Genomic DNA, 217,384 nt, shown 5'->3' on the forward strand with positions numbered 1-217,384 from the left:
TGCCCGGGGCGTGCCGACGGTTGATGTCCAGGCAAGCTTGGAACAGCGGGTCGCGTCCGTCCTCCAGATCATTAGCCAGATCGAACAAGACCGGACAGACTTCTACGTTTCCCATTCGCCGGCAGTTCGAAGCGCTTCGTCGCCCACAAATTTCTTGTTCGGCGCCCCGCCTTCCGAAGCATGAGCGGTCGCCGCGCCTTGATTGAGTCTCTCGGAACACACGTTTTCCTGCTTGGCCCTCACGGGTGCGGGAAGAGCACTGTTGGGCGCCGGCTCACTGCTCGGGGATACATCCATCTGAGCGTCGGGCTGATTGGGAGGCTTGCACGGCGCGGAGCCAGGCCGGCCGATATTCCACTTCGGCTTTTGCAAGTAATGGCACGTCACGTGCCAGGGGAAGCGCTCAACCCACAGGCGGCGACCGAAATCCTCGATTACGCCAGGAGCTTGGACAAGGTCGTGATCGACGGCTTCCCCGCGAATATTGAGCACCTTGCGTTGCTCGACGACATCGAGCGGTGGCAGTTTGTCTACGTGCTCACGCCGCGGCAAATCAGGGAGCAACGCCTTTTGGCGCGTGCGGATACGACGAAGCGCGCGTGGACGCCAGGCCTCAAGTCGTCTCGCGACGAACTGCTCCCCGATCTATGTCGCCACCTCCGATCACAGCGGCAACTTTCCCAGCTTTCGAACGCCCGGTAGGCTCAGTTCTGGAATCATGGTTTAGGCCAGTCCCGGCGCTGGGGCAGGCATCTCCATCCCGCACATTGAGAGTGACCTACGTGACGCCCTCCTCCTTCGTCGACCAGCAATCTCGTGGCAGCACTCAACTTATCGAGACCCTTCTCGAGTACGCGTTGAAATACGCTGCTCGCAATGGGGAGCCTCGAGATGGCCGGTGCTGGGATGCCATCACCTCGGCAAAGAGGTTCCTCGAGGGTGCGCCATCCGATCACATTCGCATCGGTGTCGGCAACAGTGATCGTGCCTGGTTGGGGCTCCCGCGCGACCTTCTAGAAGGCATCTCTGCTGGGGAGTTCACAATCCAGTACCAGCCAATCTGGGGCATATCCACCCAAACCGTCATCGGCGTTGAAGCACTAGCGCGTTGGCATCATCCGGTACACGGGAGCATCCCACCATCCACTTTCGTTCCGACTGCTGAACGTACCGGCGCAATCCATGCATTGGGTCGATGGATACTAGCGGAAGGCTGTAGGCAGATGCGATTGTGGGAGAGCGAAGGCCTATGCATCCCGTACTTGTCCGTGAACGTCTCTCCTTTGCAACTGATTCGTGAAGGCTTTGTAGCGGGGGTCGATGACGCAATCAAGCGGAGCGATTTGCCCTACTCGCGACTCGCACTCGAGGTCACCGAGGGGGTCAGCCTCTCACATCACGAAGTAGTTGCCACCCAGGTGATTCAGGAGCTTCGATACCGTGGCATCCGAATCATGATTGACGACTTTGGCACGGGTTTCGCAAGCCTGAGCTACTTGCAACACCTTCCTTTCGATGCAGTCAAGATCGACCGGCGATTCGTCGGGAAACTGCCCGCTTCGCGAAACGATCGAGAGATCATCAAGGCGATCGTCGACCTCTCCGGCCGCCTCGGGATGAACGTCATTGCGGAAGGCGTCGAAACACGCGAGCAGGAGGCTGCTTTGATCGAGGTAGGTTGCGATCAGATTCAGGGATGGCTGATCAGCCCCGCCCTATCTCCCGTCGATTTGCAAGAGCGATGTTCAAGCGGCCAACTCGCGACGGCGAGGCAATTATTCTCAGCTGTAGTTCGTACCGAGGCAACCTAGGTCCGCCTGGCAGCACTTGTGTCTCCAATTCCAGTGAGAGAATTGAGTGTGCGCCCGAGTTTCGGATGCTTCCGCACCTGGCTAAGCCGTTGTGGTCTTTTGCGACACCGCCGCGAAGAATGGTTATTCGTGCTGTGCGATGTCAATTAAAGCATTCGGTTTATGTGTCGATAACATTGAAGTCGCACGCTGTCCGAGCGGCGACACGGCCCTTGGCCGGTTGTAGGTTTTGGTGGGGTGTTCGGTCGCCCTGCTTTACGACGCCCGAAATGCAAAGCGCCCGAAAGGGGGATCTAGTCCGGCAGAACGCAGACTACTACTTCCGTCGATTAGGGCCGTCGCGCGACCACTCGAATTTCGCAGCCGGAGCACGCCGTGAACAATGCATTCCCCGCTTTTGCCACTGAGTATGCTGAAGACAAGGCAATCGTCCCAGCGGTGGCCTCGTGTGTACACTTCTTGCCGGCGAGCGATGATCGACGCTTTCCGGTGCGCGTTACTAAGAGGACGGTCGCCGGCGTCAAGCTACCGTGGTATGAAGTCGAAACCTTCCACGCCAACGTAGCGCGGTGGGTGTATCGGGAGTCGGCGACTGACATCGATGTTGCTGTCGACGCCGCGAACAAGACCAGGCTGATGAATGACTCCCCCGAGGATGGAGACGAGGAAGAGGATTCGTGACTGCCTTGATGCTGCGACACTCAGGTGGTGGCCTCAATCTGACGAGCCAGCCGGTGCGCTCCTAGTCGGCGTGCGCCAGCTGGCTGGCCTGCGAGATCATTGGTTTGCGATCCGCCTGGCCCCAGCCACCACTACATAAAAGTGACTTCGAAGTACCCTCGGGCTCGAGTGGGCCAGGCGGCCGTTCACCCAACCGTTCATTGCTCTGTGAACCTATCGGCCGCGCTCATCGCGGCGACGCGGTCGCTCCATTCCCTCGGCGCTCTGCCTAAGAGGCGCTACGAGATCGGTATCCACGAACCGTCGTTACAGCTTTCTTCCAGATTGCGTGCAAGCGCGATGAAAAGGAGAGTGAGCAAATGCTCAGCAGGGACTAGCGGCCCGGCGAAACGAGCGAGGGGATCCCTCCGCGCCTTTGGGGCGGGAGGGAAAGTGGTGGTTTAGGATTGCACGAGGTCAAGCAGTTCCGTGACAACGTCATCCTTCAATCGCGCCCCGGTGCCGAACCATGCATTGTTCAGCCGGGTAGCACTGCTGTGTGCCTTTCGTTCGAAGTCGACATACTGAGTGACCGCGTTGACCAAGCCCCAAGCGGTATTGCGGACGCCAGACATCTCAGCACCGCGACCTGAACCGTTGAAGAGCTCCATGATCTTCTTGTAGCCCCGGGTTTCGGTCACCGCGGTCGATGCGGTTGCCGCTTGATGTTGCGCAAGCACACCCGCCAGTACGATGCCCGCCTCCGCGCTTCCCATCCTAGCGCCGGAGAGCGTCTTCATCCGGGTGACGAAGTTGCTCCACGACTGGTCGGCAAGCAATCCGAGTTGGGACTTCACGAGATCGGGATCGAACTCCGAGTCGTGCCGGATGCGAATATGACTTTCGAGATCACGATTTAAGGCGAGCCGGAGCGTATTGTTGCAAACCACACGCGTGCTGGTGTACGTCGCAGTGGTTGCGATCGATCCGTCGTACGACGTCGCAAGGAGCAAGTACCCCTTAACTTTGTCGCCAGGGACGATCTGTTCCTGCAGACCGGTGTTTGCCAAGACCCAGATCATTCTTCCTTCCCGCAGCGATCCGGCCGTTTCGATTTGGAATCCTGCGTGCTCGGTGAGCCCTCGAAAGAATCCGAGGACCGAGTCGGGTTGAACGACGCGGTACTTCTTCGTCACAACTGACAGGCCCTTCTTGTTGTCGCTGCGTACGAGTACGTCGTGACCATCAAGTTTTCCCGGTTCGCCAGCACCGTCCTCCGTGGTGTCGAATCGGACCGGCCGACGCTCGATCGACCACTCGAGGCCCGCGTCTCGGCGCCACTGCTCGATCGGAGCATTGGGCTGGACTTGCTGCCCCAAACCGTGCCAGGGCGTTTCTCCCGCGAAAGCCATTTCAGCGCGGCCAGCTTCGGTGATCGTGATGTTATGCATTGATGTTCTCCAGAGTTGCTTGGGCGTTTGCCCGTCAGAAAAAAAATGGCAGCGCACCGTTTCCGGTGCCTGCCATGTAGATCTATTACTGTCGACGATCCAAACGAATCGCCAGGGACTACCACTCGACCTCGAGTTTGGCGACGTCATCGATCTTCACAATTCGAGTTTCACCGCTGGGGTCGGCGCGATCCAGATGCCAAAGGTCGAGGGCTACAGACTCGTCGGCCACCAGGTCGCTTTGCGACGCTCCCAAGACGGCACCTCGAAGGTCTTCACCGGAGCGAAGGCAAAGGCGGATCAAGTAGGCATCTCCTGTTGCGTCCGCTCTACGGATTGCTTCGGCAACGGTTGTCATGAAGTCACAACCGCGGCCGCGGGCGGCTTGGCGGAAACTTGCGGCGCCAAAGTGAGCTGCCCCGGGAAAGGGCCTTCGGTGATCTTCGGGAGAACTTGAACCAAGACCCGCGATACTCCGAACGGCTTTCCGTCTGAACCGGTCACTTTGCCCTTGAGGACAAGCGTCTGGAACTCGCAGATTGCAACGTCGTCGCTTTGCGCTTTGATTTCTCCCTCTGCGATCGCCGAGGGCGCATATTCCGGTGCCAACGAGCCCGCACGCCAGAAGTACTCGGGCGACGCATCAGACTCACGACGGACGAAGAGGCGGGCCTCCAAGGAGGCGCATTGCGTCCGGATGATGCACAGCACGTAGGCGGAGCCAATAGCTATTGCCATGATGATGTTTCCAGGATAGAGACCGACCCAGGACGGGCCGGTTGTTGCGGGAAGAGTCCGAGGGATTTAATGCAACCGCACTTCGATCGAGCGCGGCGTGCAGAGAGCACGTAGGAGCATGTGAAGGACGGCGCGACGTTGCTCGAGGCGTGGACCACCAATGCAGTAGTCGACCAGGTTCAATTCGCTGTCGGTGATGACCGTGCCGTAGATGATCTGGGAGCTCGATGTCTTCCGGTGAAACTGGAAAACTCTCGCCTCGTCGGAATCGAACTGCGGCGAGTTCAGGATGGTTCGCACGATGAAGTCCGGATACTCGAACTGACACTGCGTTCTGAGTTCGCGGAGATCGCGCTGTTGCAGCTGCCCGACGTCAAACACTTGGCCGGGAGAGTTGATCGGATCGCGGCACCGGTGCCTGGCGGACACGAACTTCGTGACCTGCCCCGGGCCTACAACCTCTTTCACTTGAATGACTTTCAGGATCCGTTCGTACGAACGGTTCCCGATATCAGGAACGGGAATTTCCATTTCGTCCTCCACTTTTCACTTGATGCCGCCAGCGCGGCTGCTAGAAAGAGGACGCCATCCAATGGATGGATGACCGAATCTTACCTGAAGTGGTTGTGCGTGCAAACTCTCGTGCCGAGGGAGCCGGGTTGTTCCGATTGTGCAACTGGCCCTCAAGTTCATACGAATGCATGCCGTTACCATTCACATAAGGGTTGCCTGTCGCCGATTTGCATTTGGCGGAATGACCGGACAATCAAGATATGCAAACGGTATGGCAATCAGGCCTGCCGTGATTTGAGAGGTGAATATGAATCCGCTTCTGCCGCTGGTGGCCGCCGGCTGGCTGATCCGTCTCATCGGCATGTGCATCTGGGTCGTAGCGCTTTCGCACGTTCCTCACGGAGGCCTGGCATCACCGACCGACATCGACAAGCTCACGTTCGCGACGATCGTTGTCCCGCTGCTCATCACCCTTCCGGATTTCTACAAGCCGTTGAAGTTCGTGTTCGCATATGTTCTGGTGACGGTCGGCGCTTATTCTGTTGCGACGCTTCCCCACGCTGAGTGGTCGAACATGCTCACGCTGTGGGGCGTCTGGACATTCGCCGTGTTCGCCCATCCGAGGATTCGGCCGGTACTGCTCAATCTCAGAGCGCCTGGTTTCGGCGGTGTGAAGCGCTCCCAAGAGCCGCTCCGGTCCGCGGCCCCGGCTGCTCAGTCACAGGGCAAGGCTCCGCCCCCTGGACAGAACCAACCTGCACAGCCGCCGGAGCCGTCCTACGACTTCTCGGATTGCATGAGGACACCTCGCTACAAGTTCGCCGACGTGGTGGGAATGGCGGACACGAAGGCCCGGCTGCTCTCGGCCGCCAAGGACGTCACCGCTGCGCGCGCTAACCCGCGGAACGGCATTCTGGTGTTCGGCGACCCGGGCAACGGCAAGACGATGTTTGCTGAAGCGCTGGCAGGTGAGCTCAACGTCCCATTCTTTTCGATCGCATATGGTGACGTCGCGTCGAAGTGGGTCAACGAATCCGTCCAGAAGGTAAAGGCGGCGTTTGCGGCGGCGCGTAAAGAGGGAATCGGCGTCTTCTTCATCGACGAAATCGATTCGTTCCTCAAGGACCGGGGAAGCGATGGCTCTCACCATATGGATCGGGACCTGACGAACACGATGCTCACCGAGATCGTGAACTTGCGAGGCTCGAAGATCGTCCTGGTCGCTGCGACAAACCATCTGGACGACCTGGACGGCGCCGGCACGCGCGAAGGCCGGTTCGACTTCAAGGTCGAAATCCCGGCACCGGATCAGGAGGCTCGTCAGGCCATTCTGCGGCGAGCAATTGGAAGTACCGCAGGTTATGACGTGGCTGAGCCGTCGGTAGTCGCGATGCTGGCAGAACGCTGGGCCGGCTACAGTGCCGCGAGACTGACCGCCGTCGGTCAGCAGATCGGTGAGATGCGGCGTGGCGGGGAATTCGCTGGGCCGATTACGTTCGAAATCGGGATGCGGGCACTTCGGCTGGTGCAGGGCAGGAAGGGGAAGCTTCCCGAGAATGTGAAGAGCATCGACGAGATCTTGATGCCGGCGGAGTCTCGAAGCCTGCTGAAGGACATGGCGTTCAAGATGGCGAACGTATACTCGCTCGAGAAGGTCGGTGGCCGGCTCCCGACGGGTCTCATCTTTGTTGGCCCTCCTGGCACGGGCAAGACTCAAGCCGCGATGGCCCTCGCGAAGCAAGCGGAGTGGGCATTCCTCAAGACCACGGGTGCCGAGATCGTCTCGAAGCCGGATTCGTGGGATCGACTGTGCAGGGAGGCTCGCGATATTCGCCCGGCGATCGTGTTTCTCGACGAAGCTGACGGGATTTTGCGTGATCGGCAGTATTCGAACTACGGGATGCTGACGGAGAAGATCCTGACGACTATCGACGGCGCTGGCGGCCGTGTTCGGGATCTGCTTTTCATTGCCGGGACGAACTACTTCGACCGGATCGACAGCGCGGCGGTTCGGGGTGGTCGTTTCGAAGAGAAGATCGTGTTCGACGTGCCGGAGGCGGAAGACATGCGCGCCTACATTCGAGGAAAGATTTCCGCGCTTGACGGCTGGGCGATTGGCCCGTCGATCGAGGATCTGCTCGATAGCGTCCTGAGCGGCCATTCGATTGCAGATGCCGATGCCGTGATTCAGAAGGCGATCGACTCTGCAGCTGTTCGTCGACTGCGCGAATCCACCTCGGATATCCGCGAGTCGGACGTCGAGCATGCCGCAAAGCTGGTTCTACGAGCTCCAGCAGGATCCTTCTGAGCTGGCGCCGGGGCGGTGTGCCATCCGCCTCGGCCCACCCTCGTCTCTCCAAAACCCCGCACGATATGCCGACACCATCATCAAGCCCTGCAGAAGCAGTTGACATCGACGCCCTTGTGCCAATGGTCCTGAAGCGCTTCGGCGACCCTTCTGACCCGACATTGGGGTTTCCGGACGGACGGATCCGTGCAGAGCTACGATCGTTGGGTGTAGTTCTCCGCGCCGCCGACTTCAACCGCCTTGCCCTGGCTTTGCGCCGCACGCCAATCGTGCCGGGTGCGGAGCTCTTGGATCAGGTCCGCTCGCAACTCGGAGGTCGAAAGCCGACCAAAGAGCAGCTTCGAAAGGTGGTTGCCGAGCTCGGGCTCTCTCTCAACTATCGCCAGATGATCGGGTTGTACCAACACGTCGTCGACCGGCAAACGACTGCGATCACGGATGACGTGCTCGCGAACCTTCGGGCGAAGAGCGGCGGCCGGCCGTTGACGCGAGAGAGCATTGGCGAGCTTGCGACGTCGCTTGGCTACAAGTTCATGCAGAAGGACATCGCCCAGATTACTCGCCTTCTCCGGCTGGATGCCTCTCAAGAGCCGGTCGTAATGAATCGACCGACGCTCGAGCTCGCGAAGATGCTCGCCAAAAAGACTGGGGTCCCCATCGAAACTGTCTTCCATCGAGCCTTGGTCGACAGCGCGTTCGGTATGCTTGATCACCGGCGCTTCCAGTTTGACCCCCGTGGCAGAGACCCACTAAGCATTCAGCAGGTCCGTCTGCGAGTGCAGGTTATCGATCCCCAGAGCTTTCCGCGGGAAACGGACCTCTCATCCTGACCCGTCAGGAACCCTGCGCCGCGCCGGCGCGAAGAGCCTGAGTCATAGCCCGCGGCATATTCGCGACGCCGCCGGATGTCGACGACGTGACAACAAAGCGGCCATTGATGGCCACGGAGGGAACGGTGGCAAATCCCATCGCACGGAACGCTCTGTCGCCGGCGTCGATGCGTGCCTGCATCCCGGGCGCGTGATACTCCGCAATGAGCCGCAGCGGATCGATACCCAGCGTGGCGGCCCACGTTGCCAGTTCCCGATCCGACGAGGGAAAGTCCGGTCGACGCGCTATAATCTCAAAAGCGGCCTCCTGGATTCGGGGAACTGCGCCGACACTATCTAAAGCATAGAAGAGCGTCGCTTGTTTGGTCAGGTCCGCGCGTCCACCCGTCACGGGTACGCGGTTGATCTGTGTCGCCCTTCCCTCGCTTGCCTGCCAGGCCTCGAGCAGCGGCTCGAACGACCTGCAATATTCGCACCCTAAGTAAAAGAACTCAGAAACGGCTCCCCGGCGGACATCGGTGAGAATCGGCTTCGAGATATTGGTCGCTCGGGCGACGTCATAGCCCGACTCAGTCCGGCCATAGGAATCCTGCGGGTGGCTCCATACCGCGAACCCGGCGGCAACCAGAGCCCCTACCGCAGCCGAGATCACCGGCACTTTCCAGCCCTTCGTCCACTGGCTCACAATTGGCTCCGACAGAATTTTGATACGAAAGTGTGACGACCCAGCGAGCCGCACGACGATGAAATGACGATGCATTCGAGGCTCAATTCCTAGGAGACGTCGGTTTGCAATCTCCCACTTCGGATGGATGCTCAGACCATGTTTAACTCGAATTCCAGGAGCACACGTGGGCTATCATCACTTCAGTATTGGGCACGAGATCGCAGCTGCATCGGTCCGTGGTGTCGTCTACGCGGTTGAGCGGCACCTGCTTCGCGGAATGTCGCTCAGCGAGATCCTCGTGATTGGGATCCTGATTGTCGCAGTGGTTAAGTTGCTCGGTCGTCGCCGACCGGCGTACTGAAGAGCGAGGGAGAGAAAGTGGAACTTCGGGCCGAAAGCGGGGGCTTGCCGACCAGGGCTTGCAGCAAGTGCGGCGCGACGTCGGCGGCCGAAGCACTGAATGTCTGCAGTGCCAGTTCTGAGGTAGAGTGCGAAGGGTTGTTGCTATGGTCACCAAACTGCTTTGCACGTGTCGGCCGCGTCGAGTCGGGCGCGGCTCCTGACAGTTGAATGTGTGGGGTCAACGGCCGCCCCGAAGAGTCGGCCCCTTCGAGCACCCTCCGCGCTTGCTGGCGCCCCCACCGTGAGCTCAGGGGGGGCCGGCCGTCAGAACCATCTCCGTCTCGCTGCGATAGCTACGAGCACGACAATAAAAAGGCCGACCGCGATCATCGCCGGGGTACTCATCCCATGGAAGACGCGACGTTCGCCTTGGTAGATGACACCCCGTACGAGAGCGCCGGCAATCTGATTGCCGAGGTCAAAGGTGTGGTGATGTGACATCGGATGCCCCTTTGTGTTTGGCGTGGAGTGAAGTAGTGAGTCGCGTACTTGGGTGAGCGAGATCTCACGCAAGCTAGAATCAGAGGAGCACCGGAGGCGGCGCCCCCGGATACTCAGTTCATTCAGTCGGCACTTCAGCGTCCGCACGGATCGGCGACCCTTCCGCGGACTTTCGGCTTAGTCTTCAAAGTCGCTGCCTTGCGAGGCCCGAGCTTGTGCCACCTGGTCGGGATACTCCACCGGCAATCCGAGAAACTCACTGATTCGTGCGTGGAGAAGGGTCTGGTCGTCCCACGGCTTATCGGTGATTCGATCACGGGCTTCGCGCAGTAACGAGTTCGCAGCTGCAAGTCGGTCGACATGGGCAGACAGACCGTCGATTTGTTCGCTCATTTCTTTCCTCGTGGAGTCTCGGTCATCATCAATTTTCGGTTGCTTCACGCCGACAGCTGCCGGTATGTGCCGACGAAGCATTGCGCCATGATTGTGGCAAATTTTGCCATAAGCACCGCGGTCAATGGGATGACCGTCAGATCGCCAATGAACGATTCGCCGCTCGCTTGACGGGTCGTGCCGAATACTCGCAAGCGCGCGTTGTCCGGTACCGGGTCATGGATCTCGACGATTCTGACGTTCCATTGCGGGGTGATGCGGTCGGATGTGGAGTACTGCAGGATCGTATCGGCATCGGTCGCCGTCACTTCCACAAGCGCCGGTCGGGACAACGTTCGATACACCGACCGTCCATCCTCCTCGACCACAATTCGATTCACGCGAACAGTTCGTCCGAGACAGCGACGGTAGTCTGAAAGGACCTTTGCTTCGAGTGCTTGATTTGCGCGACGGATGGGTTGCGAGCTCATGACATGCTCCAGTTTCGCTGGTGGAGCACGCCACGGTGGGAGTGCCCACACCGGGTTGAAAATGCCGAAATCGGCGGGGGAAAACTGGAGTGTCATCGCAATGGTGCGTGAACGCCCGTTGCGTACAGCATGCGGTGGCTGGTTGCCACGGCATGAGGGAGGTACGCGCGGCACACAAACTGTGTGGCCGCGCGTTCGGTTTCGATTAATGCAGCGTACGGTCGGACTTGAGCCGAGCGTCGGGCGCCGGATACATGCTTGAGCGCGAGAGGATCTCCTCGAGCTGAGCCTCGATCTCAGTGGATGCGGCGTCATACGAGGATACCTTGACGTCGCACAGCACCACGCGGGCACTGCACTCGTGACGATCCTCGCAATCGGCTTTTGCTTGCTCGAACAGTCCTTCTGCCTTGAAGGCCGAGTAGAACCATTCGAAGCTCCAGCCGTTAGCTGACTTCCACGCGATCACCGAAACGGTCACACTGGCTTCGACGTTTGCGGTTGCTGCGACAGCAAATTCGATTGCGGTAGTGTTCATTCTTCGTGCTCCATCCAAGTTGAGTACGGAGCACCCCAAACGGATGGCTCCGCGTGGGATTGATGATCAAGATGTTGTGCCAGAGAGCCGGCGGGTTAAATCAGCACGCCCCAACTTTCGATAGAAGGGGCTGTGGCGTGAACGCATTCACGGCACACTGGATACGTGCTGGGGAGTTGCCAGTTGAAATTTCGGTCGGGAGAAACCCGGTGCGCGACTACGCGTTGAAAAAAAGTTGCCTGCAGTCAGGCTTGAGCCAACTATACCGCAGTTCGTTAGATAGAGCCAAACGTGCGCGGTCGACTAGCTAGCGTTGAATGTGGCCGACCGCATTGAGTTAGCGGACGTGCCCAGATGGGCAGCGTCCGCTGAACGGTCTAATCAAGCGAGCAATAGCTTGGTGCCGATCGACGGCCGAGTGTAGAACCGAAGCTCAGTTCCCCAGGAATGCCTTCTGGTAGGTCCGGACAGTTTCGATCGCATCCTCCTTTCGCAATGCCGGCGAAGCGGTGTCGTCTCGCCAGGGAATCGAACCTTCACCGTAGTGGTGATACAGCTCAAACCGGCCGTTTGAAACCTCCCTCACCTCGCATACCGCGTCGTAAAGCGGATGCATCCGTACAGCCCAGACGCACGTTCCGGGCATGAGTAGATCGGTCGGTGTAGCAACACTATTTCGGGTCATGGTTATTCCTTTCTGCTGGAATCCAGCGATGTGAAAGGAACGGAGCGCCTGCGAGTTCGGAAGTGGCCGGGACGTGGACTGGCCACAGGCCATCGCAGACGAGGGACGAACGGGTGGCATTTTGGGCTTCCGCTAGGTGTTTGCGGGGCAGATGGCCGCGGAAACAGCTGGGAAATGACGCGGGATGCCGGCAAACTACCGGCGTCGAAAATGGGAAGTTTCGAAGGCCGCGCGGGGCCTGATGGTGTGAGAGGGCCCGAGGGCTACACCAGTGAACGAGGTGCCGACTTAACGGCTGAAGCGGAAGTTATCATGGGTTACGAGGGAGCGCAACCTACCATAGCATTTGCATCGGGGCGCATCCGGTGCAGACTCAAGGCAGCTGGTATGACCATCGCTCTATTGGACGTATCCCCTCCTCGGTCGGCTTTCGATTCGTCGTTCCCGGGCGTGTCGTCTAGGATGGGAAGTTATGCAGCTCCCCTTTTCGTACTGGAGGTCCATTGTCCAATCGATCAACGCGACTGCTGCGTCGTCGCGGCTCTCCACCCGCCGAGACCGCGAAGCCCCCAATCACGCTATTTGTAAGGCTACTCGCGGTAGTTGTGTGCGCGTCGATTGTTTGCGCGGCGTTCATGACTGCCCTGGAGGTGTTCTGGCGTGCGACCGGGACGCCAACCGTTCTGGACACAATCTTTATGACTTGGTCGGACGAGATGCTCATCATGCTTGGTGGCGCCCTGATACTTGCAGGTATCGCGGCCGTCCACTACGTTCGCCAGATCCTCGAGTAACCGTACCTCGTACAGGAGCCACAAAGTTTGTTCGCGATCGCCCCAACCGATAGTCCTGCCATTGTTCGCCGGTCCAACGCCTATCCGTTTGGCGAAAGGGTGCCCTCAACGGTGCTGATGCTGCGGACATGTGTTCCCGCTGCTCCTTTGGGAATCTCGGCTGAACAGTATCCGATTGCCTACATCGGGATGCGATATCCGTGCTTCGTCGAGTCGAACGGAGAGCTCGCTGCAATCCTTCCACGAGGACAGCTGATGCACGTTCCGCACGACGCCTTCATGGTTGTCGGCTTCCATAAAGGTCCGGCTGAAACAAATTGAAGCAATTTTATTCGGGTCTAGGGGGCAAAATTTCTACCTCCTTTGTCGTAATGAGTTTTGAGGGCGCGAGATTGCGCCACCCGAACCACACCTAGACCAGGTACAACGCATGATCACGGACGCCTTTCAGGTTCCGCACCACGAACAATCGGCCCGCCTCTCCGCACTCGCGCTCAACCTCACGCTTACCCCCTGTATTGGCGAGCAGGAGATGGTCGAGCGTGCACGTGTTGTCCTGGTGATGATGAGCGAGCAACAACTCGACCCGATTGAGGTCAGCCTTCAGCTTAGACAAGCGGTCGCCGAGCATAAGGGGGGCCGGCTGCCGGCTCATCCAGATACTCCGGTACTCGGTGAGGTCATGCAGCGGTCCTCGTGGCGTCTCGCGACGCAGGGAGCACAAGGTGCGCACCTCCGCTCGATGCATACAACCCAAACCGAGATCTGGCTGCGAGGAGAGACTGGAGAAGCATTCCCGGTGCTGTGCCAAGTATTCGCGGCAGACCGGGCGCGAATTGATCGGTTTCTCAACGCAGCGAGCACATTTCGCTGGGAACCGACTCTTCGCGAGGCCGCATGAAAAGGCTCGTCCTCGCCTGCTCCTCCGCGATGTCGATATTCATCCTGCCGCCGGCACATGCTACACCGCAAGATGACGAATCCGCAGTACGTCAACGTGTACTTGCGTATGTCACCAAAGTTTATGGCAACGGGACTTCACTCGCAGCGGCCGCAACAACCTTCGCTCAGGCTGCGGGGGAGTTATGGTTGGCGACCGCGCGGACTCAGCGCTACGATCAATCAATGACCGTGCGAGCGGGTATCGCGGAGATCTGCTTCCGCGGCCTCCTGGTCTATTCGGGGGTCACCGACGCAGATGCAGCGATCGCCGAACTGGAACACACTATCGCGTCGAGTCCGGGCCTCTATGCCGGAGAACTCTACGCAGTGGCGTTCGCCCAGCAGAATCCCCTGCACTTGGCGATGTCACCTTCTCAAGCGTGCGATCAATCGGGTGTTGCGATTCCGTAGGTTCGGCCGGCGTCGAGTCATTCGTTAAGCCGGCTTCTGGAATCTGGACTCGGGAGGTGTGTTTGGGAGACAAAACGGCCTATGCAGAGCGATCAGCTGGCTCGGTAACCGCGCGAGTGCGCAGCGCGTAGAGCCGGCCGATCGATGGCAGCGTTCGGAACGCGACGTCAGGCAGGGACAAGAAATTTGCGCAGCTTTTCGACACCACGATGGTGGAGTGCAGTTGCGCGGCTATCGCCGATGTTCAGTCGCTTTGCGATCTCGCGGTTCGACAGGTTGTGGTAGTAGCGCAGCACGATGACTTCTCGGTCCCGCTCCGACAGCGACTCAATAGCCTCGAGGAGGCGTTGAACCGTTTGCTCGACGATCAGCGAATCAAGGACGCTGTCTGTAAAGCACGCGATTTCCGATTCTTCGAGTTCGTGTGTCGTGTAGATGGTCGCCTCGGTGTGCACTCGCAATATCAAGTCGTGCACTTGATTGACCGACAGCCCGAGCTCTTGTGCGAGCTCCCGCGCTGTGGCCCTTGCCCCCGTTCTACCAGAGACGACACTGGCGGCCGCGTCGATCCGTTTCGCGACCACACGCCGGCGAGTGAGAGGATCGTCTGCCCTCATCTCGTCGATCAGGGCGCCGCGAACACGAGCCATCGCTCGCGGGATGAATTCCTCGAGCGTGAGGTCCTGGTTGTTCTGGGCGTAGTAAATCAGCTCGGTCCATGCCGATTGCATACGGTCGTCGAGGGTCTCGCGAAACCCTCCGCAAACCTGCTTAACTAACTTGGGAAGTTTGTCCGCAAATTGGTTGCAAAGCTCCGCCTTGCTCAGATCTGAGACTCGGTGTTCCATTCTTCTTTGGCTCGTCGTGGTCTAACTGTTGTTCGTCATACACAATGCATCGCCATACGCGGCAGCCGAACTCGGCATGGCTGACGAACCAGTCTGGCAAACACCGGACCACCCTCAGGATCGCTCGTCAGTTGCAAGCACTCCCACCCCTGTGCGGTCCTCTCCCCGTTTGAGGGACCTGACACGACTTCGTCTGCACGAAGGTGTTTGGAGCACCCACTTATCTTAACAATTTTTCATTGATTGCAAATGAAAACGCATCCAAAAAAAAGCTGTTATTCGCGCTTAATTTGCGCGAAAAATCTAATCGGAACACCTCACAATCCGCATTGATCGAAAGCGCAAAATCTTCCGTCAATCAACCCACCTTACAGACCGCCTTCATTTGTTGAGGCGCTCTTGTTTTGCAGTCCAGAAGGGCAAATCGAGGCACCATGCGGCGCAAAAGATCGTCCCAAAGAACTGTCCACCATCACCACTACTACGGCGGCCGTCGCCGCACGCGCTTCGGCATTGTCCGAATACTCATCGCGTCCGTAGTGCTGTTTTTGGTCTACAAATCTGCTTCCCACCTGCTCCTCGGAGCGAGCTCTCATCTCTCCACCTACTAATGCCATGGCAAACTGGAACAGTCTTCCCCTGCGCAAGAACGACGTTACGCGCACAGGGTACGGCCACAAGGAAGGTCGTTTTTCCCCGCTGTCGTGGGCCAGTTTGCTTTTCTGGGGGATTGTGGCCCGCAGGGCAATGAAACTCGGCCGAAATGTCGTTGTTACGGGAGCCGCTGACTCCGGCGCGAATACTGTTTTATCGTTCGTTTCTGGAAAAACTTTAGGGCCGGACGCGAAAGGCGCTGCATCGAAGAATTACTCGCCTACGTTTGACGATTTGCAGGGTGATATGGCCCTGAAATTCATTGGCCCGCGCAGCTTCGATCCGAATGCGTGGCGGACAATCATGGAACATCTCGGTGAAGAGGGCCGACCGTTCGCGATCGCGACGGTGAATCGGCACGGGGAGTGGCTTCGGCATGAACTGGATCTCTATGCCGCAACCAGCAAGGCGCGCGGGATCTTTTGGCTCACGCTAAAGTAACTTCGCGCGGTGGCGGGCGCCAGTCCACGATTCGCTCCTTGGCTGGCTGCGGTTAAACGCCCCGGATGACAGGCCACGTAGGACCGTCGGCCCCACTGACGACAAATAGCGGCCTGCCCTTCCCCAATGCGTCTGCGTCTAGTTTTGAAGGAACTCTTGCGCGGGCGGCATGAGGCGACTTGCCCGCCGCTTTGTGCAGTAGATCTCGGCCGTTGCAGTGAACGCGAGTGATGCGACAGCGTTGAACGGGACGTGCCGGATAAGGGCTTCCGTCGCTCCGACAATGAAGTACTTTGCAGGTAGGTTCATCACAAAGCGCTGCGCATAGTCGTCGCCAACGATCTGCGAGTTTGTCACAAGCAGGATTGCGTGCAGTAAGACGCTCCCGAGGTCGATCAGCGAAATAAGAGCGAATACAACCGTCGACGCGACGAGTATCTGGCAGATGAACCCGAGGATGCGCAGCTTGCCGCGCCCACCGCGGAAGTACACCCGAAGCTCAGAAAGTGCCTTTTTTGACGCTGATGCGGGTCGCTCGCCGGCGAAGGTCAACGCGCCGGTCAAGTCATTCTTCATTGAGGATCTCCATTGTTTGTGAGGGAGGTTGTTGAGCTAGTTCAGTTCGAGCCAGGCGACAGCATGTCGTGGACGAATTGAGCCGTTCCGTCAACGATCGAGGCCATAGCGCGATTCATGCGCTGACCGACAATCGACACGAGGCCACCATCGTTCGTCGGGGTCGATGCCCGGATGGCGGGTTTCCAGGTAAGAGAGGCACTGCAGAGAAGCATCCCATTAGCACCGTAGGTGGCCGCGATCCCTGGAGTGGCGCACGGGGCTCCAGGAGCAGCCGAAGGGAGCGACTGTGCACAGGGCACCGTGCAAATCACCATCGCCGTGATGAAGATTGCACCATTGGTCGAGTTAAAAAATGACATCCGTGACTCCATCGAATTGAACACGCCCTCTCCGAGACAGGGCGCAGCCACGGAATTCTCTTTCGAAACGCAAGTGCATTCGCTTAAAAAGCACCCTACCCCCGCACCAACATTCCGCTCGCTCAGCCTGTAATCCCATTCCGTCTGATTTTCGCCTCGCCGCAACGTGGCGCACGTGAATGGAATTTTCCAGTAATATCCACGGCTTACCGATTCTGAGCCTGTCGCGGTCTGACGCGACCGAAAAAAAAGCCATGCGTCCCGGGGTGGAGGCGCATGGCTGGTCGAAAGTTAAACCACGGAGCATTACGGAAGGCGCGGATCCAATGCGGGGAGATCCAAGCCTCAGTCGATAGTGCCATCTCGCGTTCGCACGAGGTGGACAAAAGGCTCGCTGGATCACCTTCCATTTCCAGACTGCGCCCAATGATTCCCCTCGGCTTGCTAATTACCTGTCACCCCATAGCCTTCGGATATCGTCCTCACGTATCCGGTGTCCGCATGTTCCGAATTTCATTCCTACTGTTCGTCGCCATAAGCCTCTTCGGAGGCCTCTTCCGTATGTCGGTTCAAGATCTCCTGCTTCGCGAGGCGGTCCACTCGTTCTTACCGTCGACACAACGGCACCGGCAACCGCTCAATGCGGCCAGGCATGGTACTGGCGAGCAGGTGCCTTCAGTCGCTTGTGACGGCGACCAGGGTTGCACCGGGGGGAGCCGCAGCCGTCGATATAGAGACGGGCATTCCCCTCGTGTGGACGCCTTCGGCGACAACGGTCCCCTCGATCGTCGCTACCCTGATCCGATCTGACCGCAGCACTGTCTTCGATATCTCGCCGGGCAGCCATTCATGTGGCTGCCCGCAGTCATTTCTCGGACAGGCAAACTCCCAGGACGACCGTCGTTTGCATTGCACTCCCTCGCCCGTAGCCTGATTAGCACCGGTACAGGTGCCGGTCATTCTATTGAATAGGAATCCTATATATGGGCGAAACTGAACAGTTCTTTCCGCTCTATCAGGCCCGCTTTAGAAGTCACCTTTATGGGCCTGCGAGTCGCGCATTGGCGCGAGAGATTGCATTGCGATCGACTCTCCCGCGGAAAGCTAATGGATCCTTCGACTGGAGTCGGCTTCCTCCTGCGGCGGCGTCCGGGGAGGCCTTTTCGGCTCAATCACGACGCGGCGCGGTCGCTGTACTCCAAGGAAGCGACACCGGACTGTGGTTGATGCGTCGAGATAGCATCGATCAAAAGGTAGCAAATCGGGTATGGCGAACCGAGGTGTTTGTCTCGGACGATGGCGAATCAGATTTGATTGGTGTTCGCGCAAGTGTCGCGCTTGGTCGCAATATGGTTGCCCCGGTCGAGCATTCCGCGCTGATCGCGGCGCTCGTCAAGAACTGCGCGTTCATTGACAGCAAGACCCGGGTTCAATCGCGATCGCGGAACGTCACGACAAGTGATGTAACGCCTGTGCTTGACCTGCTCGTGGCCCCCACGCGAACTCTCCCGGTTCTGCTTCTTAGCCCAACAGTAGGAGGGCGAAGCCAGTCCGACGCGCAAAACATCGCCGACAGGCTGGCTGGCTTTGCCCACGTGCTTGTCGTCATGCCGGATGCGCGGGCAGCAGTGATGCAGTTTTTGATCAAGGACCGAGGTGTACGGCTTGACGCGATGACTCTATGTTGGCCCCATGCATCGACAGAGCGCGGCGCGAGCGATATGAGTTGGGACGTTGCAACAGTGAAAGGCGCTGGCTTCATCGACTTCCTCGAGTCCGCGGTGATCCGCTCGACAGTCGGCACGCAGGACGCGTGGCTCGGGCCGTTGGGAGATCGGCTCCTCCGCTGACCACGGGTTTGCCGTCTATTCCAGCCAAATGTTGCGGTGCCCCTTGCAGGTATTCATGCGGGGCTGGCTTTCGCCGGCCCCTATACTCCGCTCATGAACCCCAATGCCCTCGAACAGCTTCTGGACTATACGTTCAGCAATCGCTCGCTTTTCGAGCTGGCACTGACCCACCAATCCTTTTCCGAGACTCACAATGAGCGCCTCGAATTCCTTGGGGATTCGATTCTGAGTGGGTCCGTAGCAGCTCTTCTCTACGAGCGCTTTCCCCGACTCTCGGAAGGTGGGCTTTCCCGCATCCGGTCAAACTTGGTTCGCGAGTCGACTCTCCATGAAATTGCCGTTGCTTTGAATCTCGGCGCTTGGCTGAAGTTGGGCGAAGCTGAGATCAGCGCTGGTGGCCGCAGCCGTCCGTCGATTCTCGCCGATGCGTTCGAGGCAATACTGGGTGGCGTTTTCCTCGATGGCGGCTTCCCTCCGGCCGAGCGGCTTGTCCGCAGGATCTATACGCCGGTTCTCGACACGATCGACATCCGGCGCTTTGGACCTATACCCGTGGAGTACATAGTTTGAGGGCGAAAAGCGTGAAAGCGTTCTGCGGTGGGGTCGCCAAGGACTCTCCGTTTCGATGTATGCATACATCGAAATACATCGTTTCGGTTATCGGCTGTTCAGGCTCCGAGGATCTTTCGTATTGCACGCGCGAAGCCGACATCGAACACTGTCCGACCGTGTTCGTTCACGATCTCGCCATGGCTGCCTTCGTGTAAGCCATGTCTTTCGAGGTAGTCGGCAGAGACCGCCTTCCCCAGCGCTTCACGTTCTGAAGGAGTGAGCTGCGCGTTGTGGCCGTTTGTCGTTGTTGGCAACGCGATGGCGTCTCCTGACGCGCGCACACCGATTGGGCGTCGATCCACGACGACTTGCGCGTTGGATTTCAGAAGGTTGACCTCGGCCCGGAGCTTGTCTCGTTCCCCGATGATTGCTTGCATGATGGAGCGGATCGCGGGGTCGTGAATACGCATGAGGTATTCGTGGCTTGCCAGCGGTTTCGATGGTCGAAGTGTCGGTGGCCCGGCATACGTCGCCCAGGCCGAAATCAGCTCGCGGTAGTCTGCCGATTGCATGTTGTAGAGGACGCGTCCCTTTAGGACGCCTTCCGCCTCGGCCGGGCGACCAATGGTTGAGAGAGAAAATCGCGCGAGCCTGATTCCTGATGCCTGCGACAAATCTCGTGCAGCGCTTTTAGCCTAGCAAGCCGATGGGCACGACCACCCTTGGCGAGCAGCGTGCCGAGAAGCACGTTCGGGTGGTCGAATGTCGCGCTGTTCATGCTTGCGACTCGTCGATTCGTTGAGGCTTGCGCTTGAGCATGCCGGTGGCATTGCATTCCGGCAGAAACGTGGCGAAATCAATGCCAAATCGCTCGCTGAGACTCCGGCCGGCGTCCATCAGGTTGATGACCTGCCGCGTTCCCAGCACTGGATTAGCGGGGTTCATCTGCCGCGCGAGACGGCGCATGAATGCGTTGCCAACGCGGAGTTGTTCTTCTTCGCCCAGCGTCATGAAGACGGGCGCAAGGTGATCGCGATAAAGCACGGCATCGAGCAACTGACTACGACGGAATACTGCCTTGCCTGCATCGAGATCCGGATAGAGCTCGACATCGTCGCAAACTCCAGCGAGCTGAAGCAATTCCGATTCGGTCTCTTCGAACGCGATGTGCACATCGCTCGCGGTGCCCACCGCCACTAGTTGAGTAGAGTCTTCGACGGCCCGGTCGAGCGCAGCCTTGCAGCGCTCAATGAGCCGCCAACAAGCGGTGAGATCCTCCGCGAAGTCGTTAAATCGCTTCATCGATCCTTCCCACACGCGCTCAGCTTGCCGAAAGGCATCGAGATGAAGGAAGACCTCGCCAGCGTCTTCAGCGTCAGCCTTCTGCTTCTTTAGGTCAAGAAGCACGCGTTCATTCGCGAGGCAAGCATTGCGGGCCTCGTCGAAATGGTAGGCGATCGTGTTGAAGTGCGCGGCGAGCGATGGAAGGTAGTGAGGCTCCGTCACGAACCAGCGGCATCGAACGCAGTTGCGATTCCCTCCCGGAACGGGAGCGTGCTTTGCGTTGCCAACGGCAGTCCCCGGCAAAACCATCGGACCTCCGTTGTGGCATCCGCCAATCGAACGATTCTCCATCGAATCGCTGGCGTTTCCTCCAGCGAGGCAAAGGCCGTGGTGCATTGGCATCCAGCCCAACGCGTTTCTTGCCGCTGGATGCTCAGGGATTGCATCTGAAACACTGCTCACACTATTGCAGATCGCACTTCGGACAAGTTCGTCGTGTGCGGTATCGAGCAGAAAGTTCTGAATGCTCGCATTCTTATTTGCATCCAGGCGAGCCTTCGCATCGAGGAGGACGTCGCGAATATGGGTGGCTCCAGGCTTGGTGTAGTACAAGGTCATGACCAACCGGCTATGACCGACAAGCTTCTGCAGCACAGGGAACGGCACCTGTCCTTCCAAGGCCAGTGCAGTGACAAGGGAGACTCGCAAACTGTGAAGTGGGAACAACGTTCTCTTCTTGGACTGGGGCGGCAGCAGCCGAATCGGTGTTCCGTTGTGGTGAGTTTCGGAACGCCCGGCGAGCCGTGATTCGAATGCCTTCAGCAAATAGAACCAGCACGAATTGAGCGCCTGATCCTGAAGCGGAAAGTTACGCATTCGTGCCGTTGGATATTCTGGCAATCGGAAGAGAAAGCACGCGTCAGGATAGCGCGCCAACTGAAAATCAGTCTTGGCAATGATATGTCGACGATCAAGTTCTGCCCATGAGGTCCGACGCGAGATGGGGTTGTACTTCTCTTGCCAGTTGCGCAGCTTCTCGATCCAGTAGAAAACATTCTGGTGAAGCGCCCCGCCGTGCGTCCATGGCAGTAAATAGCCCTTCTCTGGCCCTGACTTAGAGACGTCGGCGGTCTTGTTCGTGTTGATATAGAGGATCGCCAGTGCGTTCTCGTTGTTGTTGCGATCATAGTCGCGCCGGAACACACCCTGCTGTAGCGGCCGAGATTCGCTTCCTTCTGCTATCTCGCTGCTGTTTCGCTCCCAACGTCCTGCCGCATAGCGCCAGGTGTCTGCCTCTCCGGAGTCAAGTACGCGGACCTGGCTAGTTCGTAAGGGCAAGATAAGCTTCACAAGCAGTGCAACCCATCGGACTGGACTCCACATCTGCAACACTTGACCACCGCGATAGTTTCGACTCAGCTTACGTATGCGCCAGACGCAATCCGGATCGTCGCGATCAATCTCGTCTTCAGTCACGTCGAGCCAATCAGGCGCGCTCGCACCCATATGGCCGATCTTGCTCCCGAGCGCACCATGTGCCCATTGCCAATCGCGAAAATGGGGTCCCGCCGCCAGCATCTGCCGAAGTTGGTCGATGTAGCCATAAGGCAGTGGTGAATAAACGCTCTCGCCGCGCTTCGGCAACCCCGCTTTCGACATACGACGTACCGGGTTGTGATAGCCCTGCATTAATACGGCGTTATCGTTTTTACCAATCTGACTGAAATGCCGAAGCAACACAAACTGCAGAAAAGCGTGGATAAGATTGTTCGCGCTGATGCCCCAAGGAGAGTCAGGACACGCCGTTCGGTGAAATTCTGGAACCTGTGTCGTTTGCGCCAGGAATACACTCGGGTCCAGCGGCAGGCTCTGCAGAATGAGGTAGCGCTCGAAGAAAGTCGATAGGGCCTGCAGCCTTTGGTGTAGACCATGCGTTTCCCCACCGAGCCACTCCAAGGCGAAGCCTCTCCAGGCTGCAAGTTCTGGATAGAACTCCACCACCCAGGTCAGGGTTGCATCCGAATCGCGTCGCATGCTGCGCTCGGTCCTTGCCGCCTTGCGACGCCCCTTGGGTTTAGTTGGAGAGGTCTTGTACATGTGTTTGCTCGGTCACGTGGAGATGTGGCTAGTCAGATGAACGGACCAAATCGGACAGAGGCGTCGTAAGAAGTCCATCCAGCCGGTGCGCCGCTTGCTGAAGTGCTTCTCGGGCTTCGCTAAAGCTTGCTTGTGTGTAGATCTCCTGGCTCTCGATCGATGCGTGATGCATGAAGCGGCGAATCATCGGCTTGTCGATTCCCGCGTGCTTCAAACGCTGGCCGTAGGCGTGTCGGTGCCCGTGCGGAGTTGTGCCAAGCGCCTTGCCAACTTCGAGGCCAATGCGTTTGCACGCGGCCGCGTGAGCCTTGTTGTACTGCGTGAGGGTGTATATCGCACCATAGGGTGCGCGCCGCAGGTTCACGAAAGCGAACGGATGATCCCGATCGAAATGCGCAAGCTGCTTCAGATAGCGATGCCAAAGTTCCAGAAACCACTCGCCGTACTCCGGCACGAACCAGTACGCCTGCTTGTAGTACGGACCGTCGTGCATGCCGCCTTTCCAGCCAGCATGCCGACGGTCCATCAAGTCTGTACGCGGCACAAGGCCGAAGCGCTGGCCGAGGTATTCTGCTCGGTTCGATTTACGTGGTCGTCCTCGCTCGTCGCACCAGTCAGCAGGCGCGGCCCCGTAGTGCGGATGGTGGATGAGGACCTTGGCTTGACGCGGGTCCTGTGGATCTGGAAATACGTCCTGAACGTAAAGGTGAAAAGGCTCCGACTCTCGAAATCCCGCGCCATGGAGCAGTAGCGTGATCAAGATGCCACGATAGTCGTAACGATCGCCGTTGCGAAAGCCTTTGAAGAGCAACGCTTCAAAGTGACGTTCTGGAAAAGCTGGCGGCTCACCTCGCGCGACCTTCGGGATTCTCCGGTAGCGAAGCCAATATCCTGTGGCGCGCGCGGTGGCATTCGACGCCCACGTATGCCCAAGGAAGGCCTTGCTTCTACGATACTGGTAAGCGGCTTCATCGATCTGTCGATCGAACGTGCTGCCGACGTACCGAGGATTGACGCTGGCTGCTTCAGGACGAACTTCGCCCAACCAATTGAAGAAGTCGCTCAAATGGATGATGATGCGTGCCGCGTCGTGCGGCGAGCGAGGCGGCCAGCAAAGGCCCGTGGCGTCGATTCCTGTTTCGCGATTGAACGTTCCTGTATACAGGCGCTTCGCGAAATTCTGAAACAGTCGATGAGGGTCGCGTTCGGCGGGGTTGAGTTGGATGTACTCAAGAAAGAGCCGCACCGATCGCGTCACCTTGCGCATCCATTCCAGACTGCGATCGTGGCTTCTATGCAGGAAATAATCAATCAGCGGCTCGAGTATCCCCGTCGCGGCGAGCAGGGCGGGGATCTCAGTGTAGACGCCGGTTTCGTCCGTGAGGACCTTTGCTTTGATGCTGACGAACATCGCTCGACAGAAAAAGCAAACACTCTACGCACGCTTTAAGTCACCACGTTGACCGTTGTAAGTCATCGCTGCTCCCGAATCGACTCACCGATAAGAGGGACGTGCCGACGCGCACTTCGCTGCGATAAAAAAGCTGACGGCGGATAGCGCGGAGACAAGCAACACCGTCCATTCGACGGCGACATATCCATCCGTCAATCCCCAGATGCTGGCCGCTGCGATGGGCGCGATGCCCTTCGCAATGTTCGACGGAAACGACAGCATGCCGCTGATCGCGCCGTAGCCCTCCGTCCACAGAAACTGCTGGACGATCGTGCCGCGCAGGATCGTCATCATTCCGTTGGCGGCGCCATAGCAGAGCGCGAAGATCCACAAAAGCGCAGCGGATTTGCCAGCCACAATCAGGACGACCGTCGAGACGGGAAAGAGTGTCACCACGATGAAACCAACTGTCGTGATGGTGACCTTGCGATCGAATGCGAACCAGACCGCGCGGGCGATGACTTGCGCGGGTCCTATCAGCGCCATGGTGATGTCCAGGACCGTGTTGGTGACGCCGCGCTCGACCATCAACGGGACCAGATGAAATGTGAGCGCGGCGAAGGTCGCGTAGTAGGTTGTGAAGCACAGTGCGAGCGCCCAGAAGGTAGGCGTGCGCAGTGCACGTCGCGTTGCCGCAGCATCGACCGCCGTGCGCTCCGCGCTCGGCTGGGCAGCGTTCGGGTCGATTCGTGAGGAGCGGATTGCGAAGACATGAATCGGCAGGCAAATGATTAGATTGCACGCGGCAAGTGCGACGAGCGCGAGACGCCAACCGGCCAGATCCACGAGGAACTGCGTGACCGGAATGAAAACCGTGCTCGCGAATCCCGCAACGAGCGTCACCAGTGTGATCTTGGTCTTGTATCGCAGCGGATAGCGATGCGTGAGCACGGCGAAGAGCGGGTCATAGAAGGTCGCAGCCATCGACAGGCCCAAGCCGATCCACGCTACGAAGAGAATCGTGAGCGACGATGTGGCCGACCACATCAGAAGCATGGCGGCCGCGATCAGCGATCCAATGGCCATGATTCGACGTCCGAGCCCGTGGTCGATCCATTTGCCCACCGGATACGCCACGAAACCCGAGACCAGCAGTCCGAGCGAGAGGGCAGCATTCGTGGACGTGCGGCTCCAGCCCATGGTCTGCTCCATGGGTACGACCAGCAGCGAAAACGAATAGTAGACCGAGCCCCACGACACCAGTTGGGCGAGCGCGAGCGCCCAGGTGGCCAGCGATTCGGCGCGATCCGTCGAGTTACTCGACTTCACTGTCGTCGGTGTCGGCGTTCTGTGCGCTGTGCTCATGGCTCATGGCTGCATTGGCGAGGACGGAAACTGATGCCGGAGCCTTCTCTTTACGCTCACTGTACCGGTCGGTCAGGTAATCTGAGCGGTCGCGCACGAGTAGCGTGAACTTATACAGTTCCTCCATCACATCGACCACACGATCGTAGTACGACGAGGGCTTCATGCGACCGCTCTCATCGAACTCCTGGAACGCCTTGGCTACCGAACTCTGATTGGGAACGGTCACCATGCGCATCCAGCGGCCGAGCACGCGCAAAGCGTTCACCGCGTTGAAGGATTGCGAGCCGCCCGACACCTGCATGACCGCGAGTGTTCGCCCTTGCGTCGGCCGGATGCTTCCGGAGTCGAGCGGCAGCCAGTCGATCTGGTTCTTGAACACGCCGGTCAGCGCGCCATGTCGTTCCGGGCTGCACCAAACTTGGCCTTCGGACCAGATGGACGCTTCGCGCAATTCGAGGACCTTCGGATGGTCGGCGGGCACGCTGTCGGCGAGTGGCAGACCATGTGGATCAAACACTCTGGTCTCGGCGCCTAACTTGCGAAGGATGCGCTCAGCCTCGAGTGTCAGCAAGCGACTATAGGAGGTCGGACGGAGCGAACCGTAGAGCAGCAAGATGCGCGGCGGATGATCCGAGATCGTCCGGGGTTCGAGCTTTGTGAGATCGGGCGTGTCGAGATGAGAAAGACTGACGTTCGGAAGATCGGTGGACATCGTATGGAAGCGGCTAAAGAGCTACGGGGTGATGGGGCGTGAGAGCAAAATCGCTGTGGCCGGGCACAGTTCAACGGCCTGGCGCGTGGCGAGGATCGCGGCAGGCGCGGTCTCGCGGCTCACAAGGTTGAATCCGGTCTTCTCGAAGAAGGCTTGTGCGTCAGTCGTAAGGAGCCACGCAGTTCTGGCGTCCGCGTCGAAGGCCTGACGCAGCAGCACCGCAACGAGATTCCGGCCGATGCCCTTGCTTCGACAGCTTGGCTCGACTGTCACCGAGCGGATCAGCACATCGCGCCCGTATTGTTCGAAGCCGCCGTATCCGACGTGCGAACCGGCAAGCGTCGTGAACCCGAAAAGCGGCGCTGCGGTTCGTTGAGGTCATCGACCGGGAGGCCGTCACGGACCAGGGCCTTGACCAGACCGACGTCACTTCCGACGGTCTCGTGTGCAATGATTATGGCGCTCACACTCGCTCCTCAGGCCGTCTCGTACCAGCGCTGCGAGCGATTCACGACGCCAACCACCAGCAGCATGACTGGCACTTCGATCAGTACGCCAACGACTGTCGCCAGCGCCGCGCCAGACTGGAACCCGAAAAAGCTGATGGCGGTAGCAACGGCCAGTTCGAAGAAGTTGCTCGCGCCGATCAGACTGGACGGACCCGCCACGCAGTGCGCGACCCCGAGCTTGCGGTTCAGCAGATAGGCCAACCCGGAGTTCAGAAACACCTGAATGAGAATAGGGACTGCGAGCATCGCAATGACCAGCGGCTCCCGGACGATTGCTTGCCCCTGAAACGCGAACAGCAGCAACAGCGTGGCGAGCAGCGCGCAAATCGAATAAGGCCCGAGGCGGGACACCGTGCGATTGAAGTGGGTCTCACCCTTCGCGAGCAGCACGCGACGCAATAACTGCGCGATGACGACTGGAATGATGATGTAGAGACCCACCGACGCGATCAGCGTATTCCGAGGAACGGTGATGGCGGACAGGCCAAGCAACAGTGCCACGATCGGCGCGAATGCGACAATCATGATCGCGTCGTTCAGCGCCACCTGCGACAAGGTGAAATAGGGATCGCCCTTGCAAAGCTGCGACCAGACGAACACCATCGCCGTGCAGGGGGCGGCAGCCAGCAGAATGAGGCCGGCAATGTAGCTGTCGAGTTGCGCTGCGGGCAACCAGGCGGCGAAGACGTGGCGCACGAATATCCAGCCCAGTAGCGCCATGGAGAAAGGTTTGACGAGCCAGTTCACGAACAGCGTAACGCCGATCCCGCGCCAGTGGCCCTTGACCTGCGCCATCGCGCCGAAGTCGATCTTGATGAGCATCGGAATGATCATCACCCAGATCAGCACGCCCACCGGCAGATTGACCTGCGCCAATTCCATGCGACCGATCGCCTGAAAAGGGACGGCAACCACTGGCCCAGCGCGATGCCCGCGACGATGCACAGCGCAACCCACACCGTCAGGTATCGCTCGAAGAAGCCAATGACCGGACGGCTCGCGCGAGCGACCGAATCAGTGCTGCCCATTGGATTCCTCGGCGGGACGTTCGCCAATCGCGCGCACTTCATTCTGGGCGGCATTGCGATCGAGTACGTGCAACGGCAGGTTCACAAACTGGCTCACCCGCGTCAGAATCTGCCGATAGACCTTGGTGAAGACCGCGCGCTTCTCTTCGTCGCTGCCCACGAATGCGGCAGGGTCTTCAAAACCCCAGTGCGCGGTGATCGGCTTACCGGGCCATATCGGGCACACCTCGCCAGCCGCCTGGTCGCACACGGTGATCACGAAGTCCATTTGCGGCGCGTCGGGTGCACCGAACTCATCCCAGCTCTTACTGCGCAGCCCGGCCGTGTCGTAGTCCAGCGACTCGCAGCGCTCGATCGCAAACGGATTGACCGCGCCTGACGGGTGACTGCCTGCGCTGAACGCGTGGAATCGACCCTTGCCTAGCGTGTTAAAAGCGCCTCGGCCATGATGCTTCGGGCACTGTTGCCCGTGCAAAGGACCAGAATGTTGTAGGTCTTGTCGTTCACGTCTTGCTCCGATTGAGATCTGCGCCGGCGCAGCAGGCATTTGAAGAAACGCGGGCTTCGCGCGAACGATCGCGCGACTCTCCATAAACAGGGGCGTGCTCAAGCGTTTGAAACGTCTCCCATGCGACGCCCTGTGGGTCCACGGTCCAGGTCTTATCCGACTTTGCATAACAGCAGGTCGTCGCCGTCTGATTCGTGACAGGCAATTCAGCGCTCGCGAAACGCGCTCGCATCTCGGCAAGTTCCTCGTCCGATTCGACCTGAATGCAAGGTGATCAATGCCGGGCTTTACGCCACGCTGCGAAATAGCGAAGTTGACCTTCGGATCGCTCAACTCCCATTTGCGGTAGTGCGACTTCGATACCGTCGGTTTCGCGCCTCCAAACATGGCAACGTAGAACCGGGTGCTCGCATCAATATCTTCGACAGCAACGTGGATGTGCATGCGTTTCATGATTTAGCTCCTTGGCACTGCGACACAGCTTGAACGGAACAGTCAGCGCCCGCACAGCAGTTCTCGGTCAGAAACCCGAGCAGTGCGTTCATCGCATCGAAGTTGGCTGAATAGAAGATGAACCGTCCCTTCTGCTCGCTGTTGACGAGGCCCGCATGCGACAGGTCTTTAAGGTGGAACGACAAGCCAGACGGCGAGAGGCCAAGCTGCTGAGCAATCTCACCAGCCGGCATGCCTTCGGGGCCCGCGACAACCAGTGCGCGGAAGATCGCCAGGCGCGATTCATGAGCGAGCGCGCCGAGCGCGCGTACAACGAGGTTCGAGTCCATGGCGGCATCATAGACCTGTCGATTCAAAGATTCAAGTAATCTTGAAACGATGCGGCCACGGTGTTTGATGGTCAATTAGGGACGGTAGATAGCGAGTGGAGGGAAGAAAGTTGAACCCGCCCTCCAACCCTCAAACTCGAAATCTTGGGCTAGAATACCTGTATATTTATACAGTACTCCTGGAGCCAGATCGTGGGTCGGCCTGTCTTAGCCGCACAGCAGTTACGCACGCCCGAGGAACGGGCGCGCTCCCTCGATGCTGCGCTCGACAGAAATATGTATTCGGAGTCGGGGGGAATAACACTTTGGCAAGGATCCGAAGTCGCGCCTGCAGGAGTTCCTCCAAGCGCGGCACATTCCTGTGCCGGCCTACAGCATTATCGCGGTACTGGATCATGAACAGCCCCGCCGCTATCAGAGCGAGTGCGTGGTCAAGACACTCCGCCAACGGACGACCGGTATCGGTCTGAACCGGCGGGCGGCCGAGCGCGAGGCGGCGCAGCGCATGCTATCGATTCTCGAGCAGTCCGCGCCAACTTGAGCGGCCATCGCTATCTCGAAAGGGCCTCGGACTAACCGCGTTTTCTCCGGCGCTTTGTCCAGGCGCTCGAATATCCTCTTGGTTCGGCGGCAGGTGTGCCTTTGATCGCAACTCGTGGATATCGTGCGTAGCATGGCCACGCTGATGGAGCCAACATGCTGCAAGACACAACGTTACTCAGCGAGATTCACGGGCTGAATCGATCGTACCTGTCCCTCCTCCAACGATCGCTCCGTGAGGATTTCGCCGCTGCTACTCGCGGGTTCGAGCTATCCGCCGAGGTTGGGCAAGCCCTGGTGCAATGTTCTCCGGAGAGGCTCGACAAACTCGCGCGAACCCCTCAGTTGCTTTTGCGGTTCCATTTCAACGACGTTCAGTTCCTTCAGGCGCTTGGGGCAAAGATCGCTCCGGGTGCGAGCTCAGAAGTCCAGCCGGATGACGCCCTGTCCGCTCAACCGACGTCGCGAACGAACGATCGCGGCGCCCTATTAAGAATGCACCCATGATAGCTCCAACCGGTTTGAGGCAAGTTTGTTTGAACAAACTTAACTCGGCTAATTGGAATCTCAACGCGGCCTCACGTCATTCTTGCGGCACCCCGCTTCCTTCAGGTAAGCTTCTTTCAGCCGTTCGGTCGGCACATTTCCAGCCTCATCAAATCCTTCTTCGGCTCCTCACTCAACTGAAGGTCGTTCAGTTGAGCGTCGGACTCCACCCGGCACTGCGATCCCCATACCCGAACGGATCCCCAGTGTCCAAGGCGCTCTCTCCTTTTCAACCGCCACATCGTGGCACCCAGGAGAGCACCATGAACCGCAATCTTCAAGCCTTCGGCATTGCCGGCTCGCAGCACGAAGTCGTGTTCAGCGACCAACTGATCCCCGTTCAGGAGTTCCGTACGGAACTGGACCAAGTCATGGTGCACGGTGGGGTCGACAAGCTTCTCACCCATCTGACGAATGGCGGCAACGTGACGCTGTTCGACGAGGACACCTGGTGGGACATCGTCGACGAGCTGAAGTCATATCTCGGGAGCAAGGCATCCAACTTGTGCGGCGACTCGATCTCCGATCAGGAATCCGCGATGGTTGGCGCTGAGACGTGGGTTGAGGACAACATCTCGTGCGGCCCCCGCGCAAAGATCGTCGCCACCGCCATCGTCCTCTACGGGTACGCCAAGGCAGAAGCCATGATCCGCGGGCTCAGCACTGCGGTAGCCGCATAGAAAGGAACCTTCAAGCTACGTTGGCCGACACCTTCTCCCGGGAAGGTGTCGATCGACGCCCTAGGCCCTGAAGAGCTCGATTCCTCAGGGTTCGCGCCCGCTCCTTTTCAACAGCCAACCTGGCAGCGAAGGAGATACCCATGAATCAAACCGATTTCCCGAATCACACCCCCTGGGGAGCACCGCAGTCGACCCGCGTGATCGATGAAGGCATCGTTCGCTACTCGACCGCAAGTTATGGAGGTTACTGGCTCTCCGCCAGTCGAATTGCCGAAATGCCTGACGGGCTTCGGCCGACTGCTCACCTTGATGGCGACGGCGGTGCATGGTTTGAGGAAGACCAGGAGTCAGCGATCGTTACGCTCGCCTTTCCTCACCACTTCGACTCCGAGGCGCAGGTGTCGGCACGCAAGCTGGTAATCGACTGGATGCCGGAAATCTGGGAGGCGTGGACCGGCGAAAGGCTGTCCCCGGAAACTAGCTACACGCGCCGCCGCGAGGCGTTTCTTGAGCAGCATCGAAACGAGCTGCTCGTCCTGTCCGCGGTCGGAAGTTGGGACAAGCGGGTTCCGGAGGGAATGGTCGGACTGGTAGCTACACTTGGCGGGCGATCGCCGTGCGGTGAGCACGCCGGGACCGAAACCTATTGGCTTGTGCCCGAAAGGGAGTATCACGACGCTTTCGAAACGCTAGGGCACATGGGCTACTTCATTATCGATCAAGCCCGTCATCAACCGTGGTCGCGCGACGTCGACTCGGTAGTTGCATAGAGCTCAATCGGCAGCGCTGTTACCCCATCCGGGTACGGCGCTCTCGATCCATCGCTGACCACCGGTCCGCAATGGCGAGGAAAGCTATCTCTCTTGTTCACGCCCTCGAGGCACCGGGAGAAAAAGCATGAATACGATCTTGATCATCGCCGGCGCAGTTGCGTTCTTTATGATCGCGTTTATTGGAGCTGGCAACGAAACCGCTCAAACGGAAAGCGCATCGGATCCGCTCGACCGATGTGTCCGCTGTGGAAACTATCTTCCCTGCAGCTGCGACCAGAACGACGACACTTCGTATGGTCATCACCATCACCATGATCGGTGGGTAGACGACTCAATGAGTACTTCATCGTGCGAGGACTCGTACGTGGGGCATGCTGACCACCATCACAACGATGCAGGTCACTGGAGTTAAGGAATCGGGCGCGCTCACGACGAGGGCGCCCTTCAATCTTCTCGCAATGCCATCAGATCTTGCCGAGCGCCGCTCGCCAGGGCCGTGGCCCGCTCCTTTTTCACGCCTCAGGGCACCAAGAGGAGAACCATCAAATGGGAAATAGCGCCTTCACCCCGACCGACCGGATGATTGCAGCCGCGGAAGCACACCTCGCTGCCGAAATGAGCGAACGGGAGATCCGCTCGATCGTCATCGGGTTCGAAACGGAGATTCTCAAGAAGTACCGCTTCGTGGCCGCACGGACCGTGCGCAGCGAACCGGAAGAGATCATCCTCGATCCGAACCTGTCGTACCGACTTGGTGAGGCTGACTCAGCAATTTTCTTTGCTGAGTGTCGCAAGGCTCGCGCCGCCGCGCAGATTACCGTCGAGGGCGAGGATCCGGACGTTTGCCCGCTCCTCAAGGCCCGGCATGTGCTCGTGAATGCTGAGAGCGCATTAATCAAAGCGATGGGTGAGTTGCCAGCGCTGGCAGTATTCGCCGAGAAGGATTATGTGATGAGGCTGGAGGACCGTAAGAGGGTGATCGAACTGTCGCTCGGGTTGCTCGATCCGTTCGTGAGCAAAGACAGGACGGTCGCGCTAGTGCGGGACTACCTCGCACAATACCCACGGTTTGCGAAATCGATCTACTTGCCACACTGATTGTACGTCCCCCGCCCGGTTCAACCGGGCGGGCTTCTACTGCGCCCCGCCGGCCGTTCGGTCGCCGAGGCTACGCCCATCTCCTTTATCAACGCCCACTGCGGCATCAGAGGAGAATCATGAACAGCAAAGGCTACTCACCCACCAATGGCGCCGAGTTCGTGAGCTTTAATCAGTTCACGGCGGAAGCAGTCATCGTGCCGCTGATCAGTCACGGCCGAAAAGCAGACGTTCTCTTCCGCGGTCAGAGTATCGGTTTTGTCGACAAGCTCGGCGAGGATGGCTTGCGCCAAGCGCACCGAAGGGCCGTCAACAACGCCCTGTACAGCAACGAGGAGGACGACCTTCCGCATTGGCTTCATCAGCCGCTGCCATCAACGACAGCTCTCTCTGCCTACCCTGAGCTGGAACGTCTTTTCCCTCGCGCATACGCGCGCGTGATGAAGCCCACTCAGGGCGTATTAGAGCTTTGACGAAAAAGGCCCGCCAGTCAGTGACGTGGCGAGCCTGGGACGTGGTGTCGGCTAGAATCAGCGGGCGAACCGGCGATCGAGGAGCCAACGATGTGGTTCCCCGTCACCGCGGTAGTGAATCTCCCCTAACAGGCACCCCCCTTCGTCGAAGTACTGCTCTTTCGTGCCGTAGTGCACCCGCTTGCTAGGCACAATGGTAAATGCACTCGCCGATACATCGACAAGTGGGCGCACCGAGAGCCCTTCAGCCAAAACCATGCGTGCCCACGCGTCGAGGCAGGCAATACTCATCGGGTCATGGCTCACGGCGGTGGTGAGGTCCAGGGCGCAAATGGCCCCCACCGGAATCTCCACCGCACCACCGGTGCGCTCCAGCAATTGCGCTCGAGAAGGCTCCTCCGACTGGAAGAACACCAGGCTGATAGGTTTGACACCTGCATCAGCCGGCACTGCAACAACCCACAAACGCTTCGATCCGTATTCGCACATGTTGTTCTCCGTGGTCTTGTAGCCTCGTGAGGCTACGACTGGGGCCGTTCGCCCCGTGAAGGCTGATGCCTTGACGGGAAGTCAGCGACGTCGAACATGCGCAGCGCAGACGGTATGAACGCAGGTTCAGCGCAGGAAATGCGCTACGTCCGGTCTCGTGCGTGTGATGATGGTTTCGCTGGAACTCTGCGGGTGGGGCGTCGTGGACGCATGCAGAGCCAGAAATTGAATGCTGCCGAATAAACGGCCTGCGCGAATGATACTTCGATTTCACAAGGGTGGACAAGCATCGTCGATTTTCAAGCGCCTATCGTAGGACCGGAAAAAATGACGATCGTCAGTCCGGTCAGTTACCCAAACGCTGACCACGCTGTGAGACGTAACTTGCTCGGTATGAGCAGCCCGAAGACCTTGATTTGGCATGAGCGCGACCTCTGCTACACTTGCGTCTACGGATGCCATCCTGACCTGCCGGCGGGTCGAACAGGCGGTTCTTCGTATCACCATGGACGACCTTTTGACTGGTCATCGAGTAATCGCCGGTTCGCAGACCACTGACAAAAGGATTGGCCATGACCCGCGTTCATCTCGACGTTCGTTCCCTTTCGCTTCTCAAATCCCACACCACTACGCAGTTGCCCGGCGTACGTTATGGCCACCGGCTTGAGGCGATCGCACAGAGCTTAGGTTTTTACACCTGGAGTTCGTTTACCCACCACCTGAAGAGCCTGTCCGACGATGCCCCAGCTGCTCGCATCATCGACATCTTTGAGATGCGCGCTCGCTTGGTCGAGATGGGCTATGTGAAGGAAGCCGTTGCTCCGCTGTCGTTCGAGAACCTCGAGGACGACGTCCACTTCATGTGTGACATCGACGGTCTCGTAGCCAGCCGGATGGCCTCATTTCGGCGCCTACTGAACGCAGAAAAGAACCTGATGCCCCGGACAACTGCAGTCGCGCGCATGGCTTACGCGAAAATGACAGCGGAGCGCTCTGACAGCCACGATAGCTTGCGTATCCCGGTGCTCGATGTGCTGCGTGACATGGGCATCGTCAGTCAGTACCGCTGTGAGTTCGGTCCGAACGACGTTGATCATGCGATAAGCGAACTGACCGATTTGCGAGCGCAACTTGCAGATCGGCGCGGCGAGACAACCGTCTCCGTGTTCTCCTCAGTGTTGGTGCCAGCCGCCGACCCAGACTTCCTGCACTACACGTTCAATCCCACTTTCTTCGCGCAAGCGAAAGTCGCTCTCGTTGGCTAGTCGCTGCGGGCCCCATCGGACGTTGCTCCTAGTTCGAAACGCGCTCGCGCACAATGACAGTGAGATGTTGACCGTATCGCTAGAACGGCTGGATGTGGTATTGTTTGCCAGCCGTTCAATCGGCACTCGAATTTACTTCAAACGGCGTCCCTGAAGCGACCACCCGATTTGCGCAGCGATGGTGGCGACGAGCTTTGACCTTGCCATCAACAGCAAGGGCCTCCGACCGGGTTTCCCGACATGTTCGACGCCTGTCGTTCGACCAGCACCGCCGCCCCCGACTCAGCATTGACTACGCGTCAGAGCCTCGCGCCGCCAGGCAAACGAAATAACTTTTCGGTTTGCTTAGTCACCGCGACTGCCGGTCGCACACCTAATTCGCCATATTCTCCGATGCCTTTTGCGGCAGCGTAGAGTTACCCCTCCTCTATTTTTTAGCCCGAGACGGGCAATGAGGAGAAAGTCATGAACGCAAAGTTTGACGGGATGATGGAGCGCCTGCTTGGGCCGAAGGGTGTCCGACCCAGCGGTCAGACCAACGCTAGCGTTGGTGGCGGCTTGGTGATGCGGACGGGCCTACCCCACCGCGGTGGCCGCTTGGCTATCCATGCATTCGAAAGCGGCTATCCGGTGATGGTGTCGGCAAACGCCTACTTCAATCCCAAGACTGGACAGGCTTGCATTCTGATCACACCAGATAGCCTTACCTCTTAACTCGGGAACGAGCGCCAATTCAGCTATGTGCGCCCCCCGAACCTCCGAAGGCCCCCGGGCCTTCAGAGGCCCTCAACTCCTTTTCACCCGCCTAAAGGCAAGAAGGAGAGAATCATGAAGGAAGAGAAGGCATCACTCACGGTAGAGCAGGCCAATGCGCTTCTGACGTTTGCAACGCGCCACGGCCGCTACTGGAAGAAGAAACTTATCGACCTCTGGCACTCCGGACGCGACGAGCGCGAGCCGGAAGGCCCGCTGCTTCGCCAGATTCGAAACAACGGTGGCCCGGGTCTGTTGGTGGACTTCAGGTTGCCGAACGACGGTCGCTGACGCGAACCATCCAGGCGCCGGGCATGCACCCGCATGTCCCGGCGTCTCTCCATCGTCCCAATCCCGGTAGCCACTCTCGTCCGGACCTCCGGTTGGGGGCCACTACACCGGCGGTCACCGGTTCCTCTGGCGCCGATATCAACCATGGCGCTTGCCCATGTGCACGCCATTCACGGGCTATCGGAACGCGCGCACTTGTACACGCAAACCCTGCTCTACGTTAGACCGCATTTCCTAACGTATAGCCTCCGCTCGAGACAGAGCCGTCTCTTGCCCACTCCTTTTTTACAGTCCAATCGGACAAAAATTGGAGAAGATATGAACAGCAACGAAGTATCGAGCGCGCGAGTCCACACGATGCCCGAACTGGAACGACTCATCGTCGATCGAGTTTTGCTCGCAGATGACAGGATCAAAGCTGGCGTTACCTTGCCCGCAGGGCACTCCTGGTGGGCTTCGGACTGTCGCTTGAAGTTCTCAGGTAGTCCGGTCCGGTCGACCGCGTGTGGCGCGTCGCTCTTCGTCCGCCGGGACGCTATCGAGGGCAGGTCGCCCGACGACTTGCTGTCGGACAAGACAACCATCAGGGCTGAAATTCGACTTTTCATGCCGGAAGCACTGTATCTCGAGGGCGGCACGGTTCGGAGGTATCGTCGTCATTCGGGCAAGAAGTACTCCGCGACGCTCTGGGTGAATACCGGACCTCATTGGGCGTTTCAGTCAACCAGCCACCTCCGGGATAAGGAGCCGTTTGTCTACGGCGACACGCTCGGGGAGATTTGCGCGGGAATTATCGAGCGAGTGAACATTGCTCTCGCCCGAGCCGCACTGTGGATCTCGGCGCAGGAAAGCGGAATGGTGGAGGCTGTATGCGCATGATCGACGGCCATATCGAATCCTACGCAACCTATCTGGAAACACTGAGCGAAAGTCTGCCGGAGTGCCATTCGGCACTGCGGGTTGAAACGGAAGCACTGCTGGTAGCGACGCAGAGTGTCCTGGACAGCTTGGAACGGTACCGCCGTGTTGTGGATGCATTGAACATCGGCCAACACCGCCACTGACGCAGTAGGAAGTGGAACCTCGAAGGAACATGAGGGAGGGAGCAGCGATGCTATCCTCCCTTCCCCACTCGCGCGGTCCAACCGCTGCCCGCCGGTTTGCGTCTCCAAGGTCGAAGGCGACACTGAAGACATATCGCTCTCTGGAGTTTCGGCTATGCGCCAACCTTTTCCTCCCTTGTCGCGCCGAGCACCCGCGAATCCCTATGCGGCGCGTGTCAGAGCGGTTCCCGTTTCAGCGACAGCCTACGAAATCCGAATCGACGACGTCCTTCGATTCGTCCTCGAAGGTGACGATCAATGGCCCTCGCAGTGGCAGCTGTTCGCCGCAGTGAACGGATCACGATCTGGCTCGTGCCTCGCATTAGAGTCGGAGCACTTTGACCTCCTCGACCAACTGGAACGAGGTTGGTACTGGATGCCCGCAGAACTCGTTGCGCCGGCACCGCGGTCGACCGGTAAGGCCGCGAAAGTAACGCGATACCCTCTACCGCTGTACCTGGCGGATTAGCGATGCTTCAAGGGAGCTCGTGCATACTCGCGTCGAGCTCGAGCGGGGCCGACGAATAGCCGTAGGTAGTTATCTGGCGCAGGTACTCCGGCAAGAACTGGTCGATCGAACCGGCACGCTCGTACTGATGGACATGGCGGCACTCGTGCGTCAGCAAGCGGCGAGTGAGCTGCGTGGGGACGATGAAGATTGCATAGCCAAGCGTCAGGCCCGAGAGGCGGGAGCTCAACAGGCCTGTTCGAACCGCAATTTCTCGAAGAACAGGATCGGTCGGCATTGGCACTTCGTCGACCAGTACCAGGCGGACACGTTCTGGGGCCTCTACGCCAACCTGGCTCGCGTCGACGAGTTCCGAAGGAGTAAGCCCGCGACCGGCGAGCAATCCCTTCTCGGCCACCTGTTTGGCCCACTGAACCGCCTTTGGCAGAATATCTGCCACATTACCGCCTTGGCTTGGGTTGTCACTCACGCTGGTCTTTCCTTCGACCGCTGGGGGATCAGTTCAGTCAGCCGAGCCTGGACCTGGTTCCGGTCCATCCCGTATGGGAAATGCGGGTTGTCGCTGTCCACCCCCTCCTGCAAGCATTCGAGAACCGCTGCGGGGTCTTTGGTTCGGTCTTTCAGCTTACAAGCCAGAGCAAGGCTGGCCAGCAACGCACGATCCCGATCGCCCATCTTTGCGAAGTCAGGCCAGACGATCTCAAGGCGCTGCCGGGCCGCTAGGCCATCGCTTCTGACGATCAAACGTGCCACCGATGACCCGAATCCGATCAGCACGATTGTGCCCACGGTGATAGAAATGGCGCGGCGCAAATCAAGCATGCTCTACACCTTCACGCCAGCAATCGCACCCATCGGAAACGTGTTGTCAATGACAGCGCGGGCCTCCTGTGGGGTGAAGCTGAAGTCGCTCAGAATGGTCTCCAAACCGTCGTCGGTCGGAACATCGGCGGTGACCCGCTCGAAGATGATCCCTTGTTTGCGCCCCCTCACCGCAACATCGGCAACAACAGCCGGCCAATCGGACACCTGGCGAGCCATTGTCGTCAAAGCGCCTTCGTTCAGGATCTGGACTCCGGCAGCTTTCATCTGGTCGAGGAAAGTTTCAAACGTTGGCATCGTGATACGTCCCTAGATGAATGGAATGGTGGCGGCCGACCGGGGCCGCTGAGCAATTGTCGTACACGGGTCGTGAAAGTCAAACCGCGAATCGAACCACCGAAAAGGTCCTTTTCGTTGCGATGGCCAACCTGTGCGCAGCGCGGCAGCGTACCTCAAGGTCGCCCGCTGCCCGTCCGCATGGACGAGTAGCAGGCTTCCTCTCAATGTTTGCTGCAAAGCAGACAAGGAGCATTTCAGCTGCCGGCGATTCACTTACCCTCGTCGGCAGCCGGGGTCCTCGACGCATACTCCACGGTCAGCCTCTCGTTCGCGGCGACGAGGAAATCCGCCTCGGCAATTGAGAGTCCGTACTCGCTCGGATCTGCATGACCGGTCATCCCGACGTCGTAATACGGAGCAGTGATAAGAACTCCGTCATGAACAATTCCGATTTGAGGATGGCCCTCTGCTGAGGTGTCGACCTCGAGGCGTCCACGAAGTGAGCCAGGAACTTCCGGCAGATCAAGGTCGCTGATGGAAACGGTCGGTGATTGTTGATGCATGATTTACCTTCCTTTTCATATGGAATCGTGGCTGGACAAGGTGTGGCACCAAGGGCGCAAGTACGTGCTCAAGGTGCCCACCCAACCACGTTGGTTCACCGCCAGCCCTATCGTGCCGGCGGTGGGATTTTCTCTATGTCGCCGCGTAGATCGTTGTGAGCCTATCGTTCGTCGCCGCGATGAACCGCACTTCTTCGGGACACAGGTTGAACTCAATGGGGTCGACGCCGCCAGGGTCCGTGACGTCGAAGGACGGTGCGGTAAATGTTCGACCCTGGTGCAAGATGCCGAGTTGCGGAAAGCCGCAAACAAGCGAGTCTACGAACACGCGCCCCTGCAGGGTAACGGGCATGCTGGCGCGAATCGTTTCAAGGTCGTCCGCCGAGATGTTCTTCATGCGGATACCCCGCGCTCGCCGGTTTTCAAGTTGCGAATCATAAGTACCTCCAGTGCTTGCTAAATGGCTGTGGATCGAAGGGAACCCTGTGTCGAGGCTCCTGCAACGCGTCACCTGAGACGGTGACGAAAGCGCGCCGCCGGTCAAGGCGGCCGCCAACGGACCGATTCGTGTGGCATGTCGCGGGAGACGTATTACCGGTGTTGGTCCGAGCAGGCGACTAGAACAAGCTCTGCTGCATACGCTCGACAGGCCACCCGTACCGCTTGAAGGCTTCCTGTATGCGTGGGCTTTCGAGATGCGACCTCAACTGCTCAATTACTGCTTCTGCGTCCCCCATTTCAAAGACGCTATCGAACTCGCGCTCCCCAAACCCAAATATGGTGAAGAACTGATACCCGGGTCGGAAAATGCCGGCTTCGAAGAGGCGCCGTGCACAATCCACGCGATCGTCAAAGCTGGACGCCCTTCGTATGCGGGGGGCGTAGTAGTACAGCCAACATCCAAGGTCGAAATGCTCGCGGGCGGCGTCAAGCTCGTTTGCTTCTTCCCGCCAGTCCAGTAACAGATCTTTCCGCGTCGCCGTGGCGCGTACATCGGTGGCGTCCATCGCCAGTTGGTTTCGTTGGTGAGACGAGATCGGCGCGTGCGTTTGGTGGATCGGGTTTCGCTTCATTGATGACTTCCTCTCTTTGCCCGATGGGCTGTGACAAGGAAGGGAGCTATCGGCTCTGCGGGACCACATGCCCAGCAGAACCTTGCGTGGAAGTTCCGCCGTCGCTCTTGCGAGCGAGGCGGGTTCCACTTTCGTTAGATGTACTCGACTACGCGGACACCGTCTCCCCTCGCACGAAAGCCGAGAAGGTTACGGACGCCGCTTTCTTCAATACTTGCATCGAGCGACCAAGTGCATGAAACACGGAGACGAACGGCGGAACACTTACCGCCTGGCCGCAGACCTCATGGCCAAAGGTCTGCGTTACGTCCTTCACCAGATCTTCCCAGATTCCCTTGCAGCGAGCATGCTCCCTTACTGTCGGAATCCGCAGGAGATCGGAGGATGTCGGATGCTGAATGAAAGTCCCCGTGCTCTGCCGCTTCGCGAGCGTCTTGTTGAGTGTCGGGACCCTTGTCGATTCGTCGGTGACGATCGTCATCTTGAACCCCTTCCCTTCGGCCGCGTCCCGCTCTTGCTTCGCCTTGAGGTAGAGCAGCGGAGACCAGCACTTGTCATCGAGCGCGACGACATCCATGACTTCGCCGAGCTTTCGCGTTCGAGGTTCCGGACGTTCGACGTGGTCGAACGAGAACTCGATCCCGTGCGTAACGGCGACGATGCACATCCGCTCTCGATGCTCGAGCATGTTCCACTCCGCCGCGTTGAGTACGGTTTCGTGGATAACGTACCCGAGATCCCGCAGCATCGAACGTGCGATCGCGGCAGATGCGGTATTCAGCCAGCCAGGCACACACTCGATTACGACAAATGCCGGAGACGTATGCGCGACGGCCGCCAGGAACGGGACGACGAGGTGCCCAACGTCCGGATGTGACTCGGGGAAGAGAAGCTTGCGCTTTGTTCGTCCTGCGTTCGACGCCCCACTGCACGGGATCCCGATCACCAGGCCGTCGAGCTTCGGGAGTTGGGACATCTGCGGATTTCGGTGATGGTGATCAGGCGTTTCGGCGAACGTGATCAGTTTGGAAGGTGGTGTTGCGCGGTCAATGGATTATAGCGAAGGTGATCACGATCAGGATGCGGAGGACTGCTTGGCGTTGGTCTTTCGCATCGACTCGCCCTTCAACGGCAGCTTGTGGGCCTGATGGACGAGCCGGTCGAGGATCGCGTCGGCGAGCGTCGGGTCCTGAAGCCAAGCGTGCCAGTGTTCCAATGGCAGTTGGCTGGTAATGATCGTGGAGCGCGTGCCAACGCGATCGTCGAGCACTTCGAGCAGATCGTTTCGGGCACCCTGATCGAGATCCTGCAGCCCCCAGTCGTCGAGCAGCAGGACGTCCATCTTGGCGAGCTGCGCGAGCCGCCGCGTGAAGCTGCCGTCGCCGTGAGCGATCTTCAATTCCTCGAACAGCCGGGCAACGCGGACGTACATCACGGAGAAGCCTTGTCGGCAGGCCTGCTGACCGAACGCGCACGCAATCCACGTCTTGCCTGCGCCGGTCGGCCCCGTCAGGATGAGGTTCTGCGCGTTACGGATCCAGTCGCAACCGGCAAGTGCGGCGACGACGCTCTTGTCGATGCCGCGGCTCTGCCGGTATTCGATGTCCTCAATGCAGGCCTGGGGATTCTTGAGTTTCGCAGACTTCAGCAGCCGTTCGAGCCGCCGGGTATCGCGCCAGGCGAGCTCGCGCTCGACGACCATGCCGAAGCGCTCTTCGAACGACAGGCTGGTGCTGGCGGTCAACGCCGTTTGTTCCTCGAACGCGCGGGCCATGCCGTCGAGCTTCAGGGACTTGAGCTGGGTTAAGGTTTGCTGCATCAACATTGCGACCTCCTTGGGTCAGTGGTAATACTCGGGCCCGCGCACGTTCTCGTGATCGGGCGAATGCCATTCGGCGGGCGGAATCGGGAGCATCGGCTGTCGGTCCAGGCCGGATTCGAGGATCGACAGCACGGAGCGGCGGGTCGGTGAGCCGATCACGAGCGCCCGCTGGCAGGCGGCTTCCAGCCGTTCCTTGCCGTACTTGCGCGAGAGCGACAGCAGTCCGAGACAGGCACGGTACCCCATCTCGGGATGGGGCCGGTTGGTCAACAGATGTTTGACGATCGCCTCGGCACCGGGACCGACCGAGGCGCCCCAGTTCAACAACCGGCCTGGCGTCCATTCCATGTGGGCGCGGTGCGCCGCCGGCATATGCTCAGGCAACGTCGTATGCTTGTTCCGGAGTCGGCTGCGGGCGTGGGCGGCAACGCGCTTGCCGCGGTGCAAGATCTCGACGCCGTGGCGCGTCACGCGGGCATAGACTTCCTGGCGCACGAGGCTGTGCGGGACGCTGTAATAGTGGTGATCGACTTCGACGTGGTAGTCGATGTTGACGCGGCACTTCACGAAGGTCGCGATCTCGTATCGGCGTGTCGGCAACGGGCGCAGCGCCGGGCGGTCTAGCCGCTCGAACCATTCGCGGCGGTTGCCGTCGAGCTTCTTGAACGGACGCCGGTTCAGGTCGGTGATCAGCTTGCCGATCGCCTTGTTCAGCTCGGCCAGGCTGTAGAAGCGGTGGTTGCGCAGCCGTGCGAGGATCCAGCGCTCGACGATCTGCACGCCGACCTCGACCTTCGCCTTGTCCTGCGGCTTGCGCGGCCGCGCCGGCAACATGGCGGTCGCGTAGTGGTTCACGAAGTCCTGCGTGGTGTTGCCCAGCACCGGTTCGTACCGGTCCGCCTTGGCGATCAATGCCTTGGGGTTGTCGGGCACCAGCAGCTCGGGGACACCGCCGTAGAATTCCAACGCGTCGATCAGGCTGCCGATCCAGTCGGGCATGGCCTCCGAACGCGTCGCACATGCATAGGTGTAGTTCGAGGCGCCGAGGACGGCCACGAACACGTGAGCCTTGAACGCGATGCCGCCGTCGCGACCGAGGATCGGCACAGTTTGCCCGGCGAAGTCGGCGAACAGCTTCTCGCCGGCGCGGTGTTGCTGGCGCATCGAGCGCTTCAGCGCCGCAGCCCAGTCCTTGTACCGCTGGCAGAACTGCGTATAGCGATAGGTGCGTTGGCCTGGGTGAGCCTCGACGTACTCCTCCCAGAGCAGTTGCAGCGTCACGCCCTTGCGGCGCAGGTCGCGGTGCATCGCCGCGTAATCCGGTTCGACCCGGCGGGTCGGGACCGCGGTTTCCTCCGGCAGGTCCAACCTGATCTCGAGCTCGTCGTCGGCGAGCGGTTCGACGGTAGCCCAGTCGAGGCCCGCCGCGCTCGCGCGGGCGGCGTATGCCGAGATGGCGCCGACGCTGATGCCGATCGCGCGGCTGATCTGGCGGTGCGACAGGCCGCACGCCCACTTCAGCCGCAGTACTTCCTTCAGTTTGCGCATGCTCATCCGATGTGCCGGCATCAACCTGTCCCCTAAAAAGGATCAAGGCTAACGCCCGTCGTTGATCACATGCGCAACACCACCGCCGAGCCGGAACGGCTATCCCGTTTCGGTCGCGTGATCAGCTGTTTCGGTTCGCTGATCACTCATTCCGGGAACGTGATCACCCGCTTCGGCAAGATGATCGCTCGTTTCGGAAACCGGTGATAAGTGATCACCTTCGACCGAAACGACCGATCACCATCAATCGGAACCACTGATCACGTTCAACCGAAATCGCTGATCACGCTCGCCGAAATACGCAGGGACATCACCCAACCATCAAACACGACCTCTTGCATGGGCGCAGTTAGCAGCACTGTTTCTGCGTCGAAGACCGGGTTGTGCGCGAGTGCGTGCTCCATGCAATCCTCACGGATCTCATTCGCGATCGCGAGGCGAGTTCGGATCCCCGCTTCCGCCAACCCGGTATGGGCGGCCCGATCGAGAATTCCGATTCCCGATGAGAACGAGCCCATCAACAGCGGCTCGTCACCCTTGAGCTTCTCCCGTAACCGGTCGACACGTTCCTTCGCCCGGACCTCGGACGCGACAGGCAGCACGAAGATGCGGCGCATCTGAACGACGATCCGCACCGCGGCGAGCCCCATCCGAACGAAGATCCCAAGAAGGCTTTCGTTCTGAATGTCGATAACCGGCACCTCCCGATCGCCCACAACCTTTTTCGATACCACACGCGTGCCTTGTTCGTTCGCTTCGAGCGTGAGCATGCACTTCTTCTCGTCCAGGGTAACGCTTATCTTCATCCCGGGCTGAAACCCTGCGCGACTTGCTTGTCCTCCTTCGATCCACAGGCGGGGCGTGCCCTTGTTGCTCCCTAGCTTGCGGATCTCCACCCCTCGAAGCGGCGTTTTGTCTTTCATAGGTTCTCTCCTTAGTGCCCTATCGGACGGATAAAGGAGCGAGCGAAGCTCAGCCGGCGTCACTCTCGCCGGCTGAACGTGCGACCACTCGCCACCCCATGCGAGGGGTGACGACGGACGCTTCAGTTGTGGGTCATTCGGTCCGCACTAGGCGGCAGCAGGAAGTCCAGCCACACGCCTTTCGAGCGCCTCGATCTTCTCAAGACAATCGCTCACGCCGTAGAAAACTGCCTTTTCGAGAGCGGCGTCGTCAACCAGAGGAATGTCGATGGTGTGCCTCGTGTTGTCGGCATCGTTGACGTAGGCGCCCAGACGCTTGAAGCGCCCCTCGGGTCCGAGGACGTCATAGAGCATCAGGCGAATGCTTGCCTTTCCGTCGTGACGCACGAGTCGCAACTGAACGGACGAATCGACTGTCGGGCGTTCGTAACCGATCGGCTGATTCGCCGTTGCCCACAAGACGAACCGAGTGCTCAAGTCATGGTTCAGCATCACGGGCACGAGGCTGCCGTCGAGGCGCACGAAGTGTGAGTAATCGATACCCTGCCCGGCAAACTTCACGCCGCGAAGGTGACCGTACGCTTGTTGCACGTGCGCTCGATAGGCCTTGATCGTGGGAACTGCCGGCGCGGCTTCGGCGCTCAGATGCCATGTCTCGTCGATGCAGTGCGCGAGAGTCGAATTGATGATGGGATTTCGGGTCAAGATTTTCTCCTTAGATGCCACTTGGGGCTGGTCACAAAGGAGATGCAGTTCAGCCGGACGCGAGGCCGGGTGAACAAAATGAGGTATCGCCAGCCCGTATCGGGCCGGCGTCTGTTGCGTTGGTTAGGATGTTGAACTCGACTGATCTGAGTTCCAGTTCTCGATGCTCGCCCCATCCGGCGTCACACCCGGATCCAAGATCAGGAGCGCGCACTGGCCGAGGCTGACTCGTGCCGGGTCGCGATACTCGGCAGCATGCCCTTTCTGGAGGCCGTCCTTGAGCCCTCTTCTGTAGGCCGCGTTTCGAAAGGCGATCGGATCGTGCACGACAAGGTGGAACGTGACACGAATGGCCGTACGAGTCTCGTGCGATGAGACCGCCCCGCCGCGCTCGGCGCGGGTTGGTTTGCTCTTGACGTCCATGTGATTCTCCGCGATGCCCAGGAAGGGCTGTTGACAAACCGCGGCACCACTCGGCAAGGCATTGCCTGGCGGAGCGTTTGAGGCCGCCAGTCTGTCGTCGGAATCGCGGGCCCTAGCGCTCGTATCTTGACCTTCTCTGAAATGCCGTCAGCCGCCGCCCCCATCGATGTAACTTGGGTCGATGATTACCACTTGGCCTGAGTCCACCGCGACGTCGCCAATGCGCTCCCAATTTGGGCTCACGGTATTCTTACAAGTCATTGATTTTCTCCTTTTGCCGAGTTTGGCACGTTGCAAAGGAGAGAGTAAGTACTCAGCGAGGCTGGAACTCCTGGCAGAGTCGGCTTGAGGACAGATAGACGAGGATAATCGGTGAGGGGTGTTGCCGAATCAACGGCTCGAGGACTATACCACGCCCGAACGTAGAGCGGTCGCGCCGGCATCCTCGAGAGGATGCGCGGCGTGACCAGAATCATTGGTTCCTGATTTTTGCGTTCAGCTCCCCAAGGTAGATGAGAATCGGCACCGCCTCGTACTTCACCGTGTTGAGCCGCTCGACCACCTGCGTGTTGTATGTTTCAAAAAGGACGGACTGCGTGTCCTTCACTCGAATTACCCAGCTGGCTGAAATCATTCTGATCCTCGCGTCAAATCCGCTGTTGCATCAGAATCAGGACCCGCTCCTTGATGTACCTGGGCCCGTAATGCAGGTGCTTCGGCGAGAGCTTCAGGTACGCCCCGTCCGTAAGCTCGCAGACGACTCGCGCTATTTCCTCTGCGGCCTCATCGGCTGCTACGAGCTCGACCGCCTCATCGGGAGTTCGCCCTTGAACCCAATGGGGGGCGTACGCGGTGCGCTTCGCATAGGACTTGATCCTCTCTTCAACCTGAGACAGCCACCCCTCAAAGTCGCTGGGTAGCCCTGCCGCCTCGAGACTGTTGCGCGCCAACGCGGACAAGACACCGGGGTCGAACGAGCTTGCATACAGTTGCTGTACTTGATTGCTCTTCATGGCCTCTCCTTCTGCTCGATCACGAGCGATTGACAGGAAGAGAGCTGGACGCTCGGCCGGAAGGGTTCCGGCGGAGCAAGAGATGGGCGCCGTTGCGCGTTGGAGGCATGATGCCGAATAAACGGCTACTGCAACTATAGCAGTTTAGATCGGCCGTTCAAGCCCACCGGCTTCGATGGATGCATGCCTCTGCGCGGCCTAGATTCACCCAGCCGGGGCAAGGACCCCTACTAGGCTTGCGGCCGCACCTGGTTTTGCTGCCGGCGCCCGAGGCTGAATCGAAGGTTCAGCCGGCGCATGATGACGAGTCGAAACAAAGCGACAGATGCAGCGAATGCGCCGAAGCTATACGTCAGGTGGCGAGCCGCGTGGGCGACGGTATTTTTCTGATGTCCAAGCTGAACCAGTTTCCATACCAGATCGAGCTCGAACCATACAGCGAAGCCAAATGCGATCATCACAAACTCAGGATTGGTGCGGTTGGCCCGCAGAAGGTGGCGCCACCCCCAGACGATCCACATGCATACGGCAAAGATCCAAATCGCTGGGACGATATCGATAGCGCTGTAGGCCGTTTTGCGAAAGGTGTACAGGACGCCAACGACGGCCACCGATCCAACCAAGCGAATACCGAGGCGAATGACCGCACTGCCTTGCCACAACCTCACCATGCCCGCTCGCGACGGCGCACACCGCCCGATGGTCCGACCCGTGGTTCGGAGCCAACGGTCAGCCGTCGGAAAGCGCCGTGCGACAAGCGCGCGAACATCCAACCTTCTGGAGCGACGCCGACTATCAGTCGCAAAAGCGGGGTCCATATGATGCAACGTGTGACAAGCGAGAAATCCCGCTAAGCCGCAACAAAGTCCGAAAAGCAAATGCTCTATGTTTGCGACGGCGTCCAGATCCTTGAACTGCGCACGGATCCAGTGCCTTCCTTCGACTACGAAACCTACCTTGGCGATCGCAAGACTACGGTCAAGCTCAAGCGCCACGTACAACAGTGCGCCGACGATCAACGTCCATGTATACATTCGGAACGAAAGCCATCTGATTTGGTCACCTTCGCGCGAATCAGAGGGTGCGAAAGCGCGCTGGCCGGATTCATGATCGTCAAGTGTGGTCATCCTGATTTCTTCCGCTTCTCGTGTCACGATTGGTATTAGTTAGCAACCTCGTGGCGCCGGAGCCCTGCAGGTTGTAGCGCTCCGCTGTATGGCACTCGCTGTCGTCTGGCTGGCGCCCGTCCCCGACAATCGTTCATAGGACGCCGCCGCTTACTCTCGGTCCAGCTTTTCCTTCCGGCGCTCATCACGTCGGTCCATCTGAAGCACGAGCATTGTGAACACTACGAACAGTTCCGGGCCTCCGTGAATCTCGACGTCGTGCCTATCTCGCATGGTAATCAAGCGTCCGCGGGCTTTCGCGAGCGTTGCTCCGCGCCTGCTGACATGGAACTTGAAGTCCCAGAGATTGCCTGTGACAGTCGATCCGTCCCCGGGACCGCCAACAGCGTAGTATTGGCGCGTGAACGAGAGAAGCTTTCGTTTGATTTGGAAGGTGCCCAGCTCTCCCTTGATGTCCCAAGTCGGCGCCCAGGAAAGGAGCCGACGACGGATCGTGCCAACCTGTTCATCGCCTTTGAAGACGCGCCAAGTGGGCGAGAACGCTGCGAACTGCCCTTTTCCTCGATACGCGAGCCGTCCTTCTCTGTCGGTGATGTCAATCGCACCCCTTACCGACAAAAGCTTGTTCGCGACGCTTAGAACCCTCTTCGACGACTGTTCCAATTCGTTGTCCTAGTTCGTCAAGTTAAGCGATGGTGCGGAATTGCACTCTTGCGGCCGCTTCGCGAATATCTCGCGAGCCGCCTTTAGCATTTGGCTGTAGCCCGAGTCGCCCTGACTGAGCTTTGCCTCGGCGATCGCCAGCATTTCAGTCTCAGATTTATGAAGCCTCGGCGCAGTCGTGTAGTGATCGATCTCGAACTGCAGGTCGACGGGCAGGCTCTGCGAATTCTTCTTCGCAAACAGGTTATTCAAGATGTTGATCTGCTTACGGACGTCGCCGTCTGGCGGCCGAACGAACACTGGCTTGCCGGCAACAATCACCTCGTTACGAACTAGCATCGTTCTGTCGTTCAAACACACCAGGTTCCCGTCCGGAATGACCAGCTTTGTCATACCCCGCTTCAGTCGCAACAGGTTCTTCAATCGCCCCCGCCGGTCATCATGCAGGTCATCCGCCTCACGCGTGACCAATAGCGGATTTATGGCGGAGTATGCCTCGACGATGACGCCGCACCGTCGGGCAATCGACGCAATTTGTGGGAGTGCAAGTTGCCCTGTATCGTGAACCAGGGCGTACCGCTCGGTTCCGAAGAACACGAGGACGCAGGCCGCCGAAATCCCTGCAGTGAAGAACCCATCGGCGCAGGCGCTGGCGGTCGACAGGACTCCCGCACCATCTTGCGAAACTTCAACCAACTTCATGGCCCATCCTCTCAATAGGACCCGATTGGGCGAAAACCAGCGCCGACGCGATAAACGCCACCGTCGCGGCGACGGCCGACGTTCGAGTTATCCCGACAACGCTGTCCTCCCTCTTACGTGGCCCGGATCGTGCTGACGTGACGCCGGGAGATCCAGTGTAGCTATATCGGCAATCCAATGCTTTTCTTGAGGCCAGGGGCCGCATTTCGCACAGGCCGGGCGTCAATATGGCGAGATCGCGAGGTATCCGAAGGTCCCATGTGGGCTCTCACAACAGTCGACGAAAGGAACACGCGACGATAAAAAAGGCCCGCCAACATCCCACAAAGGGATGTGGCGGGCCGATTGTGAGTAATCCGTTCTCTAGTGGCTGGTACCAGTCAGAATCGGCGACTTGCCAACCTGATAGCTGCCGCCAAGACGCGTGCTTAGCGCACTGCCTCACCGCCCCGTTCCACGTGCCGGACAACGTCACCACGTGAGCCGATGGGTCTGCCTCTCATATCGAGGGCGAACCCCTCCGTCACGACGCCATTACTGTCAAACTTGACATGAAAGTCAATCTTGAGCCGGTCCGAGTCGCACGACGTTTCGCCAGTCCCGAGGTAGCAGACGTCGACGAACCGCTGCAGATGCTGGCGAGAAATCAGGTTCCATTCGCGCGGCCCGATCACCTCAATGTCCGTCGGCCATACATATTCATTGAGCACCCGTTGTCCCGCGTCATGCCGGTCGGCTGCACATGCGCCACATTCCCACTTGAAGTCGTAGGGAACGTGCGTTCGATAAAAATCGAAGTCTGCCTCGGTTGCCGGCCGAAGCCGCGTGAACCCCGGTGAGACGACTGCCGGTCCGTTTAGCCAGTTCCGTCCACCTCGAATGACGCTGCCGGTCAGGACGCCAATGATGTTCCGATTCCCTTCGATGACGTAGCCGAGGGTATTTTCATCCATCACGACGTACTTGACGCCCGCGGGGAGCTCCGATTGATTTGCGCTAACCATTTCAACTCCGTTATGCCCGTTTGGGCTAGTGATCAAGAGATGAACGCATGTTCGGCCGGACTGATGACCGGCGGAACAGAAATGCGAGTGCGCCCGCCGCTTTCTCCGAGGAGAAAGCGGCAGGATCACCTTGAGGTTTGCGTGAAAGATCAATCAGCGGTCGTCGACACCGAGATCAGCTCGAAGACTTCCAGGAGAAGGTCCATTTCGGACGAGAAGAAGCCGAGATAGTTGTGACCGCATTCGTCGCTCTTGTACTCCGTCTCACCAGGTGGAAGCGCGTACCAGCCGTGCGAAAGGCCATTGTTGCAGATACGGTAGCCGGCCCGCTCGATCGCCTCGCGGCGGTGCGCGTCAACAAGTACGTCCCAGCCGCGCTTTGTCGCGTTTAGATACCGGCCATCGTCAGTTGTCACTTCGATGTACGTGATTTTTGCGTCCTGATAGCGGTAGCCGTGGACTCGCTCTTGTCGACTCATCCATTCGGCGACTGCAGCGCTGGCCTGCTCGTCAAGACCAATGCTTCGGTCGAAGCACGCCGAGCACCCCGAGAGTTCGACGTTCGTCGTCCGGTAGCCGTCTCGCGAAACACTAAACACGACGCGGCACGCGTTCCATTGCGGCTCGGTGACGAGAATATTGCGATCCATCGTTTTTCCCCTATGCCCTAGTGGGCGTTGCAAAGGGGGCTGCTCGGCGGAGGCACTGCTCTGCCGAACCAGAAGTTTGATTTGTAGCTTCCCGTCTTGATCCCAGAACAGGGCGGAAAGGGATTGAGTCGGCCAACTGGGGCTAGTAGTGCGTCGGAGAGGCGAACGGGCCTTTTCACCCATTTCGATGGCGCATGCCGACCAAACGGCTAGTTGAAATATATCACGCCCTTGATCCAACCATCTGGGCCGGGCTCGAACGGGAAAAGTTTCGCGCGGCTCAGAGGATAAATATTTCTCTCAGCCCAGTGAAACATCACGCTCCATTGCCGTATATACATGTGGACGTGATGTCGTCCGTCCCACGTAACCTCGAGACTCGGCTTTCTCGGTAGATAAGGAGCAGTGATTTCATGAAAACGATCCTTGCAGTCATAATGATGGCTACAACCACCATCGCAATCGCCGGCCCGGAGCCGACTGTACTGATGAGCGAGGTGAAAACTGTCGGGTATCTCGCGTCTGCTTCGCCGAACGCGCTGGTGCCGGGCGAGGCATGGGAAGGTGTGAAGCTCGTCCGGCTCGAACCCGGCAAGTGCGAAAAGATTGTCCACTCGAATTTGCACTTCGTACCCGCGGGCGACGCCGAAAAGCCCCTCTTCGACGAAGCGCGAACCATCGTGACCTGCCCCACGTAATCGCGATTGATGGAGGCCAACGCGCTTCAGGGGTTCCCACGGACTACCCCTCTAGACTCGTCTATGCCCGCTACGCGTCTGCCCTCCTAGCCCCGCTCAGGTCCGCGGGCGTACGGTTGAGGACCAACTCATGCGATTTCAACGGAGCCTGGAAATGAAAGGGACTCTCAAGCGCCGCCTTCTAAACGCTGGAATGTTCCTCGGGATGACAATCTGCATCGGCACCACAGTGACATCGGCCTGGACTCGGAAAGACCTGGTGGTGTTTGTCTTTCCGAGAGACGAGGCAGCGTATGCCAACTATGTGTCTGCGGAGCGCTGGACGGTGGGTCTATCGGCGGCCGGTGCGATCCTCTTCCTAGCCAGCCTCGCATGGCGGCTTGCAATTGCTCGATCGAGAGCACGGCAGACTCCCTGAAGAGCCGATTGGCATCATGAAGCGATCAGCATCTGAAGTGCACCCGAAGGAAGAGTACCCAACCCGTCACACCCGACACAATGAACGAAGACCGAAAAAATCACCGAATGGGAGGCCCGGGAACGAGAGTGCTCATCACTTTTGCTATCTCGCTACTACTCGCAGCGGCATGCGTGGTGCTGAAGCAGCATCTTCCCGCGGAGCAGCCGATCGATCAAGGACCGGGGCTGCGCCATTGTGAAGTTGACGCAAAGGCCATTCGGCATCGCGCCGACGGCAGCGTGTCAGTTCCGAAAGGCGCAACAATTTCTTGTGAGCGATCGCTGAGTGCCAACCCACGCGACAGGGATGGCACCCGTGAAACCATCATCGTCAAGAGCAGATCCTGACTAGGCGACGAGAAACCTTGGAGATCAAAGAAGAATGAGTGACCCGGTACTGTCTGATCTTTCGATTCGGCCGGCTGGCCAAGATCAAATAGCGCGCGCGAGAGAGATCTGTGGGTCATCCGCCACACTCAATAGACTGGTCGATGACTTCTTGCTTGGCGAGCCAAATCGCGGGCAAATGCTCGACTTCCTTGAGCACCTCAAGAGGGTGAACAACAAGGAGGAAGTGGAAGCAAAGATTCTGCAGATCTGCAGTCTCGCGGGCATTGAGAGCCCAACGGGTACCGACAAATTACTTGCGATGCAAGTCGGCCTACTCCAAGACCTCGCCGCCTCTTCGGGGAGAATATCTGGCCACACCGCTCACATCGCACGTGAGATCGTGAAAGCAAGGCCTCAACAATCGATGTTCGGACCGCTTCTAGCGGCGTTCCTTTTCGGAAAGCTGCTCTAATTGTCGAGTGGGTGCGCAAACGCTCTCCCGGATCCAACGCTGCTGAGTGGACTGACGACGCGTCCAGCAAACGAAAACACCCGCTTGCAAGCCCCGCCCGGGGCTGCAAAGCGGGCGCTTTGTCGACGTCGCTCCTCAAAGACGAGCAGCCGCAATTGCCTTGTCGACCTCCGTCGGTTCATAGAATGAACTCACCATCACCGCACGAAGAAGCGGCCCTGGCGCAATCTCCATTGACCTTCCTTCAATCATCGCGTTCGCAAACGCAGCGCCAAATGGCGCCGCGACGTCGTACGCAAATACACCGGGATGTCCGCTACCGTCAAACCAATCGCTCACTCTGTCAACGAAGAGTGCGTGATCGGTAGCGGCTTCCAAGAAGCCGAGTTCCCCATTGAAGCCGTCAAGGTCGACAGTGCGCTGACTCAACGTTTCCCGTGCCGCGATCGCAATGTACGCAACCGTCAAGTTGTCAGCTGCCGATCGGACGCGTGATGCGGTCATCGATGTGTCAACCGCGACCTCTGCGCACGAGGGCACAACGTCTGCCGAAAGCGCATCCTCGTCTCGCCATTTTTCGCCAGGGAACTCGTCGCGCATCACCTCTTCGACCTCTGTCACCAGGTCCGGTCGCATCTTCGTGATATACCGCGCCAAGTCCGAGCGTGTCACCCCGTCGATGTTGTCGCACCGTATCGTGTCGAGGACACGGAACACGTCAGTCTTTCGTAGACTCGCGATCGAGTCGGCCGCGATCTTGATGAACTGCTCTTCATTCTTTCTGGTCATGTAGCTACTCCATATGCCCCGGTGGGCTGTCAAAAAGGAGTCAGCAGCAGCTCGGCGAGCCCAGATGGCCGGCCGAACCTTCAGTATGGTTCACCGCCGGCCCGTAGGCCGACGGACTTTCTCGATTAGACCGTTGCAGTCAACTCGTCCACCATCTGCGCGTACGAGATCTTTCCTTCCTGGTGACGTTGCATGATGGCGGAGCGGCGAACCCCAAGTGCCCACCGGTCGGTGCTGGCAACTTGATCCAGTGCTCCCTCGTCGATCGTGCGATATCCCATATCGAGCATCGCCTCGACAGCCTCAGGAACACTGTCAAAGCAGAGATGCCCTACAAAACCATCGCGATCAAACTGTTGGATTCGCCAGGGCAGACCGCCAGACGCCTCCGGTAACACGAACGCCCATGAGTCGCGGTCGCTCTGTCTGCATTCGATGCCGATCGGTTCCCCGTTGTATCGCGACATGATCGCCTGATACGCAATTTGTGTTGCGCGAGCACCTTCGCGAATGATCCGCGCAAACTGGCACGACACACGGCCGCCCGACTCTCGTGCATATTTCCACGCTCGCGTCCGAAACCGCTGAACTTCTACGCGGCCGCTTTCTGTCCCTGAACCGACAGTCGTATCAAGGCGTTCGAACATCATGCCTCCAGCGCAACTAAGGCATCGCAGACGTCGTTGATACTGTCGGGGCTGGTGCAGTAACCGACGAGCTCTACGAAAAGGTCGCTGTCGGTGGCCGCTGTGCAAGCGTCTTTGAGCCGCTGAAGCGCGTCTCTCTGCGCCTCGTTCAACGGGTGCCCCTTCTCCGCTACAGTCGCCGGCGCCGCATGGAATTGGCTGTTCATTGGTTTTCTCCTTCAGAGTGCCAAGAAGTTGGCGTTGGTAAGGAGACGAGTAGTTCGCTCAACCAGGCGAGTAGCCTGCTTGAATGAACGACAAGGGGTCGCCAGCGCCCCTCGGGCGCCGGCAGGCTGAAGTTTTCAGAAAGTTGCTGAGGGTTCAGGTGCTCGAGCGGTCAGCGCCACGTCGGCGCCACGCCTAGAATCGAACCAGGCCTTCTGTTCGTTACTCGTAGGGCCGCCTCATGGGCATCCTGAATAGACGTGAAAGTCGCGGTCGCGATCGTCGAGCCGGGCGTACGGACAAGGCCGTCGACACCCAGAGTTCGGTCATCAGCACTACCCCCAAAGAAGGGGTCACCGGTGCCTTTGAACTCGATGACAATCATGGACACCGGTGCTGTCTGCCACCCAGCCGTCAACTCGGCGACGTACTCCGGATTCGTGAGATCGCGCTTCGGCGCGTCGGTTTCCTGCTTCATGGTCATCCCCTCATTGCGTAACACGCGTGGAAAAAGGGAGATCTGGCTGATTTCGTTCCAGCCGCCACGAGTCACCTGCGATGCGGAAGTGTCGTTGAGTCATCCGGGACAGGATGACCCAACGTTAATCGAAGGACGACGTCGACCTGCTGGTCGACGTGGGTCGCTCCATCTATCCGGCCGGCCGTGAGGCTAACCGATCGATCTTCTCTTGCCAGAACCGTACGGACCCCTGCGCACCGTCCGCGGATGATGCGCGAGCTTCTTCGAGGCGCAGTCTGTTGGCCAGATAGCTGAGGGTACAGCGGTCGTCCTGCAAAAGGCCCTGCCGCTCGAGCTGATCGTAGAGGGCACCGATCGCGGCATGGATCCCGGTCATGGCCCCTCGCCGCCTGAGCTCCGCGAGAAGTTCCGTTGTCGCGACCTCGGACACTTTGCAAGCCGTGGGCGCGATGTTGAGCCGAACTGCAAGGCCATCGAAGGCGTCGGCGTGAAGGGAGATCTCGCTACCACCGCTCGTGGGAATCTCACGGATCCCATCCGACCGGTCGCATGGATCTCCCGTTCCGGCACTCTCGTAGAGGTGCAGCTCTGCCAGCAAGGTGCTCCGGTCGGCAGGGTCTCCGACAACAAGCTGCTGGGAGGGGACCTGTGCTTCTTGAAGCGGACGCATGCTCTGTTTCTCATTCATGACGATCTCCGGATGCCAGTTCTGGCCGTGAAAATCGAGACGAGCCAAAGCGCTCAGGTGAGTCGAACTCACCACAACGGCTGGATCTTGAGAATTGAGTTGCCCGGGAACGACAGCCTGACGGCGGAAGGCGAGAGAGATAAAGCTCTGCCGAATGAACGGCACGCCAGATTTTATCCTACTCGCAGTGGCAACGACAACCCGGCGCAAAGCGTGGAGGGAAGCCCCCCGGCCGCCGTGGCGGCCAGCGGGGGCTGAGACGATGAGGCACTCAGAACAACGATGCTGGATGCTTCATCTCGTGAAGGAGTTGCGGTTGATGAATCTTGGCGCCTGGGAATCTAATCGCGCCGCCCGCGATGTACTCGAGGTGCAGTTCGCTACCCACCCATTTTCGACCGAGAGACTCAGCTTCAGCACCAGTCTGGAATGAACCACTAAACGGATCGAACACAGTGTCCCCGACCTCGGTGCAAAGCCTGATGAAATGACCGCTCATCCCAGCGGGCGCCCGGGCGGGGTGAACCGGTAAACCGGCCTCTCGGCATCCACGCTGGTAAGGGTCGTTCGATACGGTGTTGCTCATTGTCAGGAGGTTGCCTGGTATCGCTCCGCCGTTATCGATCGAGAAGGCACCGTCCCGCTGCTGGTGGCCGCTGGGGCGAGTCGCTTTTCGCTGTCCGCCCCGGGAAAGCAAATTCAGCATCGAGTCGCTGTAAGGCACTAAGACTTGCCGGTTGTCTGCATAAGGCATGTCGTTCGGAGCCAGCCAATAGAGTTGCTCCAACGAACCTTTGACGCGTACCCTCTTGATCGTCACCCACTCTGCCGGCGACGGCAATTTCGATGGGTTCTGCCAGGCAAAGCGCTGACAGAGCTTCCATCCGAGTTCGTCTTCAAGGCGTATCAACAGCCGCTCCTGATAGAGCGAGTAAGTCGGCTCCCCACGATTCATCACGTCGCCGAGATTCAGCACCACTGAGCCGTCTCTGGCCAACTTCCTCGGCCAGGTCTCAGCGATGCGTAACAGCCACTCGACGTATTCGTTAGCCGCCTTGTTCGAATACTGCTTCTCACGAAGCAAGGGGTATGGAGGCGATGTGAAAAGCAGACGCACGCTTCGGTCATCTATGTGCGCGACCGCCTCTTCCGCCCGGCCATACAAGGCAATCCCGTCTGCCGTTGTGAAGATGGTGATCACAAGCCCAGGCGCCGCACGATGTAGCGCTTCTCTCCCTTTCCCGGTCAACTCCCAAGTGGCTCTTCCCGCCGGAACGCAGAGCGCGCGCGCCCGGGCGAGCTGCTGGGCCCATCGGACTCTGTGGTCGAATCGGTTATACCGCCTCCCTCCGATTTCAATGACCTCGCGACGCGTCTCCTCGTCAACCCCCATCTTGACAGCAACCGCGTCGCAAAGATCTGCGGTGCGAGATCGCCCACCCTCTCCCTCAAGACAATCCAGAATCGGCAAGACAAACTGCCCCTGAGGTGCAAGCCGGCTTGACTGCGCAGCCCCCAACTCCTTTTTTTTCCCTTTCATGCTTCGCTCCATTCCGCTGTGCGGGTTACCAATGAAGCTCGAGCGGAGGCTCGACGAGGCAGCTTGCCCTGTCGAACCGAAACAGTTGGAGTTGGGAGACGCCGCACCTCCCTGAGGAAGTAGCGGCGAACTCAAATTGCTAGTATTGGCTCAGCTTTTCGTCGACGGGATCGAGTCACCCACACGGAACTCGCTCGGTGTCCAGGGCGCCTGGACGCATGTGAACGTCGGCCCCATCACCTTCAGCTCTGCGAGAAACGCCTCCTTGTCGGAGATACTGCCGTCTCTGGCCAGGTGATACGGACCCGCAAAGCCGTCAGCAACGTCCCGGGCCGCGCCGTATCCCCCGAACACTGCTGAGCACAACGCGAAGAAACGATCGTCGTGGCTGAACAGTTCCTCGCCAAACACCGGAAGTTCAACGCCGTCCTGGAAACGGATCTTCACGAACGGCAAGGACTCCTCGTCCCATCCCGATTCCTGGGCGGGCGTGATCCCGACTCCGACGATTGCTGCCCGCTGACCCGAATGAGCGTGATATACGGCGTTTTGGCGCGTCCGATCTTGCAGCATCGAGCTGAACACGACCGATAATCCATTCGCCTCCTGGAGGGCCGCGGAGACCCCTGCTTCGAACGCTGCAATCGGTGAACAGTCGGGGGCACGGCTGCACCCCTCTTCCTCGAGCGCATCAACTGCGCTGGACAAGTCCGTTCCGTTGTATTCCTCGAGCAACGCTCCCACAACGTTCCACGCTCTTACGGCGCGAGGGTTCGAACTGGCCCGCACACTTTCTCCGAAGAAATCGAAACCCATGGACTGCAACAGAATGCGCGCCATGCGCTCCGCGCCTTCCACTATGTCCCGATCCGTAGGCCCGACCGATTCCTCATGCCCGGTCGCAGTCTTGCCACGACACAAAGCCCTCTCGATCGTGCGGGTAGCCGGGCCGGATTGGACGTCGTTGATCACATTCGAGTCGGCGCTTTCACCTTCCGCCAACCCGTAGCATCTGACGTCGGTACTCCCTGTAACGACAACTGCAGCGGCTTTACCGACAGCAGGTATTGCCCACTCCGGAAGGTTCCCAACCTGCTCGAGATCGAACTCCGCCGGTGCGGAACTAACGTCGTTCCCCTCGAAAAGTGACTCCGAAAGATCTGCCTTCTCTGCCACCGACAGGTTGAGCCAGTTCAAGCCGTTCAGCGCCTGCGCCGCGACGAGTTTGTGGGCCTTCACGTCGATTACGATTCGGCATTGGGTCTCGAACCTGCCCGGGCCGAACATGTGATTCCAGGTGCCCGCAAACATAGTCCCGTCGACGTTCGGTGCTTTGTGGTCTTTGCTATTCATGTCTCTCCTGATATTCCGCAATTGCGGTGTTAAAAAGGAGAATGAGAGAACGCTTAAATGAACGACGTTCATTGAAGCGTGGTGAAAGGAACTGAGATTGCAGCGTCGAGAACAGCCGCTGCCGGCCCGGAGCCTAGGGGAAGTAGATGCCGATCGAACGGCTGGTGGAATTCTATCGCACGTCGAGGTTGAAGGCCACCGTTCCACGCTGCCTTGTGAAGAGCTAGCATCCCCTTTGCTTGCACCCGCTCGCCGCCCACTTACCCTAGGGGCATGGTCAACCACCTGCAATCAGCCCTATGAGCACGCCCCGCCAGCTTGACTTGTTCGATCACGTCGCCGCCGCATTTGCCCAACCGGAGAGCGGCCGGCTCTCAATGCAGGAGCTCTACCGTATCGCGGCCGGACGCGCCGGCATCCCGATCCAGGAAATGAACGCCCGTGTCCCAGTTGGGGAAAAGCAGACACAACACAGCGTGTTGCAAAGGCAAGCAAGATGGCACTGCCAGTCGCTGAAGGCGCAGGGCCTCCTCGAGCGGGTCGCTGATGAGCGAGGCGTATGGCAACTGACGGAGGCAGGTAAGCACAAGCTCCGAAAAATTCGCCCCGAGATCTCAATGATTGCGTTTTCAACGACCCTTGGTGTTGCGATCTGGGGCGACGCGCATAGGCTATTCTCCACCTGGGACGAACCGATCTTCCTGTGCCTCACCTCACCGCCCTACCCGCTGCGACGTCATCGTGCATACGGCGGCCCGACGGAAACCGAATACACCGACTTCATCACTCGCCATATCGAGCCGATTGTTAAGAATCTTGTTCCAGGCGGGAACGTCGTTCTGTCGGTCTCTCCCGACATTTTTGAAGAGGGCTCACCTTCCCAGTCCCTCTACCTAGAGCGCCTCACACTCGCACTGTGTGACCGGGTGGGGCTACGCTTAATGAATAGAATAGTGTGGACGAGCAACAAGGCGCCCGGCCCTGTGGAATGGGCGGCAAAGCGGCGGGTGCAGTTGCATTCGGGATACGAGTATCTTTTGTGGTTCTGTAACGAACCCCTTAAATGCTTAGCGGATAATCGGCGCGAGCTCGAGCCACATACCGAGAGGCACCTCAAGTTCGTTTCCTCTGGTGGTGTTAAGCAGGCGCGCGTCAATAGCGACGGCGCCCATAGGCAGGTTGTCGGTGCATACAGTAACCCTACCGCGGGAAAGATTATGCGCAATGTCGTCAACGTGCCGAATACCTGCGCGAGTCAACGAGAGTACAAGCGTCGCGCCCGCGAGCTGGGTCTTGAAGCGCACGGCGCACCGATGCCGCTGAAGCTCGCACAAAAGCTGATCCGATTCATGACCGCGGCCGAGCAACTCGTGGTCGATCCGTTTGGTGGGTCAATGACGACAGGACTAGCCGCAGAGAAAGAGGGGCGGCGCTGGGCATCAACTGAACTCGTATACGACTATGTTCGGGGAGCAGCCGAACGCTTCACCGGCAATTCTGACTCTGACGTCGAGATCAATCTGCCAGTGGTGGTGTGAAGAAGATCGAAAAAAACCCGCTCTCCTAAGAGAGCGGGCGATCATCAGATCGTTGCGACCAAATCATTATCGGCAAGACCGAACATTTCCATTTGATTGCTTAGCGATCTCGCCTTGTGAACCCAGGCCGCCTTCGCGCTCTCCGGAAGCTCCCGGTAAGCCACGGACTTAGCTATGAGCTCGTTATGGTCGTAGTCGAAAGTAAGCCCAAGCCGATCCTTGAACTCCGAGCGTCGACAAACTTCGTCATGCTCGGCCTGCTGGGAGTGCGACAACTGAATCGTCCCGTACTGCAGATACCACTTGTAGCCGTAGGTTACTCCACCCGGAGCCAGGTAGCCATCGTGGAGCGAGAGCATTCTCTCGAGTTCAAAGTCCATCAACATGTAGGCACTTTCTACATCCACCTCGAAGGCCTGACCCGTTTCGACTTTCCAGGCTGTCTTCCCACTCGCAAGTTCGACAAGTTCTGGCTGACACGCACCCTCGGTTAAAGCCTCCAGATAGCTATCCCGTAACCCAGTGAAAGCAGAATCGGGCCGCTCATCCCATTCCTCGCCAACGTACAAAAATCGGGATTCAGGAAGCGGAGTTTCCGGGACGGCTTCAATCTTTGGGATATCGTATCTGACACCTCCAGATTGAATATCCCTCAAATCGGCCCACAGACTGAATGGCCTCGCAACCCCGTAAAGCGACTGGATTGCATCCAAAGCAACGATGATCTCTATCGGGAGGAGTTCGAATCGCGGATTCTCCCCGGCCCGATGAGCCCGAAGCCTCTCGTCATGATCAAGTTGCAACATGAATCGAGACACTTCTCTCAGGACCCTTGGATGTAGTGTATCCGGTGCGATCGCAATGTATCCGCCGCGAATCGTTCGACCAATCCAATTGCGCCTCGACCAGTCGTACCGAATATTTCGAAGGTACTCGTTTAGCTCGAGAAGTCCTTTTGCGTACCCATACTGCGGGTCATAGTCAACCATAGTTGCGAGCGACTTATCCTCAGTCTGGAGACACATGTGACAACCGAATCGCGCTCCACATTTTCCGGATTTACTCGAGCTCCCTTCAAAGATCGCGTCGGCCACAACGGCACATGACGTCCCTCCCGCATCAGCATAGATGCGCATCGTGTCTTCGAAGTTTGAGTAACTCGGCCACACACCGCTCCCGTAGTAGGCTAATGCCTCCCAGACTTCGTCGGTTTCGAAATCGCAGATCGGGCTGAGTACGTACTCTCCGTCCTTGTTTCTAACAGGTCGGTCCGCGCGTTCCCCGCGCCGACGCATGTTTGCCGATCGTCGATTGCTCTCCGAGTACCGAGTGCCCAACAGCGTCACCGGCGTCCCCCAACCCTCATGCTTCAGGCGCCGAAACAGCTTTCTTCTGAAGGACCTCGCTGGCGCGATTTTGAGCGAGACTGTGCAATCACCTTTCATGCCTGCGTAGCTTGGAATCGCCCGGCCACTCAGGATGGAAACTTGCCACGTGCTCAACAGGGGCGGCGTGACAATATGTGTCTCAACCCGTATTCCAGCATCAGCCGAATACTGTTCGACTTTCGCATACTCCGATCGAATGTGCGCAATCACGGACGGATTCTCTATCAAGGTATCCGACGTCATCGCGACGATGAAAGGGTCTCTGAGGCGCCCCAAGCTTGCTCGGACGTAGACCGACTTCCGGACCGCTCTCCATGCACGCAACGCGGGCAAGAAAGGGGCGTCGCATTTTTCCGAAGGTCGGTAACGGGTGTGCCTTCTGCCCCTCAGTGTCTCGATGTAAGTTGTTGCCGCATGCAACGTAATGGCGAGAACGAGACTGCTGTCCTTTCCCCCGCTCCAGGCAACAACGGCTGGCTTACCTTCTACGAACAAGCGGGAGATATTTTTCGTTGCTCGAGCGATCCTCTCTTCGACGCTTGTCGCCTGCGGGGCGACTTCCTGAAAGAAACTGATTGTTTGCTGGTTCATGTCTTTCTCCATTGCCAGTATCTGGCTCGTAAATGGAGAGAGCTCAAGCGCTCTGCAGTGTGATGGGAACACAGTGCGAAGCAGTGTTGGAATTTCGCCTTTACTGGTGAATCCAATCGTTGCGTCCGCTAGCCTCAATGGCTAAGGCGGACGCAAGATTCGATGCTGCGGTATTTCTATTGCGAGTTCGATTGCAAGTCGCGAGCCATACCGACTTCAGTTCACGACGATGCGAGAGCCTCGTCCTCCGACAGGTCTGCGCGCTTTCGTTTGTTCTCGGCCGCCCACGATTCGATATCCGCCGTGCTCATGCCAACACATACGTTCCAGCAAGCGACGAGCCGACGGGCATACTCCTCACTCTCGGGCGTTCGGCGCCGACTTCCATCCTCCGTCAGGTAGACCAAGGCGAGGCAGCTCCCCTCCTCTGTTACCAAGCGGCCCGGGCTGCGTTCCGTTTCAACCAGGCGTACTTCTGTTGCGTGAATCATGATGATCTCCTCGGTATGCGAGGTGCGCCCCGCAGGGAGCGCGTCCCCGCGTGGTCGGTAAAATTATTTCTGTGGAATTGTGTCGGGCGGACGGGATTCACTGCCGATGAGGCTGGTGACCACCGCACGGAGCAGCAAAACTTCCGTCGCTTTACGGGTGCAGCGCGATGTACTCCTGGGTCCACTTCTCCCGCATCTCCGGGGTCGACGCCTCGAAATCCGTTGAGTAACGATCGCCCACCCAGAGCGCCACCGATTCTCGTTCCGGGTAGGACTTGCGTCGACCGAGTGCCACCGCGGTCAGGTATCGCGCACGCGTTACCCAGTCAACGTTGTCGCCGACAATCGTGTCGATCGATTCGGCGACGCCAAGCCCGTCAAGACACGCTTCGACCTCAGTCAGCGCACTCACCAGCGCCTGGTTCTCGAGACGAGCGGTTCCGAGCTTCGTGATCAAGCTCTCCGTTGTCTTGTGTTGACGCGATTGAAGTAGCGGCTCGCCAATCTTTTGGACGTGCCCATAGTCCGGCCCGAAATCGTCGAAGTCACTCTCGGGAGTCAAGACGACGCCGAAAGCGTCAAGGACTTCGATGTCAAACTCCGGAAGCCTCTCGATGCCCTGGTGCGCATCGAAGATCTTGAGCGCGAGCTCTGCGAGTTCCTCTCGAAGCAGTCCGTCGCGCGCCTTCACTTTAGAGTCGAAGGTGACGTGATACAGGCCTGCCGCGTTTAGGTCGTCCGGGTGGCTCGCAGCCTCACCGGTCAGGCGTACGTTGATGAAGATCCGTGCGGTGTAGTCGTCATCGACCGTGCAGCCGTCACTATCCACGATGTACACGGGCCGGTGCCCGTCCGCGCTCAGATCGGTGCGGATGTGGAGCGCCTCCCGCAGATTGTCAGTTTGATTGTCACAGTTGCCCTCGCCATGGAAGACTGAATACCTGAACGGCATCTTGAATTGCTTGCGATTCATCGTTCTTCTCCTGATGTCTCGATGAGACGGTCTAAAGGAGAGAAGCAGGTACTTTCCGGTCCGTGCGACAGGAAAGCTTCTTGGAGGAGGTCATGGTGGATACCGCGCCAGCGGTGCTGCCGTGCGAACGGCAAATGTCCCTCAAACGACTTTCGCCTCAGTAGGACCGCGCCGCCCTCTCCGTGAAGCAACGAGAGACGACGGCGACGGCACGTTCATACAGAGTCAGCGAAGTCAGCTGGCGGTGTCCTCGCCCGCGTCGGCGCCACGCTCGAGAGAGATGACTTTTACTTGGCTTTCGTCGACAAATTCACCGTCCTCGTCGAGGAATGTAATTTCGTCGAGCGAGTTCGTCACTGTGAGCTGGCTGTCCAAGAACCACCGGCTGCCCTCGTGATCGTAGTCGATATCGAGCGATCCGTCGGGCATACGCGTAGCACTCGAAAGCCCGGTCTTTCCATAGACTTTTTCATACGTCGCGGTGACGGGCCGACCGTCGAGCGTGACAAGTTTGCCAGCGCTACCGACAGGTACCCCGTCGTGCTGCCCAAGCTTGAGGCATTTCTTGCGGCCACGGACAAGGGTCACGCGTTTTTCTTTCAGTCTCGCTATCTCTTCGTCGATGAGCCGGATATCGCGGTCGAATTGGTCGGTCATAGGTTTTCCTCCTGGTGCCCGTGGGGCTTTGAAATGGAGGCAAGCCAAAGTGGCTTTCGGCTCGAGGTCGAGTCGGAAGCCTCAGTGGCGGCGTCCCAACAGCGCGCCCCATTGGGGCAGCGCTGTGGGAGCCCCGTACGTCGGAGCGGCTTAGGCGCCCTGGGTTACCTGCGGCGGAAGGATTGCCTTCGCGCGTTCCTTGAACTGCATGAGCAGCGCCACGGTAGTGTCGATGTCCGAGAGAAGATTACCGCTGTAGCCATCGCGAAGCGCGTCAGCCCAGTTTCCCGCGAGTTCCTTTACGGCAGCGTGTGCGGCATATCCTTCAGCCGACCGCGGGAACCCTTGCTCGCGCCCTTCTTCCAAGAATCCGATCTCCCTGGACAGGTCTGCGCCACGCGGGAACGAAGTAGCCTTCTCAAGAACCCACGCTGCTTGCTCCGGGCGCGTACCCGGGTCATAGAACCGAGAGTTCAAATGATCCGAGTCGCCAACCTCGTCCACGAGGACGCTGACAATTTCCTCTGCGTACTCGTACTGCTGTCCGCCGAACATGCCATAGAGATCTACCCGCTCGGTCGCCAAGTCGATCGCTTCGAGCTGGGAGCCAGCAGCATCGATTTCGACGGGCACACGTACCACGGCGTTCAGATGGACGCGATAGGACTTGAGGCCGGCACGAACAGTGAGCACCTCTGGCATGAGCACTTCCCAGTTGACGTCGCCATTGACCGTCATCGGCAGGCTGCGGGTATCGCCGCGGGTGCGTGCGACTTCCGTCGCTTCTTCGAGTACCCTTTCTCGCTCGAGCAAGCTGAACTGACGACCGCCACGACCGGAGGACGACGAGAACACTGCGGTCCCGCCGAAATTGCCACCAAGCCCGAATGTTGCGATCTCATAACAACGCTCGTACGTCGGCCTGTAGGTGTCCCCGTCAATAACGATCTCGGTTTTCGCCCAAGCGAGAATTGCAGCCTGAGTCTCCTCCCTACCGTCGACCGAGTATTGCGGCACCGTTCCGAGGAGGTTGAAGTCGTTGAAGTACTCCCGTCGGATGTCAATGACGTCGGGAATCGAAGGCCATCTGAAGTCCGAACCACCGCTAGTGCGAGCGGAAGGTGACCCGTCGATGTTGGTGTTCACTGCAGCCCAAAGTTGTCCTTGGAACCACCGGTAGTCCACTTTCCAGTCACCCCCCTGCGAGTTGCCAGTTGCTTTGAGGGCAACAGGGGCGTCAGCCGATGTCAGAGAGGCAATCTCGACGATGATTTCACCGTCGCGCTTCACTTCCGTCCGGGCCTTGCGGCAGCCAGGCGGAATCGTGCTCTGGCTGTACAGAAAAAGCACCTTCACGAGTTTCGGGGGGATATTGCTATTCACGGTCATCTCCACTTGCCCACAGGGGCTATTGATAAGGGAGAGAAGCCATGGAGGCTTTTCGGTCCAGGCGGACGGAAAAGCTCGAGAGTTGAGGCGGGCGCAGCCCAGAAGACATGCCGATTAAACGACTGCGAGCAATATAGCACGGGAGACCTACAAGCGTCTCTCCCACCCGCCGACCCAACGAGTGGGCCGGCGGACAAGATGAGCCCCAATGGACTACTTCTTGACGCGGTTTGCGACGCAGTGCGTTTTCCAGTCTCCTCCGTGTTCGGTGGACCTCAGCCATCGATCGGCTGATGGAAGTTCCCGGAGGACTTTCTCGACCTCGCTCTCGCCCGGCCATACCTCGAGAACGTTGCCCGTGAGAATGGCGTTATGCAGGTACATCAGGTCGGTGAGAGTGTTAAGTCCGTACTGGTCCGCAATCGCGCCCAGCGTCTCGACCGACGCAAGCAGCTCCGCGAAGAACAGCGCAGCACCCTCTGCGTCCGGCCTTCGATAGATATCGACACCGGCCGGAACACTGACTGCAATCGGCTCCCCGTCCAACTCGCTTAGCACGACAGCACTTACGCACAGACTGGCTTCGAACAGGATCGGATCGCCGTTCGGCCATGCGCCAGCGTTGCAGGATGCGGCGGCCATCCCCTCGCGAAGATTCGCTTGAGCATGCTCCAGTGAACCGGCCCTAACCCGGATCGTTGCCGAGAGGTTGCAGTCGAACGCGAATTCATGCTCGCACCAATCCGACGCCTCCGGCATCAGGTATCCGAATCTCGACAGATCCGGCACGCCACCGCACTGCTGGATAAATGCGTTCCCGTCGACTTCGTGCTCGAGGGCCTCCGCGCGAAACTCCGCAAGCCTATCAAGTGCGACCTTAATCTGCTCCGCCCGGTCCTTCAGTTCGAGCGCCAGGAAATGTCCATTGCCACGTGCCCGTTGGACGCCGTCGAGGGCGGCCTCGTGGCGCCGTAACGCATTCAGCGCGGACTTGACGTAGAACTGGACAGACTCGGGAATGCTCGCGGCCGGAGCTTCCGAACCGACATCACTATGCTTGGTGGCTGCCGACTCGGTTGCGGAAAGATCGAAATTGCTGGTCATGGGCTACTCCTAGAATTGCCCGCACGGGGCTGTTGTAAAGGAGTCGAGCCGCATTGGCTTTCCAACCGCGAAGGTAGGGAAACCAGACTGAGGTGGAATCTAAAGTTCCGGGGAATGCCGATTGAACGACAGTCGAGAATATAGCACGGCAGGGAGCCACGCCATGGCCCCTGTGCTCCTCGCCCCGCCGTCCGATTTCTGATAGCCTAATCGCAGGATGCCATCCCAACCTGCCGGCGGGTTAAACAGGCGGCTTTCTCCTCTTTCATACGACGACCTTTTGTCAGGTCTGCATGGAATCGCCGGTATGTAGACCTTGAGCAAAAGGACTCGTCATGCCATCCGTTTTCCTCTCCAAGGACACGTTCAATCAGCTGAAACGTGTCGCCCGCCTGCAGTTGCCATCCGTTCGGCACACCCACGTGCTTGAAGCGCTGGCGCGGGCAGTTGGGCAAAGCAATTTCGCTGCTCTCGCTTCAAAGCTTGCCGCCCCGGAACGAAGTGGCCAGTGCCTCTTTGTCTTCTCCTACGAGGACATGCGGCGCCGTCTATCCGAACTCGGATATCCAGACGCAATGCAATGGAGTATTGACCTCTCTGGAGCCTCAGATGTGTTTCGGACTGCTCCGGTTATGGCTAGTTCGCTCGCTGCCCTGCAGGCGGATGGCATTCTCACCGCCAAACAGCGCGATCGCTTGTTGACGTGCCTCAGCGCGCAAAAAACGATTCTTGTCACCGGCGCTGTTCGCGCAGGTAAGAGTCTTGTGTTTCACGCTCTCCTCAATGAGATGGCGATCCGGTCGCCGCAGCACGAGTTTGCGCTTTCCCAGGTCGCTCACGATGGGTCGAGCCACCAGCCGAACGTGACGCGCTACGTCCGAGACGAGTGTTGGCCGGGCGGGATCCCTCATGTCGGCCAGCGTCGACTGGCCGTTGACGATCTTCAGGAGAACAATCTCCTCAAGGCTCTGCTCTCGTGGTCGCGCTTTCGAGGCGGTATCGGCACACTTCATGCCACAAGCGTCGACAGTGCTCTCGCGCTCCTCGTCCGAGTACTCGGGGTCCGTGGCTTCAACTACGTCCGCGAAGGAGTGGACGTCCTTGTCCACATGGAGAATTCCGGATCGCCGCGGGTGGCGGAGATCATTGAGCGGGACGACCTGATGAGGCACATAGCTGCTCTCACTTCCCCTCCTGATCAGGTGGCGACCGCCAGCCTCCAATCCGCTTCAGCGAAAGGTGATCGCCCCCGTCCCGACAACGACTCGATGATGCTCAGCATCGCCGGAACAACCCATCACTTGCTCCACGGCGCCGAGCGCGACATCCTCTTGCAGGCAGCGTTTGCCAGAATCTGCGCGATCGATGCCGAAGGAGAGGGTGTCCCTTTCGTCGATGCAAAGTTTGATGGCGGCAACAGATAGCTCAAGCTGAGCCGGTCAACCGGCGCTGGTGGAGGCCTAGCTATGCGAAGTAAGCACTACAAGGAAGTCGCCCGCCAGCCACGCGGGCAGCGCCTACTCAAGCATGAGAAGCGAAATCATTGTTCCAAGATCAGTGAAGCACGCATCCACCGACCGTGGATCCCTGGAATCAACGATGAAGACCCTTCCATCGCGCGCTCGCAACAGGATGTGACTTAAGGAGTCGATTGCGCCGATAATACATACGCCATTGCTCGCGAGCTGCCGGTCGTCCGTTTCCTCCTGAATGGCTTCGGCAGTCCAAAGCCGCGGACCATACCCGTTCTCTGCACCTGACGGATGCTCGGTGAGGTATTCCGTGAGGCCGCTAGGCACCGGGCAACCAAATTGGGTTTCGAACCATCGGCTAAACGTCATTTTGGACACTTCTCAAATATCCTCGAGAGCACGCGATCAATCCGCTCTCAGCGAGAATTTGAAGGGTCTGCAAACTTCTCAGGCCATATCGTGATGCAAACATAGCGGACGAAGAAGTACAGGCTGATGACCCATGCGACACCTGCCGCTACCATGACCGCCGCAGCAGCGCGATAAAGCCACGTCACCGTTAGAACGGCCAGCGCACTCGCCTCAGCTGCCGGCGACTCAGGGACGATGTAGAGCGCGGCCCGCATGAGCAGGAAGCCAAAGACCAGGAATACACACGTCCCGCGTCGAGCACGCTTCCATGCCGCGACGATAGGCTCGCTGGAACGGACGTCACAGACTTCGGCGCCCCTAACCAGGACGGTGACAAGGCGATCAAGCACTCGGCCCATGTTCAATTTTTCCGGCCGAGGTAGAGGACTTCGGCCGGCGGCTCAAAGCACCTAGTTGCCTCGAAGATCAACTTGGTCTCCCATAAACGAGCTCGATGTGATCGCAAGCACGCCTCCCGTGTCACTAACGCCCCAGATTTCCTTGCCCAACGTCCGATCACCTATCCGAAACTCCATGCTCACAGCGCACGAGCCGATATACGCCCCACCTTGCTGCTCCGCGAGGTTCACCGATACTTCCGTCGCTTTGGCCTTGATGTGCGGGTACTGCGCATTGAAGGCAGGCATCGCCTTATCAATGGTGGCCAGACAACCTGTGCTGAGGGTGTCGACTCGCCTCTGTTTATCCCACTGATTCGAAACGAGGCGGAACGACACCGATAGCACGACAAATGCAAGTACCGGAACCGTGATCAGGTGCCATTTAATAACCCGCCTTTGCTCGGACCCAGTCTTCCCGTCCACAGCAACGTCTACGCGCTTCATCCAGAACGGCAGTTTCTTGTCCGGATCGTCCTGAATCGTCATGCTATTCGCCCTCCTTGTCCCCAGCTGATTTTGCGCGGTCGACTGCATCGAGCGCGACACGCCATGCCTCATTCGAATCGCCTTCGAGACGCTTCATCACATCGGACCATCCAGGCCACGTCATCAGATTCACCGAGCCGCTAGGCTGAACCGGTGTTTGCTTCGTGCTCCACGCGAACAGATCGGCCCGCTCCTGGTTCGTCAACCTGTCCATCAGGGAAGGCTGGTCTCCACCGAGAATCACGGTGTTGTGTAGCTGCACGACGCTACTGCTCGAATTCCCTCCCACGGGGACGAAGCCCGGCTTCCTCGCCGTCTCTACAACTTCAAGCCCCATCGCGCGTGCAGCCGATTGAAGCTCCGCGACAAACACCTCGAAATCATCTGCATTCCGGACGGTCGCACACGGTCGATCCAAGATGTGAAGCGCGACGGCGTCCACTACCTTCGCAGCGATCTCGGGGTCTTCCAGTCCCCAAAAATGAATTTCATTCCTGAGATCGGTGCTGAGCACCATCAAGACTCTCACGAACTCGAAGCGAATTCCGCTGAATTCGACGATGTACTCTATGCAGTCGCGCACACCGTCGTCATTCATGTCGTTCCGCTTTGCGTCGTCATCGTGCATTTTCGTTCTTCCTATAGTCCTCAGTACCCAAGTAGGTCCCGCGCCGCGCTTATAGTCGCCGGGATCACTTCCCGCTCAACAAACCGGCGCCCAGATGCGTCGAATGCGACCGCGGCAACAGTGAGCGTCCCATCCCCGTTGAAGGTGCACGGTTCCGGTCCGAAATGGCCATCGATCCATGCCATCAAACGAGCGACCTTCATCGCGGTCCTGTAAGCGGCGAACTGTTCTAGCTCGCCGACACCTCGCACCTCGGTCGCGCACCGAGCACAGTAGGCAACGCCGAGGCGCACAGCATAGGCGAATCGATTACCCAATCGCGCCCGCGCTTCGTGTTCCGACATCTCGTCAAGCAGCTCATCGATTTCGGTGGCCATTATCTCGTACCCGACAATCTGTACCGATCGAGCAACCGGGAAATCATGGCTGATCGGCAGTGGTTCGCACTCTCCCCTCGCTCTCGCCAACTGACGGGAGCCTCCGACGGATCTCCTTGCCGACGAGCGCGGGATTTTGACCGTTCTGCACGTGAGTTGCGGCGAGTAGGGCTTGGAGCTCGCGGACCTGCGCCTCCAGATCGTCAGCGCGCCTGGCAAGACGCTCACGCTCCCGAGCAACTTCCCTCAGGTCCCGCTCGTATCGCTCCACCGAGCGCGGCCGAGAACGCCGCCGCGCAATGGAGAACAACACTGCAGCCTCAGCCGCCTGGTCAGGCTGGTGCTGAAACAGCGGCCAGTCGCCAGTGGACGCCCCATAGGGCGGCCACATGTTGCCCGTCGGTCTTTGCACCTCCACCACCACGTCTCCTACGGCGTGGAGCAGTCCCCATCGGGGTGGAAGGTCTTCTATCTCAATCACACCGGGGAGTGAGAGGTAGAACCGATACACACCCAATCCGCCGGCTGCACGATGGGGCTTTTTCGCGTCTGCCAAGAAGTCCGATCGCGAAGCCTTCGCCTCAATCAGGCACGAGCAGGATGACCTAAAGCTGATGACGTCAGCCTGTTCTGCCGTTCCCCTCACGGCAAGCTCTGTCGCCACAACGGAGAATCCCTGGCGCTTCTGCCACTTCGCGCCAAGGACAACAAGTTGGTCATGAACCGCTCCCGCCATCGGTCGATCCCCCCTTGTCCGAAACACGCTGTCCTGAGCATTCCGGCGCAGCTAGATTCGCATCGGGATGGCCGCTCACTCCGTACTCGCGTAGGACAAATGCGAGCGCGGCCGTCGAATAGTCCTCACCATAGTCGACCGATAGCTTCCCTTCAGTGGCAAGCTTTCTGCCGAGTTCACCGAGACTGAGCATCTGGGGAATCAGCTTATACAGTGAGCTCATGTATGAAACTGCAACGGAAAGGTCCGAAGCAAATTGGTCATAGACGCTTCCCTTTCCGGTCCCAAAAGGCAGAGCCCGATCGACGCCATCGTTCTGGTTCTGCAGATTGCCGCAGAGCATCAGTAACTCGATACCACGCTCGATTTGAGCCTTGTAATCCATCCCGTGGTCCACTTAATCGTTCACTGGCGGCGCGCACTTGCCGCGCTCGTACCCCGCCCAGACTGCGATCGCGGTGTCCACATCGTCGGGAACGAATCCCGCTGCGATCGCATCAGAGCGCAGAGCCGCTAGGCTCCCAATTCCTGTGAGACGTGCCTGGTTGACGAGAAAGCGCACCGCATCGAAGACAGTTGGATCCATACTTGCGGCCTCCCATCTACGTTTAGTTCTCGACGCCCTTTGCCTGCAGTTGAAGGTGTCGGGGCGCCAAGACTGCGACCTCTTACCGCCGCGACTCGCTCACCCGGTCGCGTGAAGGTCACTCTCAAAACCACACCTCCACCACGGCGCGATCATCGCGCGGGTCGGGCGTCATTCGAACCAGGCCGTCCGGAAGCAATCTCCTGAGATACTCAATCTTCAACGCAGCCCGCACTTCACCCGTCGGCTCCGTCGAAATGAACTTCCGTGCGACAAATGCCCCCGGGGTGTCGAGCGGGTTGTCGTAGATCACCCACATCATCAAGGAGCTCTTCGATGCAGGAGCCTCGTCGCCCGGTGTTTGGCACATCTCGATCCCGCTCACGTTTTCTTCACTCTTTGTGTTGGCCCAACGTACTCGCCGGGCGCCATCACCTATGTATACGGCAAAGCGATGGAAAGTTTCACCCCTCTCCTCGTTCAAAATGCTCCTTGGGCCATTGCGCGCCAACATGGCGCCCGCTATCCTGTCAACCGGAGACCTTCCACGCCTGCCGGCGGGCTGCCACGGCGCAGCGCCAACCTCTGCAGAATGACCTTCGACCCTGTCGAATTTAATCGCCGGTGTGCTGACCGTACACGAAGGTATTGCCATGCAGCTGCTCAGATTGGCATCAACTGAGATGCCACTACCTCTAGCGCAAAATTTCCTCAGATTGTGAATCAGCACCTCCTCGAGGCGATCGCCCGCGGGTTTCCGTTTGGTACTTCCGCGCACCGGCCGGCCGTTGCATCTGCCGCCTCTGCAGCCCTTACTGCTGAGGTCTCAAACGGCCGCCACGTTCAGGCGATCGACGCGTGCATCAAAAAGGACTGCCCCGACAGGATGCCGGCAGTCCGCTCAATTTAATCTACAGTCGACGCCTGCGTTGACCTGCTCGAGTTAGTCAACGAAAGGGCCCGCCGGACCTCTTCGATTGCCGGCGGGCGTATGTTGCATACAGAGTTTTCTCAGTCGGCCTTGTTCCAGCACCACCCGCATGCACCGATCGCATACACCTTGATCGGGTTGCCGTCGACACGCACAACCTCAGCAGCAAAGACCCTCTGGTACAAATCCTCGCCGTCACCATCGGCCATGATGAATTTGTCGCTCTCAGCATCGTAGCGGAGACCGTGGAGATACGGATGGTCTAAAAGCTTCATCGCCTCTTCGATCGTGAAGTACGGGCACTCCCAGCCGTTCCAGCGCTCGCCGCGGCTATAGGCCTGATACGACGGACCTACGTCGAGCGAAACAGAGATAACTCCAAATTCCGATTGAGCAGTACGATTCACTACGTTCTCCTTCTATCCACTAGGGATTGGTAAAGGAGGGAGCGGATTGCTCGGGAAGACGGAAGTGCCTTGCCGAGTCACACGACCGTTGAACGCCACGCCGCCGGCCTAGGCGGCCGGTACGGCGGGCGATTCTTCGGTGAAGCTGATTTTCAATGAGTTACGGGGACCCTCGAGTCTCACGAGCTTCAGCGTAGAGGGCCGGCATATCGATGTCCCCATTTGCGATTGCATGGAGCGCCTCGACGGACATTGCCTTGACGATGCCCAGATTGCGCGCCGCCAGCTCGACCTCAGCCGCCTTGCGCCACGCTTCGACGTCAGTCAGCACCATCTCGAGATCGGGATGAGTAGTGACGTATCCAGCGAGGATCGCTACGACTTCATCTTTTGCAGAGTAGGTCACCAGATTCTCCTTTATGTGCCGTGCGGTTAGGTTGCGGACACGAGCTCAGACTGCGAGATCGCCGCACAGCTACGAACGTGCGAATGCTCGTCGTTCAGCAGGAAATTACGCGCATCATTACTGCACTTCCCGAACAACATCGAGGCAACCACGGCCCTCGCGCCGCGATCGAGATCCTGAAGGTCAGCAACAGCGACCTCGCTCGAACGGCTCAAGCGGCCAACTTCGGTCTCTCGCAGCTGGTACAGAAGATACGTGAGGTGATGAGGCATTGATCCCTTTGCAGGGTATTTCTCGGCGAGCAGCTTGGAGGTCATCGTCCGACCAATCTGCAGGCGGTGGAAACCGTAGTCCGTGCCGGCGACATTAACCACCGCCCCGTTCCAGGCGCTGATCTGAGCCTTCACCGCTCCGACGGCAATCTCACCATGGAAGGCCACCTCAACGATGGCACCGGGCTCGCACGAGGGCTGCCGCTGCACCTTCAGCTCGCCCAGATCCTCGGGGCTTACGAAGTAGCGGACGCCGTCCCGCCTTGAAACCGAAAGAGCCTTGGAGCCCACCTCAATCGTCTCGGCCAACAATTTCTTGTACTGATCGCCCTGATCCGACGCTTTGATTGCGAAGACGTACCCAGACTCAAGGTCCAGCTTTGCCCGCGACCTCGTCGTTCCCTCCTCCCACACCGAAACGAACCTCACCTCGATCGGGTAGTTAGGAAACTTCGGAGGGACCCGCCGGCAGTCCGTGCGGCCAACGTCGTACCACATCTCCCATGCAGCCAAGTCGGCGAGCGAAGTGATCTCTTCCCTCGTGGCCCCTTCCGGAACATCGAGATCGAAGAAAACGTGGCCGTCGTCGAGATGCGTATTTCGGCGAAGCCGAACACGGATTTCGGTTGAAGTCGAACAGGGTTTCCGGAGGAAGGTGAACAGCCGTTTCGCTTGAAGTCGAACAGTTTCGGGGTATTCCGAAATTGGTGTTCGGCGTTCCGAAACGCGTGTTCATCTTCCCGAAATCGGTGTTCAGCCCGCCGAAACGGCTGTTCACTGCGCCGAAATGTGTGTTCGGCGTGCCGAAACGAAAGGCGCGGTTTCGGTTGGCGGTACTGCGGATGGCTCAATCGGCCGGCGGTTAAGGTTGCTCCTTTTGGGAGAAACCGACTATGCCGGCTCACCGGACGACCATGCGCAAAATAAAAGATGTGCTTCGCCTGAAATGGACCTGTAATCTGTCTCACCGGCAAGTGAGCGGCGCGCTCGGCGTCGGGCTCGGTACCATTACCCAATATTTGCAGCTTGCCGCCTCGGCCGGCCTGGACTGGGCGAAGATCGAGCCGCTGTCCGAGGCAGAGCTGGAGCAGTTGCTCGTCAACGGCGCCGTTCCGACGACGGCCGCAGGCAAGCGCATGGAGCCTGACTGCGCCTGGATTCATCGGGAGTTGCGCCGCAAAGGCGTAACCTTGCAACTGCTGTGGGAGGAGTACGTCGGCGCGAACCCCGGCCAGAAGACCTTGCGCTACACGCAGTTCTGTCAGCGATACAAGGACTGGGCCCAGACGTTGAAGCGCTCGATGCCCCAGCAACATTACGCCGGCGAAGTTGTTCGCCGACTACGCCGGGCAAACGGTGCCGATTCTCGATCGCACCGGCGGCATTGCGTTCAAGGCGCACATCTTCGTCGCCGTGCTCGGCGCATCGAATTACACGTATGCGTGCGCTACGCGATCGGAAGCGACACCCGACTGGATCGGTGGCCTCATTGACGCGATGGAGTTCTGCGGCGGCGTGCCCGCTCTGCTTGTGCCCGACAACCCGAGGGCACTGATCTCGAACGCCGACCGCTACGAACCCACGCTCGGCCTGACCACGCAGGACTTCGTGAACCATTACGGTACCGCGATGCTGCCCGCGCGCCCGCGCAAGCCGAAGGATAAGGCGAAAGTTGAGGTCGGCGTACAGATCGTCGAACGATGGATTCTCGCCCGCCTCCGGAATTACCGGTTCTACAGTCTGGCCGAACTGAACAAGGCGATCGCCGGGTTGATCAATGACCTGAATACGCGGCCGTTCAAGAAGCTCGATGGCACTCGACGCGAGTGGTTCGAGCGGCTCGACAAACCGGCGCTGCGCCCGTTGCCGACGCGTCGCTACGAAATCGCCACCTTCCAGAAGTGCCGCGTCAACATTGACGCGCACATTGAGGTAGACGGTCACTACTACAGCGCACCGCACAGTCTTGTGCGTCAGGAAGTCCACGCGCGCGTGACGCGTTACGGTGTAGAAGTCCTGCACGGCGGCAAGCGCGTTGCCGCCCACGCTCGCAGTCGGCTCAAGGGAAGTACACCACCGTGGCCGAGCATATGCCTGCGGCTTACCGCGCCCACATGGAATGGACCCCGAGCCGGCTGCTGCACTGGGGTACATCGATCGGCGTCAGCGCTGAGGCGATCGTCAGGCATTTGCTGACGAACCGTCCGCACCCGGAAATGGGATACCGGGCCTGCCTGGGTCTGCTGTCGCTGTCGCGCAAGTACGGCAAGGAGCGGCTGGAAGCGGCGTGTCAGCGCGCACTCGTGATTGGCGCGCCGACCCAGCGGTCCGTGCGCACCATCCTGCAAACCGGCGCCGACAAGCATCCACTGCCACAAAGCGGGGCCACCGAATGGCAGTCGCCCCTGCACGAGAACGTGCGAGGGCCCAAGTATTACCACTGACCCAAGGAGGTCGCGATGTTGATGCAGCAAACCCTCTCCCAGCTCAAGGCCCTCAAGCTGGACGGCATGGCTCGCGCGTTCGAGGAACAGGCGGCGCTGACGGCCAGCACGAGCCTGTCGTTCGAGGAACGCTTCGGCATGGTCGTGGATCGTGAGATCGCCTGGCGCGATACCCGGCGGCTCGAGCGATTGCTCAAGTCTGCGAAGCTCAAGAATCCCCAGGCCTGCGTTGAGGACATCGAGTACCGGCAGAGCCGTGGGCTCGACAAGGGTATCGTCGCTACGCTCGCCGGCTGTGACTGGATCCGCAATGCACAGAACCTCATCCTGACAGGGCCGACTGGCGCCGGAAAAACATGGGTCGCCTGCGCCTTCGGCCAGCAGGCCTGCCGACAGGGATTCTCCGTGCTGTACGTGCGCGTCGCCCGGCTGTTCGAGGAATTGAAGATCGCCCATGGCGACGGCAGCTTCACACGTCGGCTCGCGCAGCTCGCCAAGATGGACGTCCTGTTGCTCGACGACTGGGGACTGCAGGACGTCGACCAGGGCGCGCGCAACGACTTGCTCGAAGTGCTCGACGATCGCGTCGGCACGCGATCCACGATCATCACATCGCAATTGCCCCTTGAACACTGGCACGCCTGGCTGCAAGACCCGACTCTCGCCGACGCAATCCTCGACCGCCTCGTCCATCAGGCTCACAAGCTTGCATTGAAGGGCGACTCGATGCGCAAGAAGAACGCACCTGATCAAAAAGTAGCCTGATCTCGAACACCTGCAGTACAATCTAAGCACAACGCAGCACCTCCCTCCTGGCCTGTTCGACTTCACCGAAACGGGCGTTCAACTTCCCCGAAATACGCATCGAGATGCTTATCCGAGCGGTTCGCGGCGTCGTGATACCAATCCACGCCGCCGAAAGAGCCACCTTCGATCGCGACGCAGTAGACCGTTTTCGTCCCGTCCTGCGTAGGTTTGGGCGCCCTTTCCAGTAATGCCAGCGCATCCGGCAGCCACGCGGAGAGTATCGGATCACCCTCCGCATTCGCGATCTTCACCCGTTCGACTGCATGCCGAAGGCACTGGGAAACATCGTATGCAAAGTTACTCTTCATCTTTACTCCTTGTCTGCCCGGTTGGGCTGTTGGAAAAGGAGTGAGCCTTGCGCTCAGCAGGTCTACGTGACCAGCTGAACCGCTTCAGATTTTGGTGCCGCGCCCCCATGATGGCGGCGCGACAAGAGTACTCAAATTTCGGTTCAATCGGCGTCGGCAACGCGTGTAACAGTGTGATGCAGGCCGTAGGTGTCACTTTGCCAAGTCTGTCCGACAGCAAGGGCGTCGATACTAGCAAGTTCCTCGTGATCGTACCCGGCGGTAAGCGTAAAGAAGCTACCGCCTACCGTCCTAGAGCCAGGGTCGCGAAATACCCCAGTCCAGACCGCCAGAAAGCGTCGCTCGTTTGGGATCACCTGCACGTGGTCGCTCGAGCCGTCACGCCAATCGATTCCCGCTCGCTCGGCCCCGATTTGGCTCAAGAGATATGCGTACGGCAGACCGCTCAATCGCTGCGTGTTCGCCTGAGCCTGAACGGCTTGCTCGAAGAGGTTTTCGCCCTCACCCTCCCCGTAGGAAAACTGCGCCTCCGCCAACATACTGAATGACGCCATCAGGCGACGGTCGAAGGATGGGGGGGAGTCGATCATCGTCCAGTCGTCGCTCTCCATCACCTCGCCGTTCGGCAGGACGATCGCCTTGATATCGAGCAGTTTCAAGTCAGACCGATCCATCAGAGTCTCTCCCGACGAATCCTTGAATGGGTAACGAATGACGACCTCGCTGGTCTCAAAGAGCAGACCGGTTGCCTCCAGACGATTCCCGCCGCTGGTCGTCATCGACACGACAGTAACTGGGTAAGGAAAGAAGCTGAGTGGGATGATTGGTACCGAGGTGGTCCGGTTGTCGTCGTTATTTTGCGGTTGCATGTTCGCTCCTGATGCCTGTAGCAGGCTTGTGTGAAGGAGCGTCAAACGGCTCTGGGCATCATTGATAGCCAGAGCGACACCTGACTCGCCGTCGAAGGCGAATCAGGTGCGTTCATAGGTTACCCAGCGACCTGAGCTCGGTCGTGGATCTTCCAGTCATACTCACGTGCAAGGGAAATCGCGTACTCCCCGGCTTCCGCGTGAGACTCGAAATCGCCGACGCATTGCGCCCCTACGTCGTCGCTGTGCGCCCCGTAACGTAGGTAGACGGAGAAGTACTCGGGCGATGTGCTGTCGACCTCACAGCAATCGCCAACGTCCCGTACGCCCTCGATCTCAATGCGCTCGAATCGATCAGGCCTGCCGTCAATTACTTCCGTTGCAAACCCACCGAACGCTCGCAACGCAAGCTTCACGCAGCCACCTGCGCGGCGATCGGCTTCGTCACGCGCTCCCGATGTTCCTTGATGAGTTCAATAAGAGCTTTGGGGTCAAGCTGCTGCCCCGCGAACTCGTCCCCGAGAACCGCCTGCAGATCTCGAGACGCACGTGCGCTCAGTTCAACCACATATTCAACCCGCTCCTCCGCCTCGTCGACGAACTCGCGAATCTCTTCTTCGGTCGCGTTTGCGCCGCAACCGCAGGACATGGTGGCCATCTTCCTCGCGATGAAGCGCACTGCCTCATCTTGAGACAGTATCTCGACGGAATCAGTGAACGAGCCTTGTTCCCCGTCGGTCTGGTGCCAGCGGATACAGACTTCGTAAATTCTCTTCATGAATTCTCCCCGGTGCCTGGAAATCGGCTGTTGAAAAAATGGGGGAGTTTGGCGCCCTGTTGGACTACGATGCCCAACGGAGCAGATGCAGAAATTGACTGGCGGCATGCGCCACTAGATTTGACTGCCGATCGAACGGCCGGAAATGACTATACCACACGCCTGACTCGTCAGCGGCCGCGGAGCGCACCGCACTTACCATGGCCCCGATGCCCGGCCCTCCCACGCTGAGAGCTATCCACTTTCACAAGCGTCCGACGCGACCGCACAGACCGCAATATTTCCCATTCCCGTTGGGGATCTGACCGCAGATGTCCCTCGACCCCATGACGTTCACGCAGGTGGGAACGCTGGTCGGCCGAGATCGTCGAGCAACGCTCTGACCTCTACGTCGGGATGCCCCTTGCACCAGGCATTTTCGAGCTGCGGATAAATGCGGACCGCGGCGGCGGCGCGTTGCGCTACCGTCGAAAGTCCTCCCGGCCGGACATTGATGCGTGATGCTCCGCGGCGGCGGCCCACTTCTCCACATCTTTGCTCGCGCGGGTCGCGGTCGCGCTGCACGTCATCGCTTCGATCGCGTGATCTACTGTCACCGACCGCCCCTGGCCGGCCCCTGGAATCACGCCTGGTTGCTTCATTGCTCACTATCCCCCTTGCGCCCCCCTGTTGAGCCTATCCTCGTCCACAATCCACCGCAGTACGAATGTGAGCCAACCATTGCTTTAGCAAACTTACATCAGCTCGAAGGGCGAAAGGACGCCGGTAAGGTCATCGTGTCCGTCCGATACGAGCCACAGACTTGCGACATCGGGATTTGCATCCGCCAGCAATCCATCCACGTCGTCTTCTGCATCGACCACCTTAGCCGGCTTCAATTCCAGCTTGTTCTCACCTCTATGCCAAGCGTCCGCGATTGAGACCGCCAGCGCCGCCTTTCGAGCGTCACCTCCCCGTCGCAAGTACTTCGCCATCGAGACTTCCGGCACGAGCATCCACACGCCGTCCACCTTAACGGGAAGGTAGGTAAAAGAGTGCATCAGCATCATCTGGCGCGCGTGCGCAACAGGTTGCCACGGTTGCACTGAAACCACGCCGCGGACCATAAAGTCACACACCTTCGTGCGAGCGGGCCCGTTGTCCTGCATGATTGCCTCCTCGAGACCAATACAAAGTTCAATTGCTGATACCGTGAGGTGTCTCGCATATACACCTGAATGCATTGCGTCGTTTCGCGCCGCCTGCATCGATCGGTAGAGCACATCGAAGGTCGAGAACAGTCCAGGAAAATGCCTGGGCAGCTCCGAAAGAATGATCGATCGCTCAGCGATTGGTCGAATCAAGGCGAGGTATTTGTTCAAGGCCTCTTCTCGGTTCGACAGATGGACACCCAGCGCCTCGACCGCGAAGCAGATTGAGCCAAAACCCTCTGCATCGGCGAGCGCAGCGTATCTGGCAGCCCGAAGGCGATCGCGAAAGTAGATTCGCTCGTCAAGCGTCAAAGTGTGCACCATACTATCCTGCGCCTCTTATCGAAGCTCCTTTACTCCCGATTTCCATAACTCGCCGCGGCCCAGCTTCACGTGTTCGGCTTCATCGGCGACCTCCACCAATGCTGCGGCGATCGCCCGGAGATCGCTCGGTGACAGGTCGTGACCGCTACCCAACCGGGAGTCTAGAATCGCGAGCGGAGTGCCTTCCGCGGTCACGGTCAGCCGATACTCGAGTGTTGTCAGCTTCATCGCTTCACCATTTAGGTTCGTACGACACATTCCCAAAATTGATCGCCTGAATTACGTCACGTTGCTCCCCGGCCACGCACGAATTCCATATCCAGTCACGCAGGAGCGGCCCGACGGTCAAGCCAGGTCGCGACCATCCTTCGAAACACCTCCTCGATTTTCTCGGCTTGAGCCCGCCCCTGGGCAACGTTCTTGTCGTGACCGCCCGCCTGCCCCCGGTCCCAATATCGATGCGCTTCCGCGACCATAGCGTCGGCGTCCCACCCGGCCCGGCCATGCCGGAGCACGCGCATCGCAGCGCCGACGTGATCGCCGGCACCTGGAATCCTGCTATCTGCCAACGCACGACACCAGCCGTGCTCCGTCGCCTCGTCGGCAGATTCAAAGTCGTCGAAGGCAAACATTACGATCGTAGCTAGCACCAACGGGTGCCCTGGATAAACGCTCCCTTCTTCGAGGTGCGCCATCTGCCAACGGTAGCAATCTACTTGACTGCCGATTCGAAGTTCATTCACGTCTTTGTCCAAGGTAGAAACGATGCCTGCCCTTACGCCGACTATCCCTGCGCGGTCCGTGCTCGAACTACTTCTGCGACTCGCTCCCACGATAGCCGTGCCGCAGCCTGGTTGCATCCAGGAGGTGCGACCGAGTATGCCGATTCGAAATTTCTAACACCGGCACGACTCAGGCGCCCTTCTGCTTTCCGCCCAAGTGCAACGATGGTTGCGCGCGGAAACTGGCTAAGCTGCGGGATCAAAAACCTAGTTGCACATCCCTTCTCCATCTCCCGCGGGACCGGGCCACACTCACGCGCGGCAGAACACAGCACTGAGTCGGTAATCCACGTCTTTCGCATTTGCTCATCAAACGTAAGGCCGGGCCAGCAGAGGTTCAGAAGACTGCGGACGTTCCGGTGGAACTGGTCCTTACCTGCCGAAAAACATGACCACGCATAGCTGTTTACCGAGTTGAACCGCTCCGCCGCCGAATCGCCCGTTTCGTGACACTCCGACGGATGCGGGTCGCCTGGTTCCGCGCAAACGAGCACAAGCCGCACCTCGCCAAGCTCTCCAGTTGCACCACAGAATCCCCTTGGAGCATGCCCAGCTGCAGGATTCCAAGTCGCTGTCCTACAGGAGTCTGCAAATCCCTTGCATGGCCCATACGCTTCAATCAATAGCCCGACCAAGGCGGGTGCCGGATGCATAGTCTTCCCCATACTCTCAACAGAGCCCGACTTACAGCGTGACGATCAACTCGGCGATCAAGGCTGCTGCGACCCCTGCGGCAACAATCGCCGCGAAGGCCCTGACGCTCTGGAAGATCCGCACGTCATAGGCATTCGCAACAAAAGCGACCGTCAACTGCGCGACAACGAGCGCGTGGAAACTTCTCGACGGATGGAGACCCGCAACGACGCAGATCAGGTTAAAGACGAGCCAAATCCCGAGTGTCGCGGGGCGGCGTAAAGGAGCCGGGGATGGGCGGCGTAATGGCGCCAGCAGAACCGGGGGTAAAACGCGGATTCGAACGGTTTCAAGGTTGCGGTTTTTTGCCGTTTTTGGCAACTGCATTTTGAGGGGGATCTGGCATCGGTTTCGGGGTGCGGTAACTGTCGCCCTCGAGGACGAGCCGGTAGGCGCCGTGGCGTAGTCGGTCGAGTGTGGCGGTGCCGAGGATGCGGTTGTCGGGGAACGCGGCGCCCCATTCACCGAAGTCGAGATTCGACGTCAGGATGGTCGCCGCGTGCTCGTAGCGGGCCGCGACGAGATCGTGGAAGTCCTCGTCCTGCGGGGTACGTAGCGGTTTGAGCGCGAAGTCATCGACGATCAGCAGCGGCACCCGGGCGTACTGCTGGAACTTGCGGTCATAGGCGCCGGTGGCGCGCGCGGCGTTCAATCGCTTGAGCAGCTCGGTCTGCGAGATGAACAGCACATCGCGGCCTTGGCGGGCGGCGCAGTGGCCCAGCGCCTGGGCCAAGTGGCTTTTGCCGGTGCCGGTTGGACCGGCGATCAGGATCGCGACCTTCTCGTCGAGATACCGGCCTGTCGCGAGATCATGAACGTGTGAGCGGTTCAACGTAGGCAGCCGGTCGAAGTCGAACGTCTCGAGCGTCTTGCCCATCGCGAAGCCGGCGCGCAGCAGACGGGTGCCGAGCTTCTTGTGTTCGCGACGGGCAACCTCGTCGTGCAGCAGCATGGCAAGGAACTCGGTATAGGCGAGCTGCCCGTCGATCGCCTGACGGTTGCGCTGCTCAAGCGAGTCGAGGATGCCGGACAGGCGCAGCTGTTTGAGGATGGAATTCAATCCGGGACTCGGGTTCATGGTGTCAGTGGATCAGCAGGGATTGGAGATCACGGCCGAAGCGGCCGCCGTTCTGGTAAGCGCCAGTCGGGGCCGACGCGGGACGCGGCACCGGTTCGCTGTCCGTGCCTTTGTCGAGGATGCCCTTGATGGTGCTGTACTTCGCGCTGCTGAACGCGAGCGCACGCTCGCAGGCTGCTTCCAGCCTCTGATCGCCGACTTTCTGTCGCAGCCGGATGATCCCCTGCGCGCCGCGCAGGTTGACGAGCACCTTGTCGTTGAACAGCGCGAGGATCACGCCGTGGCACGACGGCCCGATCTCCTTCGCGCGCGCCAGACACCACTGCGGATCGTGCTCGAGCCAGGCCTGCGCTTCGGGCGGCTGGTGATCTCGCACCGTGTGGCGACCGCCGGCCCGCTGCCGCGGATGGGTTGCGACGAGTTCATGCCGATGGAACAGCTGGATGACCGTATCGGTCGCCTTCAGCCAGAGCGACTTGCCGACGAGCGTGAACGGTGCAGAGTACAGCGCGTGCTTGTAGACGACGTGGCCGTCGCGATGGACCGCCACCTCCTTCCAGACCGACAGTACCGGCGGCACGTCCGGCAATGCAGCGAGCAACGGGCGCTCGACGCCGAAGCGCGTCAGCGGCCGTTCGTGGACGGTGCCGTGGATACGAGTGCCGGCCTGCTGCATCACCCATTCGCGCAGTTGCCGGTTGGCGTCGGCCAGATCCCGGAACTCGCGCAGCGGCACGAAGGACTTCTTGACGTATTTGACGCCCGATTCGACGACGCCCTTCTTCTGGGGATCGTGCGGCGGACAGGCGTCGATCCGGAATCCATATCCCTCGGCAAGCGCGGCGTACGAGCGTTGCACCGCCGGCTCGTATCGACACGCCCGGATGATCGCGCACTTCGCGTTATCGATGATGACCCGGTCGGGACAGCCGCCGAACCATTCGAAGGCGCGCCGGTGGCTGGCGAGCCACGTCTCGACGGTCTGGTCCAGCACGATCTCGGCATACTGGTGGCGCGACCAGCACAACGTCATCACGAAGATCCACGTCCGGACCGCAATGCCCTCGACCGTCAGCACGGGTCCCGCGCCGAAGTCGACCTGCGCGGCGTCGGCCGGTGCGAAGTCGAGGATCGTTGTGGTGGCCACGCTGCGCTCGGCAGCCAGATGGCGCAGCATGCGCTTCACGGCACAATAGCTGCCGGCGTAGCCATGATTGCGTTGAAGGGCGGCATGGATCGTGGTGCCCTGAACGCCGGCGGCAAGCCATTCGCGGACCTGTTCGCGATATGGCTCAACCGTCGACACACAGGTGTGCGGCAGGTGCGGCGTGCGCCCGAAGACACCCGCGATCGTAGCGTCGTCCGGCAGCGGCTGCACCGGATCCAGCCAACTACGCGCTTCAGCCTCGCGGCGCACGGTCGTCAGCTTCTTGCGCCCCATCAAACCGCCGCGCGCGATGTCGCGGTCAGAATCGCCTTGCCGCATGCGGACAAGGACTTGGCGGTATTCAAACAATTCGAACCTCCTGTTGGCCATGGACGCTCCGTTCAAAAAGAACGGAGCGTACCGACTCGGAAAGTTCGAACCGCGTTCTCGCCCTGATGCTGCTGGCGCCTATGCGCCGCCCCTAACGTGGCGCCATTACGCCGCCCTTGGACTGGCGCCTATGTGCCGCCCCTCAAGTGGCGCCCTTATGCCGACCCCGCATTGGCTCCATAGCGCCGCCCCGTGACACCGAGGCAGCTGACCAGCGAGGCCACCGTCGACCGAAGCGTTGGAAGTTGAACGGTTTGATGCATGTATTCCTCACTAACGTACTTTCTATTGAACGTACAGCTGGTTGCATGCCGCAACGATCAGTTGCGCTGCCACGTAGCTTCCCGTCTGCTTTCCGAACCGTTCGATGCACTCTCCGGCACGTGGGACAGAGAACAGGCCGCCAACCTTGTCTCGAGGTCCAACGTCCTGACCCCCTCCAAACTGAGAGAAACACATGTTGACCGACTGGTACGCGATAACATCGCTCTGAGTACCAGGAAGCTTCTCGAGAATGCAGTTCCAGTACTTGGTAGGCTCGGCGCGTTCGACGGGCTGGCCCTCTCGATAGTTCATGTACTGCGCAAAGCCATAGATGCACAGCGCAGCACCGGCAAGCAGCGCTAGCGGGATGAAGTTCGGTTTCTTTCGTTTGAGTTGCACCGGTGGTCCCCAGCGATTTTCCTGTTTCAGTACGGCGCGCACCCTGTCGGCGCCGCGTTACACGTCGCCGCGGCACCTACGTTGGCTCGCCTGGCGCTACACCACCGTAAGCCCCAAAGACTCACACAAATGCACTGCCTCGGCCTCGGTGTTACAGCAGTCGATCCAGAAGTCGGTGCCGGAGACGGTGATCGCGAACGGCGGGACTTCCGAGACGTCGGTCTGCCGCCCGATGACTACCTTCGCCCCGTCCGCGAGGTACCTTGCCATTTCCTCGTGACACTCCGGAAAGGCCTTCTTCACTTGCTCTTGTTGCGTTGCTGTGAGACTCATCCCGCTTTCCCTTAGCTCTATCTGCTCAGCGCGGCCCATTCGCAAAAACAAGGGACCGCCGTTAGTGTAGTCCCGCCCATTCGCTCCACAAAGGCCTGAAGCAATCGGCTGCAGGGACCGTTGCAACTGCCGATCTACAGCGATACGTTGAAGTCCGGCATCTCGGCACACTGCGTCCAGAATTTCAAGCTCGGCCATGCGACAACGCCAGGCCGTGACCGAACGGAGCAAAACCCAGCATGGGCGAGTCCGTGGATACCAATATATGCACCTACCTGGAGCGAGACACGGATCGATTCCCCTTCACCGTCGTATTCATCGGCGCGGATGATCTCCTCCCCAGGCAAGCCGAGATGGCGCCCTGCTGCCCATGCCCAAGCTGTTGCCTCAGGGTCCGAGCATTGGATCACCGCGCGATACAACGAGTCATCAGGATGCAGGTTGATTTCTCCCAAAACTCGCAACATTTCTCTTTGCCCAGATGTGATGTTTCCGTCCATCAGCGGCCGGAATATCGGCGGTGTGATGGAAAGATGCCCAGCCTCATGAAGTAACCCTGAGACACGGCAAGCCGGATCGACGGCTAGTGTCCCGCGATCGATGCGGCACCCCTCGATGAATCCGCGTGCGCCCGCAACGTACCGTGTCGGGATCCCGATGGTGTTCAGGAATTCGACGACACGATCTCGAGTATCGGCACGGTCAATCTGGTACATGTTTTCTAACCTCGCACCAGTTCGCACTCTTCGCCTACCGCTGAGCCGCGAACAAAAATGGAACCCCGCTCAAGGCAACAAGCCGCCTGGTCGCCGGCTGGCACCACTCCCTCAGGCCGTACACCCGCCCGTACAGCGACACCCTGCGGTCAGGCGGTGCTAGAGCTCGGCAAGCGACCGATGGCCACGGGCGCCGATCGGCCGGATGTGAACAGTTGCTCCGCACGAAGCACCCTACCGTTTGAGCGGATGTGCCTTAATAGCACCGTTGATAGCCTTCTTTGCCGCGGGCACCGATTCGAAACCACGGGCAACGCTGTCGATCAGACGCGACGGATTGCCCACCTCCGGAACGATCCAGACCCATCCGTCTATCCATGCGGTACATGCTGAACCAACGTGGCCAGGCTGTCGCTTGATCGTTGCCACAGGATGCCCCGAAACGCAGCCGATCCACGTACGGATTCCAGTCCTGCCGGGAGCTGTCCAAGTCACCTTCGCGGCCTCCTGGAGAAGAACGTTCACCTCCCGCCAACGCCCTAGCACGGGCGGCGTAGCGCGTTCCTCCGCTACGATGACACCACTGGCCAACAAATGATCTCTGACCGCACCTTTCGCGGCGGCGAGGGACCTAAAGTGCCGCGACGACTGCTCGGCAATCTGCGTCGTCTGATCGGATACGTCCCATTTCATCCCATTGCGCCAACCTGCAGACCAGCCACCAATCGCAAGCCGCCGGATCTGCACAATCAGGGCTTCGCCGATGTGTCCGGCAGAGCCGTTTGGAGCGTCGGTCCAGTGAATCATCGCAAGGCTCCTTGATCAGCCCTGTTGTTTCAAAACGGCCTCCCGATACCGCGATCGCAATACCAGATCGGGCACTGGAGCAAGCACTTCAGCCATGAATTGCAGCTCCACGCAGGCGTCTGCTCCGTGGACTGACGCTGCGCGATCGAACGCGGCCCGCGCCGCGTCAAGCTGCGTCTTGTCCTTCGCAGCAACCGCTCGAATTGCCGCACGTTCTTCGTCAGTCAGGATTTCACTCATGTCTCTTTCGTAATCTCAGGTTGCGGGTATCCACAATCTAGCGCTTTTCGCCGGCGCACAGCGACCATGTGGCAAAGTATGCGTCGGTGCGCTACTACGGGCGCGGTTGAAACAAGATGTCGATGATCCAGTTACTCTCACTGGCTCCGAAACCTTTGACGGCACCCGAACTACGCAGACTTGTCGCCCCCAGTCGAGGCACGGTTGCAATGCCGAGCATCACTCGGATCCCCGGCCCATGCCGAAACCGTTGTAGCGTTGGCCCAGACCTCCAAGGAATGCTTCAGTTGTTAAGCGACCGGACTGCGCACCGTCCACGGCTCCGCCGAAAGCGCTCCACTCTCGCTCTCGCCGAAACATCGAGGCAAAACCCCATCGCCCCTTTCCCCTGCCTCAAAAGGCAATTGAATTCGCCGGCACATCAATTCCATGATGGCGACGCATTGCTTCGCGAAAGTCTTCCCACTCTGCGATACCGGCGGGCTCATGCGTGCAATACAGACATTGATCCGCGCCCTCGATCTGCTCGGCAACAGTACGATGCACATCGATTCCGAACCGCTTGCTGAATCGGCCGATGCATGAACCGTCGTGCCCGTTGACCCACACCCGATCGCCCTCCGCAGACACCTCGATGCAATGGAGACTTGTCATCTCTTGTTGATCCTGATTCATCACAAGCCGTACTTCGCCTGAAGCTCGATCATGCGTTCGAGACGTCGATGATGCTCCTGACGGGCAGCAACTGGTACGTCTTCCAGCTTCACCTTCCCGCACGCGATTGTCGTCTCCCATGCGGTCGTTTCTTTCACATGGTCATACAGCTCACGCAGCTCTCGCTTCATCGTGTCGAAGATCATCCCAAACCTCCACATTCATCCGCCGACAAGATTGCCGGCGACGTCCCGTCCATAGTCGGTGGCTCTCTGTTTAGCGCGAACTCGGCGCACCAGTGCGAATGAGCTCGTCTCGCATCGCTACTACACGCTCGATTTCCTCGGCGCTATGGGGTGTCCCGCCCAGATTCAATGCCAAGTAGTGATCCAGGACGTCGAGTTTGTACTGGAAACAGAAGGTCGCAAACCGAAGCCGATACGTCATTCCCCGCGGCGTGAACGATGTCCCCTCGAGGTCAGCGAGTGTTAGCCCGAAAGGGCGAACGTTGCCGGCCAAGAACTCCCTGACAGCCGTCAGACGTTGCAGACCATCCATCACCTGGAAACCGGCGGGAAGATCCCCATCGGATTTCACCAACAGCGATTCAAAGGTCGGGCAGTTGAATTGGATCGTCAGACCACTCGTCGGGACCGCGCCGCGCATGACGTTCTCGATGTAGTGTCGTTGCTGCTCCCCCGTCCAAACGTGCCCTCGCTGAAAGTCCGGAGACAGATCGAGACCGTAGTCCTGACCCATATCTTCGAGAGTCTTGTCGAGCATTCCCCAGTGCGTGTCCACTTCATAACGCGCTTGGGTGAGCGGACGAATGAGAGCTTTCAGCTCGTCGTTGGTTCTTGCCACTTTCCCTTCCTATTTCGAGTTTCCAGCCCTATTGTCAAGGGCCGACAAAGCCTCGTTCTTCGACTTATAGCCCGGGCCGAGCAGATAGGCGGCGCGGGTTCCACGCCCGAGCGTTTCGGCACTTCCCGTGAGCTTCGCAAACCACCGCCACTTCGTTCCCATCCGGCGCGGCTCGGTGAGCTTGCTCACTACGACGTTGACCTGCTCCCGCCAAATCTCGCCGATCGTGGTATCGCCGGCTTTAACAAGTTGGTGTGCCGACCTTTCGCTGCCGGCAACCTTGCTCAGTGTCAGGGTCACAACTTGCCCTCCTATGCACCTGCTATCGACTCAGCCGCGTTCAGCCATGCAAACTCAACTGCCCAGTCGCCGGCGACAGCGGAACCCAACGGGCGGCCGGTTACCGCATCGAAGACAACCGCACCGTCACCGGTGTAGGACGACTCGGCGGCCGGAAAGCGATTCCGGACAATTGCACGTGCAGTGTCCTCGGCCAATCGCCCCGGGCGCTCTCGGTCAACCACCGCCTTAACTTGACTGAGCATTCTCAGTGCTCTCCGCCTCGTTCGCCTTCGCGCGCTTGACGTCCTTTCTTCTCTGCGCCTGTGCTTTCTTGACCGCGTCCTTCGGCGTTACCGCCGAAATTTGATAGATCTCGCACTCGCTATAGGCCGGATCCGTCTTCTTGCCGCCGTACGTCCAGTCACCGCTGGGGAAGCGTGCTACAGTCCAAAGCTTCTCTTCCATCGAATCGCTCCTAGTCGGTCTGGTTGAGGATTTCGAACTCGAAGCCCTGCGTCCAGCCGTACGTATGAACTCGCAACGCGTCTTCGGCGATCAGCTCGGGAACGACGTCCGAGTAGCCCTCATCCTTCGGCGTGATCAACACAATGGCTGCGGGCATTCCCTTCGCAGCAGCGATTTTGCTCGCTAGGTCCTTCAGTTCCTTCGTCCACTCGTACACTTGGCGGTCGAGGATTTTTTGCGTATCGGTTGTCATATTCGTTACTCGGTTTTGGTTCAACCGGGGATCAGGAATTCAACTGCACTACGAGTGCTACCCGATCGGCTCACCATTTTTTCCTGGGGCGGCACGGCGTGCGGCTCACCTCATGACCACACCATGTCGACACCGTGCTCATTGCTGATGTTGTTCTACTTTCACCCAGCACACGGGCTTCTCGTCGTCGAGGCGCTTAACGAAACCCTTAGCCTCAAGATCCAGCAGCCGCGAGCGAACCGCTGCAGAAGCAGTTCGCCGGTTTACGCCGAACTCCGGCCACACGCGATCCCCAACGTCCGACGTCGTATAGCCGCCAACGGTATCAAGCACAACCAGAATCTTCTGATCGTAGTCGCTGAGTTCGTTCGTCGTCATCGACGCCCCCGCCTAGACGTGCGCAGGGCCATCGACCGGCTCGAGAGAGCGAACCCGCGCAGCAAATTCGGCAAGCACTGCAGTCACCGCTTCGGTTTGGGCGAGATTAAGGCGCTTAGGCACCGAAACTTGGATATCGGCCTGAGCGTCTGTCAACAGCGTCGCATGTGCCACTCGCACGTTCTTGCTCTTGATCGAAACCAATGCCGTCACGACACCACGGACCTTCCCGGACGGCGGATCGAAGAGATTGACCTGGATTTCCATAGAGCCCTTTCTACGCAATGATTGTTTGCAGGCGCGCTAGCGCATCTGCGACTTGTTCCGAAGCGGCCTGTCCGACTTTTCGGGCGCCGCGCGCATCCAGATCGAGCATCCGTACCAAGTTCACCAGCGCGACACCGCAGACCGCCCTGTCCGGATCCGAAACCTGCACGGCGAACCCGGCATAACGAGCGTACTCGTCGCCCTGGCTTATCGGCGCCACTAGCGCCAGGCCCAACGAATTTAGCGGCGCGGGCGACAGCACGAGAGCAAAGCGGTAGTCCTCTTCTTGCTCGCCAGTACTCGGCGCAGTCAGGTTCACCCGCACGATGTCGGCGCGATCAAACTTACCTCGCTTCAGCATGCTTCACGCCCCATCGGCTTCACCTCGCTCCACACCGCAAGATCTTCCGGAAAGGGTGCCTTTGCGTCGCACTGAGCAACCAATTCTTCAAGTGAATATTTCGGGCGAGCAAGGGTCAACAGGACACCGTCGGATCGGAGGTCCGCAATGAGAGAACCGCCCACGCTTGCATTCATTTGCTCGAGCAACACCGCGGGTAACCGGACCGCCGCACTGTTACCCCATTTCCTAATCTTGAGTTCCATGACGTCGCTCCAAATGTGTCTACATTATAGATACCACCCATCCGACTTGTCAACGCCAATGCATCTACAATGTAGATTCGTCGCCACAAGAAATTCGGGCTCGGTGCTCCAAGCCTGCCAGTTGCTCGAACCGGAAGCAGGGAGGTCAATATTTGGCCAACTGAACGGCGAATGCACCCTTCCTGGCACGCAACTCGCAAACGAAGAGTGGCTTTCGGTAGACACACTGGATCAAGGCAAGAGTCGGCGTGCAGGTCCAGTTACCAAACGACTCGCCGTTACATCAGATGTGTGGAGTATGGATTCCTCATCGCGCGACTGGATTTGCTTGTCTCCCCCGTCGCTATCGAAGGTAGAAGATCAAATTAAACGTGTCGTGGATACGAGGAGACGCGATCAGATGGGAAGACTGCAGTTGAATGTGGACCAAAACTGGGCGCGTCCGCCTGCCGGCATCGGCTCGACCGCGCGCCGTCCTCCCGGGAGCTCGCAAGATCAATCCAGGAGGCGTCCCTGATGAACTCTGCCGCCACCAGTCTGCTGCATCGGACGATGGCATAAGCTAGAGCGTTTCGAACACGATTGACTGCCGGTGAGTAGCAAACGGACCACGGCTTCTTAGAAGCCGTCCGCATCCAGTTCGGTTACAGGTGCCTCGGGCATACCAGGTTTGGGCAACACGCGATATTGCGCCATGGCCTCGAACTTAGGCTCGCTGACCGGAAGCCACGAATTGCCCCGGACGCTCCATTCCACGGGGTACCCGTCCTGATGCAAGGCGAAGGTTAAAGCTCGGACGGCTAGCGGAACCTGGCCGAACGGCCTGTCGAGCGCCTTATTCAGCGACACTAGGGCTGCGCTCGAGCGAATGCCGCCGTCAATGTACAGCTTGAGACAAAATCCCGCGTTATACGCATCTGAGGAAAACGAAACGAATTCGTCGCAACCCTGCTGTTCTTCCGTCATGGAGCGGGTTTCCCTTGCTAAGCATCGGCTATAGGCTGCGGCAAAGCGGACCAGGCGCGCACATCAGACAATGCCAAATTCCCCTTGCCGTCGCGCCGAGTGAATACCTGCTGATCGGTGGACCAATCCCCATGTACGACGGAGCCCTCCGGCATCCACAGAAGGAACCCGTTGCTAGTGACGACCGTCACTGATGTGTTCAGCCCCTCGTGCAGTTGGTCGGGGCTCGGCCCTAGCCGTGATACGTCGCCTACGGCGTTCGAATCAATGATGATGTGCTGGAACTCCAACTCGACAATCGTTACCCAAGTACCCGGCCAATAGGGTTGCTGACTCCGCTCCGTTGTCGGCTCGATAACGAGGTTGGGGCTGTCCATTGCTCTTCCTTTCAGTTCCAAGGCCAGTTCCGATCGACCTTGCGGCGTACCGTTGGCCGCGGCTCGTGCCTGCGGCTTATCTTCCCCAGCTACTCGCCGACGATCCAGCGCACGAAGCGGCCTTCCGTGCGGCCCCCTTCGAACGAACAGAGGCCGGCTGCGCCCAGTGGCATCTTCCTCGGCGCCGGCACCGGCCAGCGTTTTCGTTACTCGGCCATCTAAACTATGGGCCGCAGATAGTCCTCGACCGAACCTTCCTACGTTTCTGACCGCGTATCGAAGTTCACTGCACGGCCCCATTCCATCACCGGCGCGTTGCGCTTGGCGTCCACGATGCAACAGTAATCACCGTTGCTACAGAAGAACGTCGAATACAGGGACGCAGCCCAGTACCACGGCGCGGAAATATTCGGCTTTTCCGCTCCGCGATGCGTGAACACTTGATATCGATGGGCCATAAATACTTCGGCCTTAGCGAGCCGACACCGCCGCCGCTACAGCGTCGCGGTTCTCGGTCACGAACTCGTAGATTCGGCCGCGCACCTCTGTATCGGAGAATCCCCACGAGACACCCTGCCCGAAGACATCGGCGGGCAACATCATGAAAAGGATGCGCTGCTGCTCCACGGTCGGATGAGCTACGAGCCCATCCAGCGCGCTGATCAACGGCGACAAGTCCGGATCCGATTTGTCAGTGTTGTCCCAATAGGCTTTCCGAACGGCGTCCAACCGCGCAGCCTCGCGACGATCCTTCTCTTCCTGTTTCATTCGTGCGATCTCCGTCTGTTCGGCGGTCGGTTCAAGACGGCGCTCCAGTTCCTCGTAGGAGATACCGAGCCGGTACGCTTCGGCTTGCAGCAGGGCGCTTTTGCCCCTCCTCGTGCTGCCCAGGATCACTGAATGACCGATGTCACCTTCGCCGTTGAGTACGTTCCACGTCGGTCCTTGCCCTGCGACCCTGAACACCAGATTCTGATCGTTGCTCATCCAATTTTTCCTTGATCTTCTCAGGTGTTCCGAACGGATATAGTCACCGCCTCAGCGCCTCGGTCAACTCGTCGGCACTCCCCGCGCCAGCCGAAACGACCTGCGCCATCGTCAAGCTCGCCGTCTGGCGCCTTCATGTACCTCATCCACGCGTGGCGCGGTGTCGGAAAGACAACGCCGCTGCTTTCGCGCCGCATCGCCTCCGCCGCCGCTGAAAGGTCGACATGCCCTTCAATTACCAGCGTGTCGCAGTGTTCGTTGACCAGCCAATCAACTTCTAGCCAGTCCCGAACTGTCTCGTCCGCCGCCCACGTTTCGGCGACTACGGTCACCAACGCCTTTGATTTGCCGTCTGCGTAGAGTCGTCCCATACCCCACTCCGTTTTCCAGTCAACTCCGGCTACCGTACAGCACCGAATAAATCACCTGGTGTCGCTCGTAAAGTCGTTGCGCCAGCTCACCGTCGTCAGCAACCTTTGCGATCCCCAGTGCGCCTAGATACGAAAGCATCGCCATCGAGTCGATCAGTTTGCTCGTGTGCTCGTCCGTGAAGCTTTGTCGAATCTCATCCTTGATCGCACGCGCCTTTACTTGTACTGCACCCCCGTGGGTGAAAGCGCACATCGATCGCCATGCTTGAGCCTTGACACTGCCTATAATTTCACCCGCTTGTCCAAGCGCTACCGCGAGATCAGCCGTAAGCTGGGGCATCCTCGGCGGCTCCTCGCCCTCAACAAATTTCTCAAGGTCTCCCTCGCTTGCACACTCGAGATACCAGTTAGCGCGGACGTACGCTTCGAATTGCGGTCGGTACAAAGCGAAAGCCGACCCTCGCACGTCGTTTTCGACCAACACGTGCCCCGCGAGGTGGTGTTCAATGCAGAGATGGTGAAGCGCGACGACCACACGTGCGCGCAACGTCGTCTGGAATGCGACGCCATCGACAAGATTCGCGCATGCATCCATCCAACGCTGAGACCGTTGGACGGCCATAGTTAGCATCATTTCTCGCATCGTTTTCCTTCACTCGTGCGACCGAGCAGGAGGCAGGCCACGTCGCTCGAGTGGAACATCCGCCGAATGCTCCAATGACGTCCATCGATACAGCGCAGACAAGGCGTTGGGCAGATCGAGCGTCCATACGTCGGGTTCACGGACGCGCCCTAAATCAACGACCTTTTAAGCCGCCGGCGCCTGAGCGTCAGTCTCGCGCGTCATCCGCCCTATATCAGAGACGTACACCTTCAACGAAGTACATACGCAACGAGGAGCGTGGGATTTCAAGGATATCAAGAGCCCCCTCCTCCTGGACTGGGAGCACTAGAAGCCGATGCATGAACGGGCCTTTATTCACGTCAGTATGGGCGAAGAGCCGCGCCACTAACTCGCGATTCTGAAGGGGCTCATCGACGATCACAACGTCGGCGCCAGCGAGATCGAACATAGGATAATGTCCTGGCGCCGCACTCTTCAATTTTCCATCGAACGCGACCCCCACCGTGTTTGCCGCAAGGAGGGTGTGATTGTCAACGTACGCTACCCTCACAGTACCAGCCTCGCAAACTGCGTCCGACCAACGCTTCAACGACATTGTCTTGCCAGTGCCACATCTCCCGACGATGCAGAGCACCTTGACTGCCCCAAGGCAGTCAGCAACAAGGTTTGCCACGACTTCCGCGGTGAGTAAAGTACCCTTGCGCATGATCTATCCGCTCTCTCCTCTCTTTCAGCTTTCAGACTGTTGGTGGCGCCGGTGGCGTGGGGTCGCAGCAGTGTGTAGGAAACTCCCAGCTTGCTTCTTCTAGCTTCGGGCCACTCGCGTAAAACCACTCGAAGTCGTCACCGCGATCTGCATTGAGCAGCCGAGCCTCTGTCCACGAGGGTGCCCATACCCAGAGCGCTCGTCCGGCAAACCACTCCTCACCTTCGTCAAACTCGCGCCAATTCTCGGCCATGGTCCTAACTTTTCGTGAATGAGAGCAACGCAGCAGCGGGTGCTACGCGATTGACCGCGCAGTTGAAGTGGCGCCGCAAAGCACCAACCCGACATCCAACAGTCCGCTTCATGGGACTCTCCTAGCCGAGATGTCCATCTCGGGTTGTATCGTACGTCTCGACGCCCAGCGCGATCCGAGCTGCTCCGTCTTCCGATACGTTGAGTACCGCGGACACCAATGCCCGACCCGACTCACAGGCCTTCAAGTGCTCTTTGAAGGTGTCGCGTGCATTGCCAAAACCGGCGCTGCATGCGGGACAACGAAATCCCATGATCCTCTCCTGTTCTCGGGGTTACGAGTACGCAGTTTGCCCAGCATAGAACTCATTGAACTCCTCAAGACCGGTCCAATGTCGCGCCCATCCGCAACTGCAGCGGCGAGCTTCCCCCTGCGCTCGATTCGACCAACGCCGCAAAGGTAACACCTACGGCTTGCAACTCGCTCGCAAGCACGCTCGCTGCAGACGCCTGAACGCCGTCCCGAGCGATATGAGCATGCTTCCGACTCGAGCTATTCAGTTTCGGCTGGATCGCCTACGGTCAAGTAGGAGCAATGCCTTCGACTCGTATGGCTTCCCCCTTGCCTAGACACCCGTGCTGCAACCCCCGGGCAGTCCCCGTTGACTATCAGTCCGCGCCTGGGGTGCTCGCGCGCCAGTTTGATTCCCCTCAGCGCTTCAGGGGGATCGATACGTTCGAGCTCGCCCGCACAGCTTCCGCGAATTCGAGGCTAGCGCCCTCAAGCGACGTGCTATCCGTCTCCACCATCTGCACAACGCGAACCGGCTTACCCGTCTCTTTCGCTATTCCCTCGATCATTGACTCGATCGCCCCATTACTCTGGCTGTTGATGTAAATCGGCTCGCCCGCCTCGACACGCTGTTTCAGCACGTCGCGCAAATCAACTTCGCGATGCTCGTTGCTCATGATTTTCCTCGTCCCTCTCGATACCGTTGACACTTCTTGCGCCTCTGAAGATCCATTCATGCTTGCAGCAGGGGCGCAAGCACTGGCCAATTAACTTGTATGGCTCGATGCCCGGTTGGTCGTCTAAATCCGCGGGCTTATCACATCCCCCTCGGAACAGCGAAACGCCGCAGTAGCCCCTCGCCTGCGAGAACCGCGGGTCAACTACGCTTGCGATCTGCCGCCTCGCGGCAATGGGGGCAAATCGAGTACTCGACGCCGTCCTTGATCGCCGTGTAGAGATAGCGTCCCCGGCACGTTGGGCACGTTCCCAACACATCGCACCCGCTGCGAAGAGCCTTGATCGAAAAGCCCTCCGCCTTGAGTGCGCGAACAAACGGTGTTATGACCGGATCGGTAACTGCCGCAAGACGCTCGAAGTGCGGAACACCCTCCGACGCCTCACGCTGGTAGGTAGCCTCAAGTGCCACCCGTTCGAGGTGGATGCTTTCGGTTGAGGGGATCAGGTTCACGGTTGCCTCGCTCATTTCTTTATCGGCAAATGTGAGCCGAACATAAAGGCAATTATGGGTTAGATAATCTAACCTATCAAGTGCTTTCTGACCCCCGCCTTCTTCAGCACGTCACCCCATGACCGCAGGACAAACACCGGCCCCTCTCGGTCAATTTTCACGCCGTACTGGTCGCGTAGCTTCGCAACATCCGCCTCTATCGTGCCCTTATTGTGGCCGGTGTACGCCGCGATACTCGTGATCGTCGGGCGCTCGAGATAGTCGATAGCGGCCAGCACGACAAACAGGCGTCGCGCATCACCTTTCGGATACTGCGGGACACCAGATTCGTTCAATTCAAACTGTCCAGGCGACACGATCAAATTACCCCGCTGCCAATGGACGCCAACCGTACTTGTTCGCTCTGAATGAGCTTTCTAACGGCAGACAACGTAGAAACTCCAAGAAGGGGTTGCATTTCGGGACAGTATGCCCGCACCCCGGCGCAAGCACAAACAGGGCGCCCTTACCGCTGGGACCTTAGGAAGGCGGGGACTTCCTAAAATCGATTGCTAGTACCTGATATGCCGTCCAAACGACTGCCCGTCGCACTCCCAATTTCTGGGAGAACGGCGGGCTAGGCACTCATTTATCGATCACGTCGCAACGGTGGGAGACACCCGGTTCTCTTCCCGCGATATCTTTGAGTTGAGAATGTCGGGAATTCGAGCGTTCAGCGCAACGCCTGCGATCTCCTCCAGAGTTACTTTGGACTCGACCAGAACGCGATGACCGCAACGCGTCCCAAGCTCCCCTCCGAGTAGAGCCTCCACCTCCTTCCGACTTGGCTCGTTGTGATTCCAAGGTAAGCGTCATTTCGTGGCCGCATGGACAGAGCTGCAGCCGGTGTCCAAAGTGATGTCCGTTACTTCAAGTGATGGGGACTACTTTGGACACACGGAATGCGCGAGCGTCGAACCGCAAGGGCCGACCGAACTACACGCCGGAGTACCGACGGCAAGTTGCCGTCGCGGCGTGCGAGCCGGGTATTTCGGTGGCCAAGCTCGCGCAGGCGCACGGACTGAATCCCAATATGGTGTTCAAGTGGCGTCGGCAACTGCGGGCGGGCCTGTTTGAAGGCGTGGCGCACAGCACAGCGGTGTTGCTGCCTGTAGCGCTACCTGATGCACCGACCGGCGAAACTTCAGAACTGGCATCGCTCGCTCTACGGCCTGTCGAGCCACATCGCGAGAGCGTATCGGCAGCGTCGGGCATCGAGATCGAACTGAACGGTGCCCGTGTACGCGTCACGGGCATGGTGGACCCCGTGCAGTTGCGCCTCGTGCTGCGCTGCCTGATGCCAGCATGATTGCGCCGCCAGGCGGTACCCGCGTATGGCTGGCAGCGGGCGTTACCGATATGCGCCGTGGCATGGACGGACTTGCCACGCTGGTGCAGTCAGCGCTCGGACGTGATCCTTTCTCGGGGCACATCTTCCTGTTTCGTGGGCGTCGCGGTGACCTCATCAAGATTTTATGGTGGAGCGGCGACGGCATGAACCTGTACGCGAAACGACTCGAGCGAGGACGCTTCGTGTGGCCGCAGGCGGACTCGGGAACAGTCCATCTGTCAGCTGCCCAACTGTCGATGCTGCTCGAGGGGATTGACTGGCGGCATCCAGAGCGGACGTGGCAGCCGACGCACGCCGCGTAACGCCGGGTGCGGGAACCCACAAGCGCGTGGGCTTCATTTACACTGGCTGCATGCCTGCCAACCATCTGCCCGATGACATCGCCGCCCTCAAGCGCATCGTTGCCTCGCGTGACGAGACCATCGCGCAGTTGCTGGCCGAGATCTCGAGGCTGAAGCGATGGCAGTACGGCCGCTCATCGGAGCGCATGACAGAATTGATGGACCAGCTGCAGCTCGCGCTCGGTGAACTGCCTGTTCCTGAAGCAGATATGGCCGCACCGGCGAAGGTGCCTGATGCCGCGACTGCGGATACATCGGCTACTACGAACCTCAATTCGCTGCGCCGCAAACCGCGGCACTTCCCTGCCCATTTGCCTCGCGATACGGTTGTTCATACGCCAACGAGCTGCGGATGCCCGGAATGCGGCAAACAGATGCGCGCGCTCGGCGAAGACGTCTCGGAGGTGCTCGACTATGTACCCGGCTACTTCAAGGTACTGCGTCACGTACGTCCGAAGCTGAGCTGCCCGCGCTGTGCTGCAGTGGTACAGGAGCCAGCACCTTCGCGACCGATAGCGCGCTCGATGGCGGGTGCCGGGCTGCTCGCACAGGTCGTCGTCGCGAAGTACGCTGACCATACGCCGCTGTACCGGCAGGCCGGCATCTATCGCCGCGCCGGCATCGAACTGGATCGCGCGACACTGGCTTCGTGGGTGCGTGAAGCAGCGGCGCTACTGCAGCCGCTGTCTGATGCACTCGGCCGTTACGTGCGCGACGCAGACAAGCTTCATACCGACGACACGCCCGTGCCTGTGCTGGAGCCGGGGCGTGGCAAGACACGCACAGCGCGCCTGTGGACCTATGTGCGGGATGACCGCCCTGCGGGAAGCCGCGCGCCACCAGCAGTCTGGTACAGGTACTCACCCGATCGCAAAGGTGAGCGACCTCGAGAACATCTTGCGGGCTACACGGGAATCCTGCAGGCAGATGCCTTCAGCGGGTATGACGCGCTGTATCGTGACGGCACGGTCATCGAGGCCGGGTGCTGGGCCCATGCGCGGCGCAAGTTCTACGACATATACAAACTGGACAGCTCACCGATTGCCGAAGAAGCACTGCACCGCATCGGGGCGCTGTATGTTGTTGAGCGCGAGGTTCGCGGCCAGACGCCGAACGTGCGCCTGTCTGCGCGTCAGCAGCGCTCGGCCCCATTGCTCGCTGAGCTGAAGGCCTGGCTCGAACACACGCTGTCACTGGTCTCGGCGAAGTCGGGGCTGGCGAAGGCGATTAGATACTCACTGGGGCACTGGCACGCTCTCACACGCTATTGCGAAGACGGGCGCGTCGAGGTGGACAACAATACGGCAGAGCGCGCGATCAGGCCGCTGGTTCTCGGCAGGCGCAATTATCTGTTCGCAGGCTCCGACGGCGGTGGCCAAAGCGCGGCGGTGATCTATAGCCTGATCGGTACGGCGCGCCTGAACGGCATCGAGCCGTTTGCCTACCTGCGCACGGTGTTTGAGCGCATCGCCGATCATCCCATCAACCGCATCGACGAGTTGCTGCCGTGGCACCTGATGCCGACTGCACACATCGAACAGCAAGCCGCCTGAGAATCAATCCGATGGTCCAACCCCGCAAACCTGCCGTGCGCCTGGTCAAGGCGCCAGTGCCCGATTACGTACTGCGCGTTGAGCTGAAGTACATCAAGCCGGAGATCTGGCGACGAATCGTCGTTCCCGGCTCGATCCGGCTGGGCAAGCTGCATGTCGTGCTGCAACTGGCCATGGGCTGGGAAGGCGGGCACCTGCACGAGTTCGTCTTCGGCGAAACCAACTATGGTGAACCTGATGACTTCGGATTCCAGAGCGATCCACCAATGCTCAATGAAGCACGGGTCACACTGTCGAAGGCGCTCGGCGGGCTGAAGTCATTCACCTATATCTACGACTACGGTGACAACTGGCAGCATCGGATCAAAGTCGAGAAGGCGCTGGTGCCTGATCCAGACATGCGCCGGCCGATGTGCCTGGACGGGCAGAATGCGTGTCCACCGGAAGACGTCGGGGGAGTGCCAGGATATGCCGACTTCCTCGGAGCGATCACCGATCCGACGCACGAGGAGCACGACCACTTCCTCGAGTGGTGTGGCGGCAGCTTCAATCCCGCCGACTTTGATCTCGTGCTCGCGAATCAGCGCCTCTCAGAGGTCAAGTTCTGATCGTCAAGACGGCCTCAGATTGACGCTTACATTCCAAGCCAGACACGCAGTGGTTTCATCGCCGTGACCAATCAAGACCACAAAAGGTTTGAGCGCGTCGACCGCTTCCGCTTGCTGGAGGAGCCCCAGGGCCTTCACGCGTAGCACCATCGCCTCGGTTTTAGCTTCCTTCAACCGCGTTTCTTTGGGGGGGAAGGAGATGGGTGCCCGACTGATGTCCCCATACAGTGCCCACAGAATCGATAGCGAATGCCTCGACCACTGCCGGACCGTTAGGGGCAAACCGAACGGTGAACGACAGCGACTCCGAGGAAGGGCCATCGTCATCTCCGGGGGTCTGAACGACGACCAACATAGTCCATTCATCCCCGGAAGCCGATCGGCGCCATGCATCGTCCATTTCGTCGAGCACGACATCGTTTCCGAAAAAGTACGTTTTCAGAGCACGATATGCCGCGGCGTGCCGGCTCGCCGGCACTTCGGGAAGACTCGCCCAAGGAGATTGCTTGTGTAGTTCCCGCGGATGAACCTCGCTTAGGCTCCCTGAAGTAGTAGTGAGCACCACGATTACGTCCGAACAGTCAATTCGCCCTGAATCGCTCTTGATCTGAAGCACCGTGTACCAGTCAGACGAACTGCTGGCGTCCGGATCTTCCCACCAGATTCGATCCCCCTCCTTCACGGTCGCGAGCCATACTGCCCTTTCGACAGTCATGTCATCCGCTTCCACTTGATGAGCTGTCCATTCCCAGTACGCGTCGAGACGCGAGTCGCCAGACGACAGCTCGCGCTGATGGTCGCCACGGGTAAAGACCGGATGCTCGAGGCCGAAGGTAGTTTCAAGACGCAACATCGCGTCGGCTATTCCACCGGCTCCGAACGTTTCCGCTACTGCATTGAGATCGCTGTTCACTGATTTTCTCCTTTTTGCCGATTTCGGCTGAGTAAAGGAGGTCAGACCTTCCCGGTCCGGTTGACGGGGAAAGAAGCCCGCCGGCACTAGAAGCAGCCCGGCGGGTGTGATTCAAGATTTCTCAGGAAGAGACTCCAGACGACAACTGCTACGCTTCAGTCGTATCCCGCATGGGTCCTGTAACGAGGCGAAACTCCAACTCCGGAACAAGACGGGAGGCAAGCGCGAGCCGCTCGGCTGCGAATGCTTTGAGATCGCTCTCTTCTCTTCTAGCGTACGCGGCCGGCACCTGCAATCTCGCGACTATCGACATCCGGTGCAAACCACCGACATCTTGCACGTGACTAAGATCATCATGAAGCTCTCGGTCCATACCGCCCTGGACCACGACAGGCTTGTTCTCCCCGAACCCAAGTAAAGCTCGGCAAGCCGCGGACACCGAAAGAAAGCCCGGCGTCGGAACCTCCACCGGCTCGACGTACTGGCCGCGCCAGTCCAGATGGTTCTGCCACAGTGTCACCCCGAGGTTCGGACCGTCTCTCCACACCGAACCGAGCATTTCGTCATCAACAAATACGTCGATCCACGCCGTTGCCTCAATAGTCCGGATTTCGGCCCACGCCTCTGGATACACTGCCCGGATGACCTCTAGGACGCGATCGCAGAGATCGATATTCGCTTCGAATGCCGGCAAATGAACTTTATGCCAGATGCGGATGAGCCGGCGCCTGAAGACTTGAACCGCCGAAGGATCAGCGTCGCACTGGGCGGCCCCTGACAGATAGAGCTCAGCGAGTCCATCCATTTCATCTGCGGTTAGGGATGTGATGTCGAGTCCCCGCTTGCCATAGACATATGCGAGTGCACGCCGCTGGTCGTCGGCTAGCGCTTCGTACGGCCCGCCCTGGCGGCGCGAGGTACCGATGAGCTCCGAGGGCGCGCCCTCAACGGTCTTTTTGTGATTCATTGTAGATCTCTCCAGGTGATGCCCGTTTCGGGCAGAAAAATCGGAGAGGATTGGTTCGAGCCAGCGCTCATTAGTGCGTTGGCTGAAACCTTTGGCGGAAAGTATCGGTGTCGGCGGAACGCCGGCATGCAGCTTGTTACTGCGATTTGTCTCGAGCTTGCGAAGCCAATCGCCGTAGCCCTGTCGTTTCGACCCGCCGGACCCGCGTGGGCACGTCAGCGGGTCATACAACTTTCATCGGTCAAGAGTTCAGCGAGATGGAAGAAAGATCTCCTCGCCTGATCACCGGTGAGCTCCGTGGCTCGACTTGGCTTGCTCGTCCACTCATAGCCTGATCGTCGGTAGGAACTCCGACGCTGTGACGATCAAGCCATCGAGGATCTCGCGCGCCTCAGCAACGTACTCGTCGAGGACGTGAGATTTCGGACAGTCCCCGGCGACGACGACCAGGTCATCGTCCGTGACGAAGATGCACCAAGCCTCCGGTGCAGGTTTCTCTGCTTCGAGCAAATTGCGCGATCGCGCAACCAGAAGGCTACCGGTGCAATGGGCATGCCGCTCGAGACCTTCGCCCGTGATAATCACCCCATCCCTACGATTGGTTCGTACCGTCGGAGGCTGACTACCGTCGCAATCCACTGCGTCAAACCGAAAGTCGCAGCCGAAGCACTGGCCGATGACATTCACATCGCCCACGAACGCCTCCTGGACCTGGGCGAGCCTCCGTTGGCCGCAGTGCGGGCACTCATCTCCTTCGGTAACTTGGCGGCTCCAGGACATTCTATTCCCCGGGCCGAAGGTCGCTATGTCCACCAATGACCCGCGCCGCCAGTCTGCCGATCGCTTCACTCGACGGTGCCGGCAATCGAATGCGATCCAACGGAATTCGCACTAGGGCGCCGATCCCATCTATCGCCTTATCGATTCCGGGCCGAAGCGCTGGGGGCGTCTCCAACGGCTCGTGCTGCTGTTGCGGACCAAGATTGCATTTCATTTTTGCTCCTTATTGCCACCGAGGGCGTTCGAAAGGAGCGATTGGAGCTTTGCGAGGTCATAAGACCGTGCGAAGCGAGTATGGAGGTGAAGGGTGGCGGCGTGCGCCGTTAGAGGGAATGCCGATCAAACGGCTGATCGGACTGTACCACAACCGGGATTGCGTACGGAATTCGTGGAACACGAAGGATCGCCCCCGTCGGGCTCGCGGCTTGTAATCGAAAAAATGCGCGCGACCATGAATCCGTTGCTACCGCCGAGAGGCATAACACGGAGAAATTCATGCACTACGCAAACCCGACGGCCATCGGCCGCGACCTTCGACCCCGCATGCCCGGTCTCCATCTGACTCACCATGCGTGCGAGCGCACCTTGTCTCGCACGGGACTCGATGGCGAGCGCCTGCGCAGCTTCGTAGCTAGCGGCGGCGCGGTGATCTTGCCGTGGCAAAGCACAACCGGCAATCGAGTCCGCACCTACCACCTGGTCTACAACCGTGACCAGGATTCCTTCTGCGTCGCCGTGCTTGCGCACCATCCCGCGCCGGAAGCATCGCCCTGCATCGTCACGGTACTCACAAAGGAGCAGTTCGAGAATGATGCCGGCCCGGTATCAGTCACGCGCCTGCGTACCGCGGCGTCCCAGGCGCTCGACCCGGTCTCGTTTCGGGCATGGGAGATCCGCTACTTCGGCGGCTTTCTCCCGACAGCCCGCTATCGGGTGACTACCTGGTTTCGTCGTGACGACGACCTGCCAGGCGAACGTCCCGCCCAGCTCGTCTTCCACAATGCCCCGGTATGCCGTGACTTCGTGGAAACGCACTCTCTCCAGAATGCAGCTGGTCATCCAGGGTTTCTTGACTGGTACCAGGCGCAGGCGAAGCTACACGGCCTACCGGTCGAACGGGTCGTCGCTATCCGCATCGCGGATACGCACGCTGTCGAACTGGACGTGAATGCGCCGGCGCTACCGTGCTCCTGCTGCGCAGGGAAAGCGCCGCGCTCCAGGATCTTCTCTGGTCTCGCTGCGCCGGCGACGGCACTGGAAAAACACATTTGCCGTTAAGTTCCCCGCCCCCGCCGTTAAGACAGACGTCGCCTAGACTCATTTTTTCCGGTTTCACAGAGGTACTGTTTGATCATTCGAGAAGAGAGGCGCTATCGCGCGTTGAGCCGCTACAGCCACGTCATCGACGACGTCCGATTGGGTCGCCTCGCCCATGAGCGGGCCACTGACATCGCCCGCATGCCACCGTCGAGCCTCGAGGCCGCAATTCGCACTGGGCTTGCCGTCCTTCTCAGCCACGCTGACAGCGAGTGCGGCTATCTAGGACTATATGTACCCGAGCGGGACGCGATCATCGTGTGTGCGGTGACGCTCGACGAGCGGGGCTACGAGGATGGTGTACCCGTGATCGCTGAGCTCCTCGATCTCGACGAATTTGAGCGCAAAGGCGGTGCGGTCGAGATAGAAGTGCAACGTCGCATCGTCGGCAGACAGTTGAATCCGGTCGAGCTGCGTGGCTGGGAACAGAGGCACCTAGGCGCGAGCTATTCATGGCCACGCCCGCGAGTATTCATCTACTTTGAACGAGACGGGAAGGTGCGTACCCACTTCGCGCGGCGCCCCCCCATCTGCCGCGATTGGATAGACACCTATGGCCTCGAGAACATGCTCGGACATCCTGGCGTGTGGGACTGGTTTCGAGGTGTCCTCGGCAACGCGCGGATCGAACCCGAATCGGTGATCAGCCTACGGGTCGCCGATGGGGTCAAGATGCGGCTGGACATTGCCGCGGCCCCAAAACCATGTCCAGCATGCAAGTATGCTCACGGCAAAGTCGCATCTACCGGCGACGTCGACCGATCGCCCCATTCCGCGCCCAGTCGCCTATTCGGTCGGCTTGCCGGCGTACTCCTCGGGCATCGGGCCAAAGGGTGAGGGAATACGGGACGCATGGTGAGCATTTACAGGAGGCGTCATGAGTCGAGTTACTCGCCGTACGCGCAAAGCAAGGTTGGCTGCTGGCACGAGCACTATGGGAACCGGTGGCGCCGGGTGGCTGCTCATAATGCTCTTCGTTGTCGGGCTAGTCCTGCAACTCACGCATCTGCCAGCAAGCGTCAAAATCGGGTATTGGTTGGCCCTCAGCTGCGGCGCCCTTTGGAACCAACACCGAAAAGCCAAGCAACCCGTGAAAGGTGAGCCGCCTTTATCGCCGGATAGCACCGCTTTTCCGAATTCGAAGCCTCGCGCGGCTCCGCGAGCTGCGAATTCGGCTCCTCCCCGCACATCCACAGCCCCTTCCTCGCTCTCTTTGGATACCATGCCTCCCGACCACTTCTTCGAGACCGATCTGAACCAGGACAAACCAGAAGTCTTTTCGATCAGGACGGCACCGAGAGCATTCTCAGCTGCAGGACTAACCGCGCATTGGGTTCCAGCGGGAATGCGCGTAAACGTGCACCACTTCTCGCTGCCAGACGGTCTGGTATACCTCTGCGGCAGCGCCGGTCGCGATGGCCTGACCAAAGCGGAGCCAAGTCTGATCGACGAATCCTTGCCCGTCGGCCGAGATGAAAATTTCTTGATCAGGCACCTTCCGCTCTATCCGACATACGACAACGCAAGCCCGACCGCCCGTGCGGCTTACCTCAATTGGTTGTCAGGCGGACGACGCAATCCGGGCGCTGACATTGGCTACGTTTACCTGTTCTTCTACGGGCTCGAGCGCCGGGCCACGGTCGATGCACGCACCGATCCGGCAGCCCGCGACGAAATTCCAGCGATTTGTGCTGAGATCGATGGCCTCATCAAAACGTACAGAAACGCCAGCTTCACTCACCGAGCCCGCGCGTTGCTCGATTTCTGCCGATACGTCTACGGCGGCGGCCAACTCGCGCCGCGATCTCTCCTACTGGACGGGAATTCACAGGCGAAAGAAGCCCTCCTCCGTCACGCACTTTCGCATGCATTCCATGAGCGCCATGAGCTTCCGGCTGAATGGCTGACCGCCTGGTACCTAAACGACAGTCGCTTTCTTAAACCGACTGCCGCGAAGCGTCACCAGGAGATGTTCACAGCCATCTTTGCGGACCTCTGCCATCGACAGTTCCGGATCAACCTTGCGACGTGGGCGCCGCCGCTGTCTACTAAGAGCCTCCAACTGTCGTACCAGCCTGTATCGATGGCGCTTGGTGCGGTCCACGAAGCGCTTCCGTTGCCGGACGTAACATCCGATGAGGCCGGATTGGGCCGAATCGTTGAAGCGATCGCCATTTCGGCTGCAGACGAGCTCGCCAGATACTCGCGCTTTGTGGCCCGCTACAGTGCGCCTGCAGACGCCCCAATCGCCCGTTTGACGTTGCCCTGCTCTCGGTGGCCAGGTCCCGTCTGGGAGCGACTTGCACTGATCCTCGCAGATCTTAGCGCCGGGGTCGTGGTGACTGAGCCGACCACTCTGTCTGGACTGCTCGCCCCACTCAACGCGGACCAAGTTCTTGAAAGAATCCCGGCATCGGCGCTGATTGCGCAAATTGAGACCTATCTCGGTGTCGGAGTGGAGCCGGATCCGCGGCATGGGGCAATCACGCCAGGTGCGTCGACACCAATCGTTCTCTTCCGGTCCGGAGATCAGCCCCTCGCCGAAGCGCCCCGTGAGAAGAGCACTGACTTGCTGCCGCTCCACACGAAGCACCACACCAGATGCGCCTGCGTCGTGTTCTTCTCGGACCTGATTCGCTTCGGCGCACCAAACCCTAGTGCGGCGTTAGACGCGGCGAACGCCATCATCCATCGTTGGGAGGACCTCCCTGATGAAGCCCACGTCAGGCTGCAAGCGCTTTTGGTTGCACTTACAGCGCCTGAGGCCCCCGCTTTCCGGGGTAAGAGCGCCCTCAAGAAGCAAACTGAACTGATCGACCTTTCGGACAAGGAGTCGCTCGCCTCCGAACTAGTTGAGATAGCCCGTGCGGGCGGGGCAATCGAACAAGTTGCGATGGTCCGGCAACTGGAGAAGTACTTTGCGATGCTGGGCGTCGATTCCAAATCCCTGTATGACCTTGCTCATGCAAGCATCGGCTCAAACACGCCGGTGGCTCATGGTGGCACAAGCGTCAATCGGGGAGCACTTGACGTCGAGCGTATTGCTGCGCTTCGGAAGGAGACCGCTGCCGTCGACGACGTCCTTACGTCGATTTTCGCTGATCCGCTCGAACAAACTCCGCGCCCCGTCGACGGGGTAGCGACTAAGACCCCGCAGGAAATGGTGTCGACCACGGCAGGAGCGGAAGTGGAATTCTCGGCACTGCCCACCCTGGATGGCCGCCACGGCGCACTGTTGCGGGAGCTGATCGCGCGAGATACATGGGCAGTCGCCGATTTCGCAGCAGCGTGTGCTGCGCACGGAGTAATGACAGCCGGCGCTGTAGAGAGAATCAACGACGCAGCCTTCGAGGCTTTCGACGAGCCTTTGCTTGAGGGCGACGATCCGATTGAATTTAACCCTGGCCCGTTAGCGGCTATACGGAACTGAAACGACTCCCGGGCCGGCGCCAGCCGGCCCAGCCTAAGCGTCGGCCATTACCAAAAATACAACGAGAAAGCAGATGGCCGACCGGATCTTGAATCTAAAACCCTTCCTCCGAAAATAGGCGCTGCCGGACTGCACTGTTGCCATCCTGGGTCTCGTCAAATGCTCACCGAGTCCCACAATAAATAGAACTCCAGCCTCTAGTCCGCTTCGCGAATATTTTTTTCGCCAGAGGGGGTGAAACATCGACTGCCATTGTCGTATATGCAAATAGGGGCAACGTTCGCACGCAAACTGCGTAGCTCGCTGCCAATCTTTGATTCGCTGCCATTTAGAAAGGGTTACCCAGTCATGAGCACCAGCTACAAAAGCCTCCTCGCCCAACGTGAAGCGCTGGAAAAGCAAATCCAGGAAGCACGCGACCTGGAACGCGGACAAGCTGTTGAGAATATCCAAGAGATGATGCGCATCTACGATATTTCGGTCGCCGAGCTGACTGGCAAGAAGACTCGGAAATACACCAAGCGACCCGTTCCTCCTAAATACCGCGACCCGAGCTCGGGCAAAACCTGGACGGGTCGTGGCAAGCCGCCCGTGTGGATCGCTGGGAAAAACCGCGACCAGTTCCTGATCGTCCATTGAACCAACTCGAGCCGGGGCTGATCGCTCGCCCCGCCCCCGAGCAGCACCTAGTTCACGAGCGAACCTGCCAACGCGAGGCGAAACATGTATTCGAACGCAAGCACGATTGCCGGTTACCTTGGCTCACGCAACTATGAGCTGCTCGCGGAATTGGCTAGGCGATCGAGTGTCGTCTGCTTTGTTGACTATCGCACTGGAGAAGGTGAGCCCTTACGGGATGTCGCTAGAACGCAGTGTGACCTTCACCACGGCAGAGAGGTGTTTCTGATTGCTGCTCGAGGTTTCGGCTACGTCCATGCGTTCGGTGAAGACGAGTTCCGGAAATTCTGCGTCCACTGGAATGTCGAGTTTATAGAGCCGAGTTCCACGGGCGCTGTCGGACAACCAACAGAGGCAGCCGGATGGACTGGCGCTGTGAAGCGTGCATACGGACACCTCTGGCACGCCGGCCGCAACCAGGCGACTGGTTCGACATCCGCCGCGGCGCGAGCAATCCGTGAGGCAAAAACCGCGTTGTTGTCGGTCCTAACCCCGGAGCAGCGAGCAGATGCCGTGGCCTCCATCCGCGGAACCAACGATGTGCCAGCCTCTCGCCATCAGTACCCACCGGGCCTTTGAGGAGAGTCCCTTGCTCACTGCTCTCACCATAGCGGGCCTTGTCGTGGCCTGTCTGATCACAACTTCCCTTTGGTTGCCAATGGTCTTCCTCTTCGGGAAGTCAATGCTCTTCCAAGATGTCAACAACACGGGCATGAATGCACACGAGCGGCATGCCGTCCGCCTCCGTGAACTCGAGAGGGCGAATAAGCGATATTGGCGCAAGGCCCGCCGCAGCTTGGCGAGCCCAACTCTTGCTCCGGGGAGCGAGTGGTGGCTCGGAGGTGACCGGATCATCATTGCGGAGGTCAACTCGCGCCATGCCATCTACACTATGGCATCTGGCGGACCATCAAAGCGGCTTCCGAAGAGCCAATGGGTGAGCCTCGTTCGGGCGTGACTGCTGAGTCATCGGCCGTTCAGAATTGACGGCCACCTGCCGATATACCACCTTTGACAGCAAAATACCGCTGGCTCTCTCACCGATCCGACATGCCATTTCTCTTCGTTAACTGCTTCCTCATGTACGCGCACCTGTTCGCGGCCGTTCGTCTTGCGTCTCGGAACGTCGAGGCCGGCCGTGGCTCCTTGGCATCGCGTTTGTTTATGGCCGGCCATGTCCTATCTTGCGTCGCGGCGGTCTTCGGCTTTCTCCTCGGGGCCGAGATACTAACTCTCGACCGTGACGGTGGAATTGCTGGTGACGCGTTCAACTGGAGCCCCGTTGCCTACCTCATATTCGGTGCTTTGAGCCTGATAGCATTTGGCACAAAGTTCTACATGAAATACTGTCGACACATCTCCAAGCAAGAGGTTGGGCCTGCGGTCGTCTTCTCCCTCTGGGCAGCAGTTGGCGGTGCCTATGTCTCCTTCACGGCGATCGACCACTTCGTGTTTTTCCGGGATCGCGACCACTCCGGTCAAATGGCAGTCTCGTTCGCTGGTGAACGCCTGGACTGCAACGCCGACATGCTCCTCGTGCGGATCGATGGAAGCACCGCGGCCTATCGGTGCCCTCAGACGATCCGACTAGGTCGCGACTACTCGGCGCCCTTCGTTCCCTGGCCGAGCTATACCGAAGGAACCAGCGTCAAACTCAAAGCGAACATTGACGCCGTGATGAACGAGGTCTCCAAAAAGCGCGGCATCGTCGTTATCCCCGCCGGAGAGATCAAAGTCAAACCTAATTTTGGAACCGACTAGGACCCGGACATCGACGTCGGAAGGGGCAGTCAGCGAGGACGTCAAGCTGAGCGCGCCGCTTCAAGATGTCCAGGCACCGTCAAATAGAGTCTGTCCGCATCGTCTACCTGCCCTATGATCGCAACCTCTAACGATGAAGCCGCGCCGAGTATTCCGGTCGGGCCGCGTGCCCCGTCGACCGAAGCATTGAAAGCCATGCGGGTGCGCGCTCGCTTGATGGTAGGCGTATACGGAGGTGAGGCTATCGTTTTCGTCGGATGCGCGATCGCCATCGCATTGCCAGACATCCTCCAGATCGCCCGAGCGGCCAGCCTTGATCCAGCCCAACGCATGGGGACAGTGCTGAGATCCGCAGTGATCCTATCGCTCGCACTGCTTGTGGCAAGCTATCTTGCGGCTCGTGCATGTACGGCCTGGACAAGGCACTCGCCCCTCACGACCGATGGGATGTGGGAACTCGACGAAATACTGCGCGACTCTTTCCTGCAACAATTCACCTGGAGTACTGCAGCCGTCGACCGATTTCGAAATGCCGTGAGAATGATGGAGCGCAGCTTCACCCAGCACGATCTCGAACTACTAAGCGATTACCGCAACCGTGTAATTTCGTATCGCTCAGAACTAAGAGACTGGAAATTCGCACAGGAACAATGGACCCGGATTTACGGTGACGAGCGTGTCGCAAGTGCGGCCGCGAAAGTTTTGATCAAGCGAGCAAAAAGAGGGAGACCGGGCGCATGAACCAAACGTTGAAGGCCCTGCTAAGGTATGTCAAGGCTGCTGGCAGTGATACGACCTGGATCGCGCTACGGGAGCATGTTCTGGGTCCTATCTATCATCGTGAGATGAAGCTCGTCGACGTCCTCTTCGTCGTCTTGCAGGCATACGAGCAAGCGTTGTTCGAGCCACGCTTCGAGCTTCCCGGTAGATACACCGCATCACTCGATCTGCTCCTCGCCCCAATTCGAGGCTCGTCGTCGCTCGATGTGGTCGGCCCACTAGACGTCCAAACGCAGTATTCAGTCGAACAATTTTATGGCGCTATGATCGCCAAGATGCTCTCCGACCTGCGGCTAACTCGTGTCGACTGGTGTGCGGAAGAACTTCAAAGAGCATGACGTCACCGGTGTGCGCCCACCCTATGCCAAGAGACGACAGGAAATGACTTCAGTTACCGACAAGATGCTTCAAGCCGCGATGAAAAAGGCAGTTGAGGTCGGCCTCCTGTCGAAACAGGTCGACACCGATACATACCTCAGGAATTGGGAAGGAATGAAGGCAGTTTTGCAAGCGAGTCTTGATGCTGAGCGGCCTACTCAGGACCCCGTATGAAGGCGGCCATTGTCAAGGCCGACTCGTTGAATTGCCGCTACGCCTTCTCCCAGCAGCCTTCTCACGAATCGCCATGAATTCATACTGGACTCGAACTCGACAATCGCTAATTCAGTATCGGAGAGATCAGCCGGTCGCCGCAAGTCTCACCGTTCTCGTGCTACTGCTGGTTGCCATCCCCATAACATTCGCGACCGCCCGCATTTGGCGCCTGCTTTTCGACGCGTGGTCCTCTACGCCGAGGCATGTCCTTCGCGAGTTTCTCGGCGAAGCCGTTGCGGCGACACTCATTGCCTTAGTACTCTGGCTGATGGTTGGTGCGATAGCTTGGACCTGGGTCAGCGATCGCCGCAAGTCCCGTCGGCCGGGCAACTAATTAGGAATCGCATATGCTCACGAACGCCCTAATAGCTGCTCTCGCCGCAACTACGTTGGTTTGTATCGGCGGGGCGAGAATGTGGTACCTCCAACATATCTGCTACCGACGGTGGATCCAGCACCACAAGGCGCAGGACCAGGAATCGAAGGCTGCGCTGGAGGTTCTACAGCGCCGGTTCTTTCGCCTCGCTACAGTGATCGACTCGTACGCCGGCGGTATCAGCACGCGGCTCAGCGAGAGCGCCAATGTCGTGGCAACGCTGCACTCGCGAAATCCCGCATTCTTTCTTGAGTGGCCAGACCTTGGCCGTTGGCTGGATGCCAACGACAAGTACCTGTCTGCTTTGTCCGAGGCATCATCGGACTGGCTTGATCCGCGTCACCGGGAGAAAGTTCATCGCGTACAAGAGTCCAGTAAACAGCACTTCGATATTGCTTGCCAGCGAGACGGCACGATGCGTGCCTCAATTCGACTTACTCGCCAAGACGGAGTCTTGGTCGTTCATGAAAATCACGGATCGATCGGCGTCAAAGCAGACATCCGAGCGGTCGTCGAGTATCTCCAACGACGGTGTCAGCTTGGACAGGACGAGGTATTCATCGTTCGAGACGCCAGTGGGAACTACGATTGTGCGATGGTGAGAGATCGTTTCTTCGTCCGCTTCCTCGAAATCGAGGTCGGTGACGTGTCGACGGCAATCGCCTGTGCGAAGTCGGCTGGACCAACTGCGATGCCGATTGAACTTGCCGAACCACAGCCGGGCGCGCGGAGCTGATTGCGACCGCCGAGTGCCACAAAGCAAACCTAAGCCAGAAAGATGGAACCTTCCATCATGGGAAGCGCAATGAGTTCAACCACTACTATTCGTCCCCGCGACCGGGATGCCCTTATCCAAGCGCTTCGCGCCGGCGTAGTCCCCCGTGCGGGCCAGTACCTCATTCAGGTAGGCCGCTCACGAGAGATTCAAGCGCTCGTATCGGACATCGATCGAGTCGCAGCGGGTGGCACCACTTTTCGTGTGGTCGTTGGCCCTTACGGTGCAGGCAAGACGTTCTTCCTGCATCAAATTCGAGCCGTCGCCCTCGAAAAGAAGCTGGTCGCGATCAGCGCCGATTTGAATCCCGATCGCCGGCTGCATGCGACCAATGGCCAAGCACGCTCCTTGTACGCGGAGCTCATGAAGAACATGTCGACGCGGAGCAAGCCAGACGGCGGCGCCCTCGCCAGTGTCCTCGAAAAGTTCATCAGTGCAGTCTTAGAGGAATCCCGTGCAACGAGCAAGGATCCTGAGCAACTGATCTTTGGAAAGTGCTCGCAGCTCACCGAAATGGTCAACGGATACGACTTCGCTGCGGTAGTGGCTGCCTACTGGCGCGGGCATAATTCCGGCAACGAGACACTCAAACTCGATGCAATCCGCTGGATGCGCGGCGAGTTCACCACGAGGACGGACGCGCGTCAGGCCCTCGGGGTTCGGACCATCGTCGATGACTCGACCGTCTACGACCATATCAAGCTGATGGCCGCGTTCGTCCGCCTCGCGGGCTATAGCGGCCTGCTCGTTGGGCTCGACGAGCTCGTGAACCTCTACAAACTCGCGAACGCTCAGTCACGCAATGCGAACTATGAACAGATCCTCCGCATCCTCAATGACGTCCTCCAAGGAACGGTAGAAGGGCTTGGATTCTTGCTCGGGTGCACACCGGATTCGCTGTTAGACACCCGACGAGGAATCTATAGCTACGCGGCATTGCAGTCCCGCCTCGCTGAGAACTCGTTCTCGGCCGGAGGCCTGGTTGATTACAGTCACCCGGTCCTTCGCCTGGGCGCATTGACCCGCGAAGACTTCTTTGTGCTCCTCGAGAAGATTCGGCTCGTTTACGCTTCTGGCGACCCAGCGAAGTTCCTTCTGCCAGATGAAGGTCTTGCCGCTTTTATGGCGCACTGCGAGCAGCGGATCGGCGAGGCCTACTTCCGGACACCGCGTACGACAATCACCTCGTTCGTCAACCTCCTCGCGCTGCTCGAGCAATACCCTGGCACGCCATGGCACTCGCTGATCGACCGGGTTGATGTCTCGAAGGACGACGGTGCCGCGGCCGAGCATGAGACTATCTCCGATGCCGGCGCTGACGGCGCTGACGGCGCTGACGGCTTGGCCTTGTTCAAGCTTTGAGTGCCAGCCGATGACTACACAATCGTCCAGCTTTGAGCTCCTCCATCCGTTGATCCAACAGTGGATCTGGCAGGCTGGCTGGACCGAGTTGCGCGATGCCCAAGAAAAGGCCATTCCGCCGATCATCGCCGGGTCGACCGATGTCATTATTTCCGCGGCTACAGCGGCCGGAAAGACGGAGGCTGCCTTCCTTCCCATCCTGAGTCGGCTACTCGCGCCCGATTCACTGGGGCACTCTGCGTTGTGTGTTTCACCGCTCAAGGCGCTAATCAACGATCAGTGGGATCGCCTTACGCAACTCTGCGAAACACTAGAAATACCAGTTGTGCCGTGGCACGGAGACGTGGCCGCCAGTAGAAAGCAGGCGTTTACGAAGGGTCGGGCCGGCTGCGTTTTGATAACGCCAGAGTCCCTCGAGGCGCTCTTCTACAACCGGGGCTCTGGAATCTCTGCCCTTTTCGATCGCCTCGACTACGTAGTCGTCGACGAGCTCCACGCTTTCATGGGTAGCGAGCGCGGCATGCAGCTGCAGAGTCTTCTTGATCGACTCGAAACTGCGCTTGCGCGGCGTATCCCTCGTATCGGGCTGTCCGCTACCCTTGGCGATATTCGCCTCGCGGCTGAATACCTCCGGCCTGGCGAAGGCGAAAAGGTAACGATCGTCGAGAGCACCATGAGCAGTTCGTCGCTCCGAATCCTCGTCAAGGGATACCACGATGGACCGCCACTCCTTTCGGAAGAGGAGATCGAAGCCCGAACGAGCCGCGGCGAGTCCGTGACCGCCATGGAGACTGCCGGCGCCGGCATGCTTCAGATCGCCCGGCACATTTACGACAACCTGCGTGGCCGCAACCACCTGATCTTCCCAAACAGCCGGCAGAAGGTCGAACAGTACACATCGCTTCTTCGTGCAATGTGCGAGCGTGACTGCCGCCCGGCCGAGTACTGGCCACACCACGGCAACTTGTCGAGAGAGCTGCGAGAGGAGACCGAAGGTGCCTTGAAGCAAACCTCATCACCCGCTTCAGCTATTGCGACGTCAACACTGGAGCTCGGCGTCGATATTGGCCCGGTCGAATCGGTCGTGCAGATCGGACCTGCACCTTCTGTCTCCAGCCTGCGGCAACGGCTCGGGCGTTCAGGGCGCAGAAAGGGGATGCCAGCGATTCTGCGCGGGTACGCGCTCGAGGCGCCGCTCGACGCCCGCGCCGCCGTGCCCGATCGGTTGCGTGAGGATATGGTGCAGCTGATTGCGCAGATCGATCTCCTACTGCAACGCTGGGTCGAACCGCCACGGGTTGGCGGAATGCACCTCTCAACGCTGATCCAGCAGATGTTGTCGTTGATCGCCCAGCGCGGAGGGGTGACCGCCGCGGACGCCTTTCGTCAGCTCTGTGTCCGTGGACCGTTCCGGTCTGTTACACGGGAGGACTTCGTCACGGTGCTTCGCGCCCTCGGGACCAAAGAATTCCTGATGCAAGACAGTTCTGGGCTCCTCCTCCACGGCCCGGTCGGAGAAGCAGTCGCCGGGCACTACAGCTTCTACGCTGCCTTCTCGAGCCCGGAGGAGTACCGACTCGTGTCAAAGGGACGCACTCTTGGTTCTCTGCCGATGACAGCGCCGCTCGCGGAAGGCGACTTCCTCCTCTTTGCAGGCCGACGTTGGAAGGTCACTCGGATCGATAGCGACCAGAAAATGATCGAGGTCGAACCGTCGGGCGGTGGTCGAGCGCCGTCGTTCGGCGGATCGCCGGGGAGGGTTCACACGCGGATTCGACAGCAGATGCGTGAGATCCTGGCCAGCGACGAGACCGTCCCCTTTCTAGATGACGCGGCTCAGCGGCTTCTCGAAGGCGCGAGGAAGACGTTCAGATCATTGGGGTTGGGCCGCGCGTTCTATACAGTTGACGGCGGGACCTTGCGCCTCTTTCTGTGGCAGGGTGATGAGATACACGCGACACTTGCCCTGATGATGAAGTTCTTCGACGTCGATGCGGTCAACGAAGGGCTTTGCGTTGCGGTCAACGGCGCGTCGATCCAAGAGGTCGATCGCCTGTTTGCGCACCTCTTAGAGCGGGAGCCGATTAACGCTGCTGACTTGCTCCGCGACGCTGAGAACTTGGCCGTAGAAAAATGGGATGGGCTGCTACCACCGCCGCTCCTCCAACTGAACTACGCATCTCAATTCCTGGATCTTCCTGGGACGTACGAGTTTCTCCGGCGACACACCACGCAGCGCGATGGCGCAAACCCAACCGAGATAGTCGAGTCTGGCCCAGGGACTTGACAAACGTTGTGGCCCCGTATTATCGGCAGCAAGATCTCCATCCCAAACGAGGCATATCTCATGGTCGGTGAATTCAAAGTCGGCGACAAAGTCACCTGGGTCAGCCAAGCCGGTGGCTACACCAAGGTAAAAAGTGATGTTGTGGTAGAGGTCGTCAAGCCTGGCGGGCGACCGAGCCGGGAGGCATTCGAGTCGCTTTACACTGGCAATGGCATCGGCGCTCCCCGAATGCACCAGTCCTACGTCGTCCGGGTACCCGGAGCGACTTCGAAGGCTGCAGGCGCAGTCTACTGGCCCCGGGCCGCGTCGTTGCAGCCCGCGCCGGAGGACGGCAAGGCAAGTGCAAACCGAACCGAATGATGAGAAGAACAGAGTCAGCTCGCCTTTGTAAACTTTGTACGCGAAGACTACGAAAACATGGATAGCCTCAACGATTTTGCCGACGCTCTGCGATCACTGATCGGCCCTGGCGATCGCATCCGACCGTTTGTATGCGATGGATCGCCGTTGGCCTGCAGCGTGTTCATCATCGGCACAAACCCTGCTTCGTCGCTCACGGAACAGTTTTGGGCCTACTGGGACGACTCGACCGGCTTCGACAAGCATCACTTCATGCAGGCCTACAGTGACTCCCGTCGAAGACGTGGAAAGCAGGTCGTCAGCCAGACAAGGAATGCGCTCGAGGTACTCGTAAAAAGTTGTGCTCCCCTCCGCTGCCTCGAAACCAACGTATTCGGCGAGGCGACCGCGACGCAAGCGGAACTATTGGCCGCGCCCATTCAAGGGAGAAGCGTCCTTCCGTTTCTCGTCGACGCGATCAAGCCGAAATGGATCATTGCGCATGGCTTAGTAGCCGGCAAAGCGGCAGCCGCGTATGAGAACAGCGCACACGTTGTGCGCTTGCCTCATCTGAGGAAGTGCGCCCACGCAGACCTGCGCCGACTCGGACGGCGGATAGTCGACTCCATGCTCCAATCAGGGGCCCTACTGGCCGATGCATCCGCCATGCCGCCTACTGACAGCCGAGGGATCTCCCCACGAGCCTCCACGCAGATCCGGAGGCCCCTTGACCTCATCGCGGGTAACCGCCGTAACGACCGTCAGTACCGCCTTCGGCTTGCAGACGCGATCCGGTCCGTCGCGCGCGAGTTTCAGGATAGTGCTTTGGAGACTGCGTGCGATACGGAACTCGCCCGGCTTGGCTCACCCACCAATTCAAATCCTGGTTGACGCTACCGGACGTCAACCCATTCGGAACCTCAACCGGTGACCACAAACTTCTAACCAACCTTCGGGAGACCCTATGCCTCAAGTAGCCGCCCTAACGAACCTCATCAACCTTGCGCCCATCAATCAATTGGTCGATGGTGCATTCTCGACCATCTGGATTCGCGACGAGTCGCGGGCCGGCATCTTCGGTCGGAAGAAAGTCGACAACACCGTCGCGTCCCTCGGCGACGCAAACGTCTCCGTTCTCGTAGACGAATTCAATGCGATCCTCGCCGGCGGCGAGACCGTCGACGTCGAAGTCGCCGGCACGCGATACGGCATCACTAAGGCCGCCGTCGTCGGTGGCACGGAGTATGTAATCACCGAGCACGCGCGTATTCCGCCTGCGCAACGCGGGGAGCCTACGATCACAATCTGATCTCGGGGCGGCTGGAGCCTCACCCACTGGACAAGGGCGCAGGCTCGAAGCGCCACGACAGCCCAGTATGATCGGGATGTCCCAGATTCCGGTCGATCCTCCGACCTACCTTGTCGACGCGTATATTCGGGCCAGATAGCGCAGGCGCTCCTAGCTTTCCTACGGCCGGCGACGCTGGCCATCAACAGTGGGTGAGAACCGTTTCCGCCCACTGGTCTGCCAAGGGTTCAGACGCCTACCGCCGCTTTCCCAATGGCGCGTGGGGGCGCTCCCCACTTTTCAGCAGCAGGTCGAGTCGCCTATACTTCGTCTCAGCCGTTCAATCGGCAGGCTCCATCCGCGCGAGAGCCACCTCTGTCGTAATGGCAATGCGTTCCGCTGGCCCCGCCCCAGCAGAGCGTTACAGCCCTCTCCTTTTATCTCGCCCGTCGTGGCAACAAGGAGAGTTCATGCAATCGCAACCGCTTCGTCACATTGTGGCGAAAGTTACTCGAAACGTCAGATCGGTATTGCAACCCGCGTTCCGGGTGTATCATTTCCTCATGGAAAAGTTCATCGCAGCCAATGGTCGTGAAGTTCTGAAAACCGTCACCAAGTCGGGTGCTACGGGCTATATGGACGCGTCCATTCCTGCCGAAGCAATTCCGTCGTGGCGCATGCAGATCGCAGCTGCACGCGCTCGCAACCTCAGCGAACTGTCCCGTGTGATTGAAGACACGGACGGTAACTCAAGCGCAAGCCCCGCAGTCTAACGGCGACGCAAGATGCAAGCCTCGCAGATTGCGCGAGGCGTTGTGCTCAAGTGCCTTTTCCCGTACGACAACGATCCCCATCAGCCTGGCCCGAAACCGCACTACTGTCTCGTAGCGGATATCCCATTTTCCGTGGGAGATCAGCATTACGTCGCAGTTGCATATGGGACTTCCAAGCTGGACGAGAACCTGCTGCGTGCGCATCGGGGCCTCATCCTAAGTGTCGATTCGGCTCACCTGAAAGGCTCTGCCCTGCCAGGACCCGTTAGCCACTTTGTGCTGGATCACGTCGCACTGCTTCCCCTTCATGAAGACTGGATCTACTCGGACTTCCGAGCTCGATTCGATTTCATGCGAGAGGAGCAGCGAAGGAACGACCGTGAGCGTCAACGTCTCTACGAAACCTTCCTCCTGGCCGAGCGCCAAATGCTCGCCGCCACGGACGAACTTCTCGAAACCTTCGATCGGACCCAACTAATTGGATTGCCGCAAGGTAAGACTTTGCGTTGAGTCACGAGCAACCGTAACGACCAGACGGCGCCCTTCCCTGGGCGCCGTTCCCGTCGACTTTCTCCCCGATGGCAAATGCCCGTCGAGGGATTGGCCACTCTGTGGAGAAGCGTCTCCCCCGAGTTCTTACCAATCCTCGCCCAAAGCTCTGTTGAGCACGACGGAGATACATGAAGCAGCAGACGAACGATCTGTCTTCCCTCAGCAATCAACCGACCACCGGTCGAAAACGAGAACACTCCATGATCTATTTCACTGCCATTGTTGGACCTGATTGGGCCAAAGCCCTGTTGGCACAGGAGATCCAGGCACAATCTGAACTCTGGATCGCAGAGACGCTAGCGCACCTAAGTACCCGACACAAAGCTTATGCCACAGCCGAGTTTTTGCACTTCACGGCCGAGCTTCACGAGAACCGCCTGACGATTCGATGCATTGAAGAGCACGCTGCCCACCCGTTTCGGGACCTGGTGTCGTTTCTGATAGCGTTTACTGAACCCGGGTGCGCCGGCGAAGAGCATCGGAACGCCTTAATCAAAGAAGCCGGGCTCTCACCTAGCACCATGGAGGGATGCGAGCAATCGCAAACACGCTCCATCAGCCCCTTCTACACCTCGCTACCGTGATCGAGCAAATTTCCACAAGCAACTCGGCTCGTTAGCGCCTCAGCTGCGGCGAAGTTACCGCGGGTGCCCAGACCATCAACAACAGAATCCAGCGTTGCGGCCAAAAAAAGCCGCAACGCTCCCCTATCCTCCCTTGTTCGACGCACATCGAATCAATGCTTGGTTGAGCCAGCGCTCAACCAAGCGGCCGCCCGAACGCGTTTGCATCGCTACGTCCGTTTTGTACGCTGTCCTTGGTATTACCACGCATGCAGAGAGTCATCATGTCGACCCTTGTTCAGACAGTTCAGCGCAACATCCACGGCCGCGACTTTGTCGTCGGGGATATCCACGGCCATTTCACGCGTCTCGAGGCCGCTCTCCAGCAGGTCGATTTCGATCGATCCGTCGATCGCTTGTTCTCCGTTGGGGACCTGGTCGATCGCGGGCCGGAATCGAGCCGCGTCCTCGACTACCTCAAGCGGCCCTGGCTTGTTGCGGTGCGTGGGAACCATGAAGACATGGCGATCCGTCATCCGAACGGCCACCGCGACACGGAGGCTTACCGCGACAACGGCGGAGGATGGTTGATCGAAAGCCCGATGGAAATCCAGCTCGAAGTCGCCGCGGCCCTTTCCGCTCTTCCCATCGCAGTCAGCATCGATACGCTAGCGGGGAAGATCGGGATCGTTCACGCTGACTGCCCGACCCAGAGCTGGGAGGAGTTCACGAGTCGACTCGAAGATCCCCTTCTCTCGAACAGCGAGCTCAAGCGCCTTCTGCGCGGAGCACTTTGGTCGCGCGAACGAATTGAATGGGATGACCAACGACCCGTCGAGGATGTAACCGCAGTCATCGTTGGCCATACCCCCGTTCCGAGCAGTAGATGCATCGCCAACGTCTACTACACCGACACCGGCGTCTGCTACCCCAATTTGAACAAGCTCACCCTGTTTCAGTTGTCGCCCGACGCGGAAACGGTCATCCGAGAGGCAGCAACCGCTTAGACAAACCGACGGAGAGTACGCCAGATGGCACAGACAACACCCCACGACCAAACCGGCTTGGCCGCGATGCCAGCGCAACACCGTAAGTCCATTCAGAAGGCAGCCGAAGTTCTTTCGATCTTCACTGGTCACGACAGCTACGCGAACTTGCGCCACAAGTACGGGAACGATTGGTGGGAGCCGGTCAACAAGATCGAGGCGGACCTCCGAGACATCCTCACCGGATCAAGGGATGCGCCACAAGTGACGGAGGTAGCCGACGATGTCGCAGCTATCGCCCGGGCTCGCGAAGCCGCTTTCATGGAAGCAGCCAGCGTCGACGCCAAGGTACTTGTGTTGCTCATGTCGTCCGGAAAGGTCAGCCGCCAGGACGTCAATCAGGCGCTTGCCGCAGTCGCCGCGATTCACAACGACGAGGCCTCGACGCCCGCCCACGTGCCAGCCGTCGCCAATGCGATGACGAGGATCCACCAAGTATGGGTCGAAGCAACGACGTCGTGGCGGGATGTGGACCCAACCTACTATTCCGAACGCCTGCCAAGCAACCGCCGTATCGTTTATGCGTTCCCCGGGAAGACGCGCGGCCCCGAGGCAGTGATCTGGAAGACCACTCATCGTGCCGTTTGCGTTCCGATTACGGAAGATCGTGAAATCGCTTGCCAGTGGCGGGCCGCGGGATACGGCGTAATCGAGTACACCGCTCAATCGACCCTGGAGGCGCTCGCGCTACCCGCCACCAAGAAGGCCCAATCCGCCACCTCAAATGGCATTGGCGGCTCCGGAGACAACTCCCACTAAGAGAAGCGAGGCACTGAATGACCGTACGAACCAACAAGATCAAGAACATCCCGCCGCCCGGGAAGAAGCTGATTCGCGACTGGATCGACATGCGAGTTCGAACCAAAGAGGTAATGCGGAACGGTTATGTCGAGATCCCCGCGGGCTCGACCGCAACCGTGACGGGCATCGGCGTAGGGTTGGAATTGAAGTTCGATCCTTGCACTTGCTGCGGAATGCGGGCGTTCATCACGCGCGTGCACGGCAGCGCAGTCGAACCCGTTTCGACAAGCCCGGCACCTGCGACCGCCGATGCGTTGATGGCGATCTCTCAACTCGCCAACGCCGCGATCTCGTTAGGTGGCGAGAAGCACATGCGTGCCACTCTAGACGATATAGCAAGCAAGCTGGCCGACATGGCTGGCGGCCTGCCTCGCCAAGCGGCAAACGTCCCGTCGCCCGAAGCGACGCACGCGACTGTCGGGGCGATCGACAAGGCAATTGGCTTCCGCACCCGGGTGCCTGGCCTTGAGTGGGTGCCATGGCTAACTGACGATCAAGACTCCATCTGGCGTACGATCGCTGACAACCTGTCCCAGGGCTTCGAGGCCGAGGCGTTATTTAGCCGCCCACAAGCGACCCCGTGCGAATGCAGCGACGGCCGCACGCTGTACACCCGCCTGCAGACAGTCATGCCGGACTGGTACCCGGACCAATGGGACGATCTGCTCCCCAAGTTCCAGCACGCCTACTCGACGGCTGCAGGAGCTGAAGCTGATACACCGAGTGCCGTCTCAGAGGGCGAGGTATCTCAACATGGCTAGGGAGTACCCCCTCGAGATCGAAAACGTCGGCGACGACGTCTACATGCTCATGTCGGCGGGTCATCACGATCCTCACGTCTTCATGCGTCACGCTCGAAGCGAAGGTTACGATTGCCCACTGGGCATGCCGACGCATCAGTGGGTCAAGCGGACGCCCGCGAAGGGTGGAGACCATTCTTGCTGGTATCACATCGTTCCCGAGGGAGCTCGAGGGGCATTTCCGGCGCCCTACGCCCACGAGGCGTACGGCGACGAAAGATACGAAGTCGTCGCGGCCCGCGCTGAAAGCGAAGCCACGCAGTTGATATCTGATCGAAAGATCGGCTCGCCAAGCATCTGACCGAATGAACGAGAAGGAAAGTCCATGATCGCCAAGCAACTTACGTCCCTGTGGTACCACCACGGTGCCTCGACTGTCTATCCCCCGCTCGAATCGGAGCGCATCGCGACACTCTATGGCACCGACGAAGTTGAGATCGACCTCGCGAACGGTCGCATCGTCCTTTCGGACGTGGGCACGATAGAGGTCGAGGGTGTCGCCAGCCACATTGGCGAAGTTGACTGGATCGCTCTGGTTGCCGCGGACGACGAGATGTCGCTGGTGCTAGGGACTGGATCACCGTTCGATGCAACCGGCTCATTGCCGACAAAGGATGGCGTGGTCATGGCGATACCCGCTGAAGTGCGACGCCGGATGCCAGGTACGTTGCCAGGCCTCCCCGTCTTTCCCTCCAAAGAGGCCCGGTAAGGACAGCCTGAGTGACCGGCCCACTGACGATAGATCCAGGCACTGCAGAGGCATTCCTTGCTCGCTACAAGGACCGTGTAGTGCTTGTCCTCGGAGTAACGGCAGGTGATCGACGGCGGATCCGGTGGCTCACCGAGGATGGAGAGTCACGCGTCAGTGCCGTGAAGCAAAAGCACCTCCGCGCAATGCCTCCCCAACTCTTTTAGTCTCGGCCCCAAAATGCAGATTCAGAACGACGCACTTTCAGGCTTACCCCATGCTGACGCACAAAGCAGCTCGAGCGTCTCTGATGCCCAGCCACGAATTGAGATCTGGCGCATTCATGAAAGCGGAGAGCGGGTTCTTGTCCGTGATGACATCGGGGACCTCAAACATGCCCATTCCCTCGCGGAAATGGGCAGTCACGGCGCCACGCTCAATGGCGAGAAGTACAGCTACCTCGTCCTGCAACCTGGCGTCGAGAGCGCGGTGCCCGCCCGCGACCCAGCCTCGCAAGACGATTCCGCCAAAGAAGTCGCGTCCGCGAGGGGTGGACTGGCATGAAGCGTGAACCTTCGGATTTCGACCAAGACTTCCTCATCTCGCGAACAGAACGAGCCAAACGGCAAGTCGATAGCGCGATCAAGCGCGCCCGCAGCCTGGAGCAGGACTCCGACAGGGACGAAAGGCTGCGGCGCCACTTGTGCAAGGCTTGCCACTACTTCACCAAGCTGGCCGGCCAAGCCATCACGACGCAGCCTTGCGCATGCTGTGGCGTACAACAGACATATGCCAGTACTGACACGGACATAGTTTGTGCTGAGTGCGCCCAGGAGCACGAGATTTGCAAGCACTGCGGTGGCGACCGAGAAATGCGGACGGACCGCCGAGATTGGCCGACTCGACAGACCTGACGACGTTGCCTGACTTGCCGATACCCCGGCTGCTGGCCGCTAGCGGCCGAGGCCACCTCTCTTCGACCTGCCCCTTGCTCAAGTTGATACCGAAATTGAGAGGAACGCACGCGTCCTTGTTCCCTCGGGCCGCTCATGACGAAGAATTATTTCACCCAAGGGGGTGAAACATCGGTTCGCGTTGCCGTATATCAATTTAATCGGCAGCCTGTTGCTGCCCAAGCCTGGAGGACCGGACCAATGAAACCCAAAAAGCTCGCTCCCCTGAGCTTTGTAGTCTGCATGATTGGGGCTATCGCATCCGTAAAGCTTCCGCACGGCCTCGCTTGTGCGGGAGTCGTCGCCGTCGGCGGCGCCGCCGGCTTCAGCTTTGTCTGGCATCTGTGCCGCCTGATCGAGGATCTTGATGGGCAACCCAATCACGAAGACTTTCACGACCACAAGCGGATGGCGTCCATCTCATTCGCCGCTGCCACGATGAGTCTGTACACCGTCTTGAGCATGCCGATTGATGCGGTCTCGATGCTCAGTGTAGGCGTCCTGGCCATCACCGGCTTCTCTTCCATTGCACGCCTTGCCATGTTCGTCGAAAGTCGCCGTCCTCGAGCCGCCACTGCCGAGACCTCCGCCGGCTCAGCGCGCATCTAACGAAATTCGACGTGGTGGGACAGGGGCGGGATAGTTGAGGCACATTCGACCGCCAACCGCACACCCCAAAGAGGGAAAGGGACTCTCGGAATAATGAGCACCAACACCAATTCGCCAAAGGCACTGCGCGAGATAGTATTGGCAACGCAACGAGCGATGCCTAATTATCGGCGCAAGAGGTATACACACCGCCTGCTGTACGTCGTTTCCCTCGCCTCGCTCGTCGGGGGGATATGGTTGATTGCGCGGGGTTACATCGCGATCGCCTTGGTTCCTTTGATTACCCTTGCCATCTCAATGAGCTTCATGAATCTCTGCCGCGGGTTCGTGGATCAGTGCAACTGCCCTTACCCCGACAGAACCAACGTCAGCGACGAGGCTCTTGCTGCTATCGCCGACGATCCTGATCTGCCCGAGTCGGTAAAACTCGAGCTAGCCATGACAGTTCTAGAGCACGGCTACGTTACCGTATCGAAACTCCTCGAGGTCGATCGGGAACTTGGTCGTCAGCGAGTAGCGGAGACCCGTAAGAGATCCCCCGGTGCTGCAAAGCTGATCGGGTACTACGATTCGACGGCTAAGGAAGCGATGGAAAAGGTGCCACAATGAAAGAGGTCGCGTATCGCACCCTCCTGTCGTTTGCGGGGCTTCTTTGTAGAAGCGCGCTTGCGAGGCTCATCCTCGGAGTTACCTCTTTGGCCTCGGTTGTTGGCGGCCCAATATGCGTTACGAACTGGGTTGTCGAGCATCATGTTATAGACGCTCCAAGCTTGATCGTCGGTTTGAGCATCTCGTTGGTGCTGCTTGGGGCATTGCAACTTAGAGTGACCAGAGAGACCAACGCTGAGTAGGCGTAGCTTCGACTAGGTCATACCAGTCAAACATCGCCTAACATCGTGCCTCGACACGACCTTGCGCCGCAATTGCACTTGTATGCGTCGCGCGTGATCTGGTCTGACGGCTCGTCGACCTGCAGTCCGTAGTCAATGAACAGTTCGTCGCCGCACTCGATCTTGCGGACCACCTCGATATAGACGCGGCCCCCGACTTCAACTGCCTCGCAGTTCGCATCGCATGCGTGATTCAACCAGCGTGCGCTGTTCCCCCCTTGCCCTCCGTCTATCACCCCTCCGTCGGACAGTCCAAAGAAGAACGTATGACCGTCCATTCCCGCGGCCTCATGCGCTTCGACCGCTTGCTGCCACGGCATGCGCTTCCCCTTGTACTCGACAAGGACCTCGCCCACTTGCAGAGGGAGCAATGCGAACACACCTTTCCCGTGGACGGGTGATCTGCGAACAGAGAATCTCTTCATGTAGCGTCGGGGGAATGAAAGGACCTAGGAAACCGAAGTGCACGTCGATTTTGCTCTTCAGGACGATATCGTAATTCACCCGGCTCAAGTTGCGTTGGGCCTGAGCGAACGTACCTTGAATCTTTGCCGTGACTCCGGGATCCTTTATGCCTACCCAGCTCGAGCTTGCCCTCGAAGTAGCGACCACACAGTGCCAACGATGGAAGAACCGAAAGGTACGGTATCGCCCACCCGGCGAGGTTTTCAATCCGTCGTGCGCCGAAGTCGTCAGGCTACCCGAACGGGATGCCCGGTCCTTCACTCGCGAACACCACTACTCAGGCAGCTTTCCTGCGGCACGATTCTGCGTTGGGTTGATGGTGAAGCCGAGGCTCGGCCGCGAGTACCTCGGAGGCGTCGCAGTGTACTCGGTCCCGATGACGCAAAGCGTTATCCCGGCAGTCATACCTGGGCTATCGCCATCAGAGGGCATCGAGCTCGGCCGCCTCGTTATGTTAGACACACCCGAGGTTGGGGTTTCGAATGCCGAATCCTGGTTCATCGCGCGGGCTCATCGAATGATGCGGCATCACCTGCCGGAGATCAGAGGTGTCGTCGCCTACTGCGATCCCATCGAACGTCGTGATGCAAGTGGCCAACTCGTAAAGCGCTCTCACACGGGCGTGATCTACCGTGCGAGTGGATGCATATTTCGAGGACTGTCATCGCCGCGCACGTTGCTTCTAACCCCCGACGGTCAGATTGCAAGCGAGCGTGCCCTGTCGAAGCTCCGCACCGGAGATCAGGGACGTGACTACGCCGAGGCTCAGCTGCGCGATCGCGGCGCCCCCCCGCGTCGCCAGCACGAAACTGCTGTCGACTGGCTCCAGCGCCTACGCGCTGACGGCTTCCTCCGACCACTCCGCCATCCCGGCAATCTCAGGTTTTGCTGGCATTGGCGGACGCCCCACGAGACCGCCAAACTGTAGGACCGGCATGCCGGGTGCATCCGTCCGCCGGACGGTCGCTTCATCTGAAAGCGATGACATGCGATGAACATGCACCCGCTGTGGTATTCTCACGGCCTGCCGTTCAATCGGCACGACTCCACTGCATAGTCGTCGATCCCTTCGACGCCATCGATCGCCGCCCGGCGCTCCTCCGCAGGCATTCGCGAACTCATCACATTCCGGTAAGCGTACTTCGATCGCTTTCCCGAAGTTGCCAACTCTCCTCCTTATCAACGCCCTCACCGGGCAACAGCTGGAGAGAATCAATGAATGCAAAATTCAACGACACGCACAACGGGTTTCAGTACTACCCCACTCCGATCGACCTTGCAGCACGGGTCTGGAAGAAACTGAAGGATCGTCACCCGAGTCGCGTGCTCGAGCCTTCCGCCGGCAAGGGCCATCTCTTGAAAGGGAAGCTCAATCCGCGCTACGAATATAGCAAGGAATACTTCCACAACATCGACTGCTGTGAGATCGACGTTCGCCATCACGCGGACCTCCGAGAACTTGGCGTGAAGATCGTCGGTCACGACTTTCTCGCGATGGAATCTGGGGCATGCTACTCGGCGATCGTGGGCAACCCGCCTTTTCACAGCGGTGAAAAGCATGTCTTGAAGGCCTGGGACCTGCTTTGGGATGGCGAGGTCGTCATGATCGTCAACGCGGAGACCGTTCGAAACCCGTTGAACGCGGAGCGTCGACGACTCGTTAGCCTCATCGACGAGTACGGTGACGTCGAATACGTTCAGGGCGCCTTCCAGGTCGAGGACGCTGAGCGCAAGACGCCCGTCGACATTGCAATCGTCCACCTTGTGAAACGTGCCGAGGTCGGCTCGTTTGTCACGATGGACCTTCTCCGAGACATGACTCGGGACACCGTCGACGGCGAGCAGCTCGGTAACGGATACGCAGTGCCGCACCAGTTGGCGTTGCCGGTAAGCGAAATCGAGAACCGCGTGCGCATCTTCAATGCAGCTGTTGTCAGCGCACGGGACGCAATCTTTGTGCAGGCGCAGGCAAGCGCGTATGCCGGCATGCTTGGAGATTCGATGGGTGCTCGATCGTCAGGGACCTCGGACCGCGACCACGCGCCCACGGCTGACTATGTCCGCGGGGCACTTGGTACCGTGTATGGGGAATTGAAAGAACGCGGGTGGGCGTCGATCGTGCGGTCAGCAGACGTAACGAGTCGACTATCGAGTGAAGCCCTCAAACGTGTCGAGGCAGAATTCAAGCTGATTTCCGAGCTCGAGTTCACGGTAAAGAACATCTACAGCTTTCTGATCGGAGTCTGCGAGCAGCAAGGCCGGATTCAGATCGACATGCTGTGCGACATCTTCGACCGTATCACTCGATATCACTCTGACAACACTGCGTATTACCGCGGTTGGAAAAGCAACGACAAGCACTATCGCTCTATCGGCCGAAGGATCCGGCACACCCGCTTTGTGATCCCTGGCTTTGCAGTCGGTCGCGGTGCCCGGTCGCCTTCCTGGGAGATGGAGCGGTTACTCGCTGACTTCGACAAGGGGTTCGCGCTACTCGCGGGCAACGCTACCCCGGAAGTTAGCCTCGTTAGCGCTTGCAACGCTCACTGGACCGAACTGAAGTATGGTGCTCGAATCGAGTCGTCCTATTTTGACCTTCGGTTTTATCCTGGCATCGGAACGCTTCATTTCTTTCCGAGGGACAAGCAGTTGATCGACCGTTTGAACCGGGCTGTTGGACGTCAACGCGGCTGGCTCCCGGCGGAAAACTTGAAGCTTGAGTCCGCTGGCTTCTGGGAGCAGTTCGACAAGGCGGAGAAGCTTGACAAGGAAATTCGCAAAGCTGTTGCGAAGCGCTACCGCGGCTGCAGTGACGAACCGCTGCGGACCCTGGGCAACGAGAATTGGGACGGGCATGAACGCGCGTGCCTGCAAGTCGACGAGGCATTGCAGGAGGTGCACGAAGCCCATGACATCCAGGTCGACTTTCGAGTTGCCTTCGACGCTCGCAAGGAAGGGGCGTTGGAAACCCAAGTCGAGGCTCACGCGCAGACGCAGTTGCCCTTGCTCCTCGCCGCCTAACGCTAGAAACGGCACTTTCTGCTCCGGGACGACGAAGGTCTCCCCGGCGTACGTGTCGCTATTGCGATAGGTGACGAACGTTGAAACCGACGCCCGCATCCATCTTCACGATGGATGCGGGCGTTTCTTCTTGCATTGGCTCAGCCGGCTGGCATTGCGCCAAACTTCCATAGGGGGTAGGATTCAGCGAGCCGTTCGATCGGCATCTACTTCCCGACACATCCAATCGCCTCGAGCGAGGCTGCTCGAAATCACCCCCTGGAGTGTTCCGGCCAGCATCCTTCATCTGCTTGCCCGATCCTTCCGATCTCTCCGCTTTTCCACGCCCCGCAGGGCAACATCTGGAGAGAAATAATGAACACGCAACAGTACAAAGCTTCGCAACCGCTCCTGTATCGAGTATCCGCAAGTGCCGGCACAGCGCTCGATATCCGCTGCGCGTGGGGGCTCGCGAACGTTCTTTCGATTGAAGATTCTGAGTCTCCGAATGTGCATCACTTTGACTCGATTGAGGATTGCCTTCAAGAAGCTGAGGCGCTGGGGTACCGCGATGGTTTGGCTAGCACCCTGCCACCGTGTTTCGTCGGTACGGCCCTAGCCGGAGCATGGAATGTTGGCGCTGCCAATCGAAGCGAATGCGAGGAGTCTCGTGGGGGAACCAAGGAAGAGTGGGATGCTCTTTCACCTGAGGCCCAGGCTGCGAGTTGGGATTCCTTCGACGTACTGTGTGCCAGAGGAATTGGTGACACCCACCACTTTTACCAGGTGCTGATGAAGCAATGCATGGTCGGCTACGTCGGCCATTGAATCAATCCGCAATGCCGCGAGCCCCCAGTCAGATCGATGACTTGGGGGCCTCGCTTGCAATGTCAGCGTTCGGCCCCAGTGCTGCTCTTTCTCTCTTGCCCCACCAACGGCCGCTTCGCACCGACATGCGGCGGTGACTTTGAACCGCTAGACGATTAGGTCTCTCGTTCTGACCAGCGCGTACACGTTGCTCAGAGCTGCGGCAGCTCTCTGGTTCGTCAAAGCCCTAACTCGGGCAATACCTGGAGAGAATCATGGAAGCACGTACCGAAAGTCGCATCATGCGAGGAATAGCGCGGAACCGCGAAGGAACCACCCCACCTGAAGTGCCGATGTATTGCGTTCTAACACGGCCAACCGGCGCCGCAACCGTGTTTCGCGACACCGATCACCTGGTCTCCAACCTCGAGCAGTTCCGGGGACTCTCGATTCGAATTGAGGTGACAAGACCTGGTGCGCGAAGCATTTCGGTCGATATCCCCGACGAGGGTGACTGGGCGAACCTCACCTATGGCTCCCGCCACGTGATTCATGACCTTCGCTCCTTTCTCGAGGAACACGAGGATCAACGTCTCGCCCGAGTCAGGTGGGCAATGACGCGCGAGGTGCCGACCTTCCGGCAGTTCCTCCAAGCCGTCGCCATCGGGTTAACGGTCGTTCTGAAAGGATCCCCCTCCAGAAACGATGCGTGGCATCGAGCCCGCTACGTTCGAAATGCACTTCATCTCCTGCAAGAAGGTCTCCTTCCGTTTGGAGAATTCCGTAACATCGTTGAGACCCGCCCGATCGCGGTCGTGCTGCGAGGCGAAGCGCGGATCGTTGACCCGGATACGGAGTTCTAGACCGCTCCATCCATTCAGAGGGCAGCCCTTGAAAACAAGGGCTGCTTCTGACATTCAGGCTGGCGACTTTTTAGGGAGTGGCCTACTCGACTCACTTGCAAATTTCCCACGAGCCGTGGTAATTTCCACGCAGCCGTTCAGTCGGCATCGCCTGCACCAAACTGACTTTGGCGCCCCGCTCGTTGAGCAATTGCTCTTTTGGCGCCCCCACAGTCTGAAACTCTCCCCCACACCCATTACCCTCTCGTCCTGACCTGTCTAGGCCAAAGGGCCCGTTTTCGCGTTTCTGCACGATTTGCATTCCGATCTCTGCATCGGACGATGGCTTCGAGGTTTCTGCATGTCCCGTCAAGGCTAAGCCTTCACTGGGCAACGCCCTCTCCCTTTACAACTGCCCCACTGGGCAAAATGGAGAAAGCCATGAACGCCACTGCGCAAGCAACCGAAAACAGCGATAAGGATGAAGAGCGCTTCTTCCAGATGCTGGAGAAGATGCTCACCTTCGAGACGACGCTCGACTTCGGCGGCTCGAAAGCACTGATGAACGAAATCGGCGCGAAGTCCCGGGACCTCTACCAGGTACCGATCGCCTACATCAAGGAACTGCCCGACTTCAACGTTCGAGTGCATGACGAGGCGTACGATCAGCACATCGACTTCCTGGCGGAATCCATTCGTCTGAATGGCTTTTACCAGGACAAGCCGCTTGCTGGTTACGTCGCGAGTGTAGGCGGCAAGAACGTGATCTACCTGACGGACGGCTATAGCCGCTTCAAGGGAGTGAAACGTGCAATCGAACGCGGGGCGAACATCACCACGCTTCCGATGGTTTTCAAGCCGGCGTCGACTTCCCTCGAGGATCTGACTGTTGCGCTCGTCACCTCGAACGAAGGGAAGCCTCTCACGCCGTTCGAAAAGGGCATTGTCTGCAAACGCCTCGAAGGGTACGGCATGGAGATCGATGAGATCGCGTCCCGCCTGAAGATTTCGGCGTTGTACGTGGGGCAGCTCCTCCGCTTGATGGGCTTGCCCGGCAAGATCCGCAAGATGGTTCAGGAAGGCAAGATCTCGGCCGAGAACGCGCTCGCTGCCCAGAAGAAGCACGGCGACCAGGCAGTTACTGTTCTCGAAACTGCCAGTGCCCTCGCAAAAGCATCGGGTAAAACTCGCGTCACCGGGAAGAATCTTCCCGGCGCTCAGCTCGACAAAGTCGTCAAGAAGCAAGCACCCGCTATGGCTGACACGCTTCGTAGCGTGAAAGCCGATCCGGGCTACACAGCTCTCGCTCCGGAAATCCGCGAGAAGCTGGAATCGCTTCTGACTGCGATCGACGCTGCGAAAGGACCTTCGCGGGATGACCCGCAAGATGCAGCAGAGCCGGCCACCACGACCGGCGAAGCGTCCGCTGCGTAGCAAACCCCTGCAATAGCGTCGCAAGTGCAGGTTGCGCAGTCGCATCGTCGCTTTCCCGGCTGGTACTACCAGCTCGCAGTACAGAGTTATCTCGTGCCCCTTGCTCCCGTCGCCAACCCTTCTTTCGGAGGGTAGCGCGGGAGATTTTTTTGCCGTTTCAGTCCAGGTCGAAACCTGGCCTGAGCCGGTCGCTTCCCTCGAATGCTGCCAAATCGGGTCGGTCGATCGACGCGTTCCCAACTGTTCCGAAGGAGTTTGCATGTCGTCATCGACCCTCACGCCCGAATTTGACCAACGCTGCTGTTCCCTACGAGCAGCGCCCGATACCTCCGATTGGCTAAAGGCTGCAATCGGCGCCCTCATCTGCAAGGATCCCGTCGATGCGGTCAACGACGCCGAGCTCCTGCTGGAGTTGATGAGCCTTCGAATGCACGAGGTCCTCACGCACGCGCGAGCAGGGGCGAACCGACGCGCTTAGGTGAACTTGCACTCCGAATTTCCCGCGAGACACTGGTCTCGCAGGCAAGACGGAGGCGCTGATTCGGCCTCGTCGGTTGCACCCCCTAACCGCCGAAATGTCGGCATGTGTCACCACCGCACGAGGACTCAAACTATGCGAAAGACCCTTTTCACCCTCGCAGCCGTCCTGTTTGTGACGTCGCTCGCAGCGTGCTCGAATATGCAACTCATGGGTGGCGGTAAGAGCCCGGACAGCACGGCCGTGGCCGGGTCGAACGCCCCGACCGCGGATTCGATGCACCACTGCAGCACCCCGCTTGGTACCCTCGCGGTCTACGAAGATCAGCGATCGCCCTGGTATCAGCTGCTCACGAGCCAGTATCAGTTGCCGAGCACGGTTCCGGTCCTCAAGCTGCTGGTCCAGCAATCAAATTGCTTCGTGATCGTGGACCGCGGTAATGCGCTGGACACCGCGATCGGCGAGCGTGCACTCGGCGCCGCCGGCGAGATTCGAGCCACGAGCCGAATCAAGAAAGGCAGGATGGTCGCCGCCGACTACACGATGACGCCGAGTATCACCTTCTCAAGTCAGAACGCGGGCAGCCTGGGTGGCGTCCTCTCGATGATCCCCGTCGTTGGCAACTACGCGGCGCAAGTCGCCGGCCAGATCAACACGAAGTCTGCCTCGACCACGTTGACGCTCGTGGACAATCGCTCGACGGTGCAAGTGGCAGCCGCGACCGGCTCGGCGCGCAACATGGATATCGGCGCACTGGGCAGCATCATGTCCACACACACCGGTGGCACGATCGCGGGCTATGCCGACACCCCGGAAGGCAAAGTAATCGTCGCGGCCTTCACCGATTCGCTGAACAACCTGGTCGACTCGCTGAAGCAGTACAAGACCCAGCATGTGAAGGGTGGCCTGGGTAACGGCGGCCGACTGAAGGTCGACTGATCTACGAGGCGACCCGTCCGGCGCACGCGACGTTCGTCTGCGTGCCAAGTGGACGGGTCAACTTTGTCGACCGGCGTGCACCGGCGATCGATAGGTAACCACTTTCCCATAAACGGGAACCATTTCAAGCCACTAGTGCCACGTCTTTCACTCTGATCCTGTCGTATCTGGTGCCCCCTTGAACCATCACATCCTGAAGACACTGGCCCTGCGAGCAACCCAGCTTGCGCGTGTTCAAGGCCGCTCACGAAATCATTGCGGCTTCGAATGACAGGAAGCCGCCCACCCCTGCTCGACGCTCTGATCAGTGGTGCGTCGCCACGAACGCGGCCTGTCTGCTGAGCCGCCGGACCCTCGAACTCTCGCCGACTGAAATGAATACGACTGCTATTGCCCACGCCCTAAAGCAACTCGACTGGACCGGCACCAAGGCCGAGAACAGGTCGGTCATCCATGAAGCAATCGCCACGCTGGAGCACGCGTCTCTCAGCTTTTCGGGCGACGTTATCGGATACGTCTCGCCGGAGGTCGCGAAAGGGCCTATCGACTGGGAAACCGCAACACTGTATGACCTCCCCGAGCCGCCCCATACGGTCGCGGTTTATATTTCGCCAGTGACAGCGGCCAATGCGATCGGCGCCGCCGCAGCGGACGCATACACCCGCGGCCTTTATGCGGGTTTGAAGGCGTGCGTCGCCAAGGAGAGTGAGGCGAGGTCCCAAGACCTGGCCGGAGACGCTAGCGGTGCGAGTGCATGTCAGTTCGCGATCGAAGCGCTCATCCGCGACGCGTCCAGTCCCGCAAAGGAAGCCATCGCGCTCAACGCCATCGCGAATCTCGTCATCGACTATGGCGACGCTCGGACCGTAAGGAATGCGACCGCCGTTCAGACTTCATTCTTCGCGATCCTATCCGCGCTCGCCGCTGCACTCCCGTCCAATAGAACTACCGAGGACGCGCGCAATGGCAAATCGCGTGCTGGCGACTCGGGCCCGAGACTGGTGCCTAGGGCAGCCACGGACAACGGTGGCAAAGGAGAGGCGTCATGAGCCGGCACGACACTGCTTCGATGGCGTCCTCTGGCTCCCAAGGCATCCTGATGTTCGAAGATGCCGATGCTGCTGCGCGACGTGCCGCAGTCGACGAGCTCCACACCCGGACGGCCATCTACACTTCCAGCCCGGTCGTTGACGAACTGCTGCACCGCCTCGATTGGCCTCACACTACCGGCCGCCTCATCGACCCGAGCTGCGGCGACGGAATGTTCCTGGTTCGGGCTCTCGATGCTCTTCTTGCAGCGCGGCCAACCGGATTTGACCCGCGCGGACAGGTCGAAGGGTGGGAGATCCACCCGTCTGCCAGTGTCGACGCAAGATCACGCGTTGCCGCCGTTCTCGCATCGCACGGGTGGGGGCCTTCTCGTGCGGCCGAAATGGCCAACGAGATGGTCCACAACCGCGACTTTCTGATCGACGGCCCCGAAACCGGAATGTGGGATCTGGTGGTGGGGAACCCGCCCTATCTTCGTGCCGCGAATATCCCGACGCTCCTCAGAAGCGAGTACAGCCAGCACGTCCCGGATTACGCTCGCGCAGACATGCTGCACAGTTTCCTCGATCGCTGCAGTCGATCCGTGCGGCCGGCCGGGCGTGTGGCCCTCGTGACATCCGACCGCTGGTTGGCGAATGCGCAAGCGAGTCGGCTACGGGCCGTACTCGGCGAGCGAATGTCGATTGAGTACATCGAACGCCTGAGCGCTGAAACCACGTTCTATCGACCAAAGCAGCGGCGAGCTGGTACGCCACCCCGAGTACATCCCGTCTCGGTGGTGCTAGTGTCGGATGCCGGCGCCGAGAGGAACCTGACCAGCCGCCCCATCCATCCTGGTGTAGACGAGACTCGCTACATGGGCATGCGTCAGCTGGGCGAGTTCGCGGATGTCCGAATCGCACCTTGGCTTGGATCCGAAGGTGTGTTCGTGATAGACGCTACGACGGCCCGTCGCCTGCCGCCTGAATGCCTGGTGCCGGCGGTCGATACCGACGATATCGACGGCGGAAAGCTCCGAAAGCCGACACGATGGGCGATTCGAACGCGGCCGGACGAAGAGCCGTGCCCGGAAATCATGGCTCACCTCTCAAGCCATATGCACCTTATGGCCAAACGTGGACGCCAAGGCAAAGTGTGGATGCCACCGGAGTCGTTCCACGCGCTCGATCTGTCCCGGGAGTCGCTGATCGTGCCACGAATCGCGAAGTCGCCGAAGGCGATCCGCGTGCCCCCCGGTGTCCTTCCCATCAACCACAATCTGAGTATCGTTGCCGGCGGCGCGGTAACGCTTGACCAGGTCGAGGATGCTCTGGCCTCTCCGCTCGCGGCTGCGTGGGTTAATGACTACGCAGTGCGGCTCGAGGGCGGCTTCCGCTCTATGACGACTACTCTTCTTCGTCGAATGCCGATGCCGGACGGGTTGGCCTAATCAAATCCCAGCGCGGACTTCGTGCCGGTGGTGCGCTCTCGCTCCGCCGGCACGCTTTGTGACCGCCTGGGCATGCGGCCATGGTACTCTGCGGATAGTCGTTTAGTCGGCAGGTCTCTCCCATCAAACGCTAACACCCACCCAGCCTGTTCAGGCCACTAGCGGCATCCGGCAAGCGGACCTTCAACCGCTCGCCCGATGTTGTTTCTCTCCGGTTTAACAACCGCCCTCGTGAGGGCAATACTGGAGAAATTCATGAACACGAAATCCAACAAAGCTAGCAAGCTCCGACAGACGCAGGTCGCCGCGTTGATCGGGAGGATCTTCGTTCACTGCACGGCCACCGATGTTGACCAGGTGGTCGCGCGAGTAATGGGCGTACACCCCGAAGCTGATGCAACGTCTGAACCATTCGAGTATCAAATGCGGGGAGTCGGCTGCATCGACTCCAAAGCTATCGTCAGCTCTGAATTTGCTGACGCATCAGTGGGAAGTGTTCGACGACTGTTGGAGGCCGCGCTGTCGGCCGACGGAATCACGGAATGGAAACCCGGAACCGCGGCAATCCGGTTGGCAGCACACGAGGAGCCACCTGAATTCGACATCCAGTTTGAGGACATGGGTTTCACGAGCTCTGACCTCACGGACCGCGAGTTGAGCGATGTGGAAGCGCAGAGCTTCACTGAAGCGGCCATCAAGGAGAATACGTTACCCGAGGGTGTCGTCGCGGTCGTCCGTGGCTATATCACTGAAGACGACAACCAGGACGGTGATGAAAGGAAGGTCTTCGCGTGCGTTACGCTGCGCATTCGCGCTGAGAATGACGACGCAGCAGAGACCTTCCGGCCGCCGAAAGGGTTATTGGCCGCGATGGCAGACATGATGGCGAGGAACCCCGACGGCGGTATCGACCTGGCACTCGAGGGCAACTGGGAGGTGTCTGTAGGATCGGCCGAATTGGTTGGCGACTCCCCGATCGTCACAGCTGAGTCCCCCTACAACGGCGAGCTGTGCATTCGCGCGGCCAAAGAGCATGGGGAGAATTCGGACCCGGATCACGAGGTCGGCGACCTTCAGGACTATCTGCGCGACATGTGGAAGTTGCTGACGCCCGAACAGCGTGACGCCTACTTCAAACTCGACTCGGTTATCGACCGGCTGGAACTGGGTTTGTCGAGTGAAGAATTCGACAGCCTGTACAACGAGGTCGGCGAAACCCAATCCCTGGTGAAGTCGTCGTAATCATCAACTCGCAGCATTCGGCGGCCGCGCCCTCGCAGGAGGGTCGGCTGCCCCCTCCTGTCCGCGAGTAGCGAAGTAGCGGTAAGCAGGCCCGCCATCACGTTGGTTCACAATTGAGTAGTACGCTTCTACGCCGGCTCCCGCCCTATGTGAACAATCCTTCGTCGTCGATCGCCGACACCGGATACCTTCGTTGTAGAGGGGCGGCGGACAATTCGTTCAGTGTGCCACTGGCTCCGTGGTACCCTGCGGCTAGCCGTTAGCTCGGCATCGCTCACCATCAAGCGCTACTGCGCACTCAAGCACTTCTCTTCAGCATCGCACCGTCCGGCAAGCGCCCTTTCAAGCGTTTCCCCGATGCCCGTTCTCTCCGGTTTATCAACGGCCCCTCAAGAGGGCAACACTGGAGAAAATCATGAACAAACAAGCACCAGGCGCAACTTGCAACATGGCACAGGCTCGTCTCATCATCGCGCAAGCGGTACTCGCCCGGTATGAATTGGGAGACGACTTCGCCCACCGCAGAATCTCCCACCTTAGCTGGAACACCGAGAACCAACAGCACCTGCACTGTTTCCTCGAGACGTCCTGTACCGGCACCGAGGTGCCTTTGCGCAACTCGGGCCGCATCAACCTGGATTTCCACGTGAAGTTCAACAGTGCAGGGTCAGTGATCGCAGCATACGCGCAAGACATGCGTGGGAACGTCGTCGGCCGAAGAGGCGATGGCGACGTGAGGCGCCCGGACGGTACCGTACAAGACGTCTCGGATGCGGAGGTCGAGGCTGCGAAGGCTGCCGGATTTCGTATCGAATTCTGCCCACCCGACGTTGTTGACGAGCTGCTGCGTGGTCGGTACTGGTGGACCGTTACGCAACCCCACTGGTCTGGCATCGAATCGAGCGAAGGTGACTTCTCAACCGAGCAAGAGGCGTGGGCCGATGCGGTCCGCACGCTTCAACGCGATCCTGAAATGCGGGGAGTCGCTTCGGTCGACGTCGTGATTCCGGCACGCGATCCGAAGTTTGCTTCCGAACCGACGTACACGGCCAAAATGCGCGTGGCACGCTTGAAACAAGCGATGAAAGCGTGGCGAGTGGCGGATGAATCATCAGACGACGCCTCTAGCGACACTGAGCCGGATACACTTGCGGTGTCCTCCCTGCTTGCCGATCTTCGTCATTATTGTGACGCGTACGGACTCGACTTCTCGGCAATGGATCGCGGCGGGTATGCCGACTATTGTGACCAACTGAGCAACGACCGTCATCATGAAGTTCTGAACCAAGCGTCGTCGCCGCAATCGTAGACATAAACTCGCAACATGTGCCCGCCCCGCCCTCTCACGAGGCGCGGGCGGGAGCACCGACGTTTGCAAAGCGAGTTTGCTTGACTGGTTTCACGAATCAAGCGCCGACGCACGACGAAACCTCTCAGACGAGCCTTTCAGCATCTGGCGAGCGCTATTCGAAGCGTTCACCCGATGTTCCTTCTCTCCGGTTTATCAACAGCCCTTCGTGAGGGCAATACTGGAGAAAATCATGACCAAAAATTCCAACGCGGTTGAGAAGCAGCCTCAGGCCGAGCGGGCACCGTGGCAGCGTGACGATGTGCAATTCCCTCGCCTCCTAGCAGAAATTCTGGCGACGCAGGACACGCTGGACATGACGGCCCTGGCCCAGTCGATGGGTCTGTCCGTAGAGGAGGTCTCGGCCCTGTTCGACCGTGCAGAAATAGCGTGGGAGGCAATCAAGGCTGACTCGGCGACCCGGCAAGATCATGAAGAGGAACCCGGGACACTCAGTGAGGCCCAACAGTATCGTGACGCGACGGCATCGACGCCGGACCTCCCGGAAATCACCGAGGGGGATATTGCGCTCGCGACGGCGGCCGGCTTCCGTGTCCATTTGGTCACTGCGGTCGACGGAAGCGGCCTCAACCTCCGCTACTGGTTGACCTTGTGTCAGCCCAGCGGGTCTGGATGTGAAACGAGCCTGGGTGGCTTTGTTACCAAACAGCTGGCCTGGCGAGACGCGTTGAGCACCCTACGCGGCAATTCGGAGTTGGGGGAGTTCGCATCCGCCCTGCCGCTCGGGAAATCGAGCGACGCGGACAACCTGCGAGCCACCAGCTTTGCAGTGGCATATCGGTCCCTTGTACGAAAGTGGAAGTCTAAGTCTCAGACCGCGCGCGTGCAGTGGCCAAGGGTCGCGAAGGCGATCCTGTATCGGATCGAATCACACTCACCGATTGAAGCCTTACGCCTACTCAAAGCGGATCAAGAGAAGGTCTCGGGTTTTAGCGTTGCAAACTTCTACCAGAGCGCAATAGACGATGTTGAATGTCTTCTCATTCTTCAGCGATTGGAAAGCCGATCCGAGAGGATTGCGGAGGTTGCGGCGGCACCAGCCGATACGACGCTCAATCTTTCGAATATCGAAGCGGATGTCCTGCTATGCGAGCTTCGCAGCCGAGGTCTAGTTGTCTCGGCGTGGGGCCTTGAGGACGCCGCAACCCCGCTGGAGAACGATGATGAAACGGAGGACTTGACGGACGAGCAGTTCGCGCGGCTGGAAGAGAAGCTTCTCGAGAAGGCGTCCGTTTCACTCGAGGATCTACTGACCAGTCGCGGTAACGAGCATTTCGCAATCGTTTGGGACGTGCAGCGTTCTCGAATGCTCGAGGAGGTCCGTGGCAACACGAACGTCCGAGGCGACCAGTGACAGTTACGACCCCTTCGACATTGACTTGCGCAATTCTGACGTCAAGATATCGCTGTCGAAGCAGATGGAACCGGAAGTTTGACAATCAAACTGCAATCAACCCGCCGAGCTCAGCAGCCGGCGGGTCCCACAATCACGTGTTCCCGTTCAGGACGCTTCGCCAGGCATAGGTCTGGGAGCGCATCAAACCCGCTCCGTTAGAATGGGCAACGTCGCGATAATGCGCTATGTGCTCACCTCATCAAAGTGGCCGGATCAGAATGGCAGACAAGAACTTGCATTCGCTAGTAACCCGCGTGGTCGAAGATGCTCAGGCCGGCATTCTTCGCGTCGGGCCAAATGCCGCACTCTCCAAGCAGGGCCTCTTCATTGGAGGTGAGCGGACCGAACTCCGACACATCGATAATTTTCGCTCGTTTGTTTTCAATACGTCTGCGGCGGTCTGCGAGGTTCTTGAGACTCTGTTCCCTCAGGCTGCGAGCATGCCCTGTGCCGATGGCACCGCGGCCCCGTCCCGGTTCGCAGGCTGGGAGCTCTACGCGGAAAGGGTCTTGAAACTTCGTGGCGGCATCGGCGACGCGCGCGAGCACGGTGCAGTGCTGTTGCAGTGGTGCTTGGCCGCGTGGTGTGTAGTTGCTGTCACGGCAAATGAGATAGGAGCTTCGCCGGAATTCCTCCCGATCAACCTGCTGATTTCACAAGGTGGGCAAGCGTTGGCGACGTCCCGCCAGCAGTGGGAGGATTACGATTACTGGCGCCAAATCGGGGCATTCCAGGCCCTGCTCGCTGGCAAGGACGATCTCGGCGACCCGCGTCCTCGTGCCGTTGTCGTCACAATACCGTGGCCGGAAGCCCTGGGCGCTGACCTTGGCGGTCGTGATCGCCTATTCCAAAGCGCCACTCGGATAGCCAGTGACATCGAGGTCATCCGGATGGCTGGACAACTCAAGTCGCGACTCGCAGTCGCCGGTCACTACGTCAGCTTCGACGACGCGACGGCGGCGGACCTTGTGGACGCGTTCGACAGGCAGGCCACGAAGGAGGGTTCTGCGCTCCTCGCGATCGAAATGGATGGGGTAACGTTTCGCTCTCAACGCATCGTCCCTGAGCCAAATACAGGGGCTGTAGACGCTCACTACGACTTCCGGATCATTACGCGGCTCCGCTGACCCCTGCGGTATCAGGCGAGTTCTGGGACCGTACGACCGCTCGCCGGCCTGCATCCGCGGGATTGCTATCTGCCCACCTGACGAAGGCAGGATCCGCGCAAGCGTCATTGGCCACCGTGCAACTGTAATGCCACCGCGCTCCACGTGCGGCGCCAGGGGAACGCAAGCCTGCCCCTCAACCGAACTTGCAATTCCTGCCGCGCTCGTATCCTGAAAACTCTCACCTTTCAGGATACGACTATGAACCCCCGTCAACATTTCGCCTGCGCCGCCGATTGGCTGCTCGCGGTGGGCGCCAAGATCGCACCGCTCGCCGTAAGCATCACGGCATGACCGGCGACCATCGGCCATCCGTCTTTCAGGTCCGCTGTATCGCACTCCTGGCGGCAGCGCCAAGCAGCGTGTCCACAAACGATCTCGCCCACCGCCTGAAAACATCTCGAGTTGCCGTTGTATCCGCGATGCGGTCGATGGAGCGCCATGGCCTCGCTGGTAGCCACCGATGGCCTCCGAACGACCAATGGGCTGCGCTATTCTGGTTCCTTCGCGAGGAGCGACGCGAGAGTGGCGCTGCAACCAACTCGCAAAAGTGAAAGCGACTGGTCAAAACATGTAGAGGAGCGGACGATGAAGCATGACGGCCGCATGGCATGGCGCAACCACGGGGTATCGGCCCGCAACCCCCACCACATCGGTACGCATCAGTGGCTCCAGTGGAACGAAGGGTATTCGGAGGCGATGTGGAGCGCCCGCCTAAAGGCACTAGAGGACGCTGCGGCGTATCACGAACTCTCTGTTCGCGACAACGAGAAGGATCGCGCCTGGGCCGAGAGGCTCGCCACGCAGTTTGAACAACGACCCGAATGAAGAATGGGGATAGATGATGGACAAACGAGCTATCAAGCGCGCGATTCTGGGGCAGCTCGCTGCCTACCTCCGAGAGAGATACCCATCGACGACGTTTCGGAGGCGGATCTCGGCCGTGCCGATGAGGCACAGCGCGAGTTGATCGAAGAATTCGACCGCCGGGCAGGCGATGCGAAGTACTCCCCGGACTGGAAGTCCTGACATCCAAAGTACCCTAGAGGGAACTGCTATGCCCACCTTAATCGATCGGATCAAATCCCGCGCCTGGGTTGGCCACATCGACGACGACCGCGATTCAGGTAGCGGCGACATCGTCACCCTCGCGCCGGGGTACGACTTCGCCTGTGATCAAGGCTGCGGTGTCCGAGGCTGTGACACGCTCACAGAAGCCGAGAAGGAGACACGCCGATCCAACGTGATCAACTCGACAGTCAAGTGAACGTCCGCGGCCTGCAGCGCACCTGCCGCCGGCGGCCGGGCAAGTGCACACTCGACTGGCTGTAGGAAGCCGCGTCGTACTCTACCCCCTTCCTACTTCCTGACGACCATCGGCTCCAGTACTCGCTAGCAAGTTGGGCTTCGCTCGGGGACTCAGCGATCAGCGCCCCGAGGACAAAGGACCCGAACCGCCCGATAGCCTGCTCCTGGCGCCCTCTCGGGCGGCGGCGCGTGTACTGGCCTCGGTACCGCCTGATCAACTCAAGCTACCACGCATAGATCCCTTCGCCGCCGCGATTTCCGTCCGGTGGGCGAGTCAATTTGCGTTCATCGCCCCGTCCGTATCCTGGAAGTTCACCCCCTTTCCGGAGATCCCCATGCACGCTTCCACCAGCCATAACGAGGCCAATCTGCCGCTCTTCGACGGCGACACGCTGCGTGGACCTTCCAAAGGTCGTCAGGTGCGTCGACATGCAACTCGGGCCGCCTCCTGTGGCAAGGCAGGGCCACAGGTCCGGATGAAACACGATCTGCTAACACGCGCTCTTGACCTTGGCAGTGAGCTCATAGTCGACAACTTCGCCGGCGGCGGCGGCACGTCGACGGGACTCGAGGCCGCATTCGGTCGGCCCGTCGACATCGCGATCAATCACGACCCGGAAGCGCTGGCAATGCATGCGCTTAACCACCCGTACACGAAACATCTGTGCGAGTCCGTCTGGGACGTCGATCCAATCAAGGTAACAGGGAATCGCCCCGTCGGCCTAGTCTGGCTCAGTCCCGATTGCAAGCACTTCAGCAAAGCCAAGGGAGGCACCCCGGTCGCCAAGCACATTCGCGGACTTGCGTGGGTTGGGTTAAGATGGGTAGCCTTGACAAAACCTCGAGTTTTGATGTTGGAAAACGTTGAGGAGTTCCAACAATTGGGACCACTAATTATTATGCCGGACGGCACTAGCCGACCGGACCCGAAGCGAAAGGGAAAAACTTTCGAAAGTTTCGTGCGTCAGTTGCGTCAGCACGGCTACACGGTCGACTGGCGCGAGCTGCGTGCTTGCGACAACGGCGCCCCGACGATCCGCAAGCGCTTGTTCCTTGTGGCGCGGCGCGACGGATTGCCGATCGTCTTTCCCGAGCCGACTCACGGCGAGCCGACGTCGCGTGAAGTCCTCGCTGGCATGCTCGCACCATACCGCACTGCCGCTGAATGCATCGACTTCAGCGTGCAGTCCAACAGTATCTTTGGCCGCAAGAAGCCGTTGGTGACGAACACCGAGCGCCGCGTCGCCAAAGGCATGTGGAAACATGTCCTCGCAAATGCGTCGCCGTTTATCGTGCCGACGGAACAGGGGAACGACGGTGATCTCTCAACCATGGCCACGCCGTTCGTTACCGAGCATGCGAATGCCAGCAATCAGCGAACGATGCGTGCGGATGAGCCGCTGCGGACCATCTGTGCAGAGGTAAAGGGCGGCCACTTCTCTGTAGTAGCGCCCACCCTCGTGCAACTGCGCGGAACTAGCGAGGCGCACCTCGGCGCGCGTAGTGTCGAGCAGCCCGTCTCGACAGTGACCGCGAGCGGCACCCATCACGCCCTGGCCAGTGCCCATCTGATCACGGTTGGCTATGGCGAGCGGGAAGGCCAGGAGCCTCGCACCCAGTCGATCGAGCAGCCCCTCGGGACGGCGGTCGCCGGCGGCGTGAAGCAGGCGATCGTCGCAGCGCATATCACGAAGTTCCGCACTGGAAGCTCGGGCGCCGCGATGAACGAGCCGATGCCCACCGTGACAGCGAACAGCTTCCAAAAGCGGCCTGGAGGCGCCGCCCCGCTCGGCATGGTTGCAGCGCACCTTATGCACGTCACCCACCACGGTGATCGACCGGGTACTACGCCTGCAATGCCGCTTCCGACGATCACCGGTGCGAATCGAGGCGAGCAGGCCCTTTCGGCGGCATTCTTCGAGCAAGCAAATGGTGGATTCTGGGAGGATAACGATGGTCGGTCGGCGGACGCGCCGCTGTCGACGATCGCATCGAAGGGAGCGAACCAACGGCTCGTTACTGCGTACCTTGTGAAGTACTACAGCTCGGGCGGCCAATGGCAAGATCTCGGCGAGCCGATGCATACCCTTCCGACCAAGGGACGAATGGGGCTCGTCCAGGCTACGCAAGTTTCCGCGGATTGCCTCTCGCCCGAGCACCGCGAAAACGCTCGGCTGTGCGCCGAGTTGCTCCGCGCGCACTTGCCTGATGAGTTCCCTGAGCCCGCCGAAATGATAATGATGTTCCACTCGGGTTCGTGGTGGGTCCTCGTTGACATAACTCTTAGAATGCTTAGGGCTCCTGAATTATATAGGGCTCAATCGTTTCCGAAGGACTACATTATTCATGAGATACCAGATCCGAAGCTTCTTTTCAAGGACGGTGTCCAAGTGCCTGGTGATCCCCGTCTGCTTCCGCGCGTTCCGTTGACCGCAACCGCGCAAATTCGGATGTGCGGTAACAGCGTTTCCCCGGTGCAGGCCGAAGCACTGATCCGGGCAAACTTCGCCCATGAGAAGCAACTCGCGTACGCTGCGGCGTAACCTAGGAGCAAAAATGACGATCGTCAACAATGGCAGCATTCAGGTTCTGAAGGACGAGCTAACGCGGCTGCTTGACAGCTGGACAGCTACGATGAACGAGGAGCAGGCAAAATGCCGCGTCGACTCTGTCGGCATCGCCGCCGGAATCGGTGGATGCATTCACGGTCTCCGTGTCGTTCTCCGCGCCCTATCCGTCCAACACCACGACGACGGTCCGGCCGGCGGGGCACTTGAATGCCTAACGGACGTCGTCAGCCACCACCCCAACATCGTCGCAGGCTTCGCCGCTCAGCGACTTGCAGCCGAGGCGGCAAAAGACAACGACACCTTCGCCTACTGGAATCACGAGATCAACGTCGCGGACAGTATGAAGTCACAGGCCGAGCGAGCACTGGCATCGATTCCGCAGCCGGGAGCCACTACTGGCAGCCAGCCGGCGGCATGGTTTGTCGACGGTCTCACCAGTACCAACGAGCGCGCCCCAAGTGTATGGATCCGCCGAGAGAACGCTGAGGCGGCCGCGTCCGCACTCTACAAGGCCTCCATCGAACCGCTCGTGCGGCGTGCCGCTCGTTCCGAGCGGATCGGTAAGTTGCCCGCAGATCTGATTCAACGGTGCTGCGAACTTGTAGAGCTGTCCGAGACTGCCAGGTCTCCTCAGGTCGCCCTGCGCGCCCTAGCGGCAACGTACAGCCTCGAAATCTCTGCACATGACAGACGAAACATGGCGGTTTCGCAAACTCACACCGAGGCGATGCGAGCGCTGATCGAGGCCAACTCAAGTGTGAAGTAGTCTGGGTGGTCATTGCCAGGGTGCCGAACGACGCGTTCGTCGCCCGTCTGCAGTCACTTTCGGCGGACTTGCATCGCCGGCCGCATGCGTTACTTTTTACCTAGCCCGGCCGTTATGCGCGTCTTTGATCGGGCGGGCCCACTGCAGCGAAGACCCACCGCATAATGTCGGTCGGGCCGCTCGCCGGCCGTCAAACGATAAACGATCCGACAAACGGATCACGAGTGCGCAGAGGGCGCAGGAGCATCAACATGAAGCATTCGACCCACATCACCATCCGTGTCGCGCGGCCCCTGGATTGCACCGGCCTCACCGCCGAGCGTGTCGCCCAAGACTTTCTCGCGACGCATGCCACCCGCAGCTGGACCTACGACGTCGCCGATGAGTGGATTTCCGTCGGCGAGCGCCGGCCGACGAAGGAAGACGCCGATGCGCACGGGAACGTGCAGGCCTGGAACGCGGAAGGCTACGGCGCGATCGTCGGCTTCGACTACGTCTCCCCGAGCTTCTCTGAGTACACCCATTGGAAAGCGATGCCCGCCGGCCCTACGGGGCAGGACGCCTGCTGACCTCTGAGCCACGCGTGCGCCCGGGCCGGCGACGCGCCCGGCGGCGCGGGATTGTTCGGACCGCCTACCCTGTACCGGGAACTCCCTCCGGTGCCGAGGGACACGATCTCGTGGGCATCTCGGATTGAAGGAATCACCCAAACCTGCCGATATTCCGACTAACCGAATTGACGTGGAACACCAGATGCTTACCCAAACGATCCCGCCCGCCCTCGCCGCCGAAATCGCCCCCCTGATACTCGGGCTCATGATGCTACTTCGGCCGGCTCTGCCTCCTGAGTTCGCGACCGTAGCGATACGCGCGTCCAACTCGGAGGCCCGGCGATGAAGCGGCTTTTCGCATGCGGTCATAAGGGGCAGGGCAAGTTCTGTCACCGTTGCTCTAACGAGGAGAAGGCCGTCCTCGCCGCGCAGGCCGCGGCCGAGCAGCGAGATGCGCAGAAAGCCGCATCCGCAGCCCCACCGCGCCGCCGGAAGGAACGCCCGGAAAAGGATCCAAGCGAGTTGGAGCGATTGCGCGCGTTGAAGCTCGCAGCAGATCGCGCCGAGATCGACCTTAGCGCGGCTGAATCCCTCCCAGCTGTCATGGAGCGCGCGCTGCATGTGTTGTCCGAGCTCAAGGCCGGAGCCCACCCTCAGTCGCTCGGCGGCAAGAAGCTTGCAACTCGTAGAGGATACTTTTCAGTGCCGGTCGGACTGTGTCACCGAATTTTCGTCGAGGCGACGTCGCTTCGCCCGACTCAGTTCGTCACCCACGAAACCTACAATAGGTTCGTATAACCATGCGGACGATCCAGTACGTCGACCTGTTGGGTGATACCGTGACCGAGCACGTCAGCGAGGCCCGACGGAAGCCCACCGAGCCGAAGGGATTCGCAGGGCAACCCGGCCGTGGACCAGCCGGCGAAACGTGTGCGAGCTGCCGACACAAGCGCTCGACCGGCGGCGCGACAGCCCGCAGATACTGGAAGTGTGCCGTCATCGAACAGCACTGGACCGGGGGACCCGGAACGGACATTCGCATGCGCTCGCCCGCATGCCAGTTTTGGGAGCAGCCACATGGCGAAGCGCAGTAACGCCGGTCAGCCACTCACTCTGAGCCAGGCCCTTTCCCGATTGCAACAGATTGCCGCGCGGTCGCGGCACGATCCTTTACTTGGCGTGCCTTTCGATCCTGGTCACGTCACCGTCGGTCCGGCCCCCGTGCGCCGCGTCACCTTGATTGGCCCGGGTATTGACTGGGACCGCCAAACCCTCTTCCTGTACCCCGATCAGCCTCTCGCTGCCCCGACTGAGGATCTCGCTCGGCTCCGCAGGGAACTAGGTGCAGCCCTCGAGGCGATCGGGTTGATTGGTATAGCGCTGCGGTCCTCGCTCACACCCGAGGCGCGTCTAAAGACCGTGGAAAGTCACTTCAATGCGTTCACGACTCGAGAGCGCAGCGGTGGTGAGCGTTAAGAAGAGGGAAGACATTGAAAACACTTCGATTGATGCTTGCGGCATATCTGCCTATGCCGCACGAACTGACCCAAGCAATTGAGTCGGGCGCGGTAAGCGCAATCTGCGGCAAGTACGGCGAGACGGTCTATTTCATCGCACCGACGTGCACGCAGAAGGACTCTATACGGCGCGCGATTGCAAAGCGAAATACGTGGGAGTTAGGGGCTTTTTGCGCTTTCGGGGCGGCGATCGGATCTGCCCTCGCTGGGGTTGCACATTACTTCTCGATTTAACCTGGAAATCTTCGTGGAAAAGCGAGTAAAACCAATCGCATTGCACCCAGCTGTTCTTGTGGCTGCGGTCTTGACGACGGTTGCAATCTCGGCGAGCGTAGGGGCATTCGTCGGATACGGTAGAGGGTACGAACGTGGTGGCTTTGGCGGCCGCCAAGTCGCGACGCGAAACATGGCGTCAGGATTGTCGACTCTCATGACGAGCGGGTTCTCGATTCGAGCGACGGATGGCGTGGACAAGCGCTACGTCCTAAAGCCCGTAGAAGCTCAGACGAACTGATCAAGGCGGACAGGCCTGGTCGCGGCTGCTCTCGCGGTCTGTACAGGCCTCGACCACTGAAACTGTAGGAGTGTTGGACATGAAGATGGGCATTGTTCCCGGGTGGCTGCTAGCTGCTGTCATCGCAAACGCGATCGGCGAATTTCCTCTCGATCTATGCGCCGCCGGCGCTGCGATCGGCATCGGGCTGTCTGTGGCGGCGTTCACTCGTAGCTCAACAGATCTCTCCGCTGCCACACTTCCGGTCATCATTTTGCTGATGCGGTATGTTGTGCTGCCGCCGCTGCAAGGCTCGGCGCCGCAAGAGACTGCATGGCTTGAAGAACTGGTGCAACCGCTTGTGTCCGCACCTGGGTTGACCCTGGTTTCTCTCGGTTCGATCCTCGGCTCGTACCTGGCTGGTTTAAGGTATGCGACCACCGGCGAAGGCTAGCGCAGGAATCTCACGTTGCCGCCAAGATTGCCGAAGTCATCGCTTCATATGGGCGTCCACTGTACGTCTATGACCTAGACAAGACGAGGTACGCTGCGAGCCGGGAGCGTGACTTCCACAAGGCACTGAAGGCATGGTGCCACGATCATCAATTCTGTCTGAAACTGCATAGCGCAGGCACCGCTCACCAAGGAAGCCGCATGTCCCGCTCCACTTGCTCCATCGTTGTGTCGTTCATCCTCCCAGTATTCGTTTTACTAGCCGTGTTTCGGATCGGTTACGCGCTCCAGCGCATCGAGACCGCACAGGTCGTGCTGAGAGGTCCGGTGTGCGACATGGCAGGAGCCGAGCCACAAAGAGGCGCCTCGTCGTGCAGTTTCGAGGCATCGCTGGCCGGCAGTCTCTTCGGCGGCTGGTGGATCTCGCCAAAGACGCACCCCAATGTGCAATTCCAGGTCAATGACAGCGAGCTACTGAGCTACGCCTATACGCGAGATGCTTGGCACATGGCCTATTTCGGAATGTACTGGTTGCCGCTGCTGCTTCTGCTGATTCTGCTCCCGCCGGTAGTACGCGCCGTGCGACACCTTTAATGCGCTCCAACTCGGCGGGGCACCAGCCGGTGAGGGGAGCGACGGAAACCGCGTGTTCAACGTCGACCTGGAAGACGACCATGACAGAGAAGCGAGCATGCCTAGGCGGAAAGACGAAGCCCTGCCGGTTCTCCGATCTGGGACACGCACAGGCGTGCCTCAGCTGCGGAACGCGAATTCGCGACGACCTGGTCGATCACCCGTTCTTCGGGTTCGCCACTAGCTGCCCCATGTCCGTGGCGCCTCCTCCTGCCGATGCCCCGTCGTCAGTTTAACGAAGGTCAGCCGTAACGAGCACGCTCTCGCAGGCGTCTTGCCATCTACCAAATTCCAAGGTTTCACCTCGACAATGCTTAAGCGAATTTTTCTTGTTTCGACGATCTGTACAGCGATGTTGCGTATTTCGGCGAGCGTGATCAGCGATTTCGGTTGAACGTGATCAGTGGTTCCGATTGATGGTGATCGGTCGTTTCGGTCGAAGGTGATCACTTATCACCGGTTTCCGAAACGAGCGATCATCTTGCCGAAGCGGGTGATCACGTTCCCGGAATGAGTGATCAGCGAACCGAAACAGCTGATCACGCGACCGAAACGGGATAGCCGTTCCGGCTCGGCGGTGGTGTTGCGCATGTGATCAACGACGGGCGTTAGCCTTGATCCTTTTTAGGGGACAGGTTGATGCCGGCACATCGGATGAGCATGCGCAAACTGAAGGAAGTACTGCGGCTGAAGTGGGCGTGCGGCCTGTCGCACCGCCAGATCAGCCGCGCGATCGGCATCAGCGTCGGCGCCATCTCGGCATACGCCGCCCGCGCGAGCGCGGCGGGCCTCGACTGGGCTACCGTCGAACCGCTCGCCGACGACGAGCTCGAGATCAGGTTGGACCTGCCGGAGGAAACCGCGGTCCCGACCCGCCGGGTCGAACCGGATTACGCGGCGATGCACCGCGACCTGCGCCGCAAGGGCGTGACGCTGCAACTGCTCTGGGAGGAGTACGTCGAGGCTCACCCAGGCCAACGCACCTATCGCTATACGCAGTTCTGCCAGCGGTACAAGGACTGGGCTGCGGCGCTGAAGCGCTCGATGCGCCAGCAACACCGCGCCGGCGAGAAGCTGTTCGCCGACTTCGCCGGGCAAACTGTGCCGATCCTCGGTCGCGACGGCGGCATCGCGTTCAAGGCTCACGTGTTCGTGGCCGTCCTCGGCGCCTCGAACTACACCTATGCATGTGCGACGCGTTCGGAGGCCATGCCCGACTGGATCGGCAGCCTGATCGACGCGTTGGAATTCTACGGCGGTGTCCCCGAGCTGCTGGTGCCCGACAACCCCAAGGCATTGATCGCCAAGGCGGACCGGTACGAACCGGTGCTGGGCAACACCACGCAGGACTTCGTGAACCACTACGCGACCGCCATGTTGCCGGCGCGGCCGCGCAAGCCGCAGGACAAGGCGAAGGTCGAGGTCGGCGTGCAGATCGTCGAGCGCTGGATCCTCGCACGGCTGCGCAACCACCGCTTCTACAGCCTGGCCGAGCTGAACAAGGCGATCGGCAAGCTGATCACCGACCTGAACCGGCGTCCGTTCAAGAAGCTCGACGGCAACCGCCGCGAATGGTTCGAGCGGCTAGACCGCCCGGCGCTGCGCCCGTTGCCGACACGCCGATACGAGATCGCGACCTTCGTGAAGTGCCGCGTCAACATCGACTACCACGTCGAAGTCGATCACCACTATTACAGCGTCCCGCACAGCCTCGTGCGCCAGGAAGTCTATGCCCGCGTGACGCGCCACGGCGTCGAGATCTTGCACCGCGGCAAGCGCGTTGCCGCCCACGCCCGCAGCCGACTCCGGAACAAGCATACGACGTTGCCTGAGCATATGCCGGCGGCGCACCGCGCCCACATGGAATGGACGCCAGGCCGGTTGTTGAACTGGGGCGCCTCGGTCGGTCCCGGTGCCGAGGCGATCGTCAAACATCTGTTGACCAACCGGCCCCATCCCGAGATGGGGTACCGTGCCTGTCTCGGACTGCTGTCGCTCTCGCGCAAGTACGGCAAGGAACGGCTGGAAGCCGCCTGCCAGCGGGCGCTCGTGATCGGCTCACCGACCCGCCGCTCCGTGCTGTCGATCCTCGAATCCGGCCTGGACCGACAGCCGATGCTCCCGATTCCGCCCGCCGAATGGCATTCGCCCGATCACGAGAACGTGCGCGGGCCCGAGTATTACCACTGACCCAAGGAGGTCGCAATGTTGATGCAGCAAACCTTAACCCAGCTCAAGTCCCTGAAGCTCGACGGCATGGCCCGCGCGTTCGAGGAACAAACGGCGTTGACCGCCAGCACCAGCCTGTCGTTCGAAGAGCGCTTCGGCATGGTCGTCGAGCGCGAGCTCGCCTGGCGCGATACCCGGCGGCTCGAACGGCTGCTGAAGTCTGCGAAACTCAAGAATCCCCAGGCCTGCATTGAGGACATCGAATACCGGCAGAGCCGCGGCATCGACAAGAGCGTCGTCGCCGCACTTGCCGGTTGCGACTGGATCCGTAACGCGCAGAACCTCATCCTGACGGGGCCGACCGGCGCAGGCAAGACGTGGATTGCGTGCGCGTTCGGTCAGCAGGCCTGCCGACAAGGCTTCTCCGTGATGTACGTCCGCGTTGCCCGGCTGTTCGAGGAATTGAAGATCGCTCACGGCGACGGCAGCTTCACGCGGCGGCTCGCGCAGCTCGCCAAGATGGACGTCCTGCTGCTCGACGACTGGGGGCTGCAGGATCTCGATCAGGGTGCCCGAAACGATCTGCTCGAAGTGCTCGACGATCGCGTTGGCACGCGCTCCACGATCATTACCAGCCAACTGCCATTGGAACACTGGCACGCTTGGCTTCAGGACCCGACGCTCGCCGACGCGATCCTCGACCGGCTCGTCCATCAGGCCCACAAGCTGCCGTTGAAGGGCGAGTCGATGCGAAAGACCAACGCCAAGCAGTCCTCCGCATCCTGATCGTGATCACCTTCGCTATAATCCATTGACCGCGCAACACCACCTTCCAAACTGATCACGTTCGCCGAAACGCCTGATCACCATCACCGAAATCCGCAGCGATGTCGGCCGCCGCACAGATTCCTCAGACCGCGCTCGACGGCCACCGCCAGGCTCCAAAGCTAACGACCAAGACCGTGAATCCGGATCTGATCCGCGAGGCCTGCATCCAGGCGATTAAGCGGGACGAGAGCGCGTTCAAGCGGATTGACGTGACGCATATCGCCGAAACAACTGACAGCAGCGGTTCCGCGGCAACGTGTTTGGTCGACGCGAGAATATTCGAGGGGTCCGGTGTTGCGGCGACACTCGGTACGATTACGACATCCGCGGCCCAGTTCTCAGTCCGCGTCGACCTTTCGACGGGCGAAGCCAATGTAGCACGCGTCGACGAAGCGGCAGCCCGGGAGGCAGCACAGGTGGCGCTGGCTTCGATGTTCATCGCCATGAAGGCCGTCTCGACGTCCCCGGACAAGGTGACGTATTCGTCAACGATCGCAGGCAAGAAATGCATGGTCGACGTGACCACCCAAGGATCTGGGGAGCCGAAGCGCTGGCTGGTTGGTCGGATTGACTGCAAGCGATAGCGGCAGGGGCGCGGGTCAGTTTCGTCACCGGCACGTCCCGTAGCGGTCGCGTGCAAGTCGTCCGCCACACCTTAGATATCGTTGACCGCGGCGGCCCACTCCGAACGGCTGATCTCGAGGCGCCGGAGAATCTGGCAGGCCAAGAAAGACGGGATCGTGGGATTCGGACCGTAATGGCTGCCCAGTCGAAATGGGTGCGCCCCTGCCCTCAACAGCTTCTTCTCAGATCCTTTGCCTTGCACAACCTCGACGCCGCAGGCCCTGAGGACCTTGAAAAAGCGACTTTGGCGAATCTGCGGCAAGGCGTGCATCGCGATCTGCGCCGCCTCGTTCGCGTCCCAGCTCTCGCTCGATGGTTGGCCGCCCTCCCCCTCTACCCCGCGCACTTCGTCCAGCCAAGCCGCGTAAGTCGCCATCTCACCAGCGTCGATCTGATCCGGCTCGAGCGTGGTCGCATCGAGGTCCGACTCACTGTCCGAACCTGCGGGCGGGAGATGGCGAATCTTCAGATAGTCTTCTACGGCCTTCTCGTGCACTTGCTCAAGCAACCACACAGAGACACTTAGGGCATCGCTTTCGTCGAGCGCGCGATCGAGGGTCAGCCATGGATGCGAGATGACACTGAGCGCCCCGTCTAGACCAATGTTGAACGCGCCTCTAAAGAAATTTGTTTCCAGGCCGCGGCGCAGACTCTCTTCGCTGTCAGAGACGTAGATCGTCCCGACTCCCTGTGACGCAATGAACCGGAACGCGGCCGAACAACCGGTTCCGGGGATCGAGAAGATGTACCTCCAGGATCTCGCTGACCCGCAGAGGCGGGGCCAGGCTTCCAAGAGATCGCCGAGGTACGTGTTGAGCCGCGCCCTGAGATCACCGCGACTTTCAGCAAACCTGTCGCTGCGCAGCACCTTAGCTAGAGGCGCTAACACTACCGCCTTCAGATACGCGGCCGGCTCAACGCCGAATAAGTTCTGAATGCCGCTAAACGCATGAACCTCGCCCTGATTCTTGGTGATCGGCCCGATCAGGCTCGCTCGATGTGCCGGGCTATCATCGAATTTCAACGTGGCGTATCCGGTCTTGATGAAGCAAGCCTCGATCATCAGATAAGCCATGCAATCAATCACACTACCCCAGACTCGCTGATACATCCGGTCTTCGCCGTGGGCAATGCGAGTATCGATGTCTCCGAGAAATGCATCTGATAGGTGCATGTACGCGTCGTAGGGCGAACGTTGAATCTGGCGGCGATATCGATACACCACTTCTGAGATGGCTTCCTCGGTCCATTTGAGGACCCGCTCACGCAAATCGTGAAGCTCGAAGTCGGCAACCATCAGGGCCACCACCTCGGACATGAAAACCCCGACGAACCCGTTGTTCAGCTGCCGTGTCTCCTCAATCAGTGCGTTCCCGCGGTCCCGGAGTTCGAGGCTGAGAAAATCCGTGAGTCCACGCGGCAACGTCATCACCGGCATTTCCTGGATCTTCCAGTCTGCACAGCGGGCGATCGACTGCTGATACCGGTCCAAGGGCGAAACGGGCGCACGGCGAAGCACCTTCGCATCTTCCTCCGCCATCCGCCGTGCAACGATCTTCGTGGGTAGCTGAACGACCGACTCTCTCTGATTCTTCATTTCGTCTCGGGCCTTGGCCTAGGCGCTTTTATGAAGCTGCGCTGTCTGGCAACAGCAACCCTGCTGCCAGTTCCATTGATATGGGTTCTTCGTCGATCCCGCGTGGATTCAATGCGAGATGGTCTGGTGTCGGGAACGGCGGCGCGATCGGTCCGACGAAGAACTCCCCCGGCCACCATGTCTTGCAGACGGCTGGGCCATCCTTGAACACCCGCTGCTCGTCACGTTCGCCTACGAGCACCAGGCTCGGAAGGGGCTCGCCCCTCTTGTAGTACCAGTAGTAGCCATCGGCGAAGGGAATTCCCTCGATTCGCGCGATCTGGTCGACAGGTTGCTTGCTCATTCGATCGGGTCCTTGGTCAGCGACGCGTGTTGACGACTGCCCAATCGCGGAGAATCTGGAGCTTGCCTAACTGGATTCCGTCGCGGCGGCCGAGGATCATCCCAGCACGCAGTCCGACGTACAGTGCGAGGGTGAGTGCAACTCCCGCAGCGACAGAAAAGGTCACTTGATCCATCGATTTCACTTGTCCGTTGTCGTTAAAAGGTGAGACCTCGGTTCGTCGGTCCCAGTGGGAAGCTGCATCTGGCGCCTACTGAAGGCGGGAGTGGAATTTCGCCGCGACAACTGAGAAAGTCACTAAGCCGGCACTGACGACCATCGCGACGGCGTAGTTGTGAAGGCCTTCAAGTGCGCCAATCTGACGCGTCACGATGCCTAGGAGGACCAGCACTGCGACGAGGCCGGCTGTGACGGCAAACGAAAACCAATCACCGAGCTCGCCGACCGCGCCGAGCAGATCAATCCCAATCGCCTTAAGCGCCTTCATGGCTACTTTCCGACGTCGTCCAGCCGGTCGAGAGGATACTGGCCCGTTCAGCATCGCTGAGGCGAAAGGCGTCATACACGCTCATGCCGCGGTTCGTCGGGCCGATCACGATGCTATGACCGGTGTCCGCACCATGAGCTTGGAACTTGAACGGTGCGCTCGACGAGCAAGTATCGACGGTGGGTTGTGCTGCGCCTTGCTTTGTCTCGTTGGTCATAACTGACACTCCGAAGTTGAGCAGATGATCTTTCTATCGTGGCTGCCCCCCAAGCGACCAGGGACTGTACGGTCTTACTTGGTGGGCGGCTCGTAAATCAACGTCGGTCCGACGCGCAATGCAGCCGCGATTGCAGCCCTGTACCCGCTCCCAGTTGAACCAACAAGGATGCGGGTGACGGGATTTCGCAGTTCCTCAGCAATATGTGCCGCGAAGTTCGTTTCCTTCATGTGCGTTACCTCCAGTGTCGGACTACCTGCCGACATGCGGGACGCCTGCGCGTCTGTTGACTGAAAATCGCCGTCGTGATCGTTCCCGCTTCCGACTGCGCCAGCCAGCCATCCATCCATCAAACGAGTGGATCGGTCATTCCGTTCCGGCTTCCAGTTTCTCCTGCAGCTTCTTCTCGTCATCCAGCTTCTTCTGCAAGTCCTCATTGCGCTTGCGCATCTTCAGGACCTGCCGGGCGAACTCTGCTCCGTTTGTGCGAAGCGAAATGGCGGTACCGAACGCCAGGGTCAAGACCGCTCCTGCGACGAAGCCGGCGGTGATGTTGTGCGGGACGAAGTTAAGGGCAGCAGGTGGGTAGATCCGCGCGAGTATCGCTGGGACGCCAAAGCAGGCCATCCCTACGGTGCACCAACCAGCGTCGGTCTTTGCCCTCAGCGCTATCGCCTTTGCCTCTTCGTCGTGCACTTCCGTTAGCTGCTTTATGAGCTTTGGGCGGGGGTCAGCGTAACCAATCACCCCGCCTGCGACTACGGAGAGAAGCGCGAGAAACACACCGTACTGCTCGGGAGAGAGGTTGAATGAATTCGAGACATATCCCGCGAGAAAGCACAAGACTGCCGCAACAATACCCGTGGCAGCAACACCGAGAACGAGCTTCGTGGCTGTCGTTCCTGCCGACAGAGTCGGAATATCCCATATCCGATCTGCTTGGTTTGCACGATCGTTCGACGCGCAGCTTGCTTGAGGTTTCTCACCAGGAGGAACCTTGGTGACCAAGGCCATTTCCGATTCCGCGGCTTTGCCTAAGGAAATTTCCTTTTCGTGTTCAGTGTCAGTACTCATTCACTTCCCCGTGTGAGTTTATGTCAGCATTTAGGTGCTGCAGCCGGATTCTAACGTTCCCTGATTCCATCATTGATTCGCGGCACGCCCCGTTTCTGATCCATATTTGACTCGACAACTAGCACCGTGTCTATATCGACGTGTCCACCGATTCCTTTAAATGCGGCTGATCACCGAATGATCTGCACCGTCGGTAGGTTCGAGACCTGATGGAAAGCCGAACGCCGAAGGAACGGAGCCATCCTGGCGGGCCGGCCATCCGAAACCACAACCGCGGTACCCGTGGGCGCGCTCCTTGACATCCGATCGCGGCAGGTAGCCTAGGAAGACTCTGCCCAATGCAGCGGGCTGCACCTATCTCGCGCTTCCTAGAGGATCTCATGACGTATCTCAACACCAATGGCAGCGACTGGACCGTTGTACGAACGACGGACGGCTGCTGGCGCCGCGTGAATCACATGCTGCAACTGGCGACTGATGGATGGCCGAGCAAAGTGCTCGCCCAAACCAACACAGCTGGCTATAGCGGCGCGGCAGCCGTCCTACCCGCACTGCGGGCGTGTTACAGCCGCCATTTCCCGAGAGACGTGCTCGCGTACACCGATCGAACCCGTCGGGCCGTTCGGGCTTACGGTGCCAACTCGTGCCTCGAGGCGTATCGGCTTTCGCCGATGGAAGGCGCTTCGAGCATTGCACTGGGCCACAACATCGCGAACCTGAACACTACCCGCCAGGTCGACGCAGCGATCTCCGCCGGCGCGGAAATTGCCGACCTCGCCGCCATACGCCTGGCCCTCGGTGACGAGGTCGCGGCGTACCTCCACTGGGATCCCTCCTCGCCCTCAAAGCGCCGGCCTGAGGACGGCGCGTATCGAATCCCTGAGGGCCTTGAACCGAGGACTCGCGTCGAGCTCGTACTTGCGAATGGAGCGACGCACTCTGGCGCGGCAGAGAACTTTGATTGGGGCCGTCAGTATCCTCACCTGCGCCGATCGCAGATCGTATACTTCCGCGTTTCTGCCAAGTGAACAGCGACCCACGATCAGCATCCACCATGCGCACCACCGCCATTCCACGCCAATCCGCGCTACCAATAGGTCCAATCCTCGGCCGCGTTGCACTACCCGACCCCGTCGTGCGTGGCTCAGCGAGGTTGGCGGAGGAGTTCTACGCGGCCGCCGAAGCGACCGAGTTTTGTGGCGACGCCGTCGAAACCTACGCTATTCCCTTATGGGCGCGCACCGGCGGCGCGGTATGGCTGCCGGACCTGGCTTCGCTCGGCTACCGGAAAGCCGAAAGTGGCTTTCGAGGGCGTGAGGAGGTTCTCGTCGCAACTGCTGCCGTAGACGCCCATACCGACGACGAAGGCCTGGTACTTATGATTGTGCTCCACAACGACGGCCTGATGTTCCGCCAAGGCAAGGTCCGTCATGCGCCTCAAGCCGGCGAGTGGTTCCTCTTCGATGACCGGAAGCCACACGGCGTCAAAGAGGCGCCAGGACGTTCAGTCTTCGTCGGTTGGAACATTCCGATCGTTCCGCTCTGAGGTCGAATAGCAGCCGGAATAACTACCATTTTCTAGGTGTTCGCCTCCGGTCGACCGGATACCCTCAAGTCTGTTCGAACACGTCAACTAGGAGATTCAATGAGATATGGTATTGCTGTTGCCATGCTGTTTGTAATTCCGGCCGTCGCATCTGCGGCGACGTACTCCGTCGCCGAGCAATCGGGTCCCACTACCACGACCGCTCGGTTGACCGCAATCGGGCGGACTGGCTGCGTCTATGCGAACGTCCCCATGGCGATGGGCGACATCCTGAACTATCCGGATGGAACCCGTCAGGTCTGCGCAAGCGGGCCGAACGGCCCGCTGATGATCAATGTCACCTCCGAAAAACCAGCGAAGCACTGACCGCGGCTGGCTGTCAAATCCGAAGGGCCTCCGTTGCACTCGAGCCGACGGCCCTTCTGCTTGCGAGCCGAAACTGGCGTTTGCTGTTCGCAGGAGTCGTGATCCCGCCGCGCGACGCGTGCACGGTCGAGAAATACCGGCAGAATGTCGCTGCTCTTGCACGACCGCTCGTTCAGCGAGACTTGCGACTCATCGCCTCCCACCTTGCCGCTCTCCGCGAGTGGGACAGTGAGCTAACCGCAGCCCAGGAGCTCGCAGCATTCAATTCCCCCGCAGCATGCAAGGCGAATCTGAAACGACGACGAACTGATTGAGGAAAGTGCATGGAAATCTTGATGCTGCCGGTGATTGTTTTGGTGCTCTTTGCTATCGGCGCCGGGCGTTGCGCGGTCATTACCGCCCCGATTGCAACTGGGGTTGCGATCTTTCACGACACGCTGTTTGCGACCGTTGACGTGTCCCGATCACCAGGCCACTATCCTTCGCCGTTTGCATTGATCGCCGAGATGCCATGGACTCTCTTCGCGGTTTTGTCCTGGGTGGCCGTGCTGATGTGGATGCTGACCCGAATCATCGGAATCCGAAGCGTGCTCGTCGATGGGTTCTTGTTCAAAGGGTGATTCAATGAAAGGACCTCTCACTGGAAGTCTGTCCGCGGGGGTCACAAATCAGGCTCGGAATGACGCCGATCGTGCTCGGCCGACTACCCACGCGATCGCCCGACACGCGCGATTGCTCGTAAGGGACACTCCGGCCTGAAAACCAGACTGATAACGTTGCTTTTCTTGATTCACTTCTCGCCACATTCACGTAGGTGTCGTGTCACGTGAATAACAAACGTCTGGCGGCTACCCCGACGAGAGGAGGGATCTTGCGCCAACATCGCTGTCGGCTGGATCCCAGCAACCGAGCCCTCCGCAATCACTTCCCTCCCTAGAAACACCCTGTATTTACAACGCTCATTCGTTCGCGGATTCGTACCGGCGAAGCGCTACAGTTTGGCCATCTCCAAGTAGCCAGTTGGCGCATGCGGGCACTCGGAGGCTCACCACCTTCTCCAAACAACCCGCAGCACTAGGAGGCCCTTCTTGAACCCCGTAAAGTTCATCGGCGTGATCCTTATCGCCGCCGCGTCATCCGCCCTGTGCACATCCGCAACCTACGCAGCGACGCCGGCCGTTACCTCCGCACCGGCCATACCGCAGGCAAATCCCGAAACACCGACGTCCGCCCGGGCAGCAGACGACCGCGGTGGCACCTCTATCGTCCTCGAGTTCCGGACTCGTGGCGGTAAAGTAGTCAACCCGTACCAAGTAGGAATGGTTGTAGGCAACGGGCAGCCTGGCGTTGTCCAACGCGAGGTGGAAACAACCTTCGTGAGCGGCATTTGCCGCAAAGACGCGACCGCAGTGACTTATGTCGGATCGGACAGCTGCTCCCAGGATGGCCCGAGACACGGAATTCTCACGACCAGCCTCTTTATCACCGCCACGCCGACGGCCCAACCGGACGGCACGGTATTCGTGAAGCTCCGGATCTCCAAGACGCATCTCGACGCGCTTGTCGACGCCAAAAGCCCTCTCGGGACCGTTCAATTGCCAGTCGTCACCGAGAGCATCCTTACCACCGAGACCATGGTGCGCCCGGGCGAGCCCACCCCCATCGGTGCACTGGAGCCAAGCGGCGAGCATTGGGAGGTAACAGCATCGGTCTCTCCCGAAGTTCACGCCGGAGCCAGTGAGCAGTAGTCCAGTCCAGCGCCCCACCACGAAATTCCTCTGATGCTGGTGGACCGGATACAACGTACCTGACGGCACGCTTCCACAGCCCCGAAACCCACATGGCCAGGCCTGGACTCCTTTCGATCGTCGGCTGATTCATCACTCTTCCTGCCTCTCCGCACCGATGAGCAAGACTGTCGTCATCACCACCTACTTCAATCCCTGCGGATACGCCACACGCCGCCACAACTACGATCTGTTCGTCGAAGGCATGCGGCGCTCGGGCGTCCCCTGTATCACCGTGGAGTGTGCTTTCGGAGATGCACCGTTCGAGCTCCACCCTTCGCTCGACGTGATCCAGATCCGCTCGACGACACTTCTTTGGCAGAAGGAGCGGCTACTCAATCTCGCCGCATCCTGGTTGCCGCCGTCTTGCCGCTTCGTTTGCTGGTTCGACTGCGACATCTTGTTCGACAACTCCAACTGGCTCGCAGACCTTGAGCAGGTTCTGACCGTCCATAAGGTTGCGCAGGTCTGGGAGTCTTGCTTGAGGCTGGAGCAGGGCAACGTCGTCGGCGAGAAGCCGAACATCGCCCACTCGTTCGCCGCGATGATGCGACGCAAGCCGTCTCTTCTCAACGCCGGCCGATACGACGCGCATGGACATACAGGTTACGGATGGGCGATGCGGCGCGAGCTCTTCGACGAGGTTGGCCTGTACGAGACCGCTGTCTCTGGGAGCGCGGATCATTTCATGGCTCACGCGATCTTCGGCGACTACAACTTCTGCATCACGAACGCGCTCAAGCGCGACGAGCGGCAGATTGCGCATCTCAAGGCTTGGGGTGAACGCTTCCATGCGCGTGTTCAGGGGAGCCTCGGCGTCGTGCCTGGGCAGATCCGTCACCTTTGGCACGGCGACGCCGTCGATCGTAGGTACTTCCTCCGCATGCACGATATCACCGACCTCGGCTTCGACCCGTGGACCGATCTGCAGATCGCGCCGGGTGCTCCGCTCGAGTGGGCGCCCGGAATGAGCAAGACAGGCCTCAAGGAGTATTTCGCTGACTACTTCGCTAGCCGGCGGGAAGACGGTACACCCATCACAGTAGGGAGCCCCGCATGAACGACCAGAACACCCAACCCGAATACGGCGGCGCGGCCGACACACTCGCCCAAGCTCGCGAAGCTTTGCAGACACGTCTGGACGGCATCGCGGGTCAGATCTATGACCTGACCGCCCAGCGCAAGTCGTATCTCAGTTCGACCGTCGCGGCCCTTCTCCCCGCCATCTCGGCGGATGTGCTTCGGAACCTTCAATCGACCGTCGCACCGTTTGTCTCGACGTCGGTAGTTGAGGCATTTCATACGCATCGACGGTTCCTCGGTGTCTTCGCCGGCCGGGGCTACAACAGCACACTTCAGCTACTGCAGACGCGGTTGGCCGCCCACCTCGATCAAGTGAAGTACGGCGACCTGCGAAGGATCGACAATGAGCTGTCCGAGCTTGCCGCGCGAAAGAACGAGCTCGACGCGCAAATCCTCAAGGCGCGCGACCTGGAAAGCCTGATGGCTCAGGCTGCAAGGCGCGAAATCTCGGTCCCGCCGTCGGCGGCGGCCGCGATCGCGGACATCGCTCGTGTCGGCCGAACAGGCATGTCGACTGGATCAAGCTTCCAACGAGGATCAGCCAACCATCATTCCGGCGATGCAGCGGCGCGAGGCGGCGCCGCATCGGCATCGTACTCAGACGATTCTGACCTCTGGCTGTACTATCTGACCGACCTGCCTCTCAGTTTTCGGACCCTGGTAATCTCGTCGATCGAGGATCACCGGATCGAGGAAGCCGAGGCGCGGCAGGCTGCTATCGACGCTGCGGCGGCAACCTCCGCAGTTGAGTCTGCCAGCTGGAACCCTGATACGGTATCCTCCGCGGAAGCGTCCCAAATCTGCACTCCGGATTCAGCATCGGCTGACCTGACCAGCGGGACGGTCGACTCGATCGCAACAGACGATCGCCATGGACTATTCTCCTAACGGAGACGTACGCTAGAGCGTTTGGCGGCGCGTTTCGTTTGTTCGGAGCTACGGAAGGGCAACTGATCGTGAAAGTCACTACGGCAAGCACAATCGTGACGGCCTTGGCGCTCGCCGTACTCGGTGGCGGATGGATGTACCTTCACTCTCCCGCACCCGGCCGGCCGTGTCTTTCTGGGCAAGGGGCAAGAGCGGACAATGAGGGCAAGTTGTTCGTGTGCCAGGACGGTGTAACTTGGCAGGAATCCCGCTGAGAACGCACGCCTCGGATACTTAAACCCCGCCATGACGACGACAAGCCAAACCGACAAGAAACTTGAAGCCTCCTGGGCGACGTTTGTGACGCTGTTCGCCAAGCATCCGTTTTTCCGGAAGTCGCAGGCCGTCGACTTCCTCCTGAAAAGCCTCAGTGGTCCGCGTCGCCCGACGCCCGAGCAGCGCACGGTCGCGGCCAAAGCAGCGGACCGTTTTATGGCGGAGGCGAGAAAGGCCGAGAAGCTGGTCAAAGCCGGCCATATTCACTGGCGCTTCGCGGGCGTCCAAAACCAGACGCGCACGTTGATCGACGGCCGTGTCGCGGCCGAGGCGCCGGAGACCCGCAGCCTGATCGTTGAGTCCCGTTGCCCGACAAAGTGGCTATCGGTTGACCTGGAAACTGGGGACGTCTGGCAGGCGGATGAGACTGGACGGTGGAAAAGCGCGACGGCCGAATCGATTGCGGCACTGAAGTTGGTCGTCGACAAGCATTCGGCCCGCAAAGGGAGCTGACGCCGGCACTGTCGGCTGCCCGTCCACATGCCCGGAGCCAGAATGGATAGCCCGACCGCATCCTACCTGACCGACGATCGCGACCTGCCCGAGGAAGAACAGCAACGGCTCGTGATCTTCTTCGGTGGCAACGACGACCTATACGTTCAGGTCGCACCCAAAAACGGCTCGACACTTCACGGCGTGAGACTCTCGACGTCAGGCGGCGCGTCTATGCACTGCCCCGGCCTCGTGCCAGCGCTCGCCGATGCCTATCGAGCGATGAAGGCTGCAGAAGAAGGGGTGAAGCTCGACGGGCTCGCAAGTCGGGAGGAGCTCGACGCAGAGCTTCGCGCTTGGCGGACGCGTTTTCCCGACCTCACCTTCGACGGACTGTCGGAGATCGTCGACGTCTAGCGCCATCCGCCTCGCGCCGGCGCCAGAGGTCGGCCGACCGGCCTAGGGTCCTCTTCTAGACCAAGGTAAAATGCGGTTTCGCCGGACCGCCGGTACCACTACATCGAACATGGCTGATCTCAACACGCTTCGGGCTGATCTAGGACGCGTCAACGAGCTGCTCGCCGACGCACGTGCTCGCGAGATCGCAACAGTCCTCGCTCAATTGAAGGAAGACGTGGCCCTGCTGAAAATCACGGAGAAAGAGATCCGTGTGGCGCTCGGCTACGACAAGGTGAAGACCAAGGGGCCTGCCAAGTACTACGACCCTCAGACGGGGAAAAAATGGTCTGGCAAAGGAAAGCGTCCGAAGTGGCTGGAAGGCAAGCAGCTCGAGGACTATCTGGTCGGCGCCCCCCAGCCCCAGGCGTGGTGGCCTGGCGAAGAGTAAGCCGGCCCATCGACTCCTTACGCGAAAAGGCCCGGACTAGAACAATCAGATTGCGTCAGATGGCCGAACTCCGTTTGGCCTGATGCGGTCAATCCGCGCACCGTGTAGGTCGGCTACGTCAGGACGATCAGGGCTATTCGCCGACTAACTGATCTTGCCCGCAACTGCACCAATTGAGCATAGATCCTGTCGCGCACCGGACGAACGGTTCGCGCGTCTCGGGCGACATCGTCTTCTGTTGAAGTACGCCGCAAAAATCCGTGACATCAACAGGAGCGGAGCAGTTGAAAAGTAAAGTTCAATTGGTGCTCAACGGTGAGCAAACCGGTCACGCTGATGCCTTTCTCGAGTTGATCGGGCGGGCGCGTCACTTGGACTGCATGGTGGCGTTCGCAAAGGGCTCAGCGCTCAAGCTGATCCTCAAGACGTTGGAAAAGTCCCTTCGCCGCGGCATGACAGCCAGGTTTGCCATTGGGCTAAGTTTTCACCTCACGGATCCGGCGTTGCTCCGGACTCTGTTCAGGCTTTCCAAGGCGCACCCCTTAGAGCTATACCTGAGTTACACCGAGGAAACGTTTCATCCTAAGGTCTACGCATTCGCGGACTCGGGTCGATCGACGGTCTTTGTTGGGTCCGCCAATTTGACGGCCGGAGGCCTCTCAACCAACTATGAAGCCTCAGTCCGTGTTGACGATGCAGACGGGACGCTCGTCGACGAGGTAGCGGCGTTCTTTGATGAATTGATTGGCGGCGAAGTTGTCCTGCCTGCGACCAAAGAGAGGATCGACGACTACGCCCGGCAGTTTGCCGTGCAAAGGGCGTGGCGCGACATGGCAAAAAAGCGCGCCGACAAGATCAGTCGCGAAGCGACCCCCGATCTGAGCGTCCTTGCCTACCAGTTAGCGGAGATGAAGCGAGACGACTCCCAAAGTGGCTTCGCTGCGCAGCGGGCTATTCGCGCTCGGTACGTTGCCGAGGCCAAAGCCCGCATTCAAGAGCTAGCCGCCTTGCAACGGCCCCCTGCAAGCACATTTCTTCCTATGTACGAAAGCCTGTATCGACGATTCCACTCGGGTGGTCTGCATAGACAGAAAACCAGAATCACGGCGAAGGCGCCACTCTTTGTGGCCGCCTTGGCAGACATCCTCGGGCGCAGCAAGCCGCCGCCGGCAGAAGCCTTCGAGATACTTCGGCGGCACTTCCTCGGAATCCAGGGTGCCGGCGTGAACCTGCTGACCGAGGTGTTGCATGCGATCGACAATAAACGGTATCCGGTCATGAACCAGAATGCGGTGAACGGCCTTACGACCGCCGGGTTCGTCGGCTACCCTCTGCATCCGGCCAAGGCAGGCGTTGACGGCGAGCTATATACCCGCTTCTGCGAGGATGCCAAGACTGTTCAGCGACAGCTTGGTTTGGCCAACTTCTCGGAACTCGATGCCTTGTTCAACTACATCTACTGGCAGGAAGGCGAGGAAGAAGGGGAATCCTAGCCAGTCACACGTGGCAGACCAGCCCGGTACGCCTGGTATAGAAAGAGACCCTTCTGTGCCGCGGTAGGCCGGAGTAGTCGATGCATTGTGGACACAGGTCGACGAGGCATAGATGACAGCGATCGTCGACTAAGGCCCTTGGTGAGGTGACTGAAAGCCTCAGTCCTGATCCGCGCAGACCGGATGCAGCAGGGGGCAGTGCCCCCTACGCCTACTCTGCCTCGCCAAATAGCTCGTCGAATCCACCGCGACAGAGCCGCAGCATATCTTCCGGATCGATGTCGCGCTCCGGCCCGGCGATTTCAACGGCGGCGCGGATGATGTCGTTGACGTCCGTGAACAGCTCGTCGACGCCGGCTCGAACCGACTTCTGTTGTGCCTCAGTCATCGTGCCCTGCAACTGCTTCCAGATCGGGATCAGCTCGTCCTCGATCGCGTTCCCGAAGTGAAGCATCGCGTCGTGGATGTAGAGCACGTCCTGAGCCCGCTTTTCCGGAATCCGGTCGTCGCGGATCAATACCTTCTGGAGCATGAAACTCACTGGATTCGGGATCTGGAGATCAGGCACGGCCTCGCCTAGGCCCGACTCTTCGCCCGGGATCGTGACCGTCCACGGTTCGTATAGAAGCACCTCGAGGTGGCGCAGCTTCTGGGCCACCACGCCGGCTTTCGCTTCGGTCGCGTCCTTTTCCCACTGCTTCGTCGCCTTGTTGCGCCGCATCGGGCTGCCAGTCAGCGGAGTCAGAAATTCCGCGTAGAAGGCCTTCGCTCCCTCGCCCATGGTGTACCGCATCGCGGGGGGTTTGAAGTCTCCTGCGAAGTTCGGTTCCTCCTTGAACCCGGCCCCTTCGAGCGCAGTCTTGATATCGCCCTCGAGCGCTTCGCGCTCCGCGTAAGCGACGTCCGCGTCTTGCGTGAAAATGGGTTTGTGCTCGGGCTTGTAGGCGCGTGGCTCATACCTATAGAGCCGGAACGCCCATCCCCCGACGAAAACGATCTTGGACCGCCATGGCGCCAAGGTCACCGCGAGGGTACTGAATTCAACTAACTCACTCAATTGCTCTCTCCAACAACGCTTGCAAGAATTCCGTGCTCCAGCTCCTCGGCCTGTTCCACTCCTCGCGAGGGGTGCGAAGAAACGTCGAGCCACGTTTGGATGATGTCTGTCACCCGCACGTTGTCACGAGTGATAGACCCTCGTGCCAAAGATTGAGGGAAGCTAGGCTGCTGCAAAATGAGGTCGGGGCGCTCCCCCTCCTTTGCCCGGCGCAGTTCCTTCGAGTGGACTGCCTCATCCAGGCTGGAAACCCAAACAGCTGGTGGGACACCATGGACGTGGCCGAAACCAAGCAGGTCGGCTGCCGCGAAGAGCCCCATCGCCCCCCCGTGCTTCCTCGCCCATTTCTGCACCTGCGCGTCCCCCCCACCTGGGCGCAGGAACTTCATAGCCACTGCAGATGGCGATCGCTGATACTCAGCCTTCCACCGCTTCGCGAGCTTCCGCCGCTGCACGACCTTGAGATACGGAACGTTATGAAACGGAACGGTCTCGAGGAACCCTTCTTCCCTCAATGCGTTGACCAGACGGGTTGCCGTCATTACGGAGACGAGAGCGACTTGTGCCAGTTCCGTCGCAGACTTGATGAGCGTCGGCATCGTAGAAATCAGACGTTCTGAGTGATGGATATCTACAGCGAGTAGGCACTTGAGCATCCACTGGTTCAGGTCTGAAAAGACCAACCTCGGCTGCTGGGTACTACGGATCCGTCTCGAACGGAGGGACGGCGTAGCCTCATCCTCATCAATCTCAAAGCCTGGGAACTTTACGAACCGACGGCCATCCCCGGAAAGCACGGCGAATGGTTCGCCGTTGCCATACTCATCGTGGAAAGCTGAAAGGCGATCGATTAGCGACGGCGAGAGGCTTCCGGCCCAGATAAGTACTGCCGGCCGGACGTGGTGGTCCCTGGCGTGCTTACGCGCCTCCAGAACGGCCTGAGCGAAGGCCCCAGTCACGTAATCGGCCCGCCCGTTATTGAAGGCTTTCACCACCCCAACATATCGGTGGCCCTGATCGTCGGTCAGGATAAAGTCGGCGGCTTTATCGGCCTCCTCGTCCACCGTCGCTATACCCCATCCATCCGCTTCCTGGAACAATTTGAGGAAAGCCTCAGAAGCGAGGTTGTGTGGTGATTCGTTCGGGCGCAATTCCATAGGTTCTCACTTGTCCGCGTGAAATCACATGCGCACGCAAAATCACTTGAGCAAGTGAAATCACATGCGCATGCGATCTAACATGCACATGTTAGATCTGATGCCCCGAATCCGCAAGATACAGCTGCTTGCGCCCCATTTATCGCCCCGCCGGAACGGCCCTGGGATCCTTGCCCCTGCAGGAGGACGGCTCGACGGCGCTCACCAAGCTATCCTCAAACGGGTGCAGCCCATTGACCGCCCCCCGGATCCGCCTTGGTAGAGCGCCTAGTGCCGTCAAAACAGTCGTTTCGGAGCAGGACTTCGCTCGGGCCACATCCGCGGCCGGCGCCTACCCCACCCCGCCGACCTCGGCAGTCTTGCTGCACAATGCCGGTCTACAGTTCCCGCCCCACGTCTCGGGCGGGTGAGACGCCACGAGCGAGACCACGACAACGTGCGGATTACCAGATGAAGGACAGCAATCGGATTTGCGCAAACTGCGTCACCGACCCCTACCTGCGTATAGAGATCGGTCGAAGTGAGACAATCAACGAGCAATGTGACTACTGCGAGGAGATTGGTCCGACGTACAGCATGGTGGACTTGGCGGCGCGGTGCGACGAAGTTATCGATCGGTTCTATACCCTCACGAGCGACGACTGGGCCGTAGTTCACTTTGATCGCGCGCCACGGGGGGAGCAGCTGCTCACGATTCTGAGCCAATGGCTCAACCCAGAGGATGAGACGTCGACCTATGACCTCGACGCAGTTCTCCGCGATGGCTGGGGCAACAGCGATAGCTCTAAATACGACGACGACCCATGGTTCATCCGCGAAGACGCGTCCGCGGGAGAGTTCGGAGCCGCCTGGCACAGGATGGAACGCAGCCTCCGCGAAGAAGCCCGATTGGTGAATCCTGCGGTTGTAGAAACCCTCGCAAGGGTGTTCGGTGGCATTCACGACGACCGAACAGAAGATGGAAGAGGCGCGATTCTTGAAGTAGGCCCCGACCGCAACATTCATACCCTCTTTCGCGCGAGGGTTTTCGAGACGGAGCAAGCCATGGAGCGAGCGCTCGAGCACCCGGAGCGTGAACTCGGGCCGCCGGCGCCGGTCTTCGTCACCGCCGGCCGTATGAACGCAAAAGGTGTGAGCGTCTTCTACGGTGCTCGAGACGAGAGAACGGCCTTACGTGAAGTTCGACCCCCAGTCGGGAGCAAGGTCGTCACTGCGGCATTTAGAATAATTCGACCACTTCGCTTGCTCGACCTAAGCGCTCTCCGTGCGACACGTGTAGATCCATCGCGCAGCCTCTTTGATCCAGAGACGGCTCCGCTTGTTGAGCGCGTCGCATTCTTGAAGCAGCTGGAGGCCAAACTGACAATGGCCGTCATGCCCTCTATGACCGAAGATGGGTATCTGATTACGCAAGCAGTTGCTGACTACCTTTCGACCGACCCGAGTCTCAATCTCGATGGCATCTACTTCCGATCAGTGCAATCGAAGGCAAAAAGCGATGACGCTGGCGGACACAACGTCATACTGTTCCACAAAGCCGCGTCGGTACTCCACGCGCGCGAGGACGACAAGATTCCGACCCGTGCGAATCTCTGGTTTAGGCCCGACGAAGATGAGTGGTACGGCCCATCCATCACCACCCTCGCACCAACGGCACAGACGTCAAGAGCATCGTGGCGAAGGACAGATGGACGGACGCCCGCGCTTGAGCTCCTGCGAGATACCCTATCGATCCACAAAGTCGAGGGGGTCGAGATCGAAACGACAACAACCCGAGTACAGCACAGCTTCGAACAGGATGTAAGCACTCGACCAGCACCGTAGCGTAGGTCGTTGACGACGGGAGCGCGATGCTATCGAATGGGTTCGACGTGGGCAGTAGACGGAAGCGCCGACGCCACGTTCCACGGCAACAACTCGTCGATGCGGTTGATCGGATGGTCAGCAATGCGCTCGAGCACATAGGCGAGATACGCCTCGGGATCGAGGCCATTCAGGCGTGCCGTGCCGATCAGGCTATACATCGCGGCGGCACGTTCGCCACCGGAGTCGGCGCCGGCGAACAAGTAATTCCGTCTGCCGAGGGCGACGCCGCGCAGTGCTCGCTCGGCGATCAGGTTGTCGATTTCCGCACGCCCGTCGCTGCAGTAGTAGATGAGCGCCGGCCAGCGATTCAGCGCGTACTGAATCGCCTTGGTCGTGTCGGATTTTGCAGAGAGCGTGGCGAGCGTTGCTTCGAACCAGCGTTTCATGTCGTCGAGCAGCGGTACCGCTCGCGCCTGGCGCACACTGTGTCGCTCATCAGGTGGTTTGCCACGGATCTGCTCCTCGATCTTGTAGAGCGCGCCGATCCGGTGCAGCGCTTCCTCCGTTACCGCATTGGGACGGACGGCATGTAGATCATGGATCTTTCGGCGAGCGTGGGCCATGCAGGCAGCTTCCTGGATGGTGCCGCCGCGATACAACTCGGCATAGCCGGCAAACGCATCGGCCTGCAGCACGCCGGTGAAGTCTGCAAGATGCTGCTGGGGATGCTCGCCCCGTCGATCGGGCGTGTAGGCGAACCAGACTGCTGCCGGCTCGTCGGAAGCGCTCGGCCGATCATCGCGCACGTAGACCCACAGGCGTCCTGTCTTTGTGCGACCGTTGCCGGGCGCCAGCACTGGCAGCGGCGTGTCGTCCCCGTGAACCTTGCCGCCGGCTAACGTGTATTGGCGGACGGTGGCGACCAGCGGTGCAAGCAGCGCCGTGATGCTCCCCATCCAATACCCCATCGCACCCGGATCGATCTCGACGCCGTCGCGCGCGTACATGACTGCCTGGCGATGCAGCGGGATGTGGTACGCGAACTTCGACACGGCGATGTGCGCGAGCAGCGCCGGACCCGGGATGCCACGATCGATCGGTCGACTCGGTGCCGCGGCCTGCACGATGCGATCGCAGCATGCGCAGGCCAGCTTCGGACGGCGGTGGCGAATCACGCGGAAGTGCGCCCGGACGTATTCGAGCTGTTCCGCGACGTCTTCGCCCATCGGTTTGAGTTGCCCGCCGCAATCGGGGCAGTCATCATCGGCGGGCAGATGGATGCGCTCTTCGCGCTCAAGGTGATCGGGCAACGGCTTGCGGCCGACACCTTCGCGACTCGGCCGTTTCACTGCAGCAGCCGCGGCCATATCGGCCGAGCCTTCATCGGCCTGCAGGTCTTCCAGCCGCAATTCAAGCTGTTCGATCTGGCGATCCAGCTTCTCCGATTTTCGGCCGAACTGCATCCGGCGCAGCTTGGCAATCGTCAGCTTCAGATGCTCGATCTCAATCGCGCGCGACGAGAGCTGCTCGCGCAAGCTGGCGACCATCGCCTTCAGCGCTTCAATGTCGTCGGGGAGATCGGTGGGAGCAGCGGACATGCGGTGAGCTTACACGACGCCACCCACAAGCTCTCCACGCGTAATGAACGTTTACAATGCGCTTCGCGGGCGTACCGCATCGATCGGCTGCCGCCAATCGAAACCTTCGAGCAAGAGCGCGAGCTGAGCGGTCGTCAGCGCAACAACACCGACATCGGCGCGCGGCCACGCGAAACGTCCTTTCTCGAGGCGCTTCGAGAGCAGGCACAGGCCACCGTCGCACCACCACAAGCACTTCAGCAAGTCGCCGCGCTTACCCCGGAACACGAACACGTGCCCGCTGTAGGGATCCTTCTCCAGCACGGTTTGTACCTTCGCGGCCAACGAGTTGAAGCCGGAACGCATGTCCGTGACGCCCGCCGCGATCCAGATTCGCGTGTTCGGCGGGATCACTTCAGACAGTCTCGCAAATACTGTTCGGCGAACTCCTGCGACACACCGCGGATACGAATACGTCGTTTGCCGACCTCGATCTCGATTTCACAGCCTGACGGCATCGCCGGGCTCGCCGACACGTCCGGTGTTTGCGGCAGAGCGTGATGTGGGATGTCCTTCGCAGGCAGATCGACCACATCAACCGGTAGCAGCGCGATGTTTGGTACCGACGATGCAGGTCGCGTATCGAGTAAGCTTCTTCGCCACTGCGCGACCATATTGGCGTTCAAGCCGTGCGCACGCGCGACCTCGGCAATCGAGCGATTCGGATCGTTCGCTTCGGCAGCAACCGCTTCCCGAAACTCCTTCGTGTAGTTCCTCGATCCCGGTCGTCTTCCATGCACCACTGGCTTCATCAATCTGATTCCCATTACATCTGATGGGAATCAGATTGCCGGTGCCGTGCCCTCATGAACAGACGGTACGTGTCGAGCGCTTACAACAGGATCATCCCAGCCGCTTTCGAAAAGGAACCTGACGCTCGACCGCATGCCCTCATGGGCCCAGCTTCCGCTTTAACCTCTCACCCGCCGCCAGAGAGCGAGTATTCGTGCGGTGTGCGCGCGAGCGGCCGCGGCCAGCCGGCGGCGCGGGCCCTACCGCGGCTACCGCCGCGAACTCCTAGCATAGGCAATTCCATCGCGGAGATGTTTGCGATTAGGCCCATTGCTGACCTAACGCACCTAGAGCTTCCAGACGAAGTGTCCATTCGACTGCCAACCAAGCGCAATGAGCGTCGCTCGATCGGCGTCCGAGATCTCGCTGAACCGCTCCTCTTGGAGTTCAATGGATCCACGCGTGCGAGTGTTGCCATAGACGTTCGCCTGAGGCTCGTACTGTTGAAGGATCATGAGTCCCTCGATCAATGCTGAAATGCTCGCCATATTTTCCTACGCTGCAGCGCCCTGCAAGGCCACTGCGAAACCCACAGTTGTTAAGACAAGGCCCGTCGCCGCGATGGCGACCGGCAAAATGGAATGCGCGGGACTCGCGATCGCCAAACCAGATGCGAATCCGACGCCGAACACCGAGAACGTGAACCCGGCCAGTTGAAAGAGCGGCATCGCAACCTTTGCCTTCATTGTTTCCCTCATGTCCTAACTTCAATGTGCGACCACTGTCGCGATCCCAACCGCCACAAGGTTGATAGCAGCGCAGCCGGTTGCGTTTAGGAGCATATGGCGCCAGCCCTCCACGACCCGAATGCCGATCAGATTGCTCAATACGCCCCAAGCGAGCGAGGCGAGAAACACGGCCTTGGTGTAGGTGCCGGGGCGGTACCCGACAAGGCCGGCCACCAGAAGCACGGCCACGAGCAAGAAAGTGGCAACGGCCATCATGACCGTCACGTCCGTGACCGTCGGCCGGCGAAGTGTCACCCCAAGAATCTTCATGGTGCCGTCCCCCGAGTGATCTACTTTCGCACTCTGACTAGGCCAAGGGCCGCGTACCCAAAAAGTGCGATGTTGGCGGCAAGTCCCCCTGGCCCACTCAACCACCCAAGTTTGACAAGACCGGCGCTCGCGACAGCCGCCAGCATCACAATGCCGTACGACACCGGCGCGTTTCGCTCCATCGCGCGATCAAACCTTCGGAACAATTCCATATCTTGCGTGCGTCCTTTCCGTTGTCGTGATCACCAGGTTGGCGTGAATACCCCTGGCTTCAGAATGAGATTCATGAAATGGTGAGTGGTCAAGGACACGCGCCGCTTCTTCGGGCGTTTCAATACCTCGAACATGCCCGGCTCACGCTCTACCAGTAAGCCGCATTCGGGGGGCACCTCCGACGGGTCTACCATACCCGCTGGCAGGACATAGTAGATGACCTCCGCGACCCTCGCGTATCCGGCTCGCTTCTCCACCTGCGCCACGTCCGCGAGAAAGTCCGCGCGGCTAACCTTCACCTCGTCAACGCATGGATTGATACGCTGCTCGTCGTAGGTCGCAGCCATCGAGAACACGTCCGGTCGAATTGCCTGTCGTCCGCCCGCTTCGATATCAACCAACAGCTCGACGTTCTCCCACGTGATCCTCCCGCTATCGCGGCGCCACGCTGCGACTCTCCCTGCAAGATCGTGATGCGGTTTGCGACGCTCGATCTCTCGCGCCTTCTCTGCTGCGAGCTCGACCTCACCGGCGTGACTGATAGCGAAATAGACGCCGCCGTAGCGACGCTCGATTCGAACGATCAGCCCGGCCGCTGCAAGGTCGAGATCTATCGCATCGGCGTTTCCCGCGCTGCCGTGGCCGCGCCCCTGCCAGTAGAAACGCAGGCGCTTGTAGTGCTGGCGAGAAAGCGTCGTCATGCGGTAGATTTCCGCGGTCATATTCCGAGTTCAGTGCACAACGTATGCACGCACCGCGTCACCAGCAGCACGCTCGTACTGCCATGCTGAACCCGGACCGTCCTCGAGGCACTGCGCGATAACCTCGGCCAGGTGTGGCACTGCACTCCGTCCTGGCTCCCCGGCTTCGGCCGCTCTCAGCTCGAGGATCACGACCTCGGCCGATGGCTCGTAATCTTGCCAGCGGAACGCATTGCCGCGCGCGTCGCCAGGATGCTCCGGCTGCTCTCCACAGGCGGCGCAAATCGCCCTAGCGACGGCGGCGCGTATTTGTATCTGATGAAGTTCCATGGCGATTCCTTCCTTGGTACCGACCGGGGCGCCTGTCCCCGATCGACTAGATTCCTTGCTCTCGGAGGCCAGGACATCGGCAAAACCTCTGCTCTCTGTCACGATCGCCCATTTAATGGTGCTCGAGGCCTTGCCTCGGAACGACACGATTACGAGAAATTAGTCAGGCCTCGTTTCCGCGTACGCGCCAAGCGATGTCGCGCCGCTATCCCGTCCAGCGTTGATCCGCTCGACCAGCAAGCGATCATCGACTTCGTCCTGCGACTCGCGCCTTTCCATTGCTTCAACATCCAGCGAGATCTTGACGCCTTCGCGACATTGGCCGCAAGGAACGATCTCGCCAATGTGGTTGATGTCGGGAAAGAACACAGCGGCTCGGTGACCACAGGCGCAGGTGTAGGTGAACGGATAGGGCCGAGAAACATGCTTTAGGCTGCAATAGCCGTCGTCGTGAGCCTCCGCCCACCGCCGCCCGTTCTGATAGACACGCCCACGCTTGCGAACCGCAGACCAGACCTGCCGGATGACATCCTCGCCCTCCGCTCCGTCAGCTCGGTAGAGCATAAGGTGCGAGACGGTTTCGAACAGGATCTTGTGCTTCTGCGACTCGTCATCCGCTGTCAGAAAGTCCACCCACAGCTGGCAGATGTGATGCAGGCGATTAAAGCCTGGTAGGTCCTGCGGTCGATCGTTCGGATCGGTAACACGTCGGGTCATAAATGAACTTGTCCTACAACTTGAGGGCGCTTCCGTCCGCGAAATCAGTCCCGACATTGCGCCAAGACGGGGTCATCTGGCGAAACGCCGTTTGCAATGGCCATTGCGCGGTAATTCTCGTATAGCTGGTGGCCTCCGTCTTCCACATCATCAAAGCGATCGCCCTGGATCGACTTGATCCGCACGGAGAGGTTATGGTCTGCACCATGGAGCAGAAACCCGGCGCACATCGCGGGCTTCCGCACACCCGACTCGTGACATGCGAACGTCTCAGGAGTTATCGTTGAAAGTGGTGTACGCGGCGTAGGGAGGGAGCGTGAGGAGGCGGTGGCGATTGAGAGAAAATGTTGCTTTCCAAGGTAACACTTCCCCCAATCGAACTCCACCACCATGGCGAAACATACGCAGGAAACGCACAGCAGTCAAACGGAAGAAGCGGACATCAAGAGCGCGCCCGGCCTGGACGATCTGATCCAGCAAGGCGCGCGTCGAATCATCCAGCAGGCAATCGAGGCGGAACTGGCGGCGATGCTCGAGCAATATTCGAATGTGAAGACGATGGACGGCCGACGCGCGGTCGTGCGCAACGGCTATCTGCCCGAGCGCGAGATCGTCACAGCCGTAGGCCCGGTGCCCGTGAAGGTGCCGAAGGTGCGCGACCGCTCGGGCGCGGGCATCAAGTTCAATTCGTCGATCGTGCCACCCTACGTACGCAAGTCGCCGCGCGTGTCATCGTCGCTGCCGTGGCTGTACCTGCGTGGCGTGTCCACAGGCGACATGGGCGACGCGCTGTCCGAATTGCTTGGCGAACAGGCCAAGGGGCTGTCAGCGGGCGTTGTGAGCCGTCTGAAGGCCGCGTGGGCCGACGAGTATGAGCTGTGGAAAAAGCGTGACCTGTCGGCCGCGCGCTGGGTCTACTGGTGGGCAGACGGCATTCATACACAGGCTCGCACGGAGGATTCCGACGGTCAGTGCCTGCTGGTGATCATCGGCGTGAAACCGAACGGCGAGAAGGAGCGCGTCGCGCTCAGCGACGGCTATCGCGAGTCGAAGCAATCGTGGGTTGAACTGTTGCTGGACCTGAAGGCGCGCGGCCTGCAGGCGCCGCCGCTGCTCGCCGTGGGTGATGGCGCGATGGGGCTGTGGGCGGCGCTTGACGAGGTGTTTCCGCAGACACGGCATCAGCGATGCTGGTTCCATAAAATTGGAAACGTCCTCAATGCGATGCCCAAGTCGCAACACGGCAAGGCCAAAGCCGCGCTTGCTGAAATCTGGAATGCCGCAACGCGCGCCGACGCAATCGTCGCGTTCAACCAGTTCGTCGACACGTACGCAGCGAAATATCCGAAAGCCGTCGAGAAGCTCACGAAGGATCGTGATGCGCTGCTTGCGTTCTACGCCTTTCCAGCGGAGCACTGGCAACACGTACGGACCACGAATCCGATCGAGTCGACGTTCGCGACGGTGCGCCATCGCACGAGCCGCACGCGCAACTGTCTGTCGCGCGCGACCTTCCTCGGCATGGCGTTCAAGCTGATTGAAGCGGCTGAGAAGTCATGGAGAAAGATCCGTGGCGTAGACAAGATCGAGGAACTTCTGAAGGGCATTCCCTTCGAGGACGGAACCCCGGTGATTGAAAGCACACCGGTTCCTCAAGCGCTGGCCGCCTGATCATGCCGACCGACCCGCATACACCACTCTTGACGATTTCTCACGTCTCAGTCGCCATGTCGTAGGCCGTCTCGGCTGAATGACGGAAGGCGTCTGCAGGAAACTCGCCAGTCGCGTCGACACGCCACGGACATTTCGCACAGGGCCTCCGGCGATAACTCCCTTTCCCGCCCTGGACGGTGACGACCTGATGATCCGGACCGGCGGCGCGAGTACGTGTGATTTCGGGCGCTCTCCGCGACATCGTCACGACCTCACCGTTACTACAATCCGAGTGCGCGGCAGGCGTCAGCCCACGCCCACGACTCGCGCTGACCGTAGCCGACGACCTTGCGCGCGGTCGGCTTCAGCATGACCTTATAGCGAATCCGACCACTGGAGAACGTCCCAACTTCCCGGACCACTACCGCCTCGGGATGCTTCGCCAGCACCCTATCTTTGGCTCGCATCGAGCTTTCCTTTACCAGCGAGTTTTACACTTCGGGCACCCGCATGAGGCTTCCAAAAAGCCTAGCTTCGAGGTGTCGACCCAGTCCTTGCACGTCGCGCAGAATCGCTCATCCACCGTGCGCGAAGCTCCGGTTTCCAAGTGGCCGAGCGACTGTCCGGTTAAAGCATTCACCGCCTCCGACGTCGAGACAGTTTCCCTAACCCAGCGGCGATTACGCTTTTCCCCGTGCGGCAGTTGAGTGTCGGTGTCCGCCATCATCGTCCTCATCAATGAACGAAAACGAGAAGGACGCCGGCAAGCACCGAACATACGATCCCAGCAAGGCCAACAGTGATCCAAACGTAACTCATAGGTCTTCCTAGGTATGACTAGGCTTACGGAACACGACGATGTTGGAACCCGCCGTCACGTTGGCGAGAATCGCTGCGTCAACGCCGTAGATCCGCTCGAGCGCCGCTCGAATCGCCTGTTCAGACATGTCGGGTTGCTCGTTTGCCAAGTGGGGACGACGGCCTACCACACGCGCCATTCCAAATTCATTGACTTCAACAATGTCGCCTGGAAGCGCGCCGACCGAGGCGAGCGCTCTGACGATCGCATCGCTGAAAGGCGACCTTCCCATACCGGTTGCAGGTGTTGCTATGCCGTGTCCGAGCTTGAAAACGCCGCTCGGCTCCGGCCCGCGACCGAATCGCTTCACCCACTTCAATATCGACCGCAGGTTCATTTCGGTTTCCGTGTTCTCGTTGGAGAGCCCGCGAGCCACGTTCCGGCTCCGCAGCACTCACAGCGTCAGATCTATTCCGCCCCAAACTGCAGACATGCAATCGTGTTCGCAAGGACTGCGATCTCGAACGTATGAACTCCAGTTCAAAATGGGCTGATGTTATGTCCGCCCCGACGAGGGAATTTGGCGCCCGTCTGCAAGTTATCGGCAGACATCCGCCTGTCTGTAGAAATCATACCGGACCACTATGCGAATGCAACATCTATGTTGCATTTGATTTAAATGCAACCACGAGGCCACGATATGCGTCAGCCTCCTTCATGGGCACTGCGTGCCCGGCTCTTTCGTAGCGCCCGATCTGTTGGCGCGTCAACCGCCAGCGGTCCCCAAGCTGGGTCTGGGTCAATCCGGCCTTCTTACGCAGCGCCTGCGCGTCTTCGCCGTAGAGCACGTCAATATCCGTCATGATTCGCCGTCAAATGGAACGTACATATTCCATCATCTTACCGCCGTCAATCTAGGCATCGGCCGACGCCGCGTGTGCCTCCGGAGCCTCGATTCGAACTCAGGCACCGCACCGCTCGCGCGCAGAGCTGAAACTCGGGACTGGAAAGCACTCAAGGGGGCCCGGCGGGGCATGCTTCATTCGAAGCATGCCCCGAGGACCTCGTTTCGCTGTTAATCACTTACCTGCTGGAGTCGAAAGAGCTATCGCGCCTTTTACGTCCAGACCGCCGGTGATCCGGCGGCGCGAGTTCTACGGCACGGTGCCTCAGTCGAATACCCAGTCTCCCCGAGTGCCCTCGCGGCGACCTCTCGTTAGCAGAACGCTACATGCCTGCTTTTTGAGCTATCACGCCTCGTGTGGGAAACGGTCTTTCAGTGACTCATAGACCTCTTTGAGGGCATCCAACCCTCGTGTTGCAACCTGCTTATAGGCCGCGCGGTGATCCCCGGACAACATGAAATATTCACCACTGTCCCGATCAATCAACGCAGTTTCCGGTAGCTCACTATCGGACGCTACCTTGTACGAGACCATCCAGCCTGGCCCGGCGATCTGCATGTTGCCCGACCTGCCGGGTGCCCACTCCGGGACCTCAGAGAGGAAGCGGTCCAGTTGCCCAGCCAGTTCCAGATACGCTTCCGTCACCGAGCCAGCGTCCAGTTCCCGATTCCGGACCTTCGTGGCTACTTCGTAAAGAGCCACGGCGGATTGCAATGAGAGTTCGATTTTCGCCATTTCCCAGTTTCCCCGAGTCAAAGAGCAGTTGCGTTATCACTATCCGCCGGCCCGCCGGCGGCGCGTGATCTACGGAGCAGCTCCTCGATTGCATACCCCATCTCACGCGGAAGCGGAGTATGTGTACCGGGTGCTGCCGCCCCCGCCACCCGCACCCATCCCTCCTGATGGTTCGCACCAGGCACGAGATGGATAGTGCGGTCCGCTTCCTCATCTCCGAAGGCATCCATGCTGATACCGACCAGTGTGTCTGCAAACTCGGCGCCACACACATCACGGTCGAAGTCGATCAGCGCCAATGCCTTGGATGCCGCATCTTCTGGTGACGACGCACCCTCTACGTTGACGGGAATTCGAACCACCACGAAAGCGTGCACGTGGTAGCCCGTATCCGCCGCCGGCGAAGATCGAGAGGGCGCATGCGACTCGGCCGTATCGAGGTTCCGGCGCCCACAAACGTTTCGTTCAGAATTGCCTTTCATGAAGTCTCCCTTGTGCTCATCATCGAGCAGTTAAAAAGGAGAATGGACCTTTCCGGTCTCTGGTACCGGAAAGCTTTGGAAGAGAGTTGAGATGCCGCTATCCAGGGGCGAGAGTGCCGATTGAACGGCTAGGGGGAGAATATCATCAACTCGATGGGCGCGGTCGCGGCAATCCTGTGCCCGCACCAGGCTGGCAGCTACTGCCGCGGGAAGAACCTCTCGTTGTACCCCGCCTGGTATCCCTGCCACCACATTGCAGCCTTAAACGCGTACTGGGCTCGATCGTATGGGCACTCCGGATGGGCCTTGCTCAAGGCCACTTCCCGCCCTTCCGCAAACTCCGTGTCACCGCGATCGCAGTCGACGGATTGATGGTCAGCCAGAATGTCGAAGCGATCCGTGCTGTAGCGCTCGAGCACTCCCGCCCAGTAAATGATCGAGGGCAGATGCGCGTAGCCTGTTCGCACTGGGCAGTTGATCCGATCGACAAGCACGTTTCGAAGATAGTTGGCCAATGCCGCGGCTGGCCAGTCGTTGGTCAGCCGTGCAAGGTCGTTGCGACGCCTTGCGATGATCAGCGCGACAAGGTCCGGACGGTAGTCACTGAGGAAGCTAAGGACCTTGCCATCCGCCGCCGCGACGCGGGCGGCGTGTTGAGCTAGCTCCAGAAGCACTCCGACCGCCGACGATGGGTCCTTCTCATCGAGAGTACTCACCACCCCTCGCACCTCCCAGTCATGTTGAGAGGCAGCCCCAAGGCGCTCCAAAAGCCACTTCATGGCGGGGCGAGGACCTCGTCACGTGCCTTCTCACGCGCCTCCAGTTCTCGAATCCGATCGACGAGTTCATTTCGCGCCGCCCGATCGAGCCAACGCTCTCGCGCGCCAACGGCACCGTCGGCGCTTTCCTCGGAGCCAACGTCAAAGGTCGATTGCAGGTACTGGTCGCTGTCCTGTCGATTCATAGCTTGTATTTCCGTGTTGGTCGGTCGAGCAATGGTGATCGGACGGCCCACTTCGACCTTGAGGCTCAGTCAACGAGTTGAGTTGAGGGTGTAGTCGAGATTCTCGGCATGGACCAGGATCTAACCTCGGTGACCGCCACTCACGATGACGCGCGTCCGGCTTCGTAGATCGATCGTGGCGGCGCGGGCTTCGTGTTCAGAGCAACCGCCGCCGCGTTGCAGTCGGTAACCAAAACGCCCTTGTTGCAAGCAAGCCAGAGCACGCTATCGACCACGGGGATACTGTCCCCTGTCGCTCGAGCGAGCGAGTCACAGAGCGCCATGCATGCCTGAAACCGAACCCCCGACGGCACCACAGGCCGATCGGGGATTCCGCATAGTCGTGCGAGCCATAGATCTGGCTTGCATACCGCTGCCCCAAAATTCTTCGCGAGTTGGTACTTCGTAACCTCCCCGACGAAGGGGATCCCGCGGCACCATTCGAGCAACTGGACGACATCCCCCGTAGACAGAGTGTCCTGCAGCGTCATGAAGTCGGCCTCCCGCTCCCGCCAAGCGCGTTCGATCGCGGCAGCCTTCGCCCGGTAACCGAACGCCGTGACAACGGGCTCGCCGGCGCGAATCGCGCGGAACACCTTGGCCTCGATCGTCCTGGCCGCCTGAGCTGAGCGGCCCGCGCAGAGGATGATCCAGATGACCTCGCAAGCCATGTCCTCGGCGTTCATCGGAGGACGGGTGCCATTCAATGACCATTCGATCATCCGAGGAGCATCAGGGTCATTCGCAAGAAGCCACCCACGGGCGGCGCGGTACATGTCTGCCGGCACCCGGTCCTCCGGTCGTGGGAGCCTTAGATCAAGCATTGCGGTCCGGGCCGGTGATCTCGTCGTCACCATGACCGTGCATCACCCATCCTGCTGGTGACGCGCTTCTGATCGCGCCGCATCGCTAGCATTGCCGAACCAGCCAAGGAGCCAACGCACAGCATCAATGCCCCGTAGTAGACGGCCGACGCGCCCCAATTCGAAACCAACTCAACCACCGCAGCGATTTGTGAATTGCTCATGCCGGCGACGCCGCGAAGTGGTGCGAACAAGCGGTCAATCACCGTGCCGATTGCTTCGAGAGACGGCATCCCTCTCCCCTGTAACGCTTCTTGCAGCGCGTGGGCTGGGACGGCTTCGACCATTTGGAGCACCATTACAGGAATAAGCGATGCACCGGCTATCAACGAAAGGAACCGCTCCGCTCGTGAAGGAGAGATTGGCTTGTCGTCGACGGTATGACGGAAGAACGAGTTCATTGCTATCTCCTGGCGGGTAGTTGGCCCAAGTCACGAGGCGCGGGGCAGCGCACGATGTTGATCGGGTCGCCATCGCGCGATGGCGACCATGCTTAGTCGGTCACGCAACTCGCCGCCGACAGAAGGTAAGGTCGCGGGAGTCACGTCGCTTGTGCACTAAGAGGCTTTCCGGGCTTCGTTCCCAGCCGCCGGTCGCGTGCAGAGCTTGAAGAGCCGAGCCCACATAAAACTGAACGGCATAAAGGCGATTACGCAAACTCCGGCAACGAAGAGGACGTCGCGAACACCCTTGAGCTCCACCCGCCCCTCTGCATTCGCCTCCTTCAAGTCTTCTCGTACGCGCCCCACCGCGAGGTCGTACAGCGCAAAGCAACCGATCACACCCGTGACCAGCACCGCGATCAACCACTTCATGTAATCCTGCGTGGCGCGATTGAGCGCAGCCGCCGCGGGATCTGGCTTCCGGCGCGCAATCCAGCCGTCGCACTTCTTCTCCAGCTTAAGCCACTGTGCCGGTGTGATTTCCCTCTGATCCTTCAGACTCACCCACTTCTCATTGGCGTTGGCGAGCCGCGCGGCTGCGTCCTCGAGGCGGCCGGGAGCAACCTTGCGAGGGTCACCATCACAGACGAGCAACGTATCTCGAGCACTCTGCTCGGCTGACATCAAGGTGATCATCAAGTTGAGTTGCGCTGAAGATCGATTGGCTATGAAACCGCCCCACTCCAGCGGTAACAGGCCGGCCGCGACGACAGCGGCAAACACCGCCACGTTGAAGCGCAACGGGACCTTCTTCACCCACCGAAGAAATGCATACAGAAGCGGGTACGAGATGATGACGGCAAAGCCAGCGACGAGCAGGTGAGGAGTCAGCGAATCGTCATTGAGCATCAGATATTTTCCCAACAGAACCAACTGTCGCTATCGGATAGCGTTCCACCCGGCGTGCAAGATATGCGCGGCGGCACCTCCGCAAACGGCGACCGAGAGTCCCATGAAAAGCCAACCGAAGAACCGCTCGCCGTTCGCGACCATCACCTGCCCGAGCGTCACGCCCAAGTAACCCGTCGCTCCAGCCGCGCATACGACCGTCGCGCACACTACGAATGGGATCCACCGCGGCGGCTGTTCGTCGCTCATAGCCATATCCATTCCCCTCCGTATTCTCCGAAGAGCCATACATTCGAACACGAGTCCAGAAAGCGCCTAAACATAGCGCCTGGCGGTCCACCAGCGCGGGCCGCCGCTGCGAAAGGTCATCGTTTGCGGGGAGCACTTTCGATGGCGCGGAGATATCGGTATTCGAGTCCTCCGCACGGTGATCTGGACTAGGCCCTGGCCGCTCGCGCCGAGCGGCGTGCACGCTCACGTGCTCGATACCACCCCGCCATGTCGGGCTGAAATTGCGACACTTCGCCGTTGCTCTCTCGCGAAATCGTCATACTCCCCGTCGCCGCCACTTTGAGCTCCTGGCGCAGAAGATCGCCGAGAGCTTCGAGATAGACGTTACGCGCCCCGTACGTTTGCCCACCGAAGCCCATACGCAGCAGAAACGCCACCAAACAGATGTTGATAAGCATCCAGATCGCCACCGACACCCCGTGCTGTAGCTGCTGGAGTGACGAGCTCCGCACACTACTGAAGGTCTCGACGAGCGAATCCGGCGCGATCATGGCCCACCCGAGAATCAGCCAGAACGTGACAGCCGGAATCGTGGACACGAACAGGTCGAACATGCGAAGAGGCACGCCGAACAAGTTGACCGCTTGAGTAGCCATGTTCCGCCAGTTATCTGCAACCGTGTCCTGCAGCGCAGCGAGCCGATCGTCGGAGATCGTGCCGACGTGCACTTTGTTCATGTAGACGTCCCACACGACATTCTCGGCATCGCTTGCGGGACGGCTCGCCCGCTCCGCAAGTGATCCACGATAGCTGCGAAGCAAGCGAGTGCCGAGCAGAAAGAATGGCACGCTGAGCAGCGCACTGCCACCAGCGAGCAGGAGATTGCCGCGGTTGAACAGTAGATTCAGGGCGAAGATCGAGATCGCAACGACTATCGATGCGATGATGACCGTTTTCCGATTGTTGTCGAACATAGTCAGCTCCAGAGATTTTGCCGACCGCGCCCGGCGGCCGGCGACGGAGTTCGAAGGGGCTTAACTGCCTTGCGCCCTCCAGACTTCGGCAGGAAAGTGCGAATGGTCAGGGTTTGCGGGCAGCTCGATCGAGGATCTCTGCGTCGGCATTGGTGGCGCCCTTCACCCGCCAAGCAGGGCTCCAGCGGTGTTTCGCCGCCGCCTTCGGGTCGTTGATATCTGCGATGCACTCGCGGATCAGGTCCCCGAGGTTGTACATGAGCTCGCCCAACGACAGGCCCACCTGCTCTCGCTGCTTCTCGATCGGTGCGAGCTCCCCGTCAAACCAGAAGATCAGCGCTCCACTTGCCCATCCCCCGTCGCTATGAGACGAGAACGTCACGACCTCGGGCCCTTCATACTCGTCCGGATCCTCGGGCAATGCGCTGATCACCGCGCGATCGTCGCTTGAGCTGAGGTACTCCACCAGCTCACCAGGAAGCGTCTCGGAAAGGCGCGACAGCAGGTCGATGTTGTTGAACGTCTCGTTGACGTAGACGGTGGCTTCGAGACCGGCCGGCGTGTCTTCGTCCGCCTCGATCATCCGCAGCTCGAGCGCGCCCCATGGGAACTCGAGCAAGGGAACCGGCTTTCGAACTTCCGCTTAAATAGCCACCCGGTCGCCGGCGTCATCGGAATCGAGCTCGTCTTCCAGACGTTCAGCAATCACCTGATCCGGCAGGGGCGCGTGCGGGAGCGCACGCAGGTCACCTGCCTTCAGACATTCAAGCAACTGCCCTTCCGCTACTTCCATCTCTGCTTCAGTCATGAGTCGACTCCTTAGATCGTGTGAAGGTCGTGTGTATTCGTCAACGGTGCCGGCACCGGCGGCGCGAAGTCAGCCGACTTGCGGGTCTTTCCCGCTCGTGACGGCGGCGCGCACAGGCCACAGACGAAGTTGTGTTGAGGATCGTGTGCGTGCGCTACGAAATCGCCGCCGCAGCGAGTACATGAGGACGTGGTGAGCAACCCGGAATCGAAGAAGCGCACCAGCGTCCAGGCGCGGGTGAAGGTGAGAATCGCCTCACCGTCAGACAGTGAAACGTTCTCAAGGTAGAGCCGGTAGCTCTTCACGAGAGCCTGGATCGGGTCGCAGCCACCCTGTTGACGCATGAAGCGGTGGATGTTGTAGAACAGCGAGGAGTGAACGTTTGGCAGCCACGTCATGAACCAGTCTGCTGAGAACGGCAACATTCCCTTCGGAGGCGACACACCCTTCAGTTCCTTGTAGAGCTTGATGAGGCGGTCTCGCGACAATCGCGTCTCCGACTCAAGCAACTGCAGTCGCGCACCCAGCTCGATGAGCTCGATGGCGAGGACGATCTCGCGGATCTCACCCATAACGGTCTTTCGTCCCGGGCCGCCTGCCTTCGCGTCATTCTCGCGCCTCACCGGAACGCCTCCACCGGTTGGGCCGCGAGCAGGATCGCTGCATGCATCTGTGTCGGCGTGGCGCCGCGGCCCTTATCCGCGATGGCGGACAGAAATATCTGCTCGTCCATCCGAAATCGGCAGAGCGGATTGCTGACGGCCGCGAGCTTGACTGTCTGCGCGAGCGTCAGGCCCTCGATCAGTTCAGCGATCTCGGACGACACGCCGAGGCGGAACATCGCCATTGCTCGGTCTTCGCGCAGGAGGCGCTGGGCAAGGAGCAAGTACGAGAGGTTTAGCTCTCGGATTTCGGTGATCACGCCATCAGGATTCGCTTCGGTCATTGAGGCCTTCAGGGCGCCGCCCAGGGTGGAGTGGTGAAAGGTCAGGGTTTGCGGGGAGGCCGCGCTCGCTAGTTTTCTTTCTCGCTTCCATCCACAAGAGACGCTGTCACGTCGATGGAATGCGGAGCTACGTGTCCTCGTCGATCGACGGCCGGCGGCGCGGAGGATCGCGGTATCACGTTCTCCCATGAACTCCCCTTCTGGCCTGGCTCATTGCTACCAGTGCACGCGTTCAGGTGATTCGTTGCGTGGGGGCACCGCTTGTTGCCGCACGACTGACAAAGGATCATTCGCATGTCCTCGAACGTGTTCGGCCGGCAAGCCTCGCACCAGCAGTCCGGCAACGCGCCGCCAGCGACCGAGCCGAACGCATCGCTGGGGGCCGTCAGGCCATTGCCTTCCGCAGCCTCCATCGATGGATTTCTGCTCAGGAACCCCAGAGCGTCGGTGTGAGGTGCCCTCTTCGCGGCGTTCGATTCATCGACGCTATCCAGCACGGCGATCGCCCGCTCGATCAGTGCCCTGACTCGCAACGGCACGTCAATGCGGCCGAGGTCTCTGAGCTCTTGCGCAATGGTGCGCGGCGTATCCATGGGCATGCCTGCGGTTCCGTCAAAGTCCAGTGGTCCTGGCGTAGCCGCTCAAATGCAGCGCCGCGCCCAATTATTGGCCTTGCCCCGTCAGGTGGAGAGTGCAAATGCCGCCCGGGAAGCGGGGTCTTTCCGACAGCCATGTCCGGTGGACGACTTGCATTGAAATCCTGACCTGTAGCCTCGACGGATCAACGGCTTTGATAGAGGAAGGTATGGCGAAGGGGTTTCGAATCTCTGAGGCAGAGTACGAAGCGCTACGAAAGCGCAATGGCTCGCGTGGAGTGGCGGCCGATCAGCAGAGAAGCTCTCTGGTTCTTCCTGAGGCGCTCACGCTAGCCCCCCCGCCGAAGCCGGAGGATCGCATGCTCGCGCTCGGGAGGCTTCCTGATGGCGTGATGAACAAGACGGAAAGTGACTACGGTACCGTCCTCGAAATGGAGCGAAGGGCCGGTGCTATCACCTGGTTCGGGTTCGAGCCGATCAAGTTGCGGCTGGGTAAGAATGCCTTCTACACACCGGACTACGGCGCCCTACTGGCGTGCGGAGTGCTCGAACTCCGGGAGGTGAAGGGATACTGGAGAGAGGACGCACGCGTGAAGATCAAAGCTGCGGCTCACATCTATCCCTTCTTCCGCTTCGTGGCGGTCACCAAGATCCCTTTGCGGGCCGGCGGAGGCTGGCGGCGCGAGGAGTTCTAGGCACCGCGCCGTCTCAGCCGCATAAACCTCCGAGGGGGCCGTCTACGGATTCCCCTGCGGCGGAGCTCCGTCCGAGGGTCGATCGAACGACGCGAGGAACCCGTTGTTGCGAATCTCCTTTTCCTTGGACTTCCGCCACGCGTCAAACGCCTTCTTCCGCCGCTCCCTCTCCCCAACGATGAACTTGAGCGCCGGCTGCATAACCGCCGCAGCGTTCTCGGGTCCGACCGCCTGACAACACGCCTCGTCCCCGAGTTTCTTGAGAAGCCCATGGTGGGGACTATCAGCACGCTGGTTGATAGGGGACTGAAGAGGATTCAAGGCGCCATCATTGCCAGGCACAAGGGGGAACAGCACGCACCCTTCGGGTTTCCCGGACCACCTCTCCTCGCCTGCCTCCACTGCCACCTCCTCAAGGAAGCAGGTTCGGGTCTCGGTCAGGAACACACACCCGCCGATCGTATCGGCAGCGGGATCGTATCGAAGGACCGTGTGGAAGAAAGGTTGTCCGGAAGTCGAGACACGGCCGGAGGCCGGAAGGTCCCCCAGCATCTCACTCGTCACGGCATTTCGGAAGAATGCGAACCGCGTTGCGTTGCCGTGCTGGACCATCCCGCGCGTCGCAATGAACTTTTCGCCATCCATGCCGAAGAGCACGAAGATCTTTCCGAAGTGTTCCGCAAAACGCTGAAAGTGCTTGTTGGCAAACTGCATGATCGCTGTGACGTCGGTCGGCTCGAGCATCACTGTCCCATCGCAACAGGTGCCCCAGCAGCTCGGTGGACACTGAAACTCTGCTTCGCGGGCCGCTGCCGGCGCGATCGGTATCACACGCCTAAACCGACCTTTGTCGCTCGGTGTGGCTTCGAGACCGCTCTCGCGACTCTCTTCCTGCGGCTTGCGCAACGCTCCTAGGAACCGTTTCAATAACGTACCAGCGCCAGTGGGCTCATCCATCACGTACCTTTGTGGGAGTCGGTTGGTCTCCCGCATATAGTACTGCGCGAGGGTGCCGCCCCGCGCAGTACCGCCCGTCAGGATTGCGACTGCGAGACGCGACGGAGGCGATCGACGACGGATTCGCTGCCGGCATCCGCACCGCCCGCGGCGATTCGACGTGCTTCGTCGACGGCAGCCTGCTGATCCAGCGGCTTCTGTCCGATCGACGCGACCGTTTGCGCAGCGTCCGCCTCGATGCGCGTGCGCGCAGCAGCAGCTTGCAATGCGCCCAGCCCGGTCGACGCGCCGCCCGTGCCCGACTGCAACCGGTTGAGCTCTGCTTGCTGCTGCTGCATCGTTTCCGCCCGTTGGCGATCGGCCTGAGCCTGAGCAAGGTCAGCCATCGCCGCACGTGCCTTCACGTCGAACTCGCTCAGCTGCTTCTCGACCGTGTTCAGAATATCTTGCAGCGTCGCGACGAGCTGGGCGGACGCATCTGCGTCTGCCTGGCGGCGCGGGAGCGCCTGCTTGCGCTGCTCCAGATCGTTCGTGAACTGCGTCAGTGTCGCCTCGGAGACCTCGTTCTTCTCGAACTTGCCGATCAGGACTTCCGCGGCCTTGCTGTCACCCTCGATGCTTGTCGACAGGTCCTTCACCGCCTTCTGTGCCGTATCGTTCTTCTGGTTCGCCTCCGCGAGCTTGACCGCGACTTCGTGCAGCCTCGCCTGCAGGTTGTCACGATCGACCTGAGTGGCGGTCTCGGGATCGAACGCAGCGAGCTGCTGCGCGAGTTTGTCGCCCAACACACCAACGTGCTTTGCGATGAGGGTCGTGGCGAGTTTCCAACCGGACATTTTGCTCTCCTGCAATAGAAATTGAGCTTGTTTGGGATGCAACGGGAATGAGCTCCGCAGGGAGCGTCAGAGAATCTTCACACGCAGCGGATCGACTGCAATGCCGGCGAGATAGTCGACCCAGACGGCTCGTGCCGGCCGGCCGTCCATCGTTTCGACCTCCTCGAAATCGATCCAGAGGCGTTCGACCGGCCCGGGTTCGTCATTCAGGACCGATGGCAGGCGGCGAACGTACTGCATGAACGAGTGCGTCTTTTCCACGCCCTTCTCGCCGATGCTGTCGTCGAGACGACGCTCACGCGCTGTCCACGGGCGAAGGTAGTCGCCGCCAGGCGCGTCACGTTCGAAGCCGATGCTGTCCTGGCCGCCCAGGAGCGCGTCGATGCGCTCGGCGCTCGTCGACAAGTGCGCGATCTGCGAAATCTCTTCCCGGTCCATCTCGTACCGGTCTTGCCCGAGCCCGAATCCCTTTCCCAAGAAAGCGTCTTGCTCCTCAGTCGTGGTCGGATACTCGCGGAAGAGAAACTGGTAGTACGCCATCTCGCGGACGTCGTCCGGGCGGTTCTTACCCGTCATGATCTGGAGGAAGGCGCCCTGGCCATTCCGATCCGGACCCGTATCGACATACAGGCGGAAAATGGAAAGGTCCTCGTCCGCGTCGATCCGAAGCCGGCTGACCGCGACGATCGGAAATTGTGCGGCCTTCGGCACCGCGAGGAGAGTGTCGTCCAGCAGCGCGAACTGGGCGATTGGCATCTCGATCAGGCCGCCGATACGGGCGCCATATGGCAACCCGGTATCGACGCGCTCTGGCGATGTGGTGTGGGCACGCATGTAGTCGTCGATGCGCTTTTGGCCGATGCGCCGGGCCGTTTCGAAGAGGCTCATGAGCTTGCTCACAGACGATAGTTCGTGCTGGAAGTAAAACGCGACTGCCGGGCCTTCCATGCGGTACGCAAGCGCATGACCAGCATGATGACGGCGGCAAGCACGCCGAGTGCCAATACCGTCACCATCACGCGATCCAACCAGGTCATGGGCTCCTGCGCGGCTTTGGCCGAGGACGCTTGAGCAGGATCGTTCGCGGCGAGAGCCAATGGATCCGCATCCGCAGAGTTGTCACGGCTCGCAATCGCGGATGACGCAGTGCCTGCGACCGCAACCTGCGGAGCCGGTTGTTGGACGACGACCGTATCATGTCGGGAGCCTGCACTACCGAGCATGTAGCCGAGCAGGAGTCCGTCGTTCCCGCCGGAGTTGTGGACCACCACGGTTTGCGGCGATGACGTGCTATTGCTCGAAGGGACGTTCGCCGGGGCCGGCGGCGCGCTCTTCGTCGCACCCTGCGACACCGTACTGCCGTTGCTGATGCTCGAAGGAGTCGTTACATTGGCGCTACCGTGCGCTGCCTGGTTGGCGCTCAGCGTGGCGGCCGCATCGTGCCCAGACTGAGCCGCATACAGCGCCCCGCCGAGCGCCGTCGCCGCTATCACCTTGCTCGTGCCCGAGCTAGTGAATCCCGAGGTCTTAGGCGGGGTAGCCTGACTGGGCGTCGACGGTTGGGAAGAGGCACTGTACGAGGAGCCGCTGTAATTCGGGGCGGTGTACGAGGAGCGCTCCGAGGTCGAGCTCGACGACGATCCGCTGTTGCTCGGAGAGCTGTAGCTGGGGGAGCTGTACGTCGATTTGCTCGAGGTGGAGTTGTACGACGAGCCGCCATAACTCGGCGAGCTGGATGACGACCGGTTCGAGCTCGAGCTATACGACGAACTTCCGTAACTCGGCGAGCTGTACGACGAGCGGCTCGAACTCGAGCTGGAGCTGTAACTCGAGCTGTAAGACGACCGACTGGAACCCGAGCTATAGGAGGACCTGCTGGAACTGGAGCTGAAGCCAGAGCCCTTCGCAAAAGCCGTCGGCGATACTGCGCCGCCCGCGAGAACGAGTGCCGTCATTGCGACGATCACCCGGGACCCGAGACCTCTCGTGCCCTGTCTGCGCGGAGAGCCACTCGCGCTCCCACGAGCAAGCGCTCGAGTGGACGGTTGAACGGAGAAAGCCTGATCCGGAAAATCAGACGGGAGCATGGGCGGTGACCTCGTATGGCGAGATGAAGGGACACTAGACCAAGCCTGCCTAGTGATTCACGAAAAGTGACTTTTCGACCTTCGATACCGTACCCTCTGCCCCCTTCTGCCCCCTGCGAAATGCCGAGTTTATTCGACCCGCTTTCCCGCGCCGCAAGTTGCGCGGTGAAGCGCCGGCATGGGGCGGCGCGTGTCCCATTCGATGACCTGCACCCCGCGTGACTTGTAGCTCTTGATCTTCGCTGCCTTGCGCGCCTCGTATTCGGGATTGCCCATCATCCCCCATACCTCGACGACACATTCGCCTTCCTGGTCCTGGATGCGGAAGTCCGGAAACTCCGCTGCACCATCGTACCGGAGGGGCTTCGTGAACATTCTGCCCGCGTCGACCAAGGCGTCGGCCATTTGCATCTCGTAAGATGAGTCCGCTGGTATGTAGTGGCGGCTGGTCAACATCAGAGACAGATCAACGCCCCTAAGCGTGCCGCTGCGGGAAACCTCAACGACCATGATCACGATGACATGTGCCGATGGGTTGTCCCGTTGTGCGGCTGCTGGCGGCGCGGATCGCTCGGCTCGCTCCACGACAGCCTTATCGACAAAGAACGGGTGCATGTGGTGCTTCAACTTGACCTTGAAGCTGTACTTCGAGAGCTCCATCGATTTCAGCTCGCCGATGACGATTCCGCGGAAACGAAAATCCCCGGGCGCCTCCAAACGTGCGCGAAACCTCGCCCAACCACGTTCAATGCCGACGCGCTCCGATTCACGCCAGGCTGGCACACAGTACATTACGTCCTCGACTGACTCGCCATTCACGTTGCCGTCAAGATTGATGAGCTCTCGACGGCAGCGCCACCAGTCCCTGGTCCAGCGCGGTCGCCACTCGTTCAGGCCTGCCCGCTCCCACAGTGAATGCAAAAGACCGAGCATGCCGACTTTCGCTCGCGTCTGCCCGCCACCCTTTGGATCCTCGCTGCGCTCCACCGGACCATTCCGAGCCTCGACGCGGACCTTCAGCGGAATGTCTGCTGAGATATCGACAGTGCCGTCGGGCTTCTCGATGATCGCGCCCTTCGCGTATCCTTTGCGTCCGCTCTCCGCCTCTGCCCGTGTCCGAAATGTGCATCGCCGGTGATGCGAGAGCGCATCGCCCGGCCAGACCGCCAAGTGATAGAGTCCTTCGCGGAGTCGAATCTGCAGTCGTCGGCCACCGCTGACGCACATGCACCGCGCGTGCCCCTGCGTTGCCTTGGCTAGCTCGAACATCCGCCGATAGCGTGTTGGTTCGCTGAGAAAGTCTTCGAGCAGAATGGACTGCCCGGCAAGATCAATTCGTTGATCGATTCGTTCGTTGTGCGCGACGTGTTCCATCCGTCCCCCGAAGGCAAGCGTCCAAGGGAGGAATCACTCTCAAGCGCCTGCGTTGGCCTAGATCTTTTGCTGGTGGAAGAGACGGATTTGGACTTGAAGAATCCCCGCCTCAACCTCGGATATCTTAAGTCGCGACGCGATCTCACTCGCCTGAATGTCGGGGTTCTCGCGGTACATTTCTTCGACTTGGAACAGATAGTCGGACGTCAGGTCGCCGTCCAACGCAGCCAGTGAAGCGTTTGCTGGGAATTGTCTATTCAGCCACGTCGTGAACCTCAGAGCCTCGGGGGTACCCTTCAATCTCATGATCGCGCGCACCGCTTCAATCGTGATCATGGTCACAGAGGGTCCGCCCGGCAGCTCATTTTGCCAAACGTCCGCCTTGACACCAGCTGCATTGATCAGATCGTCAAGCTCCGGACCTTCCACCATCCCGACGATCTCCGCGACGTCTGCAAGCCGCAGAGCGACGAAGAGCTCATCCATTGATGTAGAGGTAAGCACTTCTGTTCCGGCGTACTTGGGCCTTCGAACGGGCATAGTCGGATAAATCTGGTGAAATTGATAAGCAACAGTACGTCGCGGGAGTCAAACTATACTAAAACTTTTTCATTCTTTCACCTGTGTTGACAATATTAAAAAATGCAAAGTGCACTGGGGATAGGCGTCCCCAAGATCTCGACGAGCATTTGATGAGATCTTAGGGATCGCTTTCAACTTTCTTTGTTCGATTCTGGTGTCCGCGGTTTGAAAATCACGACGCTGTCTTTAAGGGGCAGGTCCATTTGACGTACATCAAGCAAAACCTCCGTCCTGCGACGCTTCGCGTTCTCTTGGGATTTACCCCTAGCCGCTACATTTTGCGGTACCGGTCCCACGCCACGAAGAACAGGTCGCGACTTCGCAGATCGCGCCAAGCGCTGCTCGTCGCCGACCTTCTTTGGCGCCCGACGGAAGCCTTCGAAATGGCCGTAGTACGAGTTCGTCACATTCACCCGGCTATGGCCGAGCATTTCGCTAACTTGGCCCAAAGCCTGGTGAAGATCCTCCGCGGGTAGTTGATCGGCCGCCCCCCCGAGCGTTGCCGGCACAAACGGCGCTACGGGGTTCGTCATGGCAGCGTTCTCAGAGAATTCCGCGCGAAGACCGTGGCCGCTTACGCCGGCGACACTCTTCGTAATGCCGATCTCTTCCATCCGACGCTCATATTCCTTGAGGTTGTAGGCAAGCGTCGCCGGTTTGCCGCGGCGCGTTGTTTTCCATCCCATCGAATCGCCCTTGGGCATCCGCGACTTGACGTAATCCAGTACCTCCCGCTGATACTGGTTGGTGATGCGCACGTTCCGCGCCCGGCCACCCTTCGGCCCAGCATTCGGGTACACAGCCAAGTAGTCACCGTGGTCGCACTTCCACGGTTTGAGCATCAACACTTCCTTGCGGCGGAGTCCGAACGCGACGGCAAGCCGAATCATCAGCCCGAACCGCTCATTCAGTGCATCGGCCAAGGCGATCTTCTCGTCAATGTTGATCCCGTTCTGAGACCACGATTTCGACGTAACCGCCGTGGTCGCTCGCTGCAGGCCCACTCTCGGTACGTCCGGTAGGTAGTCCGGAAGCGCCCGAACCATCCCCTTTTTGCCGATCCAGGCCGCGAATTTGCGCAGCACCGAGAGCTCGTTCTGCATCGTCGCCACGGCGCGGCCACGCCGATACCACTCGCCGACGAGTACTTCAACGTGCTTCTCGCCAAGATTGCGCGGATTCTGGAGCTTGAACCCCAGCCCCGTGAGGGTGCCGAATGCAGCAAATAGCACCGACGCTGTCAGTTCACGAGTGCGATGCGAGGCGACCTCACCATTCACCCGCACGCCCGCATGGCGGTCCAAAATCCCCTGCAGTTCACGCCGCCACCCGCTCGGCGCGTCCCCTCGCCTTCCGGACGGAGCCGGCACCGCATTCTGCCCTTCCAGTGCGTTCATCCCTACCTCCAACAGTCGCACTTCACACAATGGTCACGCCTCGCCGCGTGCCTTGCGCATTATGAAATGCGCGCCCGTTTTTACCGGGATACCACACCAGCCATAGTTTTGAGGGGCATGAGCGAGCCCGTCTTAAAAATGTGCGTTTATGTCGCCGGCTCCCACTACAACTCTTACTGCACAGCGACACCCCGACGCTCGCGCTAATCGGGTCTCCCTCCCTTACGAGATGGAACTGGCCTTTCAAGCAGGGACCATACTGCACCGGTTCGTCTTGCGACGATGTAGGCCCGGTACGAGCCTCGACTGTTCAACTCCCACATGCCGTACAGCATGCAGGCTGAGCCCTCTATCGGCCGGTCTTGCGACCCGACGCGATAGCCCGCTCACCAATCCATCCGGCGAGCAGCAAAAGCCTCTTCTACCGCAGGTCGTGCGACCTTTCGGACTTTTCCATTGTCTTCGTTGTGATCCCCGGTACCGGACGCTCATCCGCACGAGGAAAGGGTTTCGCCCTTCCTCTGTATCCGATTGTCGTCCGATCTGCCGGGGGAGAAAAAAAACGCGCTTGCGCGCGTCTTCGTATTTCAAGGCGACAGCCCTGAGGCTGATCCACCTGAAAGACTGGCCAGCGGTAGTGCTACCGACTGACTCTGGAAAGAGCGAATCCAGCGAGGGGTTCGCATGCCGCCAACGCGGCGCAGGAAACTACCGAATGGGGCACGATTGCCCCTATGGCCGAAGTAAATCACAGCGACAGCCTTACTGCAAGCGGCTTCGCCGCACATTTCAGCCAGTTGAAGCGCCCTTGCCCCGACTGAACCTAACCATGCCCGTCAACCGCCTGCCAGCCTCGCCCGGGCTCCTGTTTCTCCCTGTTGGCCCGCATTGCTCGTCGGTTCGACTCGATACTCCACGTTGCTCTGCAAACCTGCGCTGTAAATCTCTGGCGCTCCTCGAGCGCCTCCGCAACTTTCGACGTTACTCTACAGTTCTCTCCTACTAGGTCGACGTCGTTCCACACGGGTCCGCAGCGCGCTCTACGACAGTGATCAAATACTCCTCGTTAGTCCGGCTTATTCGCGACGGCGATTTAATGAATGCCATCTTCCCGTGGCAATCATTCGATTCACTAAAGAGGTCCGTGTAAATATCTCCGCGTCTGTAACAGCAAAGCCAGCGAAATCCCCGTGACCTCGTTACACGATTTTTTGGAAAAAAAACGACGCGCGAGAACCCGCGGGAAACTCGCCGGCCTCGTTGAGACGATGCTGGAACTCAAGGACCTCGGCGCCAGCTACTCCGAAATAGCGGAGTACATTCTTCTCGCGCATCAGACCAAAGTGTCTCGGAGTGGCGTCGAGAAGCATCTAAAGAGTCACGCTCGCAAGCAAGCCAAGAAGCCGGCGTCAGCACCTCGCACCGCGCCGCCTAGCGAAGCCCGCGTCCAAGCGGACACACCGACCGCTGTTACCGAACTGCGTCGCCCCACCGAGAATGCCAATCGGTCAAGCGAGACATTCACTCGGCCCGACCCCGTCGAGAGCGACAGTATTCAGACTGCTGCCACCTCTTCCCCTGAGAGCTTTGAGACGAGCTACAGGCTCGGATCCCCTGAGCACCAAGAAAAGCTCGCCGCATACAGGCGGCAAAAGACAAACCCCAACACCTAATCGAACCGGAGAAAAGGACCCATATGCCGTTGAAGATTCTTGTGATCCATTCCACCAGCCTCGTCGGGAAAAGCACTACCGTCGCATCGCTGCTACACCCCCGACTCAAGCAGCCGCGGGTGTTCTCCGTCGAAAAGCAAAACCAGGATGCGAGCCGCTATGGCATTGAGGTCGTCCGATATCGTGGCGGTGACCTGAAGAAGCTGATCGACGACATCATCATCGAGCGCAGAAACTTGATCGTTGATGTCGGAGCCTCGCAGTACTCCGACGTGATGAAGGAATACAGTCGTGTACGCGGCGCGATCAATGACTTCGATGTCGCAATCGTTCCGACCACCCCGGATGGCCGCGTCCAGGAGGAAACTCTCGGCACTATCGAGCTTCTCCTCAAGGCCGGACTGCAACCGGAAAAACTGCGCGTCTTGTTCAACCGGGCGACGATCGATGCCGACGAGGACCTGGATGTTCAATTCGAGCCGGTGATCGCTTTCCTCACTCAAACCCCTGGGCTCGCCTACTACAGCGACCTTGTCGTGTACGAGAACCAGATCCACGCGGACCTCCGCGCCGAAGGACTGTCGTTCGACCAAGTGGCAAACGACAAGACCGACCACAAGAAAGTGGTCGACGAGGCACTCCGAAAATCGCCCGACTCACCGGATACCATGGCGAAAATCCGACGGCTTGGCATTCAGCGCGCGGTCGTGAGCGCGAAGATGGAACTCGACACTGCATTCGCGGCACTACGGCTGCCCAAAATCCAAGTTGAATCCAATCCGACGGTCCAGCCGGCCGAGGAGAAGTAAAGGTGCTGCGGGGTCCCCGAGGCGCAGTGGAAGCGCTATATGCCCTCCAGGCAGAAGAGGCGACTGCGCTCCGGGGCGAAATCCGCAGCGTCGTTGCTGTACTCGAAGCACACAACAAGCGACAAGACGAACTCCTACTGCTACGGCAAACCGCAGATCACCAAATTCTTGCCACTGTTGAGGACCTCATCAAGATCACCGGTGCACTTAAGGCAGTCGCGCTCAGTGCCGACTCAATGCCTGAGCGCGTGCAGTCGGTCCTAAACAGCGCGGACATCACGGCAATTCACAAGAAGTTGGCCGATGCACTGACCGTAGACATTTGGGCAAAGCTCGACGCGAGCTCTGACGCTGATTCGAAGCGAATCGAAGAGACATTTATGCGTCTGGAAAGAAGGGTAAACGCCGCGGTTGCAAACATCCGAGACGCAAGTCTAGGGAAGCCAAGCGTTCCAACAGTTGCACCGCGCGGGTCTCTCTTCGAGCGCATGATGAGTCGCGCGCGCCGCGCCTACATCCATATGCTGCGTGCAAGTGCCGACGTCCACAAACTCGCGGCCACCTTCGCATTCGCAAGTGTTGGCCTAGCCGCTCTCGCCACGTTGATTCGCCAACTTGCGCTGATCGCGGCCGGCAATTAGAACTGCCACTCCATATCCTAGAAGCGCGTCAGACCGTGACATTGATAGCCGCGTAGACATCTGTTTGCGCGGCTTTTTCTCATTCACAGCTTCCCAATTTCAATCGCGCACCTCAACACCGATGAATGAAGCGACTCGCCGGCGAACCCAATGCTGGCGATGAATGCGCGGGGCGCAAAGTTTTTTTTCAGCTAGGGGGTGAAACTTCGACCGACATTGCCGTATTTCCTCTACATCGACGGCAACAATTGCCGCTCCATGTGTAGAGAGCACATCTGATGAACCATAAGCCATACCGTCTGGACGAAGACCATCGCCGCGGACGCCCACGTTGGGCAACAACGCCGCCCGCCCACCACCGCAGCGCTTTGCCGCCCTGCGATGCGGCTGGAACCATTGCGCTCGCTCGACGCGCCCGCTAATCATCTCGCTTTCAAGCGCGAACGCCCTCGTACAACCTCCGGAGCTCTTTCAATGTCCTCATTGGCCGCCCACTCAATCGCCGATACGATCCCGACGATGCCCGCAGGCCTCGCACATGACCACCAGCAAGAACTTGCCGCTCTCGCGGTTAGCCTTCGTGGTCACTTCACGAGCCTCGAACAGACGGCGGTTCAAATCGCCCTGATCACTTTTCGTTTGAACGAGATCATCGGGGACCCAGCCCAGGCTCAAGCGTACTTTTGCCAAGTCACCGGCAAATCCGCGAGCACCTATCGCACGTACCGTGTAATCGGTCGGACTGTCGCGAAGCACTTCACTCATCCCGAGGGATACATTCCCCACCACATTGCTCGCCTACCGCTCGACGCGTTTCATCTTCTCGACGAGAACACCGACCCTCGCGTCGTCGAAGCGATCGACGAACAGGCACAAAATGGCCCTCTGACCGCTGGCCAGGTAAAGAAACTCGTCGATACTGCGACCGCAGCGATTCGGGGCGATCTGGAAGAAGCCAACGCGCGAATTGTCGAACTCTCCGCCACGACTGCAGAGGCTCAAGCGCACGCAAAGGACGCAGAGAATGAACGGACAAAAGCGGAATCCAAGCACGACAACGTAGTCGTCCAACTACGAGCTCAAGAAGAGATGAACAGAGAGCTTCAGGCGGATCGCAGTGCTGTCCTGAACGACCTCCGCGAAGCGCAAGAAGAAGTCGATCGACTCCGCAAAGCTACCACGCAAGTTCAATATGTCGACAAATTCGTTGAGGTGCTCCCAAAGGATGTAGAGAGCCTTGAACAAGTTCACGCGCAGCTGGCAACCGCTACGGCCCGCGCCGAGACACTGAAGCGTGAGCTCGAGGACCTCGATGCGAAACTCGGGGAAACACGAGAGGCATCAAACAACCTCGATGAACTTGACCAAAGTGTCAACGGCCTGCTCTCGCTCTTCCCGTCGGCAATGATCACTCGGATGCGGGATTCCAATCCTGCAGTGCGTGCAAAGATCGACAGCATCGCCGACCAACTTCGTGCATTTGCAGACGCCTTGACGCTTCAAGCTGCTGCATAACCTACGTCACGCCGTCTCCAGGAGAAATTGATGAGTCATGCAAACGGACCGGAGCTGTTCCTTCCCGCTCTCACAAAAGTCGCAATGGCCGATGCAAACGCAAAGATCCTCGAATGTTATCGAAGCCTTAGGGGACATGCCGATCCGGCTGCTGCTCTCACCTTTGGTCTTACCGAAGAGCAATACGAGATCGCCCGAAACCTTTCTCATGCCGACATTCGTGCTGTCGCGAACGCCGGCCTCCCGCTTTGGAAGTCACGGTTCGACCTCAAGCTGGTTGATGGGAAGCTCGAGCTCGACCGCGACCACGTGATCACGTCCCTGTTGATGAACATCTGACAATCCCTATCCCCCGAGGCCCTGAAAATGCTGACTGTCGGAAGTCAACCTACGCTAAACGAACGCATCGCTCGTGTCCTGATTCAGTCGGGCACCCGACGCCCGGTCGTCAAGAGCATGAGTCGAGTGCCGGACCCGAAGATCGACCAGATGTACACCCAAGAGATCGGACGGAACTCGACATCAGGACAACTGCCTTCAAGCCTCGAGTGGTTCACAAAGACCCACCGGATCCAGATGCATGCGGCGTTTCTCTTGCTCGCTTACCGGAGGATTCACAAGTCCCTTCGAAGCGGGACATACGAAGGTATGATGCCGGATAGCATCCCTCGAATTGCGTTTACCCGCACATTGACGTGGTATCACGAAATATGTGGTGGTCAGGACAACGCCATCATCAGCTCCCAACGCCTCTATACGCTTATTCGCACCTTCGCGGACGCCCAGTCGATCAACCAGCGAGGAAACGAAGCTGCAGAGATCAAACTCCACCACTGTGCGACCTGCAAACTCCCCTTGATCGTTCCAAGGCACTACACGGAGTACCACTGCGCCGAGCACAAGCCTAAAGGCCGTCGGAGTACGAAGGGTTAGCGTGCACCACGGCTTCGCTGTCTTTCGAAAGCCGAGTCCTCCCGTCAGACTTCTGAAGCGCCGCGTTAGCCCCAAGGCGCTACCATCCACGTCAAACAATCACGCACGTGGAGAACCGCGTTGTTTATTGCGTTGGAACAAGCAGCTCACCCGACACCTCCGCACCAGGAGGGGGCGAATCCGCCCGAAGAGACACTCGACATCACTCAACTCCGCGACCGCGGCTGGACACGTCAGATGGTCACCCGCTTCCTTGGAGTTGCTGATGCCCGGCGGCCTGCAACTCCTGGTGCCGGCGGGCGGCCAGCTGAGCTCTATAGGATCAGCCGTGTTCGGAATGCCGAGCGCATGGTCGCTTTCTCTGAGGCCCGCCGCACAGCGGTCGAGCGGTCGGCCCTCGCCCGTCGTTCCCAGCAAGACAGGCGGGAGTCCGTACTTCGCTTTGCCACTGCAATCGAGCTCGTGCTGCCAGACCAGAGTTTCGATACTGTGATGCGGAGAGCCCGAGACGCGCACGCTCCCGAGAATGTCGGGGGAGACCTTGACGATGGTAGGCGCGCAGTGCAATTGCTCCTTGCATCACTGGAGGATTCCACTAATCGCCTTGACGTCTTCCAAGGCCAACCGGGAATTCGGGACGCACGTTGCCTCCTCCTCGACCGCAAGCTCTCCCTCATTTCCTCGCGGTATCCCGCCTTGTCAGATTGGTGCGAACGCGTGAAATCCAAACAGGTCCGTGACGATGGAAAAGCCGAACCCCAGTAATCTCTCGCGGCGGGCACGAGCAATAGCGCGGCGCTTTACGGGTGAGTTCAATCGCGCTCTGCCGAACTGGGAGTGGAGGATAGACGGTGTTGCTCTCGCAGTCGTACTCGTTGTGCTAGTCCTCGATAGAACATCCGTCAAGAATACGGTAGGCGGGCCATGGATGAACGTCGTTGCGTTGTACAGCGTAGGCGCTCTACTTCACCGGAACACCCCGCGTCGTCGGAACGGGAGCGCGCCCCGGCCTGGCCTTCTCCGACGACTGATCAATTTGGGGCGCCGCTGAAGTCCCTATGCGTGAGATCCGCGAGGCGATTTGCCTTCTGAAGCTACGACCTTATCCTTGATCTACGTGCGCGGGAAGCGTGTTCAATCCCGCGATCTTCTTCAAGGAGTGAGCGATGAGAAATATCGAAGAACGCGAGAGCCTTCCGACGTACCACGAAGTCGTCAACGCTCCGCGGCAAAGCAAAATCTGGGCGCCGTTCGAACAAGACGGCCGCCGCTCGAAAGGCGAGGTCGTGGTTGCTAACGCCGCCGTCGTGGTCGCTTTCGCGGTTATGGTCGGAATGGTCCTCGGCATCTACGCGGGCGCTCTCTGGGCGACCGACAGCGTCCGGGACGCCTTCATTGAAGTGATGCCAGGATCGGTGAACTACGCAGACCTTATCAGTCTTGCTCTCAAGGGCTTTGAAACCATGTTGGGTGCGTGGACATTGAAAATGCTCTGGAACTGCGTACCGTACGTGATCAGCAAGCTCCGTCAAGGTGCAGATCAGGTGCTCTAAGATCCGTCTACGGCCCCGCTCCATACGGGGCCGTTACTATTGAGGATACTCGGCAATCGTTGCCATAGCATACTGGGCAGCGCGCCCAGTATGCCCCGGTGCTAATGGCGTAGCACTTGGAGCCGAAGCCGACACGAAGGGTACTGTGCACTGCTCGTGACGAGCCCACACTCTTTTACCCGACGCTGCTGTATCACTTGAATCCCTCGAGACCACAATATCTCTCATCGGCGGCCTTTCGACCCGCGGGGGACAACGCGTCCCCCGGCTTATATCGGGTCTCATAGGGATCAGCAGACATTCTATTTCTGATCCCCGTTGCCTTGCGTCAGCAGTCTGTTGACCATCGCCTTAATCTTTGCCGCATACCGGTCGCGATAGACAGGCGTCGACGAGTTGTAAGTGCCGACCGCCTCCCAGGTATTTCCATAGCGGTCAATCGATCGTCGCAAAATCCAGGCGCCTAAATAGACGCTCTTGCATCCGTTGTACAGGTCAGCCTTCCCGATACCGTAGCGCGCCAGTGACGGAAGATGAATCGAGTTGATCTGCATCATTCCATAGTCAACCGAACCGTTGCTGTTCCTGTTCGTCGCGTCGGTCTTGCCGCCACTTTCCACAATGGCTATCGCCCTGAGAATGACTGGGTTGACGTGGTGGAAGCTTGCTGCGTCGTCGAAGCAGTCCGCGAGGGCCGCGCGAGGTTGCACGACAAGGAAGGTGGCAGTCAGCCAAACACTCAAGAAGCGAATCCACATTTTCGTTGCCGGCGCCGATCAGCAGCCAAATTTGAGGACTTTCATTCTCGAGGTGTACGGCGAAACTTGCCGCCCGAATGTTTGTCCACGACGTACGCCAATCACTCGGCCTCAACTTTCATCTACTGACAACGTATCGGCTACCTGGAGATTGCCGGTCAACGTCGATTTGCATCACAAGACCTGACACTTAGACTGGATTTGTCCACGGTCGGACTTCACCAAATCATCAATCGACGGAAAACATGACATCCAAATTCAAACGCTCGGTAGTCCTCATTGCCTTCGCGGCGGGTATTGCATCGACCGCCCAAGCCCAATCGCGCAACGAAATCTATGGATCTGCTGGAACCGAAGGCCTTGGCATCGGCTACGGTTACGGGATCAACAAGAACTTCGGCGCGCGCGTCGAAGTCAATGGATTCAGCTACTCGCGGGGATTCAATGCTGGAGACCTGCACTACAACGCCAACATTCGGCTGGTTCACGCGTCGCTGCTCGGAGACTTCTTCCCGGCGCCGTCGATTGTTCCGATCCGCCTGACCGCTGGCGTCTTGATCGGCGGCGATCAACTCAGCGGTGATGCGACCAGCTCGCAAGGTACCTACAGCATCAATGGTGTCACGGTGCCCACCGACGGCGAGACCATCCACGCGAAGTTGAAGTTCCCGACCGTGCGTCCGTATGTTGGAATCGGATTTGGCCACAATCCGAACGGCAAGGCGGGCCTCTCGATGGCGTTCGACGCCGGCGTCGCGATCGGCAAGCCGAGTGTGTCATTCGATGTTCCCGCAAGTATCGCAAACGCGGCCGGCTCGCAAAATGTCGCGGCAGAGGAACAGAACCTCCAGTCCAAGGCGAACAAGCTCCCCGTCTACCCGATCGTCAAGGTGTCGCTGACCTATCGCTGGTGACAGGCACACAGCCCGCATGAGAGTGCCTGCGACGGGGACTCGCGTTTCGTTATAGGCATGGCTCAAGGGGGCAAAGCCCCCTTCTTCTGCGCGCTATAGTGGGTTAACGACAATCGCGTGGCAACTTCCATCAGACTCCACTGGACGGCTAGGCGTAGGCGGTCTCCGGGACTCCCTTACAGCTTTCACGAGTTCCCGTAGAAGTACATCTCGGGCTCTAGCGGCCACCTCGTCTGCGTCCGTGCCCTCGACTATGAGGTGCGTGAAGTCCACGAACTGTAAGGTCACCTGCTTTCCGACCTGCTGGATGAACGCTGGATACGGCACAACTGCTTCCGTGACAACGCGACGACCGCGGTTCAAGGTCCTCCGACCATCGATCTTTGCCACCAAGTTCGCTGCCTTGAGGTGGGTGTATCGTTTGAGCATCTGCATTGACTTATGCCCACTGATTGTTGCGACCTCCATCATATCGAGGGTGCCGAGTTCGAATAGGCGGGAAACGGCCTCATGCCGGAGATCGTGGAAGTGCAGATCTTCGATGGCGCATCGCTTCACGAGCGTCCGCCAAGCTGACTTGAATCCGTTCGATGTGTAGTTAAATACCCGACCTTCTGCACGTACGCCCAAGCGTGTGATGGCATCGATGGCACGCAAACTCAGCGGAACATCGCGCTTGGTGCCGTTCTTCGTAATCGGGAGGTGTGCAACTCTCGATCGGAGATCGATATTCTCCCAGGTCAATCCAAGGATCTCTGCTTGGCGCATGGCTGTCTCTAACGCCAAAACAACAATCGAATGGAGCTCGAGGTTCCGGTGCACAGACGCGCTACGCAACAGTCGTCGCTCCTCGACCATCGAAACACGCCGGTCCCGACCAGGTGGCAACTTCGGTTTCCGGACGCGCGTCACCGGGTTGTCGGCCCTTGCGCCCCATTCAACGATCGCAATATTGAACATGTCACTCAGCATCGCAAGCTCGAGGCGTACCGTGTTCGGCGACACCAGACGTTTGGTCTGAGGAGCGATCGTTTCCAATCGCATGTCCCGGTAAGCTGCGATGTCGACCGTCGTGACCTCACCGACGGTTATTTTCCCGAGGAAAGAACGTGCGATCGGCCGAGCGCGATATCGCTCCTGTTCCGCCCCTCGCTTGAACACGGAGATGCGCTGGACGTACGCGCTAAGGGCTTCCGCAATTGTCGAGCTAGTCGAGACTGGAGGACCGCCCAGACTGGCAGCGACCCAATCGGGTTCAGGCGGCTCCGTATGGTACCCAGATGCCGCGCCCGCCACACCGACACGTCCGTTGCTGACAATGCCGCTGCCGGCCGAGGGAGTAAGAGGCTTCACAAGTTTGGGGGTCAATGATTGGAGGCAAGCTCGCGCTCAATTGCCGCAGACATGTCTACGAGGGAAATATCCAATCCGCGGCAAAGCGCTAGGAGCGTATCGAGGGTGGGCGAGTTCTCGCCGAGTTCCATGGCCGAGACGTACGAACGGTCCAGGCGAGCATGGATCGCCAGATCCCGCTGGGTCACTTTACGAGCTTTGCGCAAGGATCGAAGTGCCTTGCCGAATGCCTGGTTTTGACTATGCATACTGGCCAATTGAAGTCGGCCAGCATTATCGGGGGGCGTACCTGCAGGAATTCTGGGTATACCAAGAATTTCTGCTCGCCGACCACACATATTTGCCAATCCGGTGTGTGGCGGTCCCTAGGCGGTTCCTTCTCTGTCAACACGTACGTGGTCGTTGTCAACAGTACCGGCCAATACCTTGGTACGCATGCATACTGCAGCATCGGGCAACTGCGCGGAGGACCTCAGGGGGGCTACCAGGAGGTGTACACGGACGGCTTGAATAACTGGTGGGCGAACAATACCTACTGGTCCAATCAGTGGGCTGATCCTCAGTTTGTGGTGAATTGCCTGAACCTCCCAGGCGCTGGTATTTAGATAGGGCGTCAATCTGCAAGGATGGCATGGCACACCGCCACGCCATCGTCGCCACGTGAAAACCCCGGCTTTGATTCGTCCGTTCGGTATCGAGAAGCCTGCTCAGTGCCCGCAGACCGCGTACGCAATACAGCCGCCCCCATTCTGCTCGTTGCAGAACCAGCCGTTGCCCTGTGGCTTGCAAATCTGAGGCTGGATTACCCGACCGTCTCCCCCCCGGGTCATCGCACAACTTCCGCCGATCACTGTGTACGACGCTGGGCAACCGGCGTATGCCTGACTTTGCCACCCGCCCGTATCAACCTGGACCGTACTGAGCGAGCCACCGGCTGTCCAGACACCGGATTGGCAAAACAGTGGGCCGTTACCGGAGTTCGCGATCAACCCGTTCGGGCCGCAACCAGCGCCTTGCTGTGCCCAGCCGTTCACTTGAACATATTCATCGGCATACAAGCGCCCGCTCACCTCGAGCTGGCCACTCCCCGCCTCCACCAACTACCGTCCGGCCGCCTGACCACGGCTGGAGATATAGGTTCTCCCCTGCGTTGATGTGCATCCGACCAGGATTGATGATTGACGTCCTGTCGCTCGACAGGGTTACGTTGCCATTTGTCACCACACCGTTTGCCCCGAACAAGTTGCCGTTCGCGCTAACGTCCCCAGACGAGTTGATCTGACGCCCCGAGATCTGGCCTGTATAGTTCATATACGCAGCCGGTTGCGCCCCACCGCCCGGGCCAGCCGCAACCGTCCCGCCGGCATAGACATCCCACGTGCGGACACCACCGCCCCAACCCGGCGGCATGTCATTCGGGTTCTCACCGTTGGTAGCGATATTGCCCGTGGCGGTCATCGTCTTCGTCGAAACATTGCCGGCGTTGGCCACGTCGTTTCCGTTCATATCGATCCCAGTGTTCATTCGGTTCAACTGGGGTTGCCCTGGGACAGCATTTCGATACAGGAAGTTATTCGTCAGCGTTCCGTTGTTGAAATTCAGGAGTGAGGCTGGCCTTCCCCCCGTAACACCGTACCCGGCGGTCGGGATCTGCCATGCGCCGAACGCGCCGTACGCGTTCGCAGCGCCGCCGGCGTACACCCCTGAGTTATTTACCGGAATCATCCCGCCAAATCCACCAGCAGCTCGTGCGATTGATCCAAGACGTTGATCCTGGATGACGTTTCCACCGGTCGTGTATACAAATACCTGTAGATTGCCAGCCGTCGGCTGGGTAACAGCTGCCGTCCACGTTTGGTTAAACGGGTTTGTCCCACTGAAGCCGGCCGGGAGGCCAACGTTGGCAGCCTTGACCGCTGCAACCGTCAGAACCGTTGGCGAAGTCGTCACGCTTCCCTGAAGCGCTGACATGTTCTGATTGACGTAGTTTGTCACCGCGGCGACCCATTGCTGCTGCTGCTGCGCCGTCGTGACATCAGTCATAACCTGGCGTTGGGTGGCGACACCATTTTGCAGTTGAGGCAGAAACATCATACTTGCAAGAATCGCAAACAGGACCCCAAGAACTTCACTCATATTCAGTTTCCTGTCTTAACCACCGACACCAGATTTCCGAGGGGAACGGTCACATTCAGAGGCTGAGGCACCGCATTCATTCCAGTGGCCGCCGTGGTCCAGGTATTGCCATTTGAGACACCCACGGACGCATCATTGTTGGACTGCGCCAAGACAGTTTGTAGCGCTCCCGCTGGTAGCGCGGCATACACGGTTATGAGTCGGCCCGATCCAGAAGGCGTAACTGCGTTGCCCACGCCGTTGCTCGAAATGAACGTTGGCGAATACTGAGGCGCATACACCGCGAGCTGGCTAGGCTGAATCACGCCGGTATAGCCCGGGTTCGAGTTCATAAAGGCCATAACAGCCGACCGGTAGGCCAGAAACTGAGAAGCTGCAGCTGCACTCGACACCGTGTACGAGGTCGGCTGAACCATCTGCTGGATCGAGGCGATATAGGCACCGGTTGCCGAAGCGATGGCCACAACGAGGAGAGGCAGGTATCGCATTTCGGATCACCTTTGACGCACAAAGCTCTTTTCCGACTGCATTCGAAGGAGCTCGTTCTTCTGGCGGTCAATCTCTGTACCGAGTTGGGTGAACTCTCCTCTTCTGAGATGACTGCGTACAGGATCCGCGTCCGCCATGCAAAATAGCGATCGGGATGAAAGTACTCGAGGTGGGTTCCCTGTCTTCATGGATCCAATTAGCTCGTCGCTGATGGAGCGCGGGTCGCCACCTGTGTTTCCTAGCCGCAGATCAAGATGTATTGCGAAGCGAAACGAGTCGACGAATTGCGCGGAGGGCTGACCGCGCCCTGCAGCACGAGCGAACCGTTCGATCCCGTTGATCAGGTCACTACCGTGATACGTACATAACACCAAGAACCCCATCTTCGAGGCGTGGACCACCACTTCTGCGGTTCGATCATCAAGGACCTCTCCAACAAACAGAACGTTTGGCGTCGCGCGGGCGAGATCCTTTACGGCTTCGAACATGTCCTCAGGCGTATCAACCTCCCGTTGGTGGATGTACCCGTTCGCATATCGACCTTCAAGAGGCATCTCAATCGGACTTTCAATGGTCCACGTAACTCCACCTAACACGCGCGCCCGTTCCTGGATGAACGAACTCGCGGTGGTCGTCTTCCCTGCACCCGGCCTACCGAGGAATAGGCCGATCCCATCACGTACGTCCCTGCCCATCAGCTTCGCCTGGAGCGGGGCGGCCATACCTATATCCCCGAACTGACGAGGCTTGAATCGGAAAGCGCGGCATACAAAGACGAATTCGCCGTTTGCAAGCGGGATCCGTTTCACCCGCACACTTTCACCCACTGCCGGCGGCCATACGACCGAAAAGCCATATCGCGCTTTCTCGCCACCCCGGAGCGTCCACTCGGATACAAGCGTCTCGAACATGCTCCGGACCTCGTCCCATGTCTCGTTGGGCAGCGGAGCTGCCACATACGAGTCAGGGGTTTCCTTGTACCAAGCCTTGGTCGGATCGATGCTCACGCACAGATCCGACCAAACGATGTCCTGCAGAGTCATGACGTCGATGCTTCGGAAGGGTTAGTGGCCGTAGACGAAGGTAATGGTCTGCGTCGCTGCGCTATTGCAGGCGGTGACGGCCGCGCCGGCATCCAGCGGATTGGTCGTGCTATACACAGTTCCGGCCAGCGTCATCGTTACATAGTTCGTCGCCTTGTTCACCATATCCACACACCCGCTGCTCGGCACACCGTTCTCGACAATCGCGAATTGCGACGGGTTCGCGTCGACTGCCACCGTTACCGAGCCACCCCACTGGTTGATCAGCGTATTCCCAGTCACCATGTTCGACGGAGCCAACTTGGTGGCGATGGCTGTGGTGACGCCCGTGAAAGCGGTCTGACCGGTATAAGTGTTGGCGATATTCGTCGCGAGCTGCGTCAGGTTCGCGACTTCGGTCGAACCTTTGTTCTTGCTAAAGATTGAGACCAGAATGATCACAATCGCGGCGATACCCACCAGGCGCACCAGGTATTTAAACCAGGAGCCCATAATTTCATCCATCTCCCACCTCCATCACGATGCTTCGTTAAGAAAAGTTCCGGCGGCGACTTCCTCTTAGGTTCCGCCGATCGCGCCCAGCTGGGTCGTCACGCCGTTGATCGCGTACATCAGAAATCCCATTAGCGCGTACATGGCCATCTCTGCGTAGAAGCCTGATTTTCTCGCCTTGCTAAGCGCTTCACGTTCGATTTGTAGGGCCCATCGCTCCGTTAATCGACTCACTTTCGCGCTAAAGTCCTTGAATCCACCGATCGAGCGTATGCGGTCTACTATCGTGGGGTTCGGAAATTCAAACGGTGGCAATTTCCCGCCCGCGCCCGGTTCCTCCAGCGCCTGGGCAAGCTTTTTCCCGCCGTCAGTCATCCGGTACCGGATATGCCAGAGGCGTTCACGCAACCACGGGCTCGCAGTCGCCATCTGATGTGCCAACGCATGCACGTCAGTAATACCCGCCTCGACCATTCCGGAGAAGGTCGAGAGCCACTTGTATCCTTCGATGTCGCGATAGAACGAATAGGGGAAGTAGCGTTCGGCTTTGATCCGTGTCGGCCCGATCCAACGCGGAAAGGACCATCGGATTGCATAGAACGCCACCGCGCATAGCAGAGGCGGCACGACGGACCACCACGACTGGGAGAAGTCGGCCGCCTTGTACATTACGATGCCCATACCCTGGACCTTGCTCTCAGGCAGGCCCTGAATGATGCTCGGCATGACGTACTCGCCGACGGCCCACATCACCCCATACGTCATCGCCAAGTACATGACGGGCCGAATCGCAGCGGCCTTGTAGGCGCGCAAGACCGCGTCGACTCTGTCGTGAGAACTAATGAGAAGGTCAAGTGCTATCCCAAGCTTTCCCGACATTTCGCCGCCGGCGATGATCGCCTGCTCATCAAGCGGCACTGCTATCGCGATCGCCTTACGGAGGGGCATGCCTTCACGCATTCTCCTGGCGACGTTCGCGACCAGAGCAGCGGAACTCCTTCTTTTCCGCTTAAGCATGATGGCGGCGAATCCATCCAGAGCGTCTTCGACCGATACCCCATTTCCATTCTGGGTAGCGAGGTGGTCATACAGCGCTTCACGCGTGGCCCAGTTAAATGCCTTACGATCAGCGGCGTCTGAAATCCTTCCCCACCAGCCAGTTCGCTTCCGGGATAGCGTCTTCTGTCGCACGCGTTGCCCGCCTCGGCCTAACCCCAGCGCGTTTAGCAGCTGCCCTTTCAAGCCGTCGACCTTAGGCATTCGCGATCTCCAAAGAGCGTCGGTTCGCATCGCCAACAGCCACGTCTACAACTTCGTGAAATTGTTCCTTGGTCACGATTACATCCACCATTTCCTGGACGTGATTCGGATCCACTCGTCCGGAAAGCACGTGGCCAATTGCAGTCTCGAGGAGAGGGGGATCGGCGTCAGGACGGCGGTGGTGATTTCGGCGAGCAACTGCGGTACCGCGATCAATGAAGTCAGCCATCAGTCTTGCGTCGGTCACAACGACTTCCATGATTCCGAAGCGCGGCCCGGTTCCCTCGTGGCTGCACTCCTCGCAGCCTGGGCCGCGCACATAGACCTTGCTCAGATCGCCGTCCTCGGACCACGTCCGAAGGGCCGCAAGTACCGAGGGGCTCACTGCCCCTGGTGCATCGTCAATGTGAACCTTGCAATGGGGACAAAGAGGGCTAAGAAGCCGTTGAGCGACCACACCTCGAACGATTTTCGGATCGCAGAACATCCGGCGCTTAAGCTTAGTGATGTCCATCAATTCGAGGCGGTCCGGCCAGAGGAATGCGTCTGAAACGTGCAGCGTCGTTGACACTTTGTGGCCCGTGGTCGCCGCCTCAAACGCCATCAATGCGACTTCAGCTCCTCGGATTTCGCCTGGGGAGATCATTCTCGGAGCCATCCGCAGTGCCGCGGCCATTGCCTCTGCAAACTGCTCCGCTGTCGCTGCCTTGTCGAGCGCGTTCGTCACGGGAAGCTGCGTCGAGAACTCCTCCGGAAACTCGATCGGGTCCGCGATCATGATCTGCTTCAGGTAAGGACGGACTCGTGCCTCCTCCTTTCGGAGCTCGTAGTCGGTTGTCGACTTGCCTGCCCCGGTGGGTCCCGTAATAATCAGAATCCCGTCAGGCATCGACATAATGTGGCGAAGCTTCGCGATGTTCTGCTCCGTGAATCCCATCTTCGGCAGCAGAAACTCGCCATGGGGCGGCGCCGGAAATCTCAGTACCTCGAGGCCTGCGCGACGCTCCGCTCGTACCGTATTCGCGTACTGCAGGCGAAGCACCATAAACTGCCCACCTTGAGCGGCCGGATACATTGGACCGCGCACAATCCGGATCGATGTGACCCCCGTGTCGCTTTTGAGCTTCTCGCCGGTAACTTGTGCGTTTTGACGTTCGTGATCACGCCACTGCGCATCGCCGGTTGTGACGAGACCTTGCCAGATCGCACGGACCAGAAGCTCAGCTTTCTCCTGCTGGTACTCCCGGAAGTGTCGCAAGTCGTTGTTCACTGTCAGCTGCACAATTGCGTGCTGACCGCGCAAGAGAAAGTGAATATCCGACGCGCGGTAGTAGGCAGCACGCTCGATTAATTCGAGCGCCTCAGCGCGATTTTCGTATCCCTCTTGTTGAGGTTGATCTGCATCACGGTTGCTAAACCGAAAGCCCTGCCCATCACGGAGCTGCATCACTGCAGCGAGATCAATCGTCTCGTGTTTGAGCGCAAATCCAGCGTCCTTGTTACGGTCGATCCACGACAAGAACACCGGATTTCTCGCTGTCTGTTTGTCCGCCCATACCTTCATCGTCAGCCGATCAAACGCGATCTGCGCCCCAATTTTTTCGGGCGGCGGAATGATCTGCCGACTCCCACCGGCACCGTTTGCTCTAACGTCCATAGACCACCCCTGCGATTTTCCAGGACGACGAGTCACCACCGGCCGAGCCGGTGGCGTCGTCTAACTGCATTTCATTGATCCGGACACCAGGTACGCTGTCAAAGCTGAGCGCAAACGGTGCTGTCGGAACGGCGAAGGAGAACTGAATTGCGGGAATCGGCGGCGGCGGGGCATCGCCAAGGGCCGTAGCTGCGATCGTTGCAGGGTCACGCTGCTTCGGTTGGGGCGCGGGCATCGCTGAAACCGCAACAGCAATTTGGTGGACCTGGGACCATAAGACGAGCGCGTTGCGCGCGGCGCGAAGCGCGACCGCGTTATCCGTGCCTTGCAAACCGACCGGCAATGGGAGTGGCGACGATCGGGACGCTGTATTCCCATCGTCAGCGACAACAGCACCGTGGGGTACGTTGGCGATCGTAGCGCCCGACCCGCGCCTCCAACTGACCATGAATTGGGAGTCGGAGCAGCGATACGACGTAAGCTGCCATCCCATCTGCCACGCGGGCTCGCTATAGACAGCACGTCGACATGCGTCTATCCAGATCTGCGAGTCCGGGGTTGACCTAAGGATCTTCCCGGCGTCCGGCACTGACGCCTGAGCCGCTAGCCGAGCGCTTTCCGCCGCAGCGTCACGGGCAGATTTCAGTCGTCTCTGCTCCTGGATGTTCTCGTAGTACTGGTACGCAAAGTAGAGGCCAGCGAGAGCGACTACGACTGCTACACCGGACAACACCATACGCATTGAGTAACGAGGCGCTGTCAGGGATTCGATCGGCGTTCGCTTCGCAGTCGCGCGATCGATCAGCTCCTCGAGTTGCTCGAGCGTTCCATTAACGTGGTTGAAGTCCTCAAGTGACGCGTGGTCCTGGCGAGCCTGTTGGATATCCTCAAACGTGCCAACTACGTCGCCATCCGGCATCAACCCGTAATTGTCTCGAACGGCGATATACCACCAAAGACCGTCACCGAGATCGAATGCACCCGCCCACGGCACCTTGTGCGAATCAGCGAGGAGCGCAGCAAGGCTATATATCTTGCTCGGCCAGCCCGGAGACAGGGCCGGGCTGAATCCAACCTGAATCGCTTCATCTCCCACACGGCGGGCGACCCAGTCCGCCCGCATAGCGGCGGCCTCTTCACCCAACTCCATACGCTCCGGGGAAATTTCGTAGGAGCGCCACCGCATACCGATGAGCCACTTCCGCTTGTCAACGGTCACGATTTCCGACCGAACGACGGGCGGCAATCCGGCCTCGGAAGCCGTTCCGAGATACTCGGGCATGTATGTTGAATCTTGCATGTCAGTCCAATGAGCAGCGAGGTGACTTATCGAAGGCCCGGCGGCATCCCAACAGGGATCGGCACTGACGACGATTGAGTGCTCGCCTGTGCACCCTCGCCACCGAACGCGAGGTCCGTCACCTTCCCGCTCTGCTCAACTGAGACCTGGCTAAGGTCGATGCTTTTGATCCTCCCGACTCCACGGACCGTGTCTCCGACGTGTGCTTTTACTTGTGCACCCGACGAAAGACGTATCCTCGCGGTCCATGTTCCGTCCACCATGCTGACTTCCTGGACAACGGCGCGCGGAGGGTCAGCCAGCGGCACCGCTGCGGCCGCAGTCAACGACTGCTGGCCCGCCATCGGGAATGGCGGCACTCCAGCATTCCCTCGACCCGCCGCCGCGTCGTTGAATACCCCGCGACGAGCCTGCTCGAGGTCGTGACGAAGCTTCTCGTTCTCGATTTGAGCCTTCATCAACTGGCTTTCAGAATTAACCGCGTCCAGCGTGCCGTAGTACGACTTCCACGTCGGGCTCGTCGACATTGCCGGATGAGCGTCCGGGTTTCCAGGACTCGACGGGGTCTTCGAGACACCAGGCTCCCCTCCTCCATTGGTGGGGGACGACGCCGCGGACGGCGTAACATTGACGCTTTGTGACCGTGGGGAACCCACGTCCCATGACGCCGACAGTCCCGATCCCAGATCCTTCGCCCGCGCCGGCGCCGCAATCGCACAGTGCGCGACCAATCCGGCCGCGACGATCAAACCCGCAACGCATGCATGTACCGTGAACTTGGTATTCATGAAATCCGATTCCTTCAGAGAACGCGCGCGGTGATCACGATTGCGATCAGTTTCTTCTGGCGCGTGCCGTCAACGCCACCGCCGAAGAGCCAGTTGTTGGCTGATCCGACTCCGCTCCGATTCACAGCCGAGTTGTCTTGCTGCAGGCCGGCAAGCATCAAAGCTGCTCCAGGCGTAAGCGATACGCTCTGTTGGAACGTCGTCGAAGAGACATTCGGTGTTTGGATCGTTGAGCCGTTGCTTGACGCTTGATTGATGCTGTTCAGAACGGAGTTCGTCATATCCATCGTGAGCAGAATCCTTCCGTTGACGATCTGGGGAAGGAAGGTCGCCGTGAAACCAGTAGTCACGACCCCCGGCGTAAGCGTTGTCGACGAACCGACGTTGGCCGTATTCGTCGTGCCGCTCTGCGCCAAGTAAGTAACTTGGTTAGCGACCTGCATCGGTGCGGGTTGCCCATTCAACGTCACGACCGATTGGGTGACCGTCTCGGAGACGTGGCCCAGTGTCGACAGTGCATTCACTGCAAGCTGTGAACCGTTCAGGCTCGATGACTTACCGGCGGTACCGGTAAGCAGCATCGGCGCAAGACTCCCTGTGACCTGCGGCACACCCGGGGGTGTAAGCGACAGCCCATACATGGTCGAGAGCTTGCTGTACAGGACGGTCGGGCTCCAACCGTAGTTGTCCTCATTTGAGAGATTCACGGAATAGACCGAAACTGAGATCAGGACCTGCTGGCTAAGCTTATCCGTCAGCCCCTTTGCCCAGGCTTCGACATTCTTCACCTGGGTGGGCGAGCCAGTTACGGTGATACTCCCTTGCGCGGGTTCTGCTGAGATTTCGGCGAGGCCCCCACCACTCGCGCCGGCGACTGTCCTAGCCGTAGATGCGATTGTCTTCCAGACATCGACATCGTATTCATCCTTGGACATGGAATTGCCGGTCGGGGATCCAGAAGATCCTCCGCCCGATCCGGAGCTCGATGAGTTGCTCAAGCTGCCGGGCCCCGATTGCGTAACGATCGAGTTTTGACCGGATGACTTCCGGTTTACTGCCGCGATATAGATGGTTTTCGTAACCGTGCGGTAAAACTCGACACCACCGTTCTCCATCCGCCACCACAGGCCAACTTCATTCGCAGCGAAGTCGAGCAGCCCCTTCACGTTCCCCACATAGGAGACCTGCATCGTGGGCAGAGCTTCGGATGCCGCAGCGTCTCCACCCGGTTTCGCGATCGCTGGAGCCGCAAGCATGCCCGGCGGCAGAGGCAGTTGCCCCGCAGCCGACGTCGACGCCATGCCGGTTTTCCCTGCGCCGGCGGGTCTCTGCACTTCAGAGATGTCAACGGAAAGGCCGGTCTGCTTAGTTACGTAAGCGGCAAGTTCGGAAAGGGTGACACGCTGAGGGGGCTGCCATGCGATCTGCCGCTTCAGAATCGGCGAGAGCTCAGGGGTGACCTGAACCGAATCGCCGAGCAGCCAAGCACCGGTGGTGCGAGACACAACCGGTCCTTCGATCGACGCCTTTGCCTGTTCCTCAATGACCTTGTCGGCGGCTGCCTTTACCGTGCGATCGCCAGCGGCGATCTGCGCACATCCAGCGAGGAGTGCCGCCACCACTGCGGTAAGGGCCGCGCAACGCAGACCCTGAGTCACGAAGTTTCGAAAGATATTCATGTTCGCTTCCTAAACCTGGTTCTATTGCTGAGCCGGGACACCGGGCCCCTGCACAACGACAGTACGATTGCCGTCGAATATCCGCGCCCGGATCAGTGCCCCGTTAGCGGCGAGGGTCTTCACGACGTCTGTCAGGGCAGTCGGAAAGTCGCCAGAAAAGGTGGTCGTTGCCGCGGCAATCACATCCCGTGGCATCTGCCAGACAACGCTCCAGTTCGCGCGGCTCCCCCATGACTTCAACTCCTCGCTGATTGGAAAGCCCTCGCGGATCGTCCAGACCTCAGCTGCAGGAGTTGCCTCCTCTGGGCCCTTCGCCGGGCCCGGCTCAGCGACCGCTTGAGACGCCGACTCCGGATTTGCCGCAGCCGGAGCACCCGCGTAACTACCGCGCTCGGCCGCCGGTTGCCCTCCCCCACTTAGGGGCTGCCATCCGGCACCAACCGGCGTCGGCGGACCGCCTGCGGCAACTGCCGACCCTGACAATCCGGCGAGAAAGAGCGCGCCCAGCGCTAATACCGCGACACGGATTCGCATAGAAGACTCCTGATGACCAGCGGAACCGACAGACGGCCGCAGTACGAAGATTGAACGGATCACGAGGCACCGCCTTCTCGATCGACAAAGCGGACCGACCGGGTTCTAGTAACCGTCACCTCAAAGCCGTCCGCATTCACCACGAAGCTGTCTGCGGTTCCGGCAACTCGGTAGTAACGCCCCTTCTGTTGCCCGCGAAGGGCCTTTCCGTCAGCGCGGACTGAAACCTTTTTCGTTCCCTCCGCTACCCGGAAATAGATCGCCCCAGACTCTGAAAAGACCTGCTCGAGGCCAGCGGCGTTGTCGGCCGGATAGTTAAACGTATCTGTTGTCTGCCGGGACACCGCTACACTTGAACGGCCGTCCCGTACAACGAATTTCTGCGCGGCACCGACCGTCATCACGTTCGCGGTGTCGTCCCACGACGCGTCAAGATGCTTCCCGTCCGCAGATGCAAACTGCAGCTCTGCAGACGGCCGTGTCCGAAAGTGAATTTGAATCGCTCCTCCAAAGCCTTCGCGAATGCCATCTGCTCCGAAGTACTTTGCTAGGTACGAGACATCAGTGCTTTCGCTCTTCTTGCCGACGTTGGGGCTTTCGTTGCCAGGTGCAACACCCGGAATGGAGGTGGCTGCAACAGCGTCGGTCGCGATAGGTCCCCCGACCGCTGTTTGCTCACTTCCCGAGCCATCACCCGCTGCTGCGCCATCGACTCCAGAGCGCGAGACGGCGCTCGACGAAGTCCTGGACAAGGGAGCGCCGGCAGGACTGGCCGCCGCTCGCACCGCAAGCGCCGAACGCAGCCCGGCGACACGCTCTCCGTAGGAGTGCGACGTCGAGGGGGAAGAGGCGAGGGAGGACGGCCCAGAAGGGAGGCCAACATGGTCGACGCGGAGGCTGATCGATCCAACCCGAACGGCAAAAGAATCCGGGATCCCTGTTATCCGAAGGTATGGACCGTCGGCCTTGGCGCCCGCAACGTACGTCCTACCGCTCCCAGACGGCTGCACATAGGTATCCAGTCCGTCGTTAAAGACCAGAGTCGGACGAACACTCGCCGGACCGTCAATCCGATACCCGAAATCAAGCCCGGGCGCAGCCGAAGCCAAAAGCGGACCCATCACGAGGCTGGATACGATAAGGACGCGGATGCTCGTCAGCGTGTAGCCGCTCCCAATGTTCAGTCTCATTGG

The 217,384-nt window shown here is 59.5% G+C and carries 262 protein-coding genes and 6 pseudogenes; 109 read left to right on the forward strand and 159 right to left on the reverse strand.

Features of this window, described 5'->3' with window-relative positions; genetic code table 11:
- The first annotated feature begins 180 nt into the window (after positions 1-180).
- From LXE91_RS39210 to LXE91_RS39220, 3 genes are all read left to right on the forward strand, one after another.
- The gene (locus LXE91_RS39210; RefSeq protein WP_076841562.1) at positions 181-702 is read left to right on the forward strand and encodes an AAA family ATPase; all 522 of its coding nucleotides are present in this window, start codon (positions 181-183) and stop codon (positions 700-702) included.
- 71 nt (positions 703-773) lie between these two features.
- Positions 774-1,811 (forward strand): putative bifunctional diguanylate cyclase/phosphodiesterase, encoded by a 1,038-nt coding sequence (locus LXE91_RS39215; protein WP_076841564.1) that lies wholly within the window; start codon positions 774-776, stop codon positions 1,809-1,811.
- Positions 1,812-2,186: 375 nt separating this feature from the next.
- Positions 2,187-2,492: a hypothetical protein gene (locus LXE91_RS39220; protein ID WP_046543961.1), complete on the forward strand. Its 306-nt coding sequence runs from the start codon at positions 2,187-2,189 to the stop codon at positions 2,490-2,492.
- Positions 2,493-2,932: 440 nt separating this feature from the next.
- Here the strand turns inward: LXE91_RS39220 and LXE91_RS39225 are convergent, their stop codons facing one another.
- The 4 genes from LXE91_RS39225 to LXE91_RS39240 all read right to left on the reverse strand — a co-directional run bounded on the left by LXE91_RS39225 (position 2,933) and on the right by LXE91_RS39240 (position 5,191).
- Positions 2,933-3,922, reverse strand: a complete 990-nt coding sequence (locus LXE91_RS39225; RefSeq protein ID WP_046543962.1) for a DUF932 domain-containing protein — start codon at positions 3,920-3,922, stop codon at positions 2,933-2,935.
- 118 nt (positions 3,923-4,040) lie between these two features.
- The gene (locus LXE91_RS39230) at positions 4,041-4,280 is read right to left on the reverse strand and encodes a hypothetical protein (RefSeq protein WP_077230921.1); all 240 of its coding nucleotides are present in this window, start codon (positions 4,278-4,280) and stop codon (positions 4,041-4,043) included.
- Positions 4,277-4,660 carry a hypothetical protein gene (locus tag LXE91_RS39235; protein WP_046543964.1) on the reverse strand — a complete coding sequence of 128 codons (384 nt, stop codon included), beginning with the start codon at positions 4,658-4,660 and terminating at the stop codon, positions 4,277-4,279. The genes LXE91_RS39230 and LXE91_RS39235 overlap by 4 nt, the downstream gene beginning before the upstream one ends.
- Before the next feature lie 66 nt (positions 4,661-4,726).
- On the reverse strand, positions 4,727-5,191 hold the full coding sequence (locus LXE91_RS39240; RefSeq protein WP_046543965.1) for a protein kinase family protein: 465 nt from the start codon (positions 5,189-5,191) through the stop codon (positions 4,727-4,729).
- 289 nt (positions 5,192-5,480) lie between these two features.
- On the opposite strand from LXE91_RS39240, the gene LXE91_RS39245 reads away from it, so the two are divergent.
- The gene (locus tag LXE91_RS39245; protein WP_046543966.1) at positions 5,481-7,481 is read left to right on the forward strand and encodes an ATP-binding protein; all 2,001 of its coding nucleotides are present in this window, start codon (positions 5,481-5,483) and stop codon (positions 7,479-7,481) included.
- A gap of 194 nt (positions 7,482-7,675) precedes the next feature.
- Here LXE91_RS39245 and LXE91_RS39250 read toward each other — a convergent pair whose 3' ends face one another.
- Both LXE91_RS39250 and LXE91_RS39255 read right to left on the reverse strand, forming a co-directional pair.
- Positions 7,676-8,194 (reverse strand): hypothetical protein, encoded by a 519-nt coding sequence (locus tag LXE91_RS39250; RefSeq protein ID WP_135370855.1) that lies wholly within the window; start codon positions 8,192-8,194, stop codon positions 7,676-7,678.
- Between the two features lie 121 nt (positions 8,195-8,315).
- Entirely contained in the window at positions 8,316-9,071 is a 756-nt protein-coding gene (locus LXE91_RS39255) for a thioredoxin domain-containing protein (protein WP_052760146.1), read from the reverse strand.
- Positions 9,072-9,162: 91 nt separating this feature from the next.
- On the opposite strand from LXE91_RS39255, the gene LXE91_RS39260 reads away from it, so the two are divergent.
- Positions 9,163-9,339 carry a hypothetical protein gene (locus LXE91_RS39260; RefSeq protein WP_158077537.1) on the forward strand — a complete coding sequence of 59 codons (177 nt, stop codon included), beginning with the start codon at positions 9,163-9,165 and terminating at the stop codon, positions 9,337-9,339.
- 659 nt (positions 9,340-9,998) lie between these two features.
- Here the strand turns inward: LXE91_RS39260 and LXE91_RS39265 are convergent.
- The 3 genes from LXE91_RS39265 to LXE91_RS39275 all read right to left on the reverse strand — a co-directional run bounded on the left by LXE91_RS39265 (position 9,999) and on the right by LXE91_RS39275 (position 11,222).
- Positions 9,999-10,214: a hypothetical protein gene (locus LXE91_RS39265; protein WP_046543968.1), complete on the reverse strand. Its 216-nt coding sequence runs from the start codon at positions 10,212-10,214 to the stop codon at positions 9,999-10,001.
- 44 nt (positions 10,215-10,258) lie between these two features.
- Positions 10,259-10,684 (reverse strand): hypothetical protein, encoded by a 426-nt coding sequence (locus LXE91_RS39270; RefSeq protein ID WP_135370856.1) that lies wholly within the window; start codon positions 10,682-10,684, stop codon positions 10,259-10,261.
- Positions 10,685-10,889: 205 nt separating this feature from the next.
- The gene (locus LXE91_RS39275; protein ID WP_046543970.1) at positions 10,890-11,222 is read right to left on the reverse strand and encodes a hypothetical protein; all 333 of its coding nucleotides are present in this window, start codon (positions 11,220-11,222) and stop codon (positions 10,890-10,892) included.
- A 1,320-nt stretch (positions 11,223-12,542) separates the two neighbouring features.
- Between LXE91_RS39275 and LXE91_RS39280 the strand changes: the two genes are divergently transcribed.
- The 4 genes from LXE91_RS39280 to LXE91_RS39295 all read left to right on the forward strand — a co-directional run bounded on the left by LXE91_RS39280 (position 12,543) and on the right by LXE91_RS39295 (position 14,054).
- Entirely contained in the window at positions 12,543-12,701 is a 159-nt protein-coding gene (locus LXE91_RS39280) for a hypothetical protein (RefSeq protein ID WP_158077538.1), read from the forward strand.
- A gap of 27 nt (positions 12,702-12,728) precedes the next feature.
- The gene (locus tag LXE91_RS39285; protein ID WP_135370857.1) at positions 12,729-13,022 is read left to right on the forward strand and encodes a hypothetical protein; all 294 of its coding nucleotides are present in this window, start codon (positions 12,729-12,731) and stop codon (positions 13,020-13,022) included.
- Between the two features lie 109 nt (positions 13,023-13,131).
- Positions 13,132-13,602 carry a hypothetical protein gene (locus tag LXE91_RS39290; RefSeq protein ID WP_134257923.1) on the forward strand — a complete coding sequence of 157 codons (471 nt, stop codon included), beginning with the start codon at positions 13,132-13,134 and terminating at the stop codon, positions 13,600-13,602.
- Entirely contained in the window at positions 13,599-14,054 is a 456-nt protein-coding gene (locus LXE91_RS39295) for a hypothetical protein (protein WP_135370858.1), read from the forward strand. The genes LXE91_RS39290 and LXE91_RS39295 overlap by 4 nt, the downstream gene beginning before the upstream one ends.
- Positions 14,055-14,221: 167 nt before the next feature.
- Here the strand turns inward: LXE91_RS39295 and LXE91_RS39300 are convergent, their stop codons facing one another.
- Positions 14,222-14,902, reverse strand: coding sequence for a sigma-70 family RNA polymerase sigma factor (locus LXE91_RS39300; protein ID WP_046543974.1), 681 nt, complete (start codon positions 14,900-14,902; stop codon positions 14,222-14,224).
- A gap of 368 nt (positions 14,903-15,270) precedes the next feature.
- On the reverse strand, positions 15,271-15,498 hold the full coding sequence (locus LXE91_RS39305; RefSeq protein WP_135370859.1) for a hypothetical protein: 228 nt from the start codon (positions 15,496-15,498) through the stop codon (positions 15,271-15,273).
- A gap of 19 nt (positions 15,499-15,517) precedes the next feature.
- Here LXE91_RS39305 and LXE91_RS39310 point away from each other — a divergent pair, with 19 nt between their 5' ends.
- On the forward strand, positions 15,518-15,997 hold the full coding sequence (locus tag LXE91_RS39310; protein ID WP_135370860.1) for a hypothetical protein: 480 nt from the start codon (positions 15,518-15,520) through the stop codon (positions 15,995-15,997).
- 138 nt (positions 15,998-16,135) lie between these two features.
- On the opposite strand, the gene LXE91_RS39315 is transcribed toward LXE91_RS39310, so the two are convergent.
- Positions 16,136-16,573: a hypothetical protein gene (locus LXE91_RS39315; RefSeq protein WP_046543976.1), complete on the reverse strand. Its 438-nt coding sequence runs from the start codon at positions 16,571-16,573 to the stop codon at positions 16,136-16,138.
- A gap of 303 nt (positions 16,574-16,876) precedes the next feature.
- Between LXE91_RS39315 and LXE91_RS39320 the strand changes: the two genes are divergently transcribed.
- The 3 genes and pseudogenes from LXE91_RS39320 to LXE91_RS39330 form a co-directional block, all read left to right on the forward strand.
- Positions 16,877-17,068 (forward strand): hypothetical protein, encoded by a 192-nt coding sequence (locus LXE91_RS39320; RefSeq protein ID WP_135370861.1) that lies wholly within the window; start codon positions 16,877-16,879, stop codon positions 17,066-17,068.
- Between the two features lie 1,093 nt (positions 17,069-18,161).
- Positions 18,162-18,785, forward strand: a complete 624-nt coding sequence (locus LXE91_RS39325) for a hypothetical protein (RefSeq protein WP_135370862.1) — start codon at positions 18,162-18,164, stop codon at positions 18,783-18,785.
- Positions 18,786-18,878: 93 nt separating this feature from the next.
- Positions 18,879-19,328 (forward strand): annotated as a pseudogene (locus tag LXE91_RS39330) (ribonuclease III family protein); the annotation flags it as partial.
- A gap of 125 nt (positions 19,329-19,453) precedes the next feature.
- Here the strand turns inward: LXE91_RS39330 and gmtX are convergent.
- From gmtX to LXE91_RS39380, 10 genes and pseudogenes are all read right to left on the reverse strand, one after another.
- A pseudogene (gene gmtX, locus LXE91_RS39335) lies at positions 19,454-20,115 on the reverse strand (gamma-mobile-trio protein GmtX).
- Positions 20,112-22,718: a gamma-mobile-trio integrase GmtZ gene (gene gmtZ, locus LXE91_RS39340; RefSeq protein ID WP_012431292.1), complete on the reverse strand. Its 2,607-nt coding sequence runs from the start codon at positions 22,716-22,718 to the stop codon at positions 20,112-20,114. The pseudogene gmtX and the gene gmtZ overlap by 4 nt, the downstream one beginning before the upstream one ends.
- A 28-nt stretch (positions 22,719-22,746) precedes the next feature.
- Entirely contained in the window at positions 22,747-24,129 is a 1,383-nt protein-coding gene (gene gmtY / locus LXE91_RS39345) for a gamma-mobile-trio recombinase GmtY (RefSeq protein WP_012431291.1), read from the reverse strand.
- An 84-nt stretch (positions 24,130-24,213) separates the two neighbouring features.
- Complete coding sequence (locus LXE91_RS39350; protein ID WP_039346158.1) at positions 24,214-25,476, reverse strand: MFS transporter; 1,263 nt, start codon at positions 25,474-25,476, stop codon at positions 24,214-24,216.
- Positions 25,427-26,191 (reverse strand): arsenical resistance protein ArsH, encoded by a 765-nt coding sequence (gene arsH / locus LXE91_RS39355; protein WP_012431289.1) that lies wholly within the window; start codon positions 26,189-26,191, stop codon positions 25,427-25,429. The genes LXE91_RS39350 and arsH overlap by 50 nt, the downstream gene beginning before the upstream one ends.
- A gap of 21 nt (positions 26,192-26,212) precedes the next feature.
- Positions 26,213-26,479 carry a GNAT family N-acetyltransferase gene (locus LXE91_RS39360; protein WP_278068193.1) on the reverse strand — a complete coding sequence of 89 codons (267 nt, stop codon included), beginning with the start codon at positions 26,477-26,479 and terminating at the stop codon, positions 26,213-26,215.
- Between the two features lie 188 nt (positions 26,480-26,667).
- A pseudogene (arsB, locus tag LXE91_RS39365) lies at positions 26,668-27,728 on the reverse strand (ACR3 family arsenite efflux transporter).
- A pseudogene (locus LXE91_RS39370) lies at positions 27,715-28,235 on the reverse strand (arsenate reductase ArsC). Before LXE91_RS39370 ends, arsB begins: the two co-directional pseudogenes overlap by 14 nt.
- Positions 28,232-28,689 (reverse strand): annotated as a pseudogene (locus LXE91_RS39375) (ArsI/CadI family heavy metal resistance metalloenzyme). Before LXE91_RS39375 ends, LXE91_RS39370 begins: the two co-directional pseudogenes overlap by 4 nt.
- Positions 28,686-29,018 carry an ArsR/SmtB family transcription factor gene (locus LXE91_RS39380; RefSeq protein ID WP_012431285.1) on the reverse strand — a complete coding sequence of 111 codons (333 nt, stop codon included), beginning with the start codon at positions 29,016-29,018 and terminating at the stop codon, positions 28,686-28,688. The pseudogene LXE91_RS39375 and the gene LXE91_RS39380 overlap by 4 nt, the downstream one beginning before the upstream one ends.
- Before the next feature lie 361 nt (positions 29,019-29,379).
- Between LXE91_RS39380 and LXE91_RS39385 the strand changes: the two genes are divergently transcribed.
- From LXE91_RS39385 to LXE91_RS39405, 6 genes are all read left to right on the forward strand, one after another.
- Complete coding sequence (locus tag LXE91_RS39385; protein WP_052760107.1) at positions 29,380-29,559, forward strand: ribonuclease III family protein; 180 nt, start codon at positions 29,380-29,382, stop codon at positions 29,557-29,559.
- A 155-nt stretch (positions 29,560-29,714) separates the two neighbouring features.
- Positions 29,715-30,065, forward strand: coding sequence for a flagellar transcriptional regulator FlhD (locus LXE91_RS43840; RefSeq protein WP_052760108.1), 351 nt, complete (start codon positions 29,715-29,717; stop codon positions 30,063-30,065).
- A 302-nt stretch (positions 30,066-30,367) separates the two neighbouring features.
- Positions 30,368-30,784 carry a hypothetical protein gene (locus LXE91_RS39390; RefSeq protein WP_046543678.1) on the forward strand — a complete coding sequence of 139 codons (417 nt, stop codon included), beginning with the start codon at positions 30,368-30,370 and terminating at the stop codon, positions 30,782-30,784.
- Positions 30,785-30,924: 140 nt separating this feature from the next.
- Complete coding sequence (locus LXE91_RS39395; protein WP_077233644.1) at positions 30,925-31,554, forward strand: DUF7007 domain-containing protein; 630 nt, start codon at positions 30,925-30,927, stop codon at positions 31,552-31,554.
- Between the two features lie 549 nt (positions 31,555-32,103).
- Positions 32,104-32,655, forward strand: a complete 552-nt coding sequence (locus LXE91_RS39400) for a hypothetical protein (RefSeq protein WP_046543679.1) — start codon at positions 32,104-32,106, stop codon at positions 32,653-32,655.
- Between the two features lie 119 nt (positions 32,656-32,774).
- Positions 32,775-33,128, forward strand: coding sequence for a hypothetical protein (locus LXE91_RS39405; protein WP_077019795.1), 354 nt, complete (start codon positions 32,775-32,777; stop codon positions 33,126-33,128).
- A gap of 57 nt (positions 33,129-33,185) precedes the next feature.
- Here the strand turns inward: LXE91_RS39405 and LXE91_RS39410 are convergent, their stop codons facing one another.
- A complete protein-coding gene (locus tag LXE91_RS39410; RefSeq protein WP_046543681.1) occupies positions 33,186-33,617 on the reverse strand; it encodes a hypothetical protein in 432 nt (143 codons plus the stop codon).
- Between the two features lie 572 nt (positions 33,618-34,189).
- On the opposite strand from LXE91_RS39410, the gene LXE91_RS39415 reads away from it, so the two are divergent.
- From LXE91_RS39415 to LXE91_RS39435, 5 genes are all read left to right on the forward strand, one after another.
- Positions 34,190-34,882 (forward strand): hypothetical protein, encoded by a 693-nt coding sequence (locus LXE91_RS39415; protein WP_046543682.1) that lies wholly within the window; start codon positions 34,190-34,192, stop codon positions 34,880-34,882.
- A gap of 465 nt (positions 34,883-35,347) precedes the next feature.
- On the forward strand, positions 35,348-35,596 hold the full coding sequence (locus tag LXE91_RS39420) for a hypothetical protein (protein ID WP_046543683.1): 249 nt from the start codon (positions 35,348-35,350) through the stop codon (positions 35,594-35,596).
- 114 nt (positions 35,597-35,710) lie between these two features.
- Entirely contained in the window at positions 35,711-35,926 is a 216-nt protein-coding gene (locus tag LXE91_RS39425) for a hypothetical protein (protein ID WP_046543684.1), read from the forward strand.
- Between the two features lie 318 nt (positions 35,927-36,244).
- Entirely contained in the window at positions 36,245-36,805 is a 561-nt protein-coding gene (locus tag LXE91_RS39430) for a hypothetical protein (protein ID WP_077209991.1), read from the forward strand.
- Positions 36,796-36,990 carry a hypothetical protein gene (locus tag LXE91_RS39435; RefSeq protein ID WP_046543686.1) on the forward strand — a complete coding sequence of 65 codons (195 nt, stop codon included), beginning with the start codon at positions 36,796-36,798 and terminating at the stop codon, positions 36,988-36,990. The genes LXE91_RS39430 and LXE91_RS39435 overlap by 10 nt, the downstream gene beginning before the upstream one ends.
- Positions 36,991-37,505: 515 nt before the next feature.
- Here the strand turns inward: LXE91_RS39435 and LXE91_RS39440 are convergent.
- The 9 genes from LXE91_RS39440 to istA (LXE91_RS39480) all read right to left on the reverse strand — a co-directional run bounded on the left by LXE91_RS39440 (position 37,506) and on the right by istA (LXE91_RS39480) (position 43,626).
- The gene (locus LXE91_RS39440) at positions 37,506-37,967 is read right to left on the reverse strand and encodes a hypothetical protein (protein WP_046543687.1); all 462 of its coding nucleotides are present in this window, start codon (positions 37,965-37,967) and stop codon (positions 37,506-37,508) included.
- Positions 37,964-38,320, reverse strand: a complete 357-nt coding sequence (locus tag LXE91_RS39445) for a hypothetical protein (RefSeq protein WP_046543688.1) — start codon at positions 38,318-38,320, stop codon at positions 37,964-37,966. Before LXE91_RS39445 ends, LXE91_RS39440 begins: the two co-directional genes overlap by 4 nt.
- A 3-nt stretch (positions 38,321-38,323) precedes the next feature.
- The gene (locus LXE91_RS39450; protein ID WP_046543689.1) at positions 38,324-38,617 is read right to left on the reverse strand and encodes a hypothetical protein; all 294 of its coding nucleotides are present in this window, start codon (positions 38,615-38,617) and stop codon (positions 38,324-38,326) included.
- A 251-nt stretch (positions 38,618-38,868) separates the two neighbouring features.
- Positions 38,869-39,162, reverse strand: coding sequence for a hypothetical protein (locus LXE91_RS39455; RefSeq protein WP_069301934.1), 294 nt, complete (start codon positions 39,160-39,162; stop codon positions 38,869-38,871).
- A 133-nt stretch (positions 39,163-39,295) separates the two neighbouring features.
- Positions 39,296-39,559: a hypothetical protein gene (locus tag LXE91_RS39460; protein WP_046543690.1), complete on the reverse strand. Its 264-nt coding sequence runs from the start codon at positions 39,557-39,559 to the stop codon at positions 39,296-39,298.
- 220 nt (positions 39,560-39,779) lie between these two features.
- Entirely contained in the window at positions 39,780-40,235 is a 456-nt protein-coding gene (locus LXE91_RS39465; RefSeq protein WP_046543691.1) for a hypothetical protein, read from the reverse strand.
- Positions 40,236-40,383: 148 nt separating this feature from the next.
- Positions 40,384-41,211 (reverse strand): DNA cytosine methyltransferase, encoded by an 828-nt coding sequence (locus LXE91_RS39470; protein ID WP_052760110.1) that lies wholly within the window; start codon positions 41,209-41,211, stop codon positions 40,384-40,386.
- Between the two features lie 99 nt (positions 41,212-41,310).
- Positions 41,311-42,060 (reverse strand): IS21-like element ISBmu3 family helper ATPase IstB, encoded by a 750-nt coding sequence (istB, locus tag LXE91_RS39475; protein ID WP_009687279.1) that lies wholly within the window; start codon positions 42,058-42,060, stop codon positions 41,311-41,313.
- 15 nt (positions 42,061-42,075) lie between these two features.
- Positions 42,076-43,626 carry an IS21-like element ISBmu3 family transposase gene (gene istA, locus LXE91_RS39480; RefSeq protein WP_012213865.1) on the reverse strand — a complete coding sequence of 517 codons (1,551 nt, stop codon included), beginning with the start codon at positions 43,624-43,626 and terminating at the stop codon, positions 42,076-42,078.
- Positions 43,627-43,674: 48 nt separating this feature from the next.
- Between istA (LXE91_RS39480) and LXE91_RS39485 the strand changes: the two genes are divergently transcribed.
- Positions 43,675-43,812 carry a hypothetical protein gene (locus LXE91_RS39485; protein WP_006400880.1) on the forward strand — a complete coding sequence of 46 codons (138 nt, stop codon included), beginning with the start codon at positions 43,675-43,677 and terminating at the stop codon, positions 43,810-43,812.
- Positions 43,813-43,871: 59 nt separating this feature from the next.
- On the opposite strand, the gene LXE91_RS39490 is transcribed toward LXE91_RS39485, so the two are convergent.
- The 10 genes from LXE91_RS39490 to LXE91_RS39535 all read right to left on the reverse strand — a co-directional run bounded on the left by LXE91_RS39490 (position 43,872) and on the right by LXE91_RS39535 (position 50,815).
- Entirely contained in the window at positions 43,872-44,528 is a 657-nt protein-coding gene (locus LXE91_RS39490) for a hypothetical protein (protein ID WP_052760111.1), read from the reverse strand.
- Between the two features lie 147 nt (positions 44,529-44,675).
- Complete coding sequence (locus LXE91_RS39495; protein ID WP_046543692.1) at positions 44,676-45,233, reverse strand: hypothetical protein; 558 nt, start codon at positions 45,231-45,233, stop codon at positions 44,676-44,678.
- A gap of 123 nt (positions 45,234-45,356) precedes the next feature.
- Positions 45,357-45,656, reverse strand: a complete 300-nt coding sequence (locus LXE91_RS39500) for a hypothetical protein (protein WP_046543693.1) — start codon at positions 45,654-45,656, stop codon at positions 45,357-45,359.
- A 472-nt stretch (positions 45,657-46,128) separates the two neighbouring features.
- Positions 46,129-46,290 carry a hypothetical protein gene (locus LXE91_RS39505; RefSeq protein ID WP_158077522.1) on the reverse strand — a complete coding sequence of 54 codons (162 nt, stop codon included), beginning with the start codon at positions 46,288-46,290 and terminating at the stop codon, positions 46,129-46,131.
- Between the two features lie 13 nt (positions 46,291-46,303).
- The gene (locus LXE91_RS39510) at positions 46,304-46,669 is read right to left on the reverse strand and encodes a hypothetical protein (protein WP_046543694.1); all 366 of its coding nucleotides are present in this window, start codon (positions 46,667-46,669) and stop codon (positions 46,304-46,306) included.
- Between the two features lie 230 nt (positions 46,670-46,899).
- Positions 46,900-47,796, reverse strand: a complete 897-nt coding sequence (locus LXE91_RS39515; RefSeq protein WP_135370863.1) for a hypothetical protein — start codon at positions 47,794-47,796, stop codon at positions 46,900-46,902.
- A gap of 150 nt (positions 47,797-47,946) precedes the next feature.
- Positions 47,947-48,459 carry an LURP-one-related family protein gene (locus LXE91_RS39520; protein ID WP_046543696.1) on the reverse strand — a complete coding sequence of 171 codons (513 nt, stop codon included), beginning with the start codon at positions 48,457-48,459 and terminating at the stop codon, positions 47,947-47,949.
- A gap of 9 nt (positions 48,460-48,468) precedes the next feature.
- Positions 48,469-49,161, reverse strand: coding sequence for a hypothetical protein (locus tag LXE91_RS39525; protein ID WP_046543697.1), 693 nt, complete (start codon positions 49,159-49,161; stop codon positions 48,469-48,471).
- A gap of 428 nt (positions 49,162-49,589) precedes the next feature.
- On the reverse strand, positions 49,590-50,165 hold the full coding sequence (locus tag LXE91_RS39530) for a hypothetical protein (protein WP_046543698.1): 576 nt from the start codon (positions 50,163-50,165) through the stop codon (positions 49,590-49,592).
- Between the two features lie 149 nt (positions 50,166-50,314).
- Complete coding sequence (locus LXE91_RS39535; RefSeq protein ID WP_046543699.1) at positions 50,315-50,815, reverse strand: hypothetical protein; 501 nt, start codon at positions 50,813-50,815, stop codon at positions 50,315-50,317.
- Between the two features lie 413 nt (positions 50,816-51,228).
- Between LXE91_RS39535 and LXE91_RS39540 the strand changes: the two genes are divergently transcribed.
- The 3 genes from LXE91_RS39540 to LXE91_RS39550 all read left to right on the forward strand — a co-directional run bounded on the left by LXE91_RS39540 (position 51,229) and on the right by LXE91_RS39550 (position 52,774).
- Complete coding sequence (locus LXE91_RS39540; protein ID WP_046543700.1) at positions 51,229-51,513, forward strand: hypothetical protein; 285 nt, start codon at positions 51,229-51,231, stop codon at positions 51,511-51,513.
- A 546-nt stretch (positions 51,514-52,059) separates the two neighbouring features.
- Positions 52,060-52,320 (forward strand): hypothetical protein, encoded by a 261-nt coding sequence (locus tag LXE91_RS39545; RefSeq protein ID WP_135370864.1) that lies wholly within the window; start codon positions 52,060-52,062, stop codon positions 52,318-52,320.
- Positions 52,321-52,498: 178 nt separating this feature from the next.
- Complete coding sequence (locus tag LXE91_RS39550; protein ID WP_046543702.1) at positions 52,499-52,774, forward strand: hypothetical protein; 276 nt, start codon at positions 52,499-52,501, stop codon at positions 52,772-52,774.
- 135 nt (positions 52,775-52,909) lie between these two features.
- Here the strand turns inward: LXE91_RS39550 and LXE91_RS39555 are convergent, their stop codons facing one another.
- The 7 genes from LXE91_RS39555 to LXE91_RS39585 form a co-directional block, all read right to left on the reverse strand.
- On the reverse strand, positions 52,910-53,563 hold the full coding sequence (locus LXE91_RS39555) for a hypothetical protein (protein WP_046543703.1): 654 nt from the start codon (positions 53,561-53,563) through the stop codon (positions 52,910-52,912).
- 125 nt (positions 53,564-53,688) lie between these two features.
- Positions 53,689-54,210, reverse strand: coding sequence for a hypothetical protein (locus tag LXE91_RS39560; RefSeq protein ID WP_046543984.1), 522 nt, complete (start codon positions 54,208-54,210; stop codon positions 53,689-53,691).
- Positions 54,210-54,416: a hypothetical protein gene (locus LXE91_RS39565; protein WP_046543704.1), complete on the reverse strand. Its 207-nt coding sequence runs from the start codon at positions 54,414-54,416 to the stop codon at positions 54,210-54,212. Before LXE91_RS39565 ends, LXE91_RS39560 begins: the two co-directional genes overlap by 1 nt.
- A gap of 170 nt (positions 54,417-54,586) precedes the next feature.
- The gene (locus LXE91_RS39570; RefSeq protein ID WP_135370865.1) at positions 54,587-54,892 is read right to left on the reverse strand and encodes a hypothetical protein; all 306 of its coding nucleotides are present in this window, start codon (positions 54,890-54,892) and stop codon (positions 54,587-54,589) included.
- 172 nt (positions 54,893-55,064) lie between these two features.
- On the reverse strand, positions 55,065-55,748 hold the full coding sequence (locus LXE91_RS39575; RefSeq protein ID WP_046543706.1) for a hypothetical protein: 684 nt from the start codon (positions 55,746-55,748) through the stop codon (positions 55,065-55,067).
- 106 nt (positions 55,749-55,854) lie between these two features.
- Positions 55,855-57,123: a site-specific DNA-methyltransferase gene (locus LXE91_RS39580; RefSeq protein ID WP_052760112.1), complete on the reverse strand. Its 1,269-nt coding sequence runs from the start codon at positions 57,121-57,123 to the stop codon at positions 55,855-55,857.
- A gap of 150 nt (positions 57,124-57,273) precedes the next feature.
- A complete protein-coding gene (locus LXE91_RS39585; protein ID WP_069301943.1) occupies positions 57,274-58,476 on the reverse strand; it encodes a hypothetical protein in 1,203 nt (400 codons plus the stop codon).
- Positions 58,477-58,775: 299 nt separating this feature from the next.
- Here LXE91_RS39585 and LXE91_RS39590 point away from each other — a divergent pair, with 299 nt between their 5' ends.
- Complete coding sequence (locus LXE91_RS39590; RefSeq protein WP_046543708.1) at positions 58,776-60,014, forward strand: site-specific DNA-methyltransferase; 1,239 nt, start codon at positions 58,776-58,778, stop codon at positions 60,012-60,014.
- Between the two features lie 44 nt (positions 60,015-60,058).
- On the opposite strand, the gene LXE91_RS39595 is transcribed toward LXE91_RS39590, so the two are convergent.
- The 6 genes from LXE91_RS39595 to LXE91_RS39620 all read right to left on the reverse strand — a co-directional run bounded on the left by LXE91_RS39595 (position 60,059) and on the right by LXE91_RS39620 (position 66,607).
- Entirely contained in the window at positions 60,059-61,993 is a 1,935-nt protein-coding gene (locus LXE91_RS39595; protein WP_046543986.1) for an adenine nucleotide alpha hydrolase family protein, read from the reverse strand.
- Positions 61,994-62,214: 221 nt separating this feature from the next.
- Positions 62,215-62,484 (reverse strand): hypothetical protein, encoded by a 270-nt coding sequence (locus tag LXE91_RS39600; protein WP_143274582.1) that lies wholly within the window; start codon positions 62,482-62,484, stop codon positions 62,215-62,217.
- A gap of 151 nt (positions 62,485-62,635) precedes the next feature.
- On the reverse strand, positions 62,636-63,457 hold the full coding sequence (locus LXE91_RS39605; protein ID WP_046543709.1) for a hypothetical protein: 822 nt from the start codon (positions 63,455-63,457) through the stop codon (positions 62,636-62,638).
- A 234-nt stretch (positions 63,458-63,691) separates the two neighbouring features.
- A complete protein-coding gene (locus LXE91_RS39610) occupies positions 63,692-64,114 on the reverse strand; it encodes a hypothetical protein (RefSeq protein ID WP_046543710.1) in 423 nt (140 codons plus the stop codon).
- Positions 64,115-64,264: 150 nt separating this feature from the next.
- Complete coding sequence (locus LXE91_RS39615) at positions 64,265-65,497, reverse strand: hypothetical protein (protein ID WP_135370866.1); 1,233 nt, start codon at positions 65,495-65,497, stop codon at positions 64,265-64,267.
- 219 nt (positions 65,498-65,716) lie between these two features.
- On the reverse strand, positions 65,717-66,607 hold the full coding sequence (locus LXE91_RS39620) for a hypothetical protein (protein WP_046543711.1): 891 nt from the start codon (positions 66,605-66,607) through the stop codon (positions 65,717-65,719).
- A 335-nt stretch (positions 66,608-66,942) separates the two neighbouring features.
- Here LXE91_RS39620 and LXE91_RS39625 point away from each other — a divergent pair, with 335 nt between their 5' ends.
- A complete protein-coding gene (locus tag LXE91_RS39625) occupies positions 66,943-68,031 on the forward strand; it encodes a P-loop NTPase family protein (RefSeq protein ID WP_046543712.1) in 1,089 nt (362 codons plus the stop codon).
- Between the two features lie 464 nt (positions 68,032-68,495).
- Here the strand turns inward: LXE91_RS39625 and LXE91_RS39630 are convergent, their stop codons facing one another.
- From LXE91_RS39630 to LXE91_RS39670, 9 genes are all read right to left on the reverse strand, one after another.
- Entirely contained in the window at positions 68,496-68,849 is a 354-nt protein-coding gene (locus LXE91_RS39630; protein WP_046543714.1) for a hypothetical protein, read from the reverse strand.
- Between the two features lie 51 nt (positions 68,850-68,900).
- Positions 68,901-69,377, reverse strand: coding sequence for a hypothetical protein (locus LXE91_RS39635; protein WP_046543715.1), 477 nt, complete (start codon positions 69,375-69,377; stop codon positions 68,901-68,903).
- Between the two features lies 1 nt (position 69,378).
- Positions 69,379-70,005, reverse strand: coding sequence for a hypothetical protein (locus LXE91_RS39640; RefSeq protein ID WP_046543716.1), 627 nt, complete (start codon positions 70,003-70,005; stop codon positions 69,379-69,381).
- 20 nt (positions 70,006-70,025) lie between these two features.
- Positions 70,026-70,382, reverse strand: a complete 357-nt coding sequence (locus LXE91_RS39645; RefSeq protein WP_200904312.1) for a hypothetical protein — start codon at positions 70,380-70,382, stop codon at positions 70,026-70,028.
- 716 nt (positions 70,383-71,098) lie between these two features.
- A complete protein-coding gene (locus LXE91_RS39650) occupies positions 71,099-71,503 on the reverse strand; it encodes a hypothetical protein (RefSeq protein ID WP_070162830.1) in 405 nt (134 codons plus the stop codon).
- Positions 71,504-71,828: 325 nt separating this feature from the next.
- Positions 71,829-72,218 (reverse strand): hypothetical protein, encoded by a 390-nt coding sequence (locus LXE91_RS39655; protein WP_069301944.1) that lies wholly within the window; start codon positions 72,216-72,218, stop codon positions 71,829-71,831.
- Between the two features lie 497 nt (positions 72,219-72,715).
- The gene (locus tag LXE91_RS39660; protein WP_070162829.1) at positions 72,716-73,042 is read right to left on the reverse strand and encodes a hypothetical protein; all 327 of its coding nucleotides are present in this window, start codon (positions 73,040-73,042) and stop codon (positions 72,716-72,718) included.
- 160 nt (positions 73,043-73,202) lie between these two features.
- A complete protein-coding gene (locus LXE91_RS39665) occupies positions 73,203-73,448 on the reverse strand; it encodes a hypothetical protein (RefSeq protein ID WP_046543720.1) in 246 nt (81 codons plus the stop codon).
- A gap of 26 nt (positions 73,449-73,474) precedes the next feature.
- Positions 73,475-74,029 (reverse strand): hypothetical protein, encoded by a 555-nt coding sequence (locus tag LXE91_RS39670; RefSeq protein WP_135370867.1) that lies wholly within the window; start codon positions 74,027-74,029, stop codon positions 73,475-73,477.
- Between the two features lie 584 nt (positions 74,030-74,613).
- Here LXE91_RS39670 and istA (LXE91_RS39675) point away from each other — a divergent pair.
- Positions 74,614-76,164: pseudogene (gene istA, locus LXE91_RS39675) on the forward strand (IS21 family transposase).
- A gap of 15 nt (positions 76,165-76,179) precedes the next feature.
- Positions 76,180-76,929, forward strand: a complete 750-nt coding sequence (gene istB, locus LXE91_RS39680; protein ID WP_046543512.1) for an IS21-like element helper ATPase IstB — start codon at positions 76,180-76,182, stop codon at positions 76,927-76,929.
- Between the two features lie 62 nt (positions 76,930-76,991).
- Here istB (LXE91_RS39680) and LXE91_RS39685 read toward each other — a convergent pair whose 3' ends face one another.
- The 33 genes from LXE91_RS39685 to LXE91_RS39845 form a co-directional block, all read right to left on the reverse strand.
- A complete protein-coding gene (locus tag LXE91_RS39685; RefSeq protein ID WP_046543722.1) occupies positions 76,992-77,279 on the reverse strand; it encodes a hypothetical protein in 288 nt (95 codons plus the stop codon).
- Positions 77,280-77,422: 143 nt separating this feature from the next.
- Positions 77,423-78,148 (reverse strand): hypothetical protein, encoded by a 726-nt coding sequence (locus tag LXE91_RS39690; protein ID WP_046543723.1) that lies wholly within the window; start codon positions 78,146-78,148, stop codon positions 77,423-77,425.
- A 412-nt stretch (positions 78,149-78,560) separates the two neighbouring features.
- A complete protein-coding gene (locus tag LXE91_RS39695; RefSeq protein ID WP_046543724.1) occupies positions 78,561-78,926 on the reverse strand; it encodes a hypothetical protein in 366 nt (121 codons plus the stop codon).
- Between the two features lie 734 nt (positions 78,927-79,660).
- A complete protein-coding gene (locus tag LXE91_RS39700; protein WP_046543725.1) occupies positions 79,661-80,440 on the reverse strand; it encodes a CBS domain-containing protein in 780 nt (259 codons plus the stop codon).
- Between the two features lie 15 nt (positions 80,441-80,455).
- Positions 80,456-80,668 carry a hypothetical protein gene (locus LXE91_RS39705; RefSeq protein ID WP_046543726.1) on the reverse strand — a complete coding sequence of 71 codons (213 nt, stop codon included), beginning with the start codon at positions 80,666-80,668 and terminating at the stop codon, positions 80,456-80,458.
- 95 nt (positions 80,669-80,763) lie between these two features.
- Positions 80,764-81,183, reverse strand: a complete 420-nt coding sequence (locus LXE91_RS39710) for a hypothetical protein (RefSeq protein WP_171986522.1) — start codon at positions 81,181-81,183, stop codon at positions 80,764-80,766.
- Between the two features lie 723 nt (positions 81,184-81,906).
- Complete coding sequence (locus LXE91_RS39715) at positions 81,907-82,242, reverse strand: hypothetical protein (protein WP_076841528.1); 336 nt, start codon at positions 82,240-82,242, stop codon at positions 81,907-81,909.
- Complete coding sequence (gene istB, locus LXE91_RS39720) at positions 82,205-82,993, reverse strand: IS21-like element ISBmu1 family helper ATPase IstB (RefSeq protein ID WP_278068194.1); 789 nt, start codon at positions 82,991-82,993, stop codon at positions 82,205-82,207. The genes LXE91_RS39715 and istB (LXE91_RS39720) overlap by 38 nt, the downstream gene beginning before the upstream one ends.
- 4 nt (positions 82,994-82,997) lie before the next feature.
- Positions 82,998-84,509 carry an IS21 family transposase gene (gene istA, locus LXE91_RS39725; RefSeq protein ID WP_278068195.1) on the reverse strand — a complete coding sequence of 504 codons (1,512 nt, stop codon included), beginning with the start codon at positions 84,507-84,509 and terminating at the stop codon, positions 82,998-83,000.
- A 306-nt stretch (positions 84,510-84,815) separates the two neighbouring features.
- Positions 84,816-85,235 (reverse strand): hypothetical protein, encoded by a 420-nt coding sequence (locus LXE91_RS39730; RefSeq protein WP_135370870.1) that lies wholly within the window; start codon positions 85,233-85,235, stop codon positions 84,816-84,818.
- Between the two features lie 54 nt (positions 85,236-85,289).
- Positions 85,290-85,526, reverse strand: coding sequence for a hypothetical protein (locus tag LXE91_RS39735; RefSeq protein ID WP_046543992.1), 237 nt, complete (start codon positions 85,524-85,526; stop codon positions 85,290-85,292).
- 134 nt (positions 85,527-85,660) lie between these two features.
- Positions 85,661-86,242: a hypothetical protein gene (locus LXE91_RS39740; RefSeq protein ID WP_076841530.1), complete on the reverse strand. Its 582-nt coding sequence runs from the start codon at positions 86,240-86,242 to the stop codon at positions 85,661-85,663.
- Positions 86,243-86,476: 234 nt separating this feature from the next.
- Positions 86,477-87,049 (reverse strand): hypothetical protein, encoded by a 573-nt coding sequence (locus tag LXE91_RS39745; RefSeq protein ID WP_077234756.1) that lies wholly within the window; start codon positions 87,047-87,049, stop codon positions 86,477-86,479.
- Positions 87,050-87,064: 15 nt separating this feature from the next.
- Positions 87,065-87,289 carry a hypothetical protein gene (locus tag LXE91_RS39750; protein WP_046543729.1) on the reverse strand — a complete coding sequence of 75 codons (225 nt, stop codon included), beginning with the start codon at positions 87,287-87,289 and terminating at the stop codon, positions 87,065-87,067.
- A 393-nt stretch (positions 87,290-87,682) separates the two neighbouring features.
- On the reverse strand, positions 87,683-87,964 hold the full coding sequence (locus LXE91_RS39755; RefSeq protein WP_105815498.1) for a hypothetical protein: 282 nt from the start codon (positions 87,962-87,964) through the stop codon (positions 87,683-87,685).
- Positions 87,964-88,149 (reverse strand): hypothetical protein, encoded by a 186-nt coding sequence (locus LXE91_RS39760; protein WP_046543993.1) that lies wholly within the window; start codon positions 88,147-88,149, stop codon positions 87,964-87,966. The genes LXE91_RS39755 and LXE91_RS39760 overlap by 1 nt, the downstream gene beginning before the upstream one ends.
- A 70-nt stretch (positions 88,150-88,219) precedes the next feature.
- A complete protein-coding gene (locus LXE91_RS39765) occupies positions 88,220-88,807 on the reverse strand; it encodes a DUF262 domain-containing protein (RefSeq protein WP_046543730.1) in 588 nt (195 codons plus the stop codon).
- A gap of 9 nt (positions 88,808-88,816) precedes the next feature.
- Positions 88,817-89,107 carry a hypothetical protein gene (locus LXE91_RS39770; RefSeq protein ID WP_046543731.1) on the reverse strand — a complete coding sequence of 97 codons (291 nt, stop codon included), beginning with the start codon at positions 89,105-89,107 and terminating at the stop codon, positions 88,817-88,819.
- Between the two features lie 228 nt (positions 89,108-89,335).
- Complete coding sequence (locus LXE91_RS39775; RefSeq protein ID WP_046543732.1) at positions 89,336-89,554, reverse strand: hypothetical protein; 219 nt, start codon at positions 89,552-89,554, stop codon at positions 89,336-89,338.
- 10 nt (positions 89,555-89,564) lie between these two features.
- Positions 89,565-89,807 carry a hypothetical protein gene (locus LXE91_RS39780; protein WP_046543733.1) on the reverse strand — a complete coding sequence of 81 codons (243 nt, stop codon included), beginning with the start codon at positions 89,805-89,807 and terminating at the stop codon, positions 89,565-89,567.
- Positions 89,808-89,945: 138 nt separating this feature from the next.
- Positions 89,946-90,185 (reverse strand): hypothetical protein, encoded by a 240-nt coding sequence (locus LXE91_RS39785; RefSeq protein ID WP_052760115.1) that lies wholly within the window; start codon positions 90,183-90,185, stop codon positions 89,946-89,948.
- A gap of 12 nt (positions 90,186-90,197) precedes the next feature.
- Positions 90,198-90,452, reverse strand: a complete 255-nt coding sequence (locus LXE91_RS39790; protein ID WP_046543734.1) for a hypothetical protein — start codon at positions 90,450-90,452, stop codon at positions 90,198-90,200.
- 10 nt (positions 90,453-90,462) lie between these two features.
- The gene (locus LXE91_RS39795) at positions 90,463-90,813 is read right to left on the reverse strand and encodes a type II toxin-antitoxin system ChpB family toxin (RefSeq protein WP_046543735.1); all 351 of its coding nucleotides are present in this window, start codon (positions 90,811-90,813) and stop codon (positions 90,463-90,465) included.
- Positions 90,807-91,058, reverse strand: a complete 252-nt coding sequence (locus LXE91_RS39800) for an AbrB/MazE/SpoVT family DNA-binding domain-containing protein (protein ID WP_070162828.1) — start codon at positions 91,056-91,058, stop codon at positions 90,807-90,809. Before LXE91_RS39800 ends, LXE91_RS39795 begins: the two co-directional genes overlap by 7 nt.
- A 618-nt stretch (positions 91,059-91,676) precedes the next feature.
- Positions 91,677-92,024 carry a hypothetical protein gene (locus LXE91_RS39805; protein ID WP_046543736.1) on the reverse strand — a complete coding sequence of 116 codons (348 nt, stop codon included), beginning with the start codon at positions 92,022-92,024 and terminating at the stop codon, positions 91,677-91,679.
- Between the two features lie 17 nt (positions 92,025-92,041).
- Positions 92,042-92,401 (reverse strand): hypothetical protein, encoded by a 360-nt coding sequence (locus LXE91_RS39810; protein WP_046543737.1) that lies wholly within the window; start codon positions 92,399-92,401, stop codon positions 92,042-92,044.
- 471 nt (positions 92,402-92,872) lie between these two features.
- Entirely contained in the window at positions 92,873-93,388 is a 516-nt protein-coding gene (locus tag LXE91_RS39815) for a hypothetical protein (protein WP_046543739.1), read from the reverse strand.
- Positions 93,389-93,408: 20 nt separating this feature from the next.
- Positions 93,409-93,759 carry a hypothetical protein gene (locus tag LXE91_RS39820; RefSeq protein WP_046543740.1) on the reverse strand — a complete coding sequence of 117 codons (351 nt, stop codon included), beginning with the start codon at positions 93,757-93,759 and terminating at the stop codon, positions 93,409-93,411.
- Positions 93,760-93,778: 19 nt separating this feature from the next.
- A complete protein-coding gene (locus LXE91_RS43845; RefSeq protein ID WP_375141157.1) occupies positions 93,779-94,402 on the reverse strand; it encodes a DUF6988 family protein in 624 nt (207 codons plus the stop codon).
- A 214-nt stretch (positions 94,403-94,616) separates the two neighbouring features.
- Entirely contained in the window at positions 94,617-95,090 is a 474-nt protein-coding gene (locus LXE91_RS39830; protein ID WP_076841532.1) for a hypothetical protein, read from the reverse strand.
- A 963-nt stretch (positions 95,091-96,053) separates the two neighbouring features.
- The gene (locus tag LXE91_RS39835) at positions 96,054-96,311 is read right to left on the reverse strand and encodes a hypothetical protein (RefSeq protein WP_046543743.1); all 258 of its coding nucleotides are present in this window, start codon (positions 96,309-96,311) and stop codon (positions 96,054-96,056) included.
- A gap of 200 nt (positions 96,312-96,511) precedes the next feature.
- On the reverse strand, positions 96,512-96,838 hold the full coding sequence (locus LXE91_RS39840; RefSeq protein ID WP_046543744.1) for a hypothetical protein: 327 nt from the start codon (positions 96,836-96,838) through the stop codon (positions 96,512-96,514).
- Positions 96,839-96,891: 53 nt separating this feature from the next.
- A complete protein-coding gene (locus LXE91_RS39845; protein WP_226292527.1) occupies positions 96,892-97,158 on the reverse strand; it encodes a hypothetical protein in 267 nt (88 codons plus the stop codon).
- 581 nt (positions 97,159-97,739) lie between these two features.
- Here LXE91_RS39845 and tnpA (LXE91_RS39850) point away from each other — a divergent pair.
- Genes tnpA (LXE91_RS39850) through LXE91_RS39865 form a run of 4 tightly spaced genes read left to right on the forward strand, consistent with a single transcriptional unit; the run spans position 97,740 to position 100,715 of the window.
- Entirely contained in the window at positions 97,740-98,171 is a 432-nt protein-coding gene (gene tnpA / locus LXE91_RS39850) for an IS66-like element accessory protein TnpA (RefSeq protein WP_070162827.1), read from the forward strand.
- On the forward strand, positions 98,168-98,515 hold the full coding sequence (gene tnpB, locus LXE91_RS39855) for an IS66 family insertion sequence element accessory protein TnpB (RefSeq protein ID WP_046543747.1): 348 nt from the start codon (positions 98,168-98,170) through the stop codon (positions 98,513-98,515). Before tnpA (LXE91_RS39850) ends, tnpB (LXE91_RS39855) begins: the two co-directional genes overlap by 4 nt.
- A 50-nt stretch (positions 98,516-98,565) precedes the next feature.
- Positions 98,566-100,107 carry an IS66 family transposase gene (gene tnpC / locus LXE91_RS39860; protein ID WP_046543995.1) on the forward strand — a complete coding sequence of 514 codons (1,542 nt, stop codon included), beginning with the start codon at positions 98,566-98,568 and terminating at the stop codon, positions 100,105-100,107.
- A gap of 11 nt (positions 100,108-100,118) precedes the next feature.
- Positions 100,119-100,715 (forward strand): plasmid pRiA4b ORF-3 family protein, encoded by a 597-nt coding sequence (locus LXE91_RS39865; RefSeq protein ID WP_046543748.1) that lies wholly within the window; start codon positions 100,119-100,121, stop codon positions 100,713-100,715.
- Between the two features lie 160 nt (positions 100,716-100,875).
- Here LXE91_RS39865 and LXE91_RS39870 read toward each other — a convergent pair whose 3' ends face one another.
- From LXE91_RS39870 to LXE91_RS39880, 3 genes are all read right to left on the reverse strand, one after another.
- Positions 100,876-101,628 carry a hypothetical protein gene (locus LXE91_RS39870; RefSeq protein WP_046543749.1) on the reverse strand — a complete coding sequence of 251 codons (753 nt, stop codon included), beginning with the start codon at positions 101,626-101,628 and terminating at the stop codon, positions 100,876-100,878.
- Between the two features lie 148 nt (positions 101,629-101,776).
- Positions 101,777-102,595, reverse strand: coding sequence for a hypothetical protein (locus tag LXE91_RS39875; protein WP_046543750.1), 819 nt, complete (start codon positions 102,593-102,595; stop codon positions 101,777-101,779).
- A 324-nt stretch (positions 102,596-102,919) separates the two neighbouring features.
- Positions 102,920-103,291 carry a hypothetical protein gene (locus LXE91_RS39880; RefSeq protein WP_135370872.1) on the reverse strand — a complete coding sequence of 124 codons (372 nt, stop codon included), beginning with the start codon at positions 103,289-103,291 and terminating at the stop codon, positions 102,920-102,922.
- 579 nt (positions 103,292-103,870) lie between these two features.
- Between LXE91_RS39880 and LXE91_RS39885 the strand changes: the two genes are divergently transcribed.
- The 25 genes from LXE91_RS39885 (at position 103,871) to LXE91_RS40005 (ending at position 125,756) form a co-directional block, all read left to right on the forward strand.
- A complete protein-coding gene (locus tag LXE91_RS39885; RefSeq protein ID WP_046543752.1) occupies positions 103,871-104,653 on the forward strand; it encodes a hypothetical protein in 783 nt (260 codons plus the stop codon).
- Between the two features lie 69 nt (positions 104,654-104,722).
- Complete coding sequence (locus LXE91_RS39890) at positions 104,723-105,529, forward strand: hypothetical protein (RefSeq protein WP_077234755.1); 807 nt, start codon at positions 104,723-104,725, stop codon at positions 105,527-105,529.
- A 385-nt stretch (positions 105,530-105,914) separates the two neighbouring features.
- On the forward strand, positions 105,915-108,122 hold the full coding sequence (locus LXE91_RS39895) for a TerB N-terminal domain-containing protein (RefSeq protein WP_122173815.1): 2,208 nt from the start codon (positions 105,915-105,917) through the stop codon (positions 108,120-108,122).
- A gap of 348 nt (positions 108,123-108,470) precedes the next feature.
- Positions 108,471-108,761 carry an H-NS histone family protein gene (locus tag LXE91_RS39900; RefSeq protein WP_046543755.1) on the forward strand — a complete coding sequence of 97 codons (291 nt, stop codon included), beginning with the start codon at positions 108,471-108,473 and terminating at the stop codon, positions 108,759-108,761.
- Between the two features lie 1,089 nt (positions 108,762-109,850).
- Positions 109,851-110,561 carry a hypothetical protein gene (locus tag LXE91_RS39905; RefSeq protein WP_046543757.1) on the forward strand — a complete coding sequence of 237 codons (711 nt, stop codon included), beginning with the start codon at positions 109,851-109,853 and terminating at the stop codon, positions 110,559-110,561.
- 114 nt (positions 110,562-110,675) lie between these two features.
- Positions 110,676-111,302, forward strand: coding sequence for a hypothetical protein (locus tag LXE91_RS39910; RefSeq protein WP_135370873.1), 627 nt, complete (start codon positions 110,676-110,678; stop codon positions 111,300-111,302).
- Positions 111,299-111,679 (forward strand): hypothetical protein, encoded by a 381-nt coding sequence (locus tag LXE91_RS39915; RefSeq protein ID WP_046543759.1) that lies wholly within the window; start codon positions 111,299-111,301, stop codon positions 111,677-111,679. The genes LXE91_RS39910 and LXE91_RS39915 overlap by 4 nt, the downstream gene beginning before the upstream one ends.
- Positions 111,680-111,722: 43 nt before the next feature.
- The gene (locus tag LXE91_RS39920) at positions 111,723-111,893 is read left to right on the forward strand and encodes a hypothetical protein (protein WP_158077523.1); all 171 of its coding nucleotides are present in this window, start codon (positions 111,723-111,725) and stop codon (positions 111,891-111,893) included.
- Between the two features lie 389 nt (positions 111,894-112,282).
- On the forward strand, positions 112,283-113,047 hold the full coding sequence (locus LXE91_RS39925; RefSeq protein WP_046543761.1) for a hypothetical protein: 765 nt from the start codon (positions 112,283-112,285) through the stop codon (positions 113,045-113,047).
- A gap of 69 nt (positions 113,048-113,116) precedes the next feature.
- Positions 113,117-114,448, forward strand: coding sequence for an ATP-binding protein (locus LXE91_RS39930; RefSeq protein WP_046543762.1), 1,332 nt, complete (start codon positions 113,117-113,119; stop codon positions 114,446-114,448).
- A 10-nt stretch (positions 114,449-114,458) separates the two neighbouring features.
- A complete protein-coding gene (locus tag LXE91_RS39935) occupies positions 114,459-116,735 on the forward strand; it encodes a DEAD/DEAH box helicase (RefSeq protein WP_046543763.1) in 2,277 nt (758 codons plus the stop codon).
- Positions 116,736-116,795: 60 nt separating this feature from the next.
- The gene (locus LXE91_RS39940) at positions 116,796-117,095 is read left to right on the forward strand and encodes a hypothetical protein (RefSeq protein ID WP_052760116.1); all 300 of its coding nucleotides are present in this window, start codon (positions 116,796-116,798) and stop codon (positions 117,093-117,095) included.
- A 57-nt stretch (positions 117,096-117,152) separates the two neighbouring features.
- Positions 117,153-117,965, forward strand: coding sequence for a hypothetical protein (locus LXE91_RS39945; protein WP_135370874.1), 813 nt, complete (start codon positions 117,153-117,155; stop codon positions 117,963-117,965).
- Between the two features lie 73 nt (positions 117,966-118,038).
- The gene (locus LXE91_RS39950; RefSeq protein ID WP_077233613.1) at positions 118,039-118,383 is read left to right on the forward strand and encodes a hypothetical protein; all 345 of its coding nucleotides are present in this window, start codon (positions 118,039-118,041) and stop codon (positions 118,381-118,383) included.
- Positions 118,384-118,832: 449 nt separating this feature from the next.
- Positions 118,833-119,135: a hypothetical protein gene (locus LXE91_RS39955; RefSeq protein WP_135370875.1), complete on the forward strand. Its 303-nt coding sequence runs from the start codon at positions 118,833-118,835 to the stop codon at positions 119,133-119,135.
- Positions 119,136-119,147: 12 nt separating this feature from the next.
- Entirely contained in the window at positions 119,148-119,645 is a 498-nt protein-coding gene (locus tag LXE91_RS39960) for a hypothetical protein (protein WP_077234754.1), read from the forward strand.
- 170 nt (positions 119,646-119,815) lie between these two features.
- Entirely contained in the window at positions 119,816-120,271 is a 456-nt protein-coding gene (locus LXE91_RS39965; RefSeq protein WP_135370876.1) for a hypothetical protein, read from the forward strand.
- 263 nt (positions 120,272-120,534) lie between these two features.
- Positions 120,535-121,257, forward strand: a complete 723-nt coding sequence (locus LXE91_RS39970; RefSeq protein ID WP_046543997.1) for a metallophosphoesterase — start codon at positions 120,535-120,537, stop codon at positions 121,255-121,257.
- A gap of 24 nt (positions 121,258-121,281) precedes the next feature.
- Positions 121,282-122,055, forward strand: coding sequence for a hypothetical protein (locus LXE91_RS39975; protein ID WP_046543768.1), 774 nt, complete (start codon positions 121,282-121,284; stop codon positions 122,053-122,055).
- A 17-nt stretch (positions 122,056-122,072) separates the two neighbouring features.
- Positions 122,073-122,858 carry a hypothetical protein gene (locus LXE91_RS39980; RefSeq protein ID WP_052760119.1) on the forward strand — a complete coding sequence of 262 codons (786 nt, stop codon included), beginning with the start codon at positions 122,073-122,075 and terminating at the stop codon, positions 122,856-122,858.
- Positions 122,851-123,198, forward strand: coding sequence for a hypothetical protein (locus LXE91_RS39985; protein WP_052760120.1), 348 nt, complete (start codon positions 122,851-122,853; stop codon positions 123,196-123,198). Before LXE91_RS39980 ends, LXE91_RS39985 begins: the two co-directional genes overlap by 8 nt.
- A 24-nt stretch (positions 123,199-123,222) precedes the next feature.
- Complete coding sequence (locus tag LXE91_RS39990; protein WP_046543769.1) at positions 123,223-123,606, forward strand: hypothetical protein; 384 nt, start codon at positions 123,223-123,225, stop codon at positions 123,604-123,606.
- A gap of 219 nt (positions 123,607-123,825) precedes the next feature.
- A complete protein-coding gene (locus LXE91_RS39995; RefSeq protein WP_135370878.1) occupies positions 123,826-124,149 on the forward strand; it encodes a hypothetical protein in 324 nt (107 codons plus the stop codon).
- A gap of 590 nt (positions 124,150-124,739) precedes the next feature.
- Entirely contained in the window at positions 124,740-125,147 is a 408-nt protein-coding gene (locus LXE91_RS40000; protein WP_046543772.1) for a hypothetical protein, read from the forward strand.
- 93 nt (positions 125,148-125,240) lie between these two features.
- Positions 125,241-125,756, forward strand: a complete 516-nt coding sequence (locus tag LXE91_RS40005) for a hypothetical protein (RefSeq protein WP_135370879.1) — start codon at positions 125,241-125,243, stop codon at positions 125,754-125,756.
- A 268-nt stretch (positions 125,757-126,024) separates the two neighbouring features.
- Here the strand turns inward: LXE91_RS40005 and LXE91_RS40010 are convergent, their stop codons facing one another.
- The gene (locus LXE91_RS40010; RefSeq protein WP_046543775.1) at positions 126,025-126,462 is read right to left on the reverse strand and encodes an SET domain-containing protein; all 438 of its coding nucleotides are present in this window, start codon (positions 126,460-126,462) and stop codon (positions 126,025-126,027) included.
- Positions 126,463-126,608: 146 nt separating this feature from the next.
- Between LXE91_RS40010 and LXE91_RS43905 the strand changes: the two genes are divergently transcribed.
- From LXE91_RS43905 to LXE91_RS40110, 21 genes are all read left to right on the forward strand, one after another.
- Positions 126,609-127,430, forward strand: a complete 822-nt coding sequence (locus LXE91_RS43905) for a Mom family adenine methylcarbamoylation protein (RefSeq protein WP_046543776.1) — start codon at positions 126,609-126,611, stop codon at positions 127,428-127,430.
- A 287-nt stretch (positions 127,431-127,717) separates the two neighbouring features.
- Positions 127,718-129,523: a DUF4942 domain-containing protein gene (locus LXE91_RS40015; protein WP_052760122.1), complete on the forward strand. Its 1,806-nt coding sequence runs from the start codon at positions 127,718-127,720 to the stop codon at positions 129,521-129,523.
- 354 nt (positions 129,524-129,877) lie between these two features.
- Entirely contained in the window at positions 129,878-130,330 is a 453-nt protein-coding gene (locus LXE91_RS40020; RefSeq protein WP_135370881.1) for a hypothetical protein, read from the forward strand.
- Positions 130,331-130,584: 254 nt separating this feature from the next.
- Complete coding sequence (locus tag LXE91_RS40025; protein ID WP_135370882.1) at positions 130,585-131,172, forward strand: hypothetical protein; 588 nt, start codon at positions 130,585-130,587, stop codon at positions 131,170-131,172.
- A 420-nt stretch (positions 131,173-131,592) separates the two neighbouring features.
- Positions 131,593-132,585 carry a ParB/RepB/Spo0J family partition protein gene (locus tag LXE91_RS40030; RefSeq protein WP_052760123.1) on the forward strand — a complete coding sequence of 331 codons (993 nt, stop codon included), beginning with the start codon at positions 131,593-131,595 and terminating at the stop codon, positions 132,583-132,585.
- Positions 132,586-133,198: 613 nt separating this feature from the next.
- Entirely contained in the window at positions 133,199-134,002 is an 804-nt protein-coding gene (locus tag LXE91_RS40035; protein WP_046543779.1) for a CsgG/HfaB family protein, read from the forward strand.
- Between the two features lie 224 nt (positions 134,003-134,226).
- On the forward strand, positions 134,227-135,051 hold the full coding sequence (locus LXE91_RS40040) for a hypothetical protein (protein WP_077019818.1): 825 nt from the start codon (positions 134,227-134,229) through the stop codon (positions 135,049-135,051).
- Complete coding sequence (locus tag LXE91_RS40045) at positions 135,048-136,481, forward strand: Eco57I restriction-modification methylase domain-containing protein (RefSeq protein ID WP_077178827.1); 1,434 nt, start codon at positions 135,048-135,050, stop codon at positions 136,479-136,481. Before LXE91_RS40040 ends, LXE91_RS40045 begins: the two co-directional genes overlap by 4 nt.
- Before the next feature lie 255 nt (positions 136,482-136,736).
- Complete coding sequence (locus LXE91_RS40050; RefSeq protein ID WP_135370883.1) at positions 136,737-137,723, forward strand: hypothetical protein; 987 nt, start codon at positions 136,737-136,739, stop codon at positions 137,721-137,723.
- A 415-nt stretch (positions 137,724-138,138) separates the two neighbouring features.
- Positions 138,139-139,032 carry a hypothetical protein gene (locus tag LXE91_RS40055; RefSeq protein WP_135370884.1) on the forward strand — a complete coding sequence of 298 codons (894 nt, stop codon included), beginning with the start codon at positions 138,139-138,141 and terminating at the stop codon, positions 139,030-139,032.
- A gap of 232 nt (positions 139,033-139,264) precedes the next feature.
- Complete coding sequence (locus tag LXE91_RS40060; RefSeq protein ID WP_046543782.1) at positions 139,265-140,446, forward strand: hypothetical protein; 1,182 nt, start codon at positions 139,265-139,267, stop codon at positions 140,444-140,446.
- Positions 140,447-140,706: 260 nt separating this feature from the next.
- Positions 140,707-141,615, forward strand: coding sequence for a hypothetical protein (locus LXE91_RS40065; protein ID WP_046543783.1), 909 nt, complete (start codon positions 140,707-140,709; stop codon positions 141,613-141,615).
- Between the two features lie 627 nt (positions 141,616-142,242).
- Positions 142,243-142,482: a hypothetical protein gene (locus LXE91_RS40070; protein WP_070162826.1), complete on the forward strand. Its 240-nt coding sequence runs from the start codon at positions 142,243-142,245 to the stop codon at positions 142,480-142,482.
- 229 nt (positions 142,483-142,711) lie between these two features.
- On the forward strand, positions 142,712-142,921 hold the full coding sequence (locus LXE91_RS40075; protein WP_046543786.1) for a hypothetical protein: 210 nt from the start codon (positions 142,712-142,714) through the stop codon (positions 142,919-142,921).
- Between the two features lie 517 nt (positions 142,922-143,438).
- Positions 143,439-145,505, forward strand: a complete 2,067-nt coding sequence (locus LXE91_RS40080; protein ID WP_046543787.1) for a DNA cytosine methyltransferase — start codon at positions 143,439-143,441, stop codon at positions 145,503-145,505.
- 13 nt (positions 145,506-145,518) lie between these two features.
- Positions 145,519-146,298 (forward strand): hypothetical protein, encoded by a 780-nt coding sequence (locus tag LXE91_RS40085; RefSeq protein WP_046543788.1) that lies wholly within the window; start codon positions 145,519-145,521, stop codon positions 146,296-146,298.
- 251 nt (positions 146,299-146,549) lie between these two features.
- Complete coding sequence (locus tag LXE91_RS40090; RefSeq protein WP_046543789.1) at positions 146,550-146,867, forward strand: hypothetical protein; 318 nt, start codon at positions 146,550-146,552, stop codon at positions 146,865-146,867.
- Between the two features lie 324 nt (positions 146,868-147,191).
- The gene (locus LXE91_RS40095) at positions 147,192-147,647 is read left to right on the forward strand and encodes a DUF7682 family zinc-binding protein (protein ID WP_046543790.1); all 456 of its coding nucleotides are present in this window, start codon (positions 147,192-147,194) and stop codon (positions 147,645-147,647) included.
- Positions 147,648-147,926: 279 nt separating this feature from the next.
- Positions 147,927-148,325 (forward strand): hypothetical protein, encoded by a 399-nt coding sequence (locus tag LXE91_RS40100; RefSeq protein ID WP_077230919.1) that lies wholly within the window; start codon positions 147,927-147,929, stop codon positions 148,323-148,325.
- Between the two features lie 634 nt (positions 148,326-148,959).
- Positions 148,960-149,313, forward strand: a complete 354-nt coding sequence (locus tag LXE91_RS40105) for a hypothetical protein (RefSeq protein ID WP_046543793.1) — start codon at positions 148,960-148,962, stop codon at positions 149,311-149,313.
- Between the two features lie 200 nt (positions 149,314-149,513).
- Positions 149,514-149,906: a hypothetical protein gene (locus LXE91_RS40110; RefSeq protein ID WP_046543794.1), complete on the forward strand. Its 393-nt coding sequence runs from the start codon at positions 149,514-149,516 to the stop codon at positions 149,904-149,906.
- Between the two features lie 219 nt (positions 149,907-150,125).
- On the opposite strand, the gene LXE91_RS40115 is transcribed toward LXE91_RS40110, so the two are convergent.
- On the reverse strand, positions 150,126-150,395 hold the full coding sequence (locus tag LXE91_RS40115) for a hypothetical protein (protein WP_143274583.1): 270 nt from the start codon (positions 150,393-150,395) through the stop codon (positions 150,126-150,128).
- A gap of 3 nt (positions 150,396-150,398) precedes the next feature.
- Positions 150,399-150,536 (reverse strand): hypothetical protein, encoded by a 138-nt coding sequence (locus LXE91_RS40120; protein ID WP_006400880.1) that lies wholly within the window; start codon positions 150,534-150,536, stop codon positions 150,399-150,401.
- Positions 150,537-150,584: 48 nt separating this feature from the next.
- On the opposite strand from LXE91_RS40120, the gene istA (LXE91_RS40125) reads away from it, so the two are divergent.
- The 3 genes from istA (LXE91_RS40125) (at position 150,585) to LXE91_RS40135 (ending at position 153,526) form a co-directional block, all read left to right on the forward strand.
- Entirely contained in the window at positions 150,585-152,135 is a 1,551-nt protein-coding gene (istA, locus tag LXE91_RS40125) for an IS21-like element ISBmu3 family transposase (protein WP_012213865.1), read from the forward strand.
- A gap of 15 nt (positions 152,136-152,150) precedes the next feature.
- Positions 152,151-152,900: an IS21-like element ISBmu3 family helper ATPase IstB gene (gene istB, locus LXE91_RS40130; protein ID WP_009687279.1), complete on the forward strand. Its 750-nt coding sequence runs from the start codon at positions 152,151-152,153 to the stop codon at positions 152,898-152,900.
- A 101-nt stretch (positions 152,901-153,001) separates the two neighbouring features.
- The gene (locus LXE91_RS40135) at positions 153,002-153,526 is read left to right on the forward strand and encodes a hypothetical protein (protein WP_046543795.1); all 525 of its coding nucleotides are present in this window, start codon (positions 153,002-153,004) and stop codon (positions 153,524-153,526) included.
- 71 nt (positions 153,527-153,597) lie between these two features.
- Here the strand turns inward: LXE91_RS40135 and LXE91_RS40140 are convergent, their stop codons facing one another.
- The 7 genes from LXE91_RS40140 to LXE91_RS40170 all read right to left on the reverse strand — a co-directional run bounded on the left by LXE91_RS40140 (position 153,598) and on the right by LXE91_RS40170 (position 157,284).
- Positions 153,598-155,163 carry a hypothetical protein gene (locus LXE91_RS40140; protein ID WP_046543796.1) on the reverse strand — a complete coding sequence of 522 codons (1,566 nt, stop codon included), beginning with the start codon at positions 155,161-155,163 and terminating at the stop codon, positions 153,598-153,600.
- A 28-nt stretch (positions 155,164-155,191) separates the two neighbouring features.
- A complete protein-coding gene (locus LXE91_RS40145; protein WP_046543797.1) occupies positions 155,192-155,506 on the reverse strand; it encodes a hypothetical protein in 315 nt (104 codons plus the stop codon).
- A gap of 16 nt (positions 155,507-155,522) precedes the next feature.
- Positions 155,523-155,681, reverse strand: a complete 159-nt coding sequence (locus LXE91_RS40150; protein ID WP_158077524.1) for a hypothetical protein — start codon at positions 155,679-155,681, stop codon at positions 155,523-155,525.
- Between the two features lie 75 nt (positions 155,682-155,756).
- A complete protein-coding gene (locus tag LXE91_RS40155) occupies positions 155,757-155,993 on the reverse strand; it encodes a hypothetical protein (RefSeq protein WP_046543798.1) in 237 nt (78 codons plus the stop codon).
- Positions 155,980-156,210 (reverse strand): hypothetical protein, encoded by a 231-nt coding sequence (locus LXE91_RS40160; RefSeq protein WP_135370885.1) that lies wholly within the window; start codon positions 156,208-156,210, stop codon positions 155,980-155,982. Before LXE91_RS40160 ends, LXE91_RS40155 begins: the two co-directional genes overlap by 14 nt.
- 74 nt (positions 156,211-156,284) lie before the next feature.
- The gene (locus LXE91_RS40165; protein ID WP_158077525.1) at positions 156,285-156,440 is read right to left on the reverse strand and encodes a hypothetical protein; all 156 of its coding nucleotides are present in this window, start codon (positions 156,438-156,440) and stop codon (positions 156,285-156,287) included.
- A 136-nt stretch (positions 156,441-156,576) separates the two neighbouring features.
- Positions 156,577-157,284, reverse strand: a complete 708-nt coding sequence (locus LXE91_RS40170) for a hypothetical protein (protein ID WP_135370886.1) — start codon at positions 157,282-157,284, stop codon at positions 156,577-156,579.
- A gap of 380 nt (positions 157,285-157,664) precedes the next feature.
- On the opposite strand from LXE91_RS40170, the gene LXE91_RS40175 reads away from it, so the two are divergent.
- The 11 genes from LXE91_RS40175 (at position 157,665) to LXE91_RS40225 (ending at position 166,041) form a co-directional block, all read left to right on the forward strand.
- A complete protein-coding gene (locus LXE91_RS40175) occupies positions 157,665-158,312 on the forward strand; it encodes a hypothetical protein (protein ID WP_135370887.1) in 648 nt (215 codons plus the stop codon).
- A gap of 26 nt (positions 158,313-158,338) precedes the next feature.
- Positions 158,339-158,830, forward strand: a complete 492-nt coding sequence (locus tag LXE91_RS40180) for a hypothetical protein (protein ID WP_046543801.1) — start codon at positions 158,339-158,341, stop codon at positions 158,828-158,830.
- Between the two features lie 99 nt (positions 158,831-158,929).
- Entirely contained in the window at positions 158,930-159,196 is a 267-nt protein-coding gene (locus LXE91_RS40185) for a hypothetical protein (protein WP_069301979.1), read from the forward strand.
- Positions 159,197-159,519: 323 nt separating this feature from the next.
- A complete protein-coding gene (locus LXE91_RS40190; RefSeq protein ID WP_046543803.1) occupies positions 159,520-159,816 on the forward strand; it encodes a hypothetical protein in 297 nt (98 codons plus the stop codon).
- Positions 159,817-160,284: 468 nt separating this feature from the next.
- Positions 160,285-160,944, forward strand: a complete 660-nt coding sequence (locus tag LXE91_RS40195) for a hypothetical protein (RefSeq protein WP_069301978.1) — start codon at positions 160,285-160,287, stop codon at positions 160,942-160,944.
- A gap of 157 nt (positions 160,945-161,101) precedes the next feature.
- Positions 161,102-162,043: a hypothetical protein gene (locus tag LXE91_RS40200; RefSeq protein ID WP_046543805.1), complete on the forward strand. Its 942-nt coding sequence runs from the start codon at positions 161,102-161,104 to the stop codon at positions 162,041-162,043.
- The gene (locus tag LXE91_RS40205) at positions 162,040-162,954 is read left to right on the forward strand and encodes a hypothetical protein (protein WP_046543806.1); all 915 of its coding nucleotides are present in this window, start codon (positions 162,040-162,042) and stop codon (positions 162,952-162,954) included. The genes LXE91_RS40200 and LXE91_RS40205 overlap by 4 nt, the downstream gene beginning before the upstream one ends.
- Positions 162,955-163,239: 285 nt before the next feature.
- Positions 163,240-163,722 (forward strand): hypothetical protein, encoded by a 483-nt coding sequence (locus tag LXE91_RS40210; RefSeq protein WP_046543807.1) that lies wholly within the window; start codon positions 163,240-163,242, stop codon positions 163,720-163,722.
- 42 nt (positions 163,723-163,764) lie between these two features.
- Complete coding sequence (locus tag LXE91_RS40215) at positions 163,765-164,118, forward strand: hypothetical protein (protein WP_046543808.1); 354 nt, start codon at positions 163,765-163,767, stop codon at positions 164,116-164,118.
- A gap of 109 nt (positions 164,119-164,227) precedes the next feature.
- A complete protein-coding gene (locus LXE91_RS40220) occupies positions 164,228-164,548 on the forward strand; it encodes an H-NS histone family protein (RefSeq protein ID WP_046543809.1) in 321 nt (106 codons plus the stop codon).
- A 284-nt stretch (positions 164,549-164,832) separates the two neighbouring features.
- Positions 164,833-166,041, forward strand: coding sequence for a phospholipase D family protein (locus LXE91_RS40225; protein WP_046543810.1), 1,209 nt, complete (start codon positions 164,833-164,835; stop codon positions 166,039-166,041).
- A gap of 211 nt (positions 166,042-166,252) precedes the next feature.
- Here the strand turns inward: LXE91_RS40225 and LXE91_RS40230 are convergent, their stop codons facing one another.
- A complete protein-coding gene (locus tag LXE91_RS40230) occupies positions 166,253-167,098 on the reverse strand; it encodes a GSU2403 family nucleotidyltransferase fold protein (protein WP_046543811.1) in 846 nt (281 codons plus the stop codon).
- A complete protein-coding gene (locus LXE91_RS40235) occupies positions 167,095-168,255 on the reverse strand; it encodes a radical SAM protein (RefSeq protein ID WP_046543812.1) in 1,161 nt (386 codons plus the stop codon). Before LXE91_RS40235 ends, LXE91_RS40230 begins: the two co-directional genes overlap by 4 nt.
- A gap of 450 nt (positions 168,256-168,705) precedes the next feature.
- Between LXE91_RS40235 and LXE91_RS40240 the strand changes: the two genes are divergently transcribed.
- Positions 168,706-170,079 carry an RES family NAD+ phosphorylase gene (locus tag LXE91_RS40240; RefSeq protein WP_052760126.1) on the forward strand — a complete coding sequence of 458 codons (1,374 nt, stop codon included), beginning with the start codon at positions 168,706-168,708 and terminating at the stop codon, positions 170,077-170,079.
- A 29-nt stretch (positions 170,080-170,108) separates the two neighbouring features.
- Here the strand turns inward: LXE91_RS40240 and tnpC (LXE91_RS40245) are convergent, their stop codons facing one another.
- From tnpC (LXE91_RS40245) to tnpA (LXE91_RS40255), 3 genes are read right to left on the reverse strand one after another with little or no spacing between them, the layout of a single operon-like run.
- A complete protein-coding gene (tnpC, locus tag LXE91_RS40245) occupies positions 170,109-171,659 on the reverse strand; it encodes an IS66 family transposase (RefSeq protein ID WP_046543813.1) in 1,551 nt (516 codons plus the stop codon).
- A 51-nt stretch (positions 171,660-171,710) separates the two neighbouring features.
- Complete coding sequence (gene tnpB, locus LXE91_RS40250; RefSeq protein ID WP_046544006.1) at positions 171,711-172,004, reverse strand: IS66 family insertion sequence element accessory protein TnpB; 294 nt, start codon at positions 172,002-172,004, stop codon at positions 171,711-171,713.
- Positions 172,005-172,048: 44 nt separating this feature from the next.
- A complete protein-coding gene (tnpA, locus tag LXE91_RS40255) occupies positions 172,049-172,450 on the reverse strand; it encodes an IS66-like element accessory protein TnpA (RefSeq protein WP_158077526.1) in 402 nt (133 codons plus the stop codon).
- A gap of 493 nt (positions 172,451-172,943) precedes the next feature.
- Here tnpA (LXE91_RS40255) and LXE91_RS40260 point away from each other — a divergent pair, with 493 nt between their 5' ends.
- Entirely contained in the window at positions 172,944-173,147 is a 204-nt protein-coding gene (locus LXE91_RS40260) for a hypothetical protein (protein ID WP_135370888.1), read from the forward strand.
- A gap of 50 nt (positions 173,148-173,197) precedes the next feature.
- On the opposite strand, the gene LXE91_RS40265 is transcribed toward LXE91_RS40260, so the two are convergent.
- The 6 genes from LXE91_RS40265 to LXE91_RS40290 form a co-directional block, all read right to left on the reverse strand.
- Positions 173,198-173,488 (reverse strand): hypothetical protein, encoded by a 291-nt coding sequence (locus LXE91_RS40265; protein ID WP_046543816.1) that lies wholly within the window; start codon positions 173,486-173,488, stop codon positions 173,198-173,200.
- A 242-nt stretch (positions 173,489-173,730) separates the two neighbouring features.
- Positions 173,731-174,402: a hypothetical protein gene (locus LXE91_RS40270; RefSeq protein WP_046544007.1), complete on the reverse strand. Its 672-nt coding sequence runs from the start codon at positions 174,400-174,402 to the stop codon at positions 173,731-173,733.
- Positions 174,403-174,432: 30 nt separating this feature from the next.
- Positions 174,433-174,732, reverse strand: a complete 300-nt coding sequence (locus tag LXE91_RS40275) for a hypothetical protein (protein WP_046543818.1) — start codon at positions 174,730-174,732, stop codon at positions 174,433-174,435.
- Between the two features lie 159 nt (positions 174,733-174,891).
- Entirely contained in the window at positions 174,892-175,449 is a 558-nt protein-coding gene (locus LXE91_RS40280) for a hypothetical protein (RefSeq protein ID WP_046543819.1), read from the reverse strand.
- 44 nt (positions 175,450-175,493) lie between these two features.
- The gene (locus LXE91_RS40285) at positions 175,494-175,679 is read right to left on the reverse strand and encodes a DUF6283 family protein (RefSeq protein ID WP_052760127.1); all 186 of its coding nucleotides are present in this window, start codon (positions 175,677-175,679) and stop codon (positions 175,494-175,496) included.
- A gap of 40 nt (positions 175,680-175,719) precedes the next feature.
- Positions 175,720-175,989, reverse strand: a complete 270-nt coding sequence (locus LXE91_RS40290) for a hypothetical protein (RefSeq protein ID WP_226285513.1) — start codon at positions 175,987-175,989, stop codon at positions 175,720-175,722.
- Between LXE91_RS40290 and LXE91_RS40295 the strand changes: the two genes are divergently transcribed.
- Positions 175,921-177,120 (forward strand): IS256 family transposase, encoded by a 1,200-nt coding sequence (locus LXE91_RS40295; protein ID WP_416053551.1) that lies wholly within the window; start codon positions 175,921-175,923, stop codon positions 177,118-177,120. The two genes, LXE91_RS40290 and LXE91_RS40295, sit on opposite strands and share 69 nt — an antisense overlap.
- A gap of 40 nt (positions 177,121-177,160) precedes the next feature.
- Here the strand turns inward: LXE91_RS40295 and LXE91_RS40300 are convergent, their stop codons facing one another.
- The 17 genes from LXE91_RS40300 to LXE91_RS40380 form a co-directional block, all read right to left on the reverse strand.
- Positions 177,161-177,364: a DUF6283 family protein gene (locus tag LXE91_RS40300; protein WP_219847376.1), complete on the reverse strand. Its 204-nt coding sequence runs from the start codon at positions 177,362-177,364 to the stop codon at positions 177,161-177,163.
- Between the two features lie 19 nt (positions 177,365-177,383).
- Positions 177,384-177,569, reverse strand: coding sequence for a hypothetical protein (locus LXE91_RS40305; protein ID WP_046543821.1), 186 nt, complete (start codon positions 177,567-177,569; stop codon positions 177,384-177,386).
- Positions 177,570-177,929: 360 nt separating this feature from the next.
- On the reverse strand, positions 177,930-178,298 hold the full coding sequence (locus LXE91_RS40310; protein ID WP_046543822.1) for a hypothetical protein: 369 nt from the start codon (positions 178,296-178,298) through the stop codon (positions 177,930-177,932).
- Positions 178,299-178,560: 262 nt separating this feature from the next.
- On the reverse strand, positions 178,561-178,764 hold the full coding sequence (locus LXE91_RS40315; protein WP_046543823.1) for a helix-turn-helix domain-containing protein: 204 nt from the start codon (positions 178,762-178,764) through the stop codon (positions 178,561-178,563).
- Positions 178,765-179,151: 387 nt separating this feature from the next.
- Positions 179,152-179,541, reverse strand: a complete 390-nt coding sequence (locus LXE91_RS40320; RefSeq protein WP_046543824.1) for a hypothetical protein — start codon at positions 179,539-179,541, stop codon at positions 179,152-179,154.
- Between the two features lie 17 nt (positions 179,542-179,558).
- Complete coding sequence (locus LXE91_RS40325) at positions 179,559-180,023, reverse strand: hypothetical protein (protein ID WP_135370889.1); 465 nt, start codon at positions 180,021-180,023, stop codon at positions 179,559-179,561.
- A gap of 197 nt (positions 180,024-180,220) precedes the next feature.
- Complete coding sequence (locus tag LXE91_RS40330) at positions 180,221-180,739, reverse strand: hypothetical protein (protein ID WP_278068189.1); 519 nt, start codon at positions 180,737-180,739, stop codon at positions 180,221-180,223.
- Between the two features lie 59 nt (positions 180,740-180,798).
- Entirely contained in the window at positions 180,799-180,987 is a 189-nt protein-coding gene (locus LXE91_RS40335; protein ID WP_278068190.1) for a hypothetical protein, read from the reverse strand.
- A gap of 140 nt (positions 180,988-181,127) precedes the next feature.
- On the reverse strand, positions 181,128-181,748 hold the full coding sequence (locus LXE91_RS40340; protein WP_226147270.1) for a hypothetical protein: 621 nt from the start codon (positions 181,746-181,748) through the stop codon (positions 181,128-181,130).
- Between the two features lie 128 nt (positions 181,749-181,876).
- Entirely contained in the window at positions 181,877-182,290 is a 414-nt protein-coding gene (locus tag LXE91_RS40345; protein WP_046543826.1) for a hypothetical protein, read from the reverse strand.
- A gap of 156 nt (positions 182,291-182,446) precedes the next feature.
- On the reverse strand, positions 182,447-183,181 hold the full coding sequence (locus tag LXE91_RS40350; protein ID WP_046543827.1) for a hypothetical protein: 735 nt from the start codon (positions 183,179-183,181) through the stop codon (positions 182,447-182,449).
- A 437-nt stretch (positions 183,182-183,618) separates the two neighbouring features.
- The gene (locus LXE91_RS40355; RefSeq protein ID WP_046543829.1) at positions 183,619-184,386 is read right to left on the reverse strand and encodes a hypothetical protein; all 768 of its coding nucleotides are present in this window, start codon (positions 184,384-184,386) and stop codon (positions 183,619-183,621) included.
- Between the two features lie 106 nt (positions 184,387-184,492).
- Complete coding sequence (locus LXE91_RS40360; protein WP_046543830.1) at positions 184,493-185,005, reverse strand: hypothetical protein; 513 nt, start codon at positions 185,003-185,005, stop codon at positions 184,493-184,495.
- Between the two features lie 24 nt (positions 185,006-185,029).
- Positions 185,030-185,194, reverse strand: coding sequence for a hypothetical protein (locus tag LXE91_RS40365; protein ID WP_158077527.1), 165 nt, complete (start codon positions 185,192-185,194; stop codon positions 185,030-185,032).
- Positions 185,195-185,205: 11 nt separating this feature from the next.
- Entirely contained in the window at positions 185,206-185,766 is a 561-nt protein-coding gene (flhC, locus tag LXE91_RS40370) for a flagellar transcriptional regulator FlhC (protein WP_046543831.1), read from the reverse strand.
- Between the two features lie 47 nt (positions 185,767-185,813).
- Positions 185,814-186,140, reverse strand: a complete 327-nt coding sequence (gene flhD, locus LXE91_RS40375) for a flagellar transcriptional regulator FlhD (RefSeq protein WP_046543832.1) — start codon at positions 186,138-186,140, stop codon at positions 185,814-185,816.
- Between the two features lie 68 nt (positions 186,141-186,208).
- Positions 186,209-186,733, reverse strand: coding sequence for a hypothetical protein (locus tag LXE91_RS40380; protein WP_135370890.1), 525 nt, complete (start codon positions 186,731-186,733; stop codon positions 186,209-186,211).
- A 362-nt stretch (positions 186,734-187,095) separates the two neighbouring features.
- Here LXE91_RS40380 and LXE91_RS40385 point away from each other — a divergent pair, with 362 nt between their 5' ends.
- On the forward strand, positions 187,096-187,431 hold the full coding sequence (locus LXE91_RS40385; protein WP_046544011.1) for a hypothetical protein: 336 nt from the start codon (positions 187,096-187,098) through the stop codon (positions 187,429-187,431).
- Between the two features lie 42 nt (positions 187,432-187,473).
- Here the strand turns inward: LXE91_RS40385 and LXE91_RS40390 are convergent, their stop codons facing one another.
- From LXE91_RS40390 to LXE91_RS40405, 4 genes are all read right to left on the reverse strand, one after another.
- Positions 187,474-188,175, reverse strand: a complete 702-nt coding sequence (locus tag LXE91_RS40390) for a hypothetical protein (protein ID WP_046543833.1) — start codon at positions 188,173-188,175, stop codon at positions 187,474-187,476.
- A gap of 290 nt (positions 188,176-188,465) precedes the next feature.
- A complete protein-coding gene (locus LXE91_RS40395) occupies positions 188,466-189,266 on the reverse strand; it encodes a hypothetical protein (protein ID WP_226285510.1) in 801 nt (266 codons plus the stop codon).
- A gap of 24 nt (positions 189,267-189,290) precedes the next feature.
- Entirely contained in the window at positions 189,291-190,112 is an 822-nt protein-coding gene (locus LXE91_RS40400) for a DUF2491 family protein (protein WP_046544012.1), read from the reverse strand.
- Positions 190,113-190,120: 8 nt separating this feature from the next.
- Positions 190,121-190,717 (reverse strand): hypothetical protein, encoded by a 597-nt coding sequence (locus LXE91_RS40405; protein ID WP_046543835.1) that lies wholly within the window; start codon positions 190,715-190,717, stop codon positions 190,121-190,123.
- A 242-nt stretch (positions 190,718-190,959) separates the two neighbouring features.
- On the opposite strand from LXE91_RS40405, the gene LXE91_RS40410 reads away from it, so the two are divergent.
- Positions 190,960-191,115 carry a hypothetical protein gene (locus tag LXE91_RS40410; protein ID WP_158077528.1) on the forward strand — a complete coding sequence of 52 codons (156 nt, stop codon included), beginning with the start codon at positions 190,960-190,962 and terminating at the stop codon, positions 191,113-191,115.
- A gap of 325 nt (positions 191,116-191,440) precedes the next feature.
- On the opposite strand, the gene LXE91_RS40415 is transcribed toward LXE91_RS40410, so the two are convergent.
- The 3 genes from LXE91_RS40415 to LXE91_RS40425 all read right to left on the reverse strand — a co-directional run bounded on the left by LXE91_RS40415 (position 191,441) and on the right by LXE91_RS40425 (position 194,664).
- On the reverse strand, positions 191,441-192,685 hold the full coding sequence (locus tag LXE91_RS40415) for a DUF1173 family protein (RefSeq protein WP_077019800.1): 1,245 nt from the start codon (positions 192,683-192,685) through the stop codon (positions 191,441-191,443).
- Between the two features lie 57 nt (positions 192,686-192,742).
- Positions 192,743-193,189: a hypothetical protein gene (locus LXE91_RS40420; RefSeq protein ID WP_077019799.1), complete on the reverse strand. Its 447-nt coding sequence runs from the start codon at positions 193,187-193,189 to the stop codon at positions 192,743-192,745.
- 209 nt (positions 193,190-193,398) lie between these two features.
- Positions 193,399-194,664, reverse strand: coding sequence for a tyrosine-type recombinase/integrase (locus LXE91_RS40425; RefSeq protein ID WP_052760129.1), 1,266 nt, complete (start codon positions 194,662-194,664; stop codon positions 193,399-193,401).
- Positions 194,665-195,854: 1,190 nt separating this feature from the next.
- On the opposite strand from LXE91_RS40425, the gene LXE91_RS40430 reads away from it, so the two are divergent.
- The 7 genes from LXE91_RS40430 (at position 195,855) to LXE91_RS40455 (ending at position 201,788) form a co-directional block, all read left to right on the forward strand.
- Positions 195,855-196,337, forward strand: coding sequence for a hypothetical protein (locus tag LXE91_RS40430; protein WP_135370891.1), 483 nt, complete (start codon positions 195,855-195,857; stop codon positions 196,335-196,337).
- A gap of 23 nt (positions 196,338-196,360) precedes the next feature.
- Entirely contained in the window at positions 196,361-197,146 is a 786-nt protein-coding gene (locus tag LXE91_RS40435; RefSeq protein WP_046543838.1) for a hypothetical protein, read from the forward strand.
- Between the two features lie 26 nt (positions 197,147-197,172).
- Positions 197,173-197,787, forward strand: coding sequence for a hypothetical protein (locus LXE91_RS40440; RefSeq protein ID WP_046543839.1), 615 nt, complete (start codon positions 197,173-197,175; stop codon positions 197,785-197,787).
- Positions 197,788-198,261: 474 nt separating this feature from the next.
- Positions 198,262-199,302, forward strand: a complete 1,041-nt coding sequence (locus tag LXE91_RS40445; protein WP_046543840.1) for a hypothetical protein — start codon at positions 198,262-198,264, stop codon at positions 199,300-199,302.
- Positions 199,303-199,332: 30 nt separating this feature from the next.
- Positions 199,333-199,641 carry a hypothetical protein gene (locus tag LXE91_RS40450; RefSeq protein WP_046543841.1) on the forward strand — a complete coding sequence of 103 codons (309 nt, stop codon included), beginning with the start codon at positions 199,333-199,335 and terminating at the stop codon, positions 199,639-199,641.
- Positions 199,642-199,758: 117 nt separating this feature from the next.
- The gene (locus LXE91_RS43850; RefSeq protein ID WP_423191631.1) at positions 199,759-200,235 is read left to right on the forward strand and encodes a hypothetical protein; all 477 of its coding nucleotides are present in this window, start codon (positions 199,759-199,761) and stop codon (positions 200,233-200,235) included.
- A 1,166-nt stretch (positions 200,236-201,401) separates the two neighbouring features.
- The gene (locus LXE91_RS40455; RefSeq protein ID WP_046543844.1) at positions 201,402-201,788 is read left to right on the forward strand and encodes a hypothetical protein; all 387 of its coding nucleotides are present in this window, start codon (positions 201,402-201,404) and stop codon (positions 201,786-201,788) included.
- Positions 201,789-202,090: 302 nt separating this feature from the next.
- Here LXE91_RS40455 and LXE91_RS40460 read toward each other — a convergent pair whose 3' ends face one another.
- The gene (locus LXE91_RS40460; protein ID WP_046543845.1) at positions 202,091-202,546 is read right to left on the reverse strand and encodes a lytic transglycosylase domain-containing protein; all 456 of its coding nucleotides are present in this window, start codon (positions 202,544-202,546) and stop codon (positions 202,091-202,093) included.
- Between the two features lie 245 nt (positions 202,547-202,791).
- Here LXE91_RS40460 and LXE91_RS40465 point away from each other — a divergent pair, with 245 nt between their 5' ends.
- Positions 202,792-203,460, forward strand: a complete 669-nt coding sequence (locus LXE91_RS40465) for a hypothetical protein (protein WP_046543846.1) — start codon at positions 202,792-202,794, stop codon at positions 203,458-203,460.
- 93 nt (positions 203,461-203,553) lie between these two features.
- On the opposite strand, the gene LXE91_RS40470 is transcribed toward LXE91_RS40465, so the two are convergent.
- The 13 genes from LXE91_RS40470 to LXE91_RS40525 all read right to left on the reverse strand — a co-directional run bounded on the left by LXE91_RS40470 (position 203,554) and on the right by LXE91_RS40525 (position 216,943).
- Positions 203,554-204,504 (reverse strand): site-specific integrase, encoded by a 951-nt coding sequence (locus tag LXE91_RS40470; RefSeq protein ID WP_226147274.1) that lies wholly within the window; start codon positions 204,502-204,504, stop codon positions 203,554-203,556.
- A 320-nt stretch (positions 204,505-204,824) separates the two neighbouring features.
- A complete protein-coding gene (locus LXE91_RS40475; RefSeq protein ID WP_307871457.1) occupies positions 204,825-205,151 on the reverse strand; it encodes a helix-turn-helix domain-containing protein in 327 nt (108 codons plus the stop codon).
- A gap of 706 nt (positions 205,152-205,857) precedes the next feature.
- On the reverse strand, positions 205,858-206,949 hold the full coding sequence (gene pilV, locus LXE91_RS40480; protein ID WP_278068191.1) for a shufflon system plasmid conjugative transfer pilus tip adhesin PilV: 1,092 nt from the start codon (positions 206,947-206,949) through the stop codon (positions 205,858-205,860).
- A gap of 2 nt (positions 206,950-206,951) precedes the next feature.
- On the reverse strand, positions 206,952-207,437 hold the full coding sequence (pilM, locus tag LXE91_RS40485) for a type IV pilus biogenesis protein PilM (RefSeq protein ID WP_076841540.1): 486 nt from the start codon (positions 207,435-207,437) through the stop codon (positions 206,952-206,954).
- A gap of 6 nt (positions 207,438-207,443) precedes the next feature.
- Positions 207,444-208,481 (reverse strand): ATPase, T2SS/T4P/T4SS family, encoded by a 1,038-nt coding sequence (locus LXE91_RS40490; protein ID WP_046543849.1) that lies wholly within the window; start codon positions 208,479-208,481, stop codon positions 207,444-207,446.
- A 21-nt stretch (positions 208,482-208,502) separates the two neighbouring features.
- On the reverse strand, positions 208,503-208,985 hold the full coding sequence (locus LXE91_RS40495; protein WP_046543850.1) for a type 4 pilus major pilin: 483 nt from the start codon (positions 208,983-208,985) through the stop codon (positions 208,503-208,505).
- Between the two features lie 54 nt (positions 208,986-209,039).
- Positions 209,040-210,233 (reverse strand): type II secretion system F family protein, encoded by a 1,194-nt coding sequence (locus LXE91_RS40500; RefSeq protein ID WP_046543851.1) that lies wholly within the window; start codon positions 210,231-210,233, stop codon positions 209,040-209,042.
- A complete protein-coding gene (locus LXE91_RS40505; RefSeq protein ID WP_052760130.1) occupies positions 210,226-211,890 on the reverse strand; it encodes an ATPase, T2SS/T4P/T4SS family in 1,665 nt (554 codons plus the stop codon). The genes LXE91_RS40500 and LXE91_RS40505 overlap by 8 nt, the downstream gene beginning before the upstream one ends.
- Entirely contained in the window at positions 211,880-213,190 is a 1,311-nt protein-coding gene (gene pilO2, locus LXE91_RS40510) for a type 4b pilus protein PilO2 (protein ID WP_046543852.1), read from the reverse strand. The genes LXE91_RS40505 and pilO2 overlap by 11 nt, the downstream gene beginning before the upstream one ends.
- A 26-nt stretch (positions 213,191-213,216) precedes the next feature.
- Entirely contained in the window at positions 213,217-213,978 is a 762-nt protein-coding gene (gene pilP, locus LXE91_RS40515) for a type IV pilus biogenesis protein PilP (RefSeq protein ID WP_077233641.1), read from the reverse strand.
- A 14-nt stretch (positions 213,979-213,992) separates the two neighbouring features.
- Positions 213,993-215,657 (reverse strand): hypothetical protein, encoded by a 1,665-nt coding sequence (locus LXE91_RS40520; RefSeq protein WP_046543854.1) that lies wholly within the window; start codon positions 215,655-215,657, stop codon positions 213,993-213,995.
- Positions 215,658-215,678: 21 nt separating this feature from the next.
- Entirely contained in the window at positions 215,679-216,191 is a 513-nt protein-coding gene (locus LXE91_RS43855) for a toxin co-regulated pilus biosynthesis Q family protein (protein WP_076841542.1), read from the reverse strand.
- 59 nt (positions 216,192-216,250) lie between these two features.
- Complete coding sequence (locus LXE91_RS40525) at positions 216,251-216,943, reverse strand: hypothetical protein (protein WP_135370892.1); 693 nt, start codon at positions 216,941-216,943, stop codon at positions 216,251-216,253.
- Positions 216,944-217,384 lie beyond the last annotated feature (441 nt).

Origin of the sequence: Burkholderia contaminans, from assembly GCF_029633825.1 — a bacterium.
Taxonomy (GTDB): Bacteria; Pseudomonadota; Gammaproteobacteria; order Burkholderiales; family Burkholderiaceae; genus Burkholderia; species Burkholderia contaminans.

What these genes read in the sequence shown, in the direction of transcription:
- LXE91_RS39210 (WP_076841562.1), top strand. Translation starts at nt 181, where the DNA reads ATGAGCGGTCGCCGCGCCTTGATTGAGTCTCTCGGAACACACGTTTTC.
- LXE91_RS39225 (WP_046543962.1), bottom strand. Translation starts at nt 3,922, where the DNA reads ATGCATAACATCACGATCACCGAAGCTGGCCGCGCTGAAATGGCTTTC.
- LXE91_RS39230 (WP_077230921.1), bottom strand. Translation starts at nt 4,280, where the DNA reads ATGACAACCGTTGCCGAAGCAATCCGTAGAGCGGACGCAACAGGAGAT.
- LXE91_RS39235 (WP_046543964.1), bottom strand. Translation starts at nt 4,660, where the DNA reads ATGGCAATAGCTATTGGCTCCGCCTACGTGCTGTGCATCATCCGGACG.
- LXE91_RS39240 (WP_046543965.1), bottom strand. Translation starts at nt 5,191, where the DNA reads ATGGAAATTCCCGTTCCTGATATCGGGAACCGTTCGTACGAACGGATC.
- LXE91_RS39245 (WP_046543966.1), top strand. Translation starts at nt 5,481, where the DNA reads ATGAATCCGCTTCTGCCGCTGGTGGCCGCCGGCTGGCTGATCCGTCTC.
- LXE91_RS39255 (WP_052760146.1), bottom strand. Translation starts at nt 9,071, where the DNA reads ATGCATCGTCATTTCATCGTCGTGCGGCTCGCTGGGTCGTCACACTTT.
- LXE91_RS39265 (WP_046543968.1), bottom strand. Translation starts at nt 10,214, where the DNA reads ATGAGCGAACAAATCGACGGTCTGTCTGCCCATGTCGACCGACTTGCA.
- LXE91_RS39270 (WP_135370856.1), bottom strand. Translation starts at nt 10,684, where the DNA reads ATGAGCTCGCAACCCATCCGTCGCGCAAATCAAGCACTCGAAGCAAAG.
- LXE91_RS39275 (WP_046543970.1), bottom strand. Translation starts at nt 11,222, where the DNA reads ATGAACACTACCGCAATCGAATTTGCTGTCGCAGCAACCGCAAACGTC.
- LXE91_RS39280 (WP_158077538.1), top strand. Translation starts at nt 12,543, where the DNA reads ATGACTGCCCTGGAGGTGTTCTGGCGTGCGACCGGGACGCCAACCGTT.
- LXE91_RS39290 (WP_134257923.1), top strand. Translation starts at nt 13,132, where the DNA reads ATGATCACGGACGCCTTTCAGGTTCCGCACCACGAACAATCGGCCCGC.
- LXE91_RS39295 (WP_135370858.1), top strand. Translation starts at nt 13,599, where the DNA reads ATGAAAAGGCTCGTCCTCGCCTGCTCCTCCGCGATGTCGATATTCATC.
- LXE91_RS39300 (WP_046543974.1), bottom strand. Translation starts at nt 14,902, where the DNA reads ATGGAACACCGAGTCTCAGATCTGAGCAAGGCGGAGCTTTGCAACCAA.
- LXE91_RS39305 (WP_135370859.1), bottom strand. Translation starts at nt 15,498, where the DNA reads ATGAGAGCTCGCTCCGAGGAGCAGGTGGGAAGCAGATTTGTAGACCAA.
- LXE91_RS39310 (WP_135370860.1), top strand. Translation starts at nt 15,518, where the DNA reads ATGGCAAACTGGAACAGTCTTCCCCTGCGCAAGAACGACGTTACGCGC.
- LXE91_RS39315 (WP_046543976.1), bottom strand. Translation starts at nt 16,573, where the DNA reads ATGAAGAATGACTTGACCGGCGCGTTGACCTTCGCCGGCGAGCGACCC.
- LXE91_RS39325 (WP_135370862.1), top strand. Translation starts at nt 18,162, where the DNA reads ATGCGTCGAGATAGCATCGATCAAAAGGTAGCAAATCGGGTATGGCGA.
- gmtZ (WP_012431292.1), bottom strand. Translation starts at nt 22,718, where the DNA reads ATGTACAAGACCTCTCCAACTAAACCCAAGGGGCGTCGCAAGGCGGCA.
- gmtY (WP_012431291.1), bottom strand. Translation starts at nt 24,129, where the DNA reads ATGTTCGTCAGCATCAAAGCAAAGGTCCTCACGGACGAAACCGGCGTC.
- LXE91_RS39350 (WP_039346158.1), bottom strand. Translation starts at nt 25,476, where the DNA reads ATGAGCACAGCGCACAGAACGCCGACACCGACGACAGTGAAGTCGAGT.
- arsH (WP_012431289.1), bottom strand. Translation starts at nt 26,191, where the DNA reads ATGTCCACCGATCTTCCGAACGTCAGTCTTTCTCATCTCGACACGCCC.
- LXE91_RS39380 (WP_012431285.1), bottom strand. Translation starts at nt 29,018, where the DNA reads ATGGACTCGAACCTCGTTGTACGCGCGCTCGGCGCGCTCGCTCATGAA.
- LXE91_RS43840 (WP_052760108.1), top strand. Translation starts at nt 29,715, where the DNA reads ATGCTGCAAGACACAACGTTACTCAGCGAGATTCACGGGCTGAATCGA.
- LXE91_RS39390 (WP_046543678.1), top strand. Translation starts at nt 30,368, where the DNA reads ATGAACCGCAATCTTCAAGCCTTCGGCATTGCCGGCTCGCAGCACGAA.
- LXE91_RS39395 (WP_077233644.1), top strand. Translation starts at nt 30,925, where the DNA reads ATGAATCAAACCGATTTCCCGAATCACACCCCCTGGGGAGCACCGCAG.
- LXE91_RS39400 (WP_046543679.1), top strand. Translation starts at nt 32,104, where the DNA reads ATGGGAAATAGCGCCTTCACCCCGACCGACCGGATGATTGCAGCCGCG.
- LXE91_RS39405 (WP_077019795.1), top strand. Translation starts at nt 32,775, where the DNA reads ATGAACAGCAAAGGCTACTCACCCACCAATGGCGCCGAGTTCGTGAGC.
- LXE91_RS39410 (WP_046543681.1), bottom strand. Translation starts at nt 33,617, where the DNA reads ATGTGCGAATACGGATCGAAGCGTTTGTGGGTTGTTGCAGTGCCGGCT.
- LXE91_RS39415 (WP_046543682.1), top strand. Translation starts at nt 34,190, where the DNA reads ATGACCCGCGTTCATCTCGACGTTCGTTCCCTTTCGCTTCTCAAATCC.
- LXE91_RS39420 (WP_046543683.1), top strand. Translation starts at nt 35,348, where the DNA reads ATGAACGCAAAGTTTGACGGGATGATGGAGCGCCTGCTTGGGCCGAAG.
- LXE91_RS39425 (WP_046543684.1), top strand. Translation starts at nt 35,711, where the DNA reads ATGAAGGAAGAGAAGGCATCACTCACGGTAGAGCAGGCCAATGCGCTT.
- LXE91_RS39430 (WP_077209991.1), top strand. Translation starts at nt 36,245, where the DNA reads ATGAACAGCAACGAAGTATCGAGCGCGCGAGTCCACACGATGCCCGAA.
- LXE91_RS39435 (WP_046543686.1), top strand. Translation starts at nt 36,796, where the DNA reads ATGCGCATGATCGACGGCCATATCGAATCCTACGCAACCTATCTGGAA.
- LXE91_RS39445 (WP_046543688.1), bottom strand. Translation starts at nt 38,320, where the DNA reads ATGCTTGATTTGCGCCGCGCCATTTCTATCACCGTGGGCACAATCGTG.
- LXE91_RS39450 (WP_046543689.1), bottom strand. Translation starts at nt 38,617, where the DNA reads ATGCCAACGTTTGAAACTTTCCTCGACCAGATGAAAGCTGCCGGAGTC.
- LXE91_RS39455 (WP_069301934.1), bottom strand. Translation starts at nt 39,162, where the DNA reads ATGCATCAACAATCACCGACCGTTTCCATCAGCGACCTTGATCTGCCG.
- LXE91_RS39460 (WP_046543690.1), bottom strand. Translation starts at nt 39,559, where the DNA reads ATGAAGAACATCTCGGCGGACGACCTTGAAACGATTCGCGCCAGCATG.
- LXE91_RS39465 (WP_046543691.1), bottom strand. Translation starts at nt 40,235, where the DNA reads ATGAAGCGAAACCCGATCCACCAAACGCACGCGCCGATCTCGTCTCAC.
- LXE91_RS39470 (WP_052760110.1), bottom strand. Translation starts at nt 41,211, where the DNA reads ATGTCCCAACTCCCGAAGCTCGACGGCCTGGTGATCGGGATCCCGTGC.
- istB (WP_009687279.1), bottom strand. Translation starts at nt 42,060, where the DNA reads ATGTTGATGCAGCAAACCTTAACCCAGCTCAAGTCCCTGAAGCTCGAC.
- istA (WP_012213865.1), bottom strand. Translation starts at nt 43,626, where the DNA reads ATGCCGGCACATCGGATGAGCATGCGCAAACTGAAGGAAGTACTGCGG.
- LXE91_RS39485 (WP_006400880.1), top strand. Translation starts at nt 43,675, where the DNA reads ATGCGCAACACCACCGCCGAGCCGGAACGGCTATCCCGTTTCGGTCGC.
- LXE91_RS39490 (WP_052760111.1), bottom strand. Translation starts at nt 44,528, where the DNA reads ATGAAAGACAAAACGCCGCTTCGAGGGGTGGAGATCCGCAAGCTAGGG.
- LXE91_RS39500 (WP_046543693.1), bottom strand. Translation starts at nt 45,656, where the DNA reads ATGGACGTCAAGAGCAAACCAACCCGCGCCGAGCGCGGCGGGGCGGTC.
- LXE91_RS39505 (WP_158077522.1), bottom strand. Translation starts at nt 46,290, where the DNA reads ATGATTTCAGCCAGCTGGGTAATTCGAGTGAAGGACACGCAGTCCGTC.
- LXE91_RS39510 (WP_046543694.1), bottom strand. Translation starts at nt 46,669, where the DNA reads ATGAAGAGCAATCAAGTACAGCAACTGTATGCAAGCTCGTTCGACCCC.
- LXE91_RS39515 (WP_135370863.1), bottom strand. Translation starts at nt 47,796, where the DNA reads ATGACCACACTTGACGATCATGAATCCGGCCAGCGCGCTTTCGCACCC.
- LXE91_RS39525 (WP_046543697.1), bottom strand. Translation starts at nt 49,161, where the DNA reads ATGAAGTTGGTTGAAGTTTCGCAAGATGGTGCGGGAGTCCTGTCGACC.
- LXE91_RS39530 (WP_046543698.1), bottom strand. Translation starts at nt 50,165, where the DNA reads ATGGTTAGCGCAAATCAATCGGAGCTCCCCGCGGGCGTCAAGTACGTC.
- LXE91_RS39535 (WP_046543699.1), bottom strand. Translation starts at nt 50,815, where the DNA reads ATGGATCGCAATATTCTCGTCACCGAGCCGCAATGGAACGCGTGCCGC.
- LXE91_RS39540 (WP_046543700.1), top strand. Translation starts at nt 51,229, where the DNA reads ATGAAAACGATCCTTGCAGTCATAATGATGGCTACAACCACCATCGCA.
- LXE91_RS39550 (WP_046543702.1), top strand. Translation starts at nt 52,499, where the DNA reads ATGCTCGACTTCCTTGAGCACCTCAAGAGGGTGAACAACAAGGAGGAA.
- LXE91_RS39555 (WP_046543703.1), bottom strand. Translation starts at nt 53,563, where the DNA reads ATGACCAGAAAGAATGAAGAGCAGTTCATCAAGATCGCGGCCGACTCG.
- LXE91_RS39560 (WP_046543984.1), bottom strand. Translation starts at nt 54,210, where the DNA reads ATGTTCGAACGCCTTGATACGACTGTCGGTTCAGGGACAGAAAGCGGC.
- LXE91_RS39565 (WP_046543704.1), bottom strand. Translation starts at nt 54,416, where the DNA reads ATGAACAGCCAATTCCATGCGGCGCCGGCGACTGTAGCGGAGAAGGGG.
- LXE91_RS39570 (WP_135370865.1), bottom strand. Translation starts at nt 54,892, where the DNA reads ATGAAGCAGGAAACCGACGCGCCGAAGCGCGATCTCACGAATCCGGAG.
- LXE91_RS39580 (WP_052760112.1), bottom strand. Translation starts at nt 57,123, where the DNA reads ATGAAAGGGAAAAAAAAGGAGTTGGGGGCTGCGCAGTCAAGCCGGCTT.
- LXE91_RS39585 (WP_069301943.1), bottom strand. Translation starts at nt 58,476, where the DNA reads ATGAATAGCAAAGACCACAAAGCACCGAACGTCGACGGGACTATGTTT.
- LXE91_RS39590 (WP_046543708.1), top strand. Translation starts at nt 58,776, where the DNA reads ATGAGCACGCCCCGCCAGCTTGACTTGTTCGATCACGTCGCCGCCGCA.
- LXE91_RS39595 (WP_046543986.1), bottom strand. Translation starts at nt 61,993, where the DNA reads ATGAACCAGCAAACAATCAGTTTCTTTCAGGAAGTCGCCCCGCAGGCG.
- LXE91_RS39600 (WP_143274582.1), bottom strand. Translation starts at nt 62,484, where the DNA reads ATGATTCACGCAACAGAAGTACGCCTGGTTGAAACGGAACGCAGCCCG.
- LXE91_RS39605 (WP_046543709.1), bottom strand. Translation starts at nt 63,457, where the DNA reads ATGAATCGCAAGCAATTCAAGATGCCGTTCAGGTATTCAGTCTTCCAT.
- LXE91_RS39610 (WP_046543710.1), bottom strand. Translation starts at nt 64,114, where the DNA reads ATGACCGACCAATTCGACCGCGATATCCGGCTCATCGACGAAGAGATA.
- LXE91_RS39620 (WP_046543711.1), bottom strand. Translation starts at nt 66,607, where the DNA reads ATGACCAGCAATTTCGATCTTTCCGCAACCGAGTCGGCAGCCACCAAG.
- LXE91_RS39625 (WP_046543712.1), top strand. Translation starts at nt 66,943, where the DNA reads ATGCCATCCGTTTTCCTCTCCAAGGACACGTTCAATCAGCTGAAACGT.
- LXE91_RS39630 (WP_046543714.1), bottom strand. Translation starts at nt 68,849, where the DNA reads ATGGGCCGAGTGCTTGATCGCCTTGTCACCGTCCTGGTTAGGGGCGCC.
- LXE91_RS39635 (WP_046543715.1), bottom strand. Translation starts at nt 69,377, where the DNA reads ATGACGATTCAGGACGATCCGGACAAGAAACTGCCGTTCTGGATGAAG.
- LXE91_RS39640 (WP_046543716.1), bottom strand. Translation starts at nt 70,005, where the DNA reads ATGCACGATGACGACGCAAAGCGGAACGACATGAATGACGACGGTGTG.
- LXE91_RS39645 (WP_200904312.1), bottom strand. Translation starts at nt 70,382, where the DNA reads ATGGCCACCGAAATCGATGAGCTGCTTGACGAGATGTCGGAACACGAA.
- LXE91_RS39650 (WP_070162830.1), bottom strand. Translation starts at nt 71,503, where the DNA reads ATGGATTACAAGGCTCAAATCGAGCGTGGTATCGAGTTACTGATGCTC.
- LXE91_RS39655 (WP_069301944.1), bottom strand. Translation starts at nt 72,218, where the DNA reads ATGTTGGCGCGCAATGGCCCAAGGAGCATTTTGAACGAGGAGAGGGGT.
- istB (WP_046543512.1), top strand. Translation starts at nt 76,180, where the DNA reads ATGTTGATGCAGCAAACCCTCTCCCAGCTCAAGGCCCTCAAGCTGGAC.
- LXE91_RS39685 (WP_046543722.1), bottom strand. Translation starts at nt 77,279, where the DNA reads ATGAAGAGTAACTTTGCATACGATGTTTCCCAGTGCCTTCGGCATGCA.
- LXE91_RS39690 (WP_046543723.1), bottom strand. Translation starts at nt 78,148, where the DNA reads ATGCAACCGCAAAATAACGACGACAACCGGACCACCTCGGTACCAATC.
- LXE91_RS39695 (WP_046543724.1), bottom strand. Translation starts at nt 78,926, where the DNA reads ATGAAGAGAATTTACGAAGTCTGTATCCGCTGGCACCAGACCGACGGG.
- LXE91_RS39700 (WP_046543725.1), bottom strand. Translation starts at nt 80,440, where the DNA reads ATGGTGCACACTTTGACGCTTGACGAGCGAATCTACTTTCGCGATCGC.
- LXE91_RS39705 (WP_046543726.1), bottom strand. Translation starts at nt 80,668, where the DNA reads ATGAAGCTGACAACACTCGAGTATCGGCTGACCGTGACCGCGGAAGGC.
- LXE91_RS39715 (WP_076841528.1), bottom strand. Translation starts at nt 82,242, where the DNA reads ATGCAGTTGCCAAAAACGGCAAAAAACCGCAACCTTGAAACCGTTCGA.
- istB (WP_278068194.1), bottom strand. Translation starts at nt 82,993, where the DNA reads ATGAACCCGAGTCCCGGATTGAATTCCATCCTCAAACAGCTGCGCCTG.
- LXE91_RS39735 (WP_046543992.1), bottom strand. Translation starts at nt 85,526, where the DNA reads ATGAGTCTCACAGCAACGCAACAAGAGCAAGTGAAGAAGGCCTTTCCG.
- LXE91_RS39740 (WP_076841530.1), bottom strand. Translation starts at nt 86,242, where the DNA reads ATGTACCAGATTGACCGTGCCGATACTCGAGATCGTGTCGTCGAATTC.
- LXE91_RS39745 (WP_077234756.1), bottom strand. Translation starts at nt 87,049, where the DNA reads ATGATTCACTGGACCGACGCTCCAAACGGCTCTGCCGGACACATCGGC.
- LXE91_RS39750 (WP_046543729.1), bottom strand. Translation starts at nt 87,289, where the DNA reads ATGAGTGAAATCCTGACTGACGAAGAACGTGCGGCAATTCGAGCGGTT.
- LXE91_RS39755 (WP_105815498.1), bottom strand. Translation starts at nt 87,964, where the DNA reads ATGAATCAGGATCAACAAGAGATGACAAGTCTCCATTGCATCGAGGTG.
- LXE91_RS39760 (WP_046543993.1), bottom strand. Translation starts at nt 88,149, where the DNA reads ATGATCTTCGACACGATGAAGCGAGAGCTGCGTGAGCTGTATGACCAT.
- LXE91_RS39775 (WP_046543732.1), bottom strand. Translation starts at nt 89,554, where the DNA reads ATGGAAGAGAAGCTTTGGACTGTAGCACGCTTCCCCAGCGGTGACTGG.
- LXE91_RS39780 (WP_046543733.1), bottom strand. Translation starts at nt 89,807, where the DNA reads ATGACAACCGATACGCAAAAAATCCTCGACCGCCAAGTGTACGAGTGG.
- LXE91_RS39785 (WP_052760115.1), bottom strand. Translation starts at nt 90,185, where the DNA reads ATGACGACGAACGAACTCAGCGACTACGATCAGAAGATTCTGGTTGTG.
- LXE91_RS39790 (WP_046543734.1), bottom strand. Translation starts at nt 90,452, where the DNA reads ATGGAAATCCAGGTCAATCTCTTCGATCCGCCGTCCGGGAAGGTCCGT.
- LXE91_RS39795 (WP_046543735.1), bottom strand. Translation starts at nt 90,813, where the DNA reads ATGCTGAAGCGAGGTAAGTTTGATCGCGCCGACATCGTGCGGGTGAAC.
- LXE91_RS39800 (WP_070162828.1), bottom strand. Translation starts at nt 91,058, where the DNA reads ATGGAACTCAAGATTAGGAAATGGGGTAACAGTGCGGCGGTCCGGTTA.
- LXE91_RS39805 (WP_046543736.1), bottom strand. Translation starts at nt 92,024, where the DNA reads ATGACGGAAGAACAGCAGGGTTGCGACGAATTCGTTTCGTTTTCCTCA.
- LXE91_RS39810 (WP_046543737.1), bottom strand. Translation starts at nt 92,401, where the DNA reads ATGGACAGCCCCAACCTCGTTATCGAGCCGACAACGGAGCGGAGTCAG.
- LXE91_RS39815 (WP_046543739.1), bottom strand. Translation starts at nt 93,388, where the DNA reads ATGAGCAACGATCAGAATCTGGTGTTCAGGGTCGCAGGGCAAGGACCG.
- LXE91_RS39820 (WP_046543740.1), bottom strand. Translation starts at nt 93,759, where the DNA reads ATGGGACGACTCTACGCAGACGGCAAATCAAAGGCGTTGGTGACCGTA.
- LXE91_RS43845 (WP_375141157.1), bottom strand. Translation starts at nt 94,402, where the DNA reads ATGCGAGAAATGATGCTAACTATGGCCGTCCAACGGTCTCAGCGTTGG.
- LXE91_RS39830 (WP_076841532.1), bottom strand. Translation starts at nt 95,090, where the DNA reads ATGCGCAAGGGTACTTTACTCACCGCGGAAGTCGTGGCAAACCTTGTT.
- LXE91_RS39835 (WP_046543743.1), bottom strand. Translation starts at nt 96,311, where the DNA reads ATGAGCAACGAGCATCGCGAAGTTGATTTGCGCGACGTGCTGAAACAG.
- LXE91_RS39840 (WP_046543744.1), bottom strand. Translation starts at nt 96,838, where the DNA reads ATGAGCGAGGCAACCGTGAACCTGATCCCCTCAACCGAAAGCATCCAC.
- tnpA (WP_070162827.1), top strand. Translation starts at nt 97,740, where the DNA reads ATGGGGACTACTTTGGACACACGGAATGCGCGAGCGTCGAACCGCAAG.
- tnpB (WP_046543747.1), top strand. Translation starts at nt 98,168, where the DNA reads ATGATTGCGCCGCCAGGCGGTACCCGCGTATGGCTGGCAGCGGGCGTT.
- tnpC (WP_046543995.1), top strand. Translation starts at nt 98,566, where the DNA reads ATGCCTGCCAACCATCTGCCCGATGACATCGCCGCCCTCAAGCGCATC.
- LXE91_RS39865 (WP_046543748.1), top strand. Translation starts at nt 100,119, where the DNA reads ATGGTCCAACCCCGCAAACCTGCCGTGCGCCTGGTCAAGGCGCCAGTG.
- LXE91_RS39875 (WP_046543750.1), bottom strand. Translation starts at nt 102,595, where the DNA reads ATGAATCACAAAAAGACCGTTGAGGGCGCGCCCTCGGAGCTCATCGGT.
- LXE91_RS39885 (WP_046543752.1), top strand. Translation starts at nt 103,871, where the DNA reads ATGCACTACGCAAACCCGACGGCCATCGGCCGCGACCTTCGACCCCGC.
- LXE91_RS39895 (WP_122173815.1), top strand. Translation starts at nt 105,915, where the DNA reads ATGCCTCCCGACCACTTCTTCGAGACCGATCTGAACCAGGACAAACCA.
- LXE91_RS39900 (WP_046543755.1), top strand. Translation starts at nt 108,471, where the DNA reads ATGAGCACCAGCTACAAAAGCCTCCTCGCCCAACGTGAAGCGCTGGAA.
- LXE91_RS39905 (WP_046543757.1), top strand. Translation starts at nt 109,851, where the DNA reads ATGCCATTTCTCTTCGTTAACTGCTTCCTCATGTACGCGCACCTGTTC.
- LXE91_RS39910 (WP_135370873.1), top strand. Translation starts at nt 110,676, where the DNA reads ATGATCGCAACCTCTAACGATGAAGCCGCGCCGAGTATTCCGGTCGGG.
- LXE91_RS39915 (WP_046543759.1), top strand. Translation starts at nt 111,299, where the DNA reads ATGAACCAAACGTTGAAGGCCCTGCTAAGGTATGTCAAGGCTGCTGGC.
- LXE91_RS39920 (WP_158077523.1), top strand. Translation starts at nt 111,723, where the DNA reads ATGACTTCAGTTACCGACAAGATGCTTCAAGCCGCGATGAAAAAGGCA.
- LXE91_RS39925 (WP_046543761.1), top strand. Translation starts at nt 112,283, where the DNA reads ATGCTCACGAACGCCCTAATAGCTGCTCTCGCCGCAACTACGTTGGTT.
- LXE91_RS39930 (WP_046543762.1), top strand. Translation starts at nt 113,117, where the DNA reads ATGAGTTCAACCACTACTATTCGTCCCCGCGACCGGGATGCCCTTATC.
- LXE91_RS39935 (WP_046543763.1), top strand. Translation starts at nt 114,459, where the DNA reads ATGACTACACAATCGTCCAGCTTTGAGCTCCTCCATCCGTTGATCCAA.
- LXE91_RS39940 (WP_052760116.1), top strand. Translation starts at nt 116,796, where the DNA reads ATGGTCGGTGAATTCAAAGTCGGCGACAAAGTCACCTGGGTCAGCCAA.
- LXE91_RS39945 (WP_135370874.1), top strand. Translation starts at nt 117,153, where the DNA reads ATGGATAGCCTCAACGATTTTGCCGACGCTCTGCGATCACTGATCGGC.
- LXE91_RS39950 (WP_077233613.1), top strand. Translation starts at nt 118,039, where the DNA reads ATGCCTCAAGTAGCCGCCCTAACGAACCTCATCAACCTTGCGCCCATC.
- LXE91_RS39955 (WP_135370875.1), top strand. Translation starts at nt 118,833, where the DNA reads ATGCAATCGCAACCGCTTCGTCACATTGTGGCGAAAGTTACTCGAAAC.
- LXE91_RS39960 (WP_077234754.1), top strand. Translation starts at nt 119,148, where the DNA reads ATGCAAGCCTCGCAGATTGCGCGAGGCGTTGTGCTCAAGTGCCTTTTC.
- LXE91_RS39965 (WP_135370876.1), top strand. Translation starts at nt 119,816, where the DNA reads ATGAAGCAGCAGACGAACGATCTGTCTTCCCTCAGCAATCAACCGACC.
- LXE91_RS39970 (WP_046543997.1), top strand. Translation starts at nt 120,535, where the DNA reads ATGTCGACCCTTGTTCAGACAGTTCAGCGCAACATCCACGGCCGCGAC.
- LXE91_RS39975 (WP_046543768.1), top strand. Translation starts at nt 121,282, where the DNA reads ATGGCACAGACAACACCCCACGACCAAACCGGCTTGGCCGCGATGCCA.
- LXE91_RS39980 (WP_052760119.1), top strand. Translation starts at nt 122,073, where the DNA reads ATGACCGTACGAACCAACAAGATCAAGAACATCCCGCCGCCCGGGAAG.
- LXE91_RS39985 (WP_052760120.1), top strand. Translation starts at nt 122,851, where the DNA reads ATGGCTAGGGAGTACCCCCTCGAGATCGAAAACGTCGGCGACGACGTC.
- LXE91_RS39990 (WP_046543769.1), top strand. Translation starts at nt 123,223, where the DNA reads ATGATCGCCAAGCAACTTACGTCCCTGTGGTACCACCACGGTGCCTCG.
- LXE91_RS39995 (WP_135370878.1), top strand. Translation starts at nt 123,826, where the DNA reads ATGCAGATTCAGAACGACGCACTTTCAGGCTTACCCCATGCTGACGCA.
- LXE91_RS40000 (WP_046543772.1), top strand. Translation starts at nt 124,740, where the DNA reads ATGAAACCCAAAAAGCTCGCTCCCCTGAGCTTTGTAGTCTGCATGATT.
- LXE91_RS40005 (WP_135370879.1), top strand. Translation starts at nt 125,241, where the DNA reads ATGAGCACCAACACCAATTCGCCAAAGGCACTGCGCGAGATAGTATTG.
- LXE91_RS40010 (WP_046543775.1), bottom strand. Translation starts at nt 126,462, where the DNA reads ATGAAGAGATTCTCTGTTCGCAGATCACCCGTCCACGGGAAAGGTGTG.
- LXE91_RS43905 (WP_046543776.1), top strand. Translation starts at nt 126,609, where the DNA reads ATGCCTACCCAGCTCGAGCTTGCCCTCGAAGTAGCGACCACACAGTGC.
- LXE91_RS40015 (WP_052760122.1), top strand. Translation starts at nt 127,718, where the DNA reads ATGAATGCAAAATTCAACGACACGCACAACGGGTTTCAGTACTACCCC.
- LXE91_RS40020 (WP_135370881.1), top strand. Translation starts at nt 129,878, where the DNA reads ATGAACACGCAACAGTACAAAGCTTCGCAACCGCTCCTGTATCGAGTA.
- LXE91_RS40025 (WP_135370882.1), top strand. Translation starts at nt 130,585, where the DNA reads ATGGAAGCACGTACCGAAAGTCGCATCATGCGAGGAATAGCGCGGAAC.
- LXE91_RS40030 (WP_052760123.1), top strand. Translation starts at nt 131,593, where the DNA reads ATGAACGCCACTGCGCAAGCAACCGAAAACAGCGATAAGGATGAAGAG.
- LXE91_RS40035 (WP_046543779.1), top strand. Translation starts at nt 133,199, where the DNA reads ATGCGAAAGACCCTTTTCACCCTCGCAGCCGTCCTGTTTGTGACGTCG.
- LXE91_RS40045 (WP_077178827.1), top strand. Translation starts at nt 135,048, where the DNA reads ATGAGCCGGCACGACACTGCTTCGATGGCGTCCTCTGGCTCCCAAGGC.
- LXE91_RS40050 (WP_135370883.1), top strand. Translation starts at nt 136,737, where the DNA reads ATGAACACGAAATCCAACAAAGCTAGCAAGCTCCGACAGACGCAGGTC.
- LXE91_RS40055 (WP_135370884.1), top strand. Translation starts at nt 138,139, where the DNA reads ATGAACAAACAAGCACCAGGCGCAACTTGCAACATGGCACAGGCTCGT.
- LXE91_RS40060 (WP_046543782.1), top strand. Translation starts at nt 139,265, where the DNA reads ATGACCAAAAATTCCAACGCGGTTGAGAAGCAGCCTCAGGCCGAGCGG.
- LXE91_RS40065 (WP_046543783.1), top strand. Translation starts at nt 140,707, where the DNA reads ATGGCAGACAAGAACTTGCATTCGCTAGTAACCCGCGTGGTCGAAGAT.
- LXE91_RS40070 (WP_070162826.1), top strand. Translation starts at nt 142,243, where the DNA reads ATGAAGCATGACGGCCGCATGGCATGGCGCAACCACGGGGTATCGGCC.
- LXE91_RS40075 (WP_046543786.1), top strand. Translation starts at nt 142,712, where the DNA reads ATGCCCACCTTAATCGATCGGATCAAATCCCGCGCCTGGGTTGGCCAC.
- LXE91_RS40080 (WP_046543787.1), top strand. Translation starts at nt 143,439, where the DNA reads ATGAAACACGATCTGCTAACACGCGCTCTTGACCTTGGCAGTGAGCTC.
- LXE91_RS40085 (WP_046543788.1), top strand. Translation starts at nt 145,519, where the DNA reads ATGACGATCGTCAACAATGGCAGCATTCAGGTTCTGAAGGACGAGCTA.
- LXE91_RS40090 (WP_046543789.1), top strand. Translation starts at nt 146,550, where the DNA reads ATGAAGCATTCGACCCACATCACCATCCGTGTCGCGCGGCCCCTGGAT.
- LXE91_RS40095 (WP_046543790.1), top strand. Translation starts at nt 147,192, where the DNA reads ATGAAGCGGCTTTTCGCATGCGGTCATAAGGGGCAGGGCAAGTTCTGT.
- LXE91_RS40100 (WP_077230919.1), top strand. Translation starts at nt 147,927, where the DNA reads ATGGCGAAGCGCAGTAACGCCGGTCAGCCACTCACTCTGAGCCAGGCC.
- LXE91_RS40105 (WP_046543793.1), top strand. Translation starts at nt 148,960, where the DNA reads ATGAAGATGGGCATTGTTCCCGGGTGGCTGCTAGCTGCTGTCATCGCA.
- LXE91_RS40110 (WP_046543794.1), top strand. Translation starts at nt 149,514, where the DNA reads ATGTCCCGCTCCACTTGCTCCATCGTTGTGTCGTTCATCCTCCCAGTA.
- LXE91_RS40120 (WP_006400880.1), bottom strand. Translation starts at nt 150,536, where the DNA reads ATGCGCAACACCACCGCCGAGCCGGAACGGCTATCCCGTTTCGGTCGC.
- istA (WP_012213865.1), top strand. Translation starts at nt 150,585, where the DNA reads ATGCCGGCACATCGGATGAGCATGCGCAAACTGAAGGAAGTACTGCGG.
- istB (WP_009687279.1), top strand. Translation starts at nt 152,151, where the DNA reads ATGTTGATGCAGCAAACCTTAACCCAGCTCAAGTCCCTGAAGCTCGAC.
- LXE91_RS40135 (WP_046543795.1), top strand. Translation starts at nt 153,002, where the DNA reads ATGTCGGCCGCCGCACAGATTCCTCAGACCGCGCTCGACGGCCACCGC.
- LXE91_RS40140 (WP_046543796.1), bottom strand. Translation starts at nt 155,163, where the DNA reads ATGAAGAATCAGAGAGAGTCGGTCGTTCAGCTACCCACGAAGATCGTT.
- LXE91_RS40145 (WP_046543797.1), bottom strand. Translation starts at nt 155,506, where the DNA reads ATGAGCAAGCAACCTGTCGACCAGATCGCGCGAATCGAGGGAATTCCC.
- LXE91_RS40150 (WP_158077524.1), bottom strand. Translation starts at nt 155,681, where the DNA reads ATGGATCAAGTGACCTTTTCTGTCGCTGCGGGAGTTGCACTCACCCTC.
- LXE91_RS40155 (WP_046543798.1), bottom strand. Translation starts at nt 155,993, where the DNA reads ATGAAGGCGCTTAAGGCGATTGGGATTGATCTGCTCGGCGCGGTCGGC.
- LXE91_RS40160 (WP_135370885.1), bottom strand. Translation starts at nt 156,210, where the DNA reads ATGACCAACGAGACAAAGCAAGGCGCAGCACAACCCACCGTCGATACT.
- LXE91_RS40165 (WP_158077525.1), bottom strand. Translation starts at nt 156,440, where the DNA reads ATGAAGGAAACGAACTTCGCGGCACATATTGCTGAGGAACTGCGAAAT.
- LXE91_RS40170 (WP_135370886.1), bottom strand. Translation starts at nt 157,284, where the DNA reads ATGAGTACTGACACTGAACACGAAAAGGAAATTTCCTTAGGCAAAGCC.
- LXE91_RS40175 (WP_135370887.1), top strand. Translation starts at nt 157,665, where the DNA reads ATGACGTATCTCAACACCAATGGCAGCGACTGGACCGTTGTACGAACG.
- LXE91_RS40180 (WP_046543801.1), top strand. Translation starts at nt 158,339, where the DNA reads ATGCGCACCACCGCCATTCCACGCCAATCCGCGCTACCAATAGGTCCA.
- LXE91_RS40185 (WP_069301979.1), top strand. Translation starts at nt 158,930, where the DNA reads ATGAGATATGGTATTGCTGTTGCCATGCTGTTTGTAATTCCGGCCGTC.
- LXE91_RS40190 (WP_046543803.1), top strand. Translation starts at nt 159,520, where the DNA reads ATGGAAATCTTGATGCTGCCGGTGATTGTTTTGGTGCTCTTTGCTATC.
- LXE91_RS40200 (WP_046543805.1), top strand. Translation starts at nt 161,102, where the DNA reads ATGAGCAAGACTGTCGTCATCACCACCTACTTCAATCCCTGCGGATAC.
- LXE91_RS40205 (WP_046543806.1), top strand. Translation starts at nt 162,040, where the DNA reads ATGAACGACCAGAACACCCAACCCGAATACGGCGGCGCGGCCGACACA.
- LXE91_RS40210 (WP_046543807.1), top strand. Translation starts at nt 163,240, where the DNA reads ATGACGACGACAAGCCAAACCGACAAGAAACTTGAAGCCTCCTGGGCG.
- LXE91_RS40215 (WP_046543808.1), top strand. Translation starts at nt 163,765, where the DNA reads ATGGATAGCCCGACCGCATCCTACCTGACCGACGATCGCGACCTGCCC.
- LXE91_RS40220 (WP_046543809.1), top strand. Translation starts at nt 164,228, where the DNA reads ATGGCTGATCTCAACACGCTTCGGGCTGATCTAGGACGCGTCAACGAG.
- LXE91_RS40235 (WP_046543812.1), bottom strand. Translation starts at nt 168,255, where the DNA reads ATGGAATTGCGCCCGAACGAATCACCACACAACCTCGCTTCTGAGGCT.
- LXE91_RS40240 (WP_052760126.1), top strand. Translation starts at nt 168,706, where the DNA reads ATGAAGGACAGCAATCGGATTTGCGCAAACTGCGTCACCGACCCCTAC.
- tnpC (WP_046543813.1), bottom strand. Translation starts at nt 171,659, where the DNA reads ATGTCCGCTGCTCCCACCGATCTCCCCGACGACATTGAAGCGCTGAAG.
- tnpB (WP_046544006.1), bottom strand. Translation starts at nt 172,004, where the DNA reads ATGCGTTCCGGCTTCAACTCGTTGGCCGCGAAGGTACAAACCGTGCTG.
- tnpA (WP_158077526.1), bottom strand. Translation starts at nt 172,450, where the DNA reads ATGAAGCCAGTGGTGCATGGAAGACGACCGGGATCGAGGAACTACACG.
- LXE91_RS40260 (WP_135370888.1), top strand. Translation starts at nt 172,944, where the DNA reads ATGAGTCCCTCGATCAATGCTGAAATGCTCGCCATATTTTCCTACGCT.
- LXE91_RS40265 (WP_046543816.1), bottom strand. Translation starts at nt 173,488, where the DNA reads ATGAAGATTCTTGGGGTGACACTTCGCCGGCCGACGGTCACGGACGTG.
- LXE91_RS40270 (WP_046544007.1), bottom strand. Translation starts at nt 174,402, where the DNA reads ATGACGACGCTTTCTCGCCAGCACTACAAGCGCCTGCGTTTCTACTGG.
- LXE91_RS40275 (WP_046543818.1), bottom strand. Translation starts at nt 174,732, where the DNA reads ATGGAACTTCATCAGATACAAATACGCGCCGCCGTCGCTAGGGCGATT.
- LXE91_RS40280 (WP_046543819.1), bottom strand. Translation starts at nt 175,449, where the DNA reads ATGACCCGACGTGTTACCGATCCGAACGATCGACCGCAGGACCTACCA.
- LXE91_RS40285 (WP_052760127.1), bottom strand. Translation starts at nt 175,679, where the DNA reads ATGTGCGCCGGGTTTCTGCTCCATGGTGCAGACCATAACCTCTCCGTG.
- LXE91_RS40300 (WP_219847376.1), bottom strand. Translation starts at nt 177,364, where the DNA reads ATGTCGCGGAGAGCGCCCGAAATCACACGTACTCGCGCCGCCGGTCCG.
- LXE91_RS40305 (WP_046543821.1), bottom strand. Translation starts at nt 177,569, where the DNA reads ATGCGAGCCAAAGATAGGGTGCTGGCGAAGCATCCCGAGGCGGTAGTG.
- LXE91_RS40310 (WP_046543822.1), bottom strand. Translation starts at nt 178,298, where the DNA reads ATGAACCTGCGGTCGATATTGAAGTGGGTGAAGCGATTCGGTCGCGGG.
- LXE91_RS40315 (WP_046543823.1), bottom strand. Translation starts at nt 178,764, where the DNA reads ATGACGGATATTGACGTGCTCTACGGCGAAGACGCGCAGGCGCTGCGT.
- LXE91_RS40320 (WP_046543824.1), bottom strand. Translation starts at nt 179,541, where the DNA reads ATGGCGAAAATCGAACTCTCATTGCAATCCGCCGTGGCTCTTTACGAA.
- LXE91_RS40325 (WP_135370889.1), bottom strand. Translation starts at nt 180,023, where the DNA reads ATGAAAGGCAATTCTGAACGAAACGTTTGTGGGCGCCGGAACCTCGAT.
- LXE91_RS40335 (WP_278068190.1), bottom strand. Translation starts at nt 180,987, where the DNA reads ATGAATCGACAGGACAGCGACCAGTACCTGCAATCGACCTTTGACGTT.
- LXE91_RS40340 (WP_226147270.1), bottom strand. Translation starts at nt 181,748, where the DNA reads ATGATCGAATGGTCATTGAATGGCACCCGTCCTCCGATGAACGCCGAG.
- LXE91_RS40345 (WP_046543826.1), bottom strand. Translation starts at nt 182,290, where the DNA reads ATGAACTCGTTCTTCCGTCATACCGTCGACGACAAGCCAATCTCTCCT.
- LXE91_RS40350 (WP_046543827.1), bottom strand. Translation starts at nt 183,181, where the DNA reads ATGCTCAATGACGATTCGCTGACTCCTCACCTGCTCGTCGCTGGCTTT.
- LXE91_RS40355 (WP_046543829.1), bottom strand. Translation starts at nt 184,386, where the DNA reads ATGTTCGACAACAATCGGAAAACGGTCATCATCGCATCGATAGTCGTT.
- LXE91_RS40365 (WP_158077527.1), bottom strand. Translation starts at nt 185,194, where the DNA reads ATGACTGAAGCAGAGATGGAAGTAGCGGAAGGGCAGTTGCTTGAATGT.
- flhC (WP_046543831.1), bottom strand. Translation starts at nt 185,766, where the DNA reads ATGGGTGAGATCCGCGAGATCGTCCTCGCCATCGAGCTCATCGAGCTG.
- flhD (WP_046543832.1), bottom strand. Translation starts at nt 186,140, where the DNA reads ATGACCGAAGCGAATCCTGATGGCGTGATCACCGAAATCCGAGAGCTA.
- LXE91_RS40380 (WP_135370890.1), bottom strand. Translation starts at nt 186,733, where the DNA reads ATGGATACGCCGCGCACCATTGCGCAAGAGCTCAGAGACCTCGGCCGC.
- LXE91_RS40385 (WP_046544011.1), top strand. Translation starts at nt 187,096, where the DNA reads ATGCTCGCGCTCGGGAGGCTTCCTGATGGCGTGATGAACAAGACGGAA.
- LXE91_RS40390 (WP_046543833.1), bottom strand. Translation starts at nt 188,175, where the DNA reads ATGCTCGAGCCGACCGACGTCACAGCGATCATGCAGTTTGCCAACAAG.
- LXE91_RS40400 (WP_046544012.1), bottom strand. Translation starts at nt 190,112, where the DNA reads ATGAGCCTCTTCGAAACGGCCCGGCGCATCGGCCAAAAGCGCATCGAC.
- LXE91_RS40410 (WP_158077528.1), top strand. Translation starts at nt 190,960, where the DNA reads ATGACGACCGGTTCGAGCTCGAGCTATACGACGAACTTCCGTAACTCG.
- LXE91_RS40415 (WP_077019800.1), bottom strand. Translation starts at nt 192,685, where the DNA reads ATGGAACACGTCGCGCACAACGAACGAATCGATCAACGAATTGATCTT.
- LXE91_RS40425 (WP_052760129.1), bottom strand. Translation starts at nt 194,664, where the DNA reads ATGAACGCACTGGAAGGGCAGAATGCGGTGCCGGCTCCGTCCGGAAGG.
- LXE91_RS40435 (WP_046543838.1), top strand. Translation starts at nt 196,361, where the DNA reads ATGCCGTTGAAGATTCTTGTGATCCATTCCACCAGCCTCGTCGGGAAA.
- LXE91_RS40445 (WP_046543840.1), top strand. Translation starts at nt 198,262, where the DNA reads ATGTCCTCATTGGCCGCCCACTCAATCGCCGATACGATCCCGACGATG.
- LXE91_RS40450 (WP_046543841.1), top strand. Translation starts at nt 199,333, where the DNA reads ATGAGTCATGCAAACGGACCGGAGCTGTTCCTTCCCGCTCTCACAAAA.
- LXE91_RS43850 (WP_423191631.1), top strand. Translation starts at nt 199,759, where the DNA reads ATGAGTCGAGTGCCGGACCCGAAGATCGACCAGATGTACACCCAAGAG.
- LXE91_RS40455 (WP_046543844.1), top strand. Translation starts at nt 201,402, where the DNA reads ATGAGAAATATCGAAGAACGCGAGAGCCTTCCGACGTACCACGAAGTC.
- LXE91_RS40460 (WP_046543845.1), bottom strand. Translation starts at nt 202,546, where the DNA reads ATGTGGATTCGCTTCTTGAGTGTTTGGCTGACTGCCACCTTCCTTGTC.
- LXE91_RS40465 (WP_046543846.1), top strand. Translation starts at nt 202,792, where the DNA reads ATGACATCCAAATTCAAACGCTCGGTAGTCCTCATTGCCTTCGCGGCG.
- LXE91_RS40470 (WP_226147274.1), bottom strand. Translation starts at nt 204,504, where the DNA reads ATGCGATTGGAAACGATCGCTCCTCAGACCAAACGTCTGGTGTCGCCG.
- LXE91_RS40475 (WP_307871457.1), bottom strand. Translation starts at nt 205,151, where the DNA reads ATGTGTGGTCGGCGAGCAGAAATTCTTGGTATACCCAGAATTCCTGCA.
- pilV (WP_278068191.1), bottom strand. Translation starts at nt 206,949, where the DNA reads ATGAGTGAAGTTCTTGGGGTCCTGTTTGCGATTCTTGCAAGTATGATG.
- pilM (WP_076841540.1), bottom strand. Translation starts at nt 207,437, where the DNA reads ATGCGATACCTGCCTCTCCTCGTTGTGGCCATCGCTTCGGCAACCGGT.
- LXE91_RS40490 (WP_046543849.1), bottom strand. Translation starts at nt 208,481, where the DNA reads ATGACTCTGCAGGACATCGTTTGGTCGGATCTGTGCGTGAGCATCGAT.
- LXE91_RS40495 (WP_046543850.1), bottom strand. Translation starts at nt 208,985, where the DNA reads ATGGATGAAATTATGGGCTCCTGGTTTAAATACCTGGTGCGCCTGGTG.
- LXE91_RS40500 (WP_046543851.1), bottom strand. Translation starts at nt 210,233, where the DNA reads ATGCCTAAGGTCGACGGCTTGAAAGGGCAGCTGCTAAACGCGCTGGGG.
- LXE91_RS40505 (WP_052760130.1), bottom strand. Translation starts at nt 211,890, where the DNA reads ATGGACGTTAGAGCAAACGGTGCCGGTGGGAGTCGGCAGATCATTCCG.
- pilO2 (WP_046543852.1), bottom strand. Translation starts at nt 213,190, where the DNA reads ATGCAAGATTCAACATACATGCCCGAGTATCTCGGAACGGCTTCCGAG.
- pilP (WP_077233641.1), bottom strand. Translation starts at nt 213,978, where the DNA reads ATGAATACCAAGTTCACGGTACATGCATGCGTTGCGGGTTTGATCGTC.
- LXE91_RS40520 (WP_046543854.1), bottom strand. Translation starts at nt 215,657, where the DNA reads ATGAATATCTTTCGAAACTTCGTGACTCAGGGTCTGCGTTGCGCGGCC.
- LXE91_RS43855 (WP_076841542.1), bottom strand. Translation starts at nt 216,191, where the DNA reads ATGCGAATCCGTGTCGCGGTATTAGCGCTGGGCGCGCTCTTTCTCGCC.